This is a genomic window from Streptomyces sp. WMMC940, assembly GCF_027460265.1.
In the GTDB taxonomy this organism is placed as follows: domain Bacteria; phylum Actinomycetota; class Actinomycetes; order Streptomycetales; family Streptomycetaceae; genus Streptomyces.
Genome location: NZ_JAPZBC010000001.1, coordinates 2,289,496 through 2,520,181 on the forward strand (window position 1 = coordinate 2,289,496; position 230,686 = coordinate 2,520,181).

Below are 230,686 nucleotides of genomic sequence, written 5' to 3' on the forward strand. Positions count from 1 at the left end.
TTGGGTAGACCCGGCAGAGCGCGACCGCCCCACCGGAGAAATCTCTGGTTCGGTGGGGCACGACTGGTTTGTGGGCAGCACGCCTCAAGAGGCCCCCCGGCCCCGGCTGGTGCCGCGCAGTGGATTCCCCCCCACCCGGAATCGCCGATGATACGCGTGTCAACTGACGGTTGACCAGTGGACGGTGGGGCTCCGGCGAAACGAGACCGCCCCGTCACCTTCGGGGTGACGGGGCGGTCCGGTTGCCTATGCGGCGACGTCAGTCGCCGTTGCCCGGCGCGGGCGTCGTCTTCTGGATCTGCAGCAGGAACTCGGCGTTCGACTTCGTCTGCTTCATCTTGTCGAGCAGCAGCTCGATCGCCTGCTGCTGGTCGAGTGCGTGCAGCACCCGGCGCAGCTTCCAGACGATGGCGAGCTCCTCGCCGCTGAGCAGGATCTCCTCCTTGCGGGTGCCGGACGCGTCGACGTCCACCGCGGGGAAGATGCGCTTGTCGGCGAGCTTCCGGTCGAGCTTGAGCTCCATGTTGCCGGTGCCCTTGAACTCCTCGAAGATCACCTCGTCCATGCGCGAGCCGGTGTCGACCAGCGCGGTGGCCAGGATGGTCAGCGAGCCGCCGTCCTCGATGTTGCGCGCGGCGCCGAAGAAGCGCTTCGGCGGGTAGAGCGCGGTCGAGTCGACACCACCGGACAGGATGCGGCCGGAGGCCGGGGCCGCCAGGTTGTACGCACGGCCGAGCCGGGTGATGGAGTCCAGCAGGACGACCACGTCGTGGCCCAGCTCGACGAGACGCTTGGCGCGCTCGATGGCCAGTTCGGCGACCGTGGTGTGGTCCTCCGCCGGGCGGTCGAAGGTCGAGGAGATGACCTCGCCCTTGACCGACCGCTGCATGTCGGTGACCTCCTCCGGACGTTCGTCGACGAGGACGACCATCAGGTGGCACTCGGGGTTGTTGTGGGTGATCGCGTTGGCGATCGCCTGCATGATCATGGTCTTGCCGGTCTTCGGCGGGGCCACGATCAGACCGCGCTGACCCTTGCCGATCGGCGACACGAGGTCGATGATCCGCGTGGTCAGCACGCCCGGGTCGGTCTCCAGACGGAGCCGGTCCTGCGGGTAGAGCGGGGTCAGCTTGTTGAACTCCGGGCGGCCGCGGCCGGATTCGGGCGCCATGCCGTTGACGGAGTCCAGACGGACCAGCGCGTTGAACTTCTCGCGGCGCTCGCCCTCCTTGGGCTGCCGGACCGCGCCGGTGACGTGGTCGCCCTTGCGCAGGCCGTTCTTGCGGACCTGGGCGAGGGACACGTACACGTCGTTCGGGCCGGGCAGGTAGCCGGAGGTCCGGATGAACGCGTAGTTGTCCAGGATGTCGAGGATGCCCGCGACGGGGATCAGCACATCGTCCTCGGCGAGCTGCGGCTCGCCGCCGAACTCCTCGCGGCCGCGACGGCCACGGCGGTCGCGGTACCGGCCGCGGCGCCCGCGCCTGCCGCCCTGCTCGTCGTCGAAGTCGTCCTGCGGGCCGCCGCCCTGCCGCTGCTGCTGGCCGCCCTGCTGCTGGCGCTGGCCGCCGCCCTGCTGGTCGTCGCCCTTGCCGCCGCGGCGGTCGCGCTGACGGTCACGGCGGTCGCCGCGCTCACCGCGGTCGCGCCGGCCGTCGCCGCGACGGCCCTCGGCGGTCTCGGTGGCCGCCTCGGCCTTGGCCTCCGGCTGCCCCTCGGTCCTGGTCTCGGAACGGACCTCGGTCTTGAGGTCGCCCTTCGCCTCGCCCTTGACCGCGTCGCCCTCCGGGCTGCCCGCGGGAGCGGTGGCCCGGCGGCGGCGGCGCTCGCCCGCCGGGGCGTCGTCGCTGGCCGGCTGACCGGGGATGTCGATCTGCTGCTGGGCGGCGGGGGACTCGGCCTTCGGCTCGGCGGCGCCCTCACCCGTACGGGCCTTGGAGGCGGCTCGGCGCTTCGGCTTCGTCTCGGCCGCGCCGCCGCTCGCCTCGGAGCCCTTGGCGGGGGCTCCTCCGGCGGCCTGCGCCTCCTTGATGACCTCGATCAGCTGGCTCTTGCGCATCCGCGCGGTGCCCCTGATCCCGAGGCCCGAAGCGACCTGCTGGAGCTCGGCCAGGACCATGCCCTCGAGGCCGGTGCCGGAACGGCGGCGCCGGGAGGTGGTGCCAGTGGCAGCACCTGCGGCGGGCGCGGCGGTGTCGACACTGTTGTCGGCAGTCACGCCCATCAGATCGGTGGTGTCGCTCACGAAGGGTCCTTCCCTGGAGCGGACGTCGGCCTTCTGGCTCGGCGACCGGTTGTGCTGTCCGGCGCGGTCTTCGATCTTTCTGATCGCGGACCGGAGCCGGGGCGGTGGTCCGCCGGGGTACGGCGGAGGAATGTACGTGCAAGGTCCGGCCCGAGTTCCCCCTGCTCGGCCCTCTCTTCGGGAGAAGCGAGGGGTGTCGTGCCGGTTCCGGAGCGTGCTCGAAACTGCTCAGGCAGGCTGCTCAGGCAGTTGGGGAGGCTCCCGGAAGAATGGTGGTCCCGGAAAGGGACACGAAGCACCGCGCCACAAGATTGTGGGCTGCGTACTTGAGGTTAACACTACCGGCTCCAACAAACATTCCCCCTCTCTGTCACCGGCAATCCCGTGTCGCTACGAAGCGAGCGGGAGAACGCTCGCTCCCGCGGCGTCGAGGGCGAGCCTGTTCGCCGCCCAGCCCTCGCCCGCCAGCCGTGCGACCTTGTCGGCCGCACCGTCCTCGGCCAGCGCGAGCACGGTGGGGCCCGCACCGGAGATGACCGCGGGGACGCCGTCCGCGCGCAGTCGGTTCACCAGGTCGACGCTCTGCGGCATCGCCGGAGCACGGTACTCCTGGTGGAGGCGGTCCTCGGTGGCGGGAAGCAGCAGCTCGGGGCGCCTGGTGAGGGCCTCGACGAGCAGCGCGGCCCGGCCCGCGTTGACGGCGGCGTCCACGTGCGGGACCGTGCGCGGCAGCAGCCCGCGGGCGGTCTCGGTGAGCACCGGCTTACTCGGCACGAAAACCACCGGAACGATGGATTCGGATGGGTCCATCCTGATCGCACGGGCCGCGCCGCCATCGGTCCAGGCGAGGGTGAAACCGCCGAGCAGGCAGGCGGCGACGTTGTCGGGGTGCCCCTCGATCTCGGTGGCGAGCTCCAGCAGCGCGGCGTCGTCGAGCCTGGCGTCGCCGCCTATCGTCACCGCGCGGGCGGCCACGATGCCCGCGCAGATGGCGGCCGACGAGGACCCGAGCCCGCGCCCGTGCGGGATGCGGTTCGCGCAGACGACCTCGAGGCCGCGGGGCTGCCCGCCGAGCAGGTCGAAGGCCGTGCGCAGCGAGCGAACGAGGAGATGACTCTCGTCGCGCGGCAGCGTCTCGGCCCCCTCACCGGCGATGTCGATGTGCAGCCCGGTGTCGGCGACACGGACGACGACGTCGTCGTACAGGCCCAGCGACAGGCCGAAGGCGTCGAAGCCCGGTCCGAGGTTGGCGCTGGTGGCGGGCACGCGCACTCGGACGGCGGCGGCGCGGAACGCGGGACCGGCCATCGATCGACGACACTCCTTGGTTCTGATCGGTGCTGATCTCGATGATCTGTGTGATCGGGTCTGATCGGCGTGATGATGACGTGAAGATGCGAAGACCCACGGGCCGGCGACGGCAACGACCGCGGCATATGCGGCGGCGGGGTTGCGTACAGCCTATCCAAGGAAGGTTCCGCGGCGACATAGGGCGCACAGGAGGCGCACGATGCGTGTCGCACTCCCCTGTGTGCCTCATCGGGACATGCTGGACGACTTGCCGTCTACGCGCGCCACGCTCGCGAGACGCGGCCCGGCGCTCGGGAACCGTCCCGCGTGCGCCCGCCCCTTGCGGCACCGCCACCGGTGGCGCGTACGCGAGCCGGCGCGGGCACACGGCCGCACCACTCGTGCGGCCGCTCCCGTGCACGGCGCGACGCCTCTCCCGCAGCGCCCCGCGACCCGGGACCGGTACCGGGCAGCGCAGGTACCACCCCGCGGCCGGGAACGCCTCAGACGAGCCCGAGCTGCTGCGCCGCCGTGGCCGCGTCCACCGGGACCGTGAGCGGCTGGGGCGCCCCGGCGACCGCCCAGTCGGGATCCTTCAGGCCGTTGCCCGTGACCGTGCAGACGATCCGCTGGCCGGCGTCGACCTTGCCCTCCTCGGCGGCCTTGAGCAGACCGGCCACCGAGGCGGCCGAGGCGGGCTCCACGAAGACGCCCTCGCGCGAGGCCAACAGCTTGTAGGCACGGAGGATCTGACGATCGGTCACCTCGTCGATGAAGCCGCCCGACTCCTCCCTGGCCGCCAGCGCGAACTCCCAGGACGCGGGATTGCCGATCCGGATCGCGGTCGCGATCGTCGACGGGTCCTTGACGACCTCGCCGCGAACGATGGGCGCGGAACCGGACGCCTGGAAGCCCCACATGCGCGGAGTGCGGGCCGACATCCCGTCCGCCGCGTACTCCTTGTAGCCCTTCCAGTACGCCGTGATGTTGCCGGCGTTGCCGACCGGCAGCACATGGACGTCCGGCGCGTCGCCGAGCGCGTCGACGATCTCGAAGGCCGCGGTCTTCTGGCCCTCGATCCGGACCGGGTTCACCGAATTGACCAGCGCCACGGGGTAATTCTCGGACAGACCCCGGGCCAGCACCAGACAGTCGTCGAAGTTGCCGTCGACCTGCAGGATCTTCGCCCCGTGGACCAGCGCCTGACCCAGCTTGCCCATCGCGATCTTGCCCTGCGGGATCAGCACGGCGGAGACCATTCCGGCGCGGCCCGCGTAGGCCGCGGCGGACGCCGAGGTGTTGCCGGTGGAGGCGCAGATGACGGCCTTCGCCCCCTCCTCCTTGGCCCTGGTGATCGCCATCGTCATCCCGCGGTCCTTGAAGGACCCCGTCGGGTTGGCGCCCTCGACCTTGAGATATACGTCACACCCCGTGGCCTCGGAGAGGGACTGCGCGAAGACGAGCGGCGTGCCGCCCTCGCCGAGAGTGACGACCGGCGTCGTGTCCGTCACCGGAAGCCGGTCACGGTACTCCTCGATGATGCCGCGCCACTGGTGAGTGCGAGTGCTCATGGGTCCTTACTCTCCTTCAACCCGCATGATGCTGGCGACACCGCGCACGGTGTCGAGCTTGCGCAGCGCCGCGACGGTCCCCGAAAGGGCGGCGTCGGGCGCGCGGTGGGTGACGACGACGAGCGATGCCTCGCCGTCCTTGCCCGTCTGGCGCACCGTGTCGATGGATACGCCGTGCTCGGCGAAGACCGTCGCCACCTGGGCGAGCACACCCGGCTTGTCGGCCACGTCGAGGCTGATGTGGTACCGCGTCACGACCTCGCCCATCGGACTGACCGGCAACTGCGTGTACACGGACTCGCCGGGCCCCGTCGCCTCGGCGAGCTTGTTGCGGCAGACGGCGACCAGGTCGCCCAGGACGGCGGAGGCGGTCGGCGAACCGCCGGCGCCGGGGCCGTAGAACATCAGCCGGCCGGCCGCCTCGGCCTCGACGAACACCGCGTTGTACGCCTCGCGGACGGAGGCCAGCGGATGGCTCAGCGGGATCATCGCCGGGTGCACACGGGCCGTGACCGACCTGCCGTCCGCCGCCCGCTCGCAGATCGCCAGCAGCTTGATGGTGCAGCCCATCTGCCTGGCGGAGGCGAAGTCCGCGGCGGTGACCTCGGTCATGCCCTCGCGGTACACGTCGTCGAGGCGCACCCGGGTGTGGAAGGCGATGCCGGCGAGGATCGCCGCCTTGGCTGCGGCGTCGAAGGCCTCGACGTCTGCGGTCGGGTCGGCCTCGGCGTACCCGAGCGCGGTGGCCTCGTCCAGGGCCTCGGAGTAGCCGGCGCCGGAGGTGTCCATCTTGTCGAGGATGAAGTTCGTCGTGCCGTTGACGATGCCGAGGACCCGGTTGACCTTGTCGCCCGCGAGGGACTCGCGCAGCGGCCTGATCAGCGGGATCGCACCGGCCACGGCGGCCTCGAAGTAGAGGTCCCGGCCGTGTTTCTCGGCGGCGGCGTACAGCGTGGCGCCGTCCTCCGCGAGCAGCGCCTTGTTGGCCGAGACGACCGAGGCGCCGTGCTCGAAGGCGGTGGTGATCAGCGTCCGGGCGGGCTCGATACCGCCGATGACCTCGACGACCACGTCGATGTCGGTGCGCGAGACGAGCGTCTTGGCGTCGGTGGTGATGAGTTCCTGCGGGATGCCCTCACGGACCTTGGCGGGGCGGCGGACGGCGACCCCGGCGAGCTCCACCGGGGCCCCGATCCGCGCGGCGAGGTCGCCGGCGTGCGTCGTCATGATGCGCGCCACCTCTGAGCCGACCACTCCACAGCCCAGCAGCGCCACCTTCAGCGGACGCGTACGCATCATCCGACCTCGATTCCTTCATAAACCAGAGTGCGAACCAGTCTCACCCACCGCACGGGGCTTTCCGCTCCCTGTCCGGATTCTGAGACATATATTTCATCAGCCGACATCCAGACGCAGGAGATCTTCCTCCGTCTCACGCCGGACGATCACCTTCGCCTCGCCGTCGCGCACGGCGACGACGGGCGGGCGGAGCGCGTGGTTGTAGTTGCTGGCCATGGAACGGCAGTACGCGCCGGTCGCCGGCACCGCGATCAGGTCGCCCGGCGCCAGGTCGGCGGGCAGGAAGGCGTCCCTTACGACGATGTCGCCGCTCTCGCAGTGCTTGCCGACGACGCGCACGAGCATCGGCTCGGCGTCACTCGCTCGGGAGACGAGGGCCACGCTGTACTCGGCGTCGTACAGCGCCGTGCGGATGTTGTCGGACATGCCGCCGTCGACGCTGACGTACGTCCGCAGCCCCTCGAGCGGCTTGATCGTGCCGACCTCGTACAGCGTGAAGGCGGTCGGCCCGACGATCGCGCGGCCCGGCTCGACGGAGATGCGGGGAGTCCGCAGACCGGCGGCCTCGCACTCACGGGTGACGATCTCGCTGAGCGCCTTGGCGATCTCGTGCGGCTCGCGCGGATCGTCGTCCGAGGTGTAGGCGATGCCGAGACCGCCGCCGAGGTCGATCTCGGGGAGCTCGACGCCGTGCTCGTCCCGGACCTCCTTCAGCAGTCCGACCACCCGGTGGGCGGCCACCTCGAAGCCGGAGGTGTCGAAGATCTGCGAGCCGATGTGCGAGTGGATGCCGATGAGTTCCAGCCCGTCGAGCCGAAGGGCCCGCCGCACCGCCTCCGCCGCCTGCCCGCCCGCGAGCGCGAGACCGAACTTCTGGTCCTCGTGGGCGGTGGCGATGAACTCGTGGGTGTGCGCCTCGACGCCGACGGTGACGCGGATCTGGACGCGCTGGCGCCTGCCGAGGGACCGGGCGATGTGCGCGACGCGGACGATCTCCTGGAAGGAGTCGAGGACGATGCGCCCGACGCCCGCCCGCACCGCGTTCTCGATCTCCTCCGGGGACTTGTTGTTGCCGTGGAAGGCGATGCGCTCGGCGGGCATCCCGGCGTCGAGCGCGGTGGTGAGCTCACCCCCGGAGCAGACATCGAGGTTGAGCCCCTCCTCGTTCAGCCAGCGCACGACGGCGCGGGAGAGGAACGCCTTGCCCGCGTAGAAGACGTCGGCGTCCTTGCCGAAGGCGTCGGCCCAGGCACGGCAGCGGGCGCGGAAGTCCGCCTCGTCGAGGAAGTAGGCAGGGGTGCCGAACTCCTCTGCCAGCCTGGTGACTTCGACGCCGGCGACGGTGACGACGCCGTCGCCGGAGCGGCTGACCGTGCGCGACCAGACCTTCTCGTCCAGCACATTGAGGTCGGCCGGCGGGGCGGAGTAGTGGCCGTCGGGGAGGACGTCGGCGTAACGGGGCCCGGCGGGGTGTGCGGAACGGCTCATTCTTCTCTCACATCTACAGGTGTTCGGGTGCGCTGATGCCGAGCAGGGCCAGGCCACCGGCCAGCACCGTCCCGGCGGCTTCGGCGAGGGCGAGCCGGGAACGGTGGGTGGCCGAGGGTTTCTCGTCACCGAGGGGCAGCACGGTCTGCTGGAAGCCGAGCAGGGCGTCGGCGGTGGCCTCGAGATGGCGCGCGACCCGGTCGGGGGCGCGCAACCGGGCGGCGGACTCCAGGACGGCGGGGTGGTCGCCGAGAGCGGTGAGGAGCGCGGAGGTAGCCGCGCTGCCGCGAACGGGGCGGGGCGGGGGCAGGTCCGCGGTGCCACGAACGGGGCGGGGCGGGAACGGGTCCGCGCTGCCGCGAACATACCCCGACGGAAGCGGGACCTCGTACCCATCGCGCGCGACGGGAAGGTCCCCGTCGTACGAGACGTCCCCGCCATGCGAGACGTCCCCGACGCACGAGACATCATCGTCGTACGAGATGCCACCGTCGTACGAGACGGGGACACCTAGCCGATCGGCCGCGCGCAGCAGAGCCCGGCTGCGGGAGTACGCGTACCGGACCCGGAAGAGCGCGTTCGACTCCTTCTGTACGAGCAAGGCACCGTGCGCGAGGGGCTGGTCGTGGGCGGCGGGCCGGAGCAGCGCCCAGAGGGCGGCATCACGGCCGGCACGCTCGAAGATCGCCTCGTCCTGGACGGGCAGGGCGGTGATCCGCTCGCTGCCCCCGGGCTCGACGACGGCCGTCGCACCCTGCGCCGCCAGCAGCCGCACGACGGTGTCGGTGATCACCCGGGCGCGGAGCTCGCGGGCCGGCGCGAAGCCGAAACGGACCCCGGAGAGGCCGTCGCCGTGCCCGTACTCCAGGCCGTGCGCACCGATCACACGCAGGAGCACGGCGGCCGGGTCACCGTCGAGGGTGAAGTTCAGGAAGCCGGGGCCGGTGATCTCGACCCGGGCGATGCCGGGTGCGTCGGCGATCCGGGCCCTCAGCACTTCGGCGACGTCCCGGGCCTGCCGCCCGGTGGGCCCGGCGAGCCGGAGCGCGACATTGGTGGCGTAGTCCCCGCGGCCTCCGGGGCGCGGGCGCTCGACCTTGATCCGCTCGGGTACGGGTGCGTGCAGGGCGCCCTCCTCGACCGCACGGCACACGGCGCCCAGCACGGTACGGGAGAGATCTGCGGGGGTCACGGGACAAGCGTATGGGAGAGAGGGGGTGTGATCGCGAACCGGTTTCGCCATGCGGTCAGCCCCGTGTGCTCCCCGCCCTCCCGGCGCCATGCCTGCCGTCTACGGACGGCGGGCCCTCCCCGTACATCAACCGTCGGACGAGCCGCACCAGCTCGGCGGGCTCGAAGGGCTTGGCGAGAAAGGCGTCGACACCCGCGGCGATACCCGTGTCGACCTCCTGCTGCGTACAGGCGCTGATGATCGCGACGGGCACACGCCTGGTCCTGGGATCCGACCGCAGCCGCGCGGCGGTCCGCAGGCCGTCGAGCCGCGGCATCACCACATCGAGCGTGATCACATCCGGCCGCACCTCGTGGACGACCTCCAGGCACTCGGCACCATCGGCCGCGGTCACGACCTCGAAGCCCTCCAGCTCGAGATTGACCCTGATCAGCTGCCGGATCACCCTGTTGTCGTCGACGACGAGCACCCGGCCGGACACGCCTGACACAACTCGAGAGTAGGTCCGCGAACGCACCCGCGTCCGGCTTTTCCCCACTTCTGACCCGGACGGGGGGCGCAGGACGGGTGGAGGGGCTGTACGGACGGGGCGCCTGGCGGGGGCGGCCGGTGCGGGGTGGTGGGGACTCCGGGGGTTGGGCGCCCGACAGGTCCGGCCGGACTGCACGGCGTCCCGGGCGCGGCTTGGGTCGGGATCGGGTGGGGCGCGCGGGCGGCCAAGCCCGGGAGGCGAACGGCCGGCGTCCCCGGGGGCCCGGCGGCCCCACGGTCACGGGCTGGAAATACCTGTTCACGGGCACCCCATCAGAGCTGGTAGGGTTCTACCCGTCGCCGCCGAGAGCGGCGGACGCCCCCGTAGCTCAGGGGATAGAGCAACGGCCTCCGGAGCCGTGTGCGCAGGTTCGAATCCTGCCGGGGGCACTCCGGGAAAGAACTCCTGACCTGCAGAAATACAGGTCGGGAGTTTTTGCGTTCACATCAAAACGCACACGGTCTTTTGACCGTTGCTCTTTTCGAGGAAGGCGCTGCGCCACGGCTTGCCGATAACCCATTCCACAGGTCGATTTCCGCAGGTCAACGACTCACCGCTAGGCATTCAGCGACCTCGCTCCCCAGCAAATGTCGGCCGAGCCGCGTCGCGGGAACCATGGGGTCGCTTTCCTTCGAACATCGCGCATGGCCTGCCTTTATGTGACTGACGGCACATGGAAACGCAAACGGTCTGGTGGGTCGTTGCCGCTTCGGCTTGGAGTGTTGACAGCAGCCTCACAGGGCGCGAGTCGAGCCATTCGTCACTCCAGCGCTGCAGTAGATCCCGCCGCGTATAGGAGGGCCTGTCCCCATGGCTTCGTATGTTGGCAACGGCGGAAGAGTAACGACCGGCACGGACACGCCAGGGCCGGACTTCGCACCCGACGGATCCGCAGCAAGCAAGGCGGACACCCAGCCGGCGCCACGGTGCGCCTGCACCGATGCACCGCGTGGCCGGAAGACGCGAGCACGGCTGTGACAGGGCCGCCCTCCCCGACGCTGAGATCAGCGTGATCATTGACGTGACGTACGGGGAGGGCTGGGACGCCGCCTCCCGCATGGTCCTTGGTCCCATCAGCCGGGAGCACGCCGCGAACCGGGACGCTACGGGCGAGCGGTACGCCGTGGTGCTGCGCGAGCGAGGGCGCCCGCAGCCGGTCGCCGTGCTGAACATCGCCTGGGCGCACGACTACCTGGGCGTGTGGGCGTACGACGATCAGGGCCGTCGCACCCGTGAACTCGATCTGCGCCGCTTGGAACCCGATCGGCTCCTCCTCCGCCACATCGCTCAGTGGAGGTACGACAGCGACGACATGGCGGAGTTCGCAGACCGCGTGGGGCGCGTGCTCATCGACCTCTACCCGGACGGCAGGGGCCGGAAGGTGTCCGAACCGAAGGGGATCGGGGGCGGCTCGCTGCACACCCTGGCCGATGTTCCGGACGAGCAGCGCTGGGCGCCAGCTCCCGCATTCGGCGACTGGGCGTGGGCGGTGGCCATGGCGACCGACGGGCACGTATCCGGCGTCTCCCTGCGGGACGCACCGGTACAACGTCCTCCCCAGGACGGTCCGGCGGAAGACCGGGAGCACGGTCATGCCACCGCCCCCGGGTGGTGTCTGCCCAGCCCCCTGCGCCCGCGCTACCTCGACGAGATGTTCACGCCCGGCACCCGCTTCACCCCACCGGACACCCAGGCCACCGGCCCGTATGTCGTCGAGCGCGTCGTCGACGCAGGATCGCTACGGCTGCCGACCGGTCGGATCGTCGCCTGCGATCCGGGTTGGCTGGATCCCGGCGAGCCGTTCACGGTGGCCGTACCGCCCGGCAGCTACCGCATGCAGATCGCGACTGCGGCCTACCGGACCGAGCACTGGGGCAAGACACTGGACATGCAGGATTTCACCGCCGCGCGCATCCTCATCTCCGGCAAACCCACGGCGACTTGGGAGCTGGCGCTGCGTCTCGGGGAGGACCCGCGGACGCTGCGCGACGGCGAGTTCTACGGATTCGGCGTGGACACAGGCACCGGCTGCTTCGTCGACGCCGCGGCGGCCGACAGGCTCACCGGCGGAGAGAACACTGTCCCGGACGACGACAGCCCCGACGGCATCGTCGTCCTCGACGACCCGACGTCCGGCGGCAACCTCATCGTCTACCCAAGCGGCATGGGAGACGGCTCCTACCCGGTGTGGATCGGCCGGGACGCCGACGGGGAGGTCACGTGCCTCGTCGCCGACATGCTGATCCTGCGCCATCAGGAACTGCTGCCGAACCGATCTCAGCAGGACTCGTAGCGGAACTCGCCGGCGCCTCGGCGCGACGGACCGTCGGGCACCCCTCAGGCTCTCATAGCTCTGGAAACAGTGGCCGTCGACGTAACGGGCGGTCGAAAAGGGCTGGTGCGGTTCCCTGCGCCGCAGGGCGTTGGGCTTGGCTTGGACTCGGTGACTCCTCCGCGACTGCGAGATCGTCTGCGCTACCGTCGGGTGCTGTGGAGAGCACTGCGAAACTGGCGGTATTGATCGACGCCGACAACGCCAAGCCCTCGGCTCTGGAGGAGCTGCTGGCGGAGGTCGCCAAGTACGGGACCGCGCACGTCAAGCGGGCCTACGGCGACTGGACCGGAACTCAGCTGAAGGGCCGGAAGGACCAGTTGCTCGCCCAGTCGATCCAGCCGATCCAGCAGTTCGCCTACACCACCGGAAAGAACGCCACCGACTCCGCCATGGTCATAGACGCCATGGACCTGCTGTACTCGGGGCGCTTCGACGGGTTCTGCATCGTCTCCAGCGACAGCGACTTCACCCGCCTCGCGGCCCGCATCCGCGAGTCCGGCCTGACTGTATACGGCTTCGGAGAACGCAAGACCCCTAAGCCGTTCGTCGCGGCGTGCGACAAGTTCCTTTACATCGAGAATCTCAAGAGCGCCACCGCCCCGGCTGAGGCGAAACCGGCCGCGCGAGCCACGGCGGTCAAGCTGAAGGGCGACACCGCGCTGGTCAACCTCCTTCGTCAAGCAGTGGAGGCAGCCTCCGACGACGACGGCTGGGCCCACCTCGCGAACGTCGGCCACATCATCACCAAGCAGCGCTCCGACTTCGACTCCCGCACGTACGGCTACACCAAGCTGAGCGACCTCCTGGCCGCCACCACTCTGTTCGAGATGGACCGCCGCACTCCCGGCGGCGGAAAGACGGCCGTCATATACGCTCGCGACAAGCGCCACACCGGCAACGGTCCCAAGGAGACAGTGTCAGAGGACTGATCTTCCGGCGCTGCTCAAACCCCTGTTGCCGCCCGCGGCATCCGGATCGACCGATCGGCGCACCAGTCACAGAACGTCCCAAATCACCGGTTCGGTGACAGCTTCGCACCCGGCCTCTGATACCGGACGTTGGTCCGGTGGTGCCTCGCACGGGGCGAGAGCCACCGGCTCGTCCACGCCGGGGGAAGGCGCCGATTGTGAGAGGGCGCGATGACGTTCGCTCAGCCGTCGCGCCAACCGGGACCACCGCAGCGGCGCGCCGAAGCTCGACTATGTCATGGCCACGCGGGGAGGCAGGCAGGTGACGGGGGAGAGCACCTGCCTGCCTCGGATACGGGCGTACCCGCTCACGAGGGGAGGAACGGGCATCACGGGACCTTTGCATACGGTCCACCTGCTCCAGCGTCCCGGCCGCCCGAAGCGTCACACCCGCACTCCCGTGTCCGCCGGATCGGGGTCGGCCATCCGCACCGGTTTCTTGGGCCGCAGCCTGTTGCCTCCGGAGCGGGAAGGCCCGGAGTCTGGGGCTGCCGCCATGTGTCCGCATCGTCTCCTGTCCGACGGTTCGTCCATGACCAGGGCCCACTGTCAGTGCCCGGCGGCACAATCGACCTCATGCGCGACCACCGCAACTTCAGAATGGCCGAGGGCGCAGAAATCGTCGGCCGCCAACGTGATGCGTACGAGATGCGGATCAGCATCCCGCTCGACGAAGACGGCTTCCTCGGACGCCAGTGCCCGGCCTGCTCGCTGCTCTTCCGCATGGACGCGCAGCAGTACGAGGCGCTGCCCGACGACCTCACCCTGTGGTGCGTCTACTGCGGCCACCACGCCGAGCACTCCGAGTTCGTGACCGCCCAGCAGCGCGAACGCCTCATGCAGGCCGTGGGCGACCTCGGCATGCAGATCGTGAGCCGGGAACTGAACCGCGCCTTCAGCGGCCTGTCCCGCCGAAGCTCCCGAGGGAGTGGGGTGTCAATCACCTATCGGTCGCAGCCCTACTACCCCCGTCCCCTGCCAGGCATCAGCGAAGAACGCCTCGCCCGCATCCGCACCTGCCCCGGCTGCCAGGGCCGGTATGCGGTCTTCGGGGAACACCGGTACTGCCCAGTCTGCGGACAACTCCCCGCCGGTTCCGTGGCGTTCGACGCCCTCGAGGCCGACAAGGCGCGACTGGACGCTTTGGAGGCCCTACCGCCCGAAGCCAAAGCGCCGCTGCGCGAGCAAGGGGTCTTCACCCGCAACTGGGTGGACACGATCGAGAACATGGTGGGCGCCGTCGAGTCGCTTGCCTCCGCCACCTTCCGCGCGGCCGTGCCCAATGCGGAGGACCACCTCAAGGGCAAGGGCAACGTCTTCCAGCGCCTCGACGACACAGCGGACCTGTTCGTCGCCACCGGACACGCGGACGTCCGCACCGCTGTCGGGCCCGCGACCTGGCAGCGGCTGACGGAGACCTGGGCGACCCGCCACGTCTTCACGCACAACGACGGGGTCGTGGACGCGCGATACCTGGCCAGAGTCCCCGCGTCCACTGCCCGCGTCGGGCAGCGCCTCGTCGTCACCGGCGAAATGTGCCGCCAGGCGCTCGACGACACCACCACCCTCTGCGAAGCCCTCGTGGCGCTCACACCCTGACGAATGCGAAGGTGCAGCGATGGACACTGGGGTGGCTGCCCTGCTGGGTACAGCCGTGGGAGGACTCCTCGGAGCAGGCGGGACACTAGGGCAGCCGCCCTGACGGGGACGGTCTCAGGGACGCAGTCAGCACTCGCAATGGCGACGTCAGGGGCGACGCGAGGTATACAGCAGATTCCTTGAGGCCATCACGGCCCACCAGGAAGCTCTGGGACGTCTTTCGTCCATGGCCTACGCCTCCGTCCGGGGAGACCACTCTTCGGAAGAACTCGGCACCGCGTGGCAGGAGGTATCCGCGCTCCTGCCGGCAGTGCGCGCCACCGGCCCCATCGTCATGGTCGAAGGACCACGCGGCATCGCAGACCTGGTCGCGGCCATCGTGGATCTTGCGACCACCGCCACACACAACGCCAGGTCATATTCCTTGATCCACGCCAAGCGCGCGTACGACGATCCAGCACTTGGCCAACGCTCGCGAGCGGCGTCGATGGCTGCCTCCGAACTCAAAGAGAAGCTTTCAGCCTTCGCAGAGCGGGCGCGAAACGCCCTGGACGCTCCGGACGGGCTTCTCGACGACATCGGCCTCCCAGCACAGCGCTGACACCGCGCAGGGCGTACAGAGGCCCTGACTTTGCCTTGATCGGGACCGTCGAACGGACCTCCGTCGTGGGGCGGGCTGGCTTCTGACTGGGTCCCGCGCTGCCCAAGAGCCTGGACCACGATGCGAGCCGGGGTCTGCTTCATAACCGCCTCGTACCGGTCGAGCACCAGGGCCATCAGCTGGTGCGCGCCTTCAGCCATCAGGTGCGGTGAACGACCGCCCGTATCGCACGTACCCTCGTGGTGTCTACGGCGTCACATAGCGGGCGCCAAACACTGGAGGCAATACCTCGTGCTGATTGCTCAGCGTCCTTCGTTGACCGAAGAGGTCGTCGACGAGTTCCGCTCCCGGTTCGTGATCGAGCCGCTGGAGCCGGGCTTCGGCTACACCCTCGGCAACTCCCTTCGCCGCACGCTCCTCTCCTCGATCCCGGGTGCGGCGGTCACGTCCATCCGTATCGACGGTGTCCTGCACGAGTTCACCACCGTGCCGGGCGTCAAGGAGGACGTCACCGATCTGATCCTCAACATCAAGCAGCTGGTCGTCTCCTCGGAGCACGACGAGCCGGTCGTGATGTACCTGCGCAAGCAGGGCCCGGGTCTGGTCACCGCCGCCGACATCGCGCCTCCGGCCGGTGTCGAGGTACACAACCCCAACCTCGTCCTCGCCACGCTCAACGGCAAGGGCAAGCTGGAGATGGAGCTGACGGTCGAGCGCGGTCGCGGTTACGTCTCCGCCGTGCAGAACAAGCAGGTGGGCCAGGAGATCGGGCGCATCCCGGTCGACTCGATCTATTCGCCGGTTCTGAAGGTCACGTACAAGGTCGAGGCCACGCGTGTCGAGCAGCGTACCGACTTCGACAAGCTGATCGTCGACGTCGAGACCAAGCAGGCGATGCGTCCGCGTGACGCCATGGCCTCCGCCGGTAAGACCCTGGTCGAGCTGTTCGGTCTCGCCCGCGAGCTGAACATCGAGGCCGAGGGCATCGACATGGGCCCGTCCCCCACGGACGCCGCCCTTGCCGCTGATCTGGCGCTGCCGATCGAGGAGCTCGAACTCACCGTCCGTTCGTACAACTGCCTCAAACGTGAGGGCGTCCACTCGGTGGGTGAGCTTCTGGCGCGTTCCGAGGCGGACCTGATGGACATCCGTAACTTCGGTGCGAAGTCCATCGACGAGGTCAAGGCGAAGCTGGCCGGCATGGGCCTGGCCCTCAAGGACAGCCCGCCCGGATTCGACCCCACGGCCGCGGTCGACACCTTCGCCACCAACGACGCGGACACGAGGTTCGTCGAGACCGAGCAATACTGAACGCTCTTCGCTGCCCGCCCAAGCCAGTGTGCCCGGGCGCATTCAGTCGCGCCGGCATACCAGCTCGGCTGCGACCCCGGGAGCCGTGAGGGGAGCTGCTGCTCTGGGCCAGGCTGACGCGGATGGCCCGCACCAGCTCCGCACCGAGCTTGCCCGCCAAATCCGCGACGCCAAGGTACGAGAGAGGGCAATCCAGAGCAATCGGACGCGGCCGGGAGTATACGCACGTTCAGCGCCGGCCCAGGAGAAACCACTCGATCATTCCCTCCGCGGCGAGGATCATGGCGGAATGGCTGCGTACCTGTATGACCGGCTGGTGACGGAGGACGAATACCGCCAGCGCATCCGGCGGCACCGTCCCAGCTCACTGCTGCCCCTGATCGCTGCGGCGGCGGCCCGCTACAGCTCGCCCGAGCAGCCACAGCCGTGGCTGAAAAGCCCCTCAATGAAGTACACGCCCTGGGCGCTGGCTGACGCGGCCCGCGTCAGCCTGGCCTACGGAACCGAGCACCTGCGCTCCGAGGCCACCGAACGCGACCTGCTGGAGATCCTGGCCGCGTACTCCAGCCTGAAGGAACCGACCCTTCACGGCACCGACGAGGGCCCGGTCCGCCTGCGGGACTTCATGATGCGCCTGGGCGGCGAGCAGATGGCCTTCCAGGCACCGGAGTTCTTCAGCCTGGCCCGTACGGCGGCGCTGTACCTTCACACTCCGTTCCCCGCACACCGCCAGCCCCGCTGCATGGTCCCCGGCTGGGACACCGAGGTGTTCGGCTGCCCGCTGCCCGACTACGTCGGCACCGCACAACTGCTGTGGGGATGTGCGCTGTTCAACACAGGGCGTTTCGATCCCGCGCTCTACGACGGCCCGGACGGGGAGAACTTCAACCGCACCGTCAGCCGGGACACCGTCCTGCGCGTCGTCGAACGGCACTTCGCCACCGACGTGGCCTCTATCAAGGCAGCCGAGAAGCAGGCCACGCGGAACCTGGCGAGGGTGGCTGGCGGCACAGCGGCACAGCTGCGCCGCTTCACCTACAACCCGCTGCTGGGCCGGCCGGCGGTCACCGGCTTCGGACCTGGCCTGCTGTGTCCCTCGCCCCAGCTGGTCTGGCGCAAAGCGACCCCGTCTGGCATCTACCACACAGGACGCGAGCACTTTGGACCCGACTTCCTGCAGGAGACCGGCTACCTCTTCGAGGAGTACGTCGGCCGCCAGCTCCGCCTGATACCGGACGCCGACGTGGTCTCGGAGATCACGTACCGGGTCAAGCGGAACGAACTGCAGAGCGTCGACTGGATCGTCGTCTTCGACGACCTGGTGCTGCTCGTGGAGGTCAAGTCCATGATGCCGACCGAGAACGCCCGGCTCGGCCTGGAACTCGGAGTCGCCGAGACCGACAGCAAACTGGCCCGCGCCTACCGCCAGGTCGACGCCACCTCGGCCCAGATCGACCAGCGCCATCCGGCATTCGCCGGCATTCCGGCCGACCGGCCACGCCAGGCGCTGATCGTCACCCTTGAGCCGTTCCCCGTCGCCAACGCCAACCTGCCCCACCTCGGCCTGCCCACCGTCGATGTCCCGACCACGGTCGTCGCGGCCCACGAAGTCGAACGCCTGGCGACCCTGACCGACACCACCCCCAGCTCTCTGCTCCTGGAGCGGGCGGCCGACCCCCAACGCTCCACCTGGGCCCTCAACGAGTGCCTGAACGGGCACGAGAACTCCCTGAACCCGGTCCTCGTCCAGGGATGGGCGTCCTACCCCTGGGCCAGCGGCCGGCTGTCGGCCCTGAACACGCCGTAGTCCGTCTCCCCCGGCCGGGGCGCCAGGTCGTCTGGGGACTCCCGCAGGGACGGATCACCGGCGGGCCGGTGGCCGCCCGGCCTCGTACGGTCGGGTCCGAGTTCCGCACACACAGGTAGGAGGATGAGCGGTAGGATAGGTAGCATGAGTGAGCCTACCGGCAAGTACTCGATCACCATGCCGCGCGACATCGCCGAAGCCGCCAAGGCCCGCAGCGGCCCCTCCGGCCTGTCCGCCTATGTCGCCGCCGCCGTCGCCCGCCAGATCGAACGCGACAACCTCAACGAACTCATCACCGTCGCCGAAGCCGAACACGGCCCCGTCACCGACGAGGAGATCCAGGCCCTGCGCGACCAGCTCCACCAGGCCCGCGACAACCAGGCGACGGGCGGAGCGAACGCCGCGTGACCCGCTCCCCCGCCACCCCCGGCGGCACCCTCGTACTGGACAGCGAGGGACTGGCCAAGGCCGTCCTCCGCGACCGCACGGTCACCGCCTGGCTCGCCCTCGCCCGAGCCGACGACCTGCGGGTGATCACCTCCGCGGCCACCCTGGTGGAAGTCGTCCACCCGCGGATCAACCGCCCCGCCCTGGAGTGGACGCTCTCGCGCCTCGTCGTCGAACCGGTCACCGAGCCCATCGCCCGCCACGCCGCCGCCCTCCTCGCCGACGCCGGCCTGCACGGCCACAAGTACGCCATCGACGCCATGCTCAGCGCCACCGCCCTCGCCGCCCCCGGGCCGGCCACGATCCTCACCTCGGATCCCGAGGACCTGACCGCGCTGTGCGGTGGGCACGCCACCGTCATCAAAGTCTGATCCTGCTCTCGACTTATGGCTGAGTCATGGCCGCTCTCTGCGACGCCCGTTCAAGATCCACCTTGGGATCCGTTACACCGGGAGTGAGGGTGTCTACCTACGGCGCTTCGTACTCCTTGGGCATATGGATTTGCCGGATGGTGGCCGGGTCGCGTGGCACCGGAACGGCTTGGGTGCTGATGATCTGGGTGCCCGTGGCCTGGGCCGCGTTTGCCAGATCCTGCAGGACGTCGTCGACCACAGTGGTGCCGATGCCCTGCTGGTAGGGGTTGTCCAGGAGCAGCAGGCCGGGGGCTGCTGCTCCTTCGTCGAGGTCAGAGGCCAGGAACAGGGTGGCGTAGCTGTAAGCCAGGAAGAAGAGCACCTTCGTCTCTGCCCCCAGGGCTTGGTCCCAGGGGCGAGTGCCGACGTAGAAAGTGAGGTCACTGTCGTTGATGGTGATGGCGCCCTTGACCCAGCCGCGTTCGCGGTAGCGGTGCAGGAATTCGTTCATTCGCTCGGCGAACAGGGCGCATCGTTCGACGGAAGTGAGCGTAGCTGTGGCAACTGCGGCGGGCTCTTGGGCGAGTGCGTCGACGGCTTGTTGTGCAGCGGTGACGGCCTGGCTGGCTACGGCGCGGCGTTGGAGGATCTCCTCGATGGCCGGAAAGGCTGTCATCTTCTGTTCGAGCTGGGCGATCTGGGCGGCGAGGTTTTCGAGGCTGGCCATGAAGGGGGCCAGCTGCGCGGCGCGTTCTTCGTTGATGCGATGCGCGAGCCGTGCCTGTTCGTTTTGAAGGTCTGCTCGGCGGGTGCGGGCCGTCTGCAGATCGGCGGCGGTGCGGGCGGTGACATCTTCCAGGTCGGCAAGTTCTGACTTGAGTGACCGGATCTCCACCTGTGCCCGTCGGCGGCGCTGGTCGTCGTCGACCGGTTGGAAGCACAGGTAGCAGGCGTCTTCGCCATGCTCTCGGTGCGGGTCCACGCGTTGTTCGCATGCTGGGCAGAGTCGTACGGGGAGGGCGTCGAAGGTCTCCACGGAGGCGATGAGGCGTTCCATGCGGGTCACTTCCGAGGTGACCGTCTGGGCGGAGTAGGCGTGTTCGTTGCTGAGTTGTTCGAGCGCGACGACCTCGTCGACCGCCAGTTGCAACCGCCTGGATATGTCTTCGTAGGCGCTCGTCAGTGACGAGTCGTATCCGGCTGCCGTCTCGGTGGTGGACGTTCCCTGCAGGAGGCTGTTGATCTCGCGCGTCAGTTCATGACGTCGTTGGCGAACCGCGTGCAGTTGAGCGGTGACCTCTTCCCGTGCGGTCGCTACCTGGTCGAGGGTGCGGGCGACGGGAATGCGGAGCCGTTCGGAGATGGCGGTGACGGCCTGCAATGTGCTGTCCTGCACGTCCCGCTCCACTGCCTGGGCTTCGGCAAGGCGCCGCCTGGCCTGGGCGACGGCGAACTCCTTGGTGTCGTAGCGGGAGCCGGCAAAGCCGAGGAGCATGCTGACGACGCCGCGCCGGATGAATTCCTGCTCCTTGTTGGCGAAGCTCGTCCAGGACTCCTCGTTGCGGTAGAAGTGGCGCAGCAGGTTCCGGAAGGACAAGGGCGTCAGTTCACTGGCCGTGGCCGGGTGGAGACCCTTGGGGATGCGCAGGTTGGGCCAGCCCAGTTCGCGCAGGATCCAGTCGGAGAAGTCGGCGTCGGTCAGCTCGTCTCCGTCGACGTACACCTTGTTCATGCGCCCGTGCTGGAGGAGACGAGTCAGGGTGCGGGGGTGGCCGTTGAGCCGGATCGCGGTGGAGACCTCGATGTACTCGTCGGAGACGGCGGCACCGAGAGCATCGATCATCCCGCCGCGGTCGCCGAAGCAGTAGTCGATGACCTTCAGCGTGGTGGTCTTGGAGCTGTTGCGGGGCCCGCTGAGGATGTTCAGCATGCCTGTTCCGAAGGCATACTCGTCGATTTCTGCGGTGTTGTGGACGAGCTTGACGGAGTCGATCCTGATCCCGCGGTCGGGGTGGGCGGTCACGGGTTTTGTCATGGCCGGATCTCCTGGCGGAAGGGCGCGTTGCCGACCTCGTCTGGGAACAGGTCGTAGATCAGGTTCTTCAGGTCGGTGCCCGACATGGCAGCCAGATTTCCTCGCATAGCCTGACAGCGCCGGACCAGTGGCTGGAACTGAGGGGCCTCGGTAAGGCGTTGTGCGGTCCTCTTGCCGGCGGCTTTGAGTTTCACTCGTTCGACCCGGTGGGTGGTGATGGTCACGAGGTCCCGAGAGACGAGGAAGGCGAGGAATTGCCGGTAGCGCTGGTCCCAGGGTCCGTAGCGGTAGCGGATCATAGGTGCCTCGACTTCGGACGGGTCACGGGCGAGAAACGCGGTTTCGGTATCGACGGCTTCCGGCATCGCGGCGTGGGCCCGCTCCAGGAATCCTGGATAGCGCACGAAGAAATCAAGTTTGGCGAACTTCGTCCGTCCCTCGATATAGGGGCCGGGCTCCTCGCCGCAGAGGTAGATGAGCAGCAGGAGCCGTGTTGCGTGGAAGTCAGGGGAGTCGTCCGGGTCCCAGGCGCGATACAGCGGGGGCACCACGCTGCTGCCGATCTTATGAGGCATCGGCGTACCTGTTCTGGCAGCGTGCCGTGATGTCGGAAAGCACTGCGTGGGCCTCGGCGAGGGTGAACTGCCGGCTGGTCACCTCGGGCAGGTCGCTCACGGCCACAAGCGTCTCGAAGTACGCCGCCGAGCCGGCGGCGAGGCGTCCGGCGCGTCGTTTCGCCATCGTGAGCGTGCAGATGGCGTTGATCTGATCGGCCAGGTCGTCGTACGCGCGGCGCCGGGTGCCGACACTGGCGCGGTAGGTCCGACGGTAGGCGAGCATGGCATCGTGCTGGGCTTCCGCCTCGGGCTCCGGTATTTCGGCAGCTCGCAGCTTGAGCTTGAGTTTCATCAACAGTTCGGTGGAACCGTCTCGCCGTCGCCCGGTTGCTCTGCGCACGCTGTCGTCCAGGTCCCGGCCGAAGTCGTCCGCGGTGAAGGTTGTCGGTCGCAGCTCAAGGGCGCTGCGGGCTATGTACTTGGAGATCAGCCAGATCATGACCTCCTCGACTTCCTCGTACAGCGGTTTCTCGCCCAGGCACGCTTCCACCAGTGGCGCCAGTCGCGCCATGGCCTCGGCCTCGACCTGGTCGATGGTGCGCGCCTCCACCAGGACGTCCAGGCGGTCGACACACCATCCGATGTCCCTGCCGTCTGGCAGTTGCACCCCGCTGAGCCTCTTGACGATGTCCGCGCGGGCGTCCGCGCTCACCGGGCCGCGAGGACGATCACGTTCCGCGACGAACGCATACAGGTCCCGCTGGGGCGTCTCGTTGACGATGAAGGTGAACCGTGTGCCGTCCGGCAGCGGCTTGCCCAGGAACAGCTTGCCCAGATAGCTGCTGTCTGCGGCCTTCTTCTCCTCCGGCTTGCAAACGTTGGCGATACTGTGCCGCGTACCGGCTTCCTCGATCGTCTTGACCTGCCGGTATACGGGGGCGCCGTCCCGATGACACAGGATGTCCTCCAGGTCCTCCCACGAGACAGCCGTCCACCGCCCTTCGAGCATGTCCAGGCAGTCCAGCAACGTGACGGCATCCTGGTAGGCGAACCCGCGCCTGCTCCGACGGCCGCCGTCAGCAGGCGCGAGAGCCACGGCTGCCTCGTGCGCGCTGGCGCACAGCGCTGAACCCTCGATACACGGCAAAATGGCCTGTTCGCACAGTTCCCCCATAAGCCACTTCGGAGCATGCAGTAGATCACCGCATCACCCAGAAGAGCAACGGTCGTGCAGAACATCAACCCCGCTCCGTGTCCGCGCCGCTACACCTGCGGCACGGCAGGAGATGTGACGGCGGCTCAAGCGCGAGCCACGGACATGCGCAGGGGAACCGTCGGAGACGCGCACGCACCCGAGCGCACGCCGCAACGGTCGGACCGCGTACCCACCCACGCCATGTCCGCGATCCCAGGCTAATCGTGCGCCTAGTCAGGCTCAGGCGGCTGGCCGTAGGAGCTCAACAGCCCTTCGATGCGCTGGTTGTTGATGGACTGCCGGTCATACAGGCACTTCGCGTACCGGGACAGCAGAACCTCGACACTGTTGCCGGCCCGCTGGGCGACCTCGGCCGGGTCCGCGCCCGCGCACAGCCACGTGGACAGCGCCGAATGCCGCAGATCGTACGGCCGCTTCGCGAGCGGCGTGCTGGTGAGCGCCGGAGACAGGGCAAGGTCGCGGCTCTCGCGCCAGACCCGGTGGTAGGTGGAGTAGCTGACGACCCGGCCCTGTTCGGTGAAGAACAGCCGCCCATCGTCGGCCGTGCCGAACGTGGCAACATGCTCCCTCCACATCGCCACCAGATGCGGGGGCAGCGGCACCACCCGCGTCTCCCCGGGCGGGCGGTTCTTCAGCCCGCGCTCATCATGGAACTCGCCGGTGTCGGTCCACCGTTTACCCGCCTGCGGCCGAGTACGGTGCAGGATCAGCCGCCCCCACCCAGTGCGGGGCAGCCGGCAGTCCGGCAGCGCCACCGCGACCGCCTCCTCCGGACGCAGGGCCCGCGTAGTACATCTGCCCAGCTCGCCCCGCTCCACGGCGTAATGCAGCGCGTGCACCAGCACCTTGCGCTTACGGCGCATCGTCTCCACCGCCGCCTCACTCCCGTCCAGCTTGCGGCGCAGCGACTCCAGCACATCACGTGCCAGGACCGGATCATGCAGATCCACCAGGGGACGGGATGCCTTGGCGACCCACTGCAGCACCAGCCGGTCCTGCACCGACATCTCCCCCTGTCCCGGCCGGAGCGTGACGAACGCCCAGTGCCGCAGGGCACGGCGCAGCAGGTGCCCGTTCGGCCGGCCCGGAAGGTCCCCCAGCATCGCCATCGTGACGGCCGTCAGCGCGTCGCTGACCTCGTCCCGGGTCTTCGCCGCCCGGCCTGGCCAATGGGCTCGCGCGTACTCGGTCGCGAAGGAGTACCAGCTCATGTGCGACGGCCCCCGTGCCCCCTGGCCGGAGTTGCTCACCTCGGCCAGTCCCACGCGGATGGCCCGCACCAGCTCCGCCCCGAACTCTCCGGCCAAGCCCGCGACCGCGCTGCCGCCGTGCGGCTGCGCCGGGGTTCGGTCCGCAGGCTGCTCGGGCTGAGATGCGGCGCCGTGGTGCTCGTTCAGGTCCATACCCGCCTCCTTCTGATCGGCGGGAGAATGGCTGCCCGGCACATCCACTCCAACATCCCCTCGCAAGAGGGCACTCGAGCGGCGTCATGTTGACGAGCGCGGATTGTCGGACGTTCGACCCGGCTTCCGTCACCACTGGTCATACCTGGTCCCGGTGTGGCCAGTTGTGGTCCTTGCCGCACTATGCGCACTTGCACGCGCCCCGATGTCCCGAACTACCGTTCCCGGCCAGCCAGAGCACGGACACCGTGGGGGATGCATGGCGAGAACCGCGCGACAGATCCTGAACGCTCTCAGCCGCTCGACGAGCGTTCACATCCACTCGACGACAGAACTGGCCGCGCACGTGGACTCCGCGGCGGCGGCCATCGACAAGCGGCGTCGGCAGAAGGGCCAGGAGGCAGCGCGCAGGAAGCCCGACCTGCGGCCGGTCGCGCTGGCCGAGCACGGGCGGTCCATTGACCTGACGCCGTGGCAGGTGCTGCATGCCGTAGCCCGCGGCTACGTGCTGGCCGGCCAGGGAATGGGGCGCGGGCTGGCGGAACACTGGCTGAGCCTGAAGTTCTGCGAGGCGCTGGACGGCAATCGCGCCGGCGCCATGGATCTCACCGACAAGGGCCGCTCTTCCGAAAGCTGGTACAAGGGCATGCAGGCGCGGGAGCTGGCCGTCGGCTTCGGGCTCGCGGTGGCGGAGCACATCGTGCAGCAGCGTTACCCCGACCACATCGTCTCGGTCGTGGACACGAACACGGTGCTGCGAGCCGGCTGGCCCCTGAGCGTCTCCCAACGGAACAAGGGCTCACGGCCCCGGCCCGACTACATCATCGAGGCATGGAAACCCGGCGAGCCGTCGAAAGTCACCTTCGTGGCCTGCCGCGGAAACCACCAGAAGCCCAGCAAGCGCACCGGCCGAACCCGCAGCACCACGATCCAGCAACTGGTCAAGGGAGCAGAACTGACCGAGGGAATGCAGATCGGCCCCTGGAACACGACGCCCTGTCTGATGCTGTCCACCGAACTCATGGGCCAGAGCGGGGTCGTGGTCAATGTGCTGCAATCCCCAGGCGAGGCACTGCTCCCCCTCCGAATACCCGGCGCCCTGAATGACGCCGACGAGGAGATCAGGGACAATCCCGGAATCCCCTACCCCAACGCCATTCGCGTACCGGCCCGGGACGGTCGACGGGCGCGGACGGTCGACGGCTTCCAGGTGGGCGAGGACGATCTCGCCTGGTTCGGTCAGCTCCTGGCCCGTACCGCAGCAGCCGGCCTGACCGCTTTCTCCGGCGGACGGAAATACACGGCCGGGTATCTCACCGCCCGCCAAGGGCGAGAGCACTACGACGTGCCCGCCTTCGCCGCAACCTCGAGCGTCGACGACGCGGACATCGAGGTCGGCGACACGAAATTCGTCGGCACAGACAACGTCTTCCGCATGGGGACCGCACGCATCGAGGCGTTCTCCGGAATGGACTCAGAACTGTACGAACTGATCAAAGACGGCCGCGTGGAGGAGTACCGGCAAGCGGCCTACGAACTCCACTCCAAACGGCGCGACTCCCATGCAGCCGGGAAATGGAACGACCCGATCTCGTTCCAAGACGACAGCACCGTCATGGCCCTGAGCATCCTGCCCATCCGCAAACGGCGCCCGCTCTGAACCAACAACTCAGGAGATCTTGGCTCTCCTGCGCTCACCGCTACGGCAGCGCAACATAGCTCGGGATCGCCGGTTGGCCAAACCGGCGATCCTCCGGAGCATTGACAGTCCACCGCCACCACCTGCCCGCACGTCGAAAGGCCGCATCCCTAATCCCAGCCTCACAACTTCACACGACCGGCCGCCTGTATTCACGACCAGGCAGCCCGAGCAGCGCTTCCAGGACGCGGTCGACCCACCGGGTCGGCCTTCCCAGGGCATTACGCAAGAGCGTCGCGCCGACGCCGAGCGCTGCCGGGCGAAGGGAGAGCGGCGCCGTCTTGGCCTTGGTTCGCGCCGACTGGCCTTCGCCTGCCGTCTGCGACTGCCGGCAAAGCCGCCGGCATCCGACTCGCACGTTCGCAGTCGCGGTTCGCCGGCCAACACCGTCTACCGCGCTGCGGCGTGGTGCCCACTCCGGCACCAAGTCAGGGCGGGTCTCCCTCAGCCCGCCGGAGGCTGGAGAGTCAGCAGGGACACACACGCCAAGGTCATGCGGATGAGAAGCGGCGGGACGCGCCCGTCGGCCACCGTTCACCCCGGCACCGCGCGCGAGCGCCCCCACCGAGCCAGGCGCACAACCCGCTCTCTTGGCCTGCCCGCACGCTCCGGGCAGCCTCCTTGTTCGATTGAGGGCGCACCATATACCCCTACGCTTGCCCGAGGAAATCGTGATCTACGTCATGGCGCATGGATCGACTATCGCGGGGAACGATAGGGACAAGGCGAGCAAAATAGGCTTTTTCATTCTCGCGGGACATGCGCGGGACGGCGGGCCTGACAACCTGTCAAGTAAGCCGCTGACCTGCGAAAACACGCGGGAAGCCGACGGCCTCCGGAGCCGTGTGCGCAGGTTCGAATCCTGCCGGGGGCACCTCGAAGAAGGTGCCCAAAGACCCCGCCACCAGCGAGAACGCTGAGGACGGGGTCTTCGCGCATGTGCAGCCGTGTGCCGCCCGGAGTGGCCGTACGAGCGGATCTGTGGCCTATCGCGCGACAGGCCACAGGATGAGGTTCCCCCGAGACGCGGGGAGAGGTGACAGCAGGTCAGATGGGGCTCACGAGAGGCGCTCTCATGGTGCCTGCCCCGAGGAAGTACCCGCCGGCTCTCCCGGCGGCTCGCGCCGGAACCCTCAGTCTTCGCCGCGGTGGTGTGGCCGCATCCGGGATCGGCTCGGGACGCCGGCTGTCCCGCTCTCCCCCATATCCCGGCCTCGTCCCGCCCGGGTTGAGGACCGATCAAGGACGGCCCGGGGAGTGATCCCCCTAGCGTCGACGGCATGACAGGACTGATCGTCGGCCGGAGGGAAAGCGATGGGTAGGACACTCGCGGAGAAGGTCTGGGACGATCATGTCGTCCGGCGCGTCGAGGGCGAGCCCGATCTCCTCTTCATCGATCTCCACCTGCTGCACGAGGTGACGAGTCCGCAGGCGTTCGACGGTCTCCGTCAGAACGGGCGCCGGGTGCGGCGGCTCGACCTCACCATCGCGACCGAGGACCACAACACCCCCACCCTGGACATCGACAAGCCCGTCGCCGACCCCGTCTCCCGTGCGCAGCTGGAGACCCTGCGCAAGAACTGCGCGGAGTTCGGCGTCCGGCTGCATCCGCTGGGTGACGTCGAGCAGGGCGTGGTCCATGTCGTAGGGCCGCAGCTGGGGCTGACCCAGCCGGGCACCACCGTGGTCTGCGGCGACTCCCACACCTCCACCCACGGCGCCTTCGGCGCGCTGGCGTTCGGTATCGGCACCTCCCAGGTCGAGCACGTACTGGCCACCCAGACCCTGCCCATGGCCCGCCCCAGGACCATGGCGATCACCGTCGACGGGGAACTGCCCGACGACGTCACCGCCAAGGACCTGATCCTGGCCATCATCGCCAGGATCGGCACCGGCGGCGGCCAAGGCCACGTCGGCGACCCAGTGGGCGAGTTCGCTGGTCAGGCTCTTGTGAGGGCCTTGTGCGAGTTCGAGGTCCGTGCATTCCTCGACCGCCGAGAGACGCGTTTCGTTCACGCCGGCCGCCCCGAAGGGGTACCGGGCGCCCGCTCACTTTGAGCTCCAACGGCCCGAGCACTCTGAACTCGACTCCATGCATTGAAGTTGAGACCCCGATCTCGCATTCTGAACGGATGTGCGTGATTGCCGTCGCACGCGGCGCTGCGTGACGGCGGGAGGTGAGAAGTACGGCTCCCGCCCGGGCCGGGGTGAGACCACGAGCGGAAGCCGAGAAGCCTGCATCACCATCCCCCTGTGGCGATGCGGAACTTCGGGCACGGGTTGCCCAAGTGGCCGGAAAATGCCCCTGATCGGGGGCTCAGCGGCCGGTGGATCCTGTGTGCACGGGCTCCGCCGGGTCGTCGGCGGCCTGTCCGGGCGTGGTGGCGGGCGCCCTCTGGCGGAGTCGGCCCTGGGTGACGGCCAGCAGCGCGCCGGCGAGCATGACGACCGCACCCGCGGCCTGGAGCACGGTGAAGGACTCGCCCAGGAAGACGACGGCGCAGGTCACCCCGAAGACGGGGACCGTGAACATGATCACGGTGGCGGTCGAAGGGCTGACGAGGCGCAGCCCGCGGTAGTAGAAGAGGTACGCCACCGCGGTCGGACCGACGGCGAGGTACGCGACGTTCATCCAGGTGCTTCCGGACAGTGCCGCCCAGTCCACCTCGGGCATCGCCGGGATGGCCGGAACGAGCAGGGCGAACGCCCCGGCGAGGGTGCCGATGGTGGTCGCGCGGAGTGGGTCCGTCCCTGCCAGCACCCTTTTCGACGCGATGCTGTAGAGGGCCCAGGAGAGCGCTCCGAGAAGGTAGATGAGATCGCCGGTGAGACGCGATCCGTCCGCGCCGGCACCCGCGCCCCCCGCGCCGACGAAGAACAGCGCCGCACCCGCGACACCTAGCCCGAGTCCGCAGATCCGGGCGGCCGAGGCCTTTTCCCTGCCGAGCACGACGAGAAGTCCCGTGGTAATCACCGGACTCAGCACCGGAACGATGATGCTCCCGTCGATCGAAGGAGCGAGGGAAAGGCCCCAGAAGAAGAAGAGATTGTAGGCGAACACCCCGAGCAGTCCCACTGCCGCCGCCCACATCACCTGTCCGGCAGTGAGTTTGTTTCCCTTGGACTTCCGCCCCACGAGCAGGAGCAGAAGTACCAGGATCAGCGCTCCGCCACCGAATCGCAGAACTGCCGCCACCTGATGCGGCATATGACCGACGACCGATTTTGAACTGGCGAAGGCGCTTCCGAAGAACGCCATGGTAGCGAGCAGGTAGAGATAGGCGTTCGCCGACTCGTTCCGCGAATTCAATTCGTTCTGCACGACACGTCCCCAGGGCCGCTCACGGGTGCATGCGAGCGCCCTTGATGATCTTGTCCACCGCGTTTCGCGGCCCGTAGACCGCGATGCCGACCAGGTCAAGCTGGTCACGGTGCACGGCGCGCACGGCAGCCCTGTTGTCCCGGTCGTTGTTGGTGGTGAAGAGGTCCGTGGTGAACACGGACAGGGGAACGGCCCTGCCGACGGCGCGCTGATGGCACGTCGTCAGCTGCTCCTTGCTCGCCTCGAATACGAGTACCGGCTGCCGGAACATGGGGAGGTACTCGGTGCCGTCGGCATCCGCATAGGGTTCGCCGATTACCTCCGGCTCCTTTCGGCCGATGCCGCTGACCAGAAACGCCGTCATGTTGAGGCGCTGCCACATCTGAAGATCATCGCGCAAGACCACGGCGATCTTTGTCTCGAAACGAACGGGTTCGTTGACGGTTTCCATGGGGTTGATTCAACCCGGTGACCGGTGCGAAGTCTTGTACGATCTTTGCATGGTTGAGCGTCCGCAGATCCGGGCCTGGCGTCCGCCGCTGGCGGGAATCGACGAGGTCTTCCATGCCCGCATCACCGACCACGTCTACCCCATGCACACCCATGAGACATGGACGCTGCTGATCGTGGACGACGGCATGGTCAGGTACGACCTCGAGCGTCATGAGCACGGCGCCCTCGACCGGACAGTCACCCTGCTGCCCCCGCACGTCCCACATAATGGACGCTCCGTCACTCCGGACGGATTCCGGAAGCGGGTGGTGTACCTCGACTCCACCCAACTCGATGACGGCCTCGTCGGACTCGCGGTGGACAGCCCGGTCCTGGACGATCCGCTGTTGCGCCGCCGCATCCACCAACTGCATCTGAGTCTCGAACATGTCGGCGACGAACTGGAGGCGGAGAGCCGGCTGACGCTGGTGTCGGAGCGGCTGCGCGACCACCTGCTGCAGCGGGTCGAGGACCGGTCCGAGGTACGTGACGCCGGGATCGCGCACCGGCTGCGCGAACTGCTCGACGAGAGGTTCGTGGAGGGGGTGAGCCTTCAGGACGCCTCCGAGGCCCTGCATGTCCATCCGGCCCATCTCGTGCGGGTGTTCAGCCGCGAGTTCGGCATGGGACCGCACCAGTACCTCACCGGCCGCCGCGTCGACCTCGCCAGGCGTCTGCTGCTGGGCGGAATGGCGCCACGCCTCGTGGCCGCCGCGTCCGGCTTCTACGACCAGTCCCACTTCAGCCGGCACTTCAAGCGGATGCTGGGCATCAGTCCCGGCCTGTACGCCCGCAGCGGCGGCGACCCCCGGTCGGCCCTGACAACGTTGTGACGTCCCCGTCGCACGGCACCGCGTACCTCACCGCACCGCACCTCACCGCACCGCACCGCACCGCACCGCACCGCACCGGGAGCAGGGGATCGGAGGGGCGGCGGCGACGCGCCAGAGCGACGACAGCTCCGGCCCGGGTACGGCCCACGGTCCCCGGAAGAGACCGCTGCCCTCACTTTCCGTCCCTGATCCCGGAGCCGCTGTCAAGTCCCGAATTCCCCTGCCACGCGATCCAGGGGCATGACGCTCGTCGCCCGGTCCGGCGTAATGGAGAGGCGGGCCCGGCCGGCGCGGTCGGACCGCGCGGCTCGTCGGTAAGTGGTCTCGCGAATGCCCCGGGTCGTTTCGACAGATCCCTCTTGCCACCCCTCTTGACGGAAGTGATTTTCATGTCCCATGGAACCCGGACCCTGACCCGGACGAAGCGTGCCCTCGTGCTCTCCCTCGCCGCCGCTGCCGTCGCCGGAGGCGCTGCGGCGTCCACCACTGCGAACGCCGCCCCGGTCACACCGCGTACCGGTGTCGTCACCGCGATCCAGGCCGAGCTTCGTGCGGGGTGGGTGAAGACCACCGACGCCCCCACGGGGATCACCGTGGACCTGCCCGGCAGGGCGACCGTCGAGAAGCACACGGAGCGCGTCCTCGGCCAGGAGGTGACCAGCCGCGGATACCTGGTGGAGACCGAGGAGGGATTCGTGGTCTTCGCCGTCACGGAAGTGCCGGACAACTACGACATGAAGCTCCCGACCGAGCTCCAGTCCTTCATGGAGGGAGTGCAGGAGGAAACCGGGGCCTCGTTCATCAGTACGGGCGCCGAGGAGACCACGGTCGAGGGCCGGCCGGCGCTCGATGCGCGGATCGCGACGGACGAGGGGGAGCGGATGACCGGGTCCACCCGTCTCATCGACGGCGACAAGTACCTCGTCCAGGCCGTGACCGTCGGCCCGGAGGCGAACGAGAAGGCGCTGGAGAAGACGCATCGGGAGATCGTCGACAGTATCCGTATTCCGTAGGCGCTTCGCCCTGGGGCCAGGATCCGGGCCACGCTCCACGAGCGGGGCGGCAGCCCGTCAGCACCGCGGTACGCCGTTCGTGTGACGGCCGTCAGGGTTTCCTTCGACGGTCGTCACGGCACCCTTCCGGCGGTCCGCACCGAGCAGGGCGGTCCCCGGCCCCCCGCCCCAGCGCCCGGCCCAGGCGGAGTGAGCTCCCGACGCCAACCCGCAGAAAGCCCGGCCCGGGCGGCGCGCGGTCCCGGCGCCACCCCGCACGGGGCCCGGCCCAGGCGCGCCGGATACCGGTCCAACCGGGACGCACCCGCGTGACCAGCCCGTCCGGGCCGGCATCCCGCACCGGTGTTTCCCGCTCCGTCATCAGCACGCCCGGCGCACGCCCGCGCACCTCTTCCTCCCCCCACAGACGCCCCGCTCACTCGTCCGGTCGAACCCAGCTCGGCACTTTGAAGACATTTGATTGATGAATTTCCCATCCGGCCGGGCGCCGGTACCGAATACCTGACGGGTGCGATTCAAGCGCTTCCCGAGGCGGCCGCTACCAGCGGTCGACGCCGGGGGCCAGCGCCTCGTCCCGACGATGACAAAAACTTTGGTGCGGTGGCTGGACCGGAGGCCGTCGGTGGTTCGCCGGCCGGGATTCATGAGCGTTGCCGTCACGTCGCAGGGCAGTCCGAAGGGATCTGGTCCGAGTGGCAACCCTGCGATGCACGACGGAGACTGGTGATCGTGATTGTGACCGGAGAAGAGCTCACGACCGCGTGACTTCCGGATTGCTCGCTCCGGCCATCGCTGGAGCGTGAGGACAACGAGTGCCGGCCGCGCGGGACGATGGCGACCGGCATTTCCTCAAGGAGCTCGCATGGTGGAAAAGTCTGTCGAGGTCCTGACGCCCGAGCCGGATGAATCGGCGCTCACCGAGCACCGAATTGACGGTCCGGCGACGGGAACGGGGACGGCAGGTGCCGAGAAGGACTTCGCCGAAGTGCTGGCCGGCCTGGTCAAGGCCGAGCAGATATCCGCGGAAAGCCACTTCTTCGAGGACCTGTGCGCCAACTCGCTGGTCATGGCGCAGTTCTGTGCCCGGGTCAGGAAGCGCGACGACCTTCCCTCGGTGTCGATGAAGGACATCTATCAGTACCCCACGATCCGCAGCCTGGTGACGGCGCTCGTGGCCGAAAAGCCCGCATCCGAAGCCGCACCGCCACCCGAACCGGCCGAGAGCGCCGTACCCGTCAGCAGAAGGACGTACGTCCTGTGCGGAACCGCGCAGACCCTGATTTTCCTTGCCTACTGCTTCGCCCTCGGCACCGTCACCGTCCGTGGCTACGAGTGGGTTTCCAGAGGCTCGGGCCTCCAGCACATCTATCTGCGGTCCATGGTCTTCGGCAGCGCCGCGATGATTGCGCTCTGCCTCTTCCCCATCGCCGCCAAGTGGATTCTGGTGGGCCGTTGGAAGCCACAGGAATTCCCTGTCTGGGGACTCGCCTATCTGCGGTTCTGGACCGTCAAGGTGCTGGTCAACGCGAACCCGATGAGATTCTACGTCGGGAATCCGCTGTACGTCCTCTATCTGCGGGCCCTCGGTGCCCGTATCGGAAAGGGCGTCACCATCCTTTCCCGGACCGTCCCGGTGTGCACCGACCTGCTCACGATCGGCGACGGCACGGTCATCCGCAAGGAGTCCTACTTCATCGGCTACCGCGCCCACGCCGGACGCATCCAGACGGGCCGCGTCACGATCGGACGGGACGCGTTCGTCGGTGAGAAGACCGTGCTCGACATCGACACGTCGATGGGCGATCGGGCCCAACTGGGCCACACCTCCGCATTGCAGAGCGGTGAGTCGATCCCGGCCGGCGAGCACTGGCACGGCTCCCCGGCCGAGCGCACCGACGTCGACTACGTGCGCGTGCCGGCGGCGCGTTGCAGCACGCTGCGCCGGACGCTCTTCGGGCTCGGCACCGTGCTGCAACTGTTCGTGCTGTACGTCCCGCTGATGGTCGGCGGCGCGTACCTCCTGGTGACGGAGATTCCGGCGCTGAACCAGGTACTCGGCCCCGGCGCCACGCACATCGCGTCGGCGAGCCTTTACATCGACGCCCTGGTCCTGTCCGTCGTCCTCTTCTTCGGCTTCCTCGTCCTGGGTCTGGTCTGGCTGTTCACCGTGCCGCGGCTGCTGAGCCTGGCGATCGAGCCGGACAGGGTCTATCCGCTGTACGGCCTGCAGTACTCGCTGCACCGGCTCATCGCGCGGATGACCAACGTCAAGTTCTTCGGCTGGCTCTTCGGGGACAGCTCGTACATCGTCCACTACCTGCGCTTCCTCGGCTACGACCTGTCCAAGGTGGAGCAGACCGGGTCCAACTTCGGCACCCATGTGCAGCACGAGTCCCCCTACCTCACCACGGTGGGTACCGGAACGATGGTCGCCGACGGTCTCTCCGTCATGAACGCGGAATTCTCGGGAACGTCGTTTCGCGTCTCCCGGGCCGTCATAGGCCCGCACAGCTTCCTCGGCAACAACATCGCCTACCCGTCCGGGGGCAGGACCGGCGAGAACACCCTGCTCGCGACGAAGGTGATGATCCCGCTCGACGGCGAAGTCCGCGAGGACGTGGGCCTGCTGGGAGCGCCGTGCTTCGGGATCCCGCGCACCGTCGAGCGCGACACCCGCTTCGACCACCTGAGGACCGGCGAGGAGTTCCACCGCAACCTGGCCGCGAAGAACCGGTACAACCTCCGCACCATGGCGTACTGGTTGTTCGTGCGGTGGGTGCACTCGTTCGTGCTGACGGTGCTCGCTCTGGCGACGCTCGACGTGTACGGCGTGCTCGGGCATCTGGTGGTCGCGCTGTACCTCTCGATCACCCTGGCGTTCACAGCGTGCTACTTCACCCTGTCGGAACGGCTCATCACCCGCTTCCGGCCGCTGGAACCCAAGCTGTGCTCCATCTACGACCCGTACTTCTGGTGGCACGAGCGCCTCTGGAAGGTTCCCGAGCACTACCTCAACCTCTTCAGCGGCACGCCCTACAAGACGCTGCTGTGGCGGATGCTGGGCGTGCGCATGGGCAGGCGGGTCTTCGACGACGGCGCGGGCTTCACGGAGCGGACGCTGACCACGGTCGGCGACTTCTGCACGCTGAACCAGGCGAGCAGGGTCCAGTGCCACTCGCAGGAGGACGGCACGTTCAAGTCCGACCACAGCGTCCTCGGCAACGGATGCACCCTCGGCGTCAACGCCCACGTGCACTACGGCGTGACCATGGGCGACCACGCCCAGCTCGCCGCCGACGCCTTCCTGATGAAGGGCGAGGAAATGCCCGCGCACGCACGGTGGGTCGGGAATCCGGCCGCCGAGGCACGTGGGGCCGCCTACCGACCCGTCGCCGTGAACGGCAGCCCGCAGCCGCACGCGGCGTCCGGGCGAGGGTGAGGGAGGACGCACCGATGGAGACGCAGACGGCGCGGACGGCAGGGTCGGCGCGGACGGATGCCGGCCGGGAGTTCTGGCGCGAGGTACTGGCCGAGGGCGGCTTCACCGCGGTGCCGCGGTGGGTGGCGGCCGCTCCGACGCCCGACGCCGGGGCGTACGGGACGTGCGAGGTGACCGTCCCCGGCACGCGGGCGAAGGCCCTGCGGCGACTGGCCGAGGACTCCGGCGTCGCGCTGGACGCGGTGGTCCTCGCGGCCCACGCGCGCGTGCTGGCGGTGCTGTCGGGCGAGGACGAGGCCGTCACCGGCTGGGTTCCCGCTCCGGGTGCTCCGGCGCTGCCGTGCCGGATGACGGCCGACGGCGCTCGTACCTGGAGGGCGTTGGTGGGCGAGGCGCACCGCGTGACCACGGGACTGCGGGCGCACCGCGACTTCCCGGTGGAGGCGCTGGCGCGCGAGCTGGGCGTGGCTGGACCGCTGTACGAGGTGGAGTTCGACCCCCACGGGATCGACGGGGACGTGGGTGGCGGTGCTGTGTTGCGTGTGTCGGTGGTGGAGGGGGTGGGCGGGGAGTTGGTGCTGGGGTTGCGGTTCCGCACCGATGCGCTGGACGGGGAGGCGGCGGGCCGGATCGCCGGCTACCACCTGGCCGCGCTGGAGCAGATGGTCGCAGGTCCGGACACGGCCCCGGCTTCCGTGGTCTCCGACCAGGAGGTGGGTTTTCAGGTGGAGGGGCTGGCGGGTCGGCGGCGGGAGTTGCCGGGGTTGCGGGTGCACGAGTTGTTCGAGGAGCGGGTGCGGATGCATCCGGATGCGGTTGCGGTGGTGCACGGGGGGCGGGAGTGGACGTACGGGGAGTTGAACGGGCGGGCGAACCGGTTGGCGCGGGCGCTGCGGGTGCGGGGTGTGGAGGGGGAGGGTGTGGTGGGGGTGGTGCTGGAGCGGAATGCGGACTGGTTGGCGTCGGTGTTGGCGGTGTTCAAGGCGGGTGGGGTGTATCTGCCGATCGAGCCGGGTTTCCCGGCGGGTCGGATCGCGGCGACGTTGTCGCGGGCGGGGTGCCGGGTGGTGGTGACGGAGTCGGGGAGTTCGGCCTCGTTGGACGAGGCGTTGGTCGCGGTCGGTGGGGTGGAGCGGCTGTTGGTGGATGTGGCGTATGCCGAGGGGCACGCTCGGGAGGATCTGGGTGTGCCGGTGGCGGCGGGGCAGTTGGCGTACATCTACTTCACCTCCGGTTCGACGGGTGAGCCGAAGGGTGCGATGTGCGAGCACGCGGGTCTGGTCAATCATCTGTTCGCGAAGATCGACGATCTGGGGATCGGTGAGGGCGGTGTGGTGGCGCAGGTCGCGCCGCAGTGCTTCGACATCTCCTTGTGGCAGTTGGTGGCGGGGTTGTTGGTGGGTGGGCGGACGGTGCTGGTGGAGCAGGACGCGGTGCTGGATGTGTCGCGGTTCCTGGACACGGTCATCGGGGCCGGGGTGAACGTGTTGCAGGTGGTGCCGTCGTATCTGGAGGCGGTGTTGGCCGCGCTGGAGCGGGAGCCGCGGCGGCTGGGGGAGGTGCGGTGTGTGTCGGTGACGGGTGAGGCGTTGAAGCGGGAGCTGGTCGAGCGGTGGTTCGCCGCGCAGCCGGGGATCGCGCTGGTCAATGCCTATGGGCTGACGGAGACCTGTGACGACACCAACCATGAGGTGATGACGGGGGTGCCGGGGCGGGTGCTGCTGGGGCGGCCGGTGGCCAATGTGCATGTGTATGTGGTGGACGAGGGGTTGCGGCCGGTGCCGTTGGGTGCGCCGGGGGAGATCGTGTTCTCGGGGGTGTGTGTGGGGCGTGGGTATGTCAATGATCCGGAGCGGACGGCGGCGGTGTTCGTGCCGGATCCGTTGCGGCCGGGTGAGCGGTTGTACCGCAGTGGGGATCGTGGGCGGTGGGATGTGTCGGGGAAGTTGGAGTTCCTGGGTCGGCGGGACACGCAGGTGAAGGTCCGTGGGTTCCGGATCGAGATCGGTGAGGTGGAGAACGCGCTGCTGGGTCAGGCGGGGGTGCGTGAGGGTGCGGTGGTCGCCGCGCCGGGGGCGGCGGGGACGCAGTTGGTGGCGTTCTACGGTGCGGTGGCGCCGTTGGAGAGCGGGGTGTTGGCGGCGGGGTTGGGTGCGGTGCTGCCGTCGTACATGGTGCCTTCGGTGTTCCACTGGCGGGGAGCGGGGTTGCCGCTGACCGCGAACGGCAAGGTCGACCGGAAGGCCCTGACCGCGCTCGCGGCGGGTCTCGGGAGTGCGGCCGCGGCCGGTGGTGGCGGGCGTGAGGCGCCGGCGACCGCGGCGGAACGGCGGCTGGCGGCGGCCTGGTCGGCCGTGCTCGGTGTGCCCGAGGACCGGATCGGCCGGGGCGACCACTTCTTCGACCGCGGTGGCACATCGCTGTCCGCGGTGAAACTCGCGATCGCCCTGGACCGGGCCGTCACCCTCAAGGACGTCACCCGCCACCCCGTCCTCACCGACCTCGCCGCACTCCTCGACACCGACACCGACACCACCCCCAACCAACCCGCCACGAACGGCCCGAGCGCGCCGCGGGGCACTCGCCGCACCGCCGGAGACGGTCTGCTGGAGCGCCTGTCGGAGCCGAAGGACGCAACGGCCGGCGCCCTGGTCTGCTTCCCCTACGCGGGCGGCAACGCGGTGAACTTCCAGCCGCTGGCCCGCGCCCTGGCGGCCGACGGACCGGCCGTGTACGCCGTCGAACTCCCCGGACACGACCTGGCGGCCGCCCGTGAACCCTTCGCCCCGCTGGAGCAGGTGGTCGAGCGGGTCGTGGACGAGATCATCGGTCTGGGCGTTTCCCGGGTGCTGCTGTGGGGCCACTCCTCCGGCACCGCTCCCGCCGTGGAGACGGCACGGAGGCTCCAGGAGCGCGGTGTCGAGGCCGAGCGGGTGTTCCTCGCCGCGCAGCTGCTCGGCGGGGCGGCGGAACGGCGGAGCGCCGTCGACGAGCTCACCCGCAGGAGCAACGCCGAGATCGCCGCCGGGCTGGGCGACGACCGCGGTCACACCGGACTCGGCGAACTGGACGCCCGGCGCGCCGAGCACATCGGTGCCGCCTACCGCCACGACTGCGTGGCCGCCCACGAGTACTTCGCCGGCCTCCTGGAGGCCCCGCCCGACGTGAGGCTGTCCACGCCGGTCACGGTCGTCGTGGCCGCGGACGACCCGGTCACGGCGTCCCCCGGACGGCACCGCGACTGGCGGCTGCTGGCCGAGCACGTCGATCTGTACGAACTCGCCGACGGAGGCCACTACTTCCTCCGCACCCGTCCGGCCGAGGCGGCACGAGCCGTGCTGCGCGCCGCTGCCCAGCCGGCTCCTTCCTGAGCCGCGACCGAAAGGAACAGAAATGTCGTCCTCATCCCACGCGTCACTGCTCGACGTGGAGTCGCAGCCGGGCAGGCCCCCGGTCCTGCACGTCGAGTCCCCCGGGGACGCGGCGAGCTGGGCGGCCGGGCAGCGGGACGCACTGCGCTCCCTGGTCGCCGAGCGCGGCGCGGTGCTGGTGCGCGGTCTGGGACTGCGTGAGGCGGACCAGGTCGGCGCGGTGTTCCAGCAGCTCGCCGGCGGACCGCTGATGACCGAACGGGAGGCGTTCGCCGCGCGCGAGTCGTACCGGGACGGTGTGTACTCCTCCACGGCGTGGCCGCCGAACCAGCCGATGTGCATGCACCACGAGCTCAGCTACACGACGACGTTCCCCGGCCTGATGATGTTCGCGTGCCTGACCGCTCCGGCCGCCGGCGGGGTCACCGGGGTCTCGGACGCCACCGCCGTGCTGGAGGCGCTGCCACCGGCGACGGTGGAACGCTTCGAGCGGGAGGGCTGGCTGCTCACCCGCAGCTACAACGACGAGATCGGCGCCTCCTGGACCGAGGCCTTCGGCACCGACGACCGGGCCGCCGTCGAGGACTACTGCCGGGCCAACGCCATCGACCTCGCCTGGCAGGGCGACGGCGGACTGCGCACCCGCCAGCGCCGCAGCGCCGTCGTGCGCCACCCGTTGACCGGAGCACGCTGCTGGTTCAACCAGATCGCGTTCCTCAACGAATGGACCCTCGCCCCCGAGGTCCGCGAGTACCTCGTCGACGAATACGGCGAGGACGGCCTGCCGTTCAACACCCGCTACGGCAACGGCGACCCCGTCGGCGAGGACGTCGTCCAGATCCTCAACGAGGTCTACGAGGCCCACACCGACCGCGAACCCTGGCAGCCCGGCGATCTGATGCTCGTCGACAACATCCGCACCGCCCACAGCCGCGAGCCCTACGACGGCCCCCGCGAGATCCTCGTCGGCATGGCCGAGCCGGTGTCCCTGGCCGACTGCTCGCCGACCGTCGAGGTGAGGGCGCTGTGAACGCCGTCCGATCCGGCCGGACGGAGTCCGCCGTGGAGCCCGCGAAGCACCGGCCGTACGGCCTGGGCGGTTCGGGCGGACCGACGGGTGCCGCGCCGTCGTTCGCGGTGATCCCGGGTGAGCAGGTGCGGCGTGCGCTGCGGGGCCACGAGAAGCGGATCGTCGAGCTCGTCGAGGCCACGTACCGGTTGCACGGAGAGGGCCGTACCGTCAACCCGCCCTCGTACTTCCTGCGCTTCCAGGACCGTCCGGCGTCGCGGATCATCGCGCTGCCGGCGTCGCTCGGCGGGCAGGCCGGCGTGGACGGCATCAAGTGGGTCTCCAGCTTCCCGGCGAACGTGGAGTCCGGTCTTCCCCGGGCCTCCGCGGTGCTGATCCTCAACGACCACGACACCGGCTACCCCTTCGCCTGCCTGGAGGGCTCGATCATCAGTGCGACCAGGACGGCCGCCTCGGCGGCGTTGGCGGCGGACCGGCTCAGCCGGGGGCGGTCGGCCGGGCGCCCGGCCCGGGTCGGGTTCTTCGGCACGGGCCTCGTCGCCCGCTACATCCACACCTTCCTCGCCGGCACCGGATGGTCCTTCGACGAGATCGGCGTCCACGACGTGGCGCCGGAGAGCGCGGCCGGGTTCCGCTGCTATCTGGAGCAGTCGGGCACGGCGGGCCGGATCAGTGTGCACGACGACCCCGAGGAGCTGATCCGCTTCAGCGACCTCGTGGTCTTCGCGACCATCGCCACCGAGCCGCACGTCACCGACCCGTCCTGGTTCGCGCACAACCCACTGGTGCTGCACGTGTCCCTGCGCGACCTCGCCCCGGAGGTCCTGCTCGCCTCGGCCAATGTCGTGGACGACGTCGAGCACTGCCTCAGGGCCGACACCTCCCCGCACCTGGCGGAGCGGCTGACGGGCGGCCGCGCCTTCCTGGACGGCACGCTCGACGACGTGATCGCCGGCCGGGTGACGCTCCCGGCGGACCGGCCGGTGGTCTTCTCGCCGTTCGGCCTCGGGGTGCTGGACCTCGCGGTCGGCACATGGGTCTACGACGAGGTGGCGCGCTCCGGCGGGCTGCACGTCGTCGACGGCTTCTTCCACGAACTGCGCCGGTACGGCTGAGCCGCCCGGAAGCCGGTGAGGAGGCACCTTGCAGGACTGGTCCCCCGGAGAGATCAAGGGTCAGGTCTCCGTAGCAGCTACGGACGACTCCACGGCCGCTGACGCAGGGGCCCGACGGGCCCGCTGCAGATGAGGAGGCCATCGTGCCTGTCATATCCGTTCCCCAAGACTTCAACGAAGACGATCTCTACATCGATCTCGAGTCGATATTCGGGCGCTCGCTCTTCCTGAAGTGCGAGGGCTTCAACTTCGCCGGCTCGATCAAGCTGAAGGCCGCGATCGAGATGGTGGAGGCCGCCGAGAGGGACGGAGTCCTGACGCCGGATTCGATCCTCGTGGAGTCCTCCTCGGGCAACCTGGGCGTGGCACTGAGCATGATCGCTGCGAGCAAGGGCTACAGGTTCCTGTGCGTCACCGACTCCCGCTGCAACCTGACGACCCGGCTGATGATGGAGGCCCTGGGCAGCCAGGTGCACGTCATCGCCGGCCAGGAGGCCAACGGCAGCTTCCTGGGCGCGCGGATCGACTACCTCCGTGCGCTGTGCGCCTCCGACAGCCGCTACGTGTGGCTCAGCCAGTACACGAACCCGGGCAACTGGAAGGCGCACTACCGCAGGACGGGACCTGAGATCGCACGTCAGTTCCCCGAGCTGGACACGCTGTTCGTCGGCGCCGGGACCACCGGCACGCTGATGGGCTGCGCCCGCTTCTTCCGCGAGTGGCACCGGCCGGTGCGGATCATCGCGGTGGACAGCGTCGGCTCCGTGTCCTTCGGCGGCGAGGCGGGGCGCAGGATGATCCCCGGACTGGGGATGAGCATCCGCCCCCCGCTGCTCGACGAGTCCTTCGTGGACGAGGTCATCCGGGTGGAGGAACGGGACACCATCCGGGCCTGCCACCGGCTGGCCCGTCGGGGGTTCCTGTTCGGGGGCTCCACCGGCACCGTCGTCAGCGGGGCGATGGGCTGGCTCGCCGAGCACGGCGGCGACGGGCGCACGGCGGTGGCCATCGCACCCGACCTCGGCGAGCGCTACCTCGACACGGTCTACCAGACCAACTGGCTGCACGGTCTCTACGGTGACGACGTGCTGGACCCCGAACTGGCGAACGCCGAGTCCTGGATCCTGCCCACCCCTCCCCCGCCGGCACCGTCGCCGGGCGGACGGCGTCCACACCTGCGCACGGGCGACCGCGCAGGCCGCCGGCGCCACCGGCGCAAGAGCGGCGGGGAGCCGTGAGCTCCCGGTCGAGCGTGCGGCCACCGCGTACCACCCCCCTACCGCTCGGCCGGCTGCTGCCAGGACGTGACCGGCCGCCAACCACTGCGCCGCCCGCTGTTCCGCCACCCCGATATCGACGTGGCCGGGCGGGTGGGCGCGGTGGGCCGGACGGGTCAGGCGGGCCGGGCAGGCCGGCCGTGCGGGCGGGTGAAGGCAGCGGGCCGCCCGGCCGGGGGCCGGACGGGCCAGACGGACAGGCGGTCCGGGCAGGCGGGCCGGGCCTGCTCACAGAGGCGCCAGCCGGTGGCCCAGCCCGGGCAGGTCCGGGAGCTGGACAAGGCCCGTGCCGTTCGTCGCCGCGAAGGTCTCCGGGGCGAGCGGCTCCTGTTCGACGAGCAGGGGGCCGACCAGGTCGGGCGGGACCGTGGCGTGCGGGAGGGCCGCGGAGAGATGGGCGGCGGCGAGGGTGGCGACGCCGAGCTCCGGCATGCTGCCGATCTTCACGGACAGGCCGGCGGCCTCGGCGACGGCGGCGATCTGCCTCGCCCGGTGGAGACCACCGACCTTCAGGATCTTGATGTTGAGCACATCGGCGGCGCCGCGGCGGACGATCTCCAGCGCGTCGTGGAGCGACTGGAGCGACTCGTCGGCCATCACCCGTGCGCCGCCCTGGGCGCGCAGCGCGGCGAGCCCGGCCAGGTCCCAGCGGGGCAGAGGCTGTTCGACGAGGTCGAGTCCTGCGTCGGCGAGGCGCGCGACCGTGCGGAGCGCGCCGCCGGGCGCGTACCCCTCGTTGGCGTCGAGGGAGAGCGATACGGAGTCGGCGACGGACTTCCGTACGGCGGCGACGAGTTCGACGTCCCGATCGGGGTCCTCGCCACCCTTGAGCTTGATGTGGGGGAAGCCGCGCTCGGCGTACTGCGCGGCCTCCTCGACGCTCTCCGCGATGCTGCCGAGCCCGACGACCCACGTGGTGGGCACACGATGTGTGACGGCCCCGCCCAGGAGGAAGTGCGCGGGCCAGCCCGCGGCGCGGGCGGCCAGGTCGTGGAGGGCGAGGTCGAGCGCCGCCTTGGCCAGGTGCTGGCCGCGGATCGCGGCGTCCATGGCCGCGTGCGCCCCGGCCAGGTCGCGCGGGTCGCGGCCGATGAGGGCGGGCGCTGCGTGCTCGGTGAGGGCGGCCCGCAGCCCGGCCAGGGTCTCCCCGGTGTACGCGGTCATCGGCGAGGCCTCGCCGAAGCCCGACGCCCCTTCGGTGGTGCGTACCTCCACCAGCAGGCTGACGAGTTCGGGGCTGGTGCCGCTGCTGATCGCGAACGGGCGTCGGTAGGGGGCGCGGACCACTCGGGTGTGGAACGAGGCGATCTTCAAGCCGGCTCAGCTCCTTCGCAGGCGTCGTTTCGGTCCGGACCGTAACTTCCCTCACGTCGGCCGTACGCAAACGGACGCGGGCGGAGGCCGTGGCCGCGCCCGGTCCACCGCCCCCGGACCGCACCATCCGCCGGCGCACCGCCTTCGAACCGCACCGCCCGGCAGCCCACCGGCCTACAGCCGTACCCGGTACACGATCGGCGGCCGGCCCGTCTGCCCCTCCTGGCGGATTCCGGTCGGGACGGCCACGCCCGCCCGCTCCAGCCGTTTGAGTATCCGGCGCGCCGTGCGCTGCTGCACCGACAGGTGCTCGGCGACCGCGTGCGCCGTGAGTCCCTCTCCGCGGTCCCCGGAGGCGAGGTCTCGCAGCCGGTCCAGGGTCTGGGGGCTGATGCCGGTCCGCCGCGCCAGCAGCGCCGCTCCCCCGGGCGTGGCGGTCTCGCCGTCGGGGACCCCCGCGGCGCCGTCGATGACGATGTCGACGTCGTCGGTCATCGACACGACGCCCGCGGCGGCCCCGACGGACCGGGCCCGGTTCACCGCGCGGCGCGCCAGTGCCTCCGCCTCGGCGGCGGTGCGCCCGAGGCCGAAGCCGATGTGTGCGGTGCCGTGCCGGGCGGCGAGACCGTCGAGGAAGGGGATGCGGGTGAACCGGTCCGTCGCCTTCTCGAGCACCCCCCGGGTGGTGACGACGAGCCTCCGGCCGTCGGGCAGGGCGGCGAGGCTGCCGCCGAGGATCCTCACGTCGTCGGCGAGCCGGTCGTCCGCGCCGGGCAGGTCGATGACCCCGAGGGCGACCTGGGCGTCGCCGCTGTGCCGTCCCGCCGTGGCGAGGGCGAGGGCCTGGAGGGTCGCCAGGATCGAGTGCCGCGAGGGTGCCAGCCGTACCGTGTGGGTCCGGTGCTCCAGGACGTGGAAGGCCGAGCCGAGACAGGTGATCGCGACCCTCGACCTCCCGGTGTCGCGCGCCTCCAGATGGAAGTCGACGAGGTCCTGGGAGGTGAGTCCGGGCCGGTGGGGCAGGACCCGTATGTGCTCGGTGGGGAGCTTCGCCTCCGTGAGCGTCTCCAGCACCTCGTCGCGGCGCAGGGTGTCGATGGAGACGCGGGAGACGTCGTGGCCGAGTCGGAGCAGTTCGACGAGCACCCGCAGCAGGGTGGCGCCGCTGTAGGGCACGTACATCGCGGGGCGGTCGAGGACGCCGGCCGCCTCGGCCAGGCTGTGCGGCACGACCCCGGTGAACAGCAGGGCGTCCGCGGCGGACCCGGCGCCGGTGACGACGTCCGTCGTCTCCTCCTCGTGGCGGTACGGGAGCGGCAGCAACCGGCCCGCGCCCGCCTGACCGCCGACCGCGACCACCTTGCGGACCAGGTCCTCGGGGCCTATCACGCCGACCGTGAGCGGCATGGCCCGGTCTCCGTTCTGCTGAGGTCGCGCCGGCGACCTGCGGGGGGTGTGACGCACGTACCGACGGGGCCGGGGACGCGTTCCGCGGGCGGTTCGCACGTGATTGACGGCCGACCACGGGAGTCCTAGGTTTCGGCCCAGGCCATAATCGTGTGCTGCCGAGAGGATAATCCCCCGATGCCGCGACGGGAAATGCCACTGCCCACAGTTCTCGAACCGCGCGGCAGGACCTTCGGGGAGGAGGAGCGCGCCGCGGTGCTGCGGGTCCTCGACTCGGCGGTCCTGTGCGGGGCGTTCGGCCGGGAGGCCAGGGCGCTGGAGACGGAGATGGCGGCCTTGTACGGGCGCGCCGAGGCCGTCTCGTCCAGTTCCGGCACGGCCGCGCTGCATCTCGCGGTCGCGGCCGCCGGGGTGGGCCCCGGCGACGAGGTCGTCACCACCCCGATCTCTGACTTCGGCACGGTCGCGCCGGTCCTCGCCCAGGGCGGCCGGGTGGTGTTCGCGGACGTGCGGGCGGACGACGGCAATCTCGACCCGGAGGCCGTGGAGGCGGCGATCACTCCGCGCACCCGGGCGGTCGTGGCGGTCCATCTCTTCGGCGGTGCCGCGGACGTGGTCCGGCTGCGGGAGATCTGCGACCGGCACGGGCTGCCACTGATCGAGGACTGCGCGCAGGCGTGGCTGGGCGAGGACGAGAACGGCCGGCTGCTCGGCACCGTCGGCGACATCGCCTGTTTCAGCCTCCAGCAGTACAAGCACATCACGGCGGGTGACGGCGGTCTGAGCATCACGGACGACCCGGAACTGGCGCGCAGGATGCGACTGTTCATGGACAAGGGCTGGGACCGCGCGGAGGGCCGCATCCACCGCACGATGGGGCTGAACTACCGGATGACGGAGCTCGTCGCCGCGGTCGCCCGGGTCCAGCTGACCCGGGTCGCCGAGGTCGTGCGGGTGCGGCGGGAGCGCGCCGAGCGGTTCGCGGCGGCCGTCGAGGAGCTCGGGCCGTCCTCGCAGGTCCGTCTGCCGTCCCGGCGGACCGGACACGCCTGGTGGGTGATGCCGCTGCTCGTGGACGACAACTCCCGCTGGGCGAAGGACCTGCGGGCCGCGGGCGTACCGGCGCTGCCGGGCTATCTGGAACGGCCGCTGTACGCCAATCCGGCACTGTCCGGCCATCCGGCGGGCCCGTGTCCCCGGGCGGAGAAGCTGATCGACCGTACGCTGCTGGTGCTTCAGTGGAACGAGGCCTACACCGAGGACGACGTCGACCGGATCGCCCGGGCGCTGGGCGAGGTGGGAGCGCGATGAGCACGAGCACGACGGCCGACTACGACCGGCCGCCCGCGTACGACTGGCTGACGCCTTCGCCACGGGAGCAGGTCGGCTGGGACGTGGACGTGCTGTACGGGACTTGGCCCCGGCACCATCGGGACGTCACGCTCACGGAGGTGCGCCGGCGCCTCGACCGCTCCCCCGTGTGCGGCGCCCTCGCACTGTCCACCCGCGGGCCGCTCTTCGACGACCGGGCGGGCAACGAGGAGACTCTGCGCGACCTCGCGGACTGCCCGGAGCTGCTGCCGGTGGGCACCGTCGACGTCCGGGACGCGATGACCGCCGAGGACCGGCTGGACGAGCTGGCGGCCGCCGGAGTGCGCTTCCTGCGGCTGTTCACCGTAGAGCAGGCCGCCGAGCCGGGCTTCCCCGGCTACCGGCACGTCGTCGACCTGGCCCTGGCGCGCGGGATGGTGCTGCTCCACGACGGCGACCCGCGCCGCTACGGCCCGCCCCTGATGGACCGCGGGGTCGATGTGGTCTTCCTGGACCTGCACGCGTATCTGCTGGCGGACTTCCTGCTGATGGCGCGTGAGGAGCCGGGGTTCCGGGTGACGACACGGATGCTGTCGGGTCCCGACTCCGTCGAGCGAGTCGTGCACTCGGTGGGGGCGCGCCATCTGGTCTTCGGCTCGCGCACCCCGTTCATGGACATCTCGCCGCTGACGCTGCGGCTGCGCTACGCGGACATCTCCGACGACGAGCGCGACGCGATCGCCACCAGGAACATCGAGGAGCTGCTGAGCTGATGCCGATCGTCGACGTGCACGCCCATGTGGGCCGCTGGCAGTTCCACCTCACCTGCGGCGACGCGGACGAGAACCTGCGTCTGATGGACCGGTACGGCATCGACGTCCAACTGGTGTCGGCCTCCGAGGCGGTGGTGTACGACGCGGTAGCGGGCAACGCCGCGCTGATGAAGGAGCTGGCGTCCCGGCCGCGCCTGTACGGGTATGCCGTGGTGAACCCGAACCGGATCGAGGAGAGCGCCGCGGACCTGGGCCGCTGTCTGGACTCCGGGCGGTTCGTCGGCGCGAAGATCCACACGCACTATCCGGGGCGGCTGCCCGGCTCGCGGGAGATGGCCGAGGCGTTCGACGTGGTCGCCGAGGCGGGCGTACCGCTGCTGCTGCACACCTGGGGGCGGGAGGTCACCCAGCTGCCCGACATGGTGGCCGCGCGCCCGGGACTGCGAGTCGTCATGGGCCACGCGGGCGGGGACGCGTGGCGGGAGGCGGCGCACGCCGCCGCTTCGTGCGAGGGACTGTACCTGGAGCACTGCCGTACCGCCGCCGACGCGGGCCGGGTCGCCTACGCGCGCGAGGCCGGGGTGCCGGTGGAGCGGATGCTGTTCGGCACGGACGCGACGCTGATCGACCCCTGCTGGTCGCTGGGTGTGCTGCGGGACGCCGGGTTCACCCCGGCCGAGCTGGACCGGGTGCTGTGGCGGAACGCCGCGGAGCTGTTCGGCCTCGAGGTCCCCGTCTGACGGCGCAGGGCGCCCGGGAGGGCGGGCCCGGGGCCGGTTCCCGTCCTGCTCGCCGGGCCCGACCCGCCGGCCCGATCCACTGCCGTCCGCCGTACCGCTCCTCTCCCTGGCCGTCCCGCCTGCCGAAGAACCTCCGTACACGGCCTGGCGCTCCCCCGGCCGCCGGGCGGCCCGGCACACTCAGCGGAGCACGTCCGGCTCCTTCGCGAGCGCCTCCAGGCAGTCGACCACGGCCCGGCGCTCGGCATCGGGCAGGTCCGGACCGTACGGATCGTGCGCCGCCTCCTCGGGGACGGCGCCCTCCCAGACCGCAGCCCACAGCATGCGCTGCACATAGCCCTCGACGGGGTCGAGGAAGGTGGCCTCGGCGAAGGCGTCGAGCCGCGCCGATGCCCGGACGAACGCGGTGTGGTCACCCGCGCGCCAGGCGTCCAGCACCGCGGTCGTCAGCGGTACGCGGGCCGCGGCGATGCCGACGAGCGCCGAGTCGGCGCCCCACATCAGCGAGGGCCCGAACATCCGGTCCTCACCGGTGACGACGAGCTTCCCGGTGGGCAGGGCCGCACGGATCGCGTCCTGGCAGGCCATCGCCCGGTCCAGGGTGGCGAGTTTGAGGCCGGCCGCGGAGCGCAGACCGAGGAGTCTGCCGACCAGCCGCGGCGGATAGGGGTATCCGCCCGCCTCGCCGTGCAGGAAGAAGCCGAGCACGGGAAGCCCGCTCGCGGCCGCCACCTCCTCGTGGAGGGCGACGGCGGCGTCCTCGTCACCGGCCAGCAGGGCCGACGGGTAGACCATGACGGCGTCCGCGCCTCCCTCGGCCGCCTGCACGGCCATCGCGACCGTGGCGTCCATCGCCTCGCGCGGCTGCCCGGCCCGCACGGACCGCGGCACGCCGGCGCCGGCAACGACCGGCCCGTCCACCGCCGACCGCCACACCGCGAGGACCCGGCGGCGGTCCTCCTCGGAGAGGTGCAGCCCGCGGCCCGTGTGCGCCCAGACGGCGACCCCGCCGACGGGCTGGCCGGCGATGTGCCCGGCGTAGCCGCGCAGTGCGGCGAGGTCGACGACTCCCCGCCCGTCCATGGGCGTTGCGACCGCGGGCAGAACGGTGCCGCGGAGCCGGCGCACCAGCAGGTCCGGGGAGGACATGGGCGTTCTCTCCTGTCTGTCGCGGTCGTCCCCGCTACGCTAGCCTTTACGGTCCGGACCGTAAAGGAAGGGATTCCACTCCGATGCGCCTCGGCCTCTACGTCAATCTCTATGCCGACAAGGCCGATCGGCCACGGATGGCCGACGCGGTGGAGCAGGTCCGCCTCGCCGAACAGGCCGGGTTCGCCTGGGTCGTGCTGGGCGAGCGCCATCTGCACCGGCCCGGTTACCACGAGGCGCTCACCTCCCTGGCCTATCTCGCCGCGCACACCGAGCGGATCGGGTTGGCGACGGCCGGGCTGATCGCGCCGGTCTACCAGCCGGTGTGGCTCGCCGAGACGCTGGCGCACATCGACGTCCTGTCGGGCGGCCGGCTCACCGCGGGGTTCGTCCTCGGCTACCGGCCCGAGGAGTTCGCCCTGTACGGCACCCGGCCGGAGCAGCGGGTGCCGCGCTTCGAGGAGTGCCTGGAGCTGCTCACCCGGCTGTGGACCGAGGACGAGGTGACGTTCGAGGGCCGTTGGACCCGGGTCGAGGGGGCGTACCTGTCGCCGCGGCCCGTGCAGGACCCGAGGCCCCGGATCTGGAACGGCGGCCGGGTGCCCGCCGCGCTGGAGCGCACGGCCCGGATGTGCGACGGCTGGACCACGTCCTTCAACGAGACGGACGAGGAACTGCCGGAGAAGATCCGCGCCTACCGGTCGTACCCGCAGGGTCCGGCCTCGCTGGGCGCCGAGGTCATCGTCTGCCGTGAGGGGTACGCGGCCGCCACCACCCAGCGGGCGCGGGCCGCGCTGGAGCGGCCGCTGCGGGGGCTGTACGACGCGTACGGCGACTGGAAGCGCACCTCGGCCGACGCGGCCCGCTATGCCCAGCAGTGGGACGACATCGCGGCCCGCTCGGTGATCGGCTCGCCCGGCGAGTGCCGGGAGCGGATCGGCCGTTACGCGGAGATGGGTGCGGACGGGCTGGTCCTGCGCGTACAGCCGCCCGGGATGCCACAGGCGGACGCACTACGGGCCATCGAGGCGTTCGGGGATCTCGGCGTCTGACCCGCGCAGCCGCGCCCGACGACGGAAGAGCCGCGTGCGACGGCGCACCGGACGGGCCGGTCCGGCGCGGTCACGGCCGGGAGCCGGTCAGCAGTGCGTCCGTGGTGCCGTGCAGATCCGCGTGCGGTCCGGCTCGTCCAGGTCGGCCGGCAGCACCCGGCGCAGTCCGGTGCGGGGACCGAGCAGGACGGCGCCCGAACCGCAGGCGATGCGGTTGTGCGCCCGGGCTCGGTGAGTGACGAGGCACCCGAGGTGACGCACCGTCATACGGGCACCGGGCCGGGACAGCGGGCGGCGGCCTCGGCGATCGTCGCCGGCGCGGGTCACGACTTGAGTCCGGAGGTGGCGATCGAGTCGGTGAGATAGCGCTGGAGCAGCCCGAAGACGAGCAGGCAGGGGATGACGGTGATGGTCGCTCCCGCCATGATCTGGTTGATCGCCACGTTCTCCCCCTCCAGGGTCGCGAGTCCGACGGTGAGGGTGCGCATCTCCTCCGACTGGCCGATGACCAGCGGCCAGAGGAAGTCGTTCCAGTGCCACAGGAAGACGAACACGCCCAGCGTGGCCAGCACGGGCCGGATCAGGGGCACCACGACCGTCGTGTAGATGCGCCATTCGGAGGCGCCGTCGATCTTCGCCGCCTCGAACAGCTCGTCGGGCAGTTGCACGATGAACTGGCGCATCAGGAACACGGCCTGCGAGTTCGCGAGCGTCGGCACGATCAGGCCCCAGTACGTGTCCACGCCGCCTAGTTCCGAGACGAGGATGTAGTACGGGATGAGGGTGGCCTGGAACGGCACCATCAGCGTAGCCAGGAACGACCAGAAGAGGACCTCCCGGCCGGGGAAGCGCTTCTTGGCGAAGGCGTAGCCGGCCATGGACGAGAACAGCAGGATGAGCAGCACCGACACCATCGAGTACACGAGCGAGTTGACGGCCCAGCGGGTGATGTCGGCGTTCTCCAGGACGTCCGTGAAGTTCGCGAGCGTGGCGCGGGTGACGTCGAAGGCGCCCGGGAGGGTCCGGCCGCCGGTGGGGGCGAACGCCACCAGCACCATGACGGCGAACGGCGTGACGGTCACGACGGCGACGAGGACGAGCAGCACGGGCAGTCCCAGCCGGGCCACCGGAGGCCGCGGGGCCCGCGCCGTCCCGGCCGGGGGCGCGGCCGAGGTCCCGGGGGCCGCGGACCGTTCGGCGGATGTGGAGGGGGTCGCCATCAGTCCGCATCCCTTCCGATGAGCCTCCGCTGGACGAGCGAGAAGACGAGGACGACGAGGAAGAGGACCAGGCCGACCGCGCTGGCGTAGCCGAAGTCGAAGAACTTGAAGCCGGAGTCGTAGAGGAAGTACACGAGCGAGTAGCTGGCGCGGACCGGGCCGCCTGCCGTCATGACGTACATGGCGTCGAAGACCTGGAAGCCGAGGATCGCCTCGATGACGAGGACGAAGAACAGCACCGGCCGCAGCAGGGGCACCGTCACCCAGCGGAAGCGCTGCCAGCCGCTCGCGCCGTCGATGGTGGCGGCCTCGGTGACCTCGCGCGGGATGGACTGGAGTCCGGCGAGCAGGATGAGCATGGAGTAGCCGAAGCCCTTCCACGCCGAGGCGGCGGCGATGGACGGCAGGACCAGGGACTCGCTGCCGAGGAAGTCGACGGGGCCGACGCCGAGGGCGCCGAGGGAGGCGTTGAGCAGTCCGTCCTGGACCTCGTAGATCCACTTCCAGATGACGGCGGCCAGCACGATGCTGGTGACGTACGGGAGGAAGAACAGCCCGCGGAAGAAGCCGCGCATCCAGAGCGTGCGGTGGAGCAGGACGGCGGTGCCGAGGGCGAGGGCGACGGTCATCGGCACGTACAGGACCGTGTAGACGGCGGTGACGCCGAGGCTCTCCCAGAACAGGTCGTCGCCGAGGAGCCGGGTGTAGTTCCCGGCCCCGATGAACGTCCACTCCCCGCTGAGCCGGTAGTTGGTGACGGAGAGGAACGCCGCTCCGAGCGTCGGCCCGAAGCGGAACACGAGGAACAGCATGAGCATCGGCGCCACGAAGGCGAGACCGGCGAGTGCCTCGCGCCGCCGCAGGATCCGGCTCCGTGACCCGGGGGCGGTGCGGCCGGGGCCGCTCCGGTCCCCCGGGCGGGTGGCCCTCGCACCGGGCGGTGGGCCGCTCGTTCCGGGCAGTCCGTCACCCTCGTCCGGGGCGATCTCGTCGGTGACGGTCCTTCTCAACGCTGACGCGCCAGCAGCTCGTCGGCCTCGGCGGCTGCCGCGTCCAGAGCCGCCTTGGGGCTCTTCTTCCCGGTCAGCGCGGCCTGGATCTCCGGGCTGATCAGCGCCATCAGCTGACGCGCCGCCGGATTCGGCTCACCCGGGTGGGTGTGGTTCAGCGCCTCCTGGTACTCCTTGGCGTAGGTGCTGTCGTTCGGGACCGTCACGTCGGTCCGCGGGGAGAAGAAGCCGCCGGCCTTGCCCATGGACTCGATCTGCGCCGGCTCGACCATGTAGGCGATGAACTTCTCGGCGCCCGTCACGTTCCCGGACCTGGCGTTGATGCCGAGCCCGCCGGGCATGCCGAAGCAGACCTGCTTGCCGGGCCCGGTGAGGGCTGGGCCGACGATCACGTTGCCCTTGCCCCACGCCTTCTCGGCCAGTACGGCGTCGGCGGGTGTGTTGGTGTAGCCCATGGCGACCTGCTGCTTGCCGAGCGCCTGGTCGGTGAAGAGGTTGGCGTTGTTCATGGCGGACCTCGGCACGGCCCCGCTCTTGTAGAGGTCGACGAGGAAGGACAGCGCCTCGACGCCCTCGGGGCCGTTGAAGGCGGCCTTCTTGCCGCCGTCGTCGAAGACCTTGCCGCCCGCCTGCCAGAGCAGCGGGTAGAAGCTCATGTTGAGCGAGGCCTCGTTGCTCGCGGAGTAGTCGAGCGTGGACGCGCCGGCCTGCTTCAGCTTCGGGGCCGCGGCCCTGATGGCGTCCCAGGTCGTGGGCGGCTCCGAGATGCCCGCCTTCTCCAGCAGCTTCCTGTTGTAGAGCGTGCTGGTGACGGTGTGGTAGATCGGGGCGGCGTAGACCTTGCCGTCCTGGCTCATGGCCTCCAGGGCACTCGGGCGGAAGGCGCTCCTGGCCTCCTGGATGGCCCGGTCGACCGGCTGGATCGCGCCGTTCGCCTGGTACTGCGGAATCTGGTCGGGCCCCAGCAGGACCACGTCCGGGCCCTTGCCGCTGCCGAAGGCGGTGGCGAGCTTCTGGTCGCGGTTCTCCCAGGGCAACTGCTCGATGCTGAGGTCGACGCCCTTCTCCTTCGCTTCGAACCCTCTCTCGATCCCGTCCCAGTACGCCGCATTGGCCTTCGGATCCATGATCACCGGGTACATCCACACGGTGACCTTCTTGGACTCGGCGCCGCTGTCGCCACCGCATCCGGCGACCGTGAGCGTGGTGAGCGTGAGCAGTGCGAGAGGAACGGTGGCGCGCTTGAACCCTGTCTTCATGGGGGCCTCCGGAAGCCCTGGGGACCTGGGGAAACGAGCGAAGAGCCCGGCACTTTCGGCCTGGGCCGAAAGTAGCCGGGCAGTTTTGGGCTGTCAATGCTCCCTCAACGCCTGCTCCGCGTGGGGGTGTTACGCATCGGCCGAAAGGCGTAGTGCGGACGCCGCGGCGGGGGTGGCCGCGGCCGAGCGCGTCGTTCTCCTGGAAGGGCAGTGCACCGCCGGGACCGGGGAGCGGGTCCGGAGCGGGAGCGGGAGGGCCCGGGAGCGGGAGGGCGCACGGTCCGGGTGACCGTGCCGGGCCCCCGCGCCGGAGCGTCCACAGCCGGGTGGCGGTCTCCTCGGCACCCGCACCCGGGACGAGCACCGGCCCCGGCGCCCCACCCGTAACCCGAAAGGGCGCACGGTCCGGGTGACCGTGCCGGATCGCCCGCACCTTGGACGAGCCGGTCCGGCACCCGTGGCCCGAGGCGGTGCCCCGGCCCGCCGCCACGGAGCTCTCAGGACGCGCGCTTCCTGGCGGCGGTCTTCTTCGCCGCCGTCTTCTTGGCCGAGGACTTCGAGGACGCCGTCTTCGACGACTTGGCCGCGGCCGTCTTCTTCGCCGCCGTCTTCTTCGCCGCCGGTCCGGCGGCCGTCTTCTTCGCCGCCTCCTTCGACGCGGCCTTCTTCGCCGCAGCCTTCTTGCGCGGCTTCAGCTCCGTGACCGGCGCGGAGACCTCCGCCGCCTCGTCACCGCGGGCCTCCTTCGCCGCCCGCACGCTGCTCTCCAGTGCGGCCATCAGGTCGATGACCTTGCCGCCGCCCGCCGGCGCGGGCTGGGGCTCCAGTTCGACGCCCTCCGCCTTCGCGGCGATCAGCTCCTCCACCGCCTGCCGGTAGTCGTCGTGCAGCGAGTCGAGGTCGACGTCGCCGAGCGTGTCCATCAGCGCGTCCGCCAGGTCGAGTTCCGCGTCGCGGATCGTGACGTCCGTTTCGGGTGCGACCCCCTCCGGCCGGCGTACCTCGTCGGGCCAGAGCAGACCGTGCATCGCGATCACGTCGTCGACGACGCGGAGCATGCCCAGTCGTTCCCGCCCCCGGAGGGCGAACTTGGCCAGTCCGACCTTCTTGCTCCGTTTGAGGGCTTCCCGCAGCAGCGTGTACGGCTTGGCCGCGGGCACGCCGTTCGCCGCGAGGTAGTACGCGCCGTCGATCTGGAGCGGATCGATCTCCGAGGCCGGGACGAAGGCGACGATGTCGATCGTCTTCGTGGTCGGCAGCGGCAGGGAGGCGAGGTCCTCGTCCGTGATGGGGATCATCGTCCCGTCCGCGTCCTCGTACGCCTTCCCGATCTCCGCCTGCGACACCTCCTGGTCGTCCAGCTCACAGACCTTGCGGTACCGGATGCGCCCGCCGTCCTGGGTGTGGATCTGACGGAAGGAGACCGAGCGGCTCTCCGTGGCGTTCACGAGCTTGATCGGAATGCTGACCAGCCCGAAGGAGATCGCACCGTTCCAGATGGATCGCACGTTTCATCCCTTTCATCCGATATATCGGGATTCATGGGATTCTCATCGTATGACGCCCATCACCGAGGTGGAGGGGCGGCGTCTGGCCCTCAGCAATCTGGAGAAGGTGCTCCATCCGGCCACCGGGACCACCAAGGGCGAGGTGCTGCACTACTACGCCACGATCGCGGACGCGATCCTCACGCATCTGCGCGGCCGGCCGCTGTCCTTCCTCCGCTATCCCGACGGCCCGGACGGCCAGTTGTTCTTCACCAAGAACCCGCCGCCCGGCACCCCCGACTGGGTGGAGGTCGCCGAGGTACCGCGCTCCTCCCGCGAGACCGGCGAGCAGGTCGTCGTCCGTGACCTGCCGTCCCTGATGTGGGCGGCGAACCTGGTCGTGGAGTTCCACACGCCCCAGTGGAAGGCGGACCGGCCGGCCTGGGCCGACCGGATGGTCCTCGACCTCGACCCAGGGGCTCCCGCCACCGTCGTGGAGTGCTGCGACGTGGCGCTGTGGCTGCGGGAGCGGCTGGCCGACGACGGTCTGGACGCGTACGCGAAGACCTCCGGCTCCAAGGGCCTGCACCTTCTGGTGCCACTGGAGCCGACCCCGTCCGACGAGGTCTCGGCATACGCCAAGGGCCTGGCCGTGGAGGCCGAGGCGGAGCTCGGGGAGCTGGTCGTGCACCGGATGGCGCGCGCCCTGCGGCCGGGCAAGGTCTTCGTCGACCACAGCCAGAACGCCGCGGCCAAGACCACCGCCACGCCCTACACCCTGCGCGCCCGCACCGAGCCGACCGTGTCCGCACCCGTCACCTGGGACGAGGTCGAGGGCTGCGGGTCGCCCGACGACCTGGTCCTCCGTCTGGGCGACGTCCCGGCGAGGCTCGACCGGTACGGGGACCTGCTCGCGCCCCTGGCCGACCCCGCCGCGGCGGGCGCGCTGCCGTGACCCCCGCCCGGGGGGCCCTGCGGCCCCCGATGAAGCCCGCGCTCGCCGAGCCGGTGGCCACGCTGCCGCGCGGTGAGGGGCTGGCGTACGAACCGAAGTTCGACGGCCACCGGATGCTGATCTTCAAGATCGACGGCACGGCCGTGCTCCAGGCCCGTTCGGGACGCATCGTGACCACCGCCTTCCCCGACCTCGCGGCGGCAGCGCTCGCCCTGCCGGACGACACCGTCCTGGACGGCGAGGTGGTCGTCTGGAGCGGAGGGCGGATCGACTTCGCCGCCGTGCAGCGCCGGGCGGCCGCCACCGCGGCGCGGGCCGGGCTCCTCGCCCGCCGGATGCCCGCGTCCTACGCCGCGTTCGACCTCCTCGCGGAGGCCGGCGAGGATCTCCGCCCCGCTCCGTACGAGCGGCGCAGGCAGCGGCTGACCGCTCTGCTCGACCCCCTCGGGCCACCCCTCCAGCCGGTGCCGATGACCACGGACCCCGAGGTCGCCGCGACCTGGTTCGAGACGCTGCCGGCGGCGGGGATCGAGGGGCTGGTGGTGAAGCACCTGGGCCGGCCGTACCGGGCCGGCGCCCGCGACTGGCGCAAACTCCGCCACACGGATGTGCACGACGCGGCGGTGACCGGCTTCACCGGCCCACCGGCCCGCCCGGCCGCACTGGTCCTGGTGCTCCCCGACGACGACACCCCGGTGGTGTCCAGCCCGCTGCCGCCCGCCCTGCGCTCCCGCGCGGGACGACTGCTCGCGGGCCGCGCGGCGGAGCACCGGGAGGGGGCGCCCCGGACGGCGACGGCGATCGGCATCGGCGAGGTGCCGTACAGCGCGGTGGAGCCCGGGCTGGTGGCCGAGGTCGAGCGGGGCACCACCCGGCACACCGTCGTCACGGTCCATCGGCTCCGGGACGACCTCGTCAATCAAGTTTGACCAAAGGCTCCGTCGGGGATACGATCTCCATTAGTCAAACTTGACTAGCTTCGCCTGCACGAAGGAGCGTGTGTGCCCCAGCTTCCCGACACCGGGTATCTCCCGACCCCCGACGAACTCGCCTCGATCCAGGCGTGGTTCACCGAGTACGACACGGCGGCAGCACGCCGCGACATCGAGCGGATGGCGGACATGGCCGTCTTCCCGCTCAATCTGGTCAGCGACGACTCCTCGGGCAGCGGCGCCGCCGCCCAGTGGGACCGCGAGCAGTTCGTCCGGACCATGACCCAGGTCATGGGGGACGGGTCCGAGGACATCGCCTTCGAGTCGGTGCGCACGCCCGTCTTCCTCGGACCGGCGATGGTGGTCGTCTTCACCGACTCCACCATGACGGCGGGCGACACGACCCAGCACCTGCGGTACGCGGACGTCCTGATCAAACGGGACGGGCGGTGGGCCTTCCAGACCATGCTGCAGAGCGGCTGGGGTGACAACCTGCGCTGAGCCGTCACGCCCGCACCGCACCGTCACGCCCGCGGCCGCATCGCCGGCTGCGGGCGCGCTCGTGCGCCCGGGTTCGGCCGGGGCGCACTCCTGCGTCCGTGCGCGGCTGCGGGCCCTACGCGCCCCCGGAGTTCGGGGGCGCCGGCACCCGCCGGACTGCCGACAGAAGGACGAGGGGGCGTGAACGCCCGTACGCACCCTCCGGCGTGACGCGCAGTCCTGCCCCTCCCCCACCTCCACCCCGCCCCACTCCACCGGCCACTCCACCGGCCGACTCCACCGGCCGACTCCACCGGCCGACTCCACCGGCCGACTCCACCGGCCGACTCCACCGGCCACGATGCCACTCACCTCGCCGGTCACCGTGGACCGGCGATGCCCCACGAGGCCGGCACACCCCGCTGCCCGTCCGACGAACGCGCTCATCCGGCTCACTTGCGCGGGGTGGGTTGTCGCCGTCCTGGTGCACACTCTCCCCAGGCATCCGGCTCACGGAAGGGAACGGCGTGTTCACGGGGATGGACGAGGTCGACTGGGCCTCGATGGGGCATGCGTACGGTCCGGCTGACGACGTACCGGGGCTGCTGAGGGCGCTCGCCTCCGCGGATCCGGCCGAGCGGGAGTCCGCGCTCGACGGGATGTACACCGCGGTGCACCACCAGGGCGACGTGTACGACTCCACGCTGGCCTGCATCCCCTTCCTCCTGGAACTCGTCGCCAGCCCCGAGGTGCAGGACCGCGGCGCCATCGTGGAGTTGCTGACCAGCATCGGCGGCATCGACCTCGACGACGACGAACTCGACCCGGAGGACGAGGAGTTCGAGGACGCCGCGAACTACGCGATGGCCGCCGCCGCGGTGGCCGCGGGGGCCGACGTCTTCGTCGGGCTGCTGGGCGATCCGGACGCCGGAGTCCGGCTCGCGGCGCCGTGCGCCCTCGCGATGCTCCACGGCGACCCGGCGCGGGTGCTGGCCCTCCTGAGGGACCGGCTGGAGGGGGAACGGGACACGGAGGTACGGCTCGCGCTCGTCGAGGCGGTCGGGCGGATCGCGCTGCGCCACGAGCCGCTGCGCGCCGAGTCGGTGAACTGGCTGACCACGCTGCTCGCCCCCCACCGGCCGCCCGGGTTGCGGCTGTCCGCGCTGACCCAGCTGGCACGCTGCGCGCCCGGCCTCCTGCCCGACGACGTGGCGTCGACGGCGACCGCGCTGCTGCGGGCCACGGACGAGGCCGCGGCCTGCTCCGCGGCCGGCTCCGGGCCGGGGGCGGGGTCCCGGGCAGAGGCGGCGGGAGGTGACGGCGGGCCGGGCGCACCCTGGGCCGACGACCTGCTGCGGACGCTCCACTCCGCGCTCGGTGACCGCGTCGACGACCGGATCGCGCTGCTCACCGGCCAGCTGACCAGTGCCGACCCTGACCAGCGCACGGACGCCGTGTGGATGTGCCACGGGCTGATCCGGGCCTGGCGCGGGCCGTACGACGAGGTGGTACGGCTCGTCGGCGCGCAGCTCGACGACCCCGATCCACTGCTGCACGGTGCGGCGGCCAGCCTCCTGGAGAGCCTCTTCGGGCTGGCGCTGCCCGCGGCCGACGCGCTCGCGGAGCGGGTGAGGACCGCGGACGGGGAACGGCCGGCGGACCGTCGCGCGCTCGTCGCCCTCGCCCGGCTCGGTGACGCGCGTGCCGTCCCGGCGCTCGCCCGCGCACTGGAGCAGCCTGATCCGCCGCGCGACGCGGCGTTCGCCGTGCCGTACCTCGGCGACCGGGCCGCGCCCCTCGTGCCGGTGCTGCGGCGGCGGCTCGGCGAGGTCGCCCTGGACGAGCAGCTCTACGACCGGGCGGCACCACTGCTGACCGGAATCGCCGGCGTGCGGGCGGCCGAGGCGCTGCCCGAGGTGCTGCGGGTGCTGCGCGGCGCACCTGCGCCGGGCGGCGAATGGGTGACCGAGGCGGCGCTGCGTGCCCTCACGACGTTCGGGACCGCTGCCCTTCCGGCGGCGCCGGAGCTCCGCGGGCTGCTCGGCGGCGCGTCCTCGCGCCCGTCCTCGTCGGTCGTCGCGGCCGCGGCGCGGGCGCTGTGGGCGGCGACGGGAGACGCGGCCGCGGTGCTGCCGGTGCTCCGCGAACTGCTCACGGCGGACGGTCCGGACGAGCGCCGCGCCGCCGCCGCGGCGCTCGGCGCGATCGGCCGCCCGGCGGCCGACGCGGCGCCCGCGCTCAGAGACCTGCTCGCCTCGCCGGAACGCTGGCTCCGGATGGACGCGGCGGTCGCGCTGTGGCGGGTCACCGGTGAGGCCCGGGAATCCCTGCCGGTGCTGCGGACCGCATGGGAGGAGAACCGCTACGGGCGGGTCGAGATCGCCGAGTGCCTCGCCGAGATGGGCCCCTCGGCGGGGCCGGCCGCGCCCCTGCTGCGTGCGGAGCTCGCACGGCCTCGGCGGCACAACGTGCTGGACGGGGGGTCCGGGAGCCACGACATCGAGCAGGACGAACGCCTGCTCACCCTCTGCCGCGCGGCACTGCGCCCTCGCGCCTGACGCCGCTCGCGCGGCCCACTCGCACCGGCGGCACGTGGCGTCACATCCGTGCCGACCCCCGGGACCGAGGCCGGGGCCGGTCCGGCTGCGGCGCGAGCGCCATCGCCGCCGGGGTCGGCACGGGCAGGCGGGACTCCTGACCGCCGGGGTGAGCCTCTGCGGCAAGGGCGCCGGGCCGGACACGGGGCAGCGGTGTACGGCGTCGCGGGCCGTGGGGCGCGTTGCGAATGCCCCGTCCGGCCGTGAGCGTCGGGGCCCGCACGGACGCGTCACCCCAAAACATCCACAGGCCCCCCGCAAAGGGCAAAAAGGACTTCCGTACCCTGGGGGACGGCCGCCTTCGAATCGACCCCTCCCAGGACTCCTGTTGCCACGCCATCGCACCCCCCGCCCCGCGCTCGCCGCCTTCGCCGCCGCCACCGCGCTGCTGCTCGCCGGCTGCGACGACGCGGGCGGACTGGAGAGCGCCGGGGCGACGCCGACCGCCGTCGGCCCGGTGCGGCTGTGGCCGGAACTGCCGGAGATATCCGCACCCCCGGTCGACTACGGCGAGAGCGACACGGAACACGTCCCCGGGGTCGCGGTTCCCGGCGGTGACGTCCACGCCGTGGACCCGGTCGCCGTCGTCCAGGCGGAGGTGGCCGCCCACCCGGGCCGGGTCACCGGCCCCGACGGGCTCTACGAGCAGACGGCTCGGCAGATCCGCGAGTGCCGGACGGAGCCGGCGAAGTGCCCCGTGCTGAAGCCGTACTACCGCGATCTCACCGGTGACGGGAAGGACGAGCTGATCGTCGGCATCACGATGCCCGAGCAGCAGACGGCGATCCGGGTGTACATGCCGGAGAAGGGCGGACTGACGCGCATCATGTCCGACGCGGAGGCGATCGTCAGCGTCGAGCTCGCCGGCCGGGACCTGATCCTGCGGGCCGTGTCCGCGGGCATTCCCGGCTATGAGTACCGCACGGCATGGTCCTGGGACGAGCAGCAGCGGGCGATGCTCCCCGCGCGCGACGAGATCGTCCGGGTCAAGCCGCCCCGGCCCGCACCCGAGTCGTCGGCGGACGCACGATGACCGGCACCACGCCGGTCCGCCGCAGACGGCCACGGCGCCGCCCGCGGCTGCGCAGGCCCGCCTGGACCGCCACGCTCACCTGGAAGGCCGCGGTCTTCATCACCGTGATGTGCTGCGCGCTGGCGGCGCTGCTCGGTGCTCTGGTGCATGTGTCGGTGACCCGCCAGACCGTGGACCAGGCCCGCGAGAAGGCGCTGTCGAGGCTGGAGGACGTGACCGAGGCGTACGAGGCGGGCGAGCCGATGGGACGGTACGGCGCCCTGGACCCGCAGGGGCTGCCGTCCGGACTGCGGGCGCTGGCGCTGCGCGGACAGCGCGGCACGGTGGTCTCGGACGTCGACGGCCGGCCGACGATGTGGGCCGCGGGCCCGGCGGACGGCCGCGCCCTGGCGGTGCGGATCGACTACACGCTGAGCGCGCGGACCATCATGGGCCTCGACCGGGCCATCGTCGGCTCCTCCGCGCTGGCGATCGGCGCGACGCTGCTGGCGGGAGCCTTCTCGGTGACCCGGGTGACCCGCCGGCTGCATCTGACCGCGCAGGTGGCTCGGCGGATCAGCGCGGGTGATCTGGACGCGCGCGTCAACGACCCCCGTACGAAGGACCCTGCGCGCTGCGAGGACGAGGTGGCCACGGTCTCCGGCGCGCTGGACACCATGGCCTCCACCCTCCAGGGCAAGCTGCTGAGCGAGCAGCGCTTCACCGCCGACGTGGCGCACGAGCTGCGCACCCCCCTGACGGGCCTGTCCGCCGCGGCTGAGCTGCTGCCGCCGGGGCGCCCGTCGGAGCTGGTGCAGGACCGGGTGCGCAGGATGCGGGCGCTGACGGAGGACCTGCTGGAGATATCGCGGCTCGACGCGGGCCGGGAGACGGTCGACCTCGACATCCATGAACTGGCGCCGCTGACCGAGCGGGTGGTGCGGATGGCGCGTTCCACCGGCTCGGAGACGGATCTGCTGGTCGTCCGCGCCACGAGCGTCGAGACGGACAAGCGACGGCTGGAACGGGTGCTCGGCAATCTGATCGCCAACGCGCACAAGCACGGTGCGGGGCCGGTGGTGGTGGCCGTGGACGGACCGGTGGTGTCGGTCCGGGACCACGGGGCGGGATATCCGGAGTACCTGCTGGAGCACGGGCCGCAGCGGTTCCGTACCGAGTCGGGCGGCAAGGGCCACGGTCTCGGTCTGACGATCGCGGTGGGCCAGGCGGCGGTGATAGGCGCGCGTCTGGAGTTCGTGAACGCTCCGGGGGGCGGGGCGCTCGCCCGGCTGACGCTGCCCGAGTACGTGCATCTCGCCGACCGCCCGGATGACGGCGCCACGGCCTCGCCCGAAACGTACGACGCATCCCCGGCGGCACCCGTCCCGGACGCCGGGTCGCGGGCCGCGCCCGATACGGACGGCGGCCCAGCGGCGGTCCCCGGCACGGATGCCGGCCCGGGCACCGACATGCAGCAAGCGAAGTCCACGGATAAGCGGACATAAGATCCCTGCTTGCTACGTTGCGTCGCATGACCGCAACGGCAGCGGAGGATCCCCCGCCCGAACGGCCCCGTCCGGCGCGACGGCGGGGCGTCGAGCTCTCGCTCCTCGTGTGCGCCGTCCTCATCTCCGTCCACGGCTATGCCGAGGTGGGTCTGGCCAGGAGCGGAGCCGTTCCGCCCGACGCCCTCGCCTACGGCGCGGGTCTCGGTCTGCTCGCGCTGCTCGCCCATCTCGCCGTGCGGCTGCGGGCGCCCTACGCTGACCCGCTGCTGCTGCCGATCGCGGTCCTCCTCAACGGTGTGGGTCTCGTCCTCATCTACCGCCTCGACCTGGAGACCCCGGCCGACCGCGCCGCCCCGGCCCAGCTGATCTGGTCCACCCTGGGCGTCGCGCTGTTCATCGCGGTCGTCGTACTGCTGCGGGACCACCGCGTGCTGCAGCGCTACGCCTACCTCTCCGTCGTCACCGCGCTCGCCCTGATGATCGTGCCGATCCTCTTCCCCGCGGTGAACGGCGCCCGGATCTGGATCCGGATCGGAGGTCTCTCGTTCCAGCCGGGCGAGTTCGCCAAGATCCTGCTGGCGGTGTTCTTCGCCGCGTACCTGGCCGCGAACCGCCATGCACTCGCCCACACGGGCCGCCGGATCGGGCCTCTGCGACTGCCCGCCGGCCGGGTGCTCGGTCCGGTCGTGGCCATCTGGCTGATCAGTGTGGTCGTGCTGGTGCTGGAGCGCGACCTCGGCACCTCGCTGCTGTTCTTCGGGCTCTTCGTGGTCATGCTCTACGTCGCCACGGGCCGGACCGGCTGGATCGTGGTGGGGTTGCTGCTCGCGGGCGTCGGGGCGTTCGCCGTCGGCACCCTGGAGCCGCACGTGCGCAGCCGGGTCGAGTCCTGGATCGATCCGTACGCGTCCATCGCGGCGGGCGACGGGCCGAGTCAGCTCGCCCAGTCGCTGTTCGCCTTCGCGTCGGGAGGAGTCCTGGGCACCGGCCTCGGCGCCGGGCACTCGATCCTGATCGGCTTCGCCGCCAAGTCCGACTTCATCCTGGCGACGGCCGGCGAGGAACTGGGGCTGGCCGGGCTGACGGCGCTCTTCCTGCTCTACACGCTCCTGGTGGCGCGGGGCTACCGCGCGGGACTCGATCTGCGCGACCCCTTCGGCAGGCTGCTCGCCGTGGGCCTCGCCGCGATCGTCGCCGTACAGGTCTTCGTCATCGCGGGCGGGGTGACGGGCCTCATCCCGCTGACCGGTATGGCCATGCCGTTCCTGGCGCAGGGAGGTTCGTCCGTCGTCACCAACTGGATCATCGTGGCGCTGCTGATCCGGCTGAGCGACTCGGCCCGTGAGCCGCACCCGGAACCGGTGGAGGCGGGGGTGATCGCACCCGCCGCGGCCCCGGGCGGCCCCGGAGGTCCGGCAGGCCCGGAGTATCCGGAGTATCCGGCAGGACGGACGCCGGCGGGTCCGGCGGAACCCCCGGGCCCGCCGGAGGCGGCCGGGCGGGCGGATCCGCCGGGACCCGCCGCGGAGGGCGCGCGATGACGCGGTACATCCGGCGCGCGGCGGCACTGAGCCTGTTCCTGCTCGCCGCGCTGTTCGTGAACGCCGTGCGCGTCCAGGTGCTGCAGGCCGACGGCCTCAACGGCAGCCCCGCGAACCGCCGATCGGCCATCGCGCGCTACGACGAACCGCGCGGGACCATCGTCGTCGGCGGCCGGCCGGTCACGGGCTCGAAGGACACCGGCGAGCAACTGCGGTACGAACGCACCTATCCGGACGGGCCCCTGTACGCGCCGGTCACCGGCTACTCCTCGCAGAAGTACGGCACGACCCTGCTCGAGCACGCGGAGGACGGGGTGCTGTCGGGCACCGACCCGATGCTCGCCCCGCTGCCGTTCTGGAACGAGTTCACCCGCTCCGAGCAGCCCGGTGGCAGGGTCCTGACCACGATCCGGCCGTCCATGCAGCAGGCCGCGTACCGGGGGCTCGACGGCAGGCGCGGGGCGGTCGCGGCGATCGAGCCGTCCACGGGGAGGATCCTGGCGCTCGTCAGCAGCCCCTCGTACGATCCCGCGCTGCTGTCCGGCAACAGCGCGGAGGTCACCGCGGCGTGGCGGCGGCTCAACGGGGCGGAGAGCCATCCGATGCTCAACCGGGCCATCCGGCAGACGTATCCGCCCGGCTCCACGTTCAAGATCGTGACGGCCGCGGCCGCGCTGGAGGCGCGGGTGGTCACGGACGCGGACGCCCCCACGGACACACCCGACCCGTTCGTCATCCCCGGAACCCGGACGACGCTGCCCAACCCCGTGCCGGGCTGCCGCAAGGCGTCCCTGGTGTACGCGATCAAGTGGTCGTGCAACACGGTGATGGCGAACCTGGGCGCGAAGGTGGGGCTGAAGGGGATGCTGGAGACGGCGGGCCGCTTCGGCTTCAACGACGAGTCGCTGCGGATCCCGTCCGGCGTGGCGGCGTCCAACTTCGACCGCCGCATGAGCGTGGACCAGCTGGCACTGTCGTCCATCGGTCAGTTCGACACCACGGCCACGCCCCTGCAGATGGCGATGGTCGCCGCGGCCGTCGCGAACGGCGGCGAGCTGGCCCACCCGTATCTGGTGGACCGCACGACCACCTGGGACGGGGACACGGTCAGGGAGACACCGCGCCGTTCCTACCGTCGAGCGATGTTCCCGGCGACCGCGCTGGAACTGCGGCGGATGATGGTCGAGGCGGCGGAGAGGGGCACGGGGACGCGAGCGCTCATCGACGGGGTGACCGTGGGCGGCAAGACGGGCACGGCGCAGCACGGCGTCGGCAACGCGGGCACGCCGTACGCCTGGTTCATCGCCTGGGCGCAGCACCCTGACGTGCCGCGCCCCGCCGTGGCGGTCGCGGTGGTCGTCGAGGACCCGGAGGCGGCGGGCGGCGAGATCAGCGGCGGCGGCGACGCGGCGCCGATCGCGCGGGCGGTGATGGTCGAGGCGCTGAAGCCGGCGAAGCCCTGAGCGACGGGCCCGGCGGCCCTGACCGGTGCGGGACCGCTCAGGCGCGGGGCCCCCGCTGGTTGATCGCGGTCAGGTCGATCTCGATGGGAAAAGGACGATCGACCTTGAGCGTCTGGTAGAAGATGTCGACCGGCACATACGCCGCGGTGGCCGGGTCGAGTTCGTACACGTACACCACGGGCAGCCCGTCGCTCTGCTCGACGCGCCAGAAATGCGGAACGCGGGCCTGGGCGTACTTGCGGGGCTTGACCTCACGATCGCGCTCCAGCGAGTCGGCCGAGACGACCTCGACGGCGAGGACGACGTCCTCGGGCATGAACCACGTCTGGCCGGGACCGGTGTCCGCCTCGACCGGAACCACGAGGACATCCGGCTCCGGCCGGTTCCGCCGGTCCAGTTTGATCGTCATCTCCCGGAGGGCCTCCAGGTGGTCCGGTGCCTGGTCCATGAGCGCGTTCTCCAGAAGACGCATGGCGCGCGAATGGAATCGGGTCTGCGGACTCATGAAGACGAGGCTCCCGTCGATCAACTCCGTGTGCGGAGGAAGGTTGGGAAGCCTGTCCAGGTCGTCCGCCGTCCAGCCGTCCGCCGGCGGGCGGGCCCACTCGTACTGGTCGTCCAACCCGTACTCGCGTGCGGCGCTCATGATCGCTCCCATGCGGCGGAGTCTGCCTGGTACGACCAGCGTACCCAGGCGGTTTCCCGGAGCATCGTCCGATCGGGTGATCGACGGCCGTGGCGCGAGCGGCCGCGCTCAGTCCGCCCCGTCCGCGATCGCCTCCTCCACCTCGGCCACCCGCTCCGCCTCCTCCGCCGCGAAGCGCTCCCGGTCCAGGCGCTCCGCGAGTTCCTCGTCCTGGGTCATCAGCAGATCGAGGTTGGAGTCGCCGAGTTCGAACACGCCCATGTCGACGTACGCTTTCTGGAGCCGTTCGCCCCAGAGCCCGATGTCCTTGACGCAGGGCACGATCCGGCTGAAGAGCAGCTTGCGGAAAAGGTGCAGGAACTCGGACTGCTCGGTGTACTCCTCGGCCTCCCGGCGCGGGATGCCGAAGTCCTCCAGGACCTCCAGCCCGCGGATCCGGTCCCGCATGAGGTAGCAGCCCTCGATGACGAACTCCTCGCGCTCGCGCAGCTCCGCGTCCGTGAGCTGCTCGTAGTAGTCGCGGAGCGCCATGCGCCCGAAGGCGACGTGCCGGGCCTCGTCCTGCATCACATAGGCCAGGATCTGCTGGGGAAGCGGCTTGTCGGTGGTGTCGCGGATCATGCCGAACGCGGCGAGCGCCAGGCCCTCGATGAGCACCTGCATGCCGAGGTACGGCATGTCCCAGCGGGAGTCGCGGAGGGTGTCGCCGAGCAGGCCCTGGAGGTTGTCGTTGATCGGGTACAGCATCCCGATCTTCTCGTGCAGGAAGCGCCCGTAGATCTCGGCGTGCCGGGCCTCGTCCATGACCTGGGTGGCGGAGTAGAACTTGGCGTCGAGGTCGGGAACGGACTCGACGATCCGCGCCGCGCACACCATCGCGCCCTGCTCCCCGTGCAGGAACTGGCTGAACTGCCAGGAGGAGTAGTGCCGGCGCAGATCGCCCTTGTCCTTCTCGGTCATCTTGGCCCAGTGGCGCGTTCCGTAGAGGCTGAGGGCCTCGTCGGGGGTGCCGAGGGGGTCGTACGGGTCGACCTCGAGATCCCAGTCGATGCGCTTGGCGCCGTCCCACTGCTTGTCCTTGCCCTTCTGGTAAAGGGCGAGCAGTCGGTCCCGGCCTGAGCCGTACTCCCAGCTGAAGCGGGCGGCGCCGGTGGCCGGGACGGACCAGACGGGATGCTGGGGCGGGCTGGTGTAGTGGTCATACGTCGACACGAAAGGCTCCCTCGCCTCGCACTGACGAACTGACGGTCTGTCGGCAGACTCACACGTTGGTAGACGAGCAGTCAACAAGTGCCGCACAGGGGATTGACGGGCTTACTGACGCGCAGTCTCATAATTGCCATGACGACTGCGACCGAACGCGATCTCACGCTCCTCCGCGATGCCCTCGGGCCCCTGCGGGACCGCGAACAGGTCGCCGCGCGCCTGCTCGAGTCCTCGGCCAAGCACTCCTTCGACCCCGACGAGGAGCTCGACTGGGACGCCCCGATCGAGGAGGGCAAGTGGTTCTGGCCGCCGGAGCTGGTGTCCCTCTACGACACCCCGCTGTGGCGGCGGATGTCCGAGGAGCAGCGGATGGACCTGGCCCGGCACGAAGCGGCGTCCCTCGCCTCGCTCGGCATCTGGTTCGAGATCATCCTGATGCAGCTGCTGGTGCGGCACATCTACGACAAGCCGGTGACCAGCAATCACGTGCGCTACGCCCTCACCGAGATAGCGGACGAGTGCCGCCACTCGATGATGTTCGCGAAGATGATTCAGAAGGGCGGAGCCCCCGCGTACCCGGTACCGCGGGTCTACCACAACCTCGCCCGCGTCCTGAAGACCGTCTCCACGACCCCGGGTTCCTTCGCGGCCACGCTGCTCGGCGAGGAGATCCTCGACTGGATGCAGCGCCTGACCTTCCCGGACGAGCGCGTCCAGACCCTGGTCCGCGGAGTGACGCGGATCCACGTGGTGGAGGAGGCGCGGCACGTGCGGTACGCGCGTGAGGAGCTGCGCCGCCAGATGGTGACCGCGCCGCGCTGGGAGCAGGAGTTCACCCGGCTCAGCTGCGGCGAGGCGGCCCGGGTCTTCTCCGTGTGCTTCATCAATCCCGAGGTCTACGAGAACGTCGGCCTGGACCGGCGCGAGGCCGTCGCCCAGGTGAAGGCGAGCGGACACCGCCGCGAGGTGATGCAGTCGGGCGCCAGGCGCCTCACGGACTTCCTCGACGACATCGGCGTCCTCCGGGGCCCGGGCCGCCGGCTGTGGAAGAGCTCGGGGCTCCTCGCCTGAGGGCGGCCTGGCGCCGGGGGCCCGGGCACGGTGCGCCGCGGGGCGGCAGCGGGCGCGGGGCGGAACGGTGCGCCGCGGGGCGGAAACAGGCGGGCGGAAACGGGCGGGCGGAAGCGGGCGCGGTCCGGCGCGCGGTCCCTCGCCCGGAAGCGGCCTACCCGTCGGGCGCAAGCGGCCCTCCCGGGCCACACCCGGCCGGACTCCGGCCACCGGTCCGGACGGCACCCCGGCTGCGGGAACCGGCGGTTAGGCTGCCCGTATGACCTCCAGTGCTCCCGCGACGCGCGCGTACCGGCGCCTGAGTGTGGAGGAGCGGCGTGACCAGCTCCTCCGCGCCGCCCTCACGCTGTTCGCACACCGGGCGCCGGAGGACGTGTCGCTCGACGACGTGGCCGAGACCGCCGGGGTGTCCCGGCCGCTCGTGTACCGGTACTTCCCCGGCGGCAAGCAGCAGTTGTACGAGGCCGCGCTGCGCAGCTCGGCCGACGCGCTCGTGCTGTGCTTCGCGGAACCGCCCACCGGGCCGCCGACCGAACGACTGGGCCGGGTCCTGGACCGCTACCTCGACTTCGTCGACGAGCACGACGCCGGGTTCAGCGCGCTGATGCGCGGCGGGAGCGTCGCCGAGACGTCCCGGACCAGCGCGATCGTGGACGAGGTGCGGCGCGCGGCCGCCGAGCAGATCCTGGTCCACCTCGGCGTACCGGAACCCGGCGCGCGCGTGCGCATGATGGTGCGCACCTGGATCGCCGCGGTGGAGGCGGCCTCGCTGATCTGGCTGGACGAGGACAAGTGCCCGTCCGCCGGGGAGCTCCGGGACTGGCTCGTCGACCATCTCGTCGCCCTGCTCGCGGCGACCGCGGTCACGGACGAGGAGACCGCGGGCGTCGTCCGGGAACTGCTCGCCCTGGAGACCCGGTCCGGCCCGGTGGGGACGCTCGCCCGGCGCGTACTGCCCCTCGTGGGCGACGCGGGCCACCTGCTCTAGCGCCGGCCCGGCAGGGATTGCCGGGACGATCGCGGTGTCCGCTGCGGTGCCTCGCAGGGCGGAGGATCGATCGCCCTCGTACGGGACGTGCTCCGGATGGTGGGGCGACGCAGCGGGACGGTGTGCACCGGCTCACGCCCGAGCAGATCGTCGGCGCCGCCCTCGCCGAGGACGTGCACTGCGTGGGTCTGTCGATCCGGTCCGGCTCGCACGCCGAGCTCGTGCCGGAGGCGTCGCGAGGCGGTGCACCCGGCACGGGTGTCCGGCCGGTCCGGCGCGGGTCCCGGCCCCTCAGGCAGGGCTGTCCGGCCCCTCCGGCACGGGTTCCCGGCCCGTCCGGCACAGGTGTCCGGCCCGTCCGGCGCAGGTGTCCGGCCCGTCCGGCGCAGGTCGCGGGCCGGTCCTGCCACAGGGCCCGGGCCCTGCCCCGGGAGGGACGGGACGGCGCCCCTGCGCGAGACTGGACGGGTGAGAAGCGAGAACACCCCCTTCGTCGGCGGTCCGCTCGACGGGCGGGTCCTGCCCGTCCTGGTCGGCCCCACCGGCAACCCACCCCTCTGGTACGAGGTACCGGTGCCGGACGAGGACGGCGGCCCGCACACCGTGTACGCCTACCGCCGGGTCACCGCCGGGCACTCCAGGCGGCTCGGGCTGCCGCGCGGCTGGAAGTACGAGTACGCGCCGGAGGGGCGGGAGCGCCGCAGGCTCAACTGGCCCTGGTCGAAGCCGAAGCGGGCCGAATAGGATCAACGGCGTTCGACGACCCACGGGGGGAGCTTCGCCGATGGAGGCACTGCGGGAGGCGCTGCAGGACGGGGATCCGCGCCGAATCGGCCCGTACACGACGCTGGCGCGGTTCCGCGCGACCGCGAGCGCCGTCCAGTACGTGGGGCTCGACGAGGCGTCCGGCGGTGAACCGGTGCTCCTCTCCCTCGCCCGCGCGGAGCTCGCGGCGCTGCCGGCGTTCCGCTCGCGATTCTCGGCGGAGGCGCGCACCGCGGAGCGGCTGGCGGGAGGATGGGTCACCGCCCCCCTCGACCTGTCCACGGGCGGGTCCGCGCTGTGGACCGCGTACGCGTACGTGCCCGCCGTGACCCTCGACGAGGCGATCGTCCTCGCCGGGCCGCTCCCGGAGCGAGCCGTACGGACGCTGGGCGCTGCGCTCGCCGAGACCCTGTCCCGCGTCCACGCGACGGGCGCGGTGCTGCACGGTCTCGCCCCGGGGACCGTGCTGCTGGCCTCCGACGGGCCCCGGCTGTCGGCCTTCGGCGCCCTGGGGGCTGCCGCGCACGCCGAACCGGCCCCCGGCGGCGGGCTGACCGTGCGGCTGGGCTACCTCACCCCCGAGCAACTCGCCGGTGAGCCGCCCGGCACGGCCTCCGACCTCTTCGTCCTCGGCCTCCTCCTCGCCTACGCCGCCACCGGGACCACGCCGTTCCCGGACGGCCGGGCCATCGCCGGCGCCGCACCCGAACTGGACGGCGTTCCGGACGGGTTGCGCGACGTGGTGGCGTCATGCCTCGCCAAGTCCCCCGCCGACCGGCCGACCGCGGGGAGCGCCGCGGCGACGCTCGCCCTGGGAGGCGCGGCCGCGCCGGCGAAGGAGGGCTGGCTGCCGGAGCCGGTGCTCACGGCCCTGGCCGGTCAGGCCGATGCGGTGACCCGGCTCGCCCGGGGCGGCGGACCGGCCGTCCCGCGGGGCGCGGCGCCCGGCGTGCGGGCGCTGCCGCCCGGCGGCACGGCGGGCGCGGGGACGCCTCCCCCGCAGGACGCCGGCCCGAGCGAGCGGGCATCCACCACGGCACGGGACGACGCGACCGGCACCGCGTGTCCCGCGCGGGACACGGGCGGGAGCCGCCCCGCGCTGCCCGCGGTCCCGTCCGGCGACGCGACCGGCACCGGCCCGGACGGCACCGGCCCTGCCCCGCAGGATTCCCCGGGCGCGGGGCCCGAAGACGACCGCGGCCGGGGAATCCTGGCCCTCTCCCCCGCCGATGTGCGTCGCGTCGACAGGGTGACGGCGGCGCCGGCCGCTCCCCGGGGCCAGGGCGCCTCGGCGGATGCCGCGGCAGACCGGGCGGGCTCGTTCGCGCAGGGTGCCCTTCCGGTCGGCGAGCCCCGTCCTGCGGCCAACACGCCGGATGCCCCACCGGCCCACGGATCCGAGCCGGTCTCCGCCGCGCGGGGTGTCCGCCCTGCCCCGGCTCCCGACCCGGATCCTCCGGCACCGGAGGCGCACGCCGGATGGGCGGTCCGGCTCACGGACACGCCCCCTGCCGCGCCGGACGGCGGCGATTCGCCCAAGTCCGCCCTCACCGCATCGGTGCTCGCGGCCAAGGCGGGCGCTGAGCGGCGGGCGCTGGTTCTCGGAGCCGCCGCGGGCGCAGTCGGGCTGCTGGTCGGGGGTGGCGTCGGGGCCGCCCTCCGGGGCGGGGACGTGACGGCCCCCGTCCCCCGGCCCGGGCCGGCTCCCGCCGCGAAGCCGCTGGCCGGTGTGCCGCCGACGCCGCTGTGGGCGTACCGCCACGCGGGCGACGGCTCGGCGCAGGTCACCGCCTGGCGCGACCGGGTGCTGGTCGTGTCGGACGGCAGGGGCTGCACGGGTGTGGATCTGCGCACGGGCCGCCGGTTGTGGACCCAGCCCGCCGCCGCGAGCGCGGGACACCGCCCGGTGGTCGCGGGCGACGACCTCTTCGTCATCGCCGCCGCGCACTTCCTCTGGCTGTCGCCGCAGGACGGCACGGTCCGCCATCGGATCGCTGCGCCCGTGCAGGTCAGCGCGGTGACGGCCACCGAGGGACCGGTGGTCTGGTTCACGGGGACGGCGGGCGCCGGGACGTTCCTCGTCGCCTACGACGCCGTCGCCCGGAAGGAGCTGTGGCGCGCCCAGGTCCCGAACGGCCGCAGCCGGAACGCCGTCCCCCGGTACCAGGGCGTCGCGGTGCGCCCCGACGGACTCCTCGTACGGCAGGACGGCGGCTCGCTCACCCCGCAGCAGCAGAAGGCGAACAAGGGACGCGGGCTGTTCGCCCTCTACGACAGAACAGGCGGCAAGCGCCTGTGGGGCAGGTACTTCGGCACCGTCCACCAGAGCGCACCCGTCTTCGGCGACCCCGCGGGCCGGCTGTTCGCCCCGGCGGGACCGGATCTGCACGCCTACGACACCCGCAGCGGCAAGCAACTGTGGCGGGCCGTCGGCGCGGCGGGCGAGGGGAGCGTCCACGGCGGCACCCTCTTCGTGCCGACGGCCGGGCACCGGCTGTTCGCACTCGACGCGGCGTCCGGCGCCGCGCGGTGGACGCGGTCCACGGAGGCCGGCGGCGGGGGCGGTCAGCCGCGTGTGCTGCTGTCCGCCGGCGGGCGTACCGCGCTGGTCATGGAGTCCACGCAGGTCACGGCGTTCTCCACGGCCGACGGCACCCGGTTGTGGAAGTTCCAGGACGCGGGCGGCCCGGATCCGGTGACCGGCTACCGGGGTGTGGTGGCCGGTCGCACCGCCGTCGTGTGGCGCGACCGGGCCTTCTACGGACTGCCCCTCGGTCGCTGACGGACCGGGCGGGGCGGCCAGCCGACACGCCGCACTGCGGGCGGGACCGCCCGCAGCGGTGACGGTGTTGGTCCGGTCCGGCCACTCGGGCGGCCCTCGTACGGGCAGCGCCGCATCATCGCCGACGGAGTCCGTGGACAACCGGAGGTGATGACGTGTCGGACAGCATGCTGCGAGCCCGCCGCGTGGCGGCACTTGTCGCGATTGCGGCGCTCGGGGCCACCGGGTTCGGGCCGACCGCAACCGGACCCACGGCGGCCGGACCGAAGGCAGCCGGTCCCACGGGGTTCGGGCCGACCGCAACCGGACCCACGGCGGCAGGGGAAGCGGCCGCCGGAGGTGCGCCCGCTGCAAACCCCGCCGCACGTGAGCCGTCCGCGCCGGGGCCGTCCATGGGACCGGGTACGGGACCGGGTACGGGACCGGGTACGGCGCAGGTCGGTGACGGCACGGAGGCCGGCGCCACCGCACCCCTGCCCGGGGCACCCGGGAAACCCGCCCGGGCACCTGGAGGACCGGCCGCACTACCCGCGATGCCCGCCGCGGTACCGGGGAGACCGGCGATCGGGCCGGTGGTCGGTGCCGTACCCGCAAGGGTCTCCCAGGCCCTCACCCGGCTGCAGGGGCTGTTCCGGCAGGCGGCGGAGGCGAGCGAGGCGTACAGCGCCACCAGGGACATGCTCGTCGAGCAGGCCGCCGAGACCAGACGGCTCAGCACCGCCCTCGCCGATGCGCGCGGCGCCCTCGCCCGCAGCCGGGACGAGGCGGGACGACTGGCCCGTCGCCAGTACCAGGGCAGGTCCGAACTGTCCCCGTACCTCCGGCTGCTGCTCGCCCGCGACCCCCGGAGCGCTCTGGAGCAGGGCCGTCTCCTGTCGCGCGCGGCGGACAGCAGTCGCGCGACGATCGCTCGGCTGGAGGAGCGGGCGCGCCGGGCGGACGCCCTGGCGGTGGCCTCCCGCCGGGCCTTCGACGCGCAGCGCACCCTCGCCGAGCGGCAGCGCGCACAACGGGACACGCTGCGGGACCGCCTGAACGACGTGGAGGAGGTGCTGGCTTCGCTCTCACCGGAGGAACTCTCCGTTCTGGGCGCACCGGGCCGCCCGGCAGCGGCGCCCGCCGCGGTCACGGCGGCGCCGCCCGGGTCGCCGAGCGCGCCCCGACCGCCCGGCGGAACGCCTTAGCCCACCAGGGAGTCCGCACCCGGTGGCCATCCGCACCGTCGGCACCGGCCCCGTCCCCCACCGTGCGGCGCGGGAACGCGGCGGAGCGCAGGGATACGGACGCGGGCCTCGACCGCCCGGGCGGTCGCCGAACCGCGCACGTCCGGCCCCTCACGGCCGGAGGGCCGCCTGCCCCGGAACCCCGCGGGGAGGCCCCAACGGGCCCCGGACAGGGCTCCGCCCCGGTCCCGAGCGTCCGGGGCCGGGGGCGGAGCCGCGGGGCGTCAGGCCGTGGCGCCGCCGACCGAGGCCAGGTACGCCGAGGTCTTCTCCGGGTCGAAGAAGAAGTTCTCGAAGTCCGACGGGTCGTTGAAGCCGTTCGCGAAGCGGTCGGCGACCGGCTGGAGCTGCCCCGCCGCGCCGATCAGGTCGAGCACGTGCTCCGGCGGAACGCCCAGCATCGCGTTGGTCCACTTGGTGACGTGCTGAGCCGTCTCCCAGTAGCGGTCGAACGTCGTCCGCATCCATTCCTCGTCGAACGGCCTGTCGCCGTGCCCCACGATCGAGTCGAGGTAGGAAGCGGCGCACTTCGAGGCCGAGTTGGAGCCCTGACCGGTGATCGGGTCGTTCGCGACGACGACGTCCGCGACGCCGAGCACCAGGCCGCCGCCGGGCAACCGGCCGATCGGGTTGCGCACGGTCGGGGCGTAGCGGCCGGCCAGCGTACCGTTGGCGTCCGTCAGTTCCACCTTCGTCGCGCGGGCGTACTCCCACGGCGTGTACTTCTCCATCAGCTCCAGCGTGAGGGAGAGGTGTTCGGCGGGATCCTTCACGCCCTGGAAGACATCGAGCGGGCCGCCCGGAACGCCTTCCCAGAACAGGATGTCGGCACGTCCCGAAAGGGTCAGCGTCGGCATGATGAACAGCTCGCCGACACCCGGGACCAGGTTGCAGCGGACCGCGTCGAACTCGGGGTGCTCGGGGCGCGGGCCGAGACCGTGGACGTAGGAGACGGCGAGGGCACGCTGGGGCTCGCTGTACGGGGAGCGCGAGGCGTCGCGGCCGAACATGGAGACGAGTTCGCCCTTGCCCGCCGAGACGAGCACCAGGTCGTAGGTGCGGGCGAAGTAGTCGAGGTCGGAGACGGCCGCGCCGTGGATCACGAGCTGGCCGCCGCGCTGGGCGAAGGTCTCCATCCAGCCGGCCATCTTCAGCCGCTGGTCGACGGACTGGGCGTAGCCGTCCAGCTTGCCGACCCAGTCGATCACACGCTGGGACTCGGGACCGGCCACGGAGACGCCGAGGCCCTCGATCCTCGGGGCCTGCGACTCCCAGAAGTTGATCTGCAGATCGCGCTCGTGCTGGAGCGCGGTGTGGAACATGCACTGCGTGGACATGACCCGGCCGGACCGGATCTCGTCCGCCGTGCGGTTGGACATCAGGGTCACTTCGTAGCCCTGGGTCTGGAGGCCGAGGGCGAGCTGGAGTCCGGACTGACCGGCGCCGACAATGAGGATCTTCCGCATGGCGCGTCTCTTTCTGGACGTACGGGGATGGAGACGTACGGGAATCGGGGGACGACGGGAGGCTATTCGGGAGTGACGTCGAGCGCGTGGCCCACGAGTGCGAGCAGTGACTCGATCACCGTGATCCGGTTGCGCGCGTCCATGATCACAACCGGGACGTGCGGGGGTACGGTCAGGGCCTCCCGTACGTCCTCGGCCTCGTAGGACGGGGTCCCCTCGAAGTGGTTGACGGCTACGACGTACGGGATCCCGCAGCTCTCGAAGTAGTCGAGTGCCGGGAAGCAGTCCTTCAGCCGCCGGGTGTCGGCCATCACGATCGCGCCGATCGCCCCGCGCACCAGGTCGTCCCACATGAACCAGAACCGCTGCTGGCCCGGGGTGCCGAAGAGGTACAGCACGAGGTCGTCGTCGAGGGTGATCCGTCCGAAGTCCATCGCGACGGTCGTGGTGAGCTTCTCGGGCGTGGCGGTGAGATCGTCGGTCTCCTCGCTCGCCTGCGTCATCAGCGCCTCGGTCTGCAGGGGCGTGATCTCGGAGACCGACCCGACGAAGGTCGTCTTGCCCACGCCGAAGCCCCCCGCGACAACGATCTTGGTGGCGATCGGTGCGCGGGTGTGGTCGTTCTGCCAGGCCTGTACGTTCTCGTCCTCCGCGGCGGTGGGGAGGTCAGAGACGGCGGAGTCCACTCAGCACCCTTTCGAGCAGCGCGCGGTCCGGGCGGCCGTCGCCGTGCCCGGTGCCGTACACGCGTATTCTTCCTTGGTCCGCGAGGTCGCTGAGCAGCACCCGGACCACGCCCAGGGGCATCTTCAGCAGCGCGGAGATCTCGGCGACCGTCCGCATCCGGCGGCAGAGTTCGACGATGGCCCGCATCTCCGGCATCACACGGGTCGTGAGGTTGCCGTTCGTGAGCTCCTTGCTCCCCCTGCCTCCGGCGGGGAGTCCCCACTCGTCGCCCGCCTCCAGGGCCGCGACGAACGTCTCGACGAGGAGCACGTGGCCGAAGCGGGTGCGGCCTCCGGTGAGCGAGTACGGGCGGACGCGGGCGGGGCGTTTGCCCTCACCCCGTACAGGAAGCCTGGGTGCGGGTTGGGCGGCGGACGTCACTTGGCGCTCTCCAACGATTTGCGCAGCTCACTGCGGACTTCGGGGGTGAGTACGTGTCCGGCGCGGCCCACGAAGAGCGCCATGTGGTAGGCGACGACGCTCATGTCGCAGTCCGCGGTGGCGTCCACGCCGAGCAGCGAGCCGTCGCTGATCGACATCACGAAGAGGCTGCCCTCCTCCATCGCGACCATGGTCTGCTTGACTCCGCCGCCGTCCATGAGCTTGGCCGCGCCGATGGTGAGGCTGCCGATGCCCGAGACGATGGTGGCGAGGTCGGCGCTGGAACCGCGCGGGCCGTCCTGGCGGGGTGCCGTGGCGGGGGCGGCGTTGTGGGCCGGGTCGGAGGAGAGCAGGAGCAGCCCGTCGGACGAGACGACGGCGACGGAGCGTACTCCCGGTACCTCCTCGACGAGGTTGCCCAACAGCCAGTGAAGGTTACGGGCTTCGCTGCTCAGCCCGAAGGTTCCTGTCGCGGTCAACTGTGTGCCTCCTCGACGGTGTCCCCCGATTCCTCGCTCTGCGACTTCTGTTCCGTGCCGTGCGTCCGGGTGGTGTCGGCGAGCTCCGCCTCCACGTCGCGGCGGCCGTCCTTGGCGCCCTGGTGGAATCCGCCGAGCCGACGGCGCAGCTCCTCGGCGTCGACGGACCTGCGGCGCTCCTTCTGGGCACCGAACGGGGCCACGACCTTGGGCGTCCGCTTGGGCAGCCCCTTGTCGGTGACGGGCTCGTCGGGCGCGGTGGTCTCCGTGACGGCGCCGGTCCCCGGCGTCTGGTGGGCGGCCGCACCGGTCCCCGGCGCCTGGTGGGCGGCGGCGTCCGCGCCGTGCCTGTGACCGGGGGCCGCCCCCGTCTCGTCGCGCTCGTGGGCGTCGGGCTCCGGCGCCGGGTGGGGCAGCCGGACCTGGAGGGTGGTCTCCGGGGTGGAGGCGACGGGCTCGTCGATGTGGGCGTCCTCGTCGGCGTGCGCGTCCTCGTCGGCGTGCGCGTGCGCGTCCTCGTCGGCGGCAGCGGAACCGGCCTCGGGCCGGAAGCCGGTCGGAGCGTCCGTGGGCCCGGGCGCGAAGGGCGAGCGCCCGGGCTCGGCACCATGGGCTCCGGGGGCGGAGGCTCCCGCGCCGGACGGAGCCGTGAGGCCCTCGGGGCCGGGCACGGGGTCGGCCCCCGAAACGCCGGGCACGTGCGCACCGGTGCCCGCCTCGGGCGCGAAGGGCGAGCGCCCGTGCGCGGCCTCGGCGGCTCGGTCCACCGGCGACGCCCCGGACTCCGGCTCGAAGGCCCCGGTGCCGGACGTGGTCGCACCGTTACCGATGCCCGTCCCGGTGCCGGACGACGTCGCACCGTTACCGATGCCCGTCCCGGTCTCCGCCTCCGGCGACTGCCGGGGGCCCGGCACGACGGGCGTGGTCCGCGGTACGACGGGCGCGGTCCCCGGCTCGCCCGCACCGGCGTCCTGGACGGCCCTCTCCGCGGCGGCGACCAGCGGATCGCCGTCGGCGGTGCGACGGCCGGGCAGCGCGTTGGAGTTGGCCTCCGCGACGGAGCCGGGGAGGTTCACCGCCGGACCGGCTCCCGGCACCGGAGCCGTCTGCCTCGCGGCGGTCGCCGCCCCCTCGGGCAGCAGACCCTGCGGGAGGACCACGACGGCGGCGATGCCGCCGCCCTTCTGCTCGCGCAGCTGGACGCGTACACCGTGCCGGCGGGCGAGCAGACCGGCCACCTTCAGGCCCAGTCCCTCGCCGCCCTCACCGGGGTCGAGGTCGTCGGCCCGCTCGGTGGACGCCAGCCGAGCGTTGAGCTCCTCGAGCCGGTCGGGGGCCATTCCTATGCCCTCGTCCTGGACGGAGAGCATGATCTCGCCGCTCTCCAGCAGCCATCCGGAGAGCTGGACCTGGGCGTCCGGGGGCGAGAAGGAGGTGGCGTTCTCCAGCAGTTCCGCCACGAGGTGGCTCAGGTCGTCCGCGGCGAACCCCGCGACATGGGCGTGCGGCGGAAGCGACTGGATGGTGACGCGCTCGTACCGCTCGATCTCGCTGACCGCGGCCCGCATGACGTCGACCAGCGGCACCGGGCCGGGGTGGCTGTGGCCGTGCTCGGCCCCGGCGAGGACCAGCAGGTTCTCGCTGTGTCGGCGCATCACCGTGGCCATGTGGTCGAGCTTGAAGAGGGTGGCGAGCCGGTCCGGGTCCTGCTCGCGCTCCTCCAGGCCCTCGATGACGCCCAGTTGACGCTCGACGAGACCGAGGGTGCGCAGGGAGAGGTTGACGAAGGTGTGACCCACGGTGCGGCGCAGCTTGTCCAGCTGCTCGGTGACCTCGGCGGTGCGCTCCTGGAGTTCCGCCCGCTGGGCGGTGAACTCCTCCCGGACGGCCGTCAGTTCCCCGCGCTCGGCGTCCAGGTGCCGACCGCGGGCGGCGAGGTCCACCAGTTTGCCGTGCAGGGTGTTGAGGGAGCGTACGACCTGGGCGAACTCGTCGTTGCGGCCGGTGAAGCGGATCGGCTCCTCGCCCTCGGGCGCACCGGCGAGGCGGGCGGCTCCGATGCGGAGCACGGCGAGCGGGCGGGTGAGGGTGCGGGCGACGGCGGCGGAGATGCCGACCACGACGAGGAGACAGCCCGCGAGCAGGGCGATCCGCAGTTCCAGGGCGGTGACGTCGTCGTCGCGGAGCTGCTCCAGACGCTCGACCTGGGCGGAGGCGAGCGCCGACTCCACGCCGCGCATCTGCTCGACCCTGGCGGACAGCGACGAGTCGAGCTTCTCGCGGTTGGACTTGCGGTCCTTCTCGGAGAGTTCCGGCTGGTCGGTGAGCCGGGCGAGATAGGCCTCGGCCGTCTTGACGTCGGGGCCGGTGACGGTGCCGGTGAGCCGTTCGCGGGCCGCGGCGCTCGCGGCCTGGTCGAAGTCGGCGAGGGCGGCGAGCTCGCGGACGCGGGCCTGCTGTGCGGCGGAGCTCAGGACGGTCCGTGCGGCCTCGGACTTGGCGTCGTCCTCGTCCTCCACGGGCAGTCCGGTGATCGGATCGAAGGAGGGGCCGTCGTTCGCGGGGCCGGGCACGGACAGTGCGGCGAGCAGCAGACCGCGGGTGGCGGACGCCTGCTCGACGGCGAGGCCGAGGGCCGCGGGTGCGCGGGTGGCGTCGGCGGCGCGGGCCGGGGTCTTCTCGGCGAGCTCGTCGGCGAGTGCGTGCAGCCCCTCGATGATGTCGGTGTAGGCCTTGTGCGCCTCGAGTGCGGTGCCCTTGCCGGTGAGCGCGGTACGCCGGACGGAGTTCACGGCGCCGAGGTCGCGGCGCAGTTCCGCGTGGGCGGCCGGGACGTTTCCGCGGATCTCGTCTATCTGCCGGTCGACGCGGGCGCTGCGGTTGGCGGAGACCTCGCGGCGGTCCTTCTTGTCGCCCTGCTGGTCCTCGCGGCCGGCCGCGATGTACGCGGTGACCTCGTCGCGCTCGTCGGCGAGGGAGTGGGCCAGGGTCACGGCCTGCCGGTTGAGCTCGGCGAGGGTGACGAGCCGCTGGGACTCGGTCAGGTCGTTGGAGGCGAGGAGGATCGCCGGAGCACCGGCCGCCGCGACCGTGAGGGTGACCGCGGCGACCCCCGCGACCAGCCGGCGGCGCACGCGCACGGGCCGCCCGCCGGGGAGGAGCGTGGGGTCGGAGGCAGCCCGGGCCTGGGCCGAAGGCTCCGTGAACGCCGGAGGCTCGGGGTTCGTGTGGCCGTCCGACGTCGCCGAGGGGATCGCGGGCGCCGGGGGCACCTGAGGTGCCACGGGCCCCGAAGAGGCCGTACTGCCCATGCTGCCCTTGCCCCGAGGCCGCTTCTTCTGCACCGGTGCTCGCATTCCTGACTCGTCCGCCCATGAAGCAGAGGTGACGGCCGGTCATCATGAGAGTCCCCCACCCCTGGCACGGTCCACGACCATTCCAGCGGCTTCAAGAGGGGGACGCGCATCGGCCACTCCGCCACACGAACGAGTGAACATCACGACGGAGTTGGCAAACAACTCATTCGCGATTGCACTTTCCGTCCTCGCGGAGCGTCGGTTGGACCTTCGGCCCAGGCTTTGGCAGGATGCCCGCCCGCAGCTCGACGGGAAGTCGATTCCACGGAGAACGCCCAGGTCGAACCGGTGGTGGAGACCAATTGGAGGCCCTGGCAGGCTTCGTGAAGGAATCGTGTCGACTCATGCAGACTGGGGATCATGCGCTTCGAACTCGTCACCGTGCCCGGCACCGCCGAACGCCCGAACGAGGACTGGGCGTCACTCGCCCTCCCCGCATCGGGCCAGGGCGGATCGCTGGTCGTCCTGGACGGGGTGACGCCACCCCGCGGCGACGACGGTTGTGTGCACGGCATCCCCTGGTTCACCTCGCGCCTGGGCGGAGCACTGCTCGAACTGTCCGGTTCGCGGAGGGATATGACCCTGACCGAGGTCCTGGCCCTCTCCATTCGACGCACCGCCGACACGCATCGCGACACATGTGACCTTTCTCACGTCCGCACGCCTCAAGCAACCGTCGTCGTCGTGCGCTGGGGCGCGTCAGCTGTCGAGCACCTGGTCCTCTCGGACTCGACGCTGCTGCTGGAATCGCCGGACGGACTCGTGCACACCGTGCTGGACGACCGGCTGGACCGCATCCCGCGGGAGACCCTCCGCTCGCTCAGCGCGACGGACGCCCTGCGCAACCAGGACGGCGGCTTCTTCACCGCGGCCGCGGACCCGGAGGTGGCGGTGCACGCGGTCACGGGCACTACCCCGCGCGCGGAGGTGCGGGCGGTGGCGGCGCTCACCGACGGGGCGTCCCGCTGGACCGACCTCTTCGAGGAGGGGAGCTGGGCGGACCTCATGGCGCTGCTGCGCGCGGAGGGACCGAACGGGCTGGTCGACCGCGTACGGGCGCTGGAGGCCGCGGACGCGCTGCGGGGCGGGGCGACGCGCTGGAAGACCCACGACGACGCGACGGCGGTGTACGCGGAGCTTCAGGACCCGGTCACCGAAGGCCCGCGGGCCTGACCGACGCAGGGGCGGACCGCCGACCGGGCCGGCCCGGGAACATCGCCCCAGCTCAGCCCTCCTCGGAACGGGTGTTGAGCTGGTGCAGCAGACGGGCCAGTTCGGCCACCTCCCCGCGGTCCCAGCCGGCCAGCTTCCGTACGTACCGGTCGCGCCGGGCCATTCGTACGGCCCGGAACCTGGTGAGCCCCTCGTCGGTCAGAGCGACGAGCTGGGCACGCCCGTCGGCCGGATCGGGCTCGCGGGTGACCAGACCCAGCTCCTCCAGCGCGCGGAGCTGCCGGCTCATCGTGGCCTTGCCGACCCCGAAATAGCCGGCGAGATCGGTGGCGCGCTGAGCTCCGGACTCCTCCAGCCGTACGAGCAGTCCGTACGCGGCGGGCTCCAGTTCGGGATGGACCTCGCGGGCCATCTCGCCCGAGCTCGCCCGGGCCCGGCGCAGGAAGACGGCCAACTCCCGCTCCAGGGCGAGGAATTCCGAGACCTCCTGGTCCACTCCGTTCCCTCCCCTCGGCTCGGGTCCGTTCCCCGTACCGCTTCCGTGCACGTCAGCACCCTTCGCGCGCTTTCCCGGCGATGAGAAGTTCCTTCGGCGGCCGCCGTCGCCGCAGCTCGTCCAGTATTTCGCAGGCATGGTCCGACGGCGGGCACCGGCTCCCCATCCGCTCCCGTCCCCACTCCCCGAGACCGAGACCGACACCGACACCGACACCGAGCTTCGTTTCCGGCACACGCCCACATCGTGTCGTGTCCGCCCCTCACCCGGGTTCTCACAGTGCCGGGGCTTCGGGGCGCTCGCCGACGGCCGCCACCCGGGCCGGGAAGCGGCGGTCCGCGCGCGCGGAGCCCCGGTGCGGCACTGCCGCACCGGGGCTCCGGTCAACGGGGTTGATCAGCCGCAGCGGCCCGCGGGGCGGATGCGGGTGACCAGGTCCGTGAAGCCGGTCGTACCGTCCAGCCATACGACCTGCTTGCCGGACACCGCGGCCGGCGAGATCTGCTCACCGCGGTTGCAGGAGACGCGCTCCAGCCGGCTGCCGTCCGTGGTCAGCTGCCAGAGCTTCGACAGCGTCTCGTTGCGCCACTGGGTGTCGGGCGTCTGGCTGCTGACGGTGACGGCGTCCTCGGACGCGGTCAGGTCGACGCCGTGCAGCGCCCGCGGCTTCGCCTCGGGGGCGATGTCGAAGACGTTGCGACCGTCGAGGTCCGCGCGGCGCACACCCGTCTGGCCGGTGTCGTTCAGGTTCTCGTCGGTCAGCCAGAAGACGTGCTTGCCGTTGATTCCGGTCTGGCCGAGGCTCTGCGGCTCGCCGAGCTGCCCCGTCAGCGTCTTGGTGCCGGTCCTGAGGTCCAGGACCTCGACGCCGAGCAGGTAGCCGGTCTCCCCCGGGTAGAGCTTGGCGTAGGCGATCCTGCCCTGCGAGATCGACGGGAGCGCCGTGGCCACGAAGAAGCCGCCGCCGTCGGCGTAGGTGGGCCGGGTGTCGCCGGGCCGGAGGTAGGCGACGTGGCGGTCGCCGAAGATGCCGAAGCTCTCGAAGACCACGACGCCGTTCTCGACCCGCAGCCCCGAGATGTCACTGGTCGAGGTGTACAGCTTCTTGATGGGGCCGCCGGCCAGCGGACGGGAGAGGATGTCCAGGCTCGTGGCGCCGTAGGCCGCCCAGACGACGTTCTTGCCGTCCGTCGCCGGGTACACGTGGAAGCGTCCGTCGTTCGGGCTGATCAGCTTGGGGTGGCCGGAGCCGTCCGCCCTGCCCGCGTAGACCGAGTACGGCTCGGAGCCGTCGTCGTTCGACTGCGACGCCGTCCACCAGCCGCCGCCCGCCTGGACTCCCGTGCCGCTGATGTTCAGCTTGCCGAGGAGCCGGTCGGTGTCGACGCCGAGCGCGTCCTCCCAGCCGGGCACGATGCCATGGGCACTGAAGGACCGTTTCACCACGTTCTGCTGCTTCGCGGTGACGCCGAGGTCCTTCGCCGCGGCCAGCACCGCGTTGCGGCCCTCGGTGAAGCCGTCGAGCGGCGTCATGTACTCGGACAGCGCCTTGTACACGATCCGGTCCGCGACTTCCCCGCCCAGGTCCTGGCGCATGTCCCACAGCGCACCGGAGAAGATGGTGGAGTTGAGGTGGACGCCGCCGTTGTCGGTGCCGAACGTCACCCCGAGGAAGTTCTTCGAGGTGGTGGCACCGTCGTCGAGGTCGCGCAGGGCACAGTCCCGCGGGCCCTTGGTGCGGCACAGGTCCTCGCCGATGAGGCCCGCGTCCGGGTCGTCCATCGACAGGCCGGAGGCGGTGACGTCGATGGCGTTGCCGAAGTAGTCGGCGACGGCCTCGTTCAGCGCGCCGGACTGCCCGGCGTAGACGAGGTTGGCCGTGTTCTCCACGACTCCGTGGGTCATCTCGTGGCCCACGACGTCCAGATCGGCGGAGAGCGGCTTGAACTCCTCGTCGCCCGAGCCGTACACCATCTTCTGGCCGTCCCAGAAGGCGTTGACGTACGAGCCTCCGAAGAGGGTCACGCCGACCAGCGAGTTCACGGTGGAACCCCGGCCGTCGAGTCCGTTCCGGCCGTGCTGCTTCTTGTAGTAGTCGTAGACCTGTCCGGCCGCCCAGTGGGCGTCGACGGCGCCCGCTTCGGTGGCCTCCTTGCCGAACTCGGCGGTCGCGGACTCGAACACCTTGATGCCGCTGGGCCACTGGCCCGAGACGTCACCGACGTCCTGGCTGGAGGCGTCCCAGGTGCTGAGGGTGTTCTTGCTGGTGTCGGCCATGCGGGCGTGGTCGGTCATGCCGTACCGGCCCGTCGCCGCGTCGAAGCTGAGCTCCAGGTCGACCTTGCCGCCGTCCAGGCGCAGGCCGCTGCCCTTGGCGGCGGGGGCGGCGGGCTCGTCGACCGCCGCGCCCACCGGCGCGCCGGCCGCCCGGGCCTGCCGGGCGGACGCGGCCAACGGCCCGGTGACGGACTTGATGCCGCTGTACTGCAGCACCGGGAAGCCGGACCGCGCGTCGACGTACACCTCCTCCAGCACCGGTTCGCCGGTCACCGGGTTCGTGCCGCGTACCGTCACATGGCGGGCCAGGACTCCGTCGCCCCGCGGGATGACGACGAGGCCGCCCGCGGTGCCGGTGAGCGCCTGCGCCTTCCGCGACTTCTCGCCCTCCTTGCGGATGGCGTCGGCCTCGGTGAGCCGGGAGTTGCCGAGCCGGGCCGCGGTGGCGCTCACGGCACGGCGCACCGCCACCTCCTCGGCGACCGTGGCCTCGGTGCCGGTGGTCAGCCCCGTGAAGTACTTGCCGGAGGTGCCGGTGACGACGCGTTTGCCGCCGGAGGTCTCCATCCGCACCACGTACTGGCCGCCGAGGACCGGTATCCCCCGGTGCTTCTGCTGGAGCCGTACGGTCTCGTCCACGCCCCGCTTCAGCGTGCGGACGGGGGCGAGGTCCCGTCGCGGTTCGGCGATGCGGTAGCGGCTCTCCTTGGCCTCGAGGTGCCGGCGGGCCGCGTCCGCCGGAGCGGCCTTGGCGTCCACGGGCTCGTGCAGCCCTTCGACGAGAGCGGGTGTCGCGGTGTCCTCCCCGGGGACGACCTCGACGGGCGGTGCCGGCGGCGGGGTCGCCGCCTGGGCCGGGACCGCGGTGATCAGGAGACCGGCAGCGGCCAGGAGCGCCGCGGCCCCTGTCCCCCTGGTGATGCCGAGTGCCGGTCTTCCCTGGTTGTGCCTGGGCTTGCGCACAGTACGTACCCCTCCCACGTGCTGGTAAGCCGGTTCAGGTGGTCATGGCCATGCAACCCGTGAGGCGTCAACCGATCAATGCGGCGGGTGCGTTGAGAAGTGGACATGCCCACTTGTGTGCTCTGTGAAGGCGGAGTGAGAATCCCCGCATGATCGAGGCGGAGTTGCACTACCTCGGTTTGGGGGCGACCGAGGAGCGCGCGTACGAAGCCCTGCTGGAGGAACGGGCGGAGGGGGCCGAGGAATTGGCCGTGCACCTCCGGCTGCCGAGGGACGAGGTGGACGCGGCGCTCGACCGGCTCGTGGAGCACGGGCTCGCACTGCCGCCGCGCGGGGGCGGGACGCTGCCGCGCCCGGCCGCGCCGGCCGCCGCGATCCGCACCCTCATCCACCGCCGCCAGGCCGAACTGCACATGAAATCGGCCGAACTGGAGCGATTACGGATGACCGCCGATCAGCTGGCGGGACGGCTGACGGCGGGAGCGCCGGCCGTTCCGGGAAGCGGCATCGAAGTGATCACGGGGCAGCGCGCGATCCGGGAGCGCGCCGACGACCTGCTCGCGTCCGCGGAGCGCGAAGTGGTCGTCCTGGACCGCCCGCCGTACGTCAAGGGCCGGCCGGGATTCGGGACCTTCCGCCTGCCGGGACCCGGCATCGAGGGACTGCTGGACCGGGGAGTGAGCGTACGGGCCGTCCTGGACCGGGACGGTCTCGCCGCGCCGGAGCGCATCCGGACGCTCAAAGCGCTGGTGGAGCGGGGGCTTCGGGCCCGGGTCGCCCCGGCCGTACCGACCCGGCTGATCGCCGTCGACCGGCGGACCGCCCTGCTGCCCCCGGGTGACGCGGCGGACCCCCGGGCTTCCGCTCTGGTGGTCGGGGACGCGCTGGTGCGCCACGCGCTCGTGCCGCTCTTCGAGACGGTGTGGGACCGGGCGGCCCCGCCGGGCGGGGCGCTGCCCCCGGAACCTCCACCGCCGGGCGGGGCGCTGCCCGCCGAGCAGAAGGAACTGCTGGCCCTGCTGGCGGCCGGGCTCAAGGACGAGGCGATCGCACGCCGGCTGGGCGTCCATGTGCACACGGCACGGCGGCGGATCAGCAGGCTGCTGGAGTCGCTCGGCGCCGAGACCCGCTTCCAGGCCGGGGCCCGGGCGACCCTGCGGGGCTGGCTCGACGGTTCGTGACGGCATGTCGGAAGCCGCACGGAATCGGTGCCGCAGCTGACCGCCGGGCTGACGGCCCGGAGCGCCGGGCACGAATCACCGTTCGACGCGGCGTTCGTGCCGGACCCCCTCTCCGCGCTCACCCGACGGCCCCCGGCGGCGTGGCCGCCGTCCCCGTGGCGCTGCACGGGCACACCGCCCCGACGCACACGCCCGCCCGCTCGGGGGCTCGGACCGCCCGTCCCCGCACCGAGGACCCGGAAACGGCGGTCGCCGTACCCGGGCCCGCGGGAGCGGGCCGGCGTACGGCGACCTCGTGAGGGGCCGTGCCCCGCGGCTCACGCCGCGGCCGGCACCGGCACCTCGGCCGGGGACAGGGCGATCTCCAGGACCTGGCGGACGTCCGTCACGGGGTGGACCTCCAGTTTCTCCAGGACCTCCGCGGGGACGTCGTCCAGATCGGCCTCGTTGCGCTTGGGGATCACCACCGTGGTGATCCCGGCGCGGTGGGCGGCGAGCAGCTTCTGCTTCACGCCGCCGATGGGCAGCACCCGTCCGGTCAGCGACACCTCACCCGTCATGGCCACGTCCGTGCGGACCAGCCGCCCGGAGAGCAGGGACGCCAGCGCGGTCGTCATCGTGATGCCCGCGCTCGGCCCGTCCTTGGGGACCGCACCCGCCGGGAAGTGGATGTGCACGCCACGGTCCTTCAGATCGCCCACGGGCAGCTCCAGTTCCGCGCCGTGCGAGCGGAGGAAGCTCAGCGCGATCCGTGCGGACTCCTTCATGACGTCGCCGAGCTGACCGGTCAGGGTCAGTCCGGAGGCGCCGGTCTCCGGGTCGGCCAGCGACGCCTCGACGTACAGCACGTCGCCCCCGGCGCCGGTGACCGCGAGTCCCGTGGCCACTCCCGGCACCGCGGTGCGGCGCTCGGCCGGGTCCTGGGCGGACTCGGGCACGTGGTGCGGACGGCCGATCAGCGCGCGCAGGTCGCCGTCGGTGACCGTCAACGGAAGGGCGCGCTCGCCCAGTTCGTGCTGGGCCGCGACCTTCCGCAGCAGCCTGGCCACCGCGCGCTCGAGATTCCGCACGCCCGCCTCGCGGGTGTACTCGCCCGCCAGCCTGCGCAGCGCGGACTCGTCCAGGGTCACCTCGCCCGGCTCCAGGCCGGCCCGCTCCAGCTGGCGCGGGAGCAGGTGGTCGCGGGCGATGACGACCTTCTCGTCCTCGGTGTAGCCGTCGAGCCTGACCAGCTCCATCCGATCGAGCAGCGCCTCCGGGACGGCCTCCAGGACGTTGGCCGTGGCCAGGAACACCACGTCCGACAGATCGAGCTCGACCTCCAGGTAGTGGTCGCGGAACGTGTGGTTCTGCGCCGGGTCCAGGACCTCGAGCAGCGCCGCCGCCGGGTCCCCGCGGAAGTCGGAACCCACCTTGTCGATCTCGTCGAGCAGGACCACCGGGTTCATGGACCCGGCCTCCTTGACTGCACGGACGATCCGGCCGGGCAGCGCGCCGACGTAGGTGCGCCGGTGGCCGCGGATCTCGGCCTCGTCCCGGACGCCGCCGAGGGCGACGCGGACGAACTCGCGTCCCATCGCGTGGGCGACGGACTCGCCGAGCGAGGTCTTGCCGACACCGGGCGGGCCGACGAGCGCGAGGACCGCGCCGCCGCGCCGGCCGCCGACCACGCCGAGCCCGCGGTCGGAGCGCCGCTTGCGGACCGCCAGGTACTCGGTGATCCGTTCCTTCACGTCGTCCAGGCCCGCGTGCTCGGCGTCCAGGACGGCCTTGGCGCCCCGGATGTCGTACGCGTCCTCCGTGCGTTCGTTCCACGGCAGTTCGAGGACGGTGTCGAGCCAGGTGCGGATCCAGGAGCCCTCGGGGCTCTGTTCGCTGGACCGCTCGAGCTTCTCGACCTCCTTGAGGGCGGCCTCGCGGACGTTCTCCGGGAGTTCGGCGGCCTCGACGCGGGCGCGGTAGTCGTCGGACTCGTCGCCCGCGGACTCGCCGCCCAGCTCCCGCAGTTCCTTGCGCACGGCGTCCAGCTGGCGGCGCAGCAGGAACTCGCGCTGCTGCTTGTCCACGCCCTCCTGGACGTCCTTGGCGATGGACTCGGCCACGTCCTGTTCGGCGAGGTGCTCGCGGAGCTGCTCGGTGGCGAGCCTGAGCCGGGCGACCGGGTCGCTGGTCTCCAGCAGTTCGACCTTCTGCGCGATGCTCAGGAAGGGCGAGTAGCCGGCGTTGTCGGCGAGCGCGGGAACGTCGTCGATCTGCTGGACGCGGTCCACGACCTGCCAGGCTCCGCGCTTGCGCAGCCAGCTGGTGGCGAGGGCCTTGTACTCCTTCACGAGCTCCGTGACCGAGCCCGGCAGCGGGTCGGGCAGGGTCTCGTCGACGAGGGTGCCGTGGATCCAGAGGGCGGCACCGGGGCCGGTCGTGCCGGCTCCGACGCGCACCCTGCTGTGGCCCCTGATCAGGGCACCGGGGTCTCCGTCGGAGAGCCGTCCCACCTGCTCGACGGTGCCGAGCACGCCGGTCGCGGCGTAGGTGCCGTCGATCCGGGGGACGAGCAGCACCCTCGGCTTTCCGGGCTCCGCTCGGGCTGCCGCCTGGGCGGCTTCCACCGCGGCCCGTACGTCGTTGTCGGACAGGTCGAGCGGTACCACCATCCCCGGCAGCACGACCTCGTCGTCGAGTGGCAGCACAGGCAGGGTGAGCGGTGCGGGCGTCGAGGCCATGATCTCCCCTTCGGCAGTCAAGTTGAGTTACACGGACTCAATGCGGGGGGAGTCGCCGATGTTCCCCTGGGGGCGTTCGCCGTGAGCGATACCACCTGGCGCATCCGACGACCGACCGGATGTAATGAGCGAATGACGAGTGCATCTCTTACACAGGCCATTCGGGCCTGGGTGGACGGCTGGGTCGTCTCCCGCGGGGCGGCGGAGCCCGTCGCCGAGCCCTGGGGCCTCACGGTGGACGTCGGGCTCCCCCGGCACACCACGCGCCACGTGCTCACCGACAACAGCGAGGCCGCGGTCCGCAAGGTCGCCGCTTCGGCCGGGGTGCCCGGCCGGTGGCTCAAGGTGTTCGAGGAGGAGGAGCGGGTCCTGGAGTGGCTGGGGCCGGACTGGACGCCCGACGAGCCCGGCTTCCTGATGACGGCGCCGCTGGCGCGGCGGACCACGCCACCCCCCGCCCCGCCGGAGGGGCACCGGCTGCGCGCCTGGACGAGGGACGGCGTCACACGTGTCCTGATCACGACCGCGGACGGCGCCTTCGCGGCCCGCGGGCAGATCGCCACGGCCGGCACCACGGCCGTCGTCGACCAGATCGAGACGGCCGCCGAGCACCGGCGCAGGGGACTGGGCTCGCTGGTGATGCGCACGCTGCAGCACGCGGCCGCCGAGCGCGGCGCCACCTCCGGCGTGCTCGGAGGCACACCCGACGGGCGGGCGCTGTACGAGTCACAGGGGTGGCGGGTGATCGCCCCGCTGGTCAGCGTGTACTACGCACCGCCACGGCCGCCCTCGGCGCGGTCCTGACCGGCCGGCGGCACCGGCGGCCCGAGGGCACGGGCAGCCGCGCCGCCGGCCACCAGCAGCGGCACCGTCGCCGGACGGCCGACGTCCGTGCTCGAACCGCGCAGCAGGGCGGAGGCGGTGGCCCGGTCGCCGTACCGGCCGTACAGCGAGTTCCGAGCGGGACGAGCGGCACCAGAAGGTGAACGACGCGCCGCGAGGGCCGGGGGGAGCCTGAGCGCACGGACGAACGCCGGGGCACGCGCTCGCCGGCCGCGGGCGCCCCTCCGGCCCGGCGCGCCCGTCCGCCCCGGTTCCGAGCCGCCCGAGCGGATTCCGGCGCCCGGAGCCGTCGCACGGACGAAACCTCCCCCGTCCCGGCCGCCCTCGTCCTCGGTCCCGCCGGGGCCACCGGCCGGCGCCGGCCGGCCCGGTACCGGTCAACCTCACCGACCCCGCCCGGGCAGCGCGATCATTCCGCACCCGTCCATGACCTGCGCCACTCGGCCGCCCGGTCACAGCACTCGTGCCGCGCCGGCCGAAATCCACCGGACAGACGGGGGCGCCCCCTCGTAACGGCGGACGGCGCCCGAAGCGGCGCTAGCCTGGGGGGCCATGGAGCCCCTCAGCCATGCCGCCGCCCCACGGACCCTCGACCGGCGCTCAGGACCGTACGGCGAGGTCGTCCTGCGCGAACGCGGCGGCCCCGACGGGGATATCCACGAGATCATCGCCAACGGCTGCTTCCTGATGGACACATCGGACGGCCGCTCCGAGCGGCTCCTCATGGACGCCGCGTACGAGGCCCTCGGCGGACGGCCGGACCCGTCCGTACTCATCGGCGGACTGGGGGTCGGCTTCTCCCTGGCCCGCGCGGCCGCCGAGCCCGGCTGGTCCCGGATCGCCGTCGCCGAGCGGGAACAGGCGATCATCGACTGGCACACGTCGGGCCCGCTGGAGCGCATCTCCGCGGCGGCACTGGCCGATCCGCGCACGACCGTCCTGCACACGGACCTCGTGGGCCACCTCCATAACACTTCGGACACGTATGACGCGCTCTGCCTCGACATCGACAACGGCCCGGACTGGACCGTCACCGAGGACAACGGCGGTCTCTACTCGCCGGTCGGACTGGCTGCCTGTGCACGGTGTTTGACGCCCGGAGGAGTCCTCGCCGTCTGGTCGGCGCAGCCTTCCCGGAATTTCGAGGACTCATTGCGGAATGCCGGATTCAGCGGGGTAAGAACCGAAGAGATCCCGGTTGCCCGAGGCGTACCTGACGTGGTCCACCTGGCAGTTCGCCCTGCGTAGCCGGGACCTGGTCGGTGCCTTTACGCTGCCTACCTGACACACCGATCTACACGCAGCTCGCAGTGCGCGACAGGGGCGGGGCGATGGAGCAGACACACACCAGCAGCAACGGCGCGGCGGCACAGCCGACCGGAAGTGCCCAGCGCCGGGTGCTGGTCGTCGAGGACGACACCACCATCGTCGACGCCATCTCGGCCCGTCTGCGCGCCGAGGGCTTCCTCGTCCAGACCGCGACCGACGGCCCCGCGGCCGTCGACGTCGCGGAGGCCTGGCAGCCGGACCTGATGATCCTCGACGTGATGCTGCCCGGCTTCGACGGCCTCGAGGTGTGCCGCCGGGTGCAGGCGCAGCGGCCCGTCCCGGTACTCATGCTCACCGCCCGCGACGACGAGACCGACATGCTGGTCGGGCTCGGCGTGGGCGCCGACGACTACATGACCAAGCCGTTCTCCATGCGCGAGCTGGCCGCCCGGGTGCACGTCCTGCTGCGCCGGGTGGAGCGCGCCGCGCTGGCCGCCGTGACGCCCCGCAGCGGCATTCTGCGCCTCGGTGAGCTGGAGATCGATCACGCCCAGCGCCGCGTCCGCGTCCGGAGCGAGGACGTGCACCTCACGCCGACCGAGTTCGACCTGCTCGTGTGCCTGGCCGGCACCCCGCGTGCGGTCCTCTCCCGCGAGCAGCTGCTCGCCGAGGTCTGGGACTGGGCGGACGCCTCCGGCACCCGCACGGTCGACAGCCACATCAAGGCGCTGCGCCGCAAGATCGGCGCCGAGCGGATCCGTACCGTGCACGGTGTCGGGTACGCCCTGGAGAGCCCGGCGCCATGATCCGGCGGAGCCGGCTCCGGTCCCGGCTGCGGGCGGTGGAGATCTCGATCAAGACCAAGCTCGGCGCCCTGGTCGTCGCGGCCGTGCTGATCACGACCGGGCTGGCGCTGGTCGCCTTCCGCACCGGGGCGGAGCTGCGCTACATCACGGTCTTCGCCATGATCACCACGCTGCTGATCACCCAGTTCGTGGCGCACGGACTGACCGCTCCGCTGGACGAGATGAACACCGTCGCGAAGTCGATCTCCCACGGCGACTTCACCCGCCGGGTGCGGGGCGACGGCCGCCGTGACGAGCTGGGCGACCTCGCCTCCACGATCAACCGCATGGCGGACGACCTGGAGGCCGTGGACCAGCACCGCAAGGAGCTCGTCGCCAATGTCTCGCACGAGCTGCGCACGCCCATCGCGGCGCTGCGCGCGGTGCTGGAGAACGTCGTGGACGGCGTCTCGACGGCCGACCCCGAGACGATGCGCACCGCGCTGCAGCAGACGGAGCGGCTGTCCCGGCTGGTCGAGACTCTGCTCGACCTCTCCCGGCTGGACAACGGCGTCGTGACGCTCAAGGCCCGGCGCTTCGAGGTCTGGCCCTATCTGTCCGGCGTGCTGAAGGAGGCCAACCTGGCCGCCGGGCAGCGCAGGCTGTCCTCCGGATCCGGCAGCCACACCCGCAAGGACGTCCATCTGCACCTGGACGTCTTCCCGCCCGAGCTGACCGCGCACGCGGACGCCGAGCGGCTGCACCAGGTCGTGGCGAATCTCATCGACAACGCGGTCAAGCACTCCCCTCCGCACGGCAGGGTCACGGTCCGTGCCCGCAGGGGTTTCCAGGCCGAGTCCTTGGACCTGGAGGTCCAGGACGAAGGTCCCGGGATCCCCGAGTCCGAATGGCACAAGGTCTTCGAACGCTTCAACCGGGGCATCGCCCCGTCGAAGCAGGGCTCGGGCAGTGACGGGGGCACGGGTCTGGGCCTGGCGATCGCACGCTGGGCGGTGGAGTTGCACGGCGGCCGCATCGGCGTGGCCGAATCGACACGAGGCTGCCGCATCCGGGTCACTCTTCCGGGAAACCCCGTGGCACGCGGTTGACGTAGGGTTCGAAGAGGAGCGAAGCCCGTGGCGAACCGGACAGGCGCGTCCTGCGTCCATGTGTCCGGGGAGCAGGACAAGGGTGCGGCCCGCGGGGCCGCAGCCGCGTTCCGCCGTACCCAGTCCGCAGGGGAACCACGTTTGTTTCCCGCCATTTCCTACGCCGAAACCGGCTGTCAGGTGTGACTTAGGCGACGATGACCACGCCCGGCCTGCACCTCCCCGCCGCGTAGGCGTAGCCTTTATTTCCGCTGTCCATCACCTTGTGAAGCGGAAGAGGGCGGTTGCCGCCGTGTCGTCTCAGTCCCCCAGTAACTCGAGTACTTCGACCGACCCCGACGGGCAGGGGAAGAACCCCGCCGCCGCGTTCGGGGCCAATGAGTGGCTCGTCGACGAGATCTACCAGCAGTACCTCCAGGACCCGAATTCGGTCGACCGCGCCTGGTGGGACTTCTTCGCCGACTACAAGCCGGGCGGCGAGGCCGCCCCCGCGGCGCCGGCCGCGACGGCCACGGAGACGCCGGGCACCGCACAGGCTCCGGCTCCCGCGGCCCCCGCCGCCCAGGCTCCCGCGGCACCGGCCCGGACGCCGGCCGCCCCCGCGAAGCCCGCCGCCGCGGCACCGGCCCCGGCGAAGCCCGCCGCTCCCGCGAAGCCCGCCGCCGCTCCGGCCAAGCCCGCCGCCAAGGCCGCACCGGCCGCCGGCGCTCCCGACGGCCCGGAGATGCTGCCGCTGCGCGGCCCCTCCGCCGCGGTCGCGAAGAACATGAACGCCTCGCTGGAGCTGCCGACGGCCACGTCCGTCCGCGCCGTCCCGGTGAAGCTGCTCTTCGACAACCGGATCGTCATCAACAACCACCTGAAGCGCGCCCGCGGCGGGAAGATCTCCTTCACGCACATCATCGGGTACGCGATGGTGCAGGCGATCAAGGCCATGCCGTCGATGAACTGGTCGTACGGCGAGAAGGACGGCAAGCCCGTCCTGGTCAAGCCCCCGCACGTGAACCTCGGCCTCGCCATCGACCTGGTGAAGCCGAACGGCGACCGGCAGCTCGTCGTCGCGGCCATCAAGAAGGCCGAGACCATGAACTTCTTCGAGTTCTGGCAGGCCTACGAGGACATCGTGCGCCGCGCCCGCAGCAACAAGCTGACGATGGACGACTTCAGCGGCGTCACCGTCTCGCTCACCAACCCCGGTGGCCTCGGCACCGTCCACTCCGTGCCGCGGCTGATGCCCGGACAGTCGGTGATCATGGGTGTCGGCTCGATGGACTACCCGGCCGAGTTCCAGGGCACCTCCCAGGACACCCTGAACAAGCTGGGCGTCTCCAAGGTCATGACCCTGACCTCGACGTACGACCACCGGGTCATCCAGGGCGCCGCTTCCGGCGAGTTCCTGCGGATCGTCGCCAACCTCCTCCTCGGCGAGGAAGGCTTCTACGACGACGTCTTCGAGGCGCTGCGCATCCCCTACGAGCCGGTCCGCTGGCTCAAGGACATCGACGCCTCGCACGACGACGACGTCACCAAGGCCGCCCGGGTCTTCGAGCTGATCCACTCCTACCGGGTCCGCGGCCACGTCATGGCCGACACCGACCCGCTGGAGTACCGCCAGCGCAAGCACCCCGACCTGGACATCACCGAGCACGGGCTCACCCTGTGGGACCTGGAGCGCGAGTTCGCGGTCGGCGGCTTCGGCGGCAAGTCGATGATGAAGCTGCGCGACATCCTCGGCGTCCTGCGCGACTCGTACTGCCGCACCACCGGCATCGAGTTCATGCACATCCAGGACCCGAAGCAGCGCAAGTGGATCCAGGACCGCGTGGAGCGCCCGCACGCCAAGCCGGAGCGTGAGGAGCAGCTGCGCATCCTGCGCCGGCTGAACGCGGCGGAGGCCTTCGAGACCTTCCTGCAGACCAAGTACGTCGGCCAGAAGCGCTTCTCGCTGGAGGGCGGCGAGTCCGTCATCCCGCTGCTCGACGCGGTCATCGACTCGGCGGCCGAGTCCCGCCTCGACGAGGTCGTCATCGGCATGGCCCACCGCGGCCGGCTGAACGTCCTGGCGAACATCGTCGGCAAGTCGTACGCCCAGATTTTCCGCGAGTTCGAGGGCAACCTCGACCCGAAGTCGATGCACGGCTCGGGCGACGTGAAATACCACCTGGGCGCCGAGGGCACCTTCACCGGCCTCGACGGCGAGCAGATCAAGGTGTCGCTGGTCGCCAACCCGTCGCACCTGGAGGCCGTCGACCCGGTCCTCGAGGGCGTCGTGCGCGCCAAGCAGGACATCATCAACAAGGGCGGCACGGACTTCACCGTCCTGCCGGTCGCCCTGCACGGCGACGCGGCCTTCGCCGGCCAGGGCGTCGTCGCCGAGACCCTGAACATGTCGCAGCTGCGCGGCTACCGCACCGGCGGCACGGTCCACATCGTCATCAACAACCAGGTCGGCTTCACCGCCGCCCCGGAGTCGTCGCGTTCGTCGATGTACGCGACCGACGTGGCCCGCATGATCGAGGCTCCGATCTTCCACGTGAACGGCGACGACCCGGAGGCGTGCGTCCGTGTGGCGCGGCTCGCCTTCGAGTTCCGCCAGACGTTCAACAAGGACGTCGTGATCGACCTCATCTGCTACCGCCGCCGCGGTCACAACGAGGGCGACAACCCCCAGTTCACCAACCCGCAGATGGTGAACCTGATCGACAAGAAGCGCTCGGTGCGCAAGCTCTACACCGAGTCGCTCATCGGCCGCGGCGACATCACGCTGGAAGAGGCAGAGCAGGCGCTGCAGGACTTCCAGGGCCAGCTGGAGAAGGTCTTCGCGGAGGTCCGCGAGGCCACCAGCCACCCGGCCCCGGCCCATGTCCCGGACGCCCAGGCCGAGTTCCCGGTGTCCGTCACCACGGGGATCTCCCAGGAGGTCGTCAAGCGGATCGCCGAGTCCCAGGTCAACGTCCCCGACAACATCACCGTCCACCCCCGACTGCTGCCGCAGCTCCAGCGCCGCGCGGCCTCGGTCGAGGACGGCACGATCGACTGGGGCATGGGCGAGACCCTCGCCATCGGCTCGCTGCTGATGGAGGGCACCCCGGTCCGGCTCGCCGGCCAGGACACCCGCCGGGGCACCTTCGGCCAGCGCCACGCGGTGCTGGTGGACCAGGAGACCAACGAGGACTACACCCCGCTGCTCTACCTGTCCGAGGACCAGGCCCGCTACAACGTCTACGACTCGCTGCTCAGCGAGTACGCGGCGATGGGCTTCGAGTACGGCTACTCGCTGGCCCGCCCGGAGTCGCTGGTCATGTGGGAGGCCCAGTTCGGTGACTTCGTCAACGGCGCGCAGACCGTCGTCGACGAGTTCATCTCCTCCGCGGAGCAGAAGTGGGGCCAGACCTCCGGCGTCACGCTGCTCCTGCCGCACGGCTACGAGGGCCAGGGACCGGACCACTCGTCCGCCCGCCCGGAGCGCTTCCTCCAGCTGTGCGCGCAGAACAACATGACGGTCGCCATGCCGACTCTGCCGTCGAACTACTTCCACCTGCTGCGCTGGCAGGTCCACAACCCGCACCACAAGCCGCTCATCGTCTTCACCCCGAAGTCGATGCTGCGTCTGAAGGCCGCGGCGTCCAAGGTGGAGGAGTTCACCACCGGCGGCTTCCGCCCGGTCATCGGCGACACCGCGGTCGATTCAGGAGCGGTGAACGCGGCGGACGTCCGCAAGGTCGTCTTCTGCTCCGGCAAGGTCTACTACGACCTCGAGGCCGAGCGGCAGAAGCGCGGTGCCACGGACACGGCGATCATCCGCCTCGAGCGTCTGTACCCGCTGCCGGGTGCGGAACTGCAGGCCGAGATCGCCAAGTTCCCGAACACCGAGAAGTACCTGTGGGTCCAGGAGGAGCCGGCGAACCAGGGTGCCTGGCCGTTCATCGCCCTCAACCTGATCGACCACCTGGACCTGGCGGTCGGCGCGGACATCCCGCACGGCGAGCGCCTGCGCCGCATCTCCCGCCCCCACTCGTCGTCCCCGGCGGTGGGCTCGGCGAAGCGGCACCAGGCGGAGCAGCAGCAGCTGGTCAACGAGGTCTTCGAGGCCTGACACCGCTGAGGCGGTGCGCACGGGAAGGAGGGCGCGGCCCGCGAGCGATCGCGGGCCGCGCCCTCCGGCGTCTGCAGACGGTGGACGGCGACGTGTGGGCCCGCCGCGAGCCGTTCGGCTCGGCCGCCTCGGCCGTCCCCGGGGTCCACGGCGGCCGTGCCGTTCTTGCCGCGGTGCAGTCGCCGGGCCGCCCGCGGGTCCGGCCGGAGCGTCCGCCCCACCGGTCCCGGTGCGGCGGACGGCGCCGGTCGGACCGCCGCCCGGGGCGCATTAGGCTGGTGGCCATGTACTTCACCGACCGTGGCATCGAGGAGCTGGAGAAGCGGCGCGGCGAGGAGGAGATCACCTTCGAGTGGCTCGCCGAGCAGCTGCGCACGTTCGTGGATCTCAACCCGGACTTCGAGGTGCCGGTCGAGCGGCTGGCCACCTGGCTGGCGCGCCTCGACGACGAGGACGAGGACGACGAGGAGTAGCGGGGAACGGCGGTGACCGTCCGGGCCGTCACCGCGCCGGCCCGCGGTCGCGGGCCAGCGCCAGGGCGCCGTGGGCGAGCAGGACCGCCCCGGCGACCGTCCACCCCGCGCTTCGGCGGGCGAGTCCCCAGACGGTCAGGGGGAAGCCCGCGGCGATCTGCGCGATGGCCGGGATCCCGGGACCCGGCGGCCGGTGCCGGAGGGCGTGCGCGGTGTGCCCGCGCCCCTTGCCCGCCGCGGCCTCTTCCCGTACGGCCGCGGCGCGGGCCGCGGTCCGGATGCCGTCCGGCTCGGCGCCCGGTGCCACGCCCTCGGGCAGGGCCAGACCGGCACGGGACAGGACGGCGGTGAGCCCGAGCAGCCGGGCTCGGGCGTCGGCGTCGGCGTCGGGTCGGGTCAGCGCCTCCAGGGCCTGGAGGTCCAGGACGGGGTCGAGTCCGAGCCGGGCCGCGAAGGTGTGCATCGCCTCGTCCTCCCCCGCCGGTGTGCCGTCCGCGAGCCAGACGTAGCCGACGGGGCGGCGGAACCCGGTGGCGAGCGTGAGACCGGAGCGGTCCGCGTCCCACCAGAGGGCGAGCACGGGGTGGTTGGTGGCGACGGCGAGGGCCGTGGCCCAGCCGGAGAGCACCCGGTCGACGGGTTCCGCACCGCTCGGCCACGGCTTCCCGTCCGGGACGAGCACGCTCCAGCCCCGGCCGGCCGGAGCGAGGAGGAACGGCTCCCGCAGCAGAGGGACCGACGGCCGGATGACGTCGTACTCGGCCCGGCAGAGCAGTAGAGCTCCTGCGGAAGTGGCGTCCATACGCCTCACGCTAGGGCACTTTGCCCGCATTCGCCGCCACGTCTGCGCCCGAGCACCCCTTGACTTCCGAGGGCCGCGATATATCGTGTCATTCAGAAGACGCGATATGTTGCGTTCCACGCAGGCCCGGGAGGTCAGCACCATGCCCGACTCGACGTGGGAAGTCGCCGAGCCGACGAAGCTCACCTTCGACGAGCCCGTGACGTCCCTCAACGTGCGCATCGTCAACGGGACGGTGAACGTCGTCGGCACCGACGAGAGTTCCGCCCGGCTGGAGGTCTCCGAGATCGAGGGCCCGCCGCTGGTGGTGACGAGGACCGGCTCCACCGTCTCGGTCGCCTACGACGACGTGCCCTGGAAGGGCTTCCTCAAGCTGCTCGACCGCAAGGGGTGGCACCGCCACGCGGTGGTGTCCCTCGCCGTGCCCGCCGACGCGGCCGTCGAGGTCGGCGTCGTGGGCGCGGGAGCGGTCGTCTCCGGGATCCGCGGGCGCACGGACGTGCGGGGCGTCAGCGGGGACACGACGCTCGTGGGGCTGTCCGGCACCGTCCGGGCCGAGACCGTCTCCGGCAGCCTGGAGGCCCAGGCCGTCACCGGCGACCTGCGCTTCCACTCCGTCTCCGGCGACCTGACCGTGATCGAGGGCGCGGGCTCGTCCGTACGGGCCGACTCCGTCAGCGGCGACATGGCGATCGACCTCGACGGGACGCCCACGGACATCCGCCTCACCAGCGTCTCCGGCGAGGTCGCCATCCGGCTGCCGCACCCCGCGGACGCCCGCGTCGAGGCCAACACCGCGAGCGGCGCGGTCTCGAACGCCTTCGAGGACCTGCGCGTCAGCGGACAATGGGGCGCCAAGAAGATCACCGGCACGCTCGGCGCGGGGAGCGGTTCCCTGCGGGCCACCACCGTGTCCGGGTCGATCGCCCTCCTGCGCCGCCCGCCCCGGGCGGACGAACCGTTCGAGGACGAGACAGGAAAGGCCCTCTGACATGCCCCCCGTATTCGCCCACGGCCGGCTCCGCCTGTATCTGCTGAAGCTCCTCGACGAGGCCCCGCGCCACGGGTACGAGATCATCCGCCTGCTGGAGGAACGCTTCCAGGGGCTCTACGCTCCGTCCGCCGGCACCGTCTACCCGCGCCTGGCGAAACTCGAGGCGGAGGGTCTGGTCACCCACGCCACCGAGGGCGGGCGCAAGGTGTACTCGATCACCGACGCCGGACGGGAGGAACTCGCGGGCCGCAGCGGGGAACTGGCCGACCTCGAACTCGAGATCCGCGAGTCCGTCTCCGAACTGGCCGCGGAGATCCGCGACGACGTGCGCGGCGCGGCGGGCAAGCTGCGCAGCGAGATGCGCGCGGCCGCGACGGAGAGCCGGGGTGCCACCGGCCCGGGCGGCGCGGGTGCCGACGACGCCTGGCAGGCCACGAAGGAGGAACTGCGCCGCGCCAAGCAGGAGTGGAAGGAGCAGGCGCGCCGGGCGAAGGACGAGTCGCGCCGCGCCCGCGAGGAGGCGCAGAACGCCCGCCGCCAGGCCAGGGAGGCGCAGGACCGGGCGCGGGACGAGGTCCAGCGGATCGCCCGCCAGGTCCAGGACCAGGTCCAGGGGCATTTCGCCCGCGGCGACTGGCCGACGGGCGTGCGGGAGGGGCTGTCCGAACTCACCGCGCAGCTGGGGGGACTGGCCGCCCGGGGCACGGCGTGGCCGCCGTACGGCAAGCCGGAACCGGCCGGTGCGGGCCCCGAATGGGCGAAGGACACGGCGGAGTCCGGCGACCCGGCCCGCGACCTCGAACGCCTTCTGGACCGCTTCCGTGACGACGTCCGCGACGCCGCACGCGACCATGGGGTGACGGCCTCCCAACTGGTGGAGGCCCGGCGCCTCTTGTCGACGGCGGCCGTGCACATCGCGGCGCTGCTCCGCGGGGGCGGCTGAGCGCCGCGCTGCGCCACGCCTGCTCGCACGTGGTCACGGCACGGCCCGCGCGAGCGCCGTTTCGGGCTGCGCCGTCCACCGACGCGGGCCGGCGCGCCCCGAAGTGGGCGGCGCATACGGGACCTCCGGCACGACGCGGATCGGCGGTGCCGGAGATCCCATCAGCGGAGCTGACGGAGCATCAAGGATTCGTCAGGACAATCTTGCCGAAGAGCTCCCCGGAGGCCATCCTCTCGAAGCCCTCACGCGCCCGGTCCATCGGCAGCACCTCGTCGATCACCGGCCGCACACCCGTCGCGGCGCAGAAGGAGAGCAGGTCCTCGAGCTCGTCCCTGGTGCCCATCGTGGAACCGACGACCTTGAGCTCCAGGAAGAAGATCCTGGTCAGCTCGGCGTGCGGGGGCCGGTCGCCGCTCGTCGCACCGGAGATGACCAGAGTGCCGCCGGGGCGGAGCGACTTGACCGAGTGCGACCAGGTGGCCGCGCCGACGGTCTCGATCACGGCGTCCACGCGCTGCGGCAGCCGGGCGCCCGGCTCGAACGCTTCGACCGCACCCAGGTCGACGGCGCGCTTGCGCTTGGCCTCGTCGCGGCTCGTGGCGAAGACGCGCAGTCCGGCCGCCTTGCCGAGCACGATAGCGGCGGTGGCGACACCGCCGCCGGCGCCCTGCACGAGCACGGAGTCACCCGGCCGGACGCCGGCGTTGGTGAAGAGCATGCGGTAGGCGGTGAGCCAGGCGGTCGGCAGGCACGCGGCCTCCTCGAAGGACAGCTCCTTCGGCTTGCGCAGGACGTTCCAACTCGGGACGGAGACCTGCTCGGCGAAGGTTCCCTGGTACCTCTCGGTGAGGATGGAGCGCGGCTCGTCCGGGCCGACGCCGTGGCCGCTCTGGCCGATGACCGAGTGGAGCACCACCTCGTTCCCGTCCGCGTCGACGCCGGCGGCGTCGCAGCCGAGGATCATCGGGAGCTTGTCCTCGGCGAGGCCCACTCCGCGCAGTGACCACAGGTCGTGATGGTTGAGGGAGGCGGCCCTGACGTTGATGGTGGTCCAGCCGGGGCGGGCCTCGGGGGCCGGGCGGTCACCCAGCTCCAGGCCGTTCAGCGGCTGGTCGCGGTCGATGCGGGCGGCGTATGCGGCGAACATGACCTTGAGCGTAGGCCGGGCCGGTGCGCGGCGGAACCGCGCACCGGTGTGACACACGTCCCTGGGCGTGCCGGGCCCGGAGGAACCCTCCGGGTTTCGCCCTACTGTTCCCTCCGCCACTGGGCGGGAGAGTTCTTCGTCGCCGGGTCCTCGTACGAGCCCGTCCTCCCGCGGTCCACGTGGAAGGTGGTCAGGGTGGTGACGGGCGAGGCCGGGTCCCGTCGGTCGGCGATCACCCGCATGTGGGCGCTGAAGCGGCGCGGCGTGACCTCGTGGACGTCGTAGCCGTAGCGGTTGCCCTCGAAGTACTTCAGATGCGGGTTGGCCGCGCCCATCAGCGGGCCGTTGGTCCTGTTCCAGTCCGCCGAGTACGCCCCGAGGTGACGGAGTGGGCCGTCAACTTCTCGGCCGTGAACGACCGAGCTTGTTGACTCGGTCGTCTACGCCTTGTCGCGCTCCCGACTGCCCCCTACGACAGGACGGTGAAGACCAGCAGCACCCGCGCGCTGCGGGCGCCGGGCGGCACCGCTGCGGACTCCGTGCGCTCCAGCAGCGCGGTACGGGACTGCCGCTCCGCCGCCGTCACGGGGCCGAGCACCGACAGGGCCACGGGCGTGCCCCCGCCGTCCCGGAACTCCACGGACAGCCGGGCGCCGTCCTCCTGCGCCGCGTATCCGCCGAGCCACCCGGCCAGCGTGTAGCGGACGCGGCCGGCGTCGACGGCCCGCCGCCCGGTGCGGCCGTGCGCGGGCAGTGCGACGTCCTGTACGAGCGCGGTGCGCGGGCTGTCTCCGCCGGAGAAGAACCGGCTGCCACGGGCGGGGGGACCGGGGTCGGACGCCGTCGGGTAACCGCCCCCGAGGCCGTACGCGACGAGCGCCGGGGCCCCTTCCCACACGTCCCAGCCGTTCACGTCCGCCATCGGATCCGCGGACCCTCCCGGCCCGCTCTCGGCGTCACCGTTCACTATGAGATCCACTCACGCCTCCCCTGCTCCATTCGGCGTGCGCATCCCAGCAGTTGGCGGTGAACCGGGGAAGACGGCGTGGGTAACACGCGGGTCCCGGCGGCAGGCGTGTTGCGCTGTGCGGGACGGGCGGGGCACACGCGGAGCCGGCCGTTCGCCAGGCGGCTCCGTCCGGACGGCCCGTGCGCCCGCTGCGCGGCCTGCGCCCCGCCGTTCATGCGGGCGCCGCTCCGTCCGGGCGGTCCCTGCGTTCGGGCGGCAGGTGTGTCCGCGAAGCCCGGAGCCCGCGAAGCCCGGGGTCCGGGCCTGGACGCCCCGCCGTTCGCGCAGGCGGCTCCGGCCTCGCGGGCCGTGCGCCGCGAGGCCGGGCGGCCCGGCCTCGCGGCGCCCCGCAACACCGGCACGCCACCGCCCACGGACCCCGGCACGCCTCCCGCGCGCACGGGCCCCACACGCCGCGGCCCCGGACGCGTCCAGCGCGTCCGGGGCCGTGAAGGGAGGGGTCCGGGGCCTTGAGCCCCGACGAGCGTCGTCAGCGCCGGGCCACACCCTCGGCTCGCGCCGCCGCCGCGACAGCGGCGGTGACCGCGGGGGCGACCCGCTCGTCGAACGGCGACGGGATGACGTAGTCGGGGGCGAGCGCGTCGCCCACCACGTCGGCCAGCGCGTTCGCCGCCGCGATCTTCATGCCCTCGGTGATCCGCGAGGCCCGCACCTGCAGCGCGCCGGCGAAGATGCCCGGGAAGGCGAGGACGTTGTTGATCTGGTTGGGGTAGTCGCTGCGGCCGGTGGCCACGACCGAGGCGTACTTGTGCGCCACGTCCGGGTGGACCTCGGGGTTCGGGTTGGCCATCGCGAAGACGAAGGCTCCCGGCGCCATCGAGGCGACCGCCGGCTCCGGCACGGTGCCGCCGGACACGCCGATGAAGACGTCCGCTCCGGCCAGCGCCGTCTCCAGCGAGCCGCTCAGTCCGGCCCGGTTCGTGATCTCGGCGAGTTCCCGCTTGACCGGGGTCAGGTCCTCGCGGTCGCGGCTGACGATGCCCTTGCGGTCGGCCACCGCCACGTCGCCGAGCCCCGCCTCGAGGAGGAACTTGGCGATGGCCACGCCGGCCGCGCCCGCGCCCGAGATCACGGCGCGCAGGTCGCCCAGGCCGCGGCCGGTCAGTTTGGCGGCGTTGCGCAGGGCCGCGAGGGTGACCACGGCGGTGCCGTGCTGGTCGTCGTGGAAGACCGGGATGTCGAGGCGCTCCTGGAGCTTGCGCTCGATCTCGAAGCACCGCGGCGCCGAGATGTCCTCCAGGTTCACTCCGCCGAAGGACGGCGCCAGGCGGACGACCGTTTCCACGATCTCGTCGGTGTCCGTGGTCGCGAGGGCGATCGGAACGGCGTCGACGCCGCCGAACTGCTTGAAGAGGATCGCCTTGCCCTCCATCACGGGGAGCGAGGCCTCCGGGCCGATGTCACCGAGCCCGAGGACCGCCGTACCGTCGGTCACGACCGCGACCACCTGCGATTTCCAGGTGTAGTCGTGGACGAGCTCGGGCTTCTCGGCGATCGCGGTGCACACCTTGGCGACGCCGGGTGTGTACGCGAGGGACAGGTCGTCCTTGTTCCGGACGGGCACCGTGGCCTGGACGGCCATCTTGCCGCCGCGGTGCAGCGCGAAGGCCGGATCGAAGGGTTCCCCGGAGTCCCCGGGTGCACTCTCCGTCCCGCTGGCGCTGCCGGGATTGACGATCTCCGCTGCCATGTTCGTTTGACCCCTTAAGTCTTCATCAGTTGAGGGTTGCCACTCCTGGTTGAGGAGGGGTGGGCTGGCACCGCGTCCGTTCCCTGTCCCGGGTGGTTGGCCCACCCCGGCAGGGGGAGGTACGTACGCGCGGGCGCGCCGCACAACGCGCCCTGAGCCCCGGATGAGGGGTGTAAGGATCCTTCTTACCGGACGGACGGCACCGGAGACGAGCCCATTGGCCCGTCCATGATCTCCCAGTGACCTGACTCATAGCGACATATGCTGACAAGACAGGAACACTTGGTGAAAAGCACGATGAATGCCGTCCACATCCCGAGACGATCCGAAGATCTTCCGGTCGGAAGAAGGAAAGGCCGCAGATGATGCGGCTGGTAGGGCCCTGATGTACCGGCCCGTAGCGCTTCGGGGGTCACCCGTTATCCGATTTTGACATGCGTAGCCCACTGAATGGGCTAGTCCGAATGGCAAGATGCCGGAAACACACAAGGTCGACACTCGAAGACGAGTGCGCGACGCCTGGCAAACCCACACCTGCCGGAGGACCACGATCATGACCGCAAGCACCACCCGCCGCTCGACCGCCGCCAAGTCCAGGATCGCCGCGGTGAGCGCGATCGCGGTCGCCGGTGCCCTGCTGCTCACCTCCTGCGGTGACCAGACGAACTCGGGATCGGGGACGGGTGTCAAGGAGAGCGCTGCCGGCAGCAGTGCTCCGCTCTTCGACAAGCTGCCCAAGAAGTACCAGGACGCCGGCGTCATCAAGGTCGGCACGGACGCGGCGTACGCCCCGATGGAGTTCCAGGAGGGCGGCAAGATCGTCGGTATCGACCCCGACATCGCCGCGGCTCTCGGCAAGCAGCTCGGCGTCGAGTTCAAGTTCACCTCCGGCACCTTCGACGGTCTGATCTCCTCGCTCAACACCGGCCGCCAGGACATCGTCATGTCCGCCATGAGCGACACCAAGGCCCGCCAGGAGGGCCTGGACGACAAGGGCAAGAAGACCGGTGAGGGCGTCGACTTCGTCGACTACTTCACCTCGGGCGTCTCGCTGCTGGTCAAGAAGGGCAACCCGCAGAAGATCACGTCGCTCGACGACCTGTGCGGCAAGAAGGTCGCGGTCCAGCGCGGCACGATCTACGAGGACACCTTCAAGGCCCAGGCCGCCAAGTGCGAGAAGGACGGCAAGGGCAAGCTCACGATCGAGGCGTTCGACACCGACGCCGAGGCCCAGACCCGTGTGAAGTCCGGCGGCGCCGTGGCCGACCTCAACGACTACCCGGTCGCCGCGCACATCGCCAAGACCGCGGGCGGCGGCAACGACTTCGAGGTCGCGGGCGGTCAGACGGCCGCCGGCCCGTTCGGCATCGCCGTCGACAAGGACAACACCCAGCTGCGCGACGCGCTGAAGGAAGCCCTGGACGCGATCATCAAGAACGGCGAGTACACCAAGGTGCTGGAAAAGTGGGACGTCAAGGGCAGCGCGGTCACCGAGGCGACCATCAACGCCGGTAAGTAAGTCTGGCGTACCTCGCCTCGAGCGTTCCACTGAAGGGCAGTCACTGTGACTGACAAGTTCGACAAGACGCCCGCTGACGAGCCCCCCACGGGCTCGTCAGCGAGCAAGGAAACAACCGCCACGGCCCATCCCGAGCAGATCAAGGCCATCCCGGTACGGCACTACGGCCGCTGGGTGTCCGGCGCGGTCGTGCTGGTACTGCTCGGCTGGCTCGCCTTCGCCTTCGCGCAGGGCGACATCCGCTGGGCCACGATCGCGGACTACCTGTTCGACGACAGGATCCTCCAAGGTGCCCTGAACACGATCGTCATCAGTGTTCTGTCCATGCTCATCGGCCTGGTGCTGGGCATCGTCTTCGCGGTGATGCGCCTGTCGAAGAACCCGGTCACCGGCGCCGTGGCATGGCTGTACATCTGGTTCTTCCGGGGCACCCCGGTGTATGTGCAGCTGCTGCTCTGGTTCAACCTGGCGCTGATCTTCCCGATCCTGAACATCGGGTTCTACAAGGACGAGATGGTCGACGTCATGACCCCGTTCTTGGTGGCCCTGCTGGGTCTGGGCCTGAACGAGGGCGCCTACATGGCCGAGATCGTCCGGGCCGGCATCCAGTCGGTCGACGAGGGCCAGACCGAGGCGTCGCACGCACTCGGCATGTCCAACGGCAAGACCATGCGCCGGGTCGTGCTGCCGCAGGCGATGCGGGTGATCGTTCCGCCCACCGGCAATGAGTTCATCAACCTGCTCAAGACCTCGTCCCTGGTGTCGGCGGTGCAGTACACCGACTTGCTCCGGGCGGCGACGAACATCGGCTCCACCTCCTTCGCCATCATGGAGATGCTGATCGTCGCCTCGATCTGGTACCTGGCCCTGACGAGCGTCTTCAGCGTGGGCCAGTACTACGTCGAGCGGTACTACGCCCGCGGTTCGCTGCGCCAGCTGCCGCCCACGCCGTGGCAGCGGGTCAAGACGAATCTGCGATTCCTCCAGAGCCCCAGGGGGGTGTGACACATGACCGCCATGGTGAAGGCCGAAGGCGTCCACAAGTCCTACGGCGCGGCCCACATCCTCAAGGGCATCGACCTCGAGGTCGCCCCGCGTGAGGTGTTCTGCCTCATCGGCCCCTCCGGCTCGGGCAAGTCGACCTTCCTCCGGTGCATCAACCACCTGGAGAAGATCAACGCCGGACGGCTCTGGGTCGACGGCGAACTCGTCGGCTACCGCCAGAAGGGCGACAAGCTCTTCGAGCTCAAGGACAACGAGGTCGCCCGCCAGCGCCGCGACATCGGCATGGTGTTCCAGCGCTTCAACCTGTTCCCCCACATGACCGCCGTCGAGAACGTCATGGAGGCACCCGTCCAGGTCAAGGGCGAAGCCAAGGCGGTCGCCCGGGAACGGGCCCTGAAGCTCCTGGATCGCGTCGGCCTCGGCGACAAGGCCGGGAACTACCCCTCCCAGCTCTCCGGCGGCCAGCAGCAGCGCGTCGCCATCGCCCGGGCCCCTGGCCATGGAACCCAAGCTCATGCTCTTCGACGAGCCCACCTCGGCCCTCGACCCCGAGCTGGTGGGCGACGTCCTCGACGTCATGCGCGGTCTCGCCGAGGACGGCATGACCATGGTCGTCGTCACCCACGAGATGGGCTTCGCCCGCGAAGTCGGCGACAACCTCGTCTTCATGGACGGCGGTGTCGTCGTCGAATCGGGCAACCCCCGCGACGTCCTCACCAACCCCCAGCACGACCGCACCAAGGCCTTCCTCTCCAAGGTGCTGTAAAGCTCGGTGGACCGTCGTACCGGACGCCGGAGGCGGCAGGGCATGCCCTGCCGCCTCCGGCGTTCGCCCGTCCGGGCCCGGTCACTTCAGCGCGAGCACCAGGGCGTCGGAGGGCGACGCCCATACCGGCCGGGCCTCGGCGAAGCCGGCGGCCCGGAGGGTGTCGGCGTGCCACTGGGCGGACGGGGTGTCGCCGTCGGCGTGCTCTCCGTAGATCTCGAAGCGGCGGGCGGTGGGAACGGCCAGGACGGGGTCCGCGGCCGCCAGGGCCCACCAGTCGGCCCAGTCGAGCGCCCCGGCGGCCCTCGCCCGGTCCATCGCGGCATGCCGGTGGGTGCGCTCGGCCGCGTTGATGCGGGGGGTGGTGCCGTCCTTCATGTGGTCGGCGTTCATGAGGACGCCGCCGTCCACGACCAGGCCGGCGAGCTGCCCGTAGAGGGCGGCGAGCGGTTCGGCGTGCAGCCAGTGCAGCGCGGTGGCGGTCAGCACGGCGTCGTACGAGGTGTGCGGCAGGGCCGCGGTCCAGTCCGGGTCCTTGAGGTCGGCGGTGACGAAGGTGACTCGCCGGTCCCCGGCGAAGTACCCCTCGGCGATGGTCAACAGCGCGGGGTCGAGGTCGACGCCGACACTCTCGGCCTTCGGGAACCGCTTGAGCAGTCTGTCCGTGATACTTCCCGTACCGCAGGCGAGGTCGAGGACCCTCGGTTCGGGGCCCGCGAAGGCCTCGACCATGTCCAGCATCACCCGGAACCGCTCCTCGCGGTCGGGCATGTACCACTCCTGCTGGCGGTCCCAGCTCTCCTGCCAGGCCCGCCAGTCGGTTCCGGTGGCAACCGCGTTCTCGGTCATCCCCACTCCTCCCATCCGTAATACCCTCGAATTCAGAGCATCACTTACCTCATCCGTCGCCGACACTAGACCTCATCCGTAAGGACTACAAGTGGAACTGGCCTCTTACTCGGACTACGCCGTACGCCTGGTCAACACCGAGGAGCCGGCCCGCAGCAAGGACACGCTCACGTCGGTGGAGGCCGTCCGCGAGCTCTTCGGCGCCTCCTCCCAGATGGCACGCCGGGCCACCGACGCGGACGTCACCCGGTTCCGGTCGGTACGGGCCAGACTCCGCGCGGTCTTCGCCGCAGCGGACTCCGGAGACCAGACCCAGGCCGTCGACCTGCTCAACTCGCTGCTCCTGGAGTTCCCGGTCAGCCCGCAGATCTCCGGCCACGACTTCCTGGACGACGAGGGCCGGCCGCGCTGGCACATGCACCTCGCCGACCACCCGTCCAACGCGACCTCCGGCTACGCCGCGATCGCCGCGATGGGACTCGCCTTCCATCTCACCGAGTACGGCGTCGACCGGCTCGGCCTCTGCCAGGCCGCGCCCTGCCGCAACGCCTACCTGGACACGTCCACCAACCGCTCGCGCCGCTACTGCTCGGACCGCTGCGCCACCCGCGCAAACGTCGCCGCCTACCGCGCACGCAAGCGCCTGGAGACCGAGCGGTCGGAGAGCACGGGCCGCACCGCGGAGAACGCCCAGGCCAGCAGCCCGAGCGCCGACCTCTGACCTTGCGGGCGCGGCCGGTACCGCGCCCGTACCCGGCCCAGCAACAGGCCCTCGGGCACCGTGCCGAACACCCGGCTGTCCCCTTCCGCGTACGGGTTGTCGCCCAGCACCCACCAGCCCTCCCGGCGCCGCTCGACCACCCGCTTCACGATCAGCAGGTCCTGCTGCAGCGGATGCCGGAGCACGGCCACGTCCCCGGGCCGGACGGCGGCCCCGTAGTGCACCAGCAGCCGGTCCCCGTGCGCCAGCGTGGGATGCATGGAGGGCCCGGCCACCTCCGCGACCCCGAAGGGCGCACTCGGCTCCCGCCCCTGCTCCGTCATCGGCCACCTCCGGGTCCCTCGGTGTCTTCCGCCACACGTCCCATGGTCACCCTGGACTTTTGGCCGAAGCCGCAGGGGGCACTCGCGAAAACGCGCCACTCACGGAGTAATGTCCCACCTGAGAAGACGATCACGAGGAAGGACAGCTCAATGCTCTCCCGCCTGTTTGCCCCCAAGGTGAAGGTCAGCGCCCACTGCGACCTGCCCTGCGGCGTCTACGACCCGGCCCAGGCCCGAATCGAGGCCGAGTCGGTCAAGGCCGTGCAGGAGAAGATGGCCGCGAACGACGACCCGCACTTCCAGGCCCGTGCCACGGTGATCAAGGAGCAGCGCGCGGAGCTCGCCAAGCACCACGTGTCGGTGCTCTGGAGCGACTACTTCAAGCCCCCGCACTTCGAGAAGTACCCGGAGCTGCACCAGCTGGTCAACGAGACCCTGAAGGCGCTCTCCGCGGCCAAGGCCTCGACCGACCCGAAGACGGGCGAGAAGGCCCTGGAGCTCATCGCCGAGATCGACCGCATCTTCTGGGAGACGAAGAAGGCCTGATCTTCGATCATGCCCCCTGACCTGCAATTTCCTTGGTTGCAGTGTCTCCGGGGTCCGCACCCGGGCCGCAGGCCGCCGAGCACGGCGTCCAGGGCGGCCCGGGTGCGGTCCTATTGAACGAACCGGCTGCAGTCCCGCGGATCGTGCTGCCCGGCCGGGCCGCGCGGCGGTCCGGTCCCCCGAAGGGGCCGCCGGAGCGGGTTCAAGCCGTCGGCGTGTGCAGCAGCGGGCTCCTGTTGCGCAGCAGCCACTGCCGGTACGGGGCGGCGCGGAGGGCCACCTCCCGGTAGGCGGCGAGGAGTTCGGCGTACACGAGGGCGAACGTCTCCGCGCCGGGGCCGGGGCGCCGGTAGAGCAGCAGCCGTACCGCGAGCGGATCGTCGCGCAGGGGGCGGATCGCCATGTCGTCGCGCCGGCCCGAGGTGGGCTGGCAGGGGGCGACCCCCTCGCCGACCACGATGAGGGACGTGGCGGTGTGGTAGTCGGCGTGCAGCACTTGCGGATGGATCCCCGCGGCGGTGAGCACCCGGCGCAGTCCGTCCCACTCGCCGTCGACCGTCGGGTCCACCATCCAGCGGTCCTCGGCGAGGTCGGTGAGGTCGACCACCGGGGCCGCGGCGGCCGGGTGGTCGCGGGCCATGGAGATGAACTGCGGTTCGCGCTCCATGAGGACCCGCCGTTCCAGCCCTTCCGGCACCAGCAGTGGGCAGCCCTCGACCTCGTGGACGAACGCCACGTCCAGGTGCCCGGCGGCGACCATGCGCAGCAGGGTGCCGGCGGAGACGTTCATGTGCAGGGAGAGGTCCGTGCCGTCGGGCAGTCGCTGTCTGAGCCGTCTCAGCCAGCCCGCGAGGGCGCGGCTCGCCGTGGAGCCGATGCGCAGCCGGGGGTCGTCCGCGCGGGCAACCGCGGCCCGGGTCTCCGTCACGAGCGCTGACAGCCCGGCGATCAGCGGGCGGGCCCGGCTGAGGACGGCACGGCCGAGCGGGGTGGGTCGGCAGCCCGTGCGTTCCCTGAGGAACAACTCGCCGCCAAGGGCGTTCTCGATCCGGCGGAGCTGGGTCGTCAGGGAGGGCTGGCTCATGCCCAGCCGACGGGCGGCCTTGTGCAGACTGCCCGCGTCGGCGATCGCGCACAGCACGCGCAGGTGCCTCACCTCCAGCTCCATACTGCGAGAGTAGGACGGCGCCCATCGTCACACCAGACACCTGTGTCGCTCCAATTTCCTTGATTTACAAGGGAATTGGGGCTGGTCCTGCTCGTGATACCGCGGTGTTATCGCCAGTTGGCATCATCCGCGGGCCGGTGGGCTCCCCGACACTCTCCTCACCGATCCCCACTCGGATGAGGAGCACCCCCCATGAGACACCCCGAGCGACGCCCACGGGCGTTACTCTCCGCCGCACTCGGTCTGGGCCTCGCCGCCGCCCTGGCCTCCGCCGTACCCGCCACCGCCGCCCCGGCTCCCGACTCCGCCGGCCCCGCCGTCCCCACCGGCCGGGCCGCGGCGTACCACGGTTCCGCAGAGGACGCCCGCGCCACCAAGGCGTTCTTCGACGCGGTGGTGAAGTCGGTGGCCGAGAAGCGGGCCCAGAACCCCGGCGCCCTGGCCGTCACCGTCGTCTACAACGCGAGCAGCGCACCGAGCTTCCGCTCCCAGATAGCCAGCAGCACGCGGATATGGAACGGCTCCGTGTCGAACGTGCGGCTGCAGGAGGGCTCCAACCCGGACTTCCGGTACTACGAGGGCAACGATCCGCGCGGCTCGTACGCCAGCACCGACGGGCACGGCCGCGGCTACATCTTCCTCGACTACCGGCAGAACCAGCAGTACAACTCCACCCGGGTCACCGCCCACGAGACCGGCCACGTGCTCGGGCTCCCCGACCACTACTCCGGTCCCTGCAGTGAACTGATGTCGGGCGGCGGTCCCGGCACCTCCTGCCAGAACGCGTACCCCGACGCGGCCGAGCGGGGCCCGGGTGAACCGACTCTGGGCGAACGGCCTCGCGGCCGCCCTCGCCAGGGCCTCCTGACGCACGCCCCCCACGGTGCCCCGTGCCCGGGTTCCCGCCCGGGCACGGGGCGTTCGCCTGGCGGTGAGTGCGCCACGACGGGCCGTCAGGCGCTTTCCAGCAGCTTCCCGCCGAGGTCGGCGCCCTCCGGCAACTGCCGCCGGATCCGCCCGAGTGCCTCGTCGAAGTCGCCGTCGGCCACCCCGGACTCGTACGCCGTACCGCCGAAGTGCAGGGTGAGGTTCAGGTCCACCCTGCCGGGCGCGCCCTCGGGCCCTGCCTCGCCGAGGGTCAGCAGGCAGCTGAGCGTGGCCCGCTCCGCCGCCCCGTCGAGAGTGACGGGCAGCGGCATGTCCCATTCCAGGACGCAGCCGGACAGGCGTTCGCCCGATTCCGCAGCGCCCAGGGCGGCGAAACTCGGCCCTTCGTACTCGGCTCCCCTGATGCGGGTGCTCACTCCGTGCCCGCTCGGGGCGATCGCCAGCGCGATCGCCTCCGCACCCCGGCGGTCCCGGTACCAGCCGGTCCACACGTCCGTCGACTCCGTTGACATGGCGCGGACTGTAGCGGTCCGACCGGCCGCGCTGCACAGCCGGTCGGCACTCGAACGCTTCTGCGCCGCCCGGGTCAGCCGGACGGACCCGCGGCCGACTCCTCGTTCGCCCCCTTCGCGTCTTCCGTACCCCGCCCGCGCCCCGCCTCGGGGGCGTCCCGGGTACTGCGCGTGCACGCGGAGTTGTGACAGGGACCGGGCCCCCACTCCGGGACGAACACACCGAGCACCTTGCGTCGTCTGATGGCGGAACCGACGGGCTGTCCGCAGGTCGGACACGTGTACTCGTCCTGCGGGCCGCGGACGGTCCGACGTCCTTCGCTGCCCATGGATCCAGGATAGGGCGGCACGCCCAGGACGAACAGCGCTCACGCGGCCCGGTGGCCGCCCGGCCCACGCGGCTACCGCTTCCTGCGGTACTTCCGTACGAGCACGCCGTTACCGAAGCTGCGCACCCAGTCCAGGGTGAAGTCGGTGACGGCGAATCCGGCGCCGAACATGGGCATACCGCTGCCGTAGACCTGGGGATAGGTCTTGATCACCAGTTCGTCGATCTCGTCGAGCAGTTCGCCGGCGATCTGCGAGCCGCCGCAGAGGTAGATGCCGAGGTCGCGGTCCTCGGCCTTGAGGGCGCGCACCCTGCCGACCAGGTCGTCGGCGATGATCTCGACGCCCGCGTCGGGCGACTTCTCCAGCGTGCGCGAGGCGACGTACTCGCGCAGTTGGGCGTAGGGGCTGGTGATCCCGGCGTCGAGCGCCAGTTGGTAACTGGCCCGGCCCTGGAGCAGGGTGTCGAAGTGCCTGTTCGGGGAGTCCTGGAGGCCCAGCGCCTCTCGCCCCTGGACGGGGATGGTCTCGGGGTACTCGGACTTCAGGAACTCCAGGTACTCCCCGTCGACGAAGCCGAACATGGACGAGGCGTCGCCGCTCGGGTCTCCGATGAAGCCGTCGATGGAGCAGGCGATGAAGTACGTGAGGTGACGCAATCCGGTCCTCTGCTGTCGTCGGGGTCCGAGGTCCGGACCGGTCTCGCGGCCCGAACCACTGCATCCATAGTGCTCCAGTCGTAGTGGTTACGCAAGCGCCTTTTGCGGAAGGCGCGTTGAGGAGGTTCCGGGGGGCGGGCCGCCGATGCCCCGAGGCCCGCGACGGGGCGCGGCGGGTGCACGCGCGGACGCGACAGCCGGCACGTCGGCGCACGAGCGGCGCGCCGCCGGGGTGGACGACCGCCTCCCGGTACCCGAGCCGAGATGACCCTCCGCCCGCGGTCGTCCCGACCGAGCCGACCGGGATCGGCACCAGGCGACCGGAGCCGAGCCGGTCGCCGGCCCGGACCACCGCCCCGGCTCCGGCTCCGGCCCACCGTGTCCGGCACCGCGGCCGGCGGCCGTCCGGTGCGCCGGACCGTGGCGCCGACGCTACGGAGCGGAGATCCGCCTCGTGCCCTCGGGCCCCGGCGCGGCGGGCTCCCGCCACATGGGCCACATCAGCGGGCCGTCGGGAAGCTGGACGGTACGGTCCGTGGGAGCGAAACCGAGCCGCTCGTAGAGCCGGGTGCTGCGGGCACTGCTCGCCTCCAGATAGGCGGGCAGCCCCTCCCTGTCGCACCGTTCCAGGGCGGGCGCGAGCAGGGCCGTGCCGAGCCCCTCGCCCTGCCGCTCCGGGGAGACGGCGACCAGCAGCAGGTACTCGTGCGCCCTGCCCCGCGGATGGACGGCACCGGTGAGCCGGCCGACGAGCTCGGCCCGCTCGTTGTCCGGATCGGCGATCTCCCGCATCCGGGCGGGGGTGTCGTCCTCCTCCTCGGGCGCCTCCGCGGGCACCTGGAGCCAGAGCGCAGCGGCGGTTCCGTCCTCGGTCATGTCGACCCGCCCCTCGGCGAGGGCGATGTCGAGGAAGACCCCGAGGAAGACCCCGTGCACCCGGCGGCGGTGGGCCTCGTCGGGGAAGACCCAGCTGCTGACCGGGTCGTGCATGAACGCCTCGTCGAGCAGTCGCACCACCGTCCCACGGTCCCGCTCCCCCGCCTGCCGTATCCGTACGCCCATGCCCGGGCCGCCTCTCCGCGATCGTCAACTGGCCGCTGCGATATTAGAGTTGCCCGCCGGTGTCACGCACCGGCCCGCCCGCGCTCAGCGGCTGCGGCGCGTGACGAACTCCGCCAGGGAGAGCAGGTCCCCCGCCGCCTTGAGGTCCGGCACCGCACGGGACAGCTGCTGAACGGCCCGGGCCATCCGGTCCGCCGCCTGCAGCTGGGCCCAGTCCCGGCCGCCGGCCCGCTCCACCGCGTCGGCCGCTCGGGCGACCGCCCCGGCGTCCATCGGCCCGGCGTACAGTTCGGCGAGCTCCGCCCCCGCCCCGGTGCCCGAGCCGAGGGCGGCCACCACCGGCAACGACTTCTTGTGCGCGGCCAGATCGGCGCCCGCGGGCTTGCCCGTGCGGTCCGGGTCGCCCCAGATGCCGATGAGGTCGTCGATCAACTGGAAGGCCAGGCCCGCCTCCCGCCCGAAGGCGTCCATCGCGGCGATCTCCTCCTCCCCCGCCCCCGCGTACAGCGCGCCGAGAGCACAGGCGCAGCCCAGCAGCGCCCCGGTCTTGGCCGTTGCCATGGCGAGGCATTCGTCCAGCGAGACCTCCCCCGGTCCGCGCTGCTCGAAGGCGCAGTCGGCCTGCTGGCCGGCACAGAGCTCGATCACGCAGGCAGCGAGCCGGGCCGAGGCCGCCGCCGCGGCCGGGTGCCGGTCCTCCGCCAGCAGCCGCAGCGCCAGGGCCAGCATGGCGTCGCCCGCGACGATGGCGTCCGGGGTGCCGAACACCGTCCAGGCGGTGGGCCGGTGCCGGCGGGTCGCGTCCTCGTCGATCACGTCGTCGTGGAGCAGCGTGAAGTTGTGCGCCAGTTCGACGGCCGCGGCGGCGCGCACCGCCTGCTGCGGCTCCCCGCCCAGCGCCCGGGCGGCGGCGAGCACCAAGGCGGGCCGGATCGCCTTGCCCGCCGCCCCGGCGGCCGGCGTGCCGTCGGCGTGCTCCCAGCCGAAGTGGTACATCGCGACTCGGCGCATGGAACCGGGAAGGGACTCGACGGTGTCCCGCAGCCGGGGGTCGACGGCGCTGCGGGTGCGTTCCAGGAGCCGCGCCGCCTCATGGGCGTCGGTGGCGGCGGCGTCCGGACTGGTCATGGTCACGGTCACGTCCTCTGCTGAAGGGATGGGGCGGGGCGGCGCCGGGCCGCCCCCGCCGGATCGGCGCCGGACGAGCGGCTCCGGGCGTCAGCGCCAGCGGCTCACCTCGACGTTCTCCAGCACACCGAGGGCGTCCGGCACCAGGACGGCCGCCGAGTAGTAGGCCGTGACCAGGTAGGAGATGATCGCCTGCTCGTCGATGCCCATGAAGCGCACGGAGAGGCTGGGTTCGATCTCGTCGGGGATGCCGGTCTGGTGCAGGCCGACCACCCCCTGGTCCTCCTCGCCCGTACGCATGCAGATGATCGAGGTGGTCCGGGCGTCCGAGATCGGGATCTTGTTGCACGGGAAGATCGGTACACCGCGCCAGGCGGGGATGCGGTTCCCCCCGATGTCGACGGTGTCCGGGTAGATGCCCCGCCTGCTGCACTCCCGGCCGAAGGCGGCGATGGCCCTGGGGTGGGCGAGGAAGAGCTTGGAGCCGCGCCGCCGGGACAGCAGCTCGTCCATGTCGTCCGGCCCCGGCACGCCGTCGTGGGGCTGCAGCCTCTGACCGTAGTCGCAGTTGGCCAGGAGCCCGAACTGCTTGTTGTTGACGAGTTCGTCCTCCTGACGCTCGCGCAGCGCCTCGACCGTCAGCCGCAACTGCTGCTCGGTCTGGTTCATCGGCTGGTTGTAGAGGTCCGCGACGCGGCTGTGGACCTTCAGCACGGTCTGGGCGACGCTCAGTTCGTACTCGCGGGGGGCGGCCTCGTAGTCGACGTAGGTGTGCGGGACGACGGCCTCGCCGACATGGCCGGCGGAGAGGTCGATGGCGGCCTCCCCGTACCTGTTGGTCCGCTGGTGGGGGATCGACGCCACGGACAGGAGATGGCCTGCGAGGGACTCGGCGCGGTCCGCGAGGGTCAGCACGTCCTGCCGGGTGAGCTCCAGCGCGACGCACGCGGTGCCGGCCCGGGCGGTGAACTCCCAGACGGCGTCGCCGTCGACCAGCGACCTGTCACCGAAGTAGGAGCCGTCGGCGAGGACGCCGAGCACGGCCTCGTCGCCGTAGGGACCGGTGCCGATCTGCTCCACCCGGCCGTGCGCGAGCAGGAACACCCGGTCCGCCGTCTCGCCCTTGGCCGCCAGTACGTCGCCCGGCGCGAACCGCACCTGCCGGCAGCGCTGGGCCATCTCGCGCAGCACGGCCTCGTCGTCGTACCCCCGCAGGGGCGGCAGCTCACCGAGCTCGGCCGGGATGACCTCGACCTGGCTGCCCGTCTGGACGAAGGTGACGCGCCCGTCGCCCACCGAGTAGCTGAGCCGACGGTTCACCCGGTACGTACCGCCCTGCACCTGGACCCAGGGCAGCATCCGCAGCAGCCACCGGGAGGTGATCTCCTGCATCTGGGGCGCCGACTTGGTGGTGGTCGCCAGGTTCCGCGCGGCGGCCGTACCGAGACTCTGCTGCGGCAGTGCCGCGTCCTGGCCGCCCTCACGCACCTCGTCACCAACCGAACCAACCGACATGGGACTCCTTCGCAATCATGGATTGACCTGCGACGAAGAGCCTTCCAGCACGCTGTGCGGGCGCGCCATTACACAAATGAGTGGGACTAGACCGGGATGTGCGGGGCATGGCGTGCGTTTTCCGCCCGATCGGCGCACTGGCCGGATCGGCTCGCACAGCGCCCGAACGGATCGCCTGGTCACGGGGGTTGGGGTAGAAGCCACGTACGAACACTTCCAGCCGTGAAGGAGTCGGCCATGGCCCCACCCATGTCCGCGGACAGCTTCCTCGACGCACTGCGCGACGAGGGGCTGACGGTCGTCCAGGTCGGCGACTGGCGCACCCACAACCGCAACCACAAAGGCCCCTGGGGTCCCGTGCACGGGGTGATGATCCATCACACCGCCACCAGGGGCACCGCGGACACCGTACGCATCTGTCGCGACGGCTACGCGGGCCTGCCCGGTCCGCTGTGCCACGGCGTCATCGCCAAGGACGGCAAGGTCCACCTGGTCGGCTACGGCAGGGCCAACCACGCCGGGCTCGGCGACGACGACGTGCTGCGCGCCGTCATCGCCGAGAAGGCGCTCCCTCCCGACGACGAGGCGAACACGGACGGGAACCGGCACTTCTACGGATTCGAGTGCGAGAACCTCGGCGACGGCGGGGACCCCTGGCCGGAGGTCCAGCTGGAGGCCGTCGAGAAGGCGGCCGCCGCCGTCTGCCGGCGCCACGGGTGGAACGCCCGGTCGGTGATCGGGCACCTGGAGTGGCAGCCGGGGAAGATCGACCCGCGGGGCTTCACGATGAACGCCATGCGCGCCCGGATCACGGAACGGCTCAAATGACGCGGTCCGTGTGAACCGGGCGCCCCGACCGTCCCGCCGGGCACGGCGGGGTGAACGTCTCGGCAGGGGCGGCGAGAATGGCGGGGTGAACGTGTTCGACCTCGCCGCCCTCCGGCCCCGGCTGCCCTCCCCCCTGGAACCGGTGGCGGACGAGCGCTTCGCGCGGCACGGGGTGCGCCTGCTGCTCAAACGGGACGACCTCATCCATCCGGACCTGCCGGGCAACAAGTGGCGCAAGCTGGCACCGAACCTCCGCGCGGCGGCGGGCCGCACCGTGCTGACCTTCGGCGGCGCGTACTCCAACCACCTGCGCGCCACGGCCGCCGCCGGGCGGCTGCTCGGCTTCCCCACGGTCGGCGTCGTCCGGGGCGACGAGCTCGCCGGGAAGCCCCTCAACGCGTCGCTGGCCGCCTGCGCCGCCGACGGTATGCGGCTGCACTTCGTGGACCGGGCCACCTACCGCCGCGCGTCCGATCCGGAGGTGCTCGGGGGGCTCCTGGAACGCTTCGGGGGGCCGGAGCGGTGCCGGGTCGTTCCCGAGGGCGGCAGCAACGCCCTCGCGGTACGGGGTTGCACGGTGCTCGGCCGCGAACTCCGCGGCGAGGCCGATGTGGCGGCCGTGGCGTGCGGGACGGGCGGCACGCTCGCGGGGCTCGCCGCCGGACTCGGGGACGGAGCGCGGGCACTCGGTTTCCCCGTGCTCAGGGGAGGCTTCCTCGGCGAGCGGACGGGCGCCCTCCAGAAGGAGGCGTTCGGCGGACCGGCCGGCGACTGGTCGCTCGACGAGCGGTTCCACTTCGGCGGCTACGCGCGTGTCCCGCCCGCCCTCGACGCGTTCGCGCGGGATTTCGAAGCACGTCACGGACTGCCCGTGGAACGTCTCTATGTCGCCAAAATGCTCTACGGGCTCGTCGCCCTCGCGGGCGAGGGCGCGTTCCCGCCCGGGACCACCGTCGCCGCGGTGATCACCGGCCGGCCTCAGTCCGCGGCCTCGCGGTAGGCGGCCGCCTCCTCGAGATCCAGCCGCCGCAGCAGCGCCCGCATCATCTCGTCGTCGATCCGCCGTTCGTCCCGCAGCCGCACGAACACCTCGCGCTCGGCCTGGATCACCTCACGGGTGAGGCGGTGGTAGGTGTCGTCCGCGGACTCGCCCGTGGCGGGGTTGACCGCCCCGAGCCGCTCCCAGGGCGAGTTCCTGCGCCGCTCCAGGACCGCGCGCAGTCGGTCGTGCAGCGGCTCCGGGAGGGCGTTGACCGGATCGGCGACGAGCTCCTCCAGGCGTCGCTCCGCGGCCCGGGACGCCTCGCTCTGCGCCTGCGCCTCGACCAGGGTGACGCTCCGTCGGTCGCGCTCCGGGAGCCTCAGGACGCGGATCAGCGCCGGCAGGCTGAGCCCCTGCACGACCAGGGTGCCGATCACCGTGGTGAAGGTGAGGAACAGGATCAGGTTGCGTGCCGGGAAGGGCTCCCCGTCCGCCGTCAGGATCGGGATGGAGAAGGCGATCGCCAGGGACACCACGCCCCGCATGCCGGCCCAGCCGACGATCACCGGGGTCCGCCAGTCCACCCCGGGCTCGCGTTCCCTGATGCGCTTGGACAGCATGCGCGGGACGAAGGTCCCGGGGAAGACCCACACGAAGCGGGACACGACCACGACGACGAAGACGACCACGGCGTACCAGGCGGCCTCCTGGACCGAGAACGAACCGAGCTTCCGCACCACCTGAGCCAGTTGCAGTCCGATCAGCGCGAAGACGGCCGACTCGAGGATGAAGGCGACCATCCGCCAGACCGCCTCCTCCTGGAGTCGGGTGGCGAAGTCGACCTGCCAGGACCGGTGCCCGAGGAAGAGGGCGACGACCACGACGGCCAGCACGCCGGAGGCATGGACGTGCTCCGCGGCGGCGTAGGCGACGAAGGGGATCAGCAGGGACAGGGTGTTCTGCAGCAGGGGCTCCCGGAGATGGGTGCGCAGCCAGTGGATCGGCACCATCAGCACCAGGCCGACGCCGATGCCGCCGGCCGCCGCGACGAGGAACATCAGGACGCCCTCCCCCCAGGTGATGCCCTCGCCGACGGCCGCCGCCAGCGCCACCCGGTACGCGGTGATCGCGGTGGCGTCGTTCACCAGGGACTCGCCCTGGAGGATCGTGGTGATCCGGCCGGGCAGCCGGAGCTTGCGGGCGACCGCGGTCGCCGCCACGGCGTCCGGCGGGGCGACCACGGCGCCCAGCACCAGCGCCGCGGTCAGCGGCAGGCCGGGGATCACCAGGTGCGCCGCCCACCCCACGACGAGGGTCGCGAAGAGCGTGTAGCCGACGGACAGCAGGGCGATCGGCCTGATGTTGGCCCGCAGGTCGAGGTACGAGCTGTCGACGGCCGCGATGTGCAGCAGCGGCGGCAGGATCAGCGGCAGGACGATGTGCGGGTCCAGCGTGTAGTCGGGGACGCCCGGCAGGTACGAGGCGACCAGGCCGACGGCGACCAGCAGCAGGGGCGCGGGCACCACCGTCCTGCGGGCGATACCCGCGACCGCGGCGCTCGCCGCGACCAGCGCCACCACCGACAATGCCTCCATGATCCGCCCCTCGCCCGCTCACCCACGTCGTAACCTGGCCATCATGAGCGAGTGCCCGCACCTTCTCGACCTGCCGCGCCCCGAACCCGCACCCCTCAGCGACACGTGCCTCGCGTGCCGGGCGGCGGGGACGCACCCGGTGCAGCTGCGGGTCTGTCTGACGTGCGGGCACGTGGGATGCTGCGACTCGTCGCCGGGCCGGCACGCGTCGCACCACTCCGAGCAGGAGGGACATCCGGTGATGCGTACCCTGGAGCACGGAGAGAGCTGGCGATGGTGCTTTCCGGACGGTTCGATCGTCTGACGTCTGGGTACGTCAAAGCTCCGCCGATTTCTCGCAATTGAGGACCGCCGAACACTAGCCACTGTGCGTACTCATGTGCTTACCATGAGTGACAGAGTCGGGTAGGGGTCCCGGCGACACGGCACCATGGATCGCGATAGCGTCGCCAGTCGAGGTACTGGCTGCGCACCGACGCGCAGTACTCGGCTCCGGGACCGCCCTTCCGGAGCCTCGATCGACCTTGTGCCACCTTGGAGGTGAGGGTGTCCCAGATCGCAGGCGAGCCCGGGACTCAGGACTTCGTGGAAGTCCGGCTGCCCGCTGCGGGTGCCTACCTGTCCGTGCTGCGTACGGCCACGGCCGGTCTCGCGGCGCGCTTGGACTTCACGCTCGACGAGATCGAGGACCTGCGCATCGCGGTCGACGAGGCCTGCGCGATCCTGCTGCAGCAGGCCGTCCCCGGATCCGTCCTCAGCTGCGTCTTCCGGCTCGTCGACGATTCCCTGGAGGTCACGGTCTCGGCCCCGACGACCGACGGTCGCGCCCCGGAGCGCGACACCTTCGCCTGGACGGTGCTCTCGGCACTGGCCGGCAAGGTCGACTCCTCCGTGGCGGAGGACCGCACGGTCTCCATCAGCCTGTACAAACAGCGCGGCGCGGGACCCGGGCCGGCGTGAGGGACGGGGACGGTCCGGTGCGCGACGAGGAGCGGACTCCCGGAACGCCGAACGGCGGTCGCACGGCTCCTGCGGAGCCGGGCGGCGCACCGGCGGGCATCCCGGAGCAGCAGGCCAGGCCGCACCCGGTGGACGAGCGTGACGGCCTCCCGGCCGCGGCGGAGCAGAAGCAGGCTGGGGGTACCTCCCAGGCGAAGCACTGGCAGAGGGCGGCCATGAGCGAGCACGAGCACGACCTCAAGGAACACGGGCACCACGCTCCGAACGACCGGAGCGAGGCGCGCTCGATGTTCATCGCGCTGCGCAGACTTCCGGAGGGCTCCCCCGAGCGCGCCGAGCTCCGGAACCAGCTGGTGCGGATGCACCTGCCCCTGGTGGAGCACCTGGCCCGCCGCTTCCGCAACCGCGGGGAGCCGCTCGACGACCTGACCCAGGTCGCGACGATCGGGCTGATCAAGTCCGTGGACCGGTTCGACCCGGACCGGGGCGTAGAGTTCTCGACGTACGCGACGCCGACCGTCGTGGGCGAGATCAAGCGGCACTTCCGCGACAAGGGCTGGGCGGTGCGGGTGCCGCGGCGGCTGCAGGAGCTGCGGCTCGCGCTGACCACGGCGACGGCGGAGCTGTCCCAGCAGCACGGCCGCTCCCCCACGGTCCACGAGCTCGCCGAGCGCCTCGGCATCTCCGAGGAGGAGGTCCTGGAGGGCCTGGAGTCCGCCAACGCGTACTCGACGCTCTCCCTGGACGTCCCGGACACCGACGACGAGTCCCCGGCGGTCGCGGACACCCTGGGCGCCGAGGACGAGGCGCTGGAGGGCGTCGAGTACCGCGAGTCGCTGAAGCCGCTGCTGGAGGACCTGCCGCCCCGGGAGAAGCGGATCCTGCTCCTTCGCTTCTTCGGCAACATGACGCAGTCGCAGATCGCGCAGGAGGTCGGCATCTCCCAGATGCACGTCTCCCGCCTCCTGGCCCGCACGCTCGCACAGCTCCGCGAAAAGCTCCTGGTCGAGGAGTGACCCTCCGGCGGTTCCGGACGGGCGTACGTACGCCTCCCCCGACCGCCGGAGGCTATGCGCGGCCGCGGATGCCCAGCGCCTCCGTCGTGCGCGGGTCGAGCAGCAGCACCAGCGAGGTGACGGCCACGACCGCCAGCACGATGCCCGCGGGGATCAGTGCGCCCGAGGAGCGGAGCAGGGTCCAGGCCACCGGCAGCGCCATGATCTGGGTGATGATCGCGGGCCCACGGCTCCAGCTGCGCCCGAGCAGCAGTCCGCGCGCCGCGAGCAGGGGGATGACGCCAAGCGCGATCAGCGTCACTCCGCCCGTCTCGGCCTGGGACGTGCTCTCCGGGGCACCGGTCAGGCCCGAGACCAGCATGTAGAGGCCGCCGGCGAACAGGGCCAGGGCCTCCAGCCCGCACAGGGCGGCCGCCGCGGTCAGCCGGCCGGGCCGCTTCGCGGATGCACCGGGGGAGGTCTCAGGGGTCTGCTCAGCACTGCTCACCCCTGCAGGGTAGCCCCGGGCCCGGTGCGCCCCGCGGGACGGGCGGTATCGGGGCCGCTCGCCCCGGACTGGGCCGCGTACCCCTTGGTAGGTACGCTGGCGGCCATGCGCGCACTCCTCGTGGTCAATCCGGCGGCAACCACCACCAGTGCCCGCACCCGTGACGTGCTCATCCACGCCCTCGCGAGCGAGATGAAGCTGGAGGCCGTCACCACCGAGTACCGCGGCCACGCCCGCGACCTCGGCCGCCGCGCCGCCGACTCCGACGACATCGACCTGGTCGTGGCACTGGGCGGCGACGGCACGGTCAACGAGGTCGTGAACGGACTGCTGCACGCGGGCCCCGACCCGGACGCCCTGCCGCGCCTCGCCGTCGTCCCGGGCGGCTCCACGAACGTCTTCGCCCGCGCCCTCGGGCTGCCGAACGACGCCGTGGAGGCCACCGGAGCGATCCTGGACGCCTTGGAGACGGGCAGCGGCCGCACGGTCGGCCTCGGCACGGCGGCCGGTACGCCGGACACCCCGGACGAGGGCGTTCCGCCGCGCTGGTTCACGTTCTGTGCCGGCTTCGGCTTCGACGCCGGGGTCGTCGGCCGGGTCGAGCAGCAGCGGGAGCGCGGCAGGATCTCCACGCACTCCCTCTACATACGCCAGGCGGCACGGCAGTTCCTCGCCGACCCGCACCGCCGCAGCGGCGCGATCACCCTGGAACGCCCCGGGGCGGACCCCGTGCGCGATCTGGTGCTGTCCATCGTCTGCAACACCTCTCCCTGGACGTATCTGGGGAACCGTCCGGTGTACGCGGCTCCGGCGGCGTCCTTCGACAGCGCCCTGGACGTACTCGGCCTGAGCCGGCTCTCGACCGCCGCCCTGGCCCGCTACGCGACCCAGTTGCTCACCTCGACCCCGGATCGCGGCCCTCGCGGCAAGCACGTGGCCTCTTTTCACGACCTCACGGACTTCACCTTGCATTCGAAGGTGGCGCTGCCCTTCCAGATGGACGGCGACCACCTCGGACTGCGCAGCAGCGTGACGTTCACAGGCGTACGCCGTGCACTGCGTGTGATTGTGTGAGCGGAAGGGGCAAAAGTCCTTCCACTCGAACGTTTAGGCGCGGGTCCACCCCATGGAAGTACGGCTGTGACCTAGTCGACACCGAGGAATCAAAAAAAACTTTCCGGAAGGGGTTGTATCCGCCGCCGAGGTTTGCGAATCTCTACATGGCGATCGGGACGGCCCGCAGGACCGGCCTCCACGGAGAGCCAGAACCCCTCCTCAACCTGGACCGCAACCAGTTCATCTGGGCGTCGGCCCTTCACTTGCGGGGGGATTCGTGAAAGCGTTCACATTCACAAGCAACCTGCACGTAAAACCAAGAGAGGTAGCAGCCATGGACTGGCGTCACAACGCCGTTTGCCGCGAGGAAGACCCCGAGCTGTTCTTCCCCATCGGCAACACCGGTCCTGCGCTGCTGCAGATCGAGGAAGCCAAGGCCGTCTGCCGTCGCTGCCCCGTCATGGAGCAGTGCCTGCAGTGGGCGCTCGAGTCCGGCCAGGACTCCGGCGTCTGGGGTGGCCTCAGCGAGGACGAGCGCCGCGCGATGAAGCGCCGCGCCGCCCGCAACCGGGCGCGCAACGCAAGCGCCTGACGGCCCCCTGCTAACAGCCTGAGCCCGGCGGCGCGTACGGCGAGTACGCATTCACCGCCCCCGAGCCGCAGCGCGCAGCAGTATCCCGAAGCTTTCGAGCCCCGGACCATCACGAACGGTCCGGGGCTCGCTGCTTTGCACGCGGGGCTCGCTGCCTTGCACGGGGAGGGCCCGGGAGCCCGCGCCCCGTCCCGGCCGCGGCGTGACCGCGGGGGAAGCCTCTTGGGGCGGTGCGCCGGCTACTTCTCGCTCTGCACGGGAATGTCGAGGACGACCCGGGTCCCCCGCCCGGTGGCCGGTTTCATGTCGAAGGTGCCGCCCAACTCCCCCTCCACCAGGGTCCTGACGATCTGGAGTCCCAGGTTGCCCGCCGTCTGCGGGTCGAAGTCCGCAGGCAGCCCCCGGCCGTCGTCCTCCACCGTGATCAGCAGCCGTTCGGCCGAGCGGGGACCGCCGCGCACCGCCGACACCTCGACCGTGCCGTGCTCCCCCGGGGCGAAGGCGTGCTCCAGCGCGTTCTGCAGCACTTCGGTGAGGACCATGGAGAGCGGCGTGGCGACCTCGGCGTCGAGGATCCCGCAGCGGCCGCTGCGCCTGCACTCGACCTTGCCGGGCGAGATCTCCGCCACCATGGCGAGCACCCGGTCGGCGATCTCGTCGAACTCGACCCGCTCGTCCAGGTTCTGGGACAGCGTCTCGTGGACGATGGCGATGGAGCCGACGCGCCGGACCGCCTCGTTGAGGGCCTCCCGGCCGCGCACGGAGTCCATCCGCCGGGCCTGGAGGCGCAGCAGCGCCGCGACCGTCTGGAGGTTGTTCTTCACCCGGTGGTGGATCTCCCGGATGGTGGCGTCCTTGGTGATCAACTCGCGTTCGCGGCGGCGGAGTTCGGTGACGTCGCGGAGCAGTACGAGGGAGCCGATGCGGGTGCCCTTGGGCTTCAGCGGGATGGCACGGAGCTGGATGACTCCCCCGTTGCCCTCCACTTCGGTCTCCCGGGGCGCGTAGCCGCTGGCAAGCTTGACCAGGGCCTCGTCGACGGGGCCCCGGGACGGCGCGAGTTCGGCAGTGATCTGGCCCAGGTGCTGCCCGACCAGATCGGCGGCGAGGCCGAGCCGGTGGTACGCGGACAGGGCGTTCGGGGACGCGTACTGCACGACACCGTCGGCGTCGAGGCGGATCAACCCGTCGCCCGCGCGCGGTGAGGCGTCCATGTCGACCTGCTGTTCGGGGAACGGGAACGCACCGGCGGCGATCATCTGGGCGAGGTCGGAGGCGGACTGCAGATAGGTCAGCTCGAGCCGGCTCGGGGTGCGCACCGTCAGCAGGTTGGTGTTGCGCGCGATCACTCCGAGGACCCGGCCGTCGCGCCGGACCGGGATCGACTCGACCCGGACCGGCACCTCCTCGCGCCACTCGGGATCGCCCTCGCGCACGATGCGCCCCTCGTCGAGCGCGGCGTCGAGCAGCGGACGGCGGCCTCGGGGAACCAGGTGGCCGACCATGTCGTCCTGGTAGGAGGTGGGGCCCGTGTTCGGCCGCATCTGGGCGACGGAGACGTAGCGTGTGCCGTCCAGGGTGGGGACCCAGAGGACGAGGTCCGCGAAGGAGAGGTCGGAGAGCAGCTGCCACTCCGAGACCAGCAGGTGCAGCCACTCGAGGTCGGACTCGCTCAGAGCGGTGTGCTGGCGTACGAGGTCGTTCATGGAGGGCACGTTGTGAGCGTACCTTTGGTGAGAACCTGACGGGACGGGCCTCCGTAGGGGAGGATGGGCGCGGAAAAGTGTGTGCGCAGACGGATGGACAGGGCAGAATGGTCTAGTCCACAATGGCACCGCCGTGCCGGACCGTGGTCCGGACGGTGGACAACAGAAGACCTCCGCCCTCCCCGCACAGGAGGGTGGACCGAGGACCCGGCGCTCTCTGCCCTGACTGCGCCGCGGGCCTCCACACGGCCGACCGGGACCGCACACCCGCCGGCCGGGCAACTCCGGGCTGCGGTGCCGGACGGGTTGAGGGTCCCGTCCCGGCGCCGCGGCCCGCGGGTCTTTCAGGGGCCGGAACGCGGCCGGAACCCCGGCGTGCGGACCGACGGCGGCCCGGACCCCGCGGAGCACGGGTCAGCGCGTCTCGGTGACCTTGGCCAGGGCCCGCGGGGCGCCGGGGTCCTGACCGCGGGCGATGTGCCACCTCGCGGGCCGGCGACCGGAGCGGAAGGATCTCCAGCATCGGCTGGACCTCCTCCGCCACCCCGCGATGGGCAGCGCGAAGCCCGCCGAGGCCGCCTCGACCTGCGGCTTCGACTCGACGACGAAGAGGTCGGCGCCGCGGCCGAGCGACCGTTCGAGCACCGGCTGCAGCGCCTGGCCACCACGGCCGTCCGCCACCACCGCGATCACCGGGGCGATGTCGCCGACCACGGGGAACCGCACCTCCTTCGGCCGGGATTCACCGGGGCGTCACCCCGTTCTGCTAGATTGGTCTATACCACATGACCTTTCAATCGATCGGCAGGCCCAGCGTGGAAGTTGTCATCGTCAAGGACGCCAAGGCAGGCGGGGAACTCATCGCGCGGGGCATTGCGGAACTGCTCCGCCGCAAGCCCGACGCACTGCTCGGGGTGGCCACGGGTTCGACACCGCTGCCCGTCTACGAGGCGCTGGCCGCGGAGGTCCGGGCCGGGGCCGTGGACGTCTCCCGGGCCCGGATAGCACAGCTCGACGAGTACGTGGGGCTGCCCGCCCGGCACCCCGAGTCGTACCGCTCCGTGGTGCTGCGCGAGGTCGTGGAGCCGCTCGGGCTGAGCCCGGACGCGTTCATGGGTCCGGACGGCGGCGCGGACGACGTCCAGGCCGCCTGCGCGGCGTACGACGCGGCGCTGGCGACGGCGGGCGGTGTCGACCTGCAGCTGCTGGGGATCGGCACTGACGGGCACATCGGCTTCAACGAGCCCTGCTCCTCGCTCGCCTCGCGAACGAGGATCAAGACGCTGACCGAGCAGACGCGCGTGGACAACGCGCGCTTCTTCGACGGCGACATCGAGCAGGTGCCGCACCACGTCATCACCCAGGGCATCGGGACGATCCTCGATGCCCGGCACCTGGTGCTGCTGGCCACCGGGGAGGGCAAGGCCGAGGCGGTCGCGACCAGCGTGGAGGGCCCCGTCGCGGCCGTGTGCCCCGCCTCGGCACTGCAGCTGCACCCGCACGCGACGGTGGTGGTCGACGAGGCCGCGGCGTCGAAGCTGAAGCTGGCGCACTACTTCCGCCACACGTATGCGAACAAGCCCGCCTGGCAGGGGCTGTAGCACGGGCCCGCCCCGCGCCGGGCAGCCCGGGGCCGAGGCGGGCGCGGAGCCGAGGCCGGGGCGGGGAAGGGCACCCCCGCGCACCGGCCGTCGGCCACCGCGCACACGAACGGCTGTGCCGGGGCCGCCCGTCGATCGGGCGGCCCCGGCACAGCCGTATTCGCGACCGGGCTCGACGGCCGGTGTGCGGCCGTCCTCCTCCGGTGTCCGGTCGCCGGGGCGTCCGGGCCCTCGGATCCGGTGGGCGGACGGGAACGGTACGCCGCCCCGTCCGGCCGTCGGACACACCCCGCGGGGCCGCCGGGCGCGTGGTCCTCAGGTGGCGGTGACGGCCTCCGCCGCGGCGATCCCGCAGACCCGGGCCGCGCCGTGAGTGGCCACGTGGAGGGCCCCCCGGGGAGGGGCGGCGTTCAGCCCCATCTCGACGACGATGGTGTCGGGGCGGGCGGCGACGAGGGCGTCCAGGGACTGCGACATCCAGGGGTGGCGGTGGGCGTCGCGGACGACGGCCACGATGCGCCGTCCACCGGCCGCCATGAGGACGTCGTCGACGGCGGCGTCCGCGTACGTGCCGGTCTCCGTACCGGGAAGCAGGCGGGCCAGTTCCGCCGCGACGCCCCACGGGGTCTCGTCACCGACGGCGATGTTGGCCACGGGCGTGAACGCGGCGACGTACGGCGCGGTGGTCAGCGGTTCACGGGGGTGGTCCCCCACCGTCACGCGCACGGCCCGGCGCGCGGCCGTCAGGCCGATCTCGGCGCCGGGCGCGGTCCCCTCCTGTGAAGCCGCGCCCGGCTCCGATGCCGCCCCCCTGGCCCCCCTGGTCCAGTCCGCGAGCGCACGCACCCGCGCGGCCGCGTCGGCCAGTCGTTCCTCGGGCAGCTCGCCCTTGCGCACCGCGGTGACCAGCGCGTCGCGCAGCCGCAGCACGGTGTCCTCGTCGGCCAGGCCGCCGCCGACACAGATCGCGTCGGCACCGGCGGCGATCGCGAGGACACTGCCGCGCTCGATTCCGTGGACCGCGGAGATCGCCTGCATCTCCATGCCGTCGGTGACGATCAGTCCGTCGTAGCCCAGCTCCTGGCGCAGCAGTCCGGTGAGGACCTGCGGGCTCAGGGTCGCCGGGCGATCCCGGTCGAGCGCGGGTAGCAGGATATGCGCGCTCATGACGGACTTGGAACCCGCCGAGATGGCCGCTCGGAAAGGCTGCAGCTCACGGGAGTGCAGAGTGGCCAACTCCACATCGATCCGCGGCAGGGCGTGGTGCGAATCGACGGCGGTGTCACCATGTCCCGGAAAATGCTTGGTACACGCAGCGACTCCCGCGGACTGGAGGCCACGGACATACGCGGCGGTGTGCCGGGCCACCAGGGTGGGGTCGGATCCGAAGGAACGCACCCCGATGACCGGATTGTCAGAGTTCGAGTTGACATCGGCCGACGGGGCCCAGTTGAGGTCCACCCCGCACTCGGCGAGCCGGCGGCCGAGTTCCGCGGCCACCTCCCGGGTCAGCCCGACGTCGTCCACCGACCCGAGCGCGTAGTTGCCGGGGAAGGAGGAACCGGTGCGGACCTCCAGCCGCGTGACGTCGCCGCCCTCCTCGTCGATCGCGACGAGGACGTCCTCGCGCTCCGCCCGCAACCGGGCGGTGAGGGCCTTGAGCTGGCCGGGCGAGGCGATGTTGCGGCCGAACAGCCCGACGGAGGAGAGCCCTTCACCGATCCTGCGCAGCAGCCAGTCGGGGGCTGTGGTGCCGACGAAGCCGGGCTGCAGCACGGTGAGGGCGTCACGGGTGAGCGTGTCGGTGCGGTCCACGAGCGTTGTCATGAAAGGCGTCATCCCTTCACTGCGCCGGCCGTCAGACCCGCGGCCATCTTGCGCTGGACGAGGAGGAAGAGGATCACGATGGGGACGGCCATCATCGTGGCGCCGGCCATCATCGGCGCGTACTCGGTGCCGTGCTTGGTGGTGAAGTTGCCGAGCCAGACGGTGGCGGTCTGGTTCTGCTGACTCATCAGCATCAGGGCGTACAGGTACTCGTTCCACGCCTGGATGAAGCCGTAGACGGACGTGGCCACCATGCCCGGGGCGAGCAGCGGGAAGACCACCCGCACGAAGGCGCCGGCACGGGTGCAGCCGTCGACCATCGCCGCCTCCTCCAGTTCCCTGGGGATGTTGACGATGAACCCGCGCAGCGTCCACACCGTGAAGGGGAGGATGAAGGTGAGGTACGTGATGATCAGGCCGGTGAGCCGGTCGTACTGGCCCAGGTCGTTCAGGAGCAGGAAGACCGGGATGATCATCGCGACCAGTGGGACCATCTGGACGGCCAGGATGCCCACGATCACGATCTTGCGGCCGCGGAAGGCGAAGCGCGAGATCGCGAGCGCCGCCAGCATGCCGACCACGATGCCGATGAGCACCACGGCCAGCGAGACGACGAGGCTGCGGCCGACCGGCCCCCAGAAGTCGGCGATGTCGAAGGCCCGCGAGAAGTTCTCCAGGGTGAACGTCCCGGGGAAGAAGTGCGGGTCCGGGTCGATCGCGTCCTTCGCGGGCTTGAAGGCCGTGTTCAGCATCCAGTAGACGGGGAAGCCGGCGGCGACGAAGACCAGCAGACCGAGCAGGTTCCAACCGAGCCTGCCGCGGCCGGACCTCCCGGGGCGGCTCAGGGCGGCGCTCTTGGCCACGGCGCTCACTCGACTTCTCCGATCTTGAGCATCTGGCGCATGTAGACGGCGACCACGCCGAGCAGCAGGACGACCGTGACCAGGGCGATCGCCGAGCCGCCGCCGTAGTCGTTGACCACGAAGGCCTTGTCGTACGAGTACGTCGTCAGCAGCTGGAACTCGGCCTCCGGACGGCCGCCCCGCATCACGAAGACCTGCGGGAACACGCCCATGTCCCAGATGACCGAGAGCGTCGTGAGCATCACGATGATGGGCTTGAGGACCGGCAGGGTGACGTAGCGGAAGACGCCCCACGAGCCGGCGCCGTCGAGCCGGGCGGCCTCCTCGAGCTCCTTGGGCACCTGGGTGAGTCCCGCGCTGAGCGTGATGACCACGAAGGGCACGGCGCCCCAGACGACGAGCAGCATGATGACGGCGAGGCCCTGGGGGCCGCTGGCGAACCAGTTGTGCCCGATCATGTCGACGCCCGGCAGCCTGCTGAGCAGCCAGTTGAGGACTCCGTAGTCGGTGTCGAACAGCCATTTGAAGATGGCGGTGGCGACGATGATGGGCATGCCCCAGCCGGCCACGAGCGCGATGTTGATCAGCGTCTTCACCCAGCCGGACACCCGCTGCAGCAGCAGGGCTGTGAGCATGCCGAGGACCATGGTGAGGATCACCGCGCCGCCGGCGAAGACGATCGTCCGGACGACGACGGCCCAGAACTCCCCGTCCCCGAGGATCTTGGCGAAGTTGGCGAAGCCGACCGACTCGGGCTCCTGGAAGCCCCACAGCTGCGGCTGCCCGAACTTCTGGAACGAGAGGGTGACCAGCCGGGCCAGCGGATAGCCGAGGACCAGCAGCAGGACGAGCAGGCAGGGGGCGAGCAGGGTCCACGGGAGCGCGGCCCCGCCGCCCGCGCGCCGCCGCACGGCCGGCCTTCCCGCTCCCCCGGACCCCCCACCGGCACCCGGGACTGTTGACGGCCGCGTCGGCGGCACCTTGGCAGTGGTTGTGTCTGCGGCACTCATCGGCGCTCCCAGCGGTCCCTCTCCTCGTACGGGAGCAGGGCCCCGTCGTCGGCGACGGGGCCCTGCCGGAAGGTCACTTGGTGTTGATGACCTCGTCGATCGCCTCGTCGGCCGCCTTCGCGGCCTCCTCGACCGACTTCTTGCCGGTGCCGATCTCCTGGAGCATCGTCTTCAGGGTCTGGGCCTTCTCCACCTGGCCCCAGCCCGGTGCCATCGGGACGAACCAGTTGGACTCGGCGGCCGTGGCCGGCACGACCGTCTTCGGGTCGTTCTTCAGGGTCGCCAGATCCGTCTTGTTGTTGGGCAGGTTGCCCTTGGCGAGCAGGCCCTTCTGGCCCTGGGCGCCGGTGAAGGCGTTGATCCACTCGGCGGCGACGCCCTGCGCCTCGGACTTGACCGGGATGGCGAGGTCGGAGCCGCCGAGGAAGACGGGGAGCGGCTGACCGGACGGGCCGGGCATCACGAAGGTCTCGAGCTTGTCGGCGAGCTTGCCGACCTTGTCCGTCTCCGGGGCCGCCGCCGCGCCGCCCTCCCACGCCGCACCGAAGATGGCGGCCGCGTTGCCCTGGCCGAACACGATGTGGCGGTCGGACTCGTCCTTCGTCTTGTCGCCGTGCATGTACTTGTCGAGGATGGACTTGTACTCGTTGAGGCCCTTGATGGACTCGGGCGAGGAGAGGTTGGCCTTCCACCGGCCGCCCTCGTTCTCGGCGATGGAGCCGCCGGCGCCGTAGACGAAGGACATCGCGGCGTACCAGTCGGGCGAAGGCTGGTACCAGGCGCTGAACTTGGCGCCCTTCTTCTTCTGGATCTTGTCGAGGGCCGCGGTCAGCTCGGCGTACGTCTTCGGGGGGGCCGTCACTCCGACCTCGGCGGCGATGTCCTTGCGCCAGGTGCCGACACGGCCACCGGCGTAGTACGGGACGCCGTAGGTCTTGCCGTCGTAGGTGACGGACTCCCTGAGGCCGTCGAGCCAGGCGTCGGACTGGTCGAACTGCTCCGGGTCGACCTCGGCGAAGGCGCCCTTGACCATGTAGCCGAGCATCTCGGTGTTGCCCATCTCGACGACGTCGGGGGCCTTGTCGGTGGCGAGGACGGCGTCGAGCTTGGCGTTCTTGTCCGGCCAGCCGTAGTACTCGTGCTTGATCTTGATGCCGGGGTGCTTCTTCACGACCGCGTCGTCGGCCGCCTTCACCAGCTCGGGCCAGTTGTTCTGGGCGTCGACCGTCAGCCAGACGGTGAGCTCCTTGACGTCCGCCCCGGCCTTGTCCCCGCCCTTGTCGCCGTCACCACACGCGGCAAGGCCGACCATCATGCCCGCGACGCCGATCGCCGCGATGAGCTTGCGCTTCACGCCACCCTCCTCAGGGATGCTGCAACCCCCCGCCCACCGCGAGGACATACGGAGCCATACGCCGAGTACTGCTCGTGGGGCTGGGACTTGGTCTTTAATGGTTTAGACCAGTACCCGGGAGCTTGGCCTAGACCTTTAGGGGTGTCAAGGGTGTATAAGAAGGGCTGTCGTGTCCGTTATCGGACCGACACCTGAGGGAGGGCGACGACCCGTGACCGGACCGTGCCACCATGTGAGCCGCAAGCAACGGAGGAGCCGGTGACGGCAGCACCACACGAGTCGGGAAGGCAGGCCATGGCCACGGACGGGGCCGGCACCGAGCCGGAGAACGGGACGGCGACCCGGACCGCGCGCGTGCCCAAGTACTACCGCCTCAAGAGGCACTTGCTGGACATGACGGAGACGCTGCCGCCCGGCACGCCCGTCCCGCCGGAGCGCACGCTCGCCGCCGAGTTCGACACCTCGCGCACGACGGTGCGTCAGGCGCTCCAGGAACTCGTCGTCGAGGGGCGGCTGGAACGCATCCAGGGCAAGGGCACGTTCGTCGCCAAGCCCAAGGTCTCCCAGGCCCTCCAGCTGACCTCGTACACCGAGGACATGAAGGCGCAGGGCCTGGAGCCCACGTCGCAACTGCTGGACATCGGCTACGTGACGGCCGACGACACGCTCGCCGGACTGCTGGACATCGCACCCGGCGGACGCGTCCTGCGCATCGAGCGCCTCCGGCTGGCGAGCGGCGAACCGATGGCGATCGAGACCACGCACCTGTCGGCGAAGCGCTTCCCCGCGCTACGGCGGTCGCTGGTGAAGTACACCTCGCTCTACACCGCGCTGTCCGAGGTGTACGACGTCCACCTCGCCGAGGCCGAGGAGACGATCGAGACCTCGCTGGCAACCCCTCGCGAGGCGGGCCTGCTCGGCACGGACGTCGGTCTGCCGATGCTGATGCTCTCCCGGCACTCGCTGGACGCCGGCGGCGAGCCCGTGGAGTGGGTCCGATCGGTCTACCGCGGCGACCGCTACAAGTTCGTGGCCAGGCTGCAGCGGCCCGAGGCGGGCTGAACGCCCCGCCCGCACGGGCACCGCTGGAAGCCGCTGCGATCCGCCCCGCGGGCCGGCCGCCCTCGGGGCGGCGGCCTGCGGGACTCGTCGGGTCCTCGCTCCTCGCACCAGTCGTTGCCGTACCGATATGTGAGCCGGGGGTGACGCTGGCGGAACGGTCGCCTAGATTGCCTGCGCGTTACAGGTGATCACGACGGGACGGGAGCCACACCATGGCCGAGCCGGCACCATCGAACACAACCCGGCGGAGAACCACTCCGCGGTCCATCGCAGTCTGGGTCCTCGTCGCACTGGTGGGCGCGTCCGGCTGGAGCGTGCTCGCCCTCTCGCGGGGCGAGGAGGTCTCCGCCGTCTGGATGCTGGCGGCCGCGCTCGGCTCGTACGCCATCGGCTACCGGTTCTACGCGCGCTTCATCCAGTACCGCGTCCTCAAGGCCGACAGGACCCGCGCCACCCCCGCGGAACGGCTCGACAACGGTGTCGACTTCCACCCGACCGACCGGCGGGTGCTCTTCGGCCACCACTTCGCGGCGATCGCCGGAGCCGGACCACTGGTCGGCCCGATCCTCGCCGCCCAGATGGGCTACCTCCCGGGTACGATCTGGATCATCGTCGGCGTGATCTTCGCCGGTGCCGTCCAGGACATGGTCACGCTGTTCTTCTCCACCCGCCGTGACGGCCGTTCGCTCGGCCAGATGGCGCGGGACGAGATCGGGCCCTTCGGCGGCGTCGCGGCCCTGATCGCCGTCTTCGCCATCATGATCATCCTGCTGGCGGTGCTGGCGCTGGTGATCGTCAACGCCCTGGCGCACTCGCCGTGGGGCGTCTTCTCCATCGGCATGACGATCCCGATCGCCCTGTTCATGGGCGTCTACCTGCGGACACTGCGGCCGGGCAGGGTCACCGAGGTCTCGGTCGTCGGCGTCGCGCTGTTGCTGCTCGCGATCATCGCGGGCGGCTGGGTCGCCGACTCCTCCCTGGCGGGCTTCTTCACCCTGGAGCCGGGCACCCTGGTCATCTGGATGGTGATCTACGGATTCCTGGCCTCCGTGCTCCCGGTCTGGCTGCTCCTGGCGCCGCGCGACTACCTCTCCACCTTCATGAAGGTGGGCACCATCGTGCTGCTCGCGCTGGGCGTGGTCGTCGCGCTGCCGACGCTGAAGATGCCGGCCGTCACCGAGTTCGCGGGCAACGGCCAGGGACCGGTGTTCGCCGGCTCGCTGTTCCCGTTCGTCTTCATCACCATCGCGTGCGGCGCCCTCTCCGGCTTCCACTCCCTGGTCTCCTCGGGCACCACCCCGAAGATGATCCAGAAGGAGACGCAGATCCGGATGATCGGCTACGGCGCGATGCTGACCGAGTCGTTCGTGGCAGTGATGGCCATGATCTGCGCCTGCATCCTCGACCCGGGGCTGTTCTTCGCGATCAACTCCCCCGCGGGGGTCATCGGCACCACGGTGGACTCCGCCTCCCAGGCGGTCGCAAACCTCGGCTTCACCGTCACCCCCGAGCAGCTGTCGCAGGCCGCGAAGGACGTGGAGGAGGCGACACTGCTCTCCCGCACCGGTGGCGCGCCGACCTTCGCGCTCGGCATGTCGGAGATCTTCTCCGCGGTCATCGGCGGCGCCGGGCTGAAGGCGTTCTGGTACCACTTCGCGATCATGTTCGAGGCGCTCTTCATCCTCACCACGGTCGACGCGGGCACCCGGGTGGGCCGCTTCATGCTCCAGGACACGCTGGGCAACTTCTACAAGCCGATGAAGCAGGTCAGTTGGAAGCCGGGCGTCTGGTTCGCGAGCGCGGTCGTCGTCGGCGGCTGGGGTTACTTCCTCTGGGTCGGCGTGCACGACCCGCTCGGTGGAATCAACCAGCTCTTCCCGCTCTTCGGCATCGCCAACCAGCTCCTGGCGGCCGTCGCCCTGGCCGTCTGCACCACGCTGCTGGTGAAGTCCGGACGTCTCAAGTGGGCGTGGGTCACGGCCGTCCCGCTCGCCTGGGACGCCACCGTCACCCTCACCGCCAGCTGGCAGAAGATCTTCTCCGGCGACCCGAAGGTGGGCTTCTTCGCCCAGCGCGACAAGTACCAGGCGGGCATCGACTCCGGCGAGGTGCTGGCTCCGGCGAAGTCGATGGACGACATGCACACCATCGTCACCAACTCCACCGTCGACGGGGTGCTCTGCGCACTGTTCGCCCTGCTCATCGTGGTGGTCCTGGCCGACGCCGGCCGGGTCTGCCTCAAGGCGGTCAGCAAGCCGGAGACCGTCCGGCTCGCCGAGGTCCCGTACGTCGAGTCCAAACTGGTCGCGCCCGCCGGGCTGTTCGCCACCAGGGAGGAGAAGGCGGAGCTCGCGGCGGTCGGCGCCGGCGCCCCGGCCCCCGAGTCGGCCGGCGCCGCGGACTCCGAGGCCGCGGGCAGCGGCAAGGCGTGAGTACCGTGGGAGCCATGACTGCGGTGGGCGGAGTACGGCGGGCGGTGAACTGGATCCGCTGGTACGTGCGCGAGGTCTCGGGCGAGTCGGTGTACGACCGTTACGTGGCCCATGCACGGTCGCACGACCCCGACGCGGAGGTCATGTCCCGCCGCGAGTTCGAACGCTGCCGCATGGACGAGCGGGAGGCCGACCCCCGCAAGGGGTTCCGCTGCTGCTGAGCGTCCGCGCCGAAGGCCGCACACGGGCCTCCGCGTTCCCCGCCGGGGAACGCGGAGGCCCGTCGCCTTACCCGCGGGGCACGCTGCCCTGACGGCACCGTGGCGCGGCCCGGCTCCGTACGGACACCCGGACCGGACGGGCGTCCGTGTCCGCCCGTCTCCGTGCCCGGGCCTCGAGCGGTCACGACACAACATGTGGGGGGTTCCGCAACTCACCGCCCCCACATGTATGCTCATGCTCGCTGTCGCCGCAGGGGAATCCGGTGGGAATCCGGAACTGTCCCGCAACGGTGTGACGGTGTGCGCGGGCCTGATCCAGGTCCTCGTACGCCCGTGAGTCCGAGGACCTGCCGACGGTGCGCCCGGACCCTCCGGCCCGGGTGCCCAGACGTCCGGGCCTCGCGGAAAAGGCCGGTGGACGCGGTCCGCCCTGCCCGGGTGTGCGTCCGTGCCCCTGCCCCGCCGGCCCCCAACCGAGCGAGGGAGAGCACCCCGTGACCATCGCGCCGCCCGATCCTGCTTCAGCGCAGCTCGCCGACGGACCAGGCACCGCGCTCCTGCGGACCCTGACCGAGCTCACCGCGGACCTGCCCGACGCCGACCCCGGCCGGGTCGCCGCCGCCGCCCTCCGGGGCCGGCACGCGGGCTCGGACGAGGCCGAACTGCGCGAACTGGCCACGGAGGCGGCCGCCGGCCTGATCTCCGAGGACCCGGCGTACTCCCGGCTCGCGGCCCGGCTGCTCACCCTCACCATCGCGGAGGAGGCCGCCGGGCAGGGAGCGACCGCGTTCTCCGCCTCCATCGCCGTGGGAAGCCGCGAGGGGCTGATCGCGGACCGCACGGCCGCGTTCGTCCAGGCCCACGCCCGGCGCCTCGACTCGCTGGTCGACCCGGCCGCCGACGACCGCTTCGGCTACTTCGGCCTGCGCACCCTCTACAGCCGCTACCTGCTCCGGCACCCCATCACCCGCGAGGTCATCGAGACCCCGCAGTACTTCATGCTGCGCGTCGCCTGCGGTCTCGCCGAGGACGACTCCCTGCGCGCCCTGGACGAAGTGGCCTCCCTCTACGGGCTGATGAGCCGCCTCGACTACCTGCCGTCCTCCCCCACGCTCTTCAACTCCGGCACCCGGCACCCCCAGATGTCGTCCTGCTACCTGCTGGACTCGCCGCTGGACGAGTTGGACTCCATCTACGAGCGCTACCACCAGGTCGCACGGCTCTCGAAGCACGCCGGCGGCATCGGGCTGTCGTACTCCCGCATCCGCTCCCGCGGTTCGCTCATCCGCGGCACCAACGGGCACTCCAACGGCATCGTGCCCTTCCTGCGCACGCTGGACTCGTCGGTGGCGGCCGTCAACCAGGGCGGTCGGCGCAAGGGCGCGGCCTGTGTCTACCTGGAGACGTGGCACGCGGACATCGAGGAGTTCCTGGAGCTGCGCGACAACACCGGCGAGGAGGCGCGCCGCACGCACAACCTCAACCTGGCGCACTGGATCCCCGACGAGTTCATGCGCCGGGTGAACGCCGACGCCGACTGGTCGCTGTTCTCCCCCGCCGACGTGCCCGACCTCGTGGACCTGTGGGGCGACGACTTCGACGCCGCCTACCGCAGGGCGGAGGCCGCCGGACTCGCCCGCCGCACCATCCCCGCCCGTGAGCTCTACGGGCGCATGATGCGCACCCTCGCCCAGACCGGAAACGGCTGGATGACCTTCAAGGACGCCTCCAACCGCACCGCCAACCAGACCGCGGAGCCCGGCACCGTCGTCCACTCCTCCAACCTCTGCACCGAGATCATCGAGGTCACCGACGACGGCGAGACCGCCGTCTGCAACCTCGGCTCGGTCAACCTCGGCGCGTTCGTGGTGCAGGACGCCGCCGACGGCGGGGACGTGATCGACTGGGAGCGGCTGGACGACACCGTCCGCACCGCCGTCACCTTCCTCGACCGGGTCGTCGACATCAACTTCTACCCCACCGAGCAGGCCGGCCGCTCCAATGCCAAGTGGCGCCCGGTGGGCCTCGGCGCCATGGGCCTCCAGGACGTCTTCTTCAGGCTGCGGCTGCCCTTCGACTCCGCCGAGGCGAAGGCCCTGTCGACGCGGATCGCGGAGCGGATCATGCTGGCCGCCTACGAGGCGTCCTGCGACCTCGCGGAGCGCAACGGGCCCCTCCCCGCCTGGGAGCGGACCCGCACCGCACGCGGGGTGCTGCACCCCGACCACTACGACGCGGAACTCGCCTGGCCGGAGCGCTGGGCCGCGCTGCGCGAGCGCGTCGCCGCCACCGGCATGCGCAACTCGCTCCTCCTCGCGATCGCGCCGACGGCGACGATCGCGTCGATCGCCGGTGTGTACGAGTGCATCGAGCCGCAGGTCTCCAACCTCTTCAAGCGCGAGACCCTCTCGGGCGAGTTCCTCCAGGTCAACTCCTACCTGGTGGACGACCTGAAGAAGCTCGGCGTGTGGGACGCCCAGACGCGTGAGGCGCTGCGCGACTCGGGCGGCTCGGTGCAGGGCCTGAACTGGATCCCGGCGGAGGTCCGGGCGCTGTACCGCACCGCCTGGGAGATCCCCCAGCGCGGCCTGATCGACATGGCGGCGGCGCGCACCCCGTTCCTCGACCAGTCCCAGTCGCTGAACCTGTTCATGGAGACGCCGACCATCGGCAAGCTCTCCTCGATGTACGCGTACGCGTGGAAGCAGGGCCTGAAGACCACGTACTACCTGCGCTCCCGCCCCGCGACCCGGATCGCCCGCGCCGCCTCGGGCGCGGCGCCGGCCGCCGCCACCATCCCCGTCCAGCAGGCGGCCGACCCCGACGCCGTCGCCTGCTCCCTGGAGAACCCGGAGTCCTGCGAGGCCTGCCAGTAACTCCGCCCCGCATCCGCACACCACCACTGGAGGACGGCGCCCCGCGCCGGCTGCTATGAACGCCAAGAACCTGCTCGACCCGGGCTTCGAGCTGACGCTGCGCCCGATGCGCTACCCGGACTTCTACGACCGCTACCGGGACGCCATCAAGAACACCTGGACGGTGGAGGAGGTCGACCTCCACTCGGACGTCGCCGACCTCGCCAAGCTGACCCCGGGCGAGCAGCACCTGATCGGCCGCCTGGTCGCCTTCTTCGCGACCGGCGACTCGATCGTCGCGAACAACCTCGTGCTGACGCTGTACAAGCACATCAACTCCCCCGAGGCGCGCCTGTACCTGTCGCGGCAGCTCTTCGAGGAGGCCGTGCACGTCCAGTTCTATCTGACCCTGCTGGACACCTATCTGCCCGATCCCGAAGACCGCGCCGCGGCCTTCGCCGCGGTGGAGAACATCCCGTCGATCCGGGAGAAGGCCCAGTTCTGCTTCCGGTGGATGGACTCGGTCGAGAAGATCGACCGGCTGGAGACGCAGACCGACCGCCGCCGCTTCCTGCTGAACCTGATCTGCTTCGCGGCCTGCATCGAGGGGCTGTTCTTCTACGGGGCCTTCGCCTATGTGTACTGGTTCCGTTCGCGGGGTCTGCTGCACGGACTGGCGACCGGGACGAACTGGGTCTTCCGGGACGAGACCATGCACATGAACTTCGCGTTCGAGGTCGTGGACACGGTCCGCAAGGAGGAGCCGGAGCTCTTCGACGACGCGCTCGGGCAGCAGGTCACGGACATGCTGAAGGAGGCGGTCGAGGCGGAGCTGCAGTTCGCCCGCGACCTGTGCGGCGACGGTCTGCCGGGAATGAACACCCAGTCGATGCGCGAGTACCTGGAGTGCGTCGCCGACCAGCGGCTGACCCGGCTCGGCTTCGCCCCGGTGTTCGGTTCCCGGAACCCCTTCTCCTTCATGGAGCTGCAGGGCGTGCAGGAACTGACGAACTTCTTCGAGCGCCGGCCGTCGGCGTACCAGGTCGCCGTGGAGGGCACGGTCGATCTCGACGAGGAGTTCTGACGAGGAGTTCTGAGGACGACGCCCGGCGGAGCCGGGTGTGCGCGGGCGGGTGCCCGGACCGCGGATCGGTCCGGGCACCCGCCCGCGTCGCCGTCGCCCCGAGCCCGTCGTTCGGATCCCGCAGCCGGACGCCGACCAGAAGCGGCTCGCGCGGTGGTCGACGTGGGTGTGGTCACGTGGCCCGGGCAGCCGGGGCCGAGGACGCCGTCGAAGCCGTGGTTGCGGGCCTGCCGGGCGAGGGCGCACGCGAGTGCGGACGGGGACCCGGCAAGCCCCCCGACGCACCGGAATGGCCGTCGGGAGCGGGTCAGTCGTTGGGCACCGTCTCGTAGCGCGGTGTGCCCTCCGCCATCTGCCGCAGCGCGTCCTTGCGGTCCCGCTTCGACAGCCGGTCGATGTAGAGCCGGCCGTAGAGGTGGTCCGTCTCGTGCTGCAGGCAGCGTGCGAAGTAGCCGGTACCGCGCACCTTGATCGGCTTGCCCTCGGCGTCCTGGCCGTGCACCTCGGCGTAGTCCGGGCGGGCGAGCGACGCGTACGCCGTCGGGACCGACAGGCAGCCCTCGTTGGAGTCGTCGAGGACCCGGCGCTCCGGCGGCAGCTCCTGCAGCACCGGGTTGCACACGACGCCCACGTGGCGCGCGCCCTCGTCGTCCGGGCAGTCGTAGACGAAGACCTTGAGGTCCACGCCGATCTGGTTGGCGGCCAGACCCACGCCCTCGGCCGCCCGCTGGCTGGCGAACATGTCGTCGATCAGCGCCGCGAGCTTGTCGTCGAACTCGGTGACGTCCTGGCACTCCTTGTGGAGGACCGGGTTGCCGACGACGGTGATGGGACGGGCACTGCCCCGCTCACGGTACGCCCGCTCGCGCTCCTCGCAGTCCTCCGTGTCGACGACGAAGCCGTCGTTGATCTGCTCGTCCGTCTCCTGCTGCGCCATTTCCGCCGTAAGCCTTCCTCAAAACCGTCTCGATGACCCGTACAGCCTACGGCCCGGCGACAGTGGTCAGCAGACTTCCTCAAGATCGCGCCACTCGCGGCTGTCGGGGCTGTCCGCCACCCAGCCGTCGAGGAGACCCCGTACGAGCGCGGCGGGGGCGGCGATTCCGCACTCCCGCTCCGGCACCCACAGCTCACCGGCCGTGCGGTGGCCCAGCGGACCAGGATGGCCCGGCTCGCTGTGGTCGTGCGGGTCCAGGTGCTCCCCGTCCCCCTCGGCACTCGGCATCACGCCCTCGGAGCAGGCCCGGCAGAGCAGCCGCACCGACGAGGACCAGTCCTCGGCCGCGAATCCGGCGTCGGCGGCCAGCTGCTCCAGCGCGTCCCGGTCCTCCTCGGTCGCCGCCTCCAGCAGCACCACCCAGGTCGGCACGGGCGAGGGCGCCCAGAGCTCGATCTCGTCGAAGACGGGGAAGCTGTTTCCCGCGGCGGTGGTGCGTTCGCCGTGCGGTACTCCGTCGTGGAGGACGACCTCGCCCCAGCGCCGGCCGGACGACGGCAGCGGGATCGACAGCACCTCTATCCGCGCGGGGTCGAGCCTGCGGCCCCACACGACTTCGGCCTCGCCCTCGGGCGACAGCCGCACGGCGGCACTGCCCAGCTCCATGCCGACCGGCTCCCCACCGCCCGCGGCCCGGGGGCCGCCGGGCACCTTCAGCCCGTAGGCCTGCCAGGCACGCCGGGCCAGCGGCCAGTCCTGCAGGGCCGTGGCGGCGATCCCCACGTTCCACCAGTCGGGGGCACCCGTCTCCTTGTCCAGCAGGGCGACGGCCCGCAGGCCCGCCGCGCGGGCCTGCTCCCAGTCGTGGCGGAACTTGTGGAGGAGAGCCAGGTTGAACCAGGACTCGGAGAGCCAGGGCTCCAGATCCGCCGCGCGCGTCAGCAGCGCGCCCGCGTCCTCGTACCGGCCGTCGCCGATCAGCGTGAACGCGCGGTCGGTGGCCTGCCGCCAAGAGGCGGAGGGCCGATGCCGTACCTTCCCGAAGATCCTCACGATTCCCGCCTGCCGGTCGCTCGGGTCATTGCCCCCGGACATTGCCTCAGCGTCTGTGTGCCGCTGTCTCCCAGTGGTCCTTCTTTCGCATCCAACCATGCCCGGTCGGACGCCCGCTCATTACCCATGGGTTACCCAGGCTGAGCGGGACCGAGACCCCCGCGCGACAGCACACGGGCCAGGGACTCCACGACCTCCGGCTGGTAGTCGTGCGCGGTTCCCAGCCGGAGCCGCTCCAGTGCGGCGAGCGCGCTCCCCGCACCGTCACCGGTGAGATCGTCGTACGCGTTGACGGTACGGACGATACGGGCGGGCAGCGGCTGCTCGCGGTACGGGTCTGCCTGCCGTTCCACCACCACCGCGACGGCCCGCGGAACCCCGGTCTGGCGGACGACGGCACCGCCCAGCAGGGCGATCCTGCGCTGCTCCTGCGCGGGCAGCAGGGCGGTCGCCCCGTCCGGTACGGGGTCCACCAGGGAGAGCTGGCCGATGTCGTGCATCAGCGCCGCGTACTCCAGGACGGTCAGGTCCGGCCCGGAGAGCCCCAGCTCACGGCCGACCGCCGCGCTCAGGGCCGCGACCCGGCGCGCGTGCCCGTGGGGGGTGTAGCCGGCGATCTCGGTCGCCCGTGCGAGTGAGGCGATGGTCTGCCGGTACGTCGTACGGACCGCCGCGAACCGCCGGAACGACAACTGCGCGAGCAGCAGCGGCAGACAGAACACCGGCAGCGCCCAGAGTCCGGCGACGGCCGTGCCGAGCGCCATGACGGCGCCGGTCGCACAGACGGCGGAGCCGATGCCGGGGAGCGAGCGCAGTTCCTCCCGCAGCAGCGGCCCGAAGGGGTAGCCGGTCCGTGCACGCACCATCCGGGCCGCGAGCACGGCGTCGCACAGGGCCGTGAGCGCCAGTACGAGCAGTATCGGCAGGACGTGACCGGGACCTGCGGCGAGCCCCTCCACGGGCCCGCCCGGACCGTGGAGGGGCTGGAAGCAGACCGCGGCGAACGTGACCGTGATCACTCTGCGGGCCACATGGTCGAGCGCCGGCCCCCGGCCCCGGGCGACGTGCGGCACCGCACCGGCGAGCGCGCCGGCCGTGACGACGGCGACGACCTGCGGGACGCCCTGTGTGGTGGCCTCGCCGGCGTTCTCCGCGAGCAGGGCGTAGGCGAGCGCGCCCGCGGCACCGAGAGGGGCCGGTTCCCGCTCGCCCGGCGGGGCTCCCCAGCGGGCGAGTTCGCCCAGCGCGACGAGCGTCCCGAACGCCAGGGCGACGACGGGTTCCGCGACGCCGTGCCAACCCGTCCACCCGAGCCCGACGGCGGCGAGCACGGCGGCCGACGCGTGCGCCGCGGTGACGACGCCGGGCACCCGGGCCCTCACCCGCCCCTCCGGTGCGGGACGGCGGGTGCCGCCTTCTGCCGGTCCGGGAGTCCGGCCCGCCCGCGGGGCGGCTGGGCGGGCACGGCCGGCTCGTCCGCCGTGACGGAGGTCTCCCAGCCGTGGCGGTCCAGGGCGCGGACGAGGGCGCGGACCATCCTGGGGTCGAACTGGGTGCCCGCGCACCGCTGGAGCTCCTCGACAGCCGTGGGTACGGGCCGCGCCCTGCTGTACGAACGCGTCGAGGTCATGGCGTCGAAGGCGTCCGCGACGGCGACGACCCTGGCGACCTCGGGGATCTGGCGGCCGGCGAGTCCGTACGGGTAGCCGGTGCCGTCGAGCCTCTCGTGGTGGTGGAGGATCGCCGCGCGGGCCTCGCCGAGGAAGCCGATGCCGCGGACGATCTCGTGCCCGTACTCGGGGTGGAGCTCGATCACCCGGCGTTCCTCGGGGGTCAGGGGGCCGTCCTTGCGGAGCACGCGGGTGGGCACGCCGAGCTTGCCCACATCGTGGAGGATGCCCGCGAAGCGGAGCACTTCGAGCCGCTCGTCGTCCATGCCCAGCTCGCGCGCGATGAGCACGCTCGCCCGGCCCACCCGCTCGCTGTGCCCGCGGGTGTAACGGTCCTTGATGTCGACGGCCTGGACGAGGGCGCGGATGGTGGAGCGGTGGGCGCCCTGCTCGCGGTGGTACTGCGCGAAGACCCAGCACGAGATGTACATGGGCAGCAGCACGAGGAGCGCGGCCGGCGGTCCGTAGGGGCTCCGCCAGAGCACCGCCATCATCAGCCCCGCGAGCCCGTGCACCAGGTGCGGGCCGAGCGAGGCCGCCGGCAGACCCCGCCAGGCGGCCCGTACCGGCACCCGCTCGGCGGTGGCGAGGATGCCACCGTCGAGCGCGACCACGACGAGGGAGAACGTCAGCGCGGAGGCCGCGGCGGGAACCAGCGCGTACGGGAGGGCGGGGCCCGCGAGGGCGGAGGGACCGCCGCACAGGGCCGCCGCTCCGGAAGCGGCCGCCGCCGCCAGGGTGACCCGTGCCGCCCGCCAGAGGCGCCGGACGCCTCCCGGACGCTGTTCCACGCGGGCGAGCAGCGCCCCGGGCACCGCGGCGAGCGCGGCCCCGGCGGGTGGCAGCAGCAGCGCGGCGGCGAGCAGGACGGGGAAGAACGATCCGGCACCGACCGGTACGGACCCGCCGAGCGTCCGCCCCAGGAAGGGGCAGCGCCCCGGCGCCTCGCACAGGGCGTAGAGCCCGGCCAGCAGCGCCACGGTGGTCCAGGGCGTGTCCGCCCCCGGGAGCACGGCGGGCAGGGCGCACGCTCCGGCACCCGTCACCGCGCACAGGACGTACGCGCGCGCCGCTCCCGGAATGCGTCTCACCCGCTGTCAGCCTCCTCGGCAGCCCCCGAACAGAGCGTCAGGCTAGCGAGTCGTCCACATCGGGACGTTCGGTTGCGGCTGATTGGCACCATCGGGTGACAGACGCGTTCATCTGCCCGTGCTGCGCGCGGAAGAGCACCGCGCCCGGGTACGGCCAAGGGGCGGGACCCCACGGTCTCGCCCCTGATCACGCTTCCGCCGGACGGCTACTCGGCCGGACTCGGCACGTCCGCCGGACCGGCCGTCACGTCGTGGTCCGGCACGGCCTCGCCGGCCCTGATGAGCTCGATCCGCCCCATGACCTTGGCACGCAGGTCCACGGGCACGTCGTCATGGCCGCAGCAGCGCTTGACGAGCTTCTTCACCGCCTGCTCGAGGCCGTACTTCTCCAGGCACGGCGAGCACTCCTCGAAGTGCAGCTCGAACTTGGTGCAGTCGGCGTCGGGCATCTCACGGTCGAGGAACTCGTACAGGTGGTCGAGTACCTCCGCGCAGTCAGTCTCGTGCGGCTCTCCGCAGCTCATGAGCCCGCGCCTTTCCGATCGTTCGTCGACTCCCCGGCGCCCGCGGGAACGAGCCCGCGCTCACGGGCGTAGTCCTCGAGCATGCCGCGCAGCTGGCGGCGGCCACGGTGCAGTCGGGACATCACCGTGCCGATGGGTGTCCCCATGATGTCCGCGATCTCCTTGTACGCAAAGCCCTCGACGTCGGCGAGATAGACGGCGATGCGGAACTCCTCGGGGATCGCCTGCAGGGCCTCCTTGACGTCGGAGTCCGGCAGGTGGTCCAACGCCTGGGACTCGGCCGAGCGCAGCCCGGTCGACATGTGCGACTCGGCGCGGGCGAGCTGCCAGTCCTCGATCTCCTCCGCGGCACTGCGCTGCGGTTCGCGCTGCTTCTTGCGGTACGAGTTGATGAAGGTGTTCGTGAGGATGCGGTACATCCACGCCTTGAGGTTCGTGCCCTCACGGAACTGGTGGAACGAACCGTAGGCCTTCGCGTACGTCTCCTGTACGAGATCCTCGGCGTCGGCCGGATTACGCGTCATGCGCAGGGCGGCCGAGTACATCTGGTCGAGGTAGCCGAGAGCGTCCCGCTCGAACCGCGCGTTGCGCTCGGCGGCCGTCTCTTCCGTGTGGCCGTCGTCGGTCCCAGTGACCGGACCCACCTCCTCCAACGCTGTGACGGGACCGAGACCGGACCCGCTCGAATCGGAGGATAGACGACCAACCGCTTCGCCCGCCGCCCGAATCGTTGCCGCCTTCGGCGCGGGCAGCACGGTCCAGTCCAGGTCGGCGGCCTGCGACCGGTTCGGGCAGATGGTCGAACCCATGCGACGGACTCCCTCTCCACTCTCCTGTGCTGACGTGCTGCACAACAGGGAGCGCGCCCTTCGCTATTCCCGGCCGCCGCACCGGCCCGCCCGCGGTCCCCCGGCCGGTCTCACGTCCGGGCGGCAATCCACTTCCGGACGCCGTCCACGACGGTTACCAGCGCCTCCTCCTGGGTCAGCGCGGCCCGCTTGGGCACCGAGAGCCCGTGGTCGGCGTCCGCCACCTCGACCAGCTCGTAAGCACCGTCCGGGAACTCCTCCGGCCTGCCGAACGGATCGTTGCCGCCCTGGACGACCAGAACCGGCACCCCGGCGCCGAGGAGCTCGTCCGCACGGGACCGCTCCGGCTTCCCCGGCGGATGCAGCGGAAAGCTCAGCGCGAGGACGGCGCGGGCGCCCAGCTCACGGGCGGTCCGGCAGGCCACGCGCGCACCGGCGCTGCGCCCGCCCGCGACGATCGGCAGCCCCCTCCTCTCCAGGGCCGGCCACAGCCCGCGCCAGCCGGTGTCCAAGGTCTTCGGCGCCGGCGCGACCTTCTTTCCCGCCACCCGCCACGGCTGCTCCACCAGGGCCACCGTGACCCCGGCGGGGGGCAGCCCGGCCGCCAGGGCCCGCAGGTCCTGTGCGCCGATGCCGCCGCCCGCGCCGTGGCTCACCGCCAGCACGACGCGGGCCCGGCCGGGGGCCGGATGCCAGGTGATACGGGCGTCCCCGGCGGGTGTCCCGACGATCTCGCTCTGTGTCACGGGAGCAGTGTCACACCGCGGGACCGGGAAGCGCCGCAAGGATCAGAAGAGCGTGCCGACCTCGGGGGCCTCCAGCTCCTCCAGCAGCTCCGGCCCGTTGTTGCGGACGTTGGAGACGGCCGTGCCCACGGGGTAGGCGCGCATCAGTCCCGTGGGCGGCGGCGCCAGCAGCTCGCGCAGCTCGTCCGGGTCCGTGCGGGCCGGGTCCAGCCAGGCGTCCCAGCGGTCCTCGGTGAGCATCAGCGGCATCCGCGGGTGGATGTCGGACAGCGAGCGCGGGCCCTCGGCCGGTGCGACCCCCAGCGGCCCGGTCTCCGCCTCCGTGGTGATCACGGAGCAGGTCACCCACCAAGACTGGGGGTGGTCGTCCGGCAGCGTCCGGTCCCGCCAGAACTCGTACAGCCCGGCCATCGCGAAGACGGAGCCGTCGGCCGGAGTGACGAAGTAGGGCTGCTTGCGTGGCCGCTTCTTCTTCCCCTTCACCTCCAGCTCCCGCTCCTCGGTGCCGGTGCCCCACTCGTAGTAGCCGTCCGCGGGCAGGATGCAGCGCCGGGCGGCGAAGGGCCGGCGGAACGAGGGCTTCTCGTGGACCGTCTCGGCCCTGGCGTTGATCATCCGGGCCGCGCCCTCGGGGTTCTTGGCGAAGGACGGGACGAGTCCCCACCGGAGTTTCCGCAGCTGACGAACCGGACGGCGGTCTTCAGCGTCCTTCAGAGGACGCTCGAGAACCGCATAGACCTCTTTCGTGGGGGCCACGTTCCAGTCGGGTGCCAGGGCCTCCGACGGCTCCCACTTCTCGATCTGGAAGAGTCCGGTGAGGTCCTCGGGCCTGCGACTCGCTGCATACCGTCCGCACATGAGTGCCACACTGCCACGACCCCGAGCCTCCCGAGGAGCCACTCCGGAAATGGTCACACCCGAAATTTTCGGCACCCAGCCGTCCCCCGACCGCTGGCTGGTCATAGGCACGGCCGCGCTCGCCCTGCTCGCGGTCGTCCCGCACACGGCCTGGCGGCTGTCCCGCAACGCGATCACCATCGCCCACGAGGGCGGGCACGGCCTGATCGCCCTGGTCACCGGGCGGCGGCTGGAGGGCATCCGGCTGCACTCGGACACCAGCGGGCTGACGGTCAGCCGCGGCAGGCCGACCGGCCTCGGCATGATCCTCACGGCGGCCGCGGGCTACACCGCGCCGCCGCTGCTCGGCCTCGGCGGCGCCTGGCTGCTCTCCGCGCACCGCGTCACGCTCCTGCTGTGGGTCGCCACGGCGCTGCTGATCGCGATGCTGGTGATGATCCGCAACGCGTACGGGGCGCTCACCGTGATCCTCACGGGGGCGGCGTTCCTCCTGGTGTCCTGGCTGACCGAACCGGAGGTACAGGCGGCGTTCGCCTACGCCGCCGTGTGGTTCCTGCTGCTCGGCGGGGTCCGCCCGGCCTTCGAGCTCCAGGCGAAGCGCCGGCACGGGGGCGCGCCGGACTCGGACGCGGACCAGCTCGCAAGGCTGACGCACGTCCCGCCCGCCATATGGCTGTTCCTCTTCCATGCCGTATCACTGTGCTCCCTGATCGGCGGCGGTCGCTGGCTGCTCGGTCTGTGACCGGTCGGGATGTCCGGTGACCGGTCGGCGAACACCCGGCGCTCCGCGGGCCCACTAAAGTGAGGGCCATGACCGAGAGCCCCGTGCAGACCGTCCTCTGGCCCGCCCCCCACGCGAGCGGGCCCGTCGATGCGACGGTCACCGTTCCCGGATCGAAATCGGTCACGAACCGTGCGCTGGTCCTCGCCGCCCTGGCCGCGGAGCCGGGCTGGCTGCGCCGCCCCCTGCGGTCGCGCGACACCCTGCTGATGGCGGAGGCGCTGCGGGCCATGGGTGTCGGCATCGAGGAGCAGGTCTCCTCCAGCTCCACCGCGACCGGCGGCCCGGACAGCGGCGAGGCCTGGCGGATCATCCCGGCCGGGTTGCACGGCCCCGCGACGGTCGACGTCGGCAACGCCGGGACGGTGATGCGTTTCCTGCCGCCGGTCGCCGCGCTCGCCGACGGCCCCATCCGCTTCGACGGCGACCCCCGCTCGTACGAGCGTCCCCTCGGTGGGGTGATCGACGCCCTGCGCGTCCTGGGCGCCCGGATCGACGACGACGGCCGCGGCGCGCTCCCGATGACCGTGCACGGCGGCGGGGCGATGGACGGCGGCGCGGTGGAGATCGACGCCTCCTCGTCCTCCCAGTTCGTCTCCGCCCTGCTGCTCTCGGCGCCCCGCTTCAACCAGGGCGTGGAGGTACGGCACGTCGGCTCGCGGCTGCCGTCCATGCCGCACATCCGGATGACCGTGGACATGCTCCGTACGGTCGGCGCGCAGGTCGACGAGCCGGAGACCGGCGGCGAGCCGGACGTCTGGCGGGTCCGCAGCGGTGCGCTGCTGGGCCGGGACCTGACCGTGGAGCCGGACCTGTCCAACGCCCAGCCGTTCCTGGCGGCGGCACTGGTCACGGGCGGCCGGGTGACCATCCCCGACTGGCCCGAGCGCACCACCCAGCCCGGTGACGCCCTGCGGCAGGTCTTCACCGAAATGGGCGGTTCCTGCGAGCTGACCGGCGCCGGGCTGACCTTCACCGGCTCCGGCCGGATCCACGGCATCGACGTCGACCTGGGCGAGGTCGGCGAGCTGACCCCGGGCATCGCCGCGGTGGCCGCGCTGGCCGACTCCCCCTCGACCCTGCGCGGTGTCGCGCATCTGCGGCTCCACGAGACCGACCGCCTCGCGGCCCTCACCAAGGAGATCAACGAGCTCGGCGGCGACGTCACGGAGACGGAGGACGGGCTGCACATCCGGCCGCGCCCGCTGCACGGCGGGGTGTTCCACACCTACGACGACCATCGGATGGCCACCGCCGGTTCGGTCATCGGTCTGGCCGTCGACGGCGTGGAGATCGAGAACGTGGCGACGACCGCCAAGACCCTCCCCGACTTCCCGAGGATGTGGACCGACATGCTCGCCGGGAACTGAGCGGGACGGCACGACATGCGCCGCTACGGCAAGCACACCGACGAGGACGACGTCCGGGTCCGCCCCAACCGCAAGGGCAACCGCCCCCGAACCAGCATCCGCCCGAAGCACGAGGACGCAGCCGAGGGCATGGTCCTGACCGTGGACCGGGGCCGTCTCACCTGCCTCGTGGACGACCGCACGGTCATGGCGATGAAGGCCCGGGAACTTGGCCGCAAGGCCGCCGTCGTCGGCGACCGGGTGGGTCTGGTCGGCGATCTGTCCGGCCGCAAGGACACCCTCGCCCGCATCGTGCGCATCGAGGAGCGCGCCTCCGTGCTGCGGCGCACCGCCGACGACGACGATCCGTACGAGCGGGTGGTCGTGGCCAACGCCGACCAGCTGGCGATCGTGACGGCCCTCGCCGATCCCGAGCCCCGCCCCCGGCTGATCGACCGCTGTCTGGTCGCCGCCTACGACGGCGGCCTGGAGCCGCTGCTGGTGCTGACGAAGTCGGACCTGGCCCCGGCGTCGACGCTGTTGGACCTGTACGGCGCACTGGACATCCCGTACGTCGTGACGTCGCGCGACGAGCTGTACGCCGGCGAGGCGGCGAACGTGGTGCGCGAACACCTCGGCGGCCGGATCACCGCGTTCGTCGGCCACTCGGGCGTCGGGAAGACCACGTTGGTCAACGCACTGGTGCCGGAGGAGAAGCGCCGCACGACCGGGCATGTCAACGCCGTCACGGGCCGGGGTCGGCACACCACCACGTCGGCCCTGGCCCTGCCGCTGGCGGGCGCAGGCGGCTGGGTGATCGACACTCCGGGCGTACGGTCCTTCGGGCTGCACCACGTCGATCCCTCCCGGGTCATCCACGCCTTCCCCGACCTGGAGCCCGGCACGGAGAACTGTCCGCGCGCGTGTTCGCACGACGAGCCGGACTGCGCCCTGGACGCGTGGGTGGGCGAGGGACACGCCGATCCCGCGCGCCTCTACTCCCTGAGGCGGCTGCTGGCGACCCGGGAGCGACGCGAGGGCGACTGAACCGGGCACGTTTGCGGGCAGCCTCGACCGGCAAGTGCATAATCGCACCAAGTGAGACGAAGCAGTCACTGGGTGCGGGACTGGGGACGCGGGAGGCACTGACCATGGCGTGGCTGCTCGTGATCGTCGCCGGATTCCTGGAGACGGGGTTCGCGATCTGCCTGAAGCTGTCCCACGGCTTCACCCGGCTCTGGCCGACCATCGCGTTCGCGGTCTTCGCGATGAGCAGCTTCGGACTGCTGACGCTCTCCCTGCGCAAACTCGACGTCGGCCCCGCCTACGCGGTGTGGACGGGCATCGGGGCCTCGGGCACGGCGATCTACGGGATGATCTTCCTCGGCGAGGTCGCCTCGACACTGAAGCTCGTCTCGATCGGGCTGGTGATCGCGGGGGTCATCGGCCTGCAGCTCTCCAGCCCGGCCCACTGAGAGCCGTACGGACCAGCCGCCCCACTCCTTCCGCCGGGCCGGCGACCACGCAGGAGAGCGCCAGCCGCACCGCCAGCTCGCAGCGCTCCGCGGCCTCCGCCTCGCCCTCGTCCGTCCGTCGGCCGGTGCCCGGCTCCAGCGCGGCGAGCGAGCGGTCCCGTACCGCGGTGACCAGTTCGCCGGGGGCGGGGTGACCGGCGTCCGCGCGCCGCTGGGCGGGGACGCCCGAACCTCCGGCGGACCGCGCGACGGGCCTCGGCGCCGGGAGCCGCTCGTGCCAGCAGCCGGTGAGCAGGGCGCGCAGCAGGGGGCGGGAGCGCGCCTCCGCCACCGTCCACTCGGCCAGGCGGACCAACTGCTCCGCGTCCCCGGCCCGCTCCGCGAGCACCCGGTCCACGCCCTTGAGGTACGAGTCGGCCTCGCGCCGCACCAGCGCCCGGGCGAGGCCGTCCTTGCTGCCGAACTCGTTGTAGAGCGTCTGCCGGGAGACGCTCGCCGCCGAGGCGACGTCGACCATCCGGACGGCGGACCAGGGCAGGCCCGCGAGAGCGGTGAGAGCGGCGTTCAGCAGTGCCTCGCGCGCTGTGGGCATGTTGGGCCTCCCGGGCGGGGCGCCTCCGGGGCCCCGCGGCTCTTCGCTCAGAGTTGACGCCCGGGCACCCACTGTCAAGGGCGCCTGCGGCGGCCCGGTGCTCCACGGTCGGGACGGCCGGGGCCGGACGGGCCGAACGGGCGGCGACGGCCCGGGGATAGAGTGCGGACATGGCCGACTACCACGATGATCTGCGTCTCGCCCATGTCCTCGCGGACGCCGCCGACGCGGCGACCATGGACCGGTTCAGGGCACTCGACCTCAAGGTCGAGACCAAGCCGGACATGACCCCGGTGAGCGAGGCCGACAAGGCGGCCGAGGAGCTGATCCGCCACCAGCTCCAGCGCGCCAGGCCGCGCGACGCGATCCTCGGCGAGGAGTTCGGCATCGAGGGCACCGGCCCTCGGCGCTGGGTCGTCGACCCGATCGACGGCACGAAGAACTACGTCCGCGGAGTTCCCGTGTGGGCGACTCTGATCTCCCTGATGGAGGCCGGCGAAGGCGGCTACCAGCCGGTCGTGGGCGTGGTCTCGGCCCCGGCGCTGGGGCGCCGCTGGTGGGCGGCGAAGGGCGCGGGGGCTTACACCGGGCGGAGCCTGTCCTCCGCGACACGGCTGCGCGTCTCGAAGGTCGCCCAGCTGTCCGACGCCTCGTTCGCGTATTCCTCGCTCGGCGGCTGGGAGGAGCGAGGGCGCCTCGACGGCTTCCTCGACCTGACCCGCGCGGTCTGGCGGACCCGCGCCTACGGCGATTTCTGGCCGTACATGATGGTCGCCGAGGGTTCGGTGGACATCTGCGCGGAGCCGGAGCTCTCCCTCTGGGACATGGCGGCGACGGCGATCGTCGTACAGGAGGCGGGCGGCACGTTCACCGGCCTCGACGGGGTCCACGGGCCTCACAGCGGAAACGCGGCCGCCTCCAACGGCCTGCTGCACGAGGACCTCCTGGAGTACCTCAACCGGGGCTGAGCCAGGACCGCCCACAGCGGTTACCGGCCAGCGCGACCCGCGTGCTCCCCCCGCGGGCGCCGCGCCCCCTCTTGTTGCCCCGCCGAATCACTGCGACTCTGAGAGTCCCCCTATTTGTGAACTTGTGAATCCCTTCTCGTTGAAGGATTCATCAAGGAGGTGGCTCCATCCATGCTCGTCCGTGACGCCATGAGCACGGTGGTCCTCACCATCGGCCCCGCACACACCCTCAGGCAGGCCGCTCGGCTGATGGCCGCACGACGTGTCGGGGCGGCCGTCGTCCTCGACCCCGACACCAGCGGCCTCGGCATCCTCACCGAACGCGACATCCTCAACTCGCTCGGCGCGGGCCAGGACCCCGACCACGAATCCGCCTCCGCCCACACCACCACCGACGTCGTCTTCGCCGCCCCCTCGTGGACCCTCGACGAGGCTGCGGACGCCATGACCCACGGCGGCTTCCGCCATCTCATCGTGCTCGACGCCGCAGGACCCGTCGGCATCGTCTCCGTGCGCGACATCATCCGCTGCTGGGCACCGGCCCGGCACCGGGCCGAGGCGACGACCCTCGCCGGCTGACCGCGGACACCGCGAGCGGGCCGGACCTCCCCCTCGGGCAGGTTCCGGCCCGCTCTCCTACGGCAAGCGATCCAGCGCTGGTTCGGTCAGCCGCGCAGGGCCCGGACCACGGCCTCCAGCCGCTTGCCGAAGTCTCCGTCGGCCCGACGGAAGTTGCCGATCGCCCGCTCGGCGATGTCGTCCCGGGAGACCTTGGCGATGAACCCAGCCAGGTTCTCGACCAGACGGCCCTTCTCGTCCTCGGACATCAGCCGATAGAGGTTGCCGGCCTGGACGAAGTCGTCGTCCTCGGAGTGGGACGGGGCCTCGTGGTCGCCGGTGGCGCCGGAGACCGAGACCGGCTCCCACAGCGGCCGGTCCGTCTGGAAGGGGCCGCCGAAGCTGTTCGGCTCGTAGTTCTTGGCGCCCTTGTGGCGGCCGTCGTACAGAAGGCCGTCACGGGAGTTGGTGCGCGCCTCGGTGGCGCGCGGGCGGTTCACCGGCAGGTGGTCGGCGTTGATGCCGACGCGGTAACGGTGGGCGTCGCCGTACGCGAAGAGCCGGCCCTGCAGCATCTTGTCCGGGGACGGGCCGATGCCCGGCACGAAGTGCGCCGGCGAGAAGACGGACTGCTCGACCTCGGCGAAGACGTTCTCCGGGTTGCGGTTGAGCTCCAGCCTGCCGATCTCGATCGGCGGGTAGTCGTCGTGCGGCCACACCTTGGTGAGGTCGAACGGGTTGAACCGGTACGTCGCGGCGTCGGCCGCGGGCATGATCTGGACCTGCACCGTCCACGACGGGAAGTCACCGCGCTCGATGGCCTCGCGCAGGTCGCGCTGGTGACTGTCCGGGTCCTCACCCGCCAGCCTGTTGGCCTCGGCCTGGGTGAGGTTCCTGATGCCCTGATCGGTCTTGAAGTGGTACTTGACCCAGAAGACCTCGCCGGCCTCGTTGCTCCACTGGTAGGTGTGCGAGCCGTAGCCGTTCATGTGCCGGTAGGAGGCGGGGATCCCGCGGTCGCCGAACAGCCAGGTCACCTGGTGGGTCGACTCGGGCGACAGGCCCCAGAAGTCCCAGACGTTGTCCGCCTCCTGACTCCCCGTGTACGGGTCGCGCTTCTGCGTGTGGATGAAGTCCGGGAACTTGATGGCGTCCCTGATGAAGAACACCGGGGTGTTGTTGCCGACGAGGTCGTAGTTGCCCTCCTCGGTGTAGAACTTCAGCGCGAAACCGCGGGGGTCACGGACGGCGTCGGCGGCGCCGAGGTTGCCCGCCACGGTGGAGAAGCGCAGGAACGTCCCGGTCTGCTTGCCGACCTCGGAGAGGAACTTCGCCCGGGTGTAGCGGGTGACGTCCGCGGTCACCGTGAACGTGCCGTAGGCACCGGCGCCGCGGGCGTGGACCACCCTCTCCGGGATGCGCTCGCGGTTGAAGTGCGCGAGCTTCTCGAGCAGCAGCTGGTCCTGCACCAGGACCGGTCCGCCGGCGCCCGCGGTCTCGCTGTTCTGGTTGTCGGCGACCGGCGCGCCGGCCTCCGTGGTGAGCGGTCCCTGCGTCACGTGCGCCTCCTGCGAAAACTGCGTCATTCCCGGCCAGTCCTGTCCTTGGCCAATGATGGTTTCGATCCTACAATGGACTTTGTCCAAGTCAAGCAGACATCCAAACTCACATCCGTTCGGGGTCGGCTCCCCCGACTGTTAGGCTGATACACATGAGCGACCTGTTGGAACGACTGCGCGGACGCGGCTGGCGTATGACCGCGCAGCGGCGCGTCGTGGCCGAGGTCCTCGACGGTGAGCACGTCCATCTGACCGCCGACGAGGTACACGCACGTGCCGTCGAACGGCTGCCGGAGATCTCCCGGGCCACGGTGTACAACACACTGGGTGAGCTCGTCTCACTGGGCGAGGTCCTGGAAGTGGCCACGGACCACCGCGCCAAGCGCTATGACCCGAACGCCCACCGTCCGCACCAGCACCTGGTCTGCGCGCGCTGCGGCGCGATCCGCGACGTGCACCCCGGCGGCAATCCGCTCTCGGACCTGCCCGACTCGGAGCGCTTCGGCTTCACGATCTCGGACGTCGAGGTCACGTACCGGGGCATCTGCCCGAACTGCGCGAGCGCCCAGGTGCACTGACCCGCGGGATCGTTCACGCGGGGCGGGCCCCGCGGTCGTTCGCCGGGCGGGACGGCGCACGATCCGCCCGCCTCTCCGCCTTGGGCCTCCGGGACGTCCTCCACGTCCGGGCACCCCGTTGCCGTCGGACGTCCGGGGCTCCTCGCTGCACCGCGTCCGACAGCCGGCAGCCGCCCTGCTCGGCCGCGCGAGGTCCAGCTCGCGCCGGCCGTAACCGGTGGACGCGACCTGTCGGGTCGGCCTCCTCGCCCGAGCCGCCGTGCTGAGAAAACCGCCGGAGAACACCGATGGCCCGGATCCACTGGATCCGGGCCATCGGCCTTCAGTAGCGGGGACAGGATTTGAACCTGCGACCTCTGGGTTATGAGCCCAGCGAGCTACCGAGCTGCTCCACCCCGCGTCGGTGAACCCAACAGTACGTCACCGCGCGGACCAGAGCAAATCCATATCCGTTCAGCCGTTCGGGCTGGTGAGCGGGGTGACACGCCCTCCCTCAGGCCGTGAGCTCCCGGTGCAGCGCCTCACGCAGCGCAGCCGCCCGGTCGGCCACCTCAGCGGGCCCCAGCTCCACCGCGCGGGCACACCAGCGCTGCCCCTCGGCGAGCTCACCCCGGCGCGCGGCCAGCAGGGCGAGCCGGAGCGCGGCGCGCCCGTGCCCGGCGCGGGCGGCGCGGGCCCACCACAGGGCGGCCTCACGCTCGTTGCCCTCACGGGCGAGCAGCAGCCCCAGGTTGAACGCGCCGTTGCGGCTGCCGGCCTCCGCCGCCTCCCGGTACCAGCGGACGGCCTCGGTCACATCGCCACGGGCCGCCGCGAGCATGCCGATGCGCACCTGCGCCCGGCGGTGCCCCTGCTCGGCGGCTCGCTCGTACCACTCCTCGCACTCGGTCTTCTCGCCCATGGGCTCACCGAGTGCGGGCGCGCCCGGCGGCGGCTGGCGCACGTCGAGCAGCGTCGCGAGCCGGAACGCCGCCTCGGCGCTTCCGCTGCCCGCGGCACAGCGCAGATGACGCTCGGCCGACTGCTCGTCCCCGTCGCGCAGACAGGCCATCCCGACCTGCAGGGCCGCCTCGGTGTGCCCGGCAGCGGCGGCCCGCTCGTACCAGCGCAGCGCCGTACGGTCCTCGTCCCGGCCGGCGTACAGGATGCCGAGGTTGAACGCGGCGTCCACGCTGCCCGCCTCCGCGGCCTTGGAGAACCAGGGCTCGGCACCCACCGGGTCCCCGGCCTGCAGCAGCAGGACGGCGAGCGCGTTGGCGGCCTCGCGGTGCCCGGCGTAGGCGGCACGGCGGTACCACTGCTCCGCCTGGCCGGTGCGGCCCTGGGCCGCGCACAGCAGACCGAGGTTGTAAGCCCCGTTCACATCGCCCGCGTCCATCGCCGCGCGGTACCAGCGCTCGGCGGACTGCTGCTCACCGCGTGCAGCGTGCAGTGCACCCAGCGCGTTGGCAGCGTTGCCATCGCCGTCCTGGGCGGCCCGCAGCCACCACACGGCGGCGCTCCCCTCGTCGCCGGCGTCCTTCAGCAGGAACCCCAGCGCGCACGCGGCACGCGCCTCCCCGTCCTTGGCGGAGGTGAGGTACCAGCGCGCGGCCTCCTTCAGCTCGCCCCGGCGCTCCAGGATGCCGCCGAGGTGCAGCGCGGCCCGGCGGTGCCCGCGGGCCGCCGCCTGCCGGTACCACTGCTCCGCCTCGTCCGGATGCACGGACGAGGCGGGTACCGCTCCCTCGGCGGTGCCGGACGGCACCACCGGCGCCGTCGTCGCGGAGGGCCCGGCGGCGCGTGCGACGGGAACGCGGGTCGCCTCGGCGGCGCGGTTGTCCGCCTCCGCGTGCTTGGACCTGTTCGCGCCCCTGGGCCGGTTCGCACCCTTCGCCTTCCGCGCGTCCCGGACCGCACCGGGGCGGTCGGCCGTGCCGAGGTCCTCGGCCGCCTCGACGAGACCGGCCTCGTCCTTTTCGGCCGCCGCGGTGGCGGGACGCCGGGCCCGGGGAGAGGACCCGCCCGGGGACCGCCGCTCCAGCGCGCGCGCCAGCCGGTAGGCGGCCTCACGGTGCCCCTGCTCGGCGGCCGCGCGCAACCAGCGCTCGGCGCCCTGCTCGCTGCGGTGCTCCAGCAGATCGGCCAGGCCGTAGGCGCCGAGGGCGTGCCCCTGTTCGGCGGACTGACGAAGCCAGTACTCGGCGGCCGGCTCGTCGCCCCGCTCCCGGAAGTGCCGGCCGAGCGCGTGCGCCGCTGCCGCGGAACCGGCGACCGCCGCGATCCGCCACCAGCCCGCCGCCTCATCGGCGTAGCCGCGCTGGTGCAGCAGCACACCCAGGTTGTTCGCGGCGGCGCGGTCGCCCTCGGCGGTGGCCGCGCGCAGATGCGGCTCCGCGCCGTCCAGGTCGCCCCGGCGCAGGAGCATCGCCCCGAGGACGCTCATGGACGCCACGTCCCCCGTCTCGGCGGCGCGGCGGTGCCGGGCCTCCGCCTCGGCGTCCGTCACGGGCAGGGGTTCCACGGGGGTCAGGGACTCGAGCGGGTCGACGGCGTCGATCGCCATCGCATCGGCCGCGCCCACCGCGGCCACCGCGGTGGCGGCGTGCTCGCGCGCAAACCGCCCCGTTTCCAACAGCGTTGTCCCGTCCCCCATAAATTCCATCGTCGCACCACCCGCAACCCGCGTACACCTGGTATACCGCAGCCAGTGAGGTCACTTCAGCGTTTTGTCGACATGCCCACAGAGAGACAAGTCAAACACGCATCACCTCAGGACGCCGGACTCAACTCGCCCCAAACGGGACACACTTCGGGAACAACCGCCCTTGACACACGCCGAAGGCCCGGATCCTGATGGATCCGGGCCCTCGATCTCAGTAGCGGGGACAGGATTTGAACCTGCGACCTCTGGGTTATGAGCCCAGCGAGCTACCGAGCTGCTCCACCCCGCGTCGTTGTGTACCTACCGTACCACGGTGCGGAGTGGAGCCTGTCCGGTGAACCACCCGTTCGGTCAGCCTCCGGGTTTACGCGCCGGTGCACCGGGGGCCTGCGACTGTGCCGCCGCCGCCCGCTCGAGCGCCGCCTGCAGATCCGCCTGGGCCTTGCCGTAGGCCGTCCAGTCGTTCTTCTTGAGCGCCTCCTGGCCCGCCTCGTACGCCTTCTGGGCGTCCGCGATGGCCTGCTTCAGCGCCGCGCTGCCCGTCGCCGGCGGCTGGGGCGTGGTGTCACCCGGCTCCGTCGGCGGCGGCGTCGTGGGCGGCGGCTCGGCGCCCTCCACTCCGAACACCGCGTTCAACGCCTCCGCCAGGCTGTCCTTGAAGACCGGCTTGCCGCCGTAGGACACCGCCACCTTCTTCAGCAGCGGGTAGTTGGCGGCGCCGCCTCGGGCGTACACCGGCTCGACGTACAGGAAACCGCCGTCCAGCGGAACCGTGAGCAGGTTGCCGTAGTCGATCTCCGAGTCGGTACCCCGCAGGTCACGGACGAAGGTCGCGACCTCCGGAACACTGTTGAGCTCGCTCTGCACCTGCGAGGGGCCCTGGACGGTCGAGGTCACCCTCAGCAGTCTGATCGAGCCGTACCCCTCGCTGTTCGCGTCGGCGTCGACGGCCATGAACGCGCCCAGGTTGGGCCGTCCGCTGGGCGTGAACGTCGTCGTCAGCGAGAACTTCTGCTCCTGCTCGCCCGGCATCTTCAGGCTCAGGTAGTACGGCGGGACCGCGCTGCCGTCCTTCTGCGTCGGGTCGTTCGGCACCTGCCAGGCGTCACTGCCGGTGTAGAACTGCTCGGGGTCGGTCACGTGGTACCGCGTGAGCAGTTCGCGCTGGACCTTGAACATGTCCTGCGGGTACCGGAGGTGGGCCAGCAGTTCCGGCTCGATCTCGTTCTTCGGCTTGACCGTGTCCGGGAACGCCTTCATCCAGGTCTTCAGGACCGGGTCCTTGGTGTCCCACTGGTACAGGTCGACCGTGCCGTCGTACGCGTCGACGGTGGCCTTCACCGAGTTGCGGATGTAGTTCACCTGGTTCTGCTGCGCGACGACGGCCCGCTGGCTGTCCGTCAGCGAGTCGGCCGTGGTGTCCCCGAGCGTGGTGCGCGATGCGTAGGGGTACCCGTTCGTCGTGGTGTAGGCGTCGACGACCCACTTGATACGGCCGTCGACCACCGCCGGATAGGCGTCCCCGTCGATGGTCAGCCACGGGGCCACCGCCTCGACGCGCTCCTTGGGCGTGCGGTTGTAGAGGATCCGCGAACCGTCGCCGATCGCCCCGGAGTAGAGGATCTGCGGCTCGCTGAACGCCACCGCGTACGCGGCCCCGGTTGAAGGCCCCGGAGAGGTCGACCCCGCTCTTGCCCTTGAAGCTGGTCGTCACCTCGCCGTTCTTCTCGTAGTCCAGCTCCTTCTGCGGGCCGCCGACGATCGAGTACTGCTCGGTCTTCTCGCCGTAGTAGACCCGCTGCTCGTAGGTGCCGAGCTGGCCCTTGGTGGGCAGGCCGGACTCGATGAAGTCCGGGGCGCCGACCGTGCCCTGGTCCTCGTCGGTGATCGTGTTCGTGCCCTTGGCCGCGATCGCGCCGTAACCGTGGGTGTAGGTGAAGTGGTCGTTGATCCAGTTGCGCTTGGGGATGCCCTTGATGTTGAGCTCGCGCAGACCGATGACCGTGTCCTGCGGCTTGCCGTCGGGGCCGGTGTACCGGTCCACGTCGAGGGTCGCGGGGAACTGGTAGTACTTGCGCTCCTGCTGGAGCTGCTGGAAGGCGGGCGAGACGATGTTCGAGTCGACGAGCCGGTAGCTGGCGGCCGTGGCGGCCTGCTCGCGCTGCTCGGCCTTCCGCTTCGGGTCGCCCTTGCCCCCGTAGTTCTCGGACTTCGCCGCGTCGATGCCGTACGCCTGGCGCGTGGCATCGATGTTCTTCTTGATGTACGGGGATTCCTTGGCCTGCTCGTTCGGCTGGACCTGGAACTTCTGCACGATGGCCGGGTACAGGCCGCCGATGAGGATGGCCGAGAGCACCATCAGCCCGAATCCGATCACCGGCAGCTGCCAGGTGCGCCGCCACAGCGTCGCGAAGAACAGCACGGCGCAGATGACCGCGATGCAGAACAGGATCGTCTTCGCGGGCAGATACGCGTTCGCGTCCACGTACCGCAGGCCCGTCCAGTTGCCCGCGGCCTTGAAGTCACTGGACTTCACGGCCAGGCCGTACCGGTCCAGCCAGTACGCGACGGCCTTGAGCGCGACGAAGATGCCGAGCAGCACCGACAGATGGCCGGTGGCCGCCGCGGTGGCGCGCGCCCCGGGGCTGGTGACGCGCAGCCCGCCGTAGAGGTAGTGGGTGAGGACCGCGGCGATCAGGGAGAGCACGGCCGCGGCGAAGCCGAAGCCCAGCAGGAACCGGTACCAGGGGAGGTCGAAGGCGTAGAACGCCACGTCCATCCCGAACTGGGGGTCCTTCTGGCCGAACGGCACGCCGTTGACCCACATCAGCCACGTGCGCCACTGGGAGGACGCGGACGCTCCGGCGATCAGCCCGACCAGCGCGGTGATCCCGAGGAGCACCCACTTCTTGTACGGAGCGATGCCCATCCGGTACCGGTCGAGGCTCTGCTGCTCGAGCGACATCGCGCTCAGCGGCGGCCTCAGCCGGTGCGCCAGCCAGATGTTCAACCCGACCGCGGCGGCCATCAGCAGGCCGAAGACCGCGAACAGCCCGATCTTGGTCCAGAGGGTCGTGGTGAACACAGACGAGTACTTCACCGAGCGGTACCAGAGCCAGTCGGTCCAGAACCCGGCGAACATGACAAAGGCCATGGCGAGCACGGCCAGCACGCCGAGCGTCATCAGCAGCGTCCGTACGCGCCGGGACGGCCGGCCCACTCTGATCCGTGGCCCGGTCGGGCCTCCGCCGCGGTCCGGCATCTGGAAAGCCAACGTGCGCCCCTCGAAGTTCGCGGTCGTGTAATGCGTTGTACGGGTGCCGTCCCATGCGTCCGACACCTCTGCGGTAGGCCCACGCGATCGTAGAGCCCACTCATGCAACTTACTGAGGCTTTACCTAGTTCCCGACTCCGGGGCCGAAGGAGGCAGGATATTGAGCATGTCCAACGTTTCCCCCGGCGGCCCCCCGATGGCCGCGAGCCCGCTGACCCGTGCGGTGCTCGAAATCGACGAGTACGCGTCCGGCCTCGGCTGGGACCAGCCGGCCCGGCTCTTCGCCCTCGTCGACACCGCACAGCTGCGCACCCAGGAGCCGGGTCTCGCCGCCCAGCTCGGTCTCGACGACGGGGACGCGGCTGCCCCACTGACCCCGGTCGAGCAGGACGAGATCCCCTCCGGCGCGCCGCTCGACGAGTTCCTCGGAACGATCGCCTGGCCCGACGCGGTGGCGGGATGCGCACTCACCGTGGAGCGGCTGATGCTGCCGCCGTCGGCGGAGACCTCCGTCCCCGAGGGCCTCGACGAGGCGGGCCTGGCCGAATGGGTGGCCGCGCATCCCGACCGCCAGGAGGTCCGGATGACCGTTGCGGTGCTGCGGGACGGCGCCCGCGAGTCGGCACTGAGGCTGCGGGAGAAGGACTCCCCGACCGAGGTGCTGACCGGTGCGGACCTGGTGCCGGGGCTGGCGGACGCCCTCTCGGCCACGTTCGAGGCGTAGCAGCGCGGAGGGGCGTGCCGCGGTCGCGGCACGCCCCTCCGCCCCTGCCCGTCCCGCCCGGTGGTGCCCGGTCCGCGAGGCGCTGCCCCGGCGCGTTCCAGGGGCCCTTCTCAGCTCTTGGAGCAACTGGGCAGACCTGCGGTCTTCCCGCTGCGGATCTTCTCCAGGGACTTCGTCGCGTCGTCGATGGTCTTCACCCTGACCAGCGTCAGACCCTCGGGAATGTCGGAGGCGGCGGCGGCGCAGTTGTCGCTGGGCGTCAGGAAGTACTCCGCGCCCGCGTTCCGCGCACCCACGAGCTTCATCTCGATGCCGCCGATGGGGCCGACCACGCCCTGGTCGTCGATCGTGCCCGTGCCGGCGATGAACTTGCCCCCCGTGAGATCGGCGGGGCTGAGCTTGTCGACGATGCCGAGCGCGAACATCAGCCCGGCGCTCGGGCCGCCCACGTCGGCCAGCTTGATGTCGATGGCGAACGGGAAGGTGTGGTCCGTACCGGCCGTGATGCCCACGATCGTGCGCTTGGCCTGCTTCGAACGCACCGTTCCGACCTGGACGTCCTGGGATCCCGTCGGCTCCTTGCCGGCCTTCTCGGCCGCGGCGGCCTCCTTGGCCGGGACGATCGTGAAGGTCACCTTGTCACCGGGCTCGTGCTTGACGACCGCCTTCGAGACGTCGTCCGGCTTCTTCACCGGCGTGCCGTCGACGGCCTTGATCACATCGCCCGCGTGCAGCGTGCCCTGCGCCGGGCTGTCCTTGCGGATCGAGGAGACGACGACACGGGACTGCACCGGGATCCCCAGCTCGCGCAGGGCCGCGACCTTGGCGCTCTCCTGGGACTGGCTGAACTCCTCCGCGTTCTCCTGGTTCGACTGCTCCTCGGTCTTGCCGTCCGGATAGAGCGTCTCGTGCGGCACCACGACGTTGTCATGGGCCAGCCAGCCGTACACGACCTCGGCCAGGTTCATCCGGTAGTCCGCGCCCGTGACCCGGACCGTCGTCATGTTGAGGTGTCCGGAGGTCGGATGGGTCTTGCGGCCGGAGATCTGCAGGACCGGCTCGCCACCGGAGTCACCGAGGGTGTTCACGGTGGGCCCGGGCGTCATCTCCGAGTAGGGCGGGGTCATGAGCACGCCCACGCAGAGCAGCACGATGAGAACCAGGGTGGAGGCGAGCATCGTCGCTGTGCGGCGTGGCATGGAACGACAGTACGGGACTGGTCCGTCAGTGCACCCCTCGGGCCGGTCCGTACGGGGCTCGCCGCGGACTCGCGGCGGGGCCCACGGAGGTCGGTGTCGTCAGACGGCGTCCGTCCCTGAATGGGACCTCTCCATCGCGTCCCGGAACCGTGCGTAGCCGGCGAGTTCCGCGACATCGCCGGTGGTCCGGTTCCTCGATGCCCAGCTTCCCCATATCGCCGCGCCGATGGCAGCGAAAAGCGGAATCAGCAACCAAGCGAGTGCCGCCATCACGACCTCCCTACCCCATGAGCTGGAACAACTGCTCGTACAACTGACCGATCAGCAGATTAACCGTTTGCCGCTTCAACGCTCGTGCCAGGGGGGCGGTTACGCAAATCGGGCCCGGGGCAGCTGAACGGCGCGGTTACGCGCCGACCCACTCCTCCGTGCCGTCCGAGAACCGCTGGTGCTTCCAGATCGGGACCTCGTGCTTGAGGTCGTCGATCAGCTTCCGACACGCCTCGAACGCCTCCCCCCGGTGCGGGCACGAGACGGCGACGACCACGGCCAGGTCCCCGATCTCCAGGTCGCCGACGCGGTGGACCGCCGCCAGGGCCCGGACGGGGTGTTCGGCGACGACCTTCTCCGCGACACGGCGCATCTCGGCCTCGGCGCTGGGGTGGCACGAATAGCCCAGCGCGTCGACGTCCGCGCCACCGTCGTGGTTGCGCACCGTACCCACGAAGAGAGCCGTGCCACCTGCAGCCGCATCGCCCACGGCACGGAACACCTCGTCGACGGAGAGCGGGGTGTCCCTGATCGCCAGCAGCCGGATCGGGTCCTCCGCCGCCTGCTCGCCCGGGTGATCGTTCATGCGTCCCATGCAGCCATCGTGCCGTACACCGCCGACAACGCGGAATAGCGCTTTCGACCGGCGGGCGACGACGGGGGTTGGAGCCTCCTACAGGCGGAGGGCCCGCCCGGCGCGCGGGAGACGTCCTAGAGCCCCCGGCGCTTGCGGGCGCGGCGTACCAGGGCCGCCGTGCCCAGCAGGGCGACGGTCGCGCCCGCGGCACCCGCCGCGGCGGTGGCGTCCTTGCGGCCGAGACGGCGGCCCGCGACGGTGTGCCGGCCCTGGACCTCCTCCAGCAGCGCGGCGAGCACCTCCTCGTTGGTCCACTGGGGACGCCAGCCGGCGTCGTGTAGCCTGCCGACGCTGACGACCCACGGGTGCATGGTGTAGGCGAGGTCGCCCGCCGGCGAGGGGGTGAGGCCGATCCGGTGCAGCCGCGCCGCCGCCCCGAGGGCGACCGCCGAGGGCAGCTCCATGCGCCGGATGCCGCTGAGCTCCTCGATCTCCTCCTGCTCCAGCCAGCCGTCGCAGCCCACCGCGAACTCCCCGTCGACCTTCTCCAGGGCGGCGTACTCCAGCGCGCTCACCAGGTCCTCGACATGGCAGAACTGCCAGGTGGGACGGGATCCTGCGACGACGAGGAGCCTCGGCGACTCGAAATAGCGGGTGAGCGCCGTGTCGGTGCCGCCGACCAGCACGGCGGGCCTGGCGACCGTGACGTTCAGGCCCGGGTGCGCGCGCGGGGCGCGGCGGCCCAGTCGCTCGATCTCCAGGAGGTCGCCGACTCCCGTGGCCTCCGCCGTGGCGCGCAGCTCCGCGTCCTCCGAGAGCGGGACGTCGTTGTCGGACAGCGCCCCGTAGACCATCGCCGAGGTGCACAGCACGACCCGGTGGACACCCGCGGCCGCGGCGGCGGTGAGCACGGTCTGGGTACCGCGTACGTTGTACGCGGTCCGTGCCGCCGCGTCGGTCTCGAGGTCCAGGTCGAGCGCCAGGTGCACGACGACGTCGGCGCCGCGGAACTTCTCGGCGATCGCCGGGTCGCGCACGTCGAGGACGTGCCAGTGCGCCTCGGGCACGTCGCCCCGGCGCTCGTCGATCGCGATGACCCGGCCGATGTCGTCCGACGCGACGAGGCGCCTGGTCAGCAGCTCACCGACGCCGGAGGCGGCGCCGGTCACCGCGACCACGGGGCCGCGCCCCGTGAGCGGGGTCGAGGGGTTTCGCGTAGCGCGAACCTGCGGATCTGGGGAACTCACCGGGCGTCTCCAGCGGTTGTCTTCAGTACGTGCGCGGACAGACGTGTACGTACGAGGTGGCGTCCATCCTGCCGCAGGCCATGAGCCGGTGGAGCATCCAGCCCATGTCCGGCTTCACATGTCGACGCCTCCGCCGCCGGCCGGGCGCCGCTTAGGCTGGTGGTGTAGTCGGGCATTCGCCGTCGGCAGGAAGCCGGTGGCCCTACGAGCCGAGGAAACCCGTGAGTGACACCCCATTCGGATTCGGCCTTCCGCCGGAGGAGCCCGAGAACGGCGACGAGGGCAAGAAGAAGGACCCCGCCGGAGGTGGGCAGGGCTCCGGAGGCCAGGGCGGCCCGGCCAACCCCTTCGGGTTCGGGTTCCCGGGCGGCCCGGGCGGCGGCGCGGACAATCCGTTCGCCGCGATGTTCGGCTCGCTGAACCCGACCGACCTCGGAGCGGCCTTCCAGCAGCTCGGCCAGATGCTGAGCTACGAGGGCGGTCCGGTGAACTGGGACATGGCCAAGCAGATCGCCCGCCAGACGGTCTCCCAGGGCACCCAGGACGGCACGAAGGACTCCAGCGTCGGCCCCGGCGAGCGCGCCGCGGTCGAGGGGGCCGTGCGCCTCGCCGATCTGTGGCTCGACGGTGCGACGTCCCTGCCCTCCGGCGCCGGCAGCGCCGTGGCGTGGAGCCGCGCGGAGTGGGTCGAGGCGACGCTTCCGGCGTGGCAGCAGCTCGTCGACCCGGTCGCCGAGCGCGTCGGCGTCGCCATGGGCGATGTGCTGCCCGAGGAGATGCAGGCCATGGCGGGACCGCTGATCGGCATGATGCGCTCCATGGGCGGCGCCATGTTCGGCCAGCAGATCGGCCAGGCCATCGGCGTGCTGGCGGGCGAGGTCGTCGGTTCGACGGACATCGGGCTGCCGCTGGGGCCGGCCGGGAAGGCAGCGCTCCTCCCGCTGAACATCGAGGCCTTCGGCAGGGACCTCGGCGTCCCCAAGGACGAGATCCGGCTGTACCTGGCGCTGCGCGAGGCCGCCCACCAGCGGCTCTTCGCCCATGTCCCGTGGCTGCGCTCGCACCTGTTCGGCGCGGTCGAGGGGTACGCACGCGGCATCAAGGTCGACACCTCCAAGCTCGAGGACGTGGTGGGGCAGTTCGACCCCGCGCACCCCGAGCAGGTGCAGGAGGCGCTCCAGCAGGGCATGTTCCAGCCGGAGGAGACCCCCGAGCAGAAGGCCGCGCTCGCCCGTCTCGAGACCGCGCTCGCCCTGGTGGAGGGCTGGGTGGACGCCGTGGTGCACGACGCGGCCAAGAACAGGCTGACGTCGGCGGACGCCCTGCGCGAGACCCTTCGCAGGCGTCGCGCGTCGGGCGGGCCCGCCGAGCAGACGTTCGCCACGCTCATCGGTCTCCAGCTGCGTCCGCGCCGGCTGCGGGACGCCTCCCGGCTGTGGGCGTCGCTCACCGACGCCCGCGGCATGGACGGCCGCGACGGCCTCTGGGCGCACCCGGACATGCTGCCGACGGCGACGGACCTCGACGATCCTGACGGGTTCGTCCACCGTGAGCAGCTCGACTTCTCGGAGCTGGACAAGATGCTCGGCGAGGCGGCCGAGGGCCGGGACGGGGACGACACCGACAAGTGAGCCTGTACGACGACGCCGTCCGGGTGCTCGAGGAGTACGACGGCGGACGGGAAGAGCTGCGCCGGACGTACCTGGACCATCTGGCGGACCATCCCGACGGCATGTGGAAGGCGTGCGACGCCGGGCACCTCACGGCCAGCGCTCTGGTGGTGGACCCGGCGCGCGAGCGGGTGCTGCTGACCCTGCACAGGAAGCTCGGCATGTGGCTGCAGATGGGCGGCCACTGCGAGCCGGGGGACGCCACGCTCGCGGACGCGGCACTGCGCGAGGCGACCGAGGAGTCGGGCATCGCCGGGCTGACCCTGCTGCCGGGCGGTCCCGTGACGCTGGACCGGCACGCGATCCCGGCGCCGTGCCACTGGCACCTGGACGTGCAGTACGCGGCGCTGGCGGCGCCCGGCGCGGCTCCGGCGATCAGTGACGAGTCGCTCGATCTGCGGTGGTTCGGCTATGAGGAGGTGGCGGCCGTCGCCGACGCGTCGGTCGTGCGCCTCCTGGAGCGGACGCGCGCGAGGCTCTAGCCGGTGCCGCGGCGGACAGGCTCGCCCCGTCGAGGAGCGGCGTGCGGCGCACGGGTCTCCCCCGGCCCTCCGGGCCGACCCGAGGCGCCGGACCGACCTCGCGGTGGGCCTGCCCGGTCGATTCGGCCACGCCGCGACTCGCCGTGCCGGGCGTCGCGACGGGGCGAACACCGCCTGACGCGGCACTGGCCGGGGCCGGGGCCCCGGAGACATGACGACGTGTCGACCTGATCACCGGTCCGTGCTCCCCGAGCCGTGGAGCCGGACGGTGCGGTACCGGTGCGCGAACGTGCCGACGCGCCGGGACCGGACGGATCGGGACACGACCGGCAGCCGCCGGACCGAGGCCGGACGGACCGATGTCCGACCGGCCGGGGCTGTCGCCCTCGCGGACCGCTCCGGCCGGTCGCCGTGCTCAGTTCCAGACGTTGTTCTGGTTCTGGCCGTGGGATCCGTGCTGGCCCATACCGATCTGGGCCCGGGCGCCCTGGCCGACCTGGGCGTGCTGCGGCGGCAGGACCTCACTGGGCTGTACGAGGGCGAACCCCTGCCCGAGGAAGCTCAGCTCCCAGCCCTCCCCCGTGTTGCCCCGGCGCCGCCAGACGCCGGTGGAGTGGGTCTGCGCCTGCATCTGCACCCGCAGCGAGGACGACCAGGCGACGATCGCGTCGGCGTCCACGTTGACGTACTTGTCCGGGGTGACCTGCATCATGAGCGGCTGTCCCGAGGTCATCAGCGCGACCTTGCCCCGCCCCGAGATGTTGAGCTGGTACTTCCCGGAACCGGAGATGCCGTACTGGCTGTCCACGGCGATGACCTCCGTGTGCAGCGTGGAGTCCAGCGCCAGCACGTAGGCGCTGTCGACCGTCATGCCGTCCTGGTCGACGTCCACCACGTGGACGTACTGGGCGAGGTTGGCGAAGTAGACCGTGCCCTGCCCCGAGCAGCGCATCAGGTCGAGGCCCTCGCCGGTACGTGCACGGGCGTTGCGCTGGTTCCTCGACTGGTACTCGCCGTCGAAGTCGATCAGTCCCTGGTAGGCGACCATCGCGCCCTTGCGGGCGAGGACGTCCTCCTGCCCGGTGAGCGCGACCCGCAGGAGCTGCGGGTTCTGGACGACGTAGCGCTCCTGGGACTGCTGTTCCGCGTGGCTGAAAAGCGGGCTCTGCATGGTGTGTTCTCGCTCCCCCTCAGCCCCGGACCCGCAGTCGGTCGGTGCTGTCCTCACTCGGCTGTACGACGACGATGCCCTGGCCCGAGAAGGCCATCTGGTAGGCCTCCCCACTGCCCCGCCCGATGAGGGAGGAGGCCTTGAAGCTGCGCTTGCCCTTCACCTTCAGGTTCGGCGACCAGGCGACGAGGGCGTCCGGGTCGACGTAGGTCTCGTCCTCGCCGCGGCCGCAGTCGACGACGATGGGCGTGCCGCGTGAGGTGATCGCGACCCACCCGGTGCCCGCGACCGTGACGTTCCACAGCCCCTGGCCTGCGAACTTGGCGAGGCCCTTGACCCGCTCCACACCCCACTGCAGATGCGCGTCGAAGGCGAGCAGGTTGGTGCCGTTGACCGAGATCGAGTCGTTGTCGAGGTTGACGACCACGACGTCCGCGCCGTAGTCGGCCAGGTAGAGCAGCCCGTCACCGGAGCACTTCATGATGGGCGCGCCCTCGCCGGTGACCCACTGGCCGGCGACCTGCCGGACGGCCGGCGGGTTCGGCTCGTACTGGACGAAGCCCTCGTAGGCGACCATCGAGCCGGCACGGGCGAACAGGTCCTGGCCCGAGGCCATCGCGACCTTGAGCATCGTGCGGCCGTGGTTCTCCATCCGGGCCACCACGGGCGTCGGGGCAAAGCCCGCGAGTTGCTGGTTCATTCTCCGGGCTCCCTCAGACCTCGTAGGGCTGGACGACGATGAAGTTGCCGGGGGCGCCCCGGAACTGGAGGTTCACGGTCTCTCCGCTGTGGCCCGGGTACGCGTTGCGGCGCAGTCGCACCTGGCTGGAGAGGATCACCTGGGAGGCCGCCGACCAGGCCACGACGGCGTTGGAGTCGGCGAACGTGGTGGGCGTGACCGGGAGGACCACCGGGATGCCGTGGGTCTTGACGACGACCGTGCCGGTGCCCTGGAACTGCATCGTGAACAGCGCACCGCCGGGAATGCCGTGTCCCTCGATGCGGCGGACCTCGTGCTGCAGCGACTCGTCGAAGGCGAGCACGTTCTCCGCGGAGACGCAGATCGCGTCCCCCTGGAGTTCGATGGGGTGCAGATGCGCGCCCTCCTCTGCGAGGAAGACCTGGCCGCGGCCGCTGCAGCGCATCAACTGCATCTCCTGGCCCGTGGCGTTGCCGACGATCCGGCCGGAGAAGCCGGCGCCCTTGTAGCCGAAGTCGACCTTGCCCTGGTACATGACCATGCTGCCCTGGCGGGCGAGCACGGGCGTGCCGCCCATGCCCAGATCGACGCGCATGAGCTGCTGGTTCTGCGGGGTCCACCGCTGGCCGGTGGGCAGCTCCTTGTAGGGCTGGAGGGCCGCCTGGAGGCCCGCGCCGGTCTGCGGGACGCCCTGGGGCGCCCCGGGCTGACCGTAAGGAGCGGCGGCCGGCTGCCCGTAGGGGGCCGACGCTCCGGGCACCTGCGCCGGCGGCTGGCCCGGAACCTGCCCGAACTGCGGCTGCTGCGGCGGCTGTCCGTACGGGGACGGCGGCGCCTGGGGCGGCACCGTGCCTGCGGGCGGGGTCATCGGGGCCGCGATCGTCGGCGCCGCGTGCATCTGCGGATTCACCGCGGCGGGAGCGGGTGCGGGAGCCGCCGGCGCGCCGAACGAGGGCGCGGGCTGCGGCGCCTGCGGGGCCGGGGGCCCTGCGGGGACGCCGAACGACGGGGCGGGAGCGGGAGCGGCCGGGGGGGCGAACCCCGGCACGCCCTGCTGCGGCTGCTGCTGCTGCTGCGCGGCGGGTTCCTCCTCGGCCACCTCACCGCCGAAGTTCTTCAGCAGCGCGTCGAGGCCGCCGTCGAATCCCTGGCCGACGGCCGCGAACCGCCACACGTCCTTGAGGTAGAAGTCGCCCAGCATCACGGCGCGCTCGGTGGAGAACTCCGAGCCGGTGAAGGAGTACCGGACGACTTCCTCCCCGCCCGCCACGATCCGGATGTAACCGGGGCCGATCTGCGACATCTGACCGGCGCCGTCGACCGTCGCGGTGAACGACAGCTTGTGGATGTGCGCCGGAATCCGGTCCAGCGTGACGCGGAACGACTCCGTGTCGCCGGCCTGCGGTCCGAGCAGCTGGACGGACTCCTCGGGCGTTTTCGGCTGGTTGAAAAAGACGAAATAACGGTCGTCCGAGAGCTGCTCGTTGGCGTCGAGACCGAAGCAGCTGATGTCGAAGGACAGCCCGGGAGCGGAGATCTGCACACCCACGTACAGATCGGTCCCCGGCGTCAGGTCACTGATCTTGGCCTTGTGGCCGCGTTGGAATTCCCTGGCCATGCGTAACGACCGTCCCCCATCCCGACGAAATGCGATTGCGTCGCGCCAGGCTAACCGCTTGCGGCGACATTGAGCCAAGCCGGGACCCATTCGGTACAGGATCGGCGGGACTCACTCGCCGCGGGCTGCGGGGAGATGGGGCAGACGGTCCGCGGCGACCACGCCCTCGAGGTAGCCGCGCGCCCGCTCGGTGCGCGGGTACGACTCCAGGAGCCGCCAGAAGCGGGGCCCGTGGCCGGGCACCAGGAGGTGGGCCAACTCGTGGAGGAGCACGTAGTCCACGACGTACTCCGGCATGCCCTTCAGCCGGTGCGAGAGGCGGATGCTGCCCTCTGCGGGGGTGCAGGACCCCCAGCGGGTGTTCTGGTTGGTGACCCAGCGCACCGACGCCGGTCCTGCGCGGCCGTCCAGGTACTGCTCGGACAGCCGCCGGGCGCGTTCGGCCAGTTCCCCGTCGCCGAGGGTCCGCTTGCTCTCCTGAGCGGCGAGCTTGTCCAGCATCACCGTCACCCAGCGCTGCTCCTCCGCCTCGGACATCCGGGCCGGGATGAGCACCACGGTCCGGTCGCCGTCCCGGTACGCGGAGACCGTTCTTCGGCGCCTGGCGCTGCGGCGGACCTCGACCGCGCTCGTCGCGGAGTGGTGGGACGGCTGGGCGGTCGTGCTGCGCTGCTGGCTCCCGGCACGGAGCGGTCGGTCGGCGGACACGCCCCGACGTTACCCGCTGGAGCAGGGGAAGTCCCGCCCCCGGGCGGTTCGGGGCCCGCCGGCGGAACGGCCCTATCTTGATCAACAATAGGGAACGCCTCTATTTGAACGACTAATGCCCCACACCTGTGGACAACCTTTTCCGCCGCACGGCGCGGACGTGCATGCTGATGCCGTACGAGATGGATCCGCCGGATTCGGCACCGGCGGAACGGACGAACGAACGGAGCGCGCACGGAGCGTGAACCGGGCGCGGATGGAACGGCGTGCGAACGGGGGCGGATGTGCATCCGGTGGTGAAGCCTGCGCTGCGGCAGGCATGGCGGGACCTGCGTTATGTGCAGTTCGGAGTGACGGCGGCGCATGCCGTGGTGTTGGGGCCGGTGGACACGGCGACCGGAAGCCTGCTGTCGCTGTTCGACGGCACTCGGGGGCTGCCCCGGCTGCGTGAGGAGGCCCGGGCGATAGGACTGCCCGACGGCCATGTCGATGCCCTGCTGGAGCGGCTGGCGGAGGCGGGCCTGGTGGACGACGTGACGGGCGGCGGACCGGCGGCCGCCGCACTGCGGAAGCAGTCGGGAGCGTACGACCGGCTGCGCCCCGACCTGGCGTCGCTCTCGGTGGTTCACCCCGAACCGGGCGGCGGCGCGGCACGGTTGGCTGCCCGAAGCGCCATGCGGGTACAGGTGAGGGGCGCGGGACGGGTGGGTGCGGTGGTGGCGGCCGTGCTCTCCGCCTCCGGGGTGGGGCAGGTGGAGGTGCTGGACGGGGGCCGCGTGGAGCCGTGGGACGTGGCGCCGGGCGGGGTGTCCGCGGAGGCGGTGGGCGAGCGCAGAGCCGTGTCCGCTCAGCAGGTCGTGCGCCGGTCCGCCCCCGGCAGCGCGCGGCGCGCGGCCCGTCGGTCCGACGGTGGACCGGCGGAGCCGCCGCCGCTCTCCCTGGTGATCGTCGCACCGCGCGACGGCCTCGCGGCGTATGTACCGGATCCGGGGACGGCCGAGGGCTGGATGGCCACGGGAACTCCCCATCTGTACGCGGGTGTTGCCGAGGCGTCCGGCGTGGTGGGTCCGCTGGTGCTGCCCGGGGGCTCGGCGTGCGCAGGCTGTTTGGCGCTGCGACGGGCCGACCGGGATCCGGTGTGGCCGCGGATGACGGCCCAGTGGCGTACGCCCCGCCGTCGGGAGACGGGCCCCGGACCGTGTGACCTCGGACTCGCCACGACGGTCGCGGGTATGGCGGCCTCACACGCCCTGTCGTTCCTGGACGGTGAGCTGCCCGCCAGCACGGGGACCCGATGGGAGGTGTCGATGCCGCTGCTCGAGTGGCGGTCGAGACGGATCGAGGCCCACCGTGACTGCCCCTGCGGGGCGGCTGGGCAGACTGAGGGGGAGCGCGCCTCGGGGGCGGGGACGACGCACGACACAATGGCCGGGGTAGCGGCGTCGACGGAGTGCCGGATGGCCGACGCGGCAGGGCAGCTGGGAATTGGAGGGGCACATGTCTGATCTTCCCCGGAAGGCGGTCACCCGTACGGCCAAGTTGGCTGCTCTGCCACTGGGTTTCGCCGGCCGTGCCACATGGGGCCTGGGCAAGCGGATCGGCGGCAAGTCCGCGGAGATCGTGGCTCGCGAGCTGCAACAGCGCACGGCGGAGCAGTTGTTCAAGGTGCTCGGCGAGCTGAAGGGCGGCGCGATGAAGTTCGGGCAGGCCCTGTCCGTCTTCGAGTCGGCCCTGCCCGAGGAGGTGGCCGGGCCCTACCGGGCCGCACTCACCAAACTCCAGGACGCCGCCCCTCCGATGCCGACGCGCACCGTTCACGAGGCGCTGGCCGAGCGGCTGGGCGAGGACTGGCGTGAACTCTTCCTGGAATTCGAGGACAAGCCGGCGGCGGCCGCGTCCATCGGCCAGGTCCACCGCGCGGTGTGGCACGACGGGCGCGAGGTCGCGGTGAAGGTCCAGTACCCCGGAGCCGGTGAGGCCCTGCTCTCGGACCTGTCCCAGTTGAGCCGGTTCGCCCGGCTGCTGGGACCGCTGATCCCGGGAATGGACATCAAGCCGCTGATCGCCGAGTTGCACGACCGGGTCTCGGAGGAGCTGGACTACGAGTTGGAGGCCCGGGCCCAGCGGGAGCACGCGGCGGAGTTCGCGGGCGACCCGGATGTGGTGGTGCCCGATGTGGTGCACCAGGCAGACCAGGTGCTGGTCACGGAGTGGATCGACGGAACGCCGCTGGCAGAGGTGATCAGCGACGGCACCCAGGAGCAGCGCGACCGCGCCGGCCAGTTGCTGGCCCGGTTCCTGTTCTCCGGCCCCGCCCGGACGGGGTTGCTGCACGCCGACCCCCATCCGGGGAACTTCCGGCTGCTGCCCGCGGCCGGTGCCTCCGAGGGCGAAGGGGATCCGGCCGAGTGGCGGCTCGGTGTCCTGGACTTCGGCACGGTGGACCGGCTGCCCGGTGGACTGCCCAGGACCATCGGCGACTGCCTCCGGATGACGCTGGAGGGAGAGGCCGAGTCGGTCTACGGGGTGCTGTGCGAGGAGGGTTTCGTCAGGGAGGCGATCGACCTCCACCCGGAGGCCGTGCTGGAGTACCTTCTGCCGATCATCGAACCCGCGGAGGCGGACCGCTTCACCTTCACCCGCGGCTGGATGCGGACCCAGGCGGCGCGGATAGCCGATCCACGGTCTCCCGCACACCAGTTGGGCAAGCAGCTGAATCTCCCGCCGGCCTATCTGCTGATCCACCGTGTGACGCTGAGCACGATAGGCGTGCTGTGCCAGTTGAACGCGACCGTACGGCTGCGGCACGAACTGGAGTCCTGGCTGCCCGGATTCCTGACCGGCCCCGAGTCGGACGCCGACGCCGACGCGGACACCGAGGCCGGCGGCGTGGCGGCGGAGGCCTGACCTTCCCGGGCCCCGGTCGGTCGCGGCTCGGGCTCCCGTCCTCCCGATCGGGACCGGGCAGGCGGGACCGGCCCGGAGCAAGGGGCCCAGTCCGAGGGCCGCTCACCACCAGGACGAGTCGAGCCGTCCCTCGATGGCCCTGATATTGGCCCGGGCGCACTCCTCGCAGAAGAAGTGTCGTCGGCCGTTCTCCACGGAGCAGATCCAGGTGGGAGGAGTGCCCTCGGCAACCGCGCCGCACCGGGAACACACGACGTTCTCGGCACCCGGCTGGGCAGGGTGATGAGTCTGTTCGTCCACTACGTGACGATAACCCCGCAGGGCGCACGGAAGAGGACAACGCACCGCGGGGGCCGGTCCCTCGGACCGGCCCCCGCGGGGACACTGGTTCTTCGGACGGTCGGGCCGCCGTCCAGAGACGGCGTCCGACGGCCGGACTACTGCATGACGGCCATGGCCAGCGCACGGCGGGCGCGCATGGACGCGCGCTCGGCACGCCGCTGCATCCGCCGGGCGGCCGCCAGGCGCGCGGCCCGGCGCTCCGCCTCGGCTTCCCGCAGGCGCTCGTGCATATGCGCGCGGGCCAGGGCTTCTGGGATGAGTTGCATCTCACGGGTCCTGTTCTGGCGCGAGGCGTTCGCGCCGATGGTGGTGACGTACGGGGTCGCGGAGCCGGACGGCTCGCTGGTGGAAGAGGTCATCGGGGCCTGCTTCTGGGGATCGTGCGTGAGGGGACGGTCGACGGTGCCTGGATGCGCGTTCATGCCGCGACCGGGTTCTTGCGCGGACGGCCACGCGGCCGCTTGCGGGCGACGACCACACCCTGGACGAAGAGCTCTCCGCCCCAGACGCCCCAGGGCTCACGCCGTTCCTTGGCGCCGGCGAGGCAGGCCTCGACCAGGGGGCAGGTGCGGCAGAGGGACTTGGCGTACTCGACGTCCGCCGGCGACTCGGCGAAGAAGACCTCCGGGTCGTAGGAACGGCAGGGGACGGGTACGCCGAGGTTCTCGATGGCGTCGTCGAGCGCGGTGAGCGCAGTGAGGGGGGTCAAGGCGGAGTCCTCCGTGAGGCCGGGCGGGGGGATCGTGTCGGAAGGCGGTACGGACGGGGCGTGCGCTTCGAGTTGCACGGTGGTGTCTTCCTCGTCTGTTCTGTCCGGTCTGTGGACCGGGCTTCGGCTGGTACCGGGTCTTGCTGGTCCCGAGGCCCCTTCGCTCTGTTTCCTCATCGGGGAAAACAGAAGGGCCGCGGATCCCGGGTGGGGTTCCGCGGCCCTGAAGGCGCCGGCCTGATCCTGGATCAGGCTGGATCACTCCAGGGTTCGAGCCCACGGAAGGCCCACATCGTGTGGTGCTGCGTCGTCTGCTTCTGGGTTCCGGCACTGGCCGCCGCGAGGGCACAGGCCTTGGCCTCTGCCGCCACTACTCCTGCTTCCAGTGCCTTGGTCGGTCGCTCATTGCGCTCCCGGACGGGCAGATCCACGCCGAGGGCGGTCGGCCGACCGGCCTCGAAGCCGGACAGACCGGTGCCAATGAACGCCGAACCGGAGAGGCCGAGCGAGCAGGCGGAGACGACCGAGCGATCGGTCATTTTGACGGTCGTGCGGATGGAGCTGGCGTAGATGCTGATCACTGGAATCGCCTCCTCTCGGCGCCTCGGGGACCGGCCGGGGCCGATCACGCGTATTCGGACAAGTACAGCACGGCAACAGGGCTTCGGAGAAGCCGCCGTTCCCGTGGTTAAGAACCTATGGGGACGACCGGCACGCGCGCAAACTATTTTCTCGACGAGTTCGCATCAGTCGTCCTCCTCGCTCCCACCGGCCTCCTGGCCTGCACAGATGGCCAGGACATCGGCACCGAAGCGGTCCAGTTTGCGTCCACCCACGCCCGAGATCCCCGCGAGCTCTCCCTCGCTGCCGGGCACGGCCTCGGCGATCGCCATCAGGGTCTTGTCGGTGAAGACGCAGTACGCCGGCTGGCCCAGCTCCCTGGCCTGCTCCGACCGCCACTCGCGCAGCCGCTCGTACAGCGCCTCGTCCATGTCGGAGGGGCAGTCCTCACAGCGCATCAGCTTCATCTCGCCGGCGTCGGTGAGCGTCTTGCCGCACACCCGGCACAGCACCGGTCCGCGGCGCTTCCGCCGTCCTCCGGCGCCGCGCTCGATTCCTCCGGCGCCACCGGCCGTTCGGGTGCCGGGGGCCGCGGAGCCCGGCCTGAGCCCGTTCAGGAAACGGGTGGGGCGGCGGGAGGCGCGGCCCCCGGGCGAGCGGGACAGCGCCCAGGAGAGCGACAGATGGAGCCGGGCGCGGGTGACGCCGACGTACAGGAGCCGGCGCTCCTCCTCGACCTGTTCGTCGGTCTTGGCGTAGGTGATCGGCATCATCCCCTCGGTGAGTCCGACCAGGAACACGGCGTCCCACTCCAGGCCCTTGGCCGAGTGGAGCGAGGCCAGGGTGACGCCCTGGACTGTCGGGGCGTGCTGGGCGGCGGCGCGCTCGTCGAGCTCGGCGACGAGCTCGGCCAGTCCGGCCCCGGGCCTGGCACGGGCGAAGTCCTCGGCCAGCCTGACGAGGGCGGCCAGCGACTCCCAGCGGTCACGCACCGCACCCGAGCCGGCGGGGGGCTCGGTGCTCCAGCCCTTGGTGGACAGCACGGCCCGGACCTGCGAGGGCAGGTCCTCCGCGTCGTCCAGCAGGGCGTCGTTCCCACCGGCGCGGGCCGCTCCCCTGAGCGCGACCCCGGCCTCCCGGACCTCGGCACGCTCGAAGAACCGCTCCGCACCGCGCAGCTGGTACGGCACGCCCGCGTCGGCGAGGGCCTGCTCGTAGACCTCGGACTGGGCGTTGACCCGGAACAGCACGGCGATCTCACCGGCCGGAACGCCCGCGGCGATCAGATCGCGGATCCGGCGGGCGGTGCCCTCGGCCTCGGCGGGCTCGTCCGCGTACTCCGTGTAGGAGGGATCCGGGCCGGGGTCGCGCTGCGAGACGAGTTCCAGGCGGTGCTCGGCGGCACGGCCGCGCGCCTGTCCCAGCAGACCGTTGGCCAGATGGACGACCTGGGGGGTCGACCGGTAGTCGCGCACGAGCTTCACCACCGTCGCCCCGGGGTGACGGGTGCGGAAGTCCAGCAGATGGTCTGGGGTGGCGCCGGTGAAGGAGTAGATGGTCTGGCTGGCGTCGCCCACGACGCACAGACTCTCCCGGTCGCCGAGCCAAAGCTCCAGCAGCCGCTGCTGGAGCGGCGACACGTCCTGGTACTCGTCCACCACGAAGTGCTGGTACTGGCGGCGGATCTGGTCGGCGATGTCGTGGCGGTCCTGGAGGATGCCGACCGTGAGCAGCAGGACGTCCTCGAAGTCGATCACCGAGCGGTCACGCTTCAGCTGCTCGTACAGCGCATAGATCTGGCCGATCTCCGCCGGGTCACGAGGCGCGTCCCTGAGGGACTTGGCCACGGCGGCGGGATAGTCGGCGGGGACGGTCTGGGTGACCTTGGCCCATTCGATCTCGCTGGTCACGTCCCTGAGCTCGTTGCGGTCGAGCCGCACACGGCAGCGGGCGGCCGCCTCGGCGACGAGCTGGATCTTGCGCTCCAGCAGCCTCGGCAGCTCCCCGCCGACGGCTTTCGGCCAGAAGTACTGAAGTTGTCGGAGGGCCGCCGAATGGAAGGTGCGGGCCTGCACTCCGCCCGCGCCGAGCTGCCGCAGCCTGCCTCGCATCTCCCCCGCGGCGCGGTTGGTGAACGTGACGGCCAGCACACTCGCGGGCTGGAGTATCCCCGCACGCACTCCGTAGGCGATGCGATGGGTGATCGCCCGCGTCTTGCCCGTACCGGCGCCGGCCAGGACGCACACCGGACCGCTCAGGGCGGTCGCCACCGCCCGCTGCTCGGGGTCGAGCCCGTCGAGCACCGCGTCGGCGGACTCGGGGACCTGAGGGAAGAGGGAGGAGTGCGTTGCTGCTGTCACCCCGCCATGCTGCCAGGTCCCGCGAGATCACCGGGACGGTTGTCCACAGGGGGACGGGGCCTGTCGTACCGGTACGACCGGTACGGGAATGGGGAATGGCGGCGGGGTCGCGTACGTTCAATCCCCGGAAACCCCGTGGGACACCCCCCACCGACCCAGAGGAGCGGGAGAAGGACATGCAGGGAACTCTGACGATGTACAGCACCACCTGGTGCGGCTACTGCCGGCGGCTGAAGAGCCAGCTGGACCGCGAGGGGATCTCGTACGTCGAGATCAACATCGAGGAGGACCCGCGGTCGGCCGCGTTCGTCGAGAAGGCGAACAACGGCAACCAGACCGTGCCGACCGTCCTCGTGGTGCCGCCGAACGGCGGCGAGGACATCGTCATGACGAACCCCAGCCTGGCCCAGGTGAAGCAGGCCCTCGCGATCTGACGCACCGGCCCGCACCGACGCCACGCCCCTTCGGGTCAGGACCACCGGAGGGGCGTCGTCGTGCCGGAACGCACTGGCCGTCGCACCGGGCACGGGGCGGGCCCCGTGCGACCGGTGCGACCCCCCGGTGATGCGGAGGGCGAACGGCCTCAGGTGGGCGAGCCCGGCTTCGGCAGCGGCTTTCCGTACCAGAGCTCGATCAGCCGTGAGGCGATCGAGATCCCGTACGGGGGCAGGACCTCTCCGGACTCGAAGGCAGCGCACAGGTCCTCCCGGGAGAACCAGCGGGCCTCGTGGATCTCCTCGCCGTCCACGCAGATCTCGGACGAGGTGGCACGGGCCGTGAAACCGAGCATCAGGCTGTACGGGAAGGGCCACGGCTGGCTGGCGACGTACTCGACCTCGCCGACGGTGACGCCCGCCTCCTCGTACACCTCGCGGATCACCGACTGCTCGATGGACTCGCCGGGCTCGACGAAACCGGCGAGGGTGGAGAAGCGGCCCTCCGGCCAGTGGACCTGGCGGCCGAGCAGCGCGCGGTCGTCCTCGTCCGTGACGAGCATGATCACGGCGGGGTCCGTGCGCGGGTAGTGCTCGGCACCGCAGGCCGGGCAGCGGCGGATGTGCCCGGCGGCCGCGATGACGGTCCGCTCGCCGCAGCGCGAGCAGAAGCGGTGGAGCCGCTGCCAGTTCTCCAGGGCGACGGCGTGCACCATCAGTCCCGCGTCCCTCGGGGACAGCAGCAGACCGGCCTCGCGCAGCCCGGCCGGCCGGGCGGACTGGTCCATGCGGCCGGGGAGCGAGTCCTTCTGGAGGGCGAAGTAGCTGACGCCGTCCTCGTCGGTGCCGAGGAAGTAGCGGTGGGTCTCGGTGGGGGGCGCCTCGAAGGCCGGGGTCGTCACCAGTTCGGTGCGGCCGTCGGGGGTGTCGTCGATCAGCACCTGGCCGCCGGAGACGACGAACACACGTGTCGTCGGGTGGCTCCAGGCAGCCGCCAGCCAGGCCTCGTCGAGTCGGTGGTGTGCGGCGCGGTCGATGCCGCTGGGCGCCGTCAGGCCGATGGAACGGCCGCCGGCGACGTGATCGAAGGTGCTCACAGGTGCTTCCCACTCCCCCGGATCGACCGGTTGTCTGCGGATGACCGGTTGTCTGTCACTGGAGGGCGCCGGCCAGGTCGCCCCACAGGTACGCGGCGGTTTCGACGCCCTTCAGCAGCAGGGCCAGTTCGACCTTCTCGTTGGGCGCGTGCCAGCCGTCGGACGGCACGGAAACACCCAGGAACAGCACCGGCGCACCGAGCACGTCCTGGAGGTCCGCGGCGGGCCCCGACCCGCCCTCCCGCGTGAAGCGGATCTTCTGCCCGTCGAAGGCACGGCTCATCGACCGGGCGAGCGACTGCAGCGCCGGATGGTCCAGCGGCGTGAGGCAGGGCCGGGTCGCCGCACCGAAGGCGATCTCGTGGCGGATGCCGGCGGGCACCCGGGACGCGACCCAGGCGCGGACCGCCTCCTCCACCCGGTCCGGATCCTGACCGGCGACCAGCCGGAAGGAGAGCTTCAGCCGCGCCGAGGCCGGGATGATCGTCTTGCCCCCGGGCCCCTGGTAGCCGCCGCCGATGCCGTTCACCTCGGCGGTCGGGCGGGTCCAGATGCGCTCCAGCGTGGTGTGGCCCGCCTCACCGAACGTCCCGTACGACTTGGCCGTACGCAGCCACTCGGACTCGTCGAACGGCAGCTCGGCGAGGAGTTCGCGCTCCGTCGCGCTCGGCTCGCGAACACCGTCGTAGAACCCGGGGACCGCCACCCGCTCGTCCTCGTCGTGCAGGGCGGCGACGATCCGGGCGGCGACGGTGGCCGGGTTGGGGACGGCACCGCCGAAGGAACCGGAGTGGATGTCCTGGTCCGGTCCGTACAGTGCGATCTCGCAGTCTGCGAGGCCGCGCATGCCGGTACACACGGTGGGGGTCGTCTCCGACCACATGCCCGTGTCGGAGACGATCACGACATCGGCGGCGAGCCGGTCCCGGCGCTGCTCGACCAGGGCGCGGAAGTGCGGTGATCCGGACTCCTCCTCGCCCTCGACGAGGAGCTTGAGGTTGACGGCCGGGCTCGTACGGCCCGTGGCGGCGAGGTGGGCGCGCACGCCGAGGGTGTGGAAGAGGACCTGGCCCTTGTCGTCGGCGGCGCCGCGGCCGTACATCCGGCCGTCCCTCACGACCGGTTCGAACGGTTCGGTGTCCCAGCCGTCCTCCCGGGCGGCGGGCTGCACGTCGTGGTGGCCGTAGACGAGCACCGTGGGGGCGTCCGGGTCGGCGGACGGCCACTCGGCGAAGACCGCCGGGGCCCCCTGGGCCTCGCCCGGCGCGGCCGGGGGAACCTCCCAGACCTCGGCGGTCGGGAAGCCGGTCTCCGTGAGCTTCGCGGCCAGCCATTCCGCGCTGCGCCGTACGTCCTTGTCGTGCTCCGGCTGCGCGGAGACGGAAGGGATGCGCAGCCACTCGGCGAGGTCGCCGATGAAGGCGGCGCGATGCTCCGCTATGTACGTACGGACGGCGCTGTCCGGGGTGTCGCTCATGGCATCGAGCCTATCCGGCGCCGGGGGCGGTCTCGCCGACCGCCCGGTCGGGCACGGGCCGAGGTCCGCTGCCGGCGGGCCCGGGCCAGTCGGGTCGAGGGGCACCCGGCGCGAGGGGGCCTTCCCCGGCCTCTCCGGCCGCCCTGTCGTCCGTACCGTCACCGTCGTCCGTACCGTCACCGTCGTCCGTACCGTCACCGTCGTCCGTACCGTCCGTACCGCTCATGAGGATCCGTTCGAGGCCGGCCCTGCCGGGCAGTTCGCCGGGGCGGACGACCTCTCCGGTGCGTACGTAGACGAACGCGGCGGCGACCGACTCGGGAGGGAGGCCGTGCTGCTCGGCCCAGGCCAGGCGGTAGACGGCGAGCTGAAGCGGATCGGCATCGCGGCCACGGCTGGTCTTCCAGTCCACGATCTCGAACGCACCTGTCGCCGCGTCACGGTAGACGGCGTCGATCCGGCCCCTGACGACCCTGCCCGCGAGGGTGACCTGGACGGGCGCCTCCAGCCGGTACGGAACACGGCCTGCGTACGGCGTGCGCTCGAACGCCTCCTTCAGTGCGGCGAGCTCCCGCTCGTCCTCGATGCCCGCCTCGTCCGGGTCGCCGCCCGGCAGTTCGTCGGGCCCGAGCATGGGCAGCGGCAGTTCCTCGAAGCGCGACTCCACCCATGCGTGGAAGCGCGTGCCCCGGCGGGCCGCGCGCTGGGGCGGGCGGGGCATGGGTCGCGCCAGCTCCCGCGCGAAGCCGTCCGGGTCCGCGGCCAGGCGCAGCAGCTGGGACGCGGACAGCGCTGCCGGGAGGGGAACCTCGCGCACGGATTCGCGGGCGCGGCGAAGCTCGCCGGTGAGCGCTTCGAGATCGCGGTCCCAGGAGGCGATCACCCTGGCGTCCTCGGGAGTGAGGGGTTCGGTGCGCTGGGCGGGCAGCCCGGGGCGGGGCAGCGAGCGGGTGTCCGGGACGGGACCGGCCTCGTCGTGCGGGACCGGGGCGGACGCGGCGGTGGCAGAGGCGGGGGCGGGGGCGGACGATCGGTGGACGGCGGCGTCGCCGGAGGCGCGCGCGGGGGGCGCCGGGGAGCCCGGCGCGTGGGCCGAAGGCCCGTCGTCCTGTCCGGGGCCAGCGGCGAGCGCGAAGGCCCCCCCGGGCACCGGGCCGGCGGACTGCTCGTCACCGTCGGGCATGACGTCCGCGGGATCGTCTGACCCCTCCGGCCACGGCTCGTCCGGCCACGGTTCGTCGGCCGGGTCGTGGATTTCCCCGGGCCAGAGGTCCTCGTCGGACGGAGCGTCGGGGAGGGAGCCGGTCGCTTCGGCCGGGCCCGATCCGTCGAAGGGGACGCCCTCGCGGTCGGGTGGCCCGGGACGGGCGCCGTCGAGCGCCGCCCCGGGCCGCCCCGGCACCGTCGCGGTCGCATGGCCGTTGATCAGCGACAGATGGGCCAGCACCGTGTCCGCGGCCTCCCTACGGCGCGCGGTCGCCGTGGGATCGAGCGGAAGCGGCCACGCCTGCTCCACCGTCGCGGCGCCGAGCGCCGGGTTCTCCGAGTCCTCCTCCGGCTCCTCGGCCCATGCCTCGATCTCGCCGAAGCCCGCGGCACAGTGGTCGTACAGCGCCTCCAGGAACGCGGACGGCCCGCGGCGGCGCTTCTGGGTGGGGCCCCACCAGTGGGCGGAGCCGAGGAGCAGCGAGCGGGGCCGTGTGAAGGTCACGTAGCCCAGCCGGAGTTCCTCCGTGTGCTGATGCTCCTTCATCTCCTCCTTGAATGCCTTGAGCCCCTTCGCGTCCCAGGACGTGATGCCGGGCAGGGTGGCGGAGTCGCCCCGCAGCGCATGGGGCAGGACCTTGGCCCGGGAGGTCCACGACTCCCGCGAGCGGGTGCTGGGGAACTGGTCGGCGACCAGGCCGGGGACCACGACGACGTCCCACTCCAGTCCCTTGGACTTGTGGGCGGTGAGCACCTTCACCGTGTTCTCGCCCCCGGGCAGCGCGTTGTCGAGGCCCTTCTCGTACTGCTCGGCGGTCCGAAGGAAGCCGAGGAAGGCCAGCAGCGTCGCCTCGCCGTCGAGCGAGGCGAAGGACGCCGCGACGTCGAGGAAGCCCGCGAGGGTCTCGCGGCGGCGGGCGGCCAGGGCGTGCGGCGAGGCGGAGAGCTCCACCTCCAGGCCGGTGGTGGCGAGGACGCGGTGGAGGACGTCCATCAGCGGGTCGGCCAGGGAGCGCCGCAGGTCGCGCAGTTCGGTGGCGAGGCGGGCGAAGCGGACCCGGGCCTCGGCGGAGAACGGCAGGCCGTCGTCCGGCCCGGTCTGTTCCAGGAACGTGTCGAGGGCGTCGGCGAGCGAGACGACCTCGGCCGGGTCGGTGCCCTCGACGGCGGCGGCGAGCCGCTGGTCGGCATCCGCGCCGTCGTCGCCGGTGCGGTGGACCAGCAGGCGCGCCCGGCGCCCGAGCAGCGCCAGGTCGCGGGCACCGATGCGCCAGCGCGGCCCGGTGAGCAGCCGGACCAGCGAGGCGTTCGCGCCCGGGTCCTGGAGGACTTCGCAGACCGCGACGAGATCGGCGACCTCCGGCAGGTGCAGCAGCCCGGAGAGGCCGACGACCTCCACGGGGACGTCACGGGCGACGAGCGCGCCCTGGATCGCCGCGAAGTCGCCCGCCGTGCGGCACAGCACCGCGATCTCGCCCGGCTCCTTGCCCGTGCGGACGAGATGGGCGATCGAGTCCGCGAGCCAGCCGATCTCCTCGGCGTGGGTGGGCAGCAGCGCGATGCGCACGGATCCGTCACGCTCCGCCCCGGGCGCGGGCCGCAGTGCCTCGACGCCTTCGTGGCGGGCCCGCAGCGGCTCGGCGAGGCCGTTCGCGAGGTCGAGGAGGCGGCCCCCGCTACGACGGTTCTCACTCAGGGAGAAGCGGGTGGCGGGTCGGCCGTCCGCGTGAGGGAAGTGGTCGGGGAAGTCGTCGAGGTTGGCGACGGACGCGCCGCGCCAGCCGTAGATCGCCTGGCAGGGGTCGCCCACCGCCGTCACGGGATGGCCCGAGCCCTCTCCCGGCGTGCCGGCCGGGGTGGCGACCCCGCCGAACAGGCCGGCGAGCAGCAGGCGCTGGGCCACGGACGTGTCCTGGTACTCGTCCAGCAGGACCACCCGGAACTCGTCGCGCAGGATGCGGCCCACCTCGGGACGGGTGAGCGCGAGCCGCGCGGACAGGGCGATCTGGTCGCCGAAGTCGAGGAGATCGCGGGAACGCTTGGCCTCGCGGTAGCGGACGACGAGGTCGAGCAGTTCCCGCCGGGCGGCGGCCGCCTCGGGAACCCGGCGCAGGTCGGCGTTGCCGAGCCTGACACCCTCCAGGTCGTCCAGCAGCGCGGAGTCATGGGCCCGGAGCTCCTCGGGCGCCACCAGGTGCTCCGCCAGCTCCGCGTCGAGCGCGAGCAGATCGCTGACGAGTGCGGGGAAGGATTTGGTCAGCGCGGGGTACGGGCCCGGGGCCTCGCGCAGCACGCGTGCGGCGAGCTGGTAGCGCGTGGCGTCGGCGAGCAGCCGGGAGGTCGGCTCCAGGCCGAGTCGGAGGCCGTGGTCCTTGAGGAGCCGTCCGGCGAAGGCGTGGTAGGTCGAGATGCCGGGTTCGCCCGGCGGGTCGTCCGGGTCGATCACGTCCGGGTCGGTGACCCCGGCCCGGACGAGGGCGGTTCGGACGCGGTCGGCGAGCTCGGCGGCGGCCTTGTTGGTGAAGGTCAGCCCGAGGACCTGCTCGGGGGCCACCTGGCCCGTGCCCACCAGCCACACCACCCGGGCGGCCATCACCGTCGTCTTCCCGGAGCCCGCTCCGGCCACGATGACCTGCGGCGCGGGCGGCGCGGTGATGCAGGCCGTCTGCTCCGGGGTGAACGGGATGCCGAGCAGCTCCTTGAGCTGCTCGGGGTCGGTGATGCGTGCGGACACCCCAGAGAGGCTAACGGCGAACACCGACAGCGCCCGCCACCGGTGCTCGCGTGCGGGCCGGGGACGGGCGTCGTCCCCCGGCCACCGCCGCGCCCGTGGGCCGCGAAACCCTCCGACGTCGCCCGACGGTGTGCCGTGGGGCAGCTACCGGCCGTCATTCGACGATGTGGCGTCCTTCGGGCCTGGCACTGCACGAGGAACGGAAGGCGCAGTGCTCGCACTGCGAGCCGGTGCTGGGGGTGAAGCGTTCGTCGAGGACCCGACCCGCCGCGGTGGCCAGCAGGTCGCCGACCCACGCGCCGGAGAGGGGCTCCTGGGACTGGACGCGCGGGAGTGCGTCTCCGCCCTCCTTCTTGGGGGCGGCCTGGCGCAGGTGCACGAGTTCGGCGCCGCCGGGGGCGGGGCGCCGGCCGTCGAAGACCTCGTCGACGGCACCCTCGCGGACCGCGAGCTGGTAGACCGCGAGCTGGGGGTGGTGCGCGACCTCGTCCTTCGTCGGCGTCTGCCTGCCGGTCTTGAAGTCGACGACGTACGCCCGGCCCTGTTCGTCCCGTTCGACGCGGTCCATCGAGCCGCGGACACGCACCTCGTACGGGCCGGCTCCCAGGGTGACGTCGAAGTCGTGTTCGGTGGCGACGGGGGTGCGGCCCCCGCGGTCCAAGACGTGCCAGCGGAGGAAGCGTTCGAGCGCCGCGCGCGCGTGCTCCTTCTCCTGGACGGACTTCCAGGGTGCGTCGAAGGCGAGGCCGTCCCAGACGGAGTCGAGACGTTCCATCAGGACGGCCAGGTCCGCCGGGGTGCGGCCCGAGGCGACCTCGTCGGCGAGGACGTGGACGACGTTGCCGAAGCCCTGGGCGGCGGTGGCCGGGGCGTCCGCCCTGACCTCGCGCCCCAGGAACCACTGCAGGGCGCAGGTGTTCGCGAGCTGGTCGAGGGCGCTTCCGGACAGGGCGACGGGGTGGTCGCGGTCGCGGAGGGGCACCCTGCTGTGCGTCGGGTCCTGCAGCCCCCACCAGCGGTAGGGGTGCGCTGCGGGCACGAGCGGCCGGCCCTCGTCGTCGGTGAGGGCGGCGAGCCGGGCGAGCCGCCTCGCGGCGGCGTCGCGGAGCGCGTCGGACGCCTCGGGGTCGACGGTGGTGGCCCTGAGCTCGGCGACCAGCGGGGCGACGGCGAGCGGGCGGCGCGGCCGGCCTGTGACGTCGCGCGGTTGGGCTCCGAGTTCGGTGAGGAAGCGCGAGGGCTGATCGCCGTCCTCGGAGGGCGCCTTGACGGCGGTGACCACGAGGCGGTCCCCGGCGCGCGTGGCGGCGACGTAGAACAGCCGGCGTTCCTCGGCGAGCAGGGCGCCGGGGGTGAGGGGCTCGGCGAGCCCGTCGCGGCCGATCCGGTCGGCTTCCAGCAGCGAGCCGCGGCGGCGCAGGTCCGGCCAGAGACCCTCCTGTACGCCGGCGACGACGACGAGGCCCCATTCGAGGCCCTTGGACCGGTGGGCGGTCATGAGGCGGACGGCCGCGGGACGTTCGGGCCGGCGCGCGAGCGTGTCGGCGGCGATGTCCTGGGCTTCGAGCTCGTCCAGGAAGTTCAGCGCGCCGCGGCCGCCGGTGCGCTCCTCGGCACGCGCTGCGGTCTCGAACAACGCGCAGACGGCGTCGAGGTCGCGATCGGCGTTGCGGCCGGCCGGGCCGCCGCGGAGGGCGGCCCGCTCCAGGCGCTGGGGCCAGGGTGTGCCGGTCCACAGCTCCCACAGCGCCTCCTCGGCGGTGCCCCCGCCGTCGAGGAGCTCACGGGCCTTGCGCAGCAGGGCTCCGAGCCGCTGGGCGGCACGGGCGTAGGCGGGGTCGTGCGCGGTGAGCCGCTCGGGCTCCGCGAGGGCACGGGCGATGAGGACGTCGGAGGGGGGCGGCAGGCGGTTGCCCGCCGCCCGCTCCTCGTCGCGGAGGGCACGTCCGAGCCGCCGGAGATCGGCGGTGTCCATGCCGCCGAGGGGTGAGGTGAGGAGGGTGGCGGCGGTGTCGGCGTCGATGGGGGGTTCCTCCCGGAAGGGCACACCGGGGCCCGGCCCGCTGCCCGGGTCCGCGTGCGATCCCCCACCGGAAGCGGAGCCGGCGTCCGAACCGGCCACCGCGCCGGGCCCGGGGCCGGGACCCGCGACCGTGCCGGAGCCGGGGGCAGAAGCGCGGGCAGCGTCCGACTCCCCCACCGCGCCGGGGCCGGAGCCGGGGGCGTGCCCCACGGCGGTGTCCCCGCCGTCCTCTGCCCGGACGGCGGCCTTCCGGCCGTCGCGGTGTCCGCCGGGGACCCGGCCGTCCTCTTCCCCGTCTCCGTCCGCGAACTCGTCTCCGTCCGCGAACCCGTCTCCGTCCGCGAACCCGTCTCCGTCCGCGAACCCGTCTCCGTCGGCCTCGCCGCCCTCGGCGCTTTCCCGCCCCCCGTTCCTGTCGCCGTCCCCGGCCCGGTCGCCCTCGCCCGGCCGGGAGCCGCTCGTGACGAGCGGCCTCGCGGCGGTACGCAGGGCGGTCAGAAGGGGCGTCACCGCGGACTCGTGGCGCAGGGGGATCTCGTCACCGTCCGTCTCGACCGGCACACCGGCCACGGTGAGCGCGCGTCGCGTCGCCGGGAGACTGCGGCTGCCCGCGCGGACGAGGACCGCCATGTCGTTCCACGGCACGCCCTCCTCCAGGTGGGCGCGCCGCAGGATGTCGGCGACGTTGTCGAGCTCCGTGGAGGCGGTCGGGTACGTGTACACCTCGACCCGTCCGCCGGAGCGGGTGGCGGTGAGCTCACGATGGGCGCGGACCTTGTCGGCGGGCAGCCGGGGCAGTGGCATCCGCTGCGCGAGCAGACGGGTCGCCGACAGCAGGACGGCTCCGGAGCGACGGGACGACCTCAGCACCGCGACGGGGGCCCGGCGGCCGTCACGACGCCGGAAGGCCGCGGGGAAGTCGAGGATGCCGTTCACGTCCGCGCCCCGGAAGGCGTAGATGGACTGGTCGGGGTCGCCGAACGCGACCAGGGTGCGGCCGTCCCCCGCCAGCGCCCGCAGCAGCCGGACCTGGGCGGGATCGGTGTCCTGGTACTCGTCGACGAACACGGCGTCGTACCGCTGGGCGATCTGCTCGCCCGTCCCCGGCCGCTCGGCGAGGAGAGACGCCCGGTGGACGAGCTCGGCGTAGTCGAGGACCCCCTGGAGGTCCAGCACGTCCAGGTACTCGGCGAGGAAGGCCGCTGCCGCGCTCCAGTCGGGCCGTCCCGTGCGGCGGGCGAAGGCCGACAGCGCGTCCGGGCCGAGACCGAGTTCCCGGCTGCGGGCGAGCACGGCACGCACCTCGTCGGCGAAGCCGCGGGTGGTGAGGCACGCCCGTAGCTCGGCGGGCCAGCGCACGCCGGCCCGCCCTTCCCGCTCCAGGTCGAGCTGTCCGGCCAGCAGGTCGCGGACGGCCACGTCCTGCTCGGGACCGGACAGCAGGCGCAGCGGTTCGGCGAACAGGTCCGCCTCCTGGTGGGCCCGCACCAGCGCGTAGCAGTAGGAGTGGAAGGTGGTCGCCTGCGGCGCACGTGCGCCGTCGAGTCGCACGGCCATCCGGTCGCGCAGTTCGACCGCCGCCTTCCGGCTGAAGGTGAGCACCAGCAGCCGCTCCGGGTCGGCGCCCCGTTCGATCCTGGCGGCGACCGCCTCGACGAGGGTCGTCGTCTTTCCGGTGCCCGGCCCGGCGAGTACGAGCAGCGGCCCGTGCTCGTGGTCAACCACCGCGCGCTGGGAGGCGTCCAGGAGAGGGGGATCCACCGGGCCCGGCGAGGTACGCACCAGTCGGTACGCGCCCGGGGTCCGCCCCCTGCGCCCTTGCGGGCCCTGGGGGAACCCCTGCCGTACCCGATGGTGCGGTGTACGCCCGGTGGAGGAGGAGGAACTCACGTGGTTGGCCGGTCCTGGTGGGTGTGCTGACGGTGGTGACGACGGGCCCGGTGCGGGAGCACGGGCGGGGCGGGCGGGCCTGGGGGCCGCTGGAGGACGTGGCCGGTGGCGCGGACGCCACCGGCGGTGGGGAAGACGCTACGCCCGCGGGTGCCACCGCCGCAGACGGACCGCTCGGCATGGCCGTGGACGGCTCCTTCACCACCGCCGCGGACGGCCCGCTCGGGACCACCGCGGACACGGGCCGCGGGCTCCGGACATCTCATCGCACCGCCGAATGGCGGAAGCTGTCAGATGTGAGCTCCTCCGCCCGCCCCGTCCGCCGGGCCGGCCCCGCCGTCCCAGCGGGCCCGCCGTATGTCCAGGCGCGGCAGATGGCCCTCCGCACCCGGCGGCGCCTGCCGCAGCGGGGTGCCCTCGGCCCGGTAGTGCCGCAGTGCCCGCAGCTCGTGGCCGGCCAGCAGGGCACCGTCGGAGCGCACCACACGCCACCAGGGAACCGAGCCTCCGTACAGCGCCATCACCCGGCCGACCTGGCGCGGGCCTCCCTCGCCGAGCCATTCGGCGACGTCCCCGTACGTCATGACCCGGCCGGGCGGGATGTGCTCGGCGACATCGAGCACCCGCTCCGCGTACTCCGGCAGTTCCGGCACCTCATCGCTCATCCGGCCCATCTTGCCCCATGCCGCCGACAGCGGGCCGGGAGCACCACCGATCGCATATACCAAGACAAAGAGGGGCAAGTAGCACAGCGCGCATCACCGCGTCGCACCCTGATGCCACCCGCTGTCGGCTCGCCGTGCCACCATCGTCCGGGCGGTGACTGGTGATACGAGATCAAGAAGAGACCGACACGACGAAGGAGCTGGGCGTGCAGCCTCCTGCGGCGGCGAGCACCTCCGGCTCCGAGTCGCGCTCCGGAACCGCCGGGCCGCGCCAGGACCCCGCCCCGGACCGGGACATCCCGCCGGCGGCCCCGGCCGCTGCGTCCTCCACGGCCCCTTCCGACGCCTCCCCCGCGGCCGGCGACGCCGGGGAGCGCACCCGGCCCACCGGCTCGCCGCGCCCCGCGGCCGACTCCGGGCGCCGCGCGGCGGAGCGCGAGCGGCAGCGCACGGACGGGGTCTGCGGTGACGGCGGCGACGTGGCCCACATCGACCGGCTCTCCGGCGACGAGCCCCTGCTGCCGGCCCGCGTCCACCGCCCCTCCGACCTGACGCGTCTGCTCGCGGGCATCCTGGCGATCGCCGTCGTCCTGGGTCTCGCCGCCTTCGCCCACGGCACCACCAGCGGCCTCGAGTCGGACATCTCCAAGGGCACCGGCCAAGCCCCCGACCTGCTGGTGAAGCTCGCGGGACTGATGTCGAGCATCGCCGTGCTCCTCGTCCCGGTCGCCTTCGCGATCGAGCGGCTGATCAAACGGGACGGACTGCGCATCGCCGACGGCGTGCTCGCGGCCGTGCTCGCCCACGGGGTGACGCTCGCCACCGATCTCTGGGTCGCCAAGGCCGCGCCCAGCCAGATCCAGGACGCGCTGACCCAGCCCGCCTCGGGTGGCGGGCTCACCGACCCGGTCCACGGTTACCTGGCGCCCGTGATCGCCTATATGACGGCGGTCGGCATGGCGCGCAGGCCGCGCTGGCGGGTCGCGCTGTGGGGCGTGCTCCTGCTCGACGCCTTCGCGATGCTCGTCGCCGGCTACACCACACCGTTCTCGATCATCCTGACCGTGCTGATCGGCTGGACCGTCGCGTACGGCACGCTCTACACGGTCGGCTCCCCGAACGTAAGACCCACCGGCCAGACCCTCCTCGCCGGACTGCGGCACGTCGGCTTCCGCCCGGTCACGGCCATGCGGGCCGAGGACGTACCGGACTCCGCCGACCAGGGCGACCGGGGGCGGCGGTACCTCGTCACCCTGGAGGACGGCCCGCCGCTCGACGTCACCGTCGTCGACCGCGAGCAGCAGGCGCACGGCTACTTCTACCGGGTGTGGCGCCGGCTGACGCTGCGGAGCATCACCACCCGTCGTTCCACCCAGTCGCTGCGGCAGGCACTGGAGCAGGAGGCACTGCTCGCCTACGCCGCCATTGCCGCCGGCGCCAACGCGCCCAAGCTGATCGCCACGTCCGAGCTGGGCCCGGACGCCGTCATGCTCGTGTACGAGCACCTCGGCGGCCGCTCGCTCGACTCCATGGCCGACGAGGAGATCACCGACGAGGTGGTCCACGGGGCGTTCAGGCAGGTGCGGGCACTGCAGTCACGCCGCATCGCGCACCGCAGGCTCACCGGCGACGCGATCCTGGTGGATCGTTCCGGCAGGGTCGTGCTGACCGATCTGCGCGGCGGTGAGATCGCGGCCGGCGACGTGGTGCTGCGCATGGACATCGCACAGCTGCTGACCACGGTGGGCCTGCGCGTGGGGGCCGGGCGCGCGGTCGCCGCGGCCGTCGAGGTGCTGGGCTCCGACACGGTGGCGGCCTGTCTGCCCCTGCTGCAGCCGATCGCGCTCAGCCGCTCCACCCGCGCGACCCTGCGGCGGCTCGCCAGGGAACGGGCGCAGCGCGAGCGCGAGGCGGTGCTCGCGGCGGCGGAGTCGGCGCGGCAGGCCAGGGAGGAGCAGGGCCCCGACGGCGCCGAGGAGGACCGCAAGGCCGCCCGCAAGTCGCTGCGCGCCGAGAAGCAGGCCGAGAAACGTGCCATGGACGAGGCGCTCGACGAAGCCCGCGAGGAGGACCTCCTCGCCCAGATCCGCCACCAGGTGCTGCTGATCCGGCCGCAGGCGCCGGTGGAGCCGGCCCGGCTGGAGCGGATCAGGCCGCGCACGCTCGTCAGTCTGATCGCCGGGGCCATCGCCGCCTACTTCCTGCTGTCGCAGCTCACGCGGACCGATCTCAGCGTGGTCGGCCGGGCCGACTGGGGCTGGGTCGCCGCCGCGGTCCTGTTCTCGGCACTGAGCTATGTCGCGGCGGCGATGAGCCTGCTGGGATTCGTGCCCGAGCGGGTTCCGTTCCTGCGGACCGTCGTCGCGCAGGTCGCGGGCTCGTTCGTGAAGATCGTCGCCCCGGCCGCCGTCGGCGGAGTCGCCCTGAACACCCGCTTCCTCCAGCGCTCCGGCGTCCGCCCCGGACTGGCGGTGGCGAGTGTGGGCGCCTCGCAGCTCTTCGGCCTCGGCGCCCACATCCTGCTGCTGCTGGCCTTCGGGTACCTCACCGGCACGGAGAAGACCTCGTCGTTCACACCGTCGAGGACGGTCATCGCGGGGCTGCTGACGGTGGCCGTGCTCGTGCTCGTGGTGACCGCGATCCCGTTCCTGCGGAAGTTCGTCGCGACACGGCTGCGGTCCCTGTTCGCCGGGGTCGTCCCGCGCATGCTGGACGTACTCCAGCGGCCGGGGAAGCTCCTCACGGGGATCGGCGGCATGCTGCTGCTCACCGGCTCCTTCGTGATGTGCCTGGACGCCTCCATCCGGGCCTTCGGCAATGGCGACCAGCAGCTCAGCTACGCCAGCATCGCCGTCGTCTTCCTGGCCGGCAACGCGCTGGGGTCCGCAGCTCCGACCCCGGGCGGTGTGGGAGCGGTGGAGGGTGCGCTGACCTTCGGCCTCATCGCGGTGGGGCTGCCCGCCGAGGTCGCGGCCCCTGCGGTGCTGCTCTACCGGCTGCTGACGCTGTGGCTGCCGGTGCTGCCGGGATGGCTGTCCTTCAACCACCTCACCCGCAAGGGCGCGCTCTAGCCGCTCCTTGACGGGCAGACCTTGCCCGATGCGGCACTGGGCGCAGGGGCCGGGCGCGTGGCCGCAGCGCTTGCACGGGCCGGGCGGCGCCGGCCGCGTGGCCTCGCCCGGCGGCCCCGACAGGCGGTGCGCCTCCCGGGGCCGCAGGATGGGGTCATGCCGACCTCCCCCACCGGCCGCCACGACGCCGGCCCCGACCCCGGCGGAGACGGCCGGGACACCGACGCCCCCGGCCCGCCGGAGGCGCACGGCCCGTACGGGGACGCTGCGGCCCTTCGTCCGGACGGAGCCGCACGGGACGACGCCGGGCCCGGCGTCGTCCGCGCCGACGGCCCGCGGCGCCGGGGCGGCGCCGCACGGCGCGCCGGGACCCTGCTCGCCGCCGCGACCGCCACCATGCTCCTCGTCACCGCCGGCTGCTCCGACGACGGAGGCGGAGCCGGAAACGAGGAGCAGCGCGACCGCGACCTCGGCAGCCAGAACCTCGACTGGAAACCGTGCCCGGCCCCCTCGGAGGCCGAGGGCGGAGGCACCGCGCCCTCTCCGCTGCCCGGTGGCACGAAGTGGGAGTGCTCCTTCATGGAGGTCCCGCGTGACTGGGCGAAGCCAGACGGCGAGACCATCGAGCTGGCCCTGATCCGGGCGAAGGCCCGTGACCAGGCCGACCGAATCGGTTCGCTCATCTTCAACTTCGGCGGCCCCGGCGGCTCCGGGGTCAGCACGCTGCCGGCGGCGGCACAGGACTTCGAGCGGCTGCGCGCCCGCTACGACCTGGTGAGCTTCGACCCGAGGGGCGTCGGCCGCAGCCAGCCCGTCGAGTGCCTCGACGACCCGGAGCTGGACCAGTACTACGCCCAGGACGCCACCCCGGACGACAGCACCGAGGAGAAGGCGTACAGCGACAACCTGAGCAGTTACGACGCGGCCTGCGAGGAGAACTCGGGCCCGGACCTGCCCCACGTCGGCACCACGGACGCCGCACGGGACATGGATCTCATGCGCCAGGTCCTCGGCGACGACAAGCTGCACTACTTCGGCATCTCCTACGGGACGGAGCTCGGCGGCGTCTACGCACACCTCTTCCCGGAGAACGTCGGGCGGGCGGTCTTCGACGCCGTCGTCGACCCGACCAGCACCGCGGTGGAGGGCTCACTCGGCCAGGCCAGGGGCTTCCAGCTGGCGTTCACCAACTTCGCGAAGGACTGCGTCGCGCGGGGTGACGCCTGCCAGCTGCCCGGCAGCACGCCGGAGGAGATCCAGCAGTTCGTCATCGACCTCCAGAACCGGCTGGAGAAGAAGCCGATCCCCGGCATCGGCGACCGCGAGCTCACCCAGACCCAGGCGACCAACGGCATCGCCCAGGCCCTCTACTCCAAGGAGTACTGGCCGCTGCTGGAGCAGGGTCTCGACGAGGCGGACGGAGGCGACGGCTCGCTGCTGCTCGCGCTGTCCGACGCGATGAACGGCCGCAACAGGGAGGGGCAGTACAGCAATCTCCAGGCGGCCAACGCGGCCATCAACTGCGTGGACTTCAAGGAGCGGTACTCGATGGAGCAGACGAAGGCCAGGCTCCCCGAGTTCCGCGAGGCCTCGCCGGTCTTCGGCGACTACCTCGGCTGGGGTCTGATGGGCTGCAAGCACTGGCCGGTGCCCGGGCAGTGGGAGACGCCCGACGTCAGCGCGCCCGGCGCGGCCCCCATCCTCGTCATCGGCAACACCGGCGACCCGGCGACCCCGTACGAGGGCGCCCGGGCCATGGTCCAGGAGCTCGGCAAGGGCGTGGGGATCGAGCTGACGTACGAGGGCGAGGGCCACGGCGCCTACAACAGCGGCAGCAAGTGCGTGGCGACGGCGGTGGACCAGTACCTGCTGAACGGGAAGGTCCCGGCGTCCGGCACCGTCTGCCGGTGACGGACGACGGACCGGCCGCCCGGCGCGGGCCGCCCTGCGGACGGCCCGGCCGGCCGGACGCCGCGGGTTCCCACCGTCACTGTCGGTGACGGCGCCTAGGATGGCGCAGCAGTGGAACGTACAGGCGATGCACGCGCGGGGGGGGCAGAGAATGTCTTTGCTGACGAGGCCGGCCGCGGCGGCCGTGGCGCTGGCGCTGGCAGGAGGGGCGCTGGCGGCCTGTGACACGAGTGGTGGTGCGGGGGCGGACGGCAGGGGCCGTCCCGCGGCGTCCGTCCCGGTGAAGCGGGGCGACGCCGCCCACGGGCTCCCCGACGCGCTCACGAACCAGCGTCCGCGGTGGGAGCCCTGCGCGGGCGCGGAGGGCTGGACCTGCGCGTCGGTGAAGGTCCCGCTCGACTACGGCGTCCCGGACGGCGAGACGATCTCCATCGCGCTGATCCGCCGTCCGGCGCGGGACGAGGACCGACGCCTCGGCTCGCTGCTGTTCAACTTCGGTGGCCCCGGAGCATCCGGCGTCGATCTGCTGCCCCGTGCGTCGGTGGAGTACGAGACGCTCAACTCGCGCTACGACCTGGTGGGTTTCGACCCCCGCGGGGTGTCGGGGAGCGCGGGCGTGGTGTGCCGCGACGACGCGGGCACGGAGCAGGCCGCCGAGCGCGTCGACCTCACCCCCGACACGGCCGCCGAGGAGGCGGCCTACTTCGCGGACGCCAGGGACTTCGGCGAGGGCTGCGCGCGCCGGGCGGGAAAGGTCCTCGCCCATGTGGGCACGGCCAACGCCGCACGCGACATGGACCTCGTCCGCCATGTCCTGGGCGACCGCAGGCTCAACTACTTCGGCATCTCCTACGGCACCCAGCTCGGCGGCACGTACGCCCACCTCTTCCCGGGAAACGTCGGGCGGACGGTGCTGGACGCGGTGGTCGACCCGACGGCGGACGCCGTGGGGCACGCCCGCAACCAGACCACCGGCTTCCAGCGCGCCCTGGACAACTACCTCACGAGCAGGGGCGAGGACCCGAAGCGGGGCACGGCCCGGATAGCGGCACTGCTGGAACGGATCGACGAGAAGCCGCTGCCGGCCGGAGACGGCCGTGAGCTGAACCAGAGCCTCGCGCTCACGGGAATCGTGCTGCCCCTCTACTCGCAGACCATGTGGCCCGATCTCACGGCGGCCCTCGAGGAGGCGGAGGAGCGGGATCGCGGAGCGAAGCTGCTGGCCCTGGCCGACTCCTACAACGACCGTGAACCGGACGGCAGTTACGGTACGCAGTCCCACTCGCAGCGGGCGATATCGTGCGTGGACGCCGAACAGCGCCCGACCCCGGCCGAGGCGAAGGCCCTGCTGCCGGAGTTCGAGCGGATATCCCCGGTGTTCGGTCCGTTCCTGGCGTGGGACACGGCGGGATGGTGCGCGGACTGGCCGGTCCCCGGGGAGCACGAGACGCCCGACGCCAGCGCGAAGGGCGCGGGCCCGATCCTGGTCGTGGGCACGACCGGTGACCCGGCGACGCCGTACGAGGGCGCCCGGCGGATGGCGGACGAACTGGGCGAGGGCGTCGGCATCCTGCTCACCAACAAGGGCGAGGGCCACGGCGGCTACACCCCGTCGAACGGGTGCGTGACGGGGATCGTGGACGGTTATCTGCTGGACGGCGAGTTGCCGGAGGACGGCAGGACCTGCGGCTAGGCCGCGCTGTGGAGCTTCCGCCCGGCTCGACGGGCGGACGGCACCATGTGCCCGACCCGGCCTGGACGGGACGCCCTCGGGCGCCCGCCCACCGGCGGGCGAGGCACGGGAAGGGGCGGATGCGGCCCCCCACTCCCCGTACGCGGAGAAACGGGCGTTCGCCCCCACCCGCCTTGTGTGGACGGCGAAGGGCCGGCACCCTCCGCACCGCGACGGCCGCACGCGAAAGGGGCCGGCCCGATGCGGGCCGACCCCTTTGCTCCGGAACACGGGTCTAGTAGACCGGCTTGTCCGGCTCGATCTGGTTGACCCATCCGATCACGCCTCCGCCGACGTGCACGGCGTCGGCGAAGCCGGCCGACTTGAGCACCGCCAGTACTTCCGCACTGCGGACACCCGTCTTGCAGTGCAGAACGATCTTCTTGTCCTGCGGCAGGTCCTGGAGGGCGTTGCCCATCAGGAAGTCGTTCTTGGGGATCAGACGCGCGCCGGGGATCGCGACGATCTCGTACTCGTTCGGCTCTCGGACGTCGATGATGTCGATGCTCTCGCCGTCGTCGATCCACTCCTTGAGCTGCTTCGGAGTGATCGTGGAGCCGAGCGCCGCTTCCTGGGCCTCCTCGGACACGACGCCGCAGAAGGCCTCGTAGTCGATGAGTTCGGTGACGGTCGGGCTCTCGCCGCAGACCGCGCAGTTCGGGTCCTTGCGGACCTTCACCTGGCGGTACTGCATCTCCAGGGCATCGTAGATCATCAGTCGGCCGACCAGCGGCTCGCCGATGCCGGCCAGCAGCTTGATGGCCTCGTTGACCTGGATGGACCCGATGGACGCGCAGAGCACGCCCAGCACGCCGCCCTCGGCGCAGGAGGGCACCATCCCGGGCGGCGGGGGCTCCGGGTACAGGCAGCGGTAGCAGGGGCCGTGCTCGGACCAGAACACCGAGGCCTGGCCGTCGAAGCGGTAGATCGACCCCCATACGTACGGCTTGTTGAGCAGCACGCACGCGTCGTTCACCAGGTACCGGGTGGCGAAGTTGTCCGTGCCGTCGACGATGAGGTCGTACTGGCTGAAGATGTCCATCACGTTCTCGGCCTCGAGCCGCTCCTCGTGAAGGACCACGTTCACGTACGGATTGATGCCCTTGACGCTGTCACGCGCGGACTCGGCCTTGGACCGGCCGATGTCCGACTGGCTGTGGATGATCTGACGCTGCAGGTTCGACTCGTCGACCTCGTCGAACTCCACGATGCCGAGCGTGCCGACACCGGCCGCCGCCAGGTACATCAGCGCCGGCGAGCCGAGGCCACCGGCGCCCACACAGAGCACCTTGGCGTTCTTCAGCCGCTTCTGCCCGTCCATCCCGACGTCCGGGATGATCAGGTGGCGGGAGTACCTGCGGACCTCGTCTACGGTGAGCTCGGCAGCCGGCTCGACCAGGGGTGGCAGCGACACGGGGACTCCGTCGTTGGTGGTTGCTTCAGTACGGTTGTTCTGGCTGTAACAGTGCCACGCGCCTTCTCATTCCGAGACACCCGGTCCAATCCGCGAGACAATTTCGTCCCAGTAGCCGGGCAACGAGTCGAATGCCCCGTTCTGTCCCCGATCCGGGCCGGAACGATCGGTGAAGAAGATCGTCCCGGCGCCCTGCCAGCGGGCGATCCTCATCGCCTCGTCCAGATGCGTCCGGGGCACCCCGTGGACGAAGTGCACGAAGCGCTCCGGAGGGTGGTCCGCGGTCCACTCCGCGACCTGCGACCAGCGGTAGTCGGTCCAGGCCCCGGAGAAGGTGACGAGCTGGTCGGCCGCCTCCGCGTAGCCGGGATGGGGATGCTCGCCATGGCCCAGAACGATGTGCCCACCGTCGAGAACCGCCTCCAGCGTGGCCGTCGCACGGCGCACCTGGGGCAGGTCCGCCTGCTCGACCGGACAGCGGTCCAGCAGGAAGCCGCCGACCTTGTACCAGTCGAGGTAGCGATGGGCGTCGGAGACGATCTCGGCGAAGGTCCGGGTGCCGTGGGCGAGGTCGATGCTGCCCAGCACCCGGACTCCGGCGTTGGTGAGCTTGCCCACCGCCTCCAGGCAGTGCGGGTCGGGTCTGCTGCCCGGGCCGTCCGAGACATCGAGGACGGCCCAGTGCAGCGGGGTGCCCGGTCTGGTCAGCTCGGCCCATTCGACCGGGGCGACCAGGGGGTGGGCATAGCCCGGGACACCGAAACCGAGCCGGTCGGCGCCCGTGGCGGAGAGTGCGCGGTCCGTGCTGATCAGATGCGGCATGCCGCCTCCATCCAGATGTCCGCGAGGGACTCCTCCAGGTTGATCCGCGGCCGCCAGCCCAGCCGGTCACGGGCGGTTCGTACGTCCGCCTGCTGCCAACTGCCGCAGCCGTCGGGGTAGGGATAGGGCGTGGCGCCGAGCTGCTCCGGGACGGACTCGGGGCCCCGGGGGGCGCCGATGACCGGGTGACCGGGGCGGTGGGGCGGTCCGTCCAGCTCGTGCAGTGCCCCCGCGTATCCGGCGACCCTGGCCAGCACGGCGGCGGCGTCACGCAGCCGCACCGCTCGGCCGGTTCCGATGTTGACGACGCCCTGCGCGGCGGAGAGCGAGGCGGCGTGCACGGCACGCGCCACGTCCCGCACGTCGACGAAGTCGCGCTGGACGCCCAGTCCGCTGAGCTTCAGCTCGCCGTCGCCGGCCTGCATGGCACGGCGCATGGCCTCGGCCAGCCGGCCGAGTGGTGAGCCGGCCGGGGTGCCGGGACCGACGGGCGAGAAGACCCGCAGGACGACCGCGTCCAGCCCGGACCCGAGGACCAGCTCGGTCGCGGCGAGCTTGGACACCCCGTACGGCCCGCCGGGTCGCGGCACGGCGTCCTCGGCGGTCGAGGAACCGGGCTGCGAGGGCCCGTACTCGGAGGCGCAGCCGAGCTGGACGAGCCGGGCGTCGCATCCGCTGCGGCGCATGGCCTCACAGACGGTGGCGACGGCCACCGTGTTGTGCCGGGTGAGGTCGCGTGCGCCCCCGCGGGTGGCGCCGGCGCAGTTGATCACGACTCCCGGGTGGACGGCGTCCAGGAACCGGGTGAGGGCCCCCGGGCTGCCGCCCGCGAGGTCGAACCGTACGTCGGCGTCGTCGCCGCGCCCGAGCGCGGTCAGGTGCACGGCCGGGTCGGCCAGCAACCGGTCGGCGACGAACCGGCCGAGGAATCCGTTTGCTCCGAGCAGCAGCACCCTCATCGCGCGGCTCCTCGGGGCCGACGGGCCGGTGCTGGGTGGTGCGGGATCATCGTCTTCTGTCTCCTCGGGGATGGTGCAGTGGCGGGTTACGTCCGCGGCGTCGGCTCCGCGGGAGTGCGTGGGGGGCTGGATTGCGTGGGGGTATGAGGGGTCAGGTGCTGTGGGCCGAGGCCCGCGAGAGCGCGGCGCTCGCGTGGACGAGCAGTCCGAGCGCGGCGGTGCCGCACACGAGTGCGGGAACTGCGGCGGTACCCCAGGTGTCCACCACGGCCTCGACGGGCCGGGCGAGGAGGTCGCAGCCGGGGAGGCGGCCGACGAGGACGGCGGTCAGGGCAAGCGCCTCGCCTGCGCATGCGAGGCCGAGGCCGGCGGCGGCCGCGTGCGGGAATCCGTGCACCGTCAGCAGCCGGGCGAGGAAGAGCAGCAGCCCGAGGGCGACGGCCGGGGCGAGCGCCACGGGCAGGACCAGGGACGTCAGCACGAGCAGGGCGATGAGGCAGCCGGTGTGGAGGGCGATGCCGCCGAGCAGCAGGGGCCGCGCGCCCGCCGCGAACTCCTCGAGCGCCCTGCTGCCTCCCAGCCTGCGCCGTGCCCTGGTCGCGAACAGCCGCGCGGTCCAGGCGGCGGGGGTCACGGCGAGGGCGAGGCCCACGAGAGGGCCGGGCACGAGCGGCCACGGCCCGTCGGGCCCACCGGCGGCGAGTCCGGCGAGCAGCCCGTCGCCGAGGAGGGAGTACGCCACGAGCCAGCCCACCAGGAAGCGCGTGACGGGCACGGTGCGCCCGTGGGCGCGCAGGGGTCCGCGCCGCAGGCTCCAGGCGAGCGCGACCGCCAGCCCGACGGCCCCGGCCGCACCCACGCCGAGCCGGGCTCCGCCCTCGGTGAGGCGGAGGCAGGCCGCCGTGAGGACGGCGACCGCGCCCGGCGCCATCGCGGACACCAGGTGTGCGGGGCGGGCGGCGGTGAGCTCGTCCCCGGCGGACGGTGTGCTCTCCTCGCCGCGCGGGACCCGGGCGTAGAGCTCCTCGGCGAGGGAGAAGACGTCGCGGTGCCGGAAGCGGGCGGCGGTCCGGTCGGTGACGCCGTGCGCCTCCAGACCGGCGGCGATCTCCAGCGGGTCGACGGCCCGTTCGCACAGTTCGCGGTGGCGGTGCATGAGCGCCTTCACCGGGTCGGCGGGCCCGCGACGGCCGGTCCTGGTGCGAGCGGCTCCGCCGGCCCCCCCGGCGGCTCGCTCCTTCGCCACCGGCTGCGAGCGGGCGCCCTGGGCCGCGGCGACGGCGGGCCGCCGGGGGGCGTCGGCCACGGCGACCGGGCGGCGCCCGGCATCGGGCTGCCGCGCGGTGATGGTTCTGCCGGCGGGGGTGGGGGCGGTGGGTTCAGACATCGGGCCCTCCTGGTGCGGCCGCGGCGGTGGTGGATGCGGGGTCCGCCCAGCGGGGGCGGGTGCGGCCGCCGGTCCAGTGACCGGGGACATGGGCCTCCGCCGGGGTGGCGAAGGGCACGGGCTCGCCGTCGCCGTCGACGGCGTCCGAGTCGCGGTGGACCGGGCTGTGGGAGATGAGCTCCAGGTAGATGCCGCGGAACGCGGCGAGGTTCTGCTCGACGGTGAAGAGTTCGAGCGCCCGGGCCCGGGCCGCTGCGCCGAGCCGTTCACGGCGTTCGGGGTCGCGCAGCAGTGCCAGACAGGCGTCCGCGAGCGCCCGGGGGTTGCGCGGAGGGACGACGAGTCCCGTGCCGCCGATGACCTCGACGACCGCGCCGACATCGGTGGACACGGTCGCCCGGCCGCAGAACATCGCCTCGACCAGGCTGATCGGAAAACCCTCGACGACGCTGGACAGGACGATCACGGCCCCGGCGGCATAGGCGTCCGCGAGGTCCGGGGCCTCCGGGCCGCCTATCTCCTCGAACGAGACGGGGTTGTCGCCGACCGCGTGCGCGTCCGCGGCCTCGTCGGGGAAGAGCTGTGCCGCCAGGGCCCTGCAGTGCGCGAGGTAGGCGCCGGACTCGGGTCCCGTCACGGGTGCGCCCAGAATCCTGAGCCGCGCCTCGGGCTCCTCCTTGCGCACCTCCGCGAAGGCGTGGAGCAGTGCGATGAGGTCCTTGGCCGGCTCGATCCGGCCGACCCACACGAGGGTGTGCGGATCGCCGGAGTCGTCCCCCTCCCCGACCGCGGTGAAGCGCTCGGCGTCCATGCCGGGGTAGACCGTGCGCAACCGGGCCGGGTCGGCACCGCACTTCTCCTGCCAGCGCCGGGCGTGGGTGTTCCCGGGGGTGATGACGGACGCCTGTCGGTAGACCTCGGAGGCGAGGCACCCGTGGAAGGCGGCAAGCAGAGCGCGTACCGGGGCGGCGAGGGGCGCGTCGTAGGCCGCGAGGTAGTGGGCACGCAGCTGTACGCCGTATTCGGTGACCAGAAGCGGAACCCCGAAGAAGCGTTTGGCCAGAAGCCCGGGCAGGGCCGCCGTGCCGCCGGAGGCGGCGTGGCAGAGGTCGACCGCGCCGAGGGAGTCGTCCCCGTACCAGTCGAGAGAGAGCGGGCGCAGCGCGCGCTCGAGCTCGTCGGTGAAGGCGAGGTAGTCCGGAACCGCGGCGGTGTGCACGGCCCGGCGCGCGCCTGGGGCGCGGCAGGCGGACTCCAGTGTGCGCACGGCGAGTTCGGAGCGCAGGGCCGCGTACAGTCCGCCGCGCTCCCGGGCGAGGCCGGCGAGGCCGTACAGCCCCTCGGCGAATGCCTCCGGGGCGCCGTCGGAGCAGACGGCGGAGGCGAGGGAGGCGAAGTGGGCGGCGAACACGCGCCGTTCACGGCGCCCGTAGGTGCGCCCGTCGTCCTCGGGCGCCCAGAGGGGCGCCGTCCGCACCCGCTGGACATGCCGCGGCAGTTCCACCCAGCCCTGGTCCTCCTGGTGGGCGGACCGGCTGAGGGCGTAGACGTCGAAGTCGTGCTGGGCGAGCCCGCGCACGAGCCGGTCGCACCAGAGCCTGGACTGACCCGTCGCATACGGATAACCACCGTCCGTGAGCAGTCCGATCCGCACGAGTGCACCCCCGATCTCCTGTGTGGCCGGCCGCCTCCGGTCGGGCGGCCCGCAGCGGGAAAAAGTTATGCGGACAAGCCGGTGGTGCGACGGACGGTTGTCCATCGCGCCACCGGAAGGGGTGAATGCACGTAACTTTCCCACTCTCGTAGCGTTCGGTCGCGCTACAAGCGATTTCCGTCACGTTCCGTCAGACCGAGGCGCGTTCCCGGCCGCGCCCGCACCGAGCACGGACACGGCCGGGAAGGCTCCTTCATGGGCCCGGGAGATCCGCGCCCTCCTCGGCGGCGCCCGGCGCGACGACGCGGACGGGCCGCACGGAGGGGCCGGCGATCGACAGCCATCGCTTCTCCGCCACCAGGACGTGCACGAGCCATCAGGACGTGCGGTGGACGGGCCCCGGAACACCGTCCCGGCCCCGGCGGCAGGAGCGGCCGTCCGGGGTTCCGCGGCAGCGCGGCCGCGTGGCGGCGCCCCGGCCCTGCGCCTCCGGGGGAGGCGGTTCGCGACCGGCGACACGGGCGCCCCTCATCAACCTCCCGGATACGCCCAGGGGTTGGGACGGCACTTGATCCCGTCGATGTCCAGCGACTTCGTCTGCTGCTGCATCACGGGGGCGAGGGCCCCCGGCGTACGGCAGTTCACATGGCCGTGGCCGAGGCGGTGGCCGACCTCGTGGTTGATGAGCATCTGACGGTAGGTCAGCATCGCCTTGGCCCCGTAGGTCTCCGCACCCTGCGCCCAGCGGTACGCGTTGATCATCACGCGCTCGGTGGAGGCGGAGTCGCAGGAGACGTTGTCGACGGTGGTGTCGAGACCCGACTTGGCGCACCAAATCCCGGTGGTGCCCGGGCTCGCCAGCGTGATGACGAACTCGGGCTCTCCGGTGGAGATCCGCTCGAAGCTCATGGCCCCGCCGCGCGCCCAGCTGCGGTCGTCGTTCAGGGTCTTCTGGACGGCGTCCGCGAACAGCTTCCCGTCCAGGCCGAGTCCCTGCTCGACGTCCACCCGGTAGCGGACCTTCCGGCCCTTGCCGGGCGCCCGGTCCAGGCCCGGGACCGCCTCGAACTTGCCCGAGCCCTTGAGCTCGGGGTCGAGGGGGAACTGCCGGGTCATCAGCTGCGCGTACGTGGGCGGTGCGGCGGGGGCGGCCGGAGCCGCCTGCCGCGGAGGCACCACGCGCTGGTCGGAGCGGGACGCGTCGTCCTCCGAGATCCGCTCGGCGCCCTCGGCCGCCTGGGTGGCCGTCGACGCCGGCCCGGAGTCGGTGACCTGCCCCGCGACGACGACCGCCAGGACGGTGGTCACCGCGGCGGCCGCGACGCCCGTGACCGTACGGCCGCGGGCGTGTTTGGCGGGGGTCCCGTCGTCGCTGCCGCCGTCTTCGGCGGCCGTACCCGCGTCCGGCGTCCGCTCGTCCGCGGGCGGCAACGGGTCGAAGGCCTCGACGAACTCCCGGCGAGGGCCCGGGATCCGGGCCCCCGCGCCGATCGGCGGCCGCTGCCGGACGCCGGGCGGGAAGGCCGGGAACTGTCCGGTCCCGGTGGTGGAAGAGGCGCCGGCGTGCCGGCCCGTGGTGGCGGCGGTACGGCCTCGCGGGACGCCCTGCCAGTCGCCGTACCGGCCCTCGGCCGAGGGCCGGCCGCCCCAGCCGCCGCCCGTCTCGTACTGCTGGGGGTGACCGCCGCGCACCTGCGGTAGCCCGTGCGCCGGTGTGCCGTCGGCCGCGGGCCCCGAGTGCTCCGGCGGCCCGCCGGCCCGCCTGCGCCGCCCGGTACCGGAACCCGCGGGCGAGCCCGCGGCGCCGCCGGAAGTACCCCTGGTGTCGGCGGCCTTGGGTGCGGGGCCCTTGCGGCTGTGTCGTCCCACGCCCCGGATCAGCTCCTCGTGCTGTCGTCGAGCAGTTGCCGTGCGGCCTCTGCGACCGTCTCCGGATACTCCATCATGGCGACGTGGCCCGCGTCCGGGAGGGTCAGCAGCCGCGAGTCGCGGAACGCGGCGTTCGCCCGGCGGGCCATGCGGTACGAGACCAGTTGGTCCCGGCAGCCGTAGACCAGCAGCGTGGGCGCGAGCACGCGCTCCGCCTGACGCCACAGACCGTGCTGCCCTCCCAGCGTGTACGCGTCAACAATGCCGCGCGCGGAACGGGCCATGGCGTCCCAGAAGTAGGGCAGCCGCAGCCGGCGTTCCATCTCCTCCACGGCGTGGAGGAATGCCTCGTCGGTCACCCGGCCCGGATCCCCGTAGCAGAGGGACAGCACACCGCGGACCCGCATCTCGGGCGTCCAGCCGCGCGTCAGCCGCTGGAACAGCGGGGCGACGCCGGGCAGACCGAGCGCCGCGGTGGGCCAGGCGCCGCGCTGTGCACGGAGTTCCGGCAACGCGGGCGAGATGAGCGTGAGGGTGGTCACCAGATCGGGGCGGACGGCCGCGACCCGGGTGGCGATCGCGCCGCCCAGGGAGTTGCCGAACAGATGGACCGGGCCGCGTCCGCTCGCGTCGAGCAGGCGGATCACCGCACGGGCGTGGGCGGTGATCGAGTAGTTGCCGTCGTCGGGCGGCGGCGAGTCCCCGAAGCCCGGCAGGTCGACGGCCTCGCCGTCCACGACCCCCTCCAGTGCCGCCATCAGCAGCGTCCAGTTCTGGGACGAGCCGCCCAGCCCGTGGACGAAGAGCGCCGGGGGCAGCCCGGCCCGGGCGGGCGGACGGGCACGCACCGTGAGCGTCAGCCCCGGGAGCGCCACCGAGCGCAGCTCCTCCCCCTCGGCCACCCGCACGGAACGGATCCGCGGAGCCGGGTCGGCGGCGCGGGTTCCCGGCAGCTCGGTCGAAGACATGGGGGCAATGTTACGAGACGATCACGCGACAGAACCTGTGTTCGGCGTCACACACCGCATAGCGTCCGGCCGGGCATGCTCATACGCTCGATTACGGGGTACTCGCTCCTGGCTGATGCCGCAGAGGAAAGGGATCCAGATGGCTGCCGACCCGACGGACCCGGAAACCTTCACGGAGGACGACCAGGGGACGCCGAACGAACTCGGGGAGCTGGAGGAGCTCGACGAGGAGACGCCCGAGGCCGACGCCGCCGAGCAGCACACCGAGGTGCGGCCGGTCGGCGACGAGCCGCTGACCCGCATCGACCCGTCGAAGGCGAACGAGGCGGATGCCCTGGAGCAGGCCAGGGTGGTGGCCCTCGACGAAGAGGACTACCGCTGATCTGTCCGGTTTCCTGGGGCCACCACCTACCGCGGGCGTCCGGTACGTGAAATTCTGCGCCCGCACCGCGCACACCACGGTTACCGAAAAGTACGATGGCGGGCGCGAGCGCAGAGCGCACGCACGGAACACTGTGCTTGTGACATCGAACGTGGGAGGCGGCGTGACAGCCATCGAGCAGACAGAGGCGGCGCGCCCGCGAGGCACCCGCCTGCCGCGCCGTGCCCGACGCAACCAGCTTCTCGGCGCGGCCCAGGAAGTCTTCGTCGCGCAGGGGTACCACTCGGCGGCGATGGACGACATCGCGGAGCGCGCCGGCGTCAGCAAGCCGGTGCTGTACCAGCACTTCCCCGGGAAGCTGGAGCTCTACCTGGCGCTGCTGGACCAGCACTGCGAGTCGCTGCTGCAGGCGGTGCGCGGCGCCCTCGCGTCGACGACGGACAACAAGCAGCGCGTCGCGGCCACGATGGACGCGTACTTCGCGTACGTCGAGGACGAGGGCGGCGCGTTCCGGCTGGTCTTCGAGTCGGACCTGACGAACGAGCCCGCTGTGCGCGAGCGCGTCGAGCGCGTCTCGCTGCAGTGCGCCGAGGCCATCTCCGAGGTGATCGCCGAGGACACCGGCCTCTCGCAGGACGAGTCCATGCTGCTGGCCGTGGGGCTCGGCGGCGTCTCGCAGGTGGTCGCCCGCTACTGGCTCTCCAGCGGCTCGGGCATCCCGCGCGACACGGCGGTGCAGCTGCTGACGTCGCTGGCCTGGCGCGGCATCGCCGGATTCCCGCTGCACTCCGCCGAGGGCGGCCACGGCGACGACCGGTGACGGCCCGGCCGCCGCTGTTCGCTGCGGGCGTGCACGGCTGAGCCGTGTGACGTCGCCTCAGCGGGCTAATGTGTGCTGCGTACGGCGCGGCTGACCGCGCATCGCTGACCGTTCGGAGGGACATAGCCGTGGAGGTCAAGATCGGCGTGCAGCACGCGCCCCGGGAGATCGCTCTGGAGAGCGGCCAGACCGCCGAGGAGGTCGAGCAGGCCGTCGCCGACGCTCTGGCGGGCAAGACGCAGCTGCTCAGCCTGACCGACGACAAGGGACGCAAGGTGCTGGTACCGGCCGACCGCATCGCCTATGTCGAGATCGGCGAGCCGACCACGCGCCGCGTGGGCTTCGGCGCGCTCTAGGCACCGACTGCCGGAAGGGCATCGCGGGCGTCGCCCGCGATGCCCTTCCGTGCGTCCGGCCCCTACCCCGCCGCAGGGCCTGTGTCCAGCGGTGAACGAGTGGAGCGGATGGTTGTTTTCCGGTCGGTCCGGGTAGGACGGGCTACGACCAGACACGCCCGCCCGCCGTCCGTGAGGTGATCCGTGGTGATCCTGGAGGCTCTCGGCTCCGTCCTGCTCGGACTCGCACTCTCCTGGGCGGCCCTGCGACGGCTTCCGGACCGGCTCCCCGCCCAGCGCGTGGTGTACCCGACGGGCACGCTCGGCGCCCTGTTCGGCGCGTATCTGACGCACACGGCCCTCGGGTCGGGACATGTGCTCGGCACCCTGCTCGGGGCCGTGTTCGTCGCCGCCGTCACGCTGTCGCTGCTGATCCGGCCGACGACGCGGCGGCTGCGCCGATCAGCCGCCGTCTGACGCGCCGCCCACCGCACGCCGTCGCGGCGTCCGTGCGGCCTCGGGTACCCGGGCCGCCCCCGTGCTTCCCCGACCGGCCGTTACGCGGCGAGCCCCAGCGCCGCCATCCGCTTCGTGTGCGCCTTGGTGATCCGGGTGAACATCTCGCCGACCGCCGCGAGGTCGAACCCGTCCGCGACACCGCCCACGAGCATCGTGGACAACGCGTCGCGCTCGGCCACGACCCGCTGGGCCTGGGAGAGCGCCTCGCCCATCAGCCGGCGCGCCCAGAGCGCGAGCCGGCCGCCGACCCGTGGGTCCGCCTCGATCGCGGCACGGACCTTCTCCACGGCGAAGTTCCCGTGACCGGTGTCGTCGAGCACCGAGAGGACCAGGGCGCGGGTGTCGGAGTCCAGCCGCACGGCCACCTCGCGATAGAAGTCGCTGGCGATCGAGTCGCCGACGTACGCCTTGACCAGGCCCTCCAGCCAGTCGGACGGAGCGGTCTGGCGGTGGAACTCGTCCAAGGCGGCCGCGAAAGGCTCCATGGCCTTCGTGGGCTCGGCGTCGATCGCGGCCAGCCGGTCCCGCAACTGCTCGAAGTGGTGGAACTCCGCGGAGGCCATCTTCGCCAGCTCGGCCTTGTCGGCCAGCGTCGGCGCCAGCTTCGCGTCCTCGGCGAGCCGCTCGAAGGCCGCCAGCTCGCCGTAGGCGAGCGCCCCGAGCAGATCCACGACCGCGGCGCGGTACTGGGGGTCGGCGGAGGCCGCGGCCCAGTCCTGGGCGGCGATCCCGGTCAGTTCTTCGGCCGCGTCCGCGGCGGGCGCGGTGGCGTTGTCAGGCGTCTCCATGAGCGCACAATAGCCCGCCTTCCGCACCGCGGAAGGGCCTGGTCAGCCCCCGTCGCGACACGGCCGCCGGGAATTCGGCCAACACAGATGCGCGAATCCGGGGTACAGTGGTAATAAGCCTGCCGGATACTTCGGCGGGTCTCTGAATGAGGATGCCCGGTCGGTGGCCCGATCGGCTCCGACCCGACAGCCCTCTGTGCGCACTCCGCCACACGAGGGGACCTCAGCGGCACGAGCGCTCGAGCGACGGCAGTGGTCCCGCGCCTTCCGGCCAATCCACGGCCGGCCCCGTACCCAGGTGCGGTAGGACCCCCAGCGTTCGCCTCGCGCCGCGTCTCACAGAAGAGGCAACACCCTGACTACGCAGGCCAAGACTTTCCGAGAACTCGGGATCCTTCCCGAAACCGCCGAGGCCCTGGAGGCCGTCGGCATCACGACCCCCTTCCCCATCCAGGAGATGACCCTCCCGGTCGCGCTCTCCGGCACCGACGTCATCGGCCAGGCCAAGACCGGCACCGGCAAGACGCTGGGCTTCGGCCTTCCGCTGGTGGAGCGCGTCACCGTGCCCGCCGACGTCGAGGCGGGCCGGGCGAAGCCCGAGCAACTGACCGACACGCCGCAGGCGCTCGTGGTCGTCCCGACCCGTGAGCTGTGCACCCAGGTCACCAACGATCTGCTCACCGCCGGCAAGGTGCGCAACGTCCGGGTGACCGCGATCTACGGCGGCCGAGCCTACGAGCCGCAGGTCGAGGCGCTGAAGAAGGGCGTCGACATCGTCGTCGGCACGCCCGGCCGGCTGCTGGACCTCGCGGGCCAGAAGAAGCTGAACCTCTCGCACGTGAAGGCGCTCGTCCTCGACGAGGCCGACGAGATGCTCGACCTGGGCTTCCTGCCCGACGTCGAGAAGATCATCCAGCTGCTGCCGGTCCGCCGCCAGACCATGCTGTTCTCGGCGACCATGCCGGGCGCGGTGATCGGCCTCGCGCGCCGTTACATGTCGCAGCCCACCCACATCCGCGCCACCGCGCCGGACGACGAGGGCGCGACCGTAGCGAACATCACGCAGCGCGTGTACCGGGCGCACTCCCTGGACAAGCCCGAGCTGGTCGCCCGCATGCTGCAGGCCGAGGGCCGCGGCCTGGCGATGATCTTCTGCCGTACCAAGCGCACGGCCGCGGACATCGCGGACCAGCTCGCCCGGCGCGGCTTCGCCTCCGGCGCCGTGCACGGCGACCTGGGCCAGGGCGCGCGCGAGCAGGCCCTGCGCGCCTTCCGCAACGGCAAGGTCGACGTGCTGGTGTGCACCGACGTCGCCGCACGCGGCATCGACGTCGAGGGCGTGACCCATGTGATCAACTACCAGACGCCGGAGGACGAGAAGACGTACCTCCACCGCATCGGCCGCACGGGCCGCGCGGGCGCGACCGGCACCGCCGTGACGCTGGTGGACTGGGACGACATCCCGCGCTGGCAGCTGATCAACAAGGCGCTGGACCTGGACTTCAACAACCCGGCCGAGACGTACTCCACGTCTGCGCACCTCTTCGAGGAGCTGGGCATCCCCGCGGGCACCAAGGGTGTCCTGCCGCGTGCCGAGCGTACCCGCGCCGGTCTGGACGCGGAGGAGCTCGAGGACCTCGGCGAGCCCGGCGGCCGCGGGTCGCGCTCGGGATCACGCACGAGGACGGCCGAGCGCTCCGAGCGCTCCGAGCGTCCCGCCCGCACCCCGCGTCAGCGCCGCCGCACGCGCGGTGGTGCCTCGCTGGAGGCGGAGGCGCCCGTGACCGTCGAGGTTCCGGGAGCCGTCGGGGAGACGGCGGAGGAGGCGCCGCGCACCCCGCGCCGTCGCCGCCGGACCCGAGTGGGCGCGACCGCCGAGCGGTCCGCCGTGGCGACGATCGAGGCGCCGGCCACCGAGGCGCCCACCGACGAACCGGCCAAGCCGCGCCGCCGCACCCGCGCCAAGGCCACCACGGCCGACACCGCGACCGAGGCACCGGCCACCGAGACCCCCACCGACGAACCGGCCAAGCCGCGCCGCCGCACCCGCGCCAAGGCCACCACGGCCGACACCGCGACCGAGGCACCGGCCACCGAGACCCCCACCGACGAACCGGCCAAGCCACGCCGCCGCACCCGCGCCAAGGCCACCACGGCCGACACCGCGACCGAGGCACCGGCCACCGAGACCCCCACCGACGAACCGGCCAAGCCGCGCCGCCGCACCCGCGCCAAGGCCACCCAGCCGGAGGCCTGAGCCGTTTGCCGAGGGCCCGTCGTCCCTACCGGGGCGGCGGGCCCTCGGCCGTGCCACGACGAGCCGTGCGCGGTCAGGAGGGCCTAACGCCCCGGTAATCTCGTCCGCATGAGCCGGCCGCCCACGTTCCTCCCGCCCTCCTGCGCCCGCGCCCGAGCGCTCCGCACCAGCCGCGGGGACTTCGCCGTGCTGGATGCCGAGCCGGACGAGAGCGCCGGTGCCCGCAGGGGGACCGTGCTGCTGCTGCCCGGGTACACCGGCAGCAAGGAGGACTTCATCGCGCTGCTGGAGCCGATCGCAGCGGCCGGTTTCCGGGCCGTCGCCGTCGACGGTCGCGGCCAGTACGAGACCGACGGTCCCGACGACGAGGCGGCCTACGCGCAGTCCGAGCTGGCGCGGGACGTGCTCGCCCAGGCCGAGGCGACCGGTGACGCACCCGTGCACCTCGTGGGCCATTCGCTGGGCGGTCAGATCGCCCGGGCCGCGGTCCTCCTCGACGTACGCCCGTTCCGGACGTTGACGCTGGTGTCGTCCGGCCCGGCCCGTATCTCCCCCGCCCAGCAGCACAAGGTCAAACTGCTGAGCGACGCGCTCGCGGTGATGGACATGAGCGAGGTCTGGGAGGCCATGCGGGCACTCGACCCGCCGGAGGAGGCCGCCACCGACGGGGAGGACCTGCGGCGCCGCTGGCTGCGCCACCGTCCCGCACAGCTCTTGGCCACCGGCCGCCAGCTGACGGTGGAGCCGGACCGGGTCGACGAGCTCGCCGCTGTGGGACCGCTGCCCAAGCACGTGCTGTCGGGCGAGCGGGACGACACCTGGCCGGTGCCGCTGCTGGACGAGATGGCGGTGCGGCTTGGGGCGCGCCGCACGGTGATCGAGGGTGCCGAGCATTCGCCCAACACGGACCGCCCGGCGCCGACCGCGGCGGCACTGGTGGACTTCTGGTCCCGGAACTGACCGTGCGCCCCGGGGGCCGACCGTGGGGCCGGGACCGCCGGCCCGTCCCCGAGCCGGACCTCGGACTCCGGAGCGGCCTTCGGGCCCGGAACCGGCCCTCCGGCACCGGCGCGGGCCCGACGGGCCCGGATCCGCCCGCCCGGCGTCAGAACTGACCGTGCAGGTGGTCCCAGAAGCCGTCCCGCAGCGCCCGCCGCAGATGGGCGTGGCCCCGCAGGGAGTGCTTCAGGAGCTTCTCCGCCTCGACGAGCAGGTCCTGGTCGACCGGGCCGGGCAGATAGGGGTGTCCGGGCAGCAACTCGGCCATCGGTTCCCGGCCGCGTTCGGCCAGCCAGGTGGCGGCTATCTGCGCACCCACGAAGCGCACGTCGTCACGGGACGGGGGCGGACTGTCGTCCTCGTACGTCGTCACCGGTCGGCGCGTGACGTAGGGGCGGCAGAAGTCGAGGTCGAAGGTGCGCTGGCTGTCGACCTCCCAGAGCAGTGGCTCCGCCTGGTTGCGGCCCTCCGCCGCCTCTATGCCCCACAGGTGGACCCGGGCGCCGTACCCCTGGGCGGCCTCCACCGCCGAGACCAGGTCCTCGTCCCCGCCGACGAGCGCCGCGTCGCTGATCGCCCGGTGCCGGGCGAGTGACTCCAGGTCGGTACGTATGAGGGAGTCGACGCCCTTCTGCTGGTTGTTGGCGTTGAGGTTGCCCAGCCGGACCTTCACGTCGGGCAGTTCCGCTATGGCCTGCTGCTCGGCCGTGTGGATGCGGCGCCGGGCGCCGTCGTACCAGTAGACGCGCAGCAGCCGGCTGTCCGCGAAGATCGTGCGGGCCTTGTCGATGAACGCCTCTATGAGCCCTTCGGCGTCGAGATCGAAGGAGCGCCGGTCCTCGGTCCCCGCCACAAGCAACCCGGCCGCAGCATGGACGTAACCCGCGTCGACGAAGATGGCATGCGTGGACGGGGTCTTGGCGACCTCGGCGAGCATGCGCTGGAGCAGCTCGTTGGTGCGCTCCAGGCGGGCGCTCATCTCGGACAGTTCAGAGTCGTTCATGACGACCCCATTGTGAGCGGGCCCGGCCCTACCTGCCAGTAGTTAGCCATCCAAAAATTTTCTTTAGCGTAGGGAATGTTTGTAGATGACATTCCGTTGAGAGGTACATACACAGACGGCCAGAGGGGAGCTCTTCATGCGCTTCGAAATCATGCGACTCGACGACGTCGACGGCACCGCCGTGGACAGCACCGTCGTGGACGCCGCCTCCGTGAGCCGGATGGTGCAGCAGGCCGCAGCGATCGGCCAGCGCATCTACATCCGGCCGACCGAGGCCGCGGCTTCGTAACGCCTGCCGGTACCACGCCCCCGAACGGAAAGGGTCCGTTCGGGGGCGTCGTGCGTGCGGGGCGAGATCCACCGGCGGTCCGCGGTCAGGAGCCCTGGATCACCTGGGTGATGCCGTTGATGATCTGCTGCACGGCGATCGCCGAGAGCATCATGCCCGCCAGCCGGGTCACCAGCACCACACCGCCGTCCTTGATCACACGGATGATCAGCAGCGAGTAGCGCATGGTCAGCCACAGGACGACGTGCATCGCGACGATCGCGGCCCACACCGAGACCTGCTGGGCGGCACTGCCGGCGTTCTGCACCGCGAGGATGACGGAGACGATCGCCCCGGGACCCGCCAGCAGCGGCATGCCCAGCGGCACCAGGGCCACGTTGACGTCCTTGGTCTGCTGGGGTTCGTCGGTCTTCCCGGTGAGCAGATCGAGCGCGATGAGGAGCAGGAGCAGACCGCCCGCGATCATCAGCGCGGGCACGGAGACATGGAGGTAGTCGAGGATCTGCTGGCCGAGGATGCCGAAGACGGTGATCACACCGAAGGCGACGGCGACCGCCTGCCAGGCCATCCGGCGCTGGACCTTGACGGGGCGGCCGGAGGTGAGGGCCAGGAAGATCGGGGTGATCCCGGGAGGATCCATGATCACGAACAGGGTGAGGAACAGGGAGCCGAAGACGGCGACGTCGAACACGGTGAGGCCTTGCAGGGGTGTCGGGCAACTGGGGTGGTGGAAACGGGAGGCCGCGAGGTCCGTACGTCAGAGCGCGCATACGTGCTGCGCGGCGGCTCGGGCGGCGGACGCGGCACACGAGCGGCGGCACCGGGCCGGGCCCGGGCCGAGTGCAGCGTTCAGTCCTGGCGGCGGGGCGCTCCGCCCGTGCCCGGAACCGGGAACGCGCCGGTGGCACGGCGGGTGATCTCGCCGTAGACCTCCGGGTCGGTGGTGAAGTCTCCGAGCAGACAGGTCTTGCGGCTGCCGTGGTAGTCGCTGGAACCGGTGGGCAGCAGACCGAGTTCAGCGGCAAGTCCGCGCAGCCTGGCCCGAGTCGGCCCGTCGTGGTCCATGTGGTCCACCTCGATGCCGTCGAGACCGGCCGCGGCCAGCCGGGCGATGACCTCCTCGGACACGACCGCGCCGCGCTTCACGGCGAGCGGGTGGGCGAAGACCGTGACCCCGCCGGCCGCCTTCACCAGGCGGACCGCCTCGAACGGGTCGAGTTCGTGCTTCTCCACGTAGGCACGGCCACCGTTCGCGAGCCAGTCGGGCGTGAAGGCCGCGGACACGTCGGGGACGACGCCGAGTTCGACGAGCGCGGCGGCGACGTGCGGCCTGCCGACCGAGCCGTCGCCGGCTATCCGGGAGACCTGCTCCCAGGTGACCGGAACACCCAGCTCCCGGAGCCTGCCGACCATGGCCCTGGCGCGCGGCACCCGGTCGTCCCGCACCAGTTCGCGCTCACGCGCCAGCTCGGGTTCCTCGGGGTCGAAGAGGTACGCGAGCATGTGCAGGCCCACACCGTCGGTCCGGCAGGACAGCTCCGCACCGGTGACGAGGGTCAGCCCCTCGGGCAGCGCGGCGATCGCCTCGGCATGGCCGCCCACGGTGTCGTGGTCGGTGAGCGCCACGACGTCGAGTCCGGCGGCTGCCGCTCCGCGGACCAGCTCGGCCGGGGTGTCCGTCCCGTCGGAGGCCGTGGAGTGGGTGTGCAGGTCGATGCGCACGACGCGGGACTCCAGGGCTCGGGGCGGACGGGCTGACGCTCAATCGTAACGGGGACCCGAGCACCGCCCCGACCGGCTCGTCACGTGAAGACCGTCACGGGACGTGCGCACGCCGGGAGCCGGGTCGTATTCACGGAAGCCCCGCGACGGCCCCGGGCACCGCCTCCGATCGCGGACCCCCGCCCAGCCCGTGCACACGGGCCCCGGCACCGGGCCCCGCCCGACGGCCCTCGCACCTGCGCACCCGCACCGGGCCCCGCCCGACCCCGGATCACCGGGACCGGGTCGCCCGGCCGCGCCGGCACCGGCCGGGTCCGCGCCGGGACACGGGCACGGACCGCCCGCCGTCACATCAGCAGGCGTGGCGACAGCGCCCCGCAGGGCAGCAGTTCGAGTTCCTGGCCGGCGTCCCGCAGATCGGTCAGTATCAGCTCGTCGTACATCAGCAGGCCGGTCGACTCGGGCCAGACGATCGCCCACAGCCAGAGCCCCCGCGCCTCGCCCGCGAACACCGCGCGGTCCTCCGGGGCGTCGTTGACGTGCCAGAGCGGCGTCGGCCGGCCCGCCGCGAGCACCTTGGCCTGGGGCGAGGTGTCGACGGTCATGTGCGGACCCGGGTCCGGCCCGTCGATCCCGGCGAAGCGGGCGCCGAGACCGACGCCGAGTTCCTCGGCGACGAGCAGCAACTCCCCCACACCGCCCAGCGGTCCGGGGCCCGAGCAGGCCACGGCCGTGGCCCGCCCGCCACTGCGGTCGTCGCCGGCGTACGCGACGCCGGTGAACAGCCAGCCCACCGGGAGCGGCCACGGCATCCACACGGGCACCCGGGCACGGGCCACCACCACGCTGAGGGCCTCGACGCTCGGCGGGATCACGGGCTGCAGCGGATACACGGAACCGTGCACATCGCACTGCCACGTGTCGGCGAAGAGACCGGGCGCCCTGACCCGGCCACCACACTTCGGGCAACTGGGTTCGCCCCTCATAGCGCCCCACGGTCCTACCCGTCCGGCGCCGCGTCAAGGACGATCACCCGTCCCGCACGGCGGTTTCACCCGCCCTCAGCAGGGAAATGTACTTGCATCTTGCATTAGTTAGTTTCTCTAATCTATTGTCTGCATACCGCAACGATCCGAACGGGAGAAAGCGGAGGAGCACCCATGCGCGCAGAGGATCCGTTCACCGGACGGGCCGCAGCCGGCGAGCAGCGGCAGCCGGCCGGAGCGGGAGGCATCCTGCGTCAGCCGAAGGCCGTCTGGGCCACCGCGGGCGCGTCCGTCGTCGCCTTCATGGGCATCGGCCTGGTGGACCCGATCCTGCCGTCCATCGCCAAGGGCCTGGACGCCACGGCGAGTCAGGTCTCACTGCTGTTCACCTCGTACTTCCTGATCACCGCCGTCGCCATGCTCGTCACCGGCTTCGTGTCCAGCAGGATCGGCGGGCGCAGGACGCTCCTCGCGGGACTGGTGCTGGTCGTCGTCTTCGCGGCACTCTCCGGCGCCTCGGACTCGGTCGGCGAACTCGTCGGCTTCCGGGCCGGATGGGGCCTCGGGAACGCCCTCTTCGTCTCGACCTCACTCGCCGTCATCGTCGGCGCGGCGTCGGGCGGGAGCACCGCCGCGATCCTCCTGTACGAGTCGGCGCTCGGACTCGGCATGGCCTGCGGGCCGCTCGTCGGCGCCGTGCTGGGCGACGCCAGTTGGCGCTACCCGTTCTTCGGGACCGCCGTCCTGATGGCGCTCGGCTTCCTGTGCGTCGCCGTGTTCCTCAAGGAGCAGCCGAGGGCGTCCGCGAAGACGTCGCTGCTCGATCCGCTGCGCGCGCTGAGCCACGGCGGGCTCGCGTCCACCGCCGCGGCGGCCTTCTTCCACAACTACGCCTTCTTCACGGTGCTGGCCTTCACCCCGTTCGTCCTGGACATGTCGCCGTACCGGTCGGGGGCCGTCTTCTTCGCCTGGGGCACCCTGCTCGCGGTCTTCTCCGTCCTGATCGCACCGCGGCTGCAGGCCCGTCACGGCTCGCTGCGGGTGCTGACCGGCTCCCTGCTGCTGCTCGGGGCGGACGTGGTCGTACTCGGATACGGCGGCCACACCACCGCCGTCGTCTGCACGGTCCTGTCCGGTGCGCTGATCGGTGTGAACAACACCGTCTTCACCGAACTGGCGCTCGGGGTGTCCGACGCCCCGCGCCCGGTGGCGAGCGCCGGCTACAACTTCGTCCGCTGGTTCGCGGCGGCGACCGCCCCGTTCCTGGCGCCGAAGATCGCGGAGTGGACGGACGCCCGTGCGCCGTTCGTCGTCGCCGGCGCCGCGGCGGTGTGCGGGGCGGCGATCGTCCAGGTCCGGCGGACGGCGCTCACCGCGGAGGGCACCGGGGCCGCACCGGTCCACGTGCCCCGCGACGGCGTGGCGGCCCTCGCCGACTGAGCCCGGCCCCCACTCCTCCGAGCCCGGCGGACCTGACGGTTGCGGTCCGACTCGGCCCACACGGCCGACTCCGCGGGTTCGGCGGCTTCGGCCGACTCGGCCATGAGATGCGTCACTTCACACATCGCCCACGACAGCCGACGTCACGTCAGGGGCACGGGCTTCCGCAGCGGGTCGCGGAGGTCCGTGCCGTGCGTCAGCCACCGCTCCTGGAGCTTCCCCGCACCGTGCACCCGCTTCCACGCGGCCTCGTTCGGCGTCATCGGCAGCAGCGGCAGAACCCGGACCGGATCCATGGGGTCGCCGAGTTCGAGATCCTCCACCAGGCCGCCGGACTCGGCGACCAGCACCGAAGTGAACGGGGCGCCCGGCCACAGCGGCTCGCCCACGTCCATGGAGTTCCCGGGAGCCACGATCACGCCTTCCACCTGCGGGGCGGAGGCCAGAACGGCGAGCGGCCGCAGCACCTTGTCGGTGTCGGCCGACCCGGCGCGCACCGACAGGACGAGCTCCGCGCGCGGCCCCTTCACCGGGTCGGCGACGGGGTCCCGGGGGTCGGTCATCGGCTGGGCCGACATGCCCAGCGTGGCGTAGCGGACGACGTCCCCGTCGACGAACCGGAGCACCTCGATCCGGTCCGTACCGAGAAAGGTCACCGCGGCGCGCGCGTCCGGTTCACCCAACGCGCTGCGCAGCCGCGCCTCGACCAGAGCAAGAACTTCTCCCATACCGCGAGCATAGATCGCATCAGGAACGGGCAAAGGAAGGGATTGGCCCTCAGTCGGCTGATAGGCTTGGCCGCCTGCTCGGGACAACATGCAGAAGCATGGTTCTCGGATCCCGACGACACGTCATCCCTCACGGGGGACCGGCCGGAGGAGGTGGGGCTGCGATGGATCGAAGTCGACCGTGCAGTACCAACCGCTCTTCCGCGCGACTCCTCCCCTCGTTCCGCTGAGGGCTTCTCGCACCGTCAGTTCCACGGCACCGCGCATGACGGAAGAGCACGACTCCCCTGCCTGACTGTCTGTAGCGAACGCCGTCACCGCGTCCCGCGGTGCCGCCCGCTTTGCGGACGTATCGAGACACGTCCCCATTCCGGGCTGTGCCACGCCTCGCACCGGCGGCCCCTCCGTGAAGGAGCCTGCCATGTCGATGATCCGTGACCTGCGTCAAGCGGTCCGCCCCGCCCTGCGCAAGAGCGTCGGCCCGTACAGCGCGTACGACGCCACCCGTGACCCCTCCGCGTCCACCGCCGTCGTCGACTGCGCCGTCTACCGCGACGGCGAGCGCCTCGAGAACACCGGCTGCCTCACCCCGCGCGAGGCGATGCTGCGGGTGCGTGAGGGCGGCGGCTTCGCCTGGATCGGCCTGCACGAGCCGACCGAGGAGGAGTTCTCCGGCATCGCCGCCGAGTTCGGCCTCCACCCGCTGGCCGTCGAGGACGCCGTGCACGCGCACCAGCGGCCCAAGCTGGAGCGGTACGACGACACCTTGTTCACGGTCTTCAAGACCGTCCACTACGTGGACCACACCGAGCTGACGCCGACCAGCGAGGTCGTCGAGACCGGCGAGGTGATGTGCTTCACCGGGCCCGACTTCGTGATCACGGTCCGGCACGGTGGCCAGGGCTCCCTGCGCAACCTCCGCCACCGGCTGCAGGACGACCCAGAGCTGCTCGCCAAGGGCCCCTCAGCGGTGCTGCACGCCATCGCCGACCACGTCGTGGACGGCTACATCGCGGTCGCGGACGCCGTGCAGGTCGACATCGACGAGATCGAGATCGACGTGTTCTCGGCGCCGTCGAAGGGCAGCACCCGGGGCACCGACACCGGGCGGATCTACCAGCTCAAGCGTGAGGTGCTGGAGTTCAAGCGGGCCGTGACCCCGCTGCTGCGGCCCATGCAGTTGCTGAGCGAGCGCCCGATGCGGCTGGTCGACCCGGACATCCAGAAGTACTTCCGCGACGTCGCCGACCACCTGGCCCGGGTGCAGGAGCAGGTCATCGGCTTCGACGAGCTGCTGAACTCGATCCTGCAGGCCAATCTGGCGCAGGCGACCGTCGCCCAGAACGAGGACATGCGCAAGATCACGTCCTGGGCCGCGATCATCGCCGTCCCGACCGCGGTCTGCGGGATCTACGGCATGAACTTCGACCACATGCCCGAGCTCCACTGGCGGTACGGCTACCCCATGGTGCTCATCGGCATCGTCGGGGTCTGTCTCGCCATCCACCGCACGCTGAAGCGCAACGGCTGGCTCTAGAAGGGCGTCCCTCCAATAGGCTGCGGGGTATGAACGAAGCTTCCGCCCGCCCCGCCGAGGACCCCCTGCTCGGGCAGGCCCTCGTGGAGGAGGCCACCAAGAAGTCCGGTCTGATCTGGGTGCGCGGCAGCGGCCCCGACCGGGCGCTGTGGCATGCGTGGCACGACGGCGCGGCCCATGTCGTCGGCGACGGGCCGGGCGAGCAGCCGTTGCCCGGACTGGCGGACGGCTCCACCGCCGAGGTCACCGTGCGCAGCAAGGACAAGGGCGGCCGGCTGGTCTCATGGACCGCCGCGGTGACCGAGCTGGCGCCGGGTTCCGAGGCCTGGGCTGCGGCCGTCGGCGAGCTCAAGGGCAAGCGGCTCAACGCCCCGGACGGCGAGCGGATGACGGAGCGCTGGGGCCGCGAGTGCCGGGTGCTGCGGCTCGAGCCGCGCGGGTCCAGCACCGACCATCCCGAGGACGCGCTGGCCGCCGTGCCGCTGCCCACACCGGCCACGACCCGTCGTCCCGTCCCGGCCGCCCTGCCCCGGCTCCTCCGCCGCGGCCGCAAGCGCCACTGAGGTCGCCGGCCACGGATCCACCGTGGCCACCGGCGGCGGTTGCCGACCACCGGGACCCGCCGACCGCGGACACCGCGGCGCGGCCTCGGCACCGCCGCGAGCCCAGGACCGTGGGTCGCCGTCGGGGGCCGGCCGCAGGGACCACGGCGTAACGAGGTCCGCGACGCACGCCCCCGCAGCGGAGCGGATCCGGCGCCGTGGGCTAGTCGCTCGCGCGCGGGAGCTGGCGGCCGTAGTCGACCGTCTCGTCCTTGGCGGGGGCCTCCAGCGGGAAGTCCTGGCCCCACTCCCCCAGTGTGAGAACGCCCGCGTCGCCCGCCCGGTCCAGTTGGAGGGGGTAGGGCTTGCCCTCGAGTGAGACCGCGAGCGTCCCTCCGTTGCCCTCGCCGCCCATGATCTCGATCGTGCGGACACCGCCGATGGTGCCGCGGTCGCCCTTGCTGAGCTTGCCGTGGAGGCCCAGCAGCCCGTCGAGCAGGACGTTCATGTCGGTGAAGCCGCGCAGCTGCTTGTAGGCCGGGTCGTCCTCGGGCACCTTGACGTACTTGTCGTCGAGCTTCTCGGCAGCGGCCTCGTCCTCCTTGCTCGGCTCCGCGTCGGCGCCCTTGCCGTCGGAGTCGGCGTGCACCCAGAAGCCCGCGTCGGCCTTCAGGAAGAGGGCGTCCTCGACCCGCAGCAGCTCGAAGGTGGAGTTCTTCGAGGTCACCGAGCCCACCCCGCCGGACTTCTTCAGCCGCATGTTCAGCTTGTACGTGCCGCCCTTGGAGACCAGCGTGCCCGCCACGCGCACGGCGTCCGCCGCGTCGGCCGCCGCCTTGGCCTTCTTCTCGATGGCGGGCGCCTCCAGCTTGCCGACGCCGTTCGTCCCCGCGTCCGGGTCCTCGCCGCACCCGGTGAGGGCCGTGGCCAGCGCCGCGCACAGCACGACGGGGAGCGCGGCCCGGCGCACAGGGGCTGCCGGACCCGGGGGGAGAGCGGTCACGAGCGCACTGCCTCTCATACGCGTGGGGGTGGCAGACCGCAGCGTACCCGGGGTCGGAGGGCTTTCCGGAGGGCAGTCGTCCGGGCCTCCGGGGACAGCGCCACGGATCGGTACGGGCTAGCCTGAAGCCGTTGAACGATGCCATTTCGGAGCAATCCGTTTCGCTCCTCGTACGAACCCGGCGGTCTGTTCCCAGTGGCCCGCCGCGGCAGTGGAGGAGGCGTTGAGCATGGCGGCAGACGGCCCTCGGATCTTCCTCTCGCATCTCGCCGGGGTCCCGGTCTTCGGCCCCGACGGCGGCCCGGTCGGGCGGGTGCGGGACCTCGTGGCCACGTTCCGGGTCGACCGTCCGCCCCGGCTGGTGGGCCTGGTCGTCGAGGTGCTCGGGCACGGTCCCGTCTTCGTGCCCGTCTCCCGGGCGACCGGCCTCGAGTCCGGCCAGGTCACGCTGTCCGGCCCCGTGAGCATGCGCCGTTTCGGCCTGCGGCCGGACGAGCGGCTCGTCCTCGGCCAGCTGCTGGACCGGCGGGTGCGGCTCGCGGACTCGGGCGAGCAGGTCACGGTCCTGGACGTCGAGGTGCACCGGCACCCGGCCCGCGCGCACTGGGAGGTCGACCGGATCTGCGCGCACCGCGACCGGGGCGGAACCGCCCGGCACCGCGGGGAGGCGCTGACGGTCGACTGGTCCGCCCTGAGCGGCCTGCCGCCCGAGGAGCTCCTGGTGTCGTCCCCGGTGGGGGAGCGCCCGAACTTCGGGCAGGACGCGGAGGACGAGGCCGAGCAGGAGCGCACGGCACGGGCCCTGATGAGGACCGAGCCGGTCGTGGTGCCGCCGGAGGCCACCGTCGCCGACGCCCTGGCCCGGCTCGGCGAGCGGGAGCTGATCCAGGCGCTGGCGGCCCAGGTCTACGTCTGCCGGCCGCCCGGCGAGCCGCCCACCGGCCCGTACCTGGGCACGGTGCCCGTCCAGCGGCTGCTGCGGAGCGCACCGGACGCGCCGGTCGCGCCCCTCGTCGACACCGAACTGCCCCCGCTCCACCCGGACACCCCGCTGCCGGCGGTCAGCTGCTGTCTGACCGCCTACGACCTGGTCGCGGCCCCTGTGGTGGACGACGAGGGGGCCTTGCTGGGTGCGGTCACCGTCGACGCCGTACTGGACCATCTGCTGCCCGACCACTGGCGGGAGGCCGAGTACGGGATGCCGGACGCCGACGGGACGGAGTCGGGAGCGGCCGGGACCGGCGTGGTCGGGGATCCGACGCAACCACCCGCGGCCGCGCTATTCCCGTCAGGGCACCCCGGCGGACGTGACGAAGTCGACCGCTGACGGAGGCCCCCGCGGCCGGATCCCGCGCCGTACCATCGTGCGTATGGTTACGGAAGACGCGGTGCGCGACGCACTGGCGACGGTGAACGACCCCGAGATCAACAAGCCGATCACGGATCTCGGCATGGTCAAGTCGGTGGAGATCGGATCCGACGGCGCGGTCGCCGTCACGGTCTACCTCACCGTCTCGGGCTGCCCGATGCGCGAGACGATCACCCGGCGCGTCACGGACGCCGTCTCGGGCGTCGAGGGCGTCACCGGCGTCGACGTCTCCCTGGACGTGATGAGCGACGAGCAGCGCCGCGAGCTCGCGGCCTCGCTGCGCGGTACGACCGCCGAGCGCGAGGTGCCGTTCGCCAAGCCGGGCTCGCTGACGCGCGTCTACGCGGTCGCCTCCGGCAAGGGCGGTGTGGGCAAGTCCTCCGTGACCGTGAACCTGGCGGCGGCCATGGCCGCCGACGGACTGAAGGTCGGTGTCGTCGACGCCGACATCTACGGCCACAGCGTGCCGCGCATGCTCGGCGCGGACGGCCGTCCCACCCAGGTCGAGAACATGATCATGCCGCCGTCCGCGAACGGCGTGAAGGTCATCTCGATCGGCATGTTCACCCCGGGCAACGCACCGGTCGTCTGGCGCGGCCCGATGCTGCACCGCGCGCTGCAGCAGTTCCTGGCGGACGTCTACTGGGGCGACCTGGACGTGCTGCTGCTGGACCTGCCGCCGGGCACCGGCGACATCGCGATCTCCGTGGCCCAGCTGGTGCCCAACGCCGAGATCCTGGTCGTCACCACGCCGCAGCAGGCCGCGGCGGAGGTCGCGGAGCGGGCCGGCTCCATCGCCGTACAGACCCACCAGAAGATCGTCGGCGTCGTCGAGAACATGTCGGGGCTGCCGTGCCCGCACTGCGACGAGATGGTCGACGTCTTCGGAACGGGCGGCGGCCAGGTGGTCGCCGACGGGCTGACGAGGACCACGGGCGCCCAGGTGCCGGTGCTCGGCCAGATCCCCATCGACGTACGGCTCCGGGAGGGCGGCGACGAGGGCAAGCCCGTCGTCCTCACCGACCCCGACTCCCCCGCCGGTTCCGCCCTGCGGACCATCGCGGGCAAGCTCGGCGGCCGTCAGCGCGGCCTGTCGGGCATGTCGCTCGGCATCACCCCGCGCAACAAGTTCTGAGGCCGTCCTCCAGACGGGGCCGCGGGACCGCCCACAACCCCCGGAGGGTTGTGGGCAGTCGTCGTCCCGGGCGGCGACCCGGCGTGGACGCGCGGTCTACGCGTACGCCTCGAGGTCCTGCACCACGGAGAAGCCGAGCCCGTACGCGCTCATCCCCCGCCCGTACGCCCCGATGTGCACCCCGTTCCCGGTCGAACCGGCGAGCACCCAGCCGAACTCGGACTCGCGGTAGTGGAAGGGCACGGGCACCCCGTCCACCGGCAGGGACAGCTCCGACCAGGCGGGCCCGGTGAGGTCGTCCGCGAGCTCGAAGGCGGTCTCCGTCTGCTGGTCCAGCCAGTCGTCCCGCAGGGTGTGGTCGAGCTGTGCCGGCCAGGTGCAGGCCAGCAGGCCCGAGCCGGCCAGCCAGGCGGCCGAGGAGACGGTCGTGGCGTCCAGGACGCCCGTACCGTCACCGGTGTGCCGCATCGGGCTCGACGCGACGGTGACGACCACGGCGAAGCGTTCCTTCTCCGCGCCGGTCGCGTCGGACTTTATCGACGGCTCGTCGCCGTGCCCCATGGAGCCGTGCTGCACCGAGCCGTCGGCGGCCGTACCGACCTGCATCAGCCAGCGCGGCCCGTTGAAGGCCTCGTCCAGGCCGTACCAGGGGAAGGGCGCGCGCAGATAGCCGTCGACGGTGCGCCGGGCTGCGGGCACCCCCTCAGCGGTGGAACTGCTGGGCGGATCCTGCGCCCCTACCCGACTCGTCGTCTCCATCTACCCGGCGCCTCCTTGGTCAGCGAGGTCCGGAACGGCCCGCCCCCCGCGGGCGTCCTCGATCCCGGACAGATGGAGGATAGCCACCCGTCACCGACTCGTTGCGATTGACGGCGGTAGGGGGCCTCAGGTGGCGTCTGCGTCGAAGGGCGGGCGCTCGCCCTGATCGGGCCTTTCGCGCTTCTTGAGGAGATCGGGCGTCGCTCCCGCGTCCGGCGTGCCGCCGACGGCGGCCCGCACCGGGCTGTCGGGCTCCTTGCCGTTCACGGCGTCCGCGACCTCGTTGATCTCCTTCTTGAGGTCGAAGCTGCTGCGGATCTCCTTGAGGTCCTCGTTGTCGGAGAGCTGCTTCCGGATGAAGGCCTTGGGATTCAGGTCCTCGAACTCGAAGTCCTTGAATTCCGGGCCCAGTTCGCTGCGGATGTCGTGCTTCGCGTTGTCGGAGAATTCGCGGATCCTGCGGATGAAGCGCGAGACGTCCTGGATGACCTTGGGCAGCTTGTCCGGGCCGAAGACCAGCACGGCGAGGACGACGAGCGTCACGAGCTCGAGTGCGCCTATGTCGTTGAACACCTTGCTGCTCCTCGTGTTCTCGTTCTCCGTGCCCGCAGCGCTGGGACGAGCGGGACCGGCTCCACGGTACCCGGCAAATCTGTCCCGACGGTACCTTCGGGATGTCCGTCACGTGCCGGTGGACGAACCGAGCGTCACCGCCCTCGTCCGCTCCTTGCCGTCGCGGAGCACCGTCAGTTCCAGCCGGTCGCCGGGCCGGTGCGCACGGATCTTGACGATGAGCTCCTCACCGTTGTGCACCCGCTGGCCGTCGACCTTGGTGATGACGTCGCCCGGGCGGATACCGGCCTTCGCCGCGGGGCCGCCCGCGACGACGGACGGGGCCCCGTCCTTGCCCTTCTCGCCGACGCGGGCGCCGTCTCCCGAGTACTCCATGTCGAGGCTGACGCCGATCACCGGGTGGGTGGCCTTTCCGGTGTTGATCAGCTCTTCGGCGACCCGCTTGCCCTGGTTGATGGGGATGGCGAAGCCGAGACCGATCGAGCCGGCCTGCCCGGAGCCGGCGTCGGGGCCGGAGCCGCCGTCCGCGGCGCGGATGGCGCTGTTGATACCGATGACCCGGGCCCGGGAGTCGACGAGCGGTCCGCCTGAGTTCCCGGGGTTTATCGGTGCGTCGGTCTGCAGGGCGTCGACGTAGCTGATGTCGCTGCCGTCGCCCTTCTCCCCGCCGGCGGTGATCGGGCGCTCCTTGGCGCTGATGATTCCGGCGGTCACGGTGTTCTGGAGGTCGAAGGGGGCACCGATGGCCACGACCGGGTCACCGACCCGGACGTTGTCGGAGTTGCCCAGCGGCAGCGGCTTGAGGCCGGAGACCCCCCGGACCTTGACGACGGCGAGGTCGTAGCCGCTGTCCTTGCCGACGAGGGTGGCCCGTGCCGTCTCGCCGCCGCTGAACGTGACGGAGATGTCGCCGGAGCTGCCCGCCGGGGAGACCACGTGGTTGTTGGTGAGGATGTGCCCCTGCGCGTCCAGCACGAAGCCGGTGCCGGTGCCCTGCTCACCGCCCCCGCTGACGTGCAGCGTCACCACACCGGGAAGGGCGCTGGCGGCGATCCCGGCGACGCTGTCGGGCGCGCGGTCGGTGCGCTCCGGCCCCGACTGCGGCAGTTCGACGGTGGTGATCCCCCCGTTGCGTTCCAGGTACGCGCCCACGCCGCCGCCGAGGACTCCGGCGAGCAGCGCGAAGACCAGCGCGCCGGCGAAGGCCATGCCCCGCCGGGACTTCTGCCTCGGCGGCTCTCCGGTCCGGATCAGGGTCCCCCCGGGCGCACCCCAGGGGTCGTACTGCCGCCACTGCCCCGGCACGGGGGCGGCGTGCGGTGCGGGCGCGGCGGAACCCGGCTGGCCGCCGCCGGCCGGGTACGGCGGTGGCGTGCCGCCGGCTCCGCCGGGGTGCTGCACCGGCGGCGCGGGAGCCCACGGTCCGGGGCCGCCGTACGGCGGCGTGCGGTACTCGTCCGGCTCGTGCAGGGGCCGCGCGCCCCCGTCCGAAGGCCCGGCCGCGGGGACGCCGGCCGGATGCGGGGCCCCAGCGGCCGGACCGGGTGCGGCGTCCCGGACCGGCGGGGAGTACGGGGCACGCGGGCCGCCGTCCCGGCGGTTGTCCGCGTCGTGCGCGACGACCGGCCCGCTCGCCCAGGCATGGCCGGCACCCTCGTCGACGGCCGGCACGTCGGCGGAGATGTCCCCGTCGTACGCGACGACCGGCCCGCTCGCGCGGTTGTCCTCCGACTCGGGCTGCCGGACCGGGCCGCTCTCCTCGCGGGTCCCACCGGACGGCTGCGCGGCGGCCGGAGCCTCGGGGGCGCCGGGCTCGGCCGGCGCGCTGCCGGGGCGGCCGGGTGCCGGTGACTGCTGCTCCGCGGGGGTGAGGGGGGCGGGAAGCGGGTACTCCGGCTGATCGTCGACGAGAGCTCCCGGCGCGACGGACACCCGGTCGTCACTGCCCGGGGCGCCGGCCTCGACCACGCCGGCGGTGTGCTCCGCCGCCGAGGCCGCGTCGACGGGCGACGACGGCTCGGGGTGGGCCGGACGGCTCCACCACTTCGGCTTGGGACCCGTCGGCTTCCCGTTCTCCATGCTCTCCCCGCAACTGCCGCTCCGTGTGCCCCGCCGGGCACCGTCCCCTGGATTCAACCAGGTTTGCGGATGGCGTCCTACAGTGCGCCCGACCGCCCGGAGCGGGCCTCCGTATCAACGCCGGGGCGGGGCGGCGAACCGGCTGGGCTGCGGGGACGCGGAGGCGCCGGGACCGGGAGCCGTGGCCAGCTGGAACGCCGAGGCGGTCGGCCGCGCCGGCAGGGGCGCGGCACCACCGGCGAGCAGCGACGACGCCGCGAAGGGAGGGGACGGCGGCCGCGTCCGGACCAGGGTCTGGGGGGCCACCGCCACCACGGGGGTGCTGCTGATCCCGGTCACGCCCGTTCCGCCGCCCCGTCTGCGGTTGGCCTCCGTACCCGCGGCGGCAGTGGCCGTGCGCAGGGGGGTCACGCTGTTGCCGCGGCTGTCCCCGCGGGCGGAGGCGTCGCCGGTGGCGGCGAGCGGCAGCGATCCGCCCAGCGCGATCGCGGCGAACGACACCGCGCTGGCCGCGGCGAAGGCGAACCTCCGGCCGCGCCACGGGGAGCGCTCGGCCTCCTGACGCGCTACGTCGTGGATGCGGAACCCGGAGCCCGGCCCGCCGTCGGGCAGGCCGTGGCCGCCCGGGACGTACCCGAAGCCCTCCGAGGTCACGCCGAAGACGCCATCGCCGGGACGTCCCCGGCGATACGGACCTCCCCGCCCGTCGTCATCACCTCCGGGCGGACCCGCGGGCAGCCCCTGGAGCCGAGCGAGAAGGCCCTCGGAGGGCGGCGGCGGTGCGGCCGTGGCGAAGACGCTCTTCAACCGACGCTGTGCGTCGGCCTCGGCCTTGCACTTGGGACAGGTCGCGAGATGGGCCAGGACGCGCTCGCGCGCGTCGTGTTTGAGCTCGCCGTCGACCAGGGCAGCGAGCCGGTCCCCCAGGTGCTGCTCCGCAGGGGTCGGACTTGTGCTGCTCACGCCGTCCCGCCCTCCCCGGCCACGCCCGCGAGGGAGCGCTGCTCGGCACGCGCCTCGGGAGAGCGGTGCCGCAGGGCCTTGCGCAGGTGGGAGCGGCCGCGGTGGATCCGGCTGCGGACGGTGCCGAGCTTGACGCCGAGCGTGGCGGCGATCTCCTCGTACGACAGGCCCTCGATGTCGCAGAGCACCACGGCGGCGCGGAACTCGGGGGCCAGGGTGTCCAGCGCCTGCTGGACGTCGGCGTCGAAGTGGGTGTCGTGGAAGACCTGCTGCGGGGACGGCTCCCGGCTGGGCAGCCGCTCGGCCGCGTCGTCGCCCAGGGCGTCGAAGCGGATGCGCTGCTTGCGGCGGACCATGTCCAGGAACAGGTTCGTCGTGATGCGGTGCAGCCAGCCCTCGAAGGTGCCCGGCGTGTAGGTCGACAGGGAACGGAAGACACGGACGAAGACCTCCTGGGTGAGGTCCTCGGCGTCGTGCTGGTTTCCGGTCAGACGGTAGGCCAGGCGGTAGACGCGGCCGCTGTGCGTGCTGACGATGTTCTCCCACGAGGGAGGTGTCCACGCCTGCGATTCCGCATCCGGTGCGAACGTCGCGGTGGGTACGGAGTCGGCCTGGCCGGAACGGGCGTCAGCGGTGTCGGTCACGGATTTCGGCTCACCCGCCGACCCGAGGAGACGCCTCAGCACCCCTCTCCGGTCCACAGGCGCAGCCGCACCTCCCCTGTCGGCTCTGGTGGTGTCCAGTGGAGCCCCTACCATAGCCACCTCGCCCGTTAGCTCCGGATAAGAATCTTTACGCGAATTTGAGAACGGGTGCGATTCACCCGTGCCTTTCCCCGCTCTTTCCATAACGCCCGGTCCCATCTGCGGGTTCCCGTGCGCAGCGGATACAGTCTCGGTTGCGCCAACTACGGGGACAGGAGAGGGTCATTACCGCCAACCGGCAGACGAGCTGGGCGTTCGCCGACGCCTTTGTCGCCGAGGACGATGCACTGCGCTGGGCCCGCGACCGGGCCCGGGAGGCGGGGCTGCCCTCGGTGTCGCCCGGCACGGGCTCGGCCCTGCGTCTGCTGGCCGCGACGGCGGACGCCAAGGCGGTCGCGGAGATCGGCACCGGCACGGGCGTCTCCGGTATCTACCTGCTCCAGGGCATGCGGCCGGACGGTGTGCTGACCACGGTCGACCCCGAGCCGGAGCGCCAGCAGTTCGCGCGCGAGGCCTTCCGTGCCGCCGGCTTCGCCGGGAACCGGGCCCGCTTCATCCCCGGCCGCGCCCTCGACGTACTGCCCAGGCTCGCGGACGGCGGCTACGACCTCGTCTTCTGCGACGGCGACCGGCTGGAGTCGCTGGACTGTCTAGCTGAATCGTTGCGCCTGCTGCGGCCTGGGGGGCTTGTGTGCTTCGAGGGCGTCTTCGCGGACGGCCGAACGGTCGATTCGGCGGCCCAGCCGGGCGAGGTGCTGCGCGTGCGCGAGCTGCTGCGCACGGTGCGGGAGAGCCAGGAACTGCTGCCGTCGCTGCTCCCGGTGGGCGACGGGCTGCTCTGCGCGGTGCGCCGCGGCTGACGGGCCCCACCACCCGGTGGACGCGAGTCCGTGGAACGGACCGGCTCCGGGCACGGCACGCCGGGCGACCACCGCCACGGACGGCACCCACCCACGAAGCGCGCGGAGACGGTCGGCGGACTTCCGGGAACGGCACTGCCCCGGCGCAGCGAGGTGCCGTGCCGGGGCAGTACAGAAAGGTGTGGGCGCTTCCGCGTCAGCCGACGACCTTCTTGAGGGCA

Annotated in this window: 189 protein-coding genes, 3 tRNA genes, 5 pseudogenes and 1 riboswitch (1 of these 198 cut by a window edge); of the genes and pseudogenes, 93 read left to right on the plus strand and 104 right to left on the minus strand. The window is 71.8% G+C overall.

The annotated features are described in order from the left end of the window. Nucleotides 1-259: 259 nt before the first annotated feature. The 7 genes from rho to O7595_RS09965 all read right to left on the minus strand — a co-directional run bounded on the left by rho (nucleotide 260) and on the right by O7595_RS09965 (nucleotide 9,566). Nucleotides 260-2,245 (minus strand): transcription termination factor Rho, encoded by a 1,986-nt coding sequence (gene rho / locus O7595_RS09935; RefSeq protein WP_269728347.1) that lies wholly within the window; start codon nucleotides 2,243-2,245, stop codon nucleotides 260-262. A gap of 390 nt (nucleotides 2,246-2,635) precedes the next feature. Next, a complete protein-coding gene (gene thrB, locus O7595_RS09940) occupies nucleotides 2,636-3,553 on the minus strand; it encodes a homoserine kinase (RefSeq protein WP_269728348.1) in 918 nt (305 codons plus the stop codon). A gap of 485 nt (nucleotides 3,554-4,038) precedes the next feature. Beyond that, the gene (thrC, locus tag O7595_RS09945) at nucleotides 4,039-5,106 is read right to left on the minus strand and encodes a threonine synthase (RefSeq protein ID WP_269728349.1); all 1,068 of its coding nucleotides are present in this window, start codon (nucleotides 5,104-5,106) and stop codon (nucleotides 4,039-4,041) included. Nucleotides 5,107-5,112: 6 nt separating this feature from the next. Then, a complete protein-coding gene (locus O7595_RS09950) occupies nucleotides 5,113-6,405 on the minus strand; it encodes a homoserine dehydrogenase (protein WP_269728350.1) in 1,293 nt (430 codons plus the stop codon). Nucleotides 6,406-6,501: 96 nt separating this feature from the next. After that, nucleotides 6,502-7,893: a diaminopimelate decarboxylase gene (lysA, locus tag O7595_RS09955; RefSeq protein WP_269728351.1), complete on the minus strand. Its 1,392-nt coding sequence runs from the start codon at nucleotides 7,891-7,893 to the stop codon at nucleotides 6,502-6,504. Between the two features lie 13 nt (nucleotides 7,894-7,906). Further along, complete coding sequence (gene nrtL / locus O7595_RS09960; RefSeq protein WP_269728352.1) at nucleotides 7,907-9,085, minus strand: ArgS-related anticodon-binding protein NrtL; 1,179 nt, start codon at nucleotides 9,083-9,085, stop codon at nucleotides 7,907-7,909. A 55-nt stretch (nucleotides 9,086-9,140) separates the two neighbouring features. Then, nucleotides 9,141-9,566, minus strand: a complete 426-nt coding sequence (locus O7595_RS09965) for a response regulator (RefSeq protein WP_269732441.1) — start codon at nucleotides 9,564-9,566, stop codon at nucleotides 9,141-9,143. A 368-nt stretch (nucleotides 9,567-9,934) separates the two neighbouring features. Between O7595_RS09965 and O7595_RS09970 the strand changes: the two genes are divergently transcribed. The 9 genes from O7595_RS09970 (at nucleotide 9,935) to O7595_RS10010 (ending at nucleotide 19,056) form a co-directional block, all read left to right on the plus strand. After that, nucleotides 9,935-10,006: transfer RNA gene (locus tag O7595_RS09970), tRNA-Arg, on the plus strand. Between the two features lie 620 nt (nucleotides 10,007-10,626). After that, on the plus strand, nucleotides 10,627-11,910 hold the full coding sequence (locus O7595_RS09975) for a DUF4241 domain-containing protein (RefSeq protein ID WP_269728353.1): 1,284 nt from the start codon (nucleotides 10,627-10,629) through the stop codon (nucleotides 11,908-11,910). Nucleotides 11,911-12,107: 197 nt separating this feature from the next. Then, the gene (locus O7595_RS09980) at nucleotides 12,108-12,881 is read left to right on the plus strand and encodes an NYN domain-containing protein (RefSeq protein ID WP_269728354.1); all 774 of its coding nucleotides are present in this window, start codon (nucleotides 12,108-12,110) and stop codon (nucleotides 12,879-12,881) included. A gap of 615 nt (nucleotides 12,882-13,496) precedes the next feature. Then, nucleotides 13,497-14,519 (plus strand): hypothetical protein, encoded by a 1,023-nt coding sequence (locus O7595_RS09985; RefSeq protein WP_269728355.1) that lies wholly within the window; start codon nucleotides 13,497-13,499, stop codon nucleotides 14,517-14,519. 226 nt (nucleotides 14,520-14,745) lie between these two features. Then, nucleotides 14,746-15,120, plus strand: a complete 375-nt coding sequence (locus tag O7595_RS09990; protein WP_269728356.1) for a hypothetical protein — start codon at nucleotides 14,746-14,748, stop codon at nucleotides 15,118-15,120. A gap of 291 nt (nucleotides 15,121-15,411) precedes the next feature. Further along, nucleotides 15,412-16,431 (plus strand): DNA-directed RNA polymerase subunit alpha, encoded by a 1,020-nt coding sequence (locus O7595_RS09995; protein ID WP_269728357.1) that lies wholly within the window; start codon nucleotides 15,412-15,414, stop codon nucleotides 16,429-16,431. A gap of 289 nt (nucleotides 16,432-16,720) precedes the next feature. Further along, a complete protein-coding gene (locus tag O7595_RS10000) occupies nucleotides 16,721-18,238 on the plus strand; it encodes a hypothetical protein (RefSeq protein WP_269728358.1) in 1,518 nt (505 codons plus the stop codon). A 144-nt stretch (nucleotides 18,239-18,382) separates the two neighbouring features. After that, on the plus strand, nucleotides 18,383-18,646 hold the full coding sequence (locus tag O7595_RS10005; RefSeq protein ID WP_149182616.1) for a CopG family transcriptional regulator: 264 nt from the start codon (nucleotides 18,383-18,385) through the stop codon (nucleotides 18,644-18,646). After that, the gene (locus O7595_RS10010) at nucleotides 18,643-19,056 is read left to right on the plus strand and encodes a PIN domain-containing protein (RefSeq protein WP_149182615.1); all 414 of its coding nucleotides are present in this window, start codon (nucleotides 18,643-18,645) and stop codon (nucleotides 19,054-19,056) included. Before O7595_RS10005 ends, O7595_RS10010 begins: the two co-directional genes overlap by 4 nt. A 97-nt stretch (nucleotides 19,057-19,153) precedes the next feature. Here O7595_RS10010 and O7595_RS10015 read toward each other — a convergent pair whose 3' ends face one another. The 4 genes from O7595_RS10015 to O7595_RS10030 form a co-directional block, all read right to left on the minus strand. Continuing rightward, nucleotides 19,154-21,073: a hypothetical protein gene (locus O7595_RS10015; protein ID WP_269728359.1), complete on the minus strand. Its 1,920-nt coding sequence runs from the start codon at nucleotides 21,071-21,073 to the stop codon at nucleotides 19,154-19,156. Beyond that, nucleotides 21,070-21,648 (minus strand): hypothetical protein, encoded by a 579-nt coding sequence (locus O7595_RS10020; protein ID WP_149182613.1) that lies wholly within the window; start codon nucleotides 21,646-21,648, stop codon nucleotides 21,070-21,072. Before O7595_RS10020 ends, O7595_RS10015 begins: the two co-directional genes overlap by 4 nt. Further along, complete coding sequence (locus tag O7595_RS10025; RefSeq protein WP_269728360.1) at nucleotides 21,638-22,804, minus strand: dsDNA nuclease domain-containing protein; 1,167 nt, start codon at nucleotides 22,802-22,804, stop codon at nucleotides 21,638-21,640. The genes O7595_RS10020 and O7595_RS10025 overlap by 11 nt, the downstream gene beginning before the upstream one ends. 251 nt (nucleotides 22,805-23,055) lie before the next feature. Continuing rightward, entirely contained in the window at nucleotides 23,056-24,249 is a 1,194-nt protein-coding gene (locus O7595_RS10030; protein ID WP_269728361.1) for a site-specific integrase, read from the minus strand. 259 nt (nucleotides 24,250-24,508) lie between these two features. On the opposite strand from O7595_RS10030, the gene O7595_RS10035 reads away from it, so the two are divergent. Continuing rightward, entirely contained in the window at nucleotides 24,509-25,909 is a 1,401-nt protein-coding gene (locus O7595_RS10035; protein WP_269728362.1) for a hypothetical protein, read from the plus strand. A gap of 1,353 nt (nucleotides 25,910-27,262) precedes the next feature. Further along, a pseudogene (locus tag O7595_RS10040) lies at nucleotides 27,263-27,860 on the plus strand (aconitase family protein); the annotation flags it as partial. A 405-nt stretch (nucleotides 27,861-28,265) separates the two neighbouring features. Here the strand turns inward: O7595_RS10040 and O7595_RS10045 are convergent. Next, nucleotides 28,266-29,270, minus strand: a complete 1,005-nt coding sequence (locus O7595_RS10045) for a DMT family transporter (protein ID WP_269728363.1) — start codon at nucleotides 29,268-29,270, stop codon at nucleotides 28,266-28,268. A gap of 19 nt (nucleotides 29,271-29,289) precedes the next feature. Next, entirely contained in the window at nucleotides 29,290-29,721 is a 432-nt protein-coding gene (locus O7595_RS10050) for a DUF2000 domain-containing protein (RefSeq protein ID WP_269728364.1), read from the minus strand. Between the two features lie 49 nt (nucleotides 29,722-29,770). Between O7595_RS10050 and O7595_RS10055 the strand changes: the two genes are divergently transcribed. The 7 genes from O7595_RS10055 (at nucleotide 29,771) to sbnA (ending at nucleotide 41,801) form a co-directional block, all read left to right on the plus strand. Next, nucleotides 29,771-30,595: a helix-turn-helix transcriptional regulator gene (locus O7595_RS10055; protein ID WP_269728365.1), complete on the plus strand. Its 825-nt coding sequence runs from the start codon at nucleotides 29,771-29,773 to the stop codon at nucleotides 30,593-30,595. A gap of 389 nt (nucleotides 30,596-30,984) precedes the next feature. Further along, complete coding sequence (locus tag O7595_RS10060) at nucleotides 30,985-31,608, plus strand: hypothetical protein (protein ID WP_269728366.1); 624 nt, start codon at nucleotides 30,985-30,987, stop codon at nucleotides 31,606-31,608. Between the two features lie 862 nt (nucleotides 31,609-32,470). Further along, nucleotides 32,471-35,047 (plus strand): Pls/PosA family non-ribosomal peptide synthetase, encoded by a 2,577-nt coding sequence (locus tag O7595_RS10065; protein WP_269728367.1) that lies wholly within the window; start codon nucleotides 32,471-32,473, stop codon nucleotides 35,045-35,047. Nucleotides 35,048-35,061: 14 nt separating this feature from the next. Then, nucleotides 35,062-38,418, plus strand: a complete 3,357-nt coding sequence (locus O7595_RS10070; protein ID WP_269728368.1) for a non-ribosomal peptide synthetase — start codon at nucleotides 35,062-35,064, stop codon at nucleotides 38,416-38,418. Between the two features lie 22 nt (nucleotides 38,419-38,440). After that, entirely contained in the window at nucleotides 38,441-39,448 is a 1,008-nt protein-coding gene (locus O7595_RS10075) for a TauD/TfdA family dioxygenase (protein ID WP_269728369.1), read from the plus strand. Between the two features lie 32 nt (nucleotides 39,449-39,480). Further along, nucleotides 39,481-40,563, plus strand: coding sequence for a 2,3-diaminopropionate biosynthesis protein SbnB (gene sbnB / locus O7595_RS10080; RefSeq protein WP_443071588.1), 1,083 nt, complete (start codon nucleotides 39,481-39,483; stop codon nucleotides 40,561-40,563). 143 nt (nucleotides 40,564-40,706) lie between these two features. Beyond that, complete coding sequence (sbnA, locus tag O7595_RS10085) at nucleotides 40,707-41,801, plus strand: 2,3-diaminopropionate biosynthesis protein SbnA (RefSeq protein ID WP_269728371.1); 1,095 nt, start codon at nucleotides 40,707-40,709, stop codon at nucleotides 41,799-41,801. A gap of 267 nt (nucleotides 41,802-42,068) precedes the next feature. Here the strand turns inward: sbnA and O7595_RS10090 are convergent, their stop codons facing one another. Together O7595_RS10090 and O7595_RS10095 are read right to left on the minus strand one after the other, a co-directional pair. Next, nucleotides 42,069-43,154 carry a mandelate racemase/muconate lactonizing enzyme family protein gene (locus tag O7595_RS10090; RefSeq protein ID WP_269728372.1) on the minus strand — a complete coding sequence of 362 codons (1,086 nt, stop codon included), beginning with the start codon at nucleotides 43,152-43,154 and terminating at the stop codon, nucleotides 42,069-42,071. 174 nt (nucleotides 43,155-43,328) lie between these two features. Next, nucleotides 43,329-44,561 (minus strand): hypothetical protein, encoded by a 1,233-nt coding sequence (locus O7595_RS10095; RefSeq protein ID WP_269728373.1) that lies wholly within the window; start codon nucleotides 44,559-44,561, stop codon nucleotides 43,329-43,331. A 177-nt stretch (nucleotides 44,562-44,738) separates the two neighbouring features. Here O7595_RS10095 and O7595_RS10100 point away from each other — a divergent pair, with 177 nt between their 5' ends. The 3 genes from O7595_RS10100 to O7595_RS10110 are packed head-to-tail and all read left to right on the plus strand — an operon-like array spanning nucleotide 44,739 to nucleotide 47,385. Then, on the plus strand, nucleotides 44,739-45,872 hold the full coding sequence (locus O7595_RS10100; protein ID WP_269728374.1) for a DegT/DnrJ/EryC1/StrS family aminotransferase: 1,134 nt from the start codon (nucleotides 44,739-44,741) through the stop codon (nucleotides 45,870-45,872). Continuing rightward, nucleotides 45,869-46,645 carry a hypothetical protein gene (locus tag O7595_RS10105; protein ID WP_269728375.1) on the plus strand — a complete coding sequence of 259 codons (777 nt, stop codon included), beginning with the start codon at nucleotides 45,869-45,871 and terminating at the stop codon, nucleotides 46,643-46,645. Before O7595_RS10100 ends, O7595_RS10105 begins: the two co-directional genes overlap by 4 nt. Next, nucleotides 46,645-47,385, plus strand: a complete 741-nt coding sequence (locus O7595_RS10110; RefSeq protein ID WP_269728376.1) for an amidohydrolase family protein — start codon at nucleotides 46,645-46,647, stop codon at nucleotides 47,383-47,385. The genes O7595_RS10105 and O7595_RS10110 overlap by 1 nt, the downstream gene beginning before the upstream one ends. Before the next feature lie 180 nt (nucleotides 47,386-47,565). Here the strand turns inward: O7595_RS10110 and O7595_RS10115 are convergent, their stop codons facing one another. Beyond that, a complete protein-coding gene (locus O7595_RS10115) occupies nucleotides 47,566-48,534 on the minus strand; it encodes a dihydrodipicolinate synthase family protein (protein WP_269728377.1) in 969 nt (322 codons plus the stop codon). 83 nt (nucleotides 48,535-48,617) lie between these two features. On the opposite strand from O7595_RS10115, the gene O7595_RS10120 reads away from it, so the two are divergent. Next, on the plus strand, nucleotides 48,618-49,586 hold the full coding sequence (locus tag O7595_RS10120; RefSeq protein ID WP_269728378.1) for an LLM class flavin-dependent oxidoreductase: 969 nt from the start codon (nucleotides 48,618-48,620) through the stop codon (nucleotides 49,584-49,586). An 87-nt stretch (nucleotides 49,587-49,673) separates the two neighbouring features. On the opposite strand, the gene O7595_RS10125 is transcribed toward O7595_RS10120, so the two are convergent. From O7595_RS10125 to ku, 5 genes are all read right to left on the minus strand, one after another. Beyond that, nucleotides 49,674-49,853: a hypothetical protein gene (locus O7595_RS10125; RefSeq protein ID WP_269728379.1), complete on the minus strand. Its 180-nt coding sequence runs from the start codon at nucleotides 49,851-49,853 to the stop codon at nucleotides 49,674-49,676. 56 nt (nucleotides 49,854-49,909) lie between these two features. Next, nucleotides 49,910-50,806 carry a carbohydrate ABC transporter permease gene (locus tag O7595_RS10130; protein WP_269728380.1) on the minus strand — a complete coding sequence of 299 codons (897 nt, stop codon included), beginning with the start codon at nucleotides 50,804-50,806 and terminating at the stop codon, nucleotides 49,910-49,912. Then, nucleotides 50,806-51,816: a carbohydrate ABC transporter permease gene (locus O7595_RS10135; RefSeq protein WP_269728381.1), complete on the minus strand. Its 1,011-nt coding sequence runs from the start codon at nucleotides 51,814-51,816 to the stop codon at nucleotides 50,806-50,808. Before O7595_RS10135 ends, O7595_RS10130 begins: the two co-directional genes overlap by 1 nt. Continuing rightward, the gene (locus O7595_RS10140; protein WP_269728382.1) at nucleotides 51,813-53,075 is read right to left on the minus strand and encodes an ABC transporter substrate-binding protein; all 1,263 of its coding nucleotides are present in this window, start codon (nucleotides 53,073-53,075) and stop codon (nucleotides 51,813-51,815) included. Before O7595_RS10140 ends, O7595_RS10135 begins: the two co-directional genes overlap by 4 nt. Before the next feature lie 497 nt (nucleotides 53,076-53,572). Further along, entirely contained in the window at nucleotides 53,573-54,583 is a 1,011-nt protein-coding gene (ku, locus tag O7595_RS10145; protein ID WP_269728383.1) for a non-homologous end joining protein Ku, read from the minus strand. Nucleotides 54,584-54,632: 49 nt separating this feature from the next. Between ku and ligD the strand changes: the two genes are divergently transcribed. The 8 genes from ligD to O7595_RS10185 all read left to right on the plus strand — a co-directional run bounded on the left by ligD (nucleotide 54,633) and on the right by O7595_RS10185 (nucleotide 65,050). Next, nucleotides 54,633-55,517: a non-homologous end-joining DNA ligase gene (gene ligD, locus O7595_RS10150; protein WP_269728384.1), complete on the plus strand. Its 885-nt coding sequence runs from the start codon at nucleotides 54,633-54,635 to the stop codon at nucleotides 55,515-55,517. Nucleotides 55,518-55,546: 29 nt separating this feature from the next. Further along, nucleotides 55,547-56,446, plus strand: coding sequence for an ATP-dependent DNA ligase (locus O7595_RS10155; protein WP_269732442.1), 900 nt, complete (start codon nucleotides 55,547-55,549; stop codon nucleotides 56,444-56,446). Nucleotides 56,447-56,518: 72 nt separating this feature from the next. Beyond that, nucleotides 56,519-56,950, plus strand: coding sequence for a nuclear transport factor 2 family protein (locus tag O7595_RS10160; RefSeq protein ID WP_269728385.1), 432 nt, complete (start codon nucleotides 56,519-56,521; stop codon nucleotides 56,948-56,950). A 506-nt stretch (nucleotides 56,951-57,456) separates the two neighbouring features. After that, on the plus strand, nucleotides 57,457-59,487 hold the full coding sequence (locus O7595_RS10165; RefSeq protein ID WP_269728386.1) for a HEAT repeat domain-containing protein: 2,031 nt from the start codon (nucleotides 57,457-57,459) through the stop codon (nucleotides 59,485-59,487). Nucleotides 59,488-59,854: 367 nt separating this feature from the next. After that, the gene (locus O7595_RS10170) at nucleotides 59,855-60,559 is read left to right on the plus strand and encodes a hypothetical protein (RefSeq protein ID WP_269728387.1); all 705 of its coding nucleotides are present in this window, start codon (nucleotides 59,855-59,857) and stop codon (nucleotides 60,557-60,559) included. After that, nucleotides 60,556-62,043, plus strand: coding sequence for a sensor histidine kinase (locus O7595_RS10175; protein WP_269728388.1), 1,488 nt, complete (start codon nucleotides 60,556-60,558; stop codon nucleotides 62,041-62,043). Before O7595_RS10170 ends, O7595_RS10175 begins: the two co-directional genes overlap by 4 nt. Before the next feature lie 26 nt (nucleotides 62,044-62,069). Next, entirely contained in the window at nucleotides 62,070-63,587 is a 1,518-nt protein-coding gene (locus O7595_RS10180) for an FtsW/RodA/SpoVE family cell cycle protein (RefSeq protein WP_269728389.1), read from the plus strand. Then, nucleotides 63,584-65,050, plus strand: a complete 1,467-nt coding sequence (locus O7595_RS10185) for a penicillin-binding transpeptidase domain-containing protein (protein ID WP_269728390.1) — start codon at nucleotides 63,584-63,586, stop codon at nucleotides 65,048-65,050. The genes O7595_RS10180 and O7595_RS10185 overlap by 4 nt, the downstream gene beginning before the upstream one ends. 37 nt (nucleotides 65,051-65,087) lie before the next feature. Here the strand turns inward: O7595_RS10185 and O7595_RS10190 are convergent, their stop codons facing one another. Both O7595_RS10190 and O7595_RS10195 read right to left on the minus strand, forming a co-directional pair. After that, complete coding sequence (locus O7595_RS10190) at nucleotides 65,088-65,696, minus strand: Uma2 family endonuclease (protein WP_269728391.1); 609 nt, start codon at nucleotides 65,694-65,696, stop codon at nucleotides 65,088-65,090. A 108-nt stretch (nucleotides 65,697-65,804) separates the two neighbouring features. Beyond that, entirely contained in the window at nucleotides 65,805-66,908 is a 1,104-nt protein-coding gene (locus tag O7595_RS10195) for a ferritin-like domain-containing protein (protein WP_269728392.1), read from the minus strand. A gap of 129 nt (nucleotides 66,909-67,037) precedes the next feature. Between O7595_RS10195 and O7595_RS10200 the strand changes: the two genes are divergently transcribed. The 5 genes from O7595_RS10200 (at nucleotide 67,038) to O7595_RS10220 (ending at nucleotide 73,692) form a co-directional block, all read left to right on the plus strand. Further along, complete coding sequence (locus tag O7595_RS10200) at nucleotides 67,038-67,973, plus strand: AurF N-oxygenase family protein (protein ID WP_269728393.1); 936 nt, start codon at nucleotides 67,038-67,040, stop codon at nucleotides 67,971-67,973. Nucleotides 67,974-68,232: 259 nt separating this feature from the next. Continuing rightward, complete coding sequence (locus O7595_RS10205) at nucleotides 68,233-68,961, plus strand: TetR/AcrR family transcriptional regulator (RefSeq protein WP_269728394.1); 729 nt, start codon at nucleotides 68,233-68,235, stop codon at nucleotides 68,959-68,961. A 468-nt stretch (nucleotides 68,962-69,429) separates the two neighbouring features. Beyond that, entirely contained in the window at nucleotides 69,430-69,705 is a 276-nt protein-coding gene (locus O7595_RS10210) for a hypothetical protein (RefSeq protein ID WP_138053207.1), read from the plus strand. A gap of 40 nt (nucleotides 69,706-69,745) precedes the next feature. Then, nucleotides 69,746-72,508: an outer membrane protein assembly factor BamB family protein gene (locus O7595_RS10215; protein WP_269728395.1), complete on the plus strand. Its 2,763-nt coding sequence runs from the start codon at nucleotides 69,746-69,748 to the stop codon at nucleotides 72,506-72,508. 533 nt (nucleotides 72,509-73,041) lie between these two features. Further along, nucleotides 73,042-73,692 carry a coiled-coil domain-containing protein gene (locus tag O7595_RS10220; RefSeq protein WP_269728396.1) on the plus strand — a complete coding sequence of 217 codons (651 nt, stop codon included), beginning with the start codon at nucleotides 73,042-73,044 and terminating at the stop codon, nucleotides 73,690-73,692. Between the two features lie 263 nt (nucleotides 73,693-73,955). On the opposite strand, the gene O7595_RS10225 is transcribed toward O7595_RS10220, so the two are convergent. The 5 genes from O7595_RS10225 to O7595_RS10245 form a co-directional block, all read right to left on the minus strand. Then, nucleotides 73,956-75,197, minus strand: coding sequence for a styrene monooxygenase/indole monooxygenase family protein (locus O7595_RS10225; RefSeq protein WP_269728397.1), 1,242 nt, complete (start codon nucleotides 75,195-75,197; stop codon nucleotides 73,956-73,958). A gap of 62 nt (nucleotides 75,198-75,259) precedes the next feature. Continuing rightward, complete coding sequence (locus O7595_RS10230) at nucleotides 75,260-75,883, minus strand: GTP-binding protein (protein ID WP_269728398.1); 624 nt, start codon at nucleotides 75,881-75,883, stop codon at nucleotides 75,260-75,262. Next, nucleotides 75,864-76,304: a DUF742 domain-containing protein gene (locus O7595_RS10235; protein ID WP_269728399.1), complete on the minus strand. Its 441-nt coding sequence runs from the start codon at nucleotides 76,302-76,304 to the stop codon at nucleotides 75,864-75,866. Before O7595_RS10235 ends, O7595_RS10230 begins: the two co-directional genes overlap by 20 nt. Further along, complete coding sequence (locus tag O7595_RS10240) at nucleotides 76,301-76,783, minus strand: roadblock/LC7 domain-containing protein (RefSeq protein ID WP_269728400.1); 483 nt, start codon at nucleotides 76,781-76,783, stop codon at nucleotides 76,301-76,303. Before O7595_RS10240 ends, O7595_RS10235 begins: the two co-directional genes overlap by 4 nt. Next, nucleotides 76,780-80,127, minus strand: a complete 3,348-nt coding sequence (locus O7595_RS10245) for a sensor histidine kinase (protein WP_269728401.1) — start codon at nucleotides 80,125-80,127, stop codon at nucleotides 76,780-76,782. The genes O7595_RS10240 and O7595_RS10245 overlap by 4 nt, the downstream gene beginning before the upstream one ends. A 372-nt stretch (nucleotides 80,128-80,499) precedes the next feature. Here O7595_RS10245 and O7595_RS10250 point away from each other — a divergent pair, with 372 nt between their 5' ends. Beyond that, nucleotides 80,500-81,312 carry a protein phosphatase 2C domain-containing protein gene (locus tag O7595_RS10250; protein ID WP_269728402.1) on the plus strand — a complete coding sequence of 271 codons (813 nt, stop codon included), beginning with the start codon at nucleotides 80,500-80,502 and terminating at the stop codon, nucleotides 81,310-81,312. 52 nt (nucleotides 81,313-81,364) lie between these two features. Here the strand turns inward: O7595_RS10250 and O7595_RS10255 are convergent, their stop codons facing one another. Together O7595_RS10255 and O7595_RS10260 are read right to left on the minus strand one after the other, a co-directional pair. After that, nucleotides 81,365-81,859 carry a MarR family winged helix-turn-helix transcriptional regulator gene (locus O7595_RS10255; protein ID WP_443071589.1) on the minus strand — a complete coding sequence of 165 codons (495 nt, stop codon included), beginning with the start codon at nucleotides 81,857-81,859 and terminating at the stop codon, nucleotides 81,365-81,367. Between the two features lie 345 nt (nucleotides 81,860-82,204). Beyond that, a complete protein-coding gene (locus O7595_RS10260) occupies nucleotides 82,205-85,048 on the minus strand; it encodes a M4 family metallopeptidase (protein WP_269728404.1) in 2,844 nt (947 codons plus the stop codon). Between the two features lie 149 nt (nucleotides 85,049-85,197). Between O7595_RS10260 and O7595_RS10265 the strand changes: the two genes are divergently transcribed. Then, nucleotides 85,198-86,229, plus strand: coding sequence for a helix-turn-helix domain-containing protein (locus O7595_RS10265; protein ID WP_269728405.1), 1,032 nt, complete (start codon nucleotides 85,198-85,200; stop codon nucleotides 86,227-86,229). A 317-nt stretch (nucleotides 86,230-86,546) separates the two neighbouring features. On the opposite strand, the gene lon is transcribed toward O7595_RS10265, so the two are convergent. Continuing rightward, nucleotides 86,547-88,949 (minus strand): endopeptidase La, encoded by a 2,403-nt coding sequence (gene lon, locus O7595_RS10270; protein ID WP_269728406.1) that lies wholly within the window; start codon nucleotides 88,947-88,949, stop codon nucleotides 86,547-86,549. Nucleotides 88,950-89,081: 132 nt separating this feature from the next. Between lon and O7595_RS10275 the strand changes: the two genes are divergently transcribed. The 6 genes from O7595_RS10275 (at nucleotide 89,082) to O7595_RS10300 (ending at nucleotide 97,524) form a co-directional block, all read left to right on the plus strand. Then, nucleotides 89,082-89,753, plus strand: coding sequence for a GNAT family N-acetyltransferase (locus tag O7595_RS10275; RefSeq protein WP_269728407.1), 672 nt, complete (start codon nucleotides 89,082-89,084; stop codon nucleotides 89,751-89,753). 591 nt (nucleotides 89,754-90,344) lie between these two features. Then, a complete protein-coding gene (locus tag O7595_RS10280) occupies nucleotides 90,345-91,040 on the plus strand; it encodes a spermidine synthase (protein ID WP_269728408.1) in 696 nt (231 codons plus the stop codon). An 83-nt stretch (nucleotides 91,041-91,123) separates the two neighbouring features. Next, nucleotides 91,124-91,867 (plus strand): response regulator transcription factor, encoded by a 744-nt coding sequence (locus tag O7595_RS10285; RefSeq protein WP_269728409.1) that lies wholly within the window; start codon nucleotides 91,124-91,126, stop codon nucleotides 91,865-91,867. Beyond that, nucleotides 91,864-92,955, plus strand: a complete 1,092-nt coding sequence (locus tag O7595_RS10290) for a HAMP domain-containing sensor histidine kinase (RefSeq protein ID WP_269728410.1) — start codon at nucleotides 91,864-91,866, stop codon at nucleotides 92,953-92,955. The genes O7595_RS10285 and O7595_RS10290 overlap by 4 nt, the downstream gene beginning before the upstream one ends. 292 nt (nucleotides 92,956-93,247) lie before the next feature. Continuing rightward, nucleotides 93,248-97,051: a multifunctional oxoglutarate decarboxylase/oxoglutarate dehydrogenase thiamine pyrophosphate-binding subunit/dihydrolipoyllysine-residue succinyltransferase subunit gene (locus tag O7595_RS10295; RefSeq protein WP_269728411.1), complete on the plus strand. Its 3,804-nt coding sequence runs from the start codon at nucleotides 93,248-93,250 to the stop codon at nucleotides 97,049-97,051. 284 nt (nucleotides 97,052-97,335) lie between these two features. Further along, nucleotides 97,336-97,524 carry a DUF6104 family protein gene (locus O7595_RS10300; protein ID WP_269728412.1) on the plus strand — a complete coding sequence of 63 codons (189 nt, stop codon included), beginning with the start codon at nucleotides 97,336-97,338 and terminating at the stop codon, nucleotides 97,522-97,524. 28 nt (nucleotides 97,525-97,552) lie between these two features. On the opposite strand, the gene O7595_RS10305 is transcribed toward O7595_RS10300, so the two are convergent. Further along, a complete protein-coding gene (locus O7595_RS10305; RefSeq protein ID WP_269728413.1) occupies nucleotides 97,553-98,326 on the minus strand; it encodes a hypothetical protein in 774 nt (257 codons plus the stop codon). 142 nt (nucleotides 98,327-98,468) lie between these two features. On the opposite strand from O7595_RS10305, the gene O7595_RS10310 reads away from it, so the two are divergent. Further along, nucleotides 98,469-99,317, plus strand: a complete 849-nt coding sequence (locus O7595_RS10310) for a DUF4097 family beta strand repeat-containing protein (RefSeq protein ID WP_269732443.1) — start codon at nucleotides 98,469-98,471, stop codon at nucleotides 99,315-99,317. 1 nt (nucleotide 99,318) lies between these two features. After that, nucleotides 99,319-100,263 carry a PadR family transcriptional regulator gene (locus tag O7595_RS10315; RefSeq protein WP_269728414.1) on the plus strand — a complete coding sequence of 315 codons (945 nt, stop codon included), beginning with the start codon at nucleotides 99,319-99,321 and terminating at the stop codon, nucleotides 100,261-100,263. Nucleotides 100,264-100,444: 181 nt separating this feature from the next. On the opposite strand, the gene O7595_RS10320 is transcribed toward O7595_RS10315, so the two are convergent. From O7595_RS10320 to O7595_RS10335, 4 genes are all read right to left on the minus strand, one after another. Then, complete coding sequence (locus O7595_RS10320) at nucleotides 100,445-101,410, minus strand: zinc-binding dehydrogenase (protein ID WP_269728415.1); 966 nt, start codon at nucleotides 101,408-101,410, stop codon at nucleotides 100,445-100,447. 101 nt (nucleotides 101,411-101,511) lie between these two features. Then, nucleotides 101,512-101,745 (minus strand): hypothetical protein, encoded by a 234-nt coding sequence (locus O7595_RS10325; protein WP_269728416.1) that lies wholly within the window; start codon nucleotides 101,743-101,745, stop codon nucleotides 101,512-101,514. Between the two features lie 134 nt (nucleotides 101,746-101,879). Then, complete coding sequence (locus tag O7595_RS10330; RefSeq protein ID WP_269728417.1) at nucleotides 101,880-102,389, minus strand: phosphoesterase; 510 nt, start codon at nucleotides 102,387-102,389, stop codon at nucleotides 101,880-101,882. A 520-nt stretch (nucleotides 102,390-102,909) separates the two neighbouring features. After that, on the minus strand, nucleotides 102,910-104,130 hold the full coding sequence (locus tag O7595_RS10335) for an NAD(P)-dependent malic enzyme (protein WP_269728418.1): 1,221 nt from the start codon (nucleotides 104,128-104,130) through the stop codon (nucleotides 102,910-102,912). A 553-nt stretch (nucleotides 104,131-104,683) separates the two neighbouring features. Here O7595_RS10335 and O7595_RS10340 point away from each other — a divergent pair. The 3 genes and pseudogenes from O7595_RS10340 to O7595_RS10350 all read left to right on the plus strand — a co-directional run bounded on the left by O7595_RS10340 (nucleotide 104,684) and on the right by O7595_RS10350 (nucleotide 107,420). Then, entirely contained in the window at nucleotides 104,684-105,649 is a 966-nt protein-coding gene (locus O7595_RS10340) for an ABC transporter substrate-binding protein (protein WP_269728419.1), read from the plus strand. Between the two features lie 45 nt (nucleotides 105,650-105,694). Further along, nucleotides 105,695-106,654 carry an amino acid ABC transporter permease gene (locus tag O7595_RS10345; RefSeq protein ID WP_269728420.1) on the plus strand — a complete coding sequence of 320 codons (960 nt, stop codon included), beginning with the start codon at nucleotides 105,695-105,697 and terminating at the stop codon, nucleotides 106,652-106,654. 3 nt (nucleotides 106,655-106,657) lie between these two features. Further along, nucleotides 106,658-107,420: pseudogene (locus tag O7595_RS10350) on the plus strand (amino acid ABC transporter ATP-binding protein). A gap of 81 nt (nucleotides 107,421-107,501) precedes the next feature. Here O7595_RS10350 and O7595_RS10355 read toward each other — a convergent pair. Continuing rightward, nucleotides 107,502-108,269 (minus strand): class I SAM-dependent methyltransferase, encoded by a 768-nt coding sequence (locus O7595_RS10355; protein WP_269728421.1) that lies wholly within the window; start codon nucleotides 108,267-108,269, stop codon nucleotides 107,502-107,504. Nucleotides 108,270-108,360: 91 nt separating this feature from the next. Here O7595_RS10355 and O7595_RS10360 point away from each other — a divergent pair, with 91 nt between their 5' ends. After that, a complete protein-coding gene (locus tag O7595_RS10360; RefSeq protein ID WP_269728422.1) occupies nucleotides 108,361-108,990 on the plus strand; it encodes a CGNR zinc finger domain-containing protein in 630 nt (209 codons plus the stop codon). Here the strand turns inward: O7595_RS10360 and sodX are convergent. Continuing rightward, entirely contained in the window at nucleotides 108,894-109,313 is a 420-nt protein-coding gene (sodX, locus tag O7595_RS10365) for a nickel-type superoxide dismutase maturation protease (protein ID WP_269728423.1), read from the minus strand. The two genes, O7595_RS10360 and sodX, sit on opposite strands and share 97 nt — an antisense overlap. Before the next feature lie 150 nt (nucleotides 109,314-109,463). On the opposite strand from sodX, the gene sodN reads away from it, so the two are divergent. Next, nucleotides 109,464-109,859, plus strand: a complete 396-nt coding sequence (gene sodN / locus O7595_RS10370) for a superoxide dismutase, Ni (protein ID WP_093652587.1) — start codon at nucleotides 109,464-109,466, stop codon at nucleotides 109,857-109,859. Nucleotides 109,860-110,061: 202 nt separating this feature from the next. Here the strand turns inward: sodN and O7595_RS10375 are convergent, their stop codons facing one another. Continuing rightward, nucleotides 110,062-111,027, minus strand: a complete 966-nt coding sequence (locus tag O7595_RS10375; protein ID WP_269728424.1) for a LysR family transcriptional regulator — start codon at nucleotides 111,025-111,027, stop codon at nucleotides 110,062-110,064. A gap of 192 nt (nucleotides 111,028-111,219) precedes the next feature. On the opposite strand from O7595_RS10375, the pseudogene snpA reads away from it, so the two are divergent. Further along, nucleotides 111,220-111,895 (plus strand): annotated as a pseudogene (snpA, locus tag O7595_RS10380) (snapalysin). Between the two features lie 85 nt (nucleotides 111,896-111,980). On the opposite strand, the gene O7595_RS10385 reads toward snpA, so the two are convergent. The 5 genes from O7595_RS10385 to O7595_RS10405 all read right to left on the minus strand — a co-directional run bounded on the left by O7595_RS10385 (nucleotide 111,981) and on the right by O7595_RS10405 (nucleotide 117,118). Beyond that, nucleotides 111,981-112,427 carry a DUF6304 family protein gene (locus O7595_RS10385; protein WP_269728425.1) on the minus strand — a complete coding sequence of 149 codons (447 nt, stop codon included), beginning with the start codon at nucleotides 112,425-112,427 and terminating at the stop codon, nucleotides 111,981-111,983. A gap of 401 nt (nucleotides 112,428-112,828) precedes the next feature. Next, nucleotides 112,829-113,413, minus strand: a complete 585-nt coding sequence (locus O7595_RS10390) for a dihydrofolate reductase family protein (RefSeq protein WP_269728426.1) — start codon at nucleotides 113,411-113,413, stop codon at nucleotides 112,829-112,831. A gap of 432 nt (nucleotides 113,414-113,845) precedes the next feature. Continuing rightward, nucleotides 113,846-114,475 (minus strand): GNAT family N-acetyltransferase, encoded by a 630-nt coding sequence (locus O7595_RS10395; protein WP_269728427.1) that lies wholly within the window; start codon nucleotides 114,473-114,475, stop codon nucleotides 113,846-113,848. An 84-nt stretch (nucleotides 114,476-114,559) separates the two neighbouring features. Then, nucleotides 114,560-115,603: a family 2 encapsulin nanocompartment cargo protein polyprenyl transferase gene (locus tag O7595_RS10400; protein ID WP_269732444.1), complete on the minus strand. Its 1,044-nt coding sequence runs from the start codon at nucleotides 115,601-115,603 to the stop codon at nucleotides 114,560-114,562. Nucleotides 115,604-115,693: 90 nt separating this feature from the next. Next, on the minus strand, nucleotides 115,694-117,118 hold the full coding sequence (locus tag O7595_RS10405; protein ID WP_269728428.1) for a family 2B encapsulin nanocompartment shell protein: 1,425 nt from the start codon (nucleotides 117,116-117,118) through the stop codon (nucleotides 115,694-115,696). 237 nt (nucleotides 117,119-117,355) lie between these two features. Here O7595_RS10405 and O7595_RS10410 point away from each other — a divergent pair, with 237 nt between their 5' ends. Further along, a complete protein-coding gene (locus O7595_RS10410) occupies nucleotides 117,356-117,946 on the plus strand; it encodes an N-acetylmuramoyl-L-alanine amidase (RefSeq protein ID WP_269728429.1) in 591 nt (196 codons plus the stop codon). 85 nt (nucleotides 117,947-118,031) lie between these two features. After that, nucleotides 118,032-118,946, plus strand: a complete 915-nt coding sequence (locus tag O7595_RS10415; RefSeq protein ID WP_269728430.1) for a 1-aminocyclopropane-1-carboxylate deaminase/D-cysteine desulfhydrase — start codon at nucleotides 118,032-118,034, stop codon at nucleotides 118,944-118,946. Here O7595_RS10415 and O7595_RS10420 read toward each other — a convergent pair. After that, the gene (locus tag O7595_RS10420) at nucleotides 118,925-120,523 is read right to left on the minus strand and encodes a Na+/H+ antiporter (protein ID WP_269728431.1); all 1,599 of its coding nucleotides are present in this window, start codon (nucleotides 120,521-120,523) and stop codon (nucleotides 118,925-118,927) included. The genes O7595_RS10415 and O7595_RS10420 overlap by 22 nt on opposite strands. A 43-nt stretch (nucleotides 120,524-120,566) precedes the next feature. Here O7595_RS10420 and O7595_RS10425 point away from each other — a divergent pair, with 43 nt between their 5' ends. The 3 genes from O7595_RS10425 to O7595_RS10435 all read left to right on the plus strand — a co-directional run bounded on the left by O7595_RS10425 (nucleotide 120,567) and on the right by O7595_RS10435 (nucleotide 122,499). After that, nucleotides 120,567-120,827: a UBP-type zinc finger domain-containing protein gene (locus O7595_RS10425; RefSeq protein WP_269728432.1), complete on the plus strand. Its 261-nt coding sequence runs from the start codon at nucleotides 120,567-120,569 to the stop codon at nucleotides 120,825-120,827. 242 nt (nucleotides 120,828-121,069) lie between these two features. Beyond that, complete coding sequence (locus O7595_RS10430; RefSeq protein WP_138053254.1) at nucleotides 121,070-121,483, plus strand: anti-sigma regulatory factor; 414 nt, start codon at nucleotides 121,070-121,072, stop codon at nucleotides 121,481-121,483. After that, a complete protein-coding gene (locus O7595_RS10435) occupies nucleotides 121,480-122,499 on the plus strand; it encodes an RNA polymerase sigma factor SigF (RefSeq protein ID WP_269728433.1) in 1,020 nt (339 codons plus the stop codon). The genes O7595_RS10430 and O7595_RS10435 overlap by 4 nt, the downstream gene beginning before the upstream one ends. A 52-nt stretch (nucleotides 122,500-122,551) precedes the next feature. Here the strand turns inward: O7595_RS10435 and O7595_RS10440 are convergent, their stop codons facing one another. Further along, nucleotides 122,552-122,986 carry a hypothetical protein gene (locus tag O7595_RS10440; RefSeq protein ID WP_269728434.1) on the minus strand — a complete coding sequence of 145 codons (435 nt, stop codon included), beginning with the start codon at nucleotides 122,984-122,986 and terminating at the stop codon, nucleotides 122,552-122,554. A gap of 105 nt (nucleotides 122,987-123,091) precedes the next feature. On the opposite strand from O7595_RS10440, the gene O7595_RS10445 reads away from it, so the two are divergent. Together O7595_RS10445 and O7595_RS10450 are read left to right on the plus strand one after the other, a co-directional pair. Continuing rightward, complete coding sequence (locus tag O7595_RS10445) at nucleotides 123,092-124,060, plus strand: diacylglycerol/lipid kinase family protein (RefSeq protein ID WP_269728435.1); 969 nt, start codon at nucleotides 123,092-123,094, stop codon at nucleotides 124,058-124,060. A 316-nt stretch (nucleotides 124,061-124,376) separates the two neighbouring features. Next, entirely contained in the window at nucleotides 124,377-124,634 is a 258-nt protein-coding gene (locus tag O7595_RS10450) for a WhiB family transcriptional regulator (RefSeq protein WP_003953983.1), read from the plus strand. Between the two features lie 239 nt (nucleotides 124,635-124,873). Here O7595_RS10450 and O7595_RS10455 read toward each other — a convergent pair whose 3' ends face one another. Together O7595_RS10455 and O7595_RS10460 are read right to left on the minus strand one after the other, a co-directional pair. After that, entirely contained in the window at nucleotides 124,874-126,340 is a 1,467-nt protein-coding gene (locus O7595_RS10455; protein WP_269728436.1) for a sensor histidine kinase, read from the minus strand. 414 nt (nucleotides 126,341-126,754) lie between these two features. Beyond that, nucleotides 126,755-127,054, minus strand: a pseudogene (locus O7595_RS10460) (SIS domain-containing protein); the annotation flags it as partial. Nucleotides 127,055-127,155: 101 nt separating this feature from the next. On the opposite strand from O7595_RS10460, the gene nagB reads away from it, so the two are divergent. Continuing rightward, nucleotides 127,156-127,941, plus strand: coding sequence for a glucosamine-6-phosphate deaminase (gene nagB, locus O7595_RS10465; protein ID WP_269732445.1), 786 nt, complete (start codon nucleotides 127,156-127,158; stop codon nucleotides 127,939-127,941). A gap of 315 nt (nucleotides 127,942-128,256) precedes the next feature. Here nagB and O7595_RS10470 read toward each other — a convergent pair whose 3' ends face one another. From O7595_RS10470 to O7595_RS10485, 4 genes are all read right to left on the minus strand, one after another. Beyond that, nucleotides 128,257-129,768, minus strand: coding sequence for a glycoside hydrolase family 3 protein (locus O7595_RS10470; protein ID WP_269728437.1), 1,512 nt, complete (start codon nucleotides 129,766-129,768; stop codon nucleotides 128,257-128,259). An 8-nt stretch (nucleotides 129,769-129,776) separates the two neighbouring features. Beyond that, nucleotides 129,777-130,640 carry a carbohydrate ABC transporter permease gene (locus O7595_RS10475; RefSeq protein ID WP_269728438.1) on the minus strand — a complete coding sequence of 288 codons (864 nt, stop codon included), beginning with the start codon at nucleotides 130,638-130,640 and terminating at the stop codon, nucleotides 129,777-129,779. Continuing rightward, nucleotides 130,637-131,641, minus strand: a complete 1,005-nt coding sequence (locus O7595_RS10480) for a carbohydrate ABC transporter permease (protein WP_269728439.1) — start codon at nucleotides 131,639-131,641, stop codon at nucleotides 130,637-130,639. The genes O7595_RS10475 and O7595_RS10480 overlap by 4 nt, the downstream gene beginning before the upstream one ends. A 73-nt stretch (nucleotides 131,642-131,714) precedes the next feature. Then, on the minus strand, nucleotides 131,715-132,995 hold the full coding sequence (locus O7595_RS10485) for an extracellular solute-binding protein (protein WP_269728440.1): 1,281 nt from the start codon (nucleotides 132,993-132,995) through the stop codon (nucleotides 131,715-131,717). Nucleotides 132,996-133,289: 294 nt separating this feature from the next. Between O7595_RS10485 and O7595_RS10490 the strand changes: the two genes are divergently transcribed. The 5 genes from O7595_RS10490 to O7595_RS10510 all read left to right on the plus strand — a co-directional run bounded on the left by O7595_RS10490 (nucleotide 133,290) and on the right by O7595_RS10510 (nucleotide 140,649). Next, the gene (locus O7595_RS10490; RefSeq protein WP_269732446.1) at nucleotides 133,290-134,057 is read left to right on the plus strand and encodes a GntR family transcriptional regulator; all 768 of its coding nucleotides are present in this window, start codon (nucleotides 133,290-133,292) and stop codon (nucleotides 134,055-134,057) included. 212 nt (nucleotides 134,058-134,269) lie between these two features. After that, nucleotides 134,270-136,489 (plus strand): carbon starvation CstA family protein, encoded by a 2,220-nt coding sequence (locus O7595_RS10495; RefSeq protein WP_269728441.1) that lies wholly within the window; start codon nucleotides 134,270-134,272, stop codon nucleotides 136,487-136,489. Nucleotides 136,490-136,503: 14 nt separating this feature from the next. Then, complete coding sequence (locus O7595_RS10500; protein ID WP_269728442.1) at nucleotides 136,504-136,710, plus strand: YbdD/YjiX family protein; 207 nt, start codon at nucleotides 136,504-136,506, stop codon at nucleotides 136,708-136,710. A gap of 229 nt (nucleotides 136,711-136,939) precedes the next feature. Beyond that, nucleotides 136,940-137,079, plus strand: a riboswitch (cobalamin riboswitch). A 125-nt stretch (nucleotides 137,080-137,204) separates the two neighbouring features. Next, the gene (locus tag O7595_RS10505) at nucleotides 137,205-139,586 is read left to right on the plus strand and encodes a ribonucleoside-diphosphate reductase subunit alpha (protein WP_269728443.1); all 2,382 of its coding nucleotides are present in this window, start codon (nucleotides 137,205-137,207) and stop codon (nucleotides 139,584-139,586) included. 55 nt (nucleotides 139,587-139,641) lie between these two features. After that, on the plus strand, nucleotides 139,642-140,649 hold the full coding sequence (locus O7595_RS10510) for a ribonucleotide-diphosphate reductase subunit beta (protein WP_269728444.1): 1,008 nt from the start codon (nucleotides 139,642-139,644) through the stop codon (nucleotides 140,647-140,649). A gap of 307 nt (nucleotides 140,650-140,956) precedes the next feature. Here O7595_RS10510 and def read toward each other — a convergent pair whose 3' ends face one another. From def to O7595_RS10550, 8 genes are all read right to left on the minus strand, one after another. Further along, on the minus strand, nucleotides 140,957-141,586 hold the full coding sequence (gene def / locus O7595_RS10515; RefSeq protein WP_269728445.1) for a peptide deformylase: 630 nt from the start codon (nucleotides 141,584-141,586) through the stop codon (nucleotides 140,957-140,959). 66 nt (nucleotides 141,587-141,652) lie between these two features. Beyond that, a complete protein-coding gene (locus O7595_RS10520) occupies nucleotides 141,653-142,639 on the minus strand; it encodes a tetratricopeptide repeat protein (RefSeq protein WP_269732447.1) in 987 nt (328 codons plus the stop codon). Between the two features lie 131 nt (nucleotides 142,640-142,770). After that, nucleotides 142,771-144,021 carry an HD-GYP domain-containing protein gene (locus O7595_RS10525; protein WP_269728446.1) on the minus strand — a complete coding sequence of 417 codons (1,251 nt, stop codon included), beginning with the start codon at nucleotides 144,019-144,021 and terminating at the stop codon, nucleotides 142,771-142,773. After that, nucleotides 144,018-145,400, minus strand: a complete 1,383-nt coding sequence (locus tag O7595_RS10530; protein WP_269728447.1) for an HD-GYP domain-containing protein — start codon at nucleotides 145,398-145,400, stop codon at nucleotides 144,018-144,020. The genes O7595_RS10525 and O7595_RS10530 overlap by 4 nt, the downstream gene beginning before the upstream one ends. A 206-nt stretch (nucleotides 145,401-145,606) precedes the next feature. Next, nucleotides 145,607-145,924, minus strand: coding sequence for a mycothiol system anti-sigma-R factor (gene rsrA / locus O7595_RS10535; RefSeq protein WP_138053267.1), 318 nt, complete (start codon nucleotides 145,922-145,924; stop codon nucleotides 145,607-145,609). Continuing rightward, a complete protein-coding gene (locus O7595_RS10540; RefSeq protein ID WP_384076183.1) occupies nucleotides 145,921-146,568 on the minus strand; it encodes a sigma-70 family RNA polymerase sigma factor in 648 nt (215 codons plus the stop codon). Before O7595_RS10540 ends, rsrA begins: the two co-directional genes overlap by 4 nt. A 275-nt stretch (nucleotides 146,569-146,843) precedes the next feature. Beyond that, complete coding sequence (locus O7595_RS10545; protein ID WP_269728449.1) at nucleotides 146,844-147,479, minus strand: alpha/beta hydrolase family protein; 636 nt, start codon at nucleotides 147,477-147,479, stop codon at nucleotides 146,844-146,846. 42 nt (nucleotides 147,480-147,521) lie between these two features. After that, nucleotides 147,522-148,337 carry an SOS response-associated peptidase gene (locus O7595_RS10550; RefSeq protein WP_269728450.1) on the minus strand — a complete coding sequence of 272 codons (816 nt, stop codon included), beginning with the start codon at nucleotides 148,335-148,337 and terminating at the stop codon, nucleotides 147,522-147,524. Between the two features lie 49 nt (nucleotides 148,338-148,386). Here O7595_RS10550 and O7595_RS10555 point away from each other — a divergent pair, with 49 nt between their 5' ends. From O7595_RS10555 to O7595_RS10570, 4 genes are all read left to right on the plus strand, one after another. Further along, on the plus strand, nucleotides 148,387-149,079 hold the full coding sequence (locus O7595_RS10555; RefSeq protein ID WP_269728451.1) for a M50 family metallopeptidase: 693 nt from the start codon (nucleotides 148,387-148,389) through the stop codon (nucleotides 149,077-149,079). Nucleotides 149,080-149,147: 68 nt separating this feature from the next. Then, entirely contained in the window at nucleotides 149,148-150,488 is a 1,341-nt protein-coding gene (gene aroA / locus O7595_RS10560) for a 3-phosphoshikimate 1-carboxyvinyltransferase (protein WP_269728452.1), read from the plus strand. Nucleotides 150,489-150,503: 15 nt separating this feature from the next. Then, the gene (rsgA, locus tag O7595_RS10565; protein WP_269728453.1) at nucleotides 150,504-151,514 is read left to right on the plus strand and encodes a ribosome small subunit-dependent GTPase A; all 1,011 of its coding nucleotides are present in this window, start codon (nucleotides 150,504-150,506) and stop codon (nucleotides 151,512-151,514) included. 104 nt (nucleotides 151,515-151,618) lie between these two features. After that, nucleotides 151,619-151,942, plus strand: coding sequence for a DMT family transporter (locus O7595_RS10570; protein ID WP_269728454.1), 324 nt, complete (start codon nucleotides 151,619-151,621; stop codon nucleotides 151,940-151,942). Here O7595_RS10570 and O7595_RS10575 read toward each other — a convergent pair. Then, the gene (locus O7595_RS10575; RefSeq protein WP_269728455.1) at nucleotides 151,908-152,534 is read right to left on the minus strand and encodes a TetR/AcrR family transcriptional regulator; all 627 of its coding nucleotides are present in this window, start codon (nucleotides 152,532-152,534) and stop codon (nucleotides 151,908-151,910) included. The genes O7595_RS10570 and O7595_RS10575 overlap by 35 nt on opposite strands. Nucleotides 152,535-152,704: 170 nt before the next feature. Here O7595_RS10575 and hisN point away from each other — a divergent pair, with 170 nt between their 5' ends. Continuing rightward, on the plus strand, nucleotides 152,705-153,502 hold the full coding sequence (gene hisN / locus O7595_RS10580) for a histidinol-phosphatase (RefSeq protein ID WP_269728456.1): 798 nt from the start codon (nucleotides 152,705-152,707) through the stop codon (nucleotides 153,500-153,502). 171 nt (nucleotides 153,503-153,673) lie between these two features. Further along, complete coding sequence (locus O7595_RS10585; RefSeq protein ID WP_269728457.1) at nucleotides 153,674-154,081, plus strand: CBS domain-containing protein; 408 nt, start codon at nucleotides 153,674-153,676, stop codon at nucleotides 154,079-154,081. Nucleotides 154,082-154,167: 86 nt separating this feature from the next. On the opposite strand, the gene O7595_RS10590 is transcribed toward O7595_RS10585, so the two are convergent. Continuing rightward, a complete protein-coding gene (locus tag O7595_RS10590) occupies nucleotides 154,168-155,646 on the minus strand; it encodes a catalase (RefSeq protein WP_269728458.1) in 1,479 nt (492 codons plus the stop codon). A gap of 125 nt (nucleotides 155,647-155,771) precedes the next feature. Between O7595_RS10590 and O7595_RS10595 the strand changes: the two genes are divergently transcribed. Then, nucleotides 155,772-156,197, plus strand: a complete 426-nt coding sequence (locus O7595_RS10595) for a Fur family transcriptional regulator (RefSeq protein ID WP_269728459.1) — start codon at nucleotides 155,772-155,774, stop codon at nucleotides 156,195-156,197. 326 nt (nucleotides 156,198-156,523) lie between these two features. Here the strand turns inward: O7595_RS10595 and O7595_RS10600 are convergent. The 4 genes and pseudogenes from O7595_RS10600 to O7595_RS10615 all read right to left on the minus strand — a co-directional run bounded on the left by O7595_RS10600 (nucleotide 156,524) and on the right by O7595_RS10615 (nucleotide 162,103). Next, a tRNA-Met gene (locus O7595_RS10600) sits at nucleotides 156,524-156,597 on the minus strand. Nucleotides 156,598-156,690: 93 nt separating this feature from the next. Beyond that, nucleotides 156,691-158,841 carry a tetratricopeptide repeat protein gene (locus O7595_RS10605; RefSeq protein ID WP_269728460.1) on the minus strand — a complete coding sequence of 717 codons (2,151 nt, stop codon included), beginning with the start codon at nucleotides 158,839-158,841 and terminating at the stop codon, nucleotides 156,691-156,693. A 215-nt stretch (nucleotides 158,842-159,056) separates the two neighbouring features. Continuing rightward, a tRNA-Met gene (locus O7595_RS10610) sits at nucleotides 159,057-159,130 on the minus strand. Nucleotides 159,131-159,192: 62 nt separating this feature from the next. Next, a pseudogene (locus tag O7595_RS10615) lies at nucleotides 159,193-162,103 on the minus strand (UPF0182 family membrane protein). 178 nt (nucleotides 162,104-162,281) lie between these two features. On the opposite strand from O7595_RS10615, the gene O7595_RS10620 reads away from it, so the two are divergent. Next, nucleotides 162,282-162,839: a PPA1309 family protein gene (locus O7595_RS10620; RefSeq protein WP_269728461.1), complete on the plus strand. Its 558-nt coding sequence runs from the start codon at nucleotides 162,282-162,284 to the stop codon at nucleotides 162,837-162,839. A gap of 110 nt (nucleotides 162,840-162,949) precedes the next feature. Here O7595_RS10620 and O7595_RS10625 read toward each other — a convergent pair whose 3' ends face one another. From O7595_RS10625 to O7595_RS10640, 4 genes are all read right to left on the minus strand, one after another. Continuing rightward, the gene (locus O7595_RS10625) at nucleotides 162,950-164,038 is read right to left on the minus strand and encodes a YlbL family protein (RefSeq protein WP_269728462.1); all 1,089 of its coding nucleotides are present in this window, start codon (nucleotides 164,036-164,038) and stop codon (nucleotides 162,950-162,952) included. A 99-nt stretch (nucleotides 164,039-164,137) separates the two neighbouring features. Next, on the minus strand, nucleotides 164,138-164,308 hold the full coding sequence (locus tag O7595_RS10630; protein WP_269728463.1) for a hypothetical protein: 171 nt from the start codon (nucleotides 164,306-164,308) through the stop codon (nucleotides 164,138-164,140). 136 nt (nucleotides 164,309-164,444) lie between these two features. Then, the gene (locus O7595_RS10635; RefSeq protein ID WP_269728464.1) at nucleotides 164,445-164,903 is read right to left on the minus strand and encodes a molybdenum cofactor biosynthesis protein MoaE; all 459 of its coding nucleotides are present in this window, start codon (nucleotides 164,901-164,903) and stop codon (nucleotides 164,445-164,447) included. Nucleotides 164,904-165,019: 116 nt separating this feature from the next. After that, nucleotides 165,020-166,132 carry an SDR family oxidoreductase gene (locus O7595_RS10640; protein WP_269728465.1) on the minus strand — a complete coding sequence of 371 codons (1,113 nt, stop codon included), beginning with the start codon at nucleotides 166,130-166,132 and terminating at the stop codon, nucleotides 165,020-165,022. Nucleotides 166,133-166,353: 221 nt separating this feature from the next. On the opposite strand from O7595_RS10640, the gene O7595_RS10645 reads away from it, so the two are divergent. Further along, nucleotides 166,354-167,763 (plus strand): zinc-dependent metalloprotease, encoded by a 1,410-nt coding sequence (locus O7595_RS10645; RefSeq protein ID WP_269728466.1) that lies wholly within the window; start codon nucleotides 166,354-166,356, stop codon nucleotides 167,761-167,763. Beyond that, a complete protein-coding gene (locus O7595_RS10650; protein ID WP_269728467.1) occupies nucleotides 167,760-168,284 on the plus strand; it encodes an NUDIX hydrolase in 525 nt (174 codons plus the stop codon). The genes O7595_RS10645 and O7595_RS10650 overlap by 4 nt, the downstream gene beginning before the upstream one ends. A 415-nt stretch (nucleotides 168,285-168,699) precedes the next feature. Here O7595_RS10650 and O7595_RS10655 read toward each other — a convergent pair whose 3' ends face one another. The 4 genes from O7595_RS10655 to O7595_RS10670 form a co-directional block, all read right to left on the minus strand. Continuing rightward, entirely contained in the window at nucleotides 168,700-169,455 is a 756-nt protein-coding gene (locus O7595_RS10655; RefSeq protein ID WP_269728468.1) for an AIM24 family protein, read from the minus strand. Nucleotides 169,456-169,474: 19 nt separating this feature from the next. Then, on the minus strand, nucleotides 169,475-170,155 hold the full coding sequence (locus O7595_RS10660; RefSeq protein ID WP_269728469.1) for an AIM24 family protein: 681 nt from the start codon (nucleotides 170,153-170,155) through the stop codon (nucleotides 169,475-169,477). Between the two features lie 13 nt (nucleotides 170,156-170,168). Continuing rightward, nucleotides 170,169-171,773, minus strand: a complete 1,605-nt coding sequence (locus O7595_RS10665; protein ID WP_269728470.1) for a TerD family protein — start codon at nucleotides 171,771-171,773, stop codon at nucleotides 170,169-170,171. 111 nt (nucleotides 171,774-171,884) lie between these two features. After that, a complete protein-coding gene (locus O7595_RS10670) occupies nucleotides 171,885-172,481 on the minus strand; it encodes a M48 metallopeptidase family protein (protein WP_269728471.1) in 597 nt (198 codons plus the stop codon). A 284-nt stretch (nucleotides 172,482-172,765) separates the two neighbouring features. Between O7595_RS10670 and O7595_RS10675 the strand changes: the two genes are divergently transcribed. Continuing rightward, on the plus strand, nucleotides 172,766-173,986 hold the full coding sequence (locus O7595_RS10675) for a ThiF family adenylyltransferase (protein WP_269732448.1): 1,221 nt from the start codon (nucleotides 172,766-172,768) through the stop codon (nucleotides 173,984-173,986). After that, complete coding sequence (locus O7595_RS10680) at nucleotides 173,979-175,388, plus strand: ABC1 kinase family protein (protein ID WP_269728472.1); 1,410 nt, start codon at nucleotides 173,979-173,981, stop codon at nucleotides 175,386-175,388. The genes O7595_RS10675 and O7595_RS10680 overlap by 8 nt, the downstream gene beginning before the upstream one ends. A gap of 102 nt (nucleotides 175,389-175,490) precedes the next feature. Here O7595_RS10680 and O7595_RS10685 read toward each other — a convergent pair whose 3' ends face one another. The 5 genes from O7595_RS10685 to O7595_RS10705 form a co-directional block, all read right to left on the minus strand. Further along, a complete protein-coding gene (locus O7595_RS10685; protein WP_269728473.1) occupies nucleotides 175,491-175,688 on the minus strand; it encodes a hypothetical protein in 198 nt (65 codons plus the stop codon). A 137-nt stretch (nucleotides 175,689-175,825) separates the two neighbouring features. Then, nucleotides 175,826-176,152, minus strand: coding sequence for a hypothetical protein (locus tag O7595_RS10690; RefSeq protein WP_269728474.1), 327 nt, complete (start codon nucleotides 176,150-176,152; stop codon nucleotides 175,826-175,828). Continuing rightward, a complete protein-coding gene (locus O7595_RS10695) occupies nucleotides 176,149-176,517 on the minus strand; it encodes a WhiB family transcriptional regulator (protein WP_269728475.1) in 369 nt (122 codons plus the stop codon). Before O7595_RS10695 ends, O7595_RS10690 begins: the two co-directional genes overlap by 4 nt. Nucleotides 176,518-176,687: 170 nt before the next feature. Beyond that, nucleotides 176,688-177,020 (minus strand): hypothetical protein, encoded by a 333-nt coding sequence (locus O7595_RS10700; RefSeq protein ID WP_269728477.1) that lies wholly within the window; start codon nucleotides 177,018-177,020, stop codon nucleotides 176,688-176,690. Between the two features lie 165 nt (nucleotides 177,021-177,185). Then, entirely contained in the window at nucleotides 177,186-179,360 is a 2,175-nt protein-coding gene (locus O7595_RS10705; protein WP_269728478.1) for an ATP-dependent DNA helicase UvrD2, read from the minus strand. Between the two features lie 176 nt (nucleotides 179,361-179,536). On the opposite strand from O7595_RS10705, the gene O7595_RS10710 reads away from it, so the two are divergent. Beyond that, nucleotides 179,537-179,794 (plus strand): glutaredoxin domain-containing protein, encoded by a 258-nt coding sequence (locus O7595_RS10710; RefSeq protein WP_269728479.1) that lies wholly within the window; start codon nucleotides 179,537-179,539, stop codon nucleotides 179,792-179,794. 149 nt (nucleotides 179,795-179,943) lie between these two features. Here O7595_RS10710 and nudC read toward each other — a convergent pair whose 3' ends face one another. The 5 genes from nudC to O7595_RS10735 all read right to left on the minus strand — a co-directional run bounded on the left by nudC (nucleotide 179,944) and on the right by O7595_RS10735 (nucleotide 190,886). Then, entirely contained in the window at nucleotides 179,944-180,891 is a 948-nt protein-coding gene (nudC, locus tag O7595_RS10715) for an NAD(+) diphosphatase (RefSeq protein WP_269728480.1), read from the minus strand. Nucleotides 180,892-180,946: 55 nt separating this feature from the next. After that, nucleotides 180,947-182,368, minus strand: coding sequence for a dipeptidase (locus tag O7595_RS10720; protein WP_269728481.1), 1,422 nt, complete (start codon nucleotides 182,366-182,368; stop codon nucleotides 180,947-180,949). 10 nt (nucleotides 182,369-182,378) lie between these two features. Next, nucleotides 182,379-186,308 carry a UvrD-helicase domain-containing protein gene (locus tag O7595_RS10725; RefSeq protein ID WP_269728482.1) on the minus strand — a complete coding sequence of 1,310 codons (3,930 nt, stop codon included), beginning with the start codon at nucleotides 186,306-186,308 and terminating at the stop codon, nucleotides 182,379-182,381. A 154-nt stretch (nucleotides 186,309-186,462) separates the two neighbouring features. After that, nucleotides 186,463-190,221 carry an ATP-dependent helicase gene (locus O7595_RS10730; protein WP_443071590.1) on the minus strand — a complete coding sequence of 1,253 codons (3,759 nt, stop codon included), beginning with the start codon at nucleotides 190,219-190,221 and terminating at the stop codon, nucleotides 186,463-186,465. Nucleotides 190,222-190,511: 290 nt separating this feature from the next. Beyond that, entirely contained in the window at nucleotides 190,512-190,886 is a 375-nt protein-coding gene (locus O7595_RS10735; protein ID WP_269728484.1) for an MGMT family protein, read from the minus strand. A gap of 206 nt (nucleotides 190,887-191,092) precedes the next feature. Here O7595_RS10735 and O7595_RS10740 point away from each other — a divergent pair, with 206 nt between their 5' ends. The 3 genes from O7595_RS10740 to O7595_RS10750 all read left to right on the plus strand — a co-directional run bounded on the left by O7595_RS10740 (nucleotide 191,093) and on the right by O7595_RS10750 (nucleotide 197,561). Then, the gene (locus O7595_RS10740) at nucleotides 191,093-193,957 is read left to right on the plus strand and encodes a lysylphosphatidylglycerol synthase domain-containing protein (RefSeq protein WP_269728485.1); all 2,865 of its coding nucleotides are present in this window, start codon (nucleotides 191,093-191,095) and stop codon (nucleotides 193,955-193,957) included. 156 nt (nucleotides 193,958-194,113) lie between these two features. After that, nucleotides 194,114-195,868 carry an alpha/beta hydrolase gene (locus tag O7595_RS10745; RefSeq protein ID WP_269728486.1) on the plus strand — a complete coding sequence of 585 codons (1,755 nt, stop codon included), beginning with the start codon at nucleotides 194,114-194,116 and terminating at the stop codon, nucleotides 195,866-195,868. 151 nt (nucleotides 195,869-196,019) lie between these two features. Beyond that, nucleotides 196,020-197,561, plus strand: coding sequence for an alpha/beta hydrolase (locus tag O7595_RS10750; RefSeq protein WP_269728487.1), 1,542 nt, complete (start codon nucleotides 196,020-196,022; stop codon nucleotides 197,559-197,561). Between the two features lie 274 nt (nucleotides 197,562-197,835). On the opposite strand, the gene moeZ is transcribed toward O7595_RS10750, so the two are convergent. From moeZ to O7595_RS10785, 7 genes are all read right to left on the minus strand, one after another. Then, nucleotides 197,836-199,014, minus strand: coding sequence for an adenylyltransferase/sulfurtransferase MoeZ (gene moeZ / locus O7595_RS10755; RefSeq protein WP_269728488.1), 1,179 nt, complete (start codon nucleotides 199,012-199,014; stop codon nucleotides 197,836-197,838). Between the two features lie 66 nt (nucleotides 199,015-199,080). Beyond that, nucleotides 199,081-199,836: a spherulation-specific family 4 protein gene (locus O7595_RS10760; RefSeq protein WP_269728489.1), complete on the minus strand. Its 756-nt coding sequence runs from the start codon at nucleotides 199,834-199,836 to the stop codon at nucleotides 199,081-199,083. Further along, nucleotides 199,824-200,795 carry an NAD-dependent epimerase/dehydratase gene (locus O7595_RS10765; RefSeq protein WP_269728490.1) on the minus strand — a complete coding sequence of 324 codons (972 nt, stop codon included), beginning with the start codon at nucleotides 200,793-200,795 and terminating at the stop codon, nucleotides 199,824-199,826. The genes O7595_RS10760 and O7595_RS10765 overlap by 13 nt, the downstream gene beginning before the upstream one ends. A gap of 151 nt (nucleotides 200,796-200,946) precedes the next feature. Beyond that, entirely contained in the window at nucleotides 200,947-202,182 is a 1,236-nt protein-coding gene (locus O7595_RS10770) for a hypothetical protein (RefSeq protein WP_269728491.1), read from the minus strand. Then, on the minus strand, nucleotides 202,175-203,836 hold the full coding sequence (locus O7595_RS10775) for a DUF3492 domain-containing protein (protein WP_269728492.1): 1,662 nt from the start codon (nucleotides 203,834-203,836) through the stop codon (nucleotides 202,175-202,177). Before O7595_RS10775 ends, O7595_RS10770 begins: the two co-directional genes overlap by 8 nt. A gap of 531 nt (nucleotides 203,837-204,367) precedes the next feature. Beyond that, the gene (locus tag O7595_RS10780; protein WP_269728493.1) at nucleotides 204,368-205,705 is read right to left on the minus strand and encodes a DUF3152 domain-containing protein; all 1,338 of its coding nucleotides are present in this window, start codon (nucleotides 205,703-205,705) and stop codon (nucleotides 204,368-204,370) included. Nucleotides 205,706-205,713: 8 nt separating this feature from the next. After that, the gene (locus tag O7595_RS10785) at nucleotides 205,714-206,673 is read right to left on the minus strand and encodes an alpha/beta fold hydrolase (RefSeq protein ID WP_269728494.1); all 960 of its coding nucleotides are present in this window, start codon (nucleotides 206,671-206,673) and stop codon (nucleotides 205,714-205,716) included. 139 nt (nucleotides 206,674-206,812) lie between these two features. Here O7595_RS10785 and O7595_RS10790 point away from each other — a divergent pair, with 139 nt between their 5' ends. The 4 genes from O7595_RS10790 to O7595_RS10805 all read left to right on the plus strand — a co-directional run bounded on the left by O7595_RS10790 (nucleotide 206,813) and on the right by O7595_RS10805 (nucleotide 208,687). Further along, complete coding sequence (locus O7595_RS10790; RefSeq protein WP_269728495.1) at nucleotides 206,813-207,055, plus strand: hypothetical protein; 243 nt, start codon at nucleotides 206,813-206,815, stop codon at nucleotides 207,053-207,055. 163 nt (nucleotides 207,056-207,218) lie between these two features. Then, nucleotides 207,219-207,875, plus strand: a complete 657-nt coding sequence (locus O7595_RS10795) for a TetR/AcrR family transcriptional regulator (protein ID WP_269728496.1) — start codon at nucleotides 207,219-207,221, stop codon at nucleotides 207,873-207,875. Nucleotides 207,876-208,003: 128 nt separating this feature from the next. Next, a complete protein-coding gene (locus O7595_RS10800; RefSeq protein ID WP_199800664.1) occupies nucleotides 208,004-208,231 on the plus strand; it encodes a DUF3107 domain-containing protein in 228 nt (75 codons plus the stop codon). A gap of 186 nt (nucleotides 208,232-208,417) precedes the next feature. After that, the gene (locus O7595_RS10805) at nucleotides 208,418-208,687 is read left to right on the plus strand and encodes a hypothetical protein (protein WP_269732449.1); all 270 of its coding nucleotides are present in this window, start codon (nucleotides 208,418-208,420) and stop codon (nucleotides 208,685-208,687) included. A gap of 80 nt (nucleotides 208,688-208,767) precedes the next feature. On the opposite strand, the gene O7595_RS10810 is transcribed toward O7595_RS10805, so the two are convergent. Continuing rightward, nucleotides 208,768-209,517, minus strand: coding sequence for a ferritin-like fold-containing protein (locus tag O7595_RS10810; protein WP_269728497.1), 750 nt, complete (start codon nucleotides 209,515-209,517; stop codon nucleotides 208,768-208,770). A gap of 457 nt (nucleotides 209,518-209,974) precedes the next feature. Here O7595_RS10810 and O7595_RS10815 point away from each other — a divergent pair, with 457 nt between their 5' ends. Both O7595_RS10815 and O7595_RS10820 read left to right on the plus strand, forming a co-directional pair. Next, nucleotides 209,975-211,774: a DEAD/DEAH box helicase gene (locus O7595_RS10815; protein WP_269728498.1), complete on the plus strand. Its 1,800-nt coding sequence runs from the start codon at nucleotides 209,975-209,977 to the stop codon at nucleotides 211,772-211,774. A gap of 108 nt (nucleotides 211,775-211,882) precedes the next feature. After that, complete coding sequence (locus tag O7595_RS10820) at nucleotides 211,883-212,734, plus strand: alpha/beta fold hydrolase (protein WP_269728499.1); 852 nt, start codon at nucleotides 211,883-211,885, stop codon at nucleotides 212,732-212,734. 145 nt (nucleotides 212,735-212,879) lie between these two features. On the opposite strand, the gene O7595_RS10825 is transcribed toward O7595_RS10820, so the two are convergent. Further along, nucleotides 212,880-213,752: an NYN domain-containing protein gene (locus O7595_RS10825; RefSeq protein WP_443071830.1), complete on the minus strand. Its 873-nt coding sequence runs from the start codon at nucleotides 213,750-213,752 to the stop codon at nucleotides 212,880-212,882. 160 nt (nucleotides 213,753-213,912) lie between these two features. On the opposite strand from O7595_RS10825, the gene O7595_RS10830 reads away from it, so the two are divergent. Further along, nucleotides 213,913-214,065: a hypothetical protein gene (locus O7595_RS10830; RefSeq protein ID WP_269728501.1), complete on the plus strand. Its 153-nt coding sequence runs from the start codon at nucleotides 213,913-213,915 to the stop codon at nucleotides 214,063-214,065. Between the two features lie 85 nt (nucleotides 214,066-214,150). Here O7595_RS10830 and O7595_RS10835 read toward each other — a convergent pair whose 3' ends face one another. The 3 genes from O7595_RS10835 to O7595_RS10845 form a co-directional block, all read right to left on the minus strand. Further along, entirely contained in the window at nucleotides 214,151-214,756 is a 606-nt protein-coding gene (locus O7595_RS10835) for a MarC family protein (RefSeq protein WP_269728503.1), read from the minus strand. A 158-nt stretch (nucleotides 214,757-214,914) separates the two neighbouring features. Then, complete coding sequence (locus O7595_RS10840) at nucleotides 214,915-215,787, minus strand: PHP domain-containing protein (RefSeq protein ID WP_269728504.1); 873 nt, start codon at nucleotides 215,785-215,787, stop codon at nucleotides 214,915-214,917. Between the two features lie 347 nt (nucleotides 215,788-216,134). Continuing rightward, complete coding sequence (locus O7595_RS10845) at nucleotides 216,135-216,773, minus strand: DUF6758 family protein (protein ID WP_269728505.1); 639 nt, start codon at nucleotides 216,771-216,773, stop codon at nucleotides 216,135-216,137. Nucleotides 216,774-216,947: 174 nt separating this feature from the next. Between O7595_RS10845 and O7595_RS10850 the strand changes: the two genes are divergently transcribed. Continuing rightward, complete coding sequence (locus tag O7595_RS10850; protein ID WP_269728506.1) at nucleotides 216,948-218,213, plus strand: MFS transporter; 1,266 nt, start codon at nucleotides 216,948-216,950, stop codon at nucleotides 218,211-218,213. Nucleotides 218,214-218,356: 143 nt separating this feature from the next. On the opposite strand, the gene O7595_RS10855 is transcribed toward O7595_RS10850, so the two are convergent. Beyond that, the gene (locus O7595_RS10855) at nucleotides 218,357-218,941 is read right to left on the minus strand and encodes a suppressor of fused domain protein (protein WP_269728507.1); all 585 of its coding nucleotides are present in this window, start codon (nucleotides 218,939-218,941) and stop codon (nucleotides 218,357-218,359) included. A gap of 421 nt (nucleotides 218,942-219,362) precedes the next feature. On the opposite strand from O7595_RS10855, the gene O7595_RS10860 reads away from it, so the two are divergent. Together O7595_RS10860 and O7595_RS10865 are read left to right on the plus strand one after the other, a co-directional pair. Further along, a complete protein-coding gene (locus O7595_RS10860; RefSeq protein ID WP_269728508.1) occupies nucleotides 219,363-220,478 on the plus strand; it encodes a magnesium and cobalt transport protein CorA in 1,116 nt (371 codons plus the stop codon). Nucleotides 220,479-220,507: 29 nt separating this feature from the next. Further along, nucleotides 220,508-221,041 carry a hypothetical protein gene (locus O7595_RS10865; protein WP_269728509.1) on the plus strand — a complete coding sequence of 178 codons (534 nt, stop codon included), beginning with the start codon at nucleotides 220,508-220,510 and terminating at the stop codon, nucleotides 221,039-221,041. A gap of 202 nt (nucleotides 221,042-221,243) precedes the next feature. On the opposite strand, the gene O7595_RS10870 is transcribed toward O7595_RS10865, so the two are convergent. Next, on the minus strand, nucleotides 221,244-222,023 hold the full coding sequence (locus tag O7595_RS10870) for a hypothetical protein (protein WP_269728510.1): 780 nt from the start codon (nucleotides 222,021-222,023) through the stop codon (nucleotides 221,244-221,246). A 229-nt stretch (nucleotides 222,024-222,252) separates the two neighbouring features. Here O7595_RS10870 and O7595_RS10875 point away from each other — a divergent pair, with 229 nt between their 5' ends. Both O7595_RS10875 and O7595_RS10880 read left to right on the plus strand, forming a co-directional pair. Beyond that, nucleotides 222,253-223,350 carry a CBS domain-containing protein gene (locus tag O7595_RS10875; RefSeq protein ID WP_269728511.1) on the plus strand — a complete coding sequence of 366 codons (1,098 nt, stop codon included), beginning with the start codon at nucleotides 222,253-222,255 and terminating at the stop codon, nucleotides 223,348-223,350. 43 nt (nucleotides 223,351-223,393) lie between these two features. Next, a complete protein-coding gene (locus tag O7595_RS10880) occupies nucleotides 223,394-224,527 on the plus strand; it encodes an Mrp/NBP35 family ATP-binding protein (protein WP_269728512.1) in 1,134 nt (377 codons plus the stop codon). Nucleotides 224,528-224,623: 96 nt separating this feature from the next. On the opposite strand, the gene O7595_RS10885 is transcribed toward O7595_RS10880, so the two are convergent. The 5 genes from O7595_RS10885 to sigE all read right to left on the minus strand — a co-directional run bounded on the left by O7595_RS10885 (nucleotide 224,624) and on the right by sigE (nucleotide 229,659). Further along, the gene (locus O7595_RS10885; protein ID WP_269728513.1) at nucleotides 224,624-225,286 is read right to left on the minus strand and encodes a hypothetical protein; all 663 of its coding nucleotides are present in this window, start codon (nucleotides 225,284-225,286) and stop codon (nucleotides 224,624-224,626) included. Between the two features lie 126 nt (nucleotides 225,287-225,412). Then, nucleotides 225,413-225,859 (minus strand): sec-independent translocase, encoded by a 447-nt coding sequence (locus O7595_RS10890; protein WP_269728514.1) that lies wholly within the window; start codon nucleotides 225,857-225,859, stop codon nucleotides 225,413-225,415. A 108-nt stretch (nucleotides 225,860-225,967) separates the two neighbouring features. After that, entirely contained in the window at nucleotides 225,968-227,938 is a 1,971-nt protein-coding gene (locus tag O7595_RS10895) for a S1C family serine protease (protein WP_269728515.1), read from the minus strand. 114 nt (nucleotides 227,939-228,052) lie between these two features. After that, a complete protein-coding gene (locus O7595_RS10900) occupies nucleotides 228,053-228,901 on the minus strand; it encodes an anti-sigma factor family protein (protein WP_269728516.1) in 849 nt (282 codons plus the stop codon). Beyond that, nucleotides 228,898-229,659: an RNA polymerase sigma factor SigE gene (sigE, locus tag O7595_RS10905; RefSeq protein ID WP_269728517.1), complete on the minus strand. Its 762-nt coding sequence runs from the start codon at nucleotides 229,657-229,659 to the stop codon at nucleotides 228,898-228,900. The genes O7595_RS10900 and sigE overlap by 4 nt, the downstream gene beginning before the upstream one ends. Nucleotides 229,660-229,799: 140 nt before the next feature. Between sigE and O7595_RS10910 the strand changes: the two genes are divergently transcribed. Then, nucleotides 229,800-230,465 carry an O-methyltransferase gene (locus O7595_RS10910; RefSeq protein WP_269728518.1) on the plus strand — a complete coding sequence of 222 codons (666 nt, stop codon included), beginning with the start codon at nucleotides 229,800-229,802 and terminating at the stop codon, nucleotides 230,463-230,465. Nucleotides 230,466-230,661: 196 nt separating this feature from the next. Here O7595_RS10910 and O7595_RS10915 read toward each other — a convergent pair whose 3' ends face one another. Next, nucleotides 230,662-230,686, minus strand: partial view of a DUF3117 domain-containing protein gene (locus O7595_RS10915; RefSeq protein ID WP_003966491.1) — the 3' end only. 143 nt of this gene lie beyond the right edge of the window; 25 of the gene's 168 nt are visible here — the last part of the coding sequence; its start codon lies beyond the right edge, outside the window; the stop codon is at nucleotides 230,662-230,664.

Bases quoted from the DNA above. Each gene is read 5' to 3' on its own strand.
- O7595_RS10770 (WP_269728491.1), bottom strand. From the start codon at position 202,182: ATGTCTGAACCCACCGCCCCCACCCCCGCCGGCAGAACCATCACCGCG.
- sigE (WP_269728517.1), bottom strand. From the start codon at position 229,659: ATGGTAGGGGCTCCACTGGACACCACCAGAGCCGACAGGGGAGGTGCG.
- O7595_RS10590 (WP_269728458.1), bottom strand. From the start codon at position 155,646: ATGACGCAGTTTTCGCAGGAGGCGCACGTGACGCAGGGACCGCTCACC.
- O7595_RS10660 (WP_269728469.1), bottom strand. From the start codon at position 170,155: ATGAACCAGCAACTCGCGGGCTTTGCCCCGACGCCCGTGGTGGCCCGG.
- O7595_RS10405 (WP_269728428.1), bottom strand. From the start codon at position 117,118: ATGTCGGTTGGTTCGGTTGGTGACGAGGTGCGTGAGGGCGGCCAGGAC.
- O7595_RS10215 (WP_269728395.1), top strand. From the start codon at position 69,746: ATGGAGGCACTGCGGGAGGCGCTGCAGGACGGGGATCCGCGCCGAATC.
- O7595_RS10095 (WP_269728373.1), bottom strand. From the start codon at position 44,561: ATGCCGCTCACGGTCGGCGTGATAGGCCCCGAGGACCTGGTCCGCAAG.
- O7595_RS10185 (WP_269728390.1), top strand. From the start codon at position 63,584: ATGACGCGGTACATCCGGCGCGCGGCGGCACTGAGCCTGTTCCTGCTC.
- O7595_RS10500 (WP_269728442.1), top strand. From the start codon at position 136,504: ATGACTGCGGTGGGCGGAGTACGGCGGGCGGTGAACTGGATCCGCTGG.
- O7595_RS10665 (WP_269728470.1), bottom strand. From the start codon at position 171,773: ATGGCCAGGGAATTCCAACGCGGCCACAAGGCCAAGATCAGTGACCTG.
- O7595_RS10175 (WP_269728388.1), top strand. From the start codon at position 60,556: ATGACCGGCACCACGCCGGTCCGCCGCAGACGGCCACGGCGCCGCCCG.
- O7595_RS10785 (WP_269728494.1), bottom strand. From the start codon at position 206,673: ATGTCTTCGACCGAGCTGCCGGGAACCCGCGCCGCCGACCCGGCTCCG.
- sodN (WP_093652587.1), top strand. From the start codon at position 109,464: ATGCTCTCCCGCCTGTTTGCCCCCAAGGTGAAGGTCAGCGCCCACTGC.
- O7595_RS10275 (WP_269728407.1), top strand. From the start codon at position 89,082: ATGACGAGTGCATCTCTTACACAGGCCATTCGGGCCTGGGTGGACGGC.
- O7595_RS10325 (WP_269728416.1), bottom strand. From the start codon at position 101,745: ATGGGCGCGGCCAACCCGCATCTGAAGTACTTCGAGGGCAACCGCTAC.
- O7595_RS10250 (WP_269728402.1), top strand. From the start codon at position 80,500: ATGCGCTTCGAACTCGTCACCGTGCCCGGCACCGCCGAACGCCCGAAC.
- O7595_RS10205 (WP_269728394.1), top strand. From the start codon at position 68,233: ATGACCTCCAGTGCTCCCGCGACGCGCGCGTACCGGCGCCTGAGTGTG.
- O7595_RS10455 (WP_269728436.1), bottom strand. From the start codon at position 126,340: ATGAACGACCTCGTACGCCAGCACACCGCTCTGAGCGAGTCCGACCTC.
- O7595_RS10025 (WP_269728360.1), bottom strand. From the start codon at position 22,804: ATGGGGGAACTGTGCGAACAGGCCATTTTGCCGTGTATCGAGGGTTCA.
- O7595_RS10030 (WP_269728361.1), bottom strand. From the start codon at position 24,249: ATGGACCTGAACGAGCACCACGGCGCCGCATCTCAGCCCGAGCAGCCT.
- O7595_RS10845 (WP_269728505.1), bottom strand. From the start codon at position 216,773: ATGAGGGGCGAACCCAGTTGCCCGAAGTGTGGTGGCCGGGTCAGGGCG.
- O7595_RS10630 (WP_269728463.1), bottom strand. From the start codon at position 164,308: ATGGCGGCACTCGCTTGGTTGCTGATTCCGCTTTTCGCTGCCATCGGC.
- O7595_RS10570 (WP_269728454.1), top strand. From the start codon at position 151,619: ATGGCGTGGCTGCTCGTGATCGTCGCCGGATTCCTGGAGACGGGGTTC.
- O7595_RS10830 (WP_269728501.1), top strand. From the start codon at position 213,913: ATGCGCTTCGAAATCATGCGACTCGACGACGTCGACGGCACCGCCGTG.
- O7595_RS10265 (WP_269728405.1), top strand. From the start codon at position 85,198: ATGATCGAGGCGGAGTTGCACTACCTCGGTTTGGGGGCGACCGAGGAG.
- O7595_RS10735 (WP_269728484.1), bottom strand. From the start codon at position 190,886: ATGAGCGATGAGGTGCCGGAACTGCCGGAGTACGCGGAGCGGGTGCTC.
- O7595_RS10495 (WP_269728441.1), top strand. From the start codon at position 134,270: ATGGCCGAGCCGGCACCATCGAACACAACCCGGCGGAGAACCACTCCG.
- O7595_RS10605 (WP_269728460.1), bottom strand. From the start codon at position 158,841: ATGGAATTTATGGGGGACGGGACAACGCTGTTGGAAACGGGGCGGTTT.
- O7595_RS10680 (WP_269728472.1), top strand. From the start codon at position 173,979: ATGTCTGATCTTCCCCGGAAGGCGGTCACCCGTACGGCCAAGTTGGCT.
- O7595_RS10120 (WP_269728378.1), top strand. From the start codon at position 48,618: ATGCGCCTCGGCCTCTACGTCAATCTCTATGCCGACAAGGCCGATCGG.
- O7595_RS10385 (WP_269728425.1), bottom strand. From the start codon at position 112,427: ATGTCAACGGAGTCGACGGACGTGTGGACCGGCTGGTACCGGGACCGC.
- O7595_RS10280 (WP_269728408.1), top strand. From the start codon at position 90,345: ATGGAGCCCCTCAGCCATGCCGCCGCCCCACGGACCCTCGACCGGCGC.
- O7595_RS10595 (WP_269728459.1), top strand. From the start codon at position 155,772: ATGAGCGACCTGTTGGAACGACTGCGCGGACGCGGCTGGCGTATGACC.
- O7595_RS10550 (WP_269728450.1), bottom strand. From the start codon at position 148,337: ATGTGCGGACGGTATGCAGCGAGTCGCAGGCCCGAGGACCTCACCGGA.
- O7595_RS10110 (WP_269728376.1), top strand. From the start codon at position 46,645: ATGCCGATCGTCGACGTGCACGCCCATGTGGGCCGCTGGCAGTTCCAC.
- O7595_RS10180 (WP_269728389.1), top strand. From the start codon at position 62,070: ATGACCGCAACGGCAGCGGAGGATCCCCCGCCCGAACGGCCCCGTCCG.
- O7595_RS10865 (WP_269728509.1), top strand. From the start codon at position 220,508: ATGAACGAAGCTTCCGCCCGCCCCGCCGAGGACCCCCTGCTCGGGCAG.
- O7595_RS10375 (WP_269728424.1), bottom strand. From the start codon at position 111,027: ATGGAGCTGGAGGTGAGGCACCTGCGCGTGCTGTGCGCGATCGCCGAC.
- O7595_RS10140 (WP_269728382.1), bottom strand. From the start codon at position 53,075: ATGAAGACAGGGTTCAAGCGCGCCACCGTTCCTCTCGCACTGCTCACG.
- O7595_RS10125 (WP_269728379.1), bottom strand. From the start codon at position 49,853: ATGACGGTGCGTCACCTCGGGTGCCTCGTCACTCACCGAGCCCGGGCG.
- O7595_RS10655 (WP_269728468.1), bottom strand. From the start codon at position 169,455: ATGCAGAGCCCGCTTTTCAGCCACGCGGAACAGCAGTCCCAGGAGCGC.
- O7595_RS10625 (WP_269728462.1), bottom strand. From the start codon at position 164,038: ATGCCACGCCGCACAGCGACGATGCTCGCCTCCACCCTGGTTCTCATC.
- O7595_RS10480 (WP_269728439.1), bottom strand. From the start codon at position 131,641: ATGAGTGCCGCAGACACAACCACTGCCAAGGTGCCGCCGACGCGGCCG.
- O7595_RS10690 (WP_269728474.1), bottom strand. From the start codon at position 176,152: ATGAACGCGCATCCAGGCACCGTCGACCGTCCCCTCACGCACGATCCC.
- O7595_RS10825 (WP_443071830.1), bottom strand. From the start codon at position 213,752: ATGAGCGCCCGCCTGGAGCGCACCAACGAGCTGCTCCAGCGCATGCTC.
- O7595_RS10895 (WP_269728515.1), bottom strand. From the start codon at position 227,938: ATGGAGAACGGGAAGCCGACGGGTCCCAAGCCGAAGTGGTGGAGCCGT.
- O7595_RS10190 (WP_269728391.1), bottom strand. From the start codon at position 65,696: ATGAGCGCCGCACGCGAGTACGGGTTGGACGACCAGTACGAGTGGGCC.
- O7595_RS10100 (WP_269728374.1), top strand. From the start codon at position 44,739: ATGCCGCGACGGGAAATGCCACTGCCCACAGTTCTCGAACCGCGCGGC.
- O7595_RS10065 (WP_269728367.1), top strand. From the start codon at position 32,471: ATGGTGGAAAAGTCTGTCGAGGTCCTGACGCCCGAGCCGGATGAATCG.
- O7595_RS10015 (WP_269728359.1), bottom strand. From the start codon at position 21,073: ATGACAAAACCCGTGACCGCCCACCCCGACCGCGGGATCAGGATCGAC.
- O7595_RS10420 (WP_269728431.1), bottom strand. From the start codon at position 120,523: ATGGAGGCATTGTCGGTGGTGGCGCTGGTCGCGGCGAGCGCCGCGGTC.
- lon (WP_269728406.1), bottom strand. From the start codon at position 88,949: ATGGCCTCGACGCCCGCACCGCTCACCCTGCCTGTGCTGCCACTCGAC.
- O7595_RS10055 (WP_269728365.1), top strand. From the start codon at position 29,771: ATGGTTGAGCGTCCGCAGATCCGGGCCTGGCGTCCGCCGCTGGCGGGA.
- O7595_RS10320 (WP_269728415.1), bottom strand. From the start codon at position 101,410: ATGTTCGCCGCATACGCCGCCCGCATCGACCGCGACCAGCCGCTGAAC.
- ligD (WP_269728384.1), top strand. From the start codon at position 54,633: ATGACGCCCATCACCGAGGTGGAGGGGCGGCGTCTGGCCCTCAGCAAT.
- O7595_RS09950 (WP_269728350.1), bottom strand. From the start codon at position 6,405: ATGATGCGTACGCGTCCGCTGAAGGTGGCGCTGCTGGGCTGTGGAGTG.
- O7595_RS10305 (WP_269728413.1), bottom strand. From the start codon at position 98,326: ATGGACGCCACTTCCGCAGGAGCTCTACTGCTCTGCCGGGCCGAGTAC.
- aroA (WP_269728452.1), top strand. From the start codon at position 149,148: ATGACCGAGAGCCCCGTGCAGACCGTCCTCTGGCCCGCCCCCCACGCG.
- O7595_RS10575 (WP_269728455.1), bottom strand. From the start codon at position 152,534: ATGCCCACAGCGCGCGAGGCACTGCTGAACGCCGCTCTCACCGCTCTC.
- O7595_RS10875 (WP_269728511.1), top strand. From the start codon at position 222,253: ATGGCGGCAGACGGCCCTCGGATCTTCCTCTCGCATCTCGCCGGGGTC.
- O7595_RS10060 (WP_269728366.1), top strand. From the start codon at position 30,985: ATGTCCCATGGAACCCGGACCCTGACCCGGACGAAGCGTGCCCTCGTG.
- O7595_RS10855 (WP_269728507.1), bottom strand. From the start codon at position 218,941: ATGGGAGAAGTTCTTGCTCTGGTCGAGGCGCGGCTGCGCAGCGCGTTG.
- O7595_RS10620 (WP_269728461.1), top strand. From the start codon at position 162,282: ATGTCCAACGTTTCCCCCGGCGGCCCCCCGATGGCCGCGAGCCCGCTG.
- O7595_RS10220 (WP_269728396.1), top strand. From the start codon at position 73,042: ATGCCCGCCGCGGTACCGGGGAGACCGGCGATCGGGCCGGTGGTCGGT.
- O7595_RS10585 (WP_269728457.1), top strand. From the start codon at position 153,674: ATGCTCGTCCGTGACGCCATGAGCACGGTGGTCCTCACCATCGGCCCC.
- lysA (WP_269728351.1), bottom strand. From the start codon at position 7,893: ATGAGCCGTTCCGCACACCCCGCCGGGCCCCGTTACGCCGACGTCCTC.
- sodX (WP_269728423.1), bottom strand. From the start codon at position 109,313: ATGACGGAGCAGGGGCGGGAGCCGAGTGCGCCCTTCGGGGTCGCGGAG.
- O7595_RS09985 (WP_269728355.1), top strand. From the start codon at position 13,497: ATGCGCGACCACCGCAACTTCAGAATGGCCGAGGGCGCAGAAATCGTC.
- thrC (WP_269728349.1), bottom strand. From the start codon at position 5,106: ATGAGCACTCGCACTCACCAGTGGCGCGGCATCATCGAGGAGTACCGT.
- O7595_RS10300 (WP_269728412.1), top strand. From the start codon at position 97,336: ATGTACTTCACCGACCGTGGCATCGAGGAGCTGGAGAAGCGGCGCGGC.
- O7595_RS10750 (WP_269728487.1), top strand. From the start codon at position 196,020: ATGTCTTTGCTGACGAGGCCGGCCGCGGCGGCCGTGGCGCTGGCGCTG.
- def (WP_269728445.1), bottom strand. From the start codon at position 141,586: ATGGCGCAGCAGGAGACGGACGAGCAGATCAACGACGGCTTCGTCGTC.
- O7595_RS10555 (WP_269728451.1), top strand. From the start codon at position 148,387: ATGGTCACACCCGAAATTTTCGGCACCCAGCCGTCCCCCGACCGCTGG.
- O7595_RS10510 (WP_269728444.1), top strand. From the start codon at position 139,642: ATGAACGCCAAGAACCTGCTCGACCCGGGCTTCGAGCTGACGCTGCGC.
- O7595_RS10745 (WP_269728486.1), top strand. From the start codon at position 194,114: ATGCCGACCTCCCCCACCGGCCGCCACGACGCCGGCCCCGACCCCGGC.
- O7595_RS10335 (WP_269728418.1), bottom strand. From the start codon at position 104,130: ATGGCAGCGGAGATCGTCAATCCCGGCAGCGCCAGCGGGACGGAGAGT.
- O7595_RS10710 (WP_269728479.1), top strand. From the start codon at position 179,537: ATGCAGGGAACTCTGACGATGTACAGCACCACCTGGTGCGGCTACTGC.
- O7595_RS10425 (WP_269728432.1), top strand. From the start codon at position 120,567: ATGAGCGAGTGCCCGCACCTTCTCGACCTGCCGCGCCCCGAACCCGCA.
- O7595_RS10490 (WP_269732446.1), top strand. From the start codon at position 133,290: ATGGCCACGGACGGGGCCGGCACCGAGCCGGAGAACGGGACGGCGACC.
- O7595_RS10820 (WP_269728499.1), top strand. From the start codon at position 211,883: ATGAGCCGGCCGCCCACGTTCCTCCCGCCCTCCTGCGCCCGCGCCCGA.
- O7595_RS10885 (WP_269728513.1), bottom strand. From the start codon at position 225,286: ATGGAGACGACGAGTCGGGTAGGGGCGCAGGATCCGCCCAGCAGTTCC.
- O7595_RS10815 (WP_269728498.1), top strand. From the start codon at position 209,975: ATGACCCTCCCGGTCGCGCTCTCCGGCACCGACGTCATCGGCCAGGCC.
- O7595_RS10290 (WP_269728410.1), top strand. From the start codon at position 91,864: ATGATCCGGCGGAGCCGGCTCCGGTCCCGGCTGCGGGCGGTGGAGATC.
- O7595_RS10760 (WP_269728489.1), bottom strand. From the start codon at position 199,836: ATGCCGCATCTGATCAGCACGGACCGCGCACTCTCCGCCACGGGCGCC.
- O7595_RS10200 (WP_269728393.1), top strand. From the start codon at position 67,038: ATGACGACTGCGACCGAACGCGATCTCACGCTCCTCCGCGATGCCCTC.
- O7595_RS10130 (WP_269728380.1), bottom strand. From the start codon at position 50,806: ATGGCGACCCCCTCCACATCCGCCGAACGGTCCGCGGCCCCCGGGACC.
- O7595_RS10445 (WP_269728435.1), top strand. From the start codon at position 123,092: ATGCGCGCACTCCTCGTGGTCAATCCGGCGGCAACCACCACCAGTGCC.
- O7595_RS09990 (WP_269728356.1), top strand. From the start codon at position 14,746: ATGGCCTACGCCTCCGTCCGGGGAGACCACTCTTCGGAAGAACTCGGC.
- O7595_RS10850 (WP_269728506.1), top strand. From the start codon at position 216,948: ATGCGCGCAGAGGATCCGTTCACCGGACGGGCCGCAGCCGGCGAGCAG.
- O7595_RS10155 (WP_269732442.1), top strand. From the start codon at position 55,547: ATGAAGCCCGCGCTCGCCGAGCCGGTGGCCACGCTGCCGCGCGGTGAG.
- thrB (WP_269728348.1), bottom strand. From the start codon at position 3,553: ATGGCCGGTCCCGCGTTCCGCGCCGCCGCCGTCCGAGTGCGCGTGCCC.
- O7595_RS10005 (WP_149182616.1), top strand. From the start codon at position 18,383: ATGAGTGAGCCTACCGGCAAGTACTCGATCACCATGCCGCGCGACATC.
- O7595_RS10000 (WP_269728358.1), top strand. From the start codon at position 16,721: ATGGCTGCGTACCTGTATGACCGGCTGGTGACGGAGGACGAATACCGC.
- O7595_RS10020 (WP_149182613.1), bottom strand. From the start codon at position 21,648: ATGCCTCATAAGATCGGCAGCAGCGTGGTGCCCCCGCTGTATCGCGCC.
- O7595_RS10765 (WP_269728490.1), bottom strand. From the start codon at position 200,795: ATGAGGGTGCTGCTGCTCGGAGCAAACGGATTCCTCGGCCGGTTCGTC.
- O7595_RS10315 (WP_269728414.1), top strand. From the start codon at position 99,319: ATGCCCCCCGTATTCGCCCACGGCCGGCTCCGCCTGTATCTGCTGAAG.
- O7595_RS10105 (WP_269728375.1), top strand. From the start codon at position 45,869: ATGAGCACGAGCACGACGGCCGACTACGACCGGCCGCCCGCGTACGAC.
- O7595_RS10400 (WP_269732444.1), bottom strand. From the start codon at position 115,603: ATGACCAGTCCGGACGCCGCCGCCACCGACGCCCATGAGGCGGCGCGG.
- O7595_RS10075 (WP_269728369.1), top strand. From the start codon at position 38,441: ATGTCGTCCTCATCCCACGCGTCACTGCTCGACGTGGAGTCGCAGCCG.
- rsrA (WP_138053267.1), bottom strand. From the start codon at position 145,924: ATGAGCTGCGGAGAGCCGCACGAGACTGACTGCGCGGAGGTACTCGAC.
- O7595_RS10720 (WP_269728481.1), bottom strand. From the start codon at position 182,368: ATGAGCGACACCCCGGACAGCGCCGTCCGTACGTACATAGCGGAGCAT.
- O7595_RS10070 (WP_269728368.1), top strand. From the start codon at position 35,062: ATGGAGACGCAGACGGCGCGGACGGCAGGGTCGGCGCGGACGGATGCC.
- O7595_RS10470 (WP_269728437.1), bottom strand. From the start codon at position 129,768: ATGACAACGCTCGTGGACCGCACCGACACGCTCACCCGTGACGCCCTC.
- O7595_RS10810 (WP_269728497.1), bottom strand. From the start codon at position 209,517: ATGGAGACGCCTGACAACGCCACCGCGCCCGCCGCGGACGCGGCCGAA.
- O7595_RS10310 (WP_269732443.1), top strand. From the start codon at position 98,469: ATGCCCGACTCGACGTGGGAAGTCGCCGAGCCGACGAAGCTCACCTTC.
- O7595_RS10860 (WP_269728508.1), top strand. From the start codon at position 219,363: ATGTCGATGATCCGTGACCTGCGTCAAGCGGTCCGCCCCGCCCTGCGC.
- O7595_RS10635 (WP_269728464.1), bottom strand. From the start codon at position 164,903: ATGGGACGCATGAACGATCACCCGGGCGAGCAGGCGGCGGAGGACCCG.
- rsgA (WP_269728453.1), top strand. From the start codon at position 150,504: ATGCGCCGCTACGGCAAGCACACCGACGAGGACGACGTCCGGGTCCGC.
- O7595_RS10395 (WP_269728427.1), bottom strand. From the start codon at position 114,475: ATGGGCGTACGGATACGGCAGGCGGGGGAGCGGGACCGTGGGACGGTG.
- O7595_RS10285 (WP_269728409.1), top strand. From the start codon at position 91,124: ATGGAGCAGACACACACCAGCAGCAACGGCGCGGCGGCACAGCCGACC.
- O7595_RS10410 (WP_269728429.1), top strand. From the start codon at position 117,356: ATGGCCCCACCCATGTCCGCGGACAGCTTCCTCGACGCACTGCGCGAC.
- O7595_RS10340 (WP_269728419.1), top strand. From the start codon at position 104,684: ATGACCGCAAGCACCACCCGCCGCTCGACCGCCGCCAAGTCCAGGATC.
- O7595_RS10050 (WP_269728364.1), bottom strand. From the start codon at position 29,721: ATGGAAACCGTCAACGAACCCGTTCGTTTCGAGACAAAGATCGCCGTG.
- O7595_RS10355 (WP_269728421.1), bottom strand. From the start codon at position 108,269: ATGACCGAGAACGCGGTTGCCACCGGAACCGACTGGCGGGCCTGGCAG.
- hisN (WP_269728456.1), top strand. From the start codon at position 152,705: ATGGCCGACTACCACGATGATCTGCGTCTCGCCCATGTCCTCGCGGAC.
- O7595_RS10880 (WP_269728512.1), top strand. From the start codon at position 223,394: ATGGTTACGGAAGACGCGGTGCGCGACGCACTGGCGACGGTGAACGAC.
- O7595_RS10450 (WP_003953983.1), top strand. From the start codon at position 124,377: ATGGACTGGCGTCACAACGCCGTTTGCCGCGAGGAAGACCCCGAGCTG.
- O7595_RS10225 (WP_269728397.1), bottom strand. From the start codon at position 75,197: ATGCGGAAGATCCTCATTGTCGGCGCCGGTCAGTCCGGACTCCAGCTC.
- O7595_RS10790 (WP_269728495.1), top strand. From the start codon at position 206,813: ATGGCTGCCGACCCGACGGACCCGGAAACCTTCACGGAGGACGACCAG.
- O7595_RS10035 (WP_269728362.1), top strand. From the start codon at position 24,509: ATGGCGAGAACCGCGCGACAGATCCTGAACGCTCTCAGCCGCTCGACG.
- O7595_RS10115 (WP_269728377.1), bottom strand. From the start codon at position 48,534: ATGTCCTCCCCGGACCTGCTGGTGCGCCGGCTCCGCGGCACCGTTCTG.